Raw genomic sequence first — 230,686 nt, 5'->3', positions numbered from 1 at the left:
AATTCCTGGCTCGTGCCCGCGCCGCGGTCATTGAGCTCGCGGATGGGGGGCATGCCGCATGACCAGCCTTTTCTCCATCGTGCTGGCCGCCATCCTCGGCCTGCTTGCCGTCGCCTCGGCCATTGGTTTTTTCCTTCAGCGGCGCGCGACCGAGCCCGGCTCCGTCGCCACCGTCCAAAACCTCAACGCTCGTATCCGCTCCTGGTGGATCATGGTCGCGGTGTTCGGCGGCGCGATCCTGCTCGGCGACACGGCGACGGTCATCCTGTTTGCATTCCTGTCCTTTATGGCGCTTCGCGAATTCTGGACGCTGACACCATCGCGGCGCGGCGATCATCTGGCGCTTTTCCTGTCCTTCTTCGTTGTGCTGCCGCTGCATTACGTGCTGCTCGGAACGGAGTGGTACGGCCTGTTTGCGATCTTCATCCCGGTCTATGCCTTTCTGATCCTGCCGGCGGTGGCGACCTTGACGGGTGACGTCAACGAATTCCTCGCCCGCAGCGCCAGGGTGCAATGGGGATTGATGCTGACGGTCTATTCAATCAGCCACGCTCCCGCCCTGCTCATGCTGGAGACCGGCACGCCGTCCGCACTTCTTCTGGTCTATCTGGTCGTGGTCGTGCAGCTCAGCGACGTCTTCCAGTATGTCTGGGGCAAGCTCCTCGGAAAGCACCGTTTCTCGCCGAATATCAGCCCGTCGAAGACGATCGAAGGGCTGGTCGGGGGCGGCGCCTCGGCCATTCTCGTCGGAACACTGCTTTATCGCCTGACGCCGTTTTCGCCGCTGCAGGCCGCTGCCATCAGCACGGTCATCGTCGTCGCGGGTTTTTTCGGCGGCTTCGTGCTCTCGGCCATCAAGCGCGATCTCAATGCCAAGGACTGGGGCTATGTGATCGAGGGCCATGGCGGCGTGCTTGACCGCCTGGACTCCATCACCTTCGCCGCACCGCTGTTCTTCCACATCGTCCGCTATTGGTTCACCAGGTAGAAGCTGGTTCTGGCTAAAACCGGTCGATCTCCTCGAGGCTCTCGAACAGCCGGCGCTGAACATCCCGCTCCTGTTTGCCGATGGCGGTCATCAGCTTGCCCATCGTTCCCCGCAGGCCGTGCAACTCGTCGACCAGCTCCATGACGATATCGACGCCGGCTTCGTTGACACCCATGTTTCCCATGAGGTCCAGGATCAGCCGGGCGCGTGCGACGTCGGCGTCGCGAAATTGCCTCTGGCCGCCTGATGTCTCCGGGATCAGCCAACCCTGTTCGATCCAGAGGTCGAGCTGGACGATGTCAATTTTCAAGTAAAGACGGAATTCGAGATCATCCATGATCAAGCCTCCATGTTCTTTCTCGGATCGTAGGAGTTTGCCGTCGCCCATTCCTTCATCAAGGCCGTCAGCCGCTCATCCGGGGCGTCGGGCAGCACGATCTTCAGCGAGATGTAGACGTCGCCGTGTCCGCCGCCGCGTTTTGAAACACCTTTGCTCTTGAGACGCAGGACCTTGCCCGTGTTCGAATGAGGCGGCAGCGTCAGATTGACCGGTCCCGACGGCGTCGGCACGCGAACCTTGCCACCAAGCACGGCCTCACTGAGAGAGATCGGCAGTTCCAGGCGGATATCGTCGCCGTCTCGCGTAAAGAAGCGGTGCGGGCGCACACGGATTTCGATCAGGGCATCGCCCACCGGCCCACCGCCGGTGCCCGGCTCGCCCTTGCCGCGCAGCCGCAAGGTCTGGCCGTCGCGCGTCCCTGGCGGGATCTGTACGTCGAGCGCCGGACCATTCGGCATCTTGACCTCCGTCCTGGTGCCGTTGACGGCCTCGAGAAAGTCGACCTCCATGGAAAATTGCCGGTCACGGCCACGACCACGGGTCTGGCCGCCGCCGGAACGACGGGAAAAGAAGCTGGCGAAGATATCGTCGGCATCGCTGAAATCGGCAAAGCCGGCGCTGTTGTGGTAGGGATCGCCAGGCCCGCTCTTCGACGCGTAGTCGCGATAATAATTGCGCTGCGCCCGCTCGGCGCCTGTTATATCGATCTCCCCGCGGTCAAAGCGTCCGCGTTTTTCCTCATCACTCAAGATCTCGTAGGCCGCTGAAATTTGCTTGAACCGTTCCTCAGCCTTTTTGTCGCCGGGGTTAAGGTCGGGGTGAAGTTTCTTGGCGAGCTTGCGGAACGCGCTTTGAATATCCTTTTGCGTCGCATCCCGCTTCACGCCCAGAAGCTCATAGGGATCCTGGCTCATACATGTCTCCGGTCGGGCAGCGAATACTGCTGGTTGGCTTGGCAATGATATAGGTTGCCGGGCGGCCGCCGGGGAGGGGAGGCCGGCCGCTCCGGTCGACGTCAATCCGACAATGCGCCTGCTGTCGCGCAAGCTCGCCAGAGCTTAGAACAACGCCGCGTCTTCCGCCGGGGACGCCGAGCCTTCCTGCGCGCGATCGGGACGCCGATCGATAAGAACCGAGCACCCGGCATGGCGCACGACCTTGTCGACGATCGAGGAGAAGACGTAGTCGGTGATATCGGTCACATGGGATGAAACCAGGATAAGATCGGCCGATTTCTCCCTTGCGACGGAGACGAGCAGGGAGGCGGCAACGCCGATACGAACCTCGGTCATCGCCGGAATTCCCAGCTCCTTGCAGAGCGATACAAGTTTCTTTTCGGCGTCGACGATGGCGGTCGTTTCGAATTCCTCGGGAAGCTCCGTCAGGTGACGGCGGGGGATATGCTCGATGACGTGCATGACGACGATGCTTCCGCCTTCGTCCATCAGCGCAGCAGCCCGGCGCAGAAGGCGGCTGGCCGTTTGGCGGGGACCCATGCCGATGCCGCAGATGATCGTCCGATACATTTGAAATCCATATCCTCGAATGCGAATGATAGCACCGATCATACCGGTGTCGACCGTCCCGGCATTGACGAATATCAAGAAAAAGTGCCGCAACGGCAGCGCGCACGAAGCGGCCGGCTCTTCGGAAGGGGTTTCGGCTGAATCGTCGCAGTTGACGATATGGCCATCGGCAACAGTTCTAATCTGATGACGTCATTGATTGAGGTTCACATGCCGAATTTTGCGATTATCGGATCGGGCGCGATGGGAAGTGCCGTCGCCAAACGGCTGATCGACCACGGCGCCACGGTGCTCACCTATCTCGAAGGCAGGAGCGAGCAGACGATTGCGCGGGCAAAGGCAGCCGGCATGGTGCCGGTCGGCCGCCAGGAGCTGACGAAGGCCGAGCTGATCCTGTCGATCGTTCCGCCGGCGGAGGCGATCAAGGTCGCCGAACTCGTCGCGGACATATCGTCGGCGATGCAGGCGCCGCCGCCCTTCATCGACCTCAACGCGATTGCGCCGAAAACCATGCAGGCTTTGGCGGCACGCTTCGAAAGCAGCCGCGTCGAGGTGCTTGACGGTGCGATCATCGGCGGGCCGCCGAGCCCCGGCAAACCAGGTCCGACCATTTATATCAGCGGCGATATTGCGGAGCGAAGCAAGCTGCTCGAGGATTGCGGCCTGCGGATCCGCAGACTCGACGGACCGCTCGGCGCCGCCTCGGCACTGAAGATGTGTTATGCCGGCATCAACAAGGGATTTGTCGGCCTTGGCACCGCCATGCTGCTTGCGGCATCGCGTTCCGGTGCGGCCGAAAGCCTGAAAGCCGAGCTCTCCGAAAGCCTTCCCGACATCGATCGCAAGCTGTCGGGATCCATACCCGACATGTATCCGAAAGCCTATCGGTGGGTTGCCGAAATGCAGGAGATTGCCGATTTCCTTGGAGAAGATGATCCGGCCGCGACCATCTTCCGCGGCATGGCGGATGTCTTCTCCAGGATGGCGAGCGACGTCGAGGGCGATCGCGTGCTCGTGGGGCAGCTGGACGAGATCATCGCGCGGCGGGAGAAAATATGACGCCTGTCATTTCGCCTCGAACCCCGCCCGTTTGCGAGCGTTGAACGCATCGAAATCGAAGGGCGTGGCAGGGCCGGATTCTTCGCCTTCAATCAAGGCGTCCTGCAATGCCTTCACTTTGGCTTCGTGTTCTTCAAGTAGGCGAAGGCCCGCCCGGATAACGTCGCTGGCTGAGCCATAGCGGCCAGCCTGAACCTGCGTATCAATGAAGCTGGTGAAATGGTCACTGAGCGATATGGACGTATTTCTAGCCATCCTGAATCTCCTTTAAGCCAATGTACCAATTTTTGGTACATAAAAAAACCCAGTCTTCACAGCGTGAATCTGATCCCTGGCCAAGGCTCTGACGATTGCGTGAAACCGCGCCGACACCTGTGACAAAACCTTGTCGCCTCTGCTATGTCAGGAAAAATGCGGTGACCAAACCCATTGGCATCGCGATCCTATCTGACCAATGCCAGGAGTTTGAAAGATGAGCGGTTCTTCCGACTATACACCCCCGAAGGTCTGGACCTGGAACAAGGCGAATGGCGGCCAGTTCGCCAGCATCAATCGCCCGATCGCGGGACCGACGCATGACAAGGAGCTTCCGATCGGCCGGCATCCGCTGCAGCTCTATTCGCTCGGCACGCCGAACGGCCAAAAGGTCACCATCCTGCTCGAGGAACTGCTGGCCCTTGGCCATGAAGGTGCGGAGTATGACGCCTGGCTGATCAAGATCGGCGATGGCGATCAGTTCGGAAGCGGCTTCGTCGCGGTCAATCCCAATTCCAAGATCCCGGCTTTGATGGACCGCAGCGGGCCAAAACCGATCCGCGTCTTCGAGTCTGGCGCGATCCTCACCTACCTCGCCGAAAAATTCGGCGCTTTCCTGCCGACCGAGCCGAGCGCGCGCGCCGAATGCCTGTCATGGCTGTTCTGGCAGATGGGAAGCGCGCCTTATCTCGGCGGCGGCTTCGGCCATTTCTACGCCTATGCGCCGACGAAGATCGAATATGCGATCGACCGCTTCGCCATGGAAGTGAAGCGTCAGCTCGACGTGCTGGATCGTCGCCTTGCCGAAAGCGAGTATCTGGCAGGCAGCCAATATACGATCGCCGATATTGCCGTCTGGCCGTGGTATGGCGGGCTGGTGAAGGGCTGGACCTACGGTGCAGCCGAGTTTCTGCAGGTCGAGGACTATAAGAACGTGCTGCGCTGGGCCGACGCCATCCACAGCAGGCCGGCCGTGCAACGCGGCCGGATGGTCAACCGCCTCTCCGGCGAGCCCTCGAGCCAGTTGCACGAGCGCCACGACGCCAGCGACTTCGACACCAGGACGCAGGACAAACTTGCGGCCGCCGAGTAAGCAAGCAGGCCCCAGCCACGTGTCGCAGCAATAAATGATGCTCCGCCGCCTTTACGGCGACGGAGCATCTGCATACTGCCCGAACTCAGTTCTTGACCGTGTCTTCCAGGAAGAAGCGGCCGAGCGGGTTCTGGTAGAAGTTCTCGATATTCTTGCGCGAGACGTTGATATAGGGGCTGTAATAGAGGTCGATCCAGTTGACGTCGTCCTTGGCCATCTTCTGCAGATCGACATACATCTGTTCGCGCTTCTTCGGATCGAGCTCGAGACGCGCCTTGGCAACCAGTTCCTTCACCGCCTCGTTCTTGTAATTGGTCGAATAGTTGTTGTTGGAATCATGACCGAGGACGAAGGTGGTCTTCTGGTCCGGATCGAGAATGTCGTTGGTCCAGTAATTGACCGAGACGTCGTAGTCGCCGGCAACGATCATGTCCCATTCCTGGCTCGGGTCGACCTTCTGCAGATTGGCGGTGATGCCGGCCTTCTGCAGCTGCTGCTGGACGAGCACGGCCGTCTGTTCGTCGACTTCGTCGCCGGCACGGACCAGATAATTTAGCGTCAGGTCCGAGGCGCCGGCGGCCGCCAGCAACGCCTTTGCCTTTTCGGGATCGTACGGCCGCTGCAGATTGTCGGCATAATAATAGAGCGCGCCCTTCGGAATGTAGGAGTTGGCGACCGTGCCCTGGCCGAAGGTGACGGTATCGACGATCGCCTTCTTGTCGATCGCGAGATCCAACGCCTGGCGGACTTCCTTCTTGCCGAGCGCGCCATGCGCATGGTTGATCAGAAGATGATCCTCGCGCGTCGAAGCGTCGATATTGACATTGAGGTTCGGGTCCTTCTTCAGCTCCTCGACGCGAGAGAAGGGAACGAAGATCGCCGTATCCAGCTCGCCGGCCTGAACGTTCAGCATGCGGGTATTGTCGTCAGGCACCGAGATCCACTCGACACCGTCGAGCTTCACCCGGTCCGCCTGCCAGAAATTCGGGTTCTTCTTCAGGATGACGCGGTCGCCGCGCCGCCATTCCTCGACGGTGAATGCGCCGGATGCGATCGGCTTTTCACCATAGGCGTCGGCGCCCAGCGATTCCATGCCCTTCTTGGAGATGACGGAGGCATTCGGCAGCGCCAGCGTCGAAAGGAACGGCGCGGACGGGTTCTTGAGCTTGATCGTCAGCGTATGCGCGTCGGTCGCCACCGCCGTGTCGATCACCTTATAGGAATCGCTCCAGAGCGAGGCAGCGTCGTCGCGGATGCGCAGCAGGCTGTAGGCCGCGTCTTCCGCCGTCAGCGGCGAACCGTCGGAAAATTTCGCGTCGCGGATCTTGAACGTGTAGGTCAGCCCGTCATCCGCGGCAGTCCAGCTTTCGGCAAGGCCCGGCTCCAGTTTCGTGCCTGTCTTGTCGACCCGGATCAGCACGTCGTAGACGTTGGAGAACACCCAGTTGTCGATGTTCTGCGCGGTCTTGATCGGATCGAATGTCGTCGAATCCTCGCGGCGGCCGATGGTGAGCACACCAGCGGCCTCGGCATAGCTTGCGCTGAGCGTCAGACCGGCGAGCACGGCTGCAAGCCCGATTGATTTCCACCTGTTTGTCATGAGTTCGTTCCCTTCGTTGTTATGGCATGCGTTTGATTGATTGAATCGGCATCGAATGCGGATCGTCCTTGCCGTCGGCGTCTTGAAGCAGCCGCTTGTCAGGATCGATGTCGGGAATCGCGGCGATCAGCGCCGCCGTATAGGGATGCTTCGGCCACGCGAAGACTTCTTCGGAACGACCTTCCTCGACGATCTCGCCGCGATACATTACGACGACGCGTTCGCAGAGATTGCGGACGATCGCGAGATCATGGGCGATGAAGATCAACGTCAGGTTCATCTTCGCCGTGAGCTCGCGGAAGAGCTCGATGATCTGCGCCTGGATGGTGACGTCGAGGGCCGCCACGCATTCGTCGGCGATGATCAGCTTCGGATTGACGGCGAGCGCACGGGCGATGCCGGCGCGCTGGCACTGGCCGCCGCTCATGCTGCGCGGTTTGCGGCCGGCGAATTCGCGTTCGAGGCCGACGAGATCGAGCAGTTCGCCGATTCGAACAGGGATATCGGCCCTGGCGACCTTGCCCTGCACCTTCAGCACCTCGGCCAGCATCTGCCCGATCGTCAGCCGCGGATTGAGCGCGTTATAGGGATCTTGGAAGACCATCGCCGTCTCGCGCCTGAGCTTTGCCAGGCCGGCACTCTTCTGCAGCGCCAGATCGACGCCGTCGAAGGTGACGTGGCCCGAGGAAAGCGGCGTGAGGCCGAGCACGGCGCGGGCAAGCGTGCTCTTGCCGCTGCCGGATTCGCCGACGATGCCGACCGTCTCGCCCGGCATGATCTGCAGGCTGACGCCGGCAACGGCGCTGACCGTCTTGGCACCGCCCCTGAGCAGGGCGCCGCCGGCTCTGAAACGCACATGGAGATCATCGATTTCGAGCAATGGCCGCCTCGCCGGTTGGCTGGCCGCGGCAAGCTCGAGCAGCGGCGCGACCGTCTCGCCCGGGATGGAAGGGTGGCTGTTGATCAGGTTGATCGTATAGGGATGTTGCGGCCGCGCCAGGATCGTCCGCTTCGGCCCTTCTTCGAGCAGCTTGCCGCCGCGCAGCACGGCAATACGGTCGCAAGTCTGGGCGACGATACCGAGATCGTGGGTGATCAGAATGATCGACAGGCCGCGCCGGTCGCGAATGTCAATCAACAGCCGCAGGATCTGCGCCTGGATAGTCACGTCGAGCGCCGTGGTCGGCTCATCAGCGATCAGGATCTTCGGATTGCAGGACAGCGCCACGCCGATCATCGCCCGCTGCCGCATGCCACCGGAAAATTCATGCGGATAGCTATCGTACTTGCGCTTCGGATCGGGGAAGCCGACTTGCGCCAGGATTTCCGTCGCCGCGGCGCGAGCCTCGCGGGCGCCGAGGCCCTGGTGATAACGGATGCCCTCAGCGATCTGATCGCCGATCCGCATCACCGGGTCGAGATGGCTGGTCGGGTTCTGGAAGATCATGCCGATCTCGCCACCGCGCACTTTCAGCATCTCGCCATCGTCGATCCGCATGAGGTCGCGCCCTTCGAGCAGCACGCTACCGCTTTCGATCTTCAGCAACGAGGAGGGCAGCAGGCGCACCAGGGAACGGCAGAACAGGCTCTTGCCCGAGCCGCTCTCGCCGACGAGACCGAGGATCTCACCCTTGCCGAGATCGAGCGACACCGCATCGAGCAGCGTGCGCGGGCCGGAATCGACATGTGCCCTGACGGTGAGATCACGGACGGACAGCACGGAGCCGCTCATTCATGCACCCCCAGCAGTTCGCCGAGCGCGTCGCCCAGCATGCTGAAACCGAAGGCGAGGCAGACGATGGAGAGGCCGGGAAACAAAGTGATCCACCATGCCGTGGTGATGAAGCTCTGTCCTTCCGCGACCATGACGCCCCATTCGGCGATCGGTGGCTGGACGCCGAGGCCGAGATAGCTGACGGCGGCGCCGCTGAGCAGCACCAGCGTCGCATCGGACATCGAAAAGACGATCGAGCCGGCGATCGCGTTCGGCAAAAGATGGCGGAACATGATGCGCGGGCGACTGAAGCCGAGGCTGACCGCGGCAACGGCATAGTCGCTGCCTTTCAGCACCAGCATCTGCGCCCGGATCAGCCGTGCATAGGAAACCCAGCCGACCAGCGCCATGGCGATGTAGAAGCTGCCGAGGCCCGGTCCGAGGATCGCGATGATCGACAGCATCAGCACCAGGAAGGGAAAGGCGAGGATGATATCGACGAGGCGCATGAACAGCGCATCGACGATCCCGCCGAAGAAGCCGGCGATCGTGCCGACCGTCGTGCCGATTACGAAGGGGAAGATGACGCCGATCAGCGCCATCTGCAGGTCGAGGCGCGCGCCCCAGATGACGCGGGAAAGGATATCGCGGCCGAAATTGTCGGTACCGAAGGGATGCAACAGCGAAGGCGCCTGCAGGCGCACCTCGGCATTCTGCATGATCGGGTCGTAGGGCGCGACGATAGGCGCGCCGATCGCCAGCAGCACGAAGAACAGCAGCAGGCCGGCACTGAGCACAAGCATCGGCCGCCGGCCGAAGAACCGGCGCCAGCCGGGGGAGGCGGGGGCGATCGCCTCGATGCTCATAGCTTCACCCTCGGATCGACGGCGACAGTGACGATGTCGGCAATGAAGTTGATGAGTACGGTGGCGCAGGCAAAGACCATGGCGACGCCTTGAACCACCATGTAGTCGCGTGAGAAGATCGCCCTGACCAGCAGCTGTCCCATGCCGGGCAGCGCAAAGACGCTCTCGACCACCACCGTGCCGCCGATCAGCCAGCCGATGTTGACAGCAAGCAGATTGATCGTCGGCACCAGTGAATTCGGCAGCACATGCCGCCAGAAGACGATCCCCTCCGGCATGCCGCGGGCGCGCGCCGCCGTCGCGACATCCGATTTCAGTTGCTCGATCATCGCCGCCCGCAGGCTGCGCGTCAGCACGGTCGAGAGCGACAGCGCGACCGTCAGGCTCGGCAGCACGAGATGCGACAGCTTTTCGCCGATCGTCGCACCATAGCCCGAAACCGGCAGCACGCCGAGTTCGACGCTAAACAGGATGATCAGCATCAGCCCCAGCCAGAAGGGCGGAAAACCGATGCCGAAGGTCGAGACGATGCGCACCGCATGATCCGGCGCCCGGCCGGCATTGCGTGCGGCGATCGCCGACATCGGTACCGCGATCAGGACCGAAAGCACGACGCTGGAGACGACGAGCGCAAGCGTCGGCTCGATGCGGGTGACGATCAGCTTCAGCACGTCGATCTTGTAGAGGATCGACTTGCCCATCTCGCCATTGGCGAGGTTCTTGAGGAAATAGACATATTGCAGCCACATCGGCTGGTCGAGGCCGTACTGGGCGCGGATACTGGCAAGGGCTGCCGGCGTCGCGCGCGTGCCGAGGATGTTGCGCGCCGGATCACCGGGGATCAACCGGACCAGAATGAAAGTGATAACGCTGATGCCGAAGATGACGGGCAGGAACTGCAGCGGTCGCGTCAGAACGAATTTATAGCGATGCATGACGGCAATCGCCCCTTTGTCTTCGTCTGGTTCGGTCCGCTTCCTGTTGCATCAGCCTGCCTCGTGCCGGGCGAGAAAATCGAGAAGCGCCGGATAATAATCCTGCGGGTTCTCATAGAACGGCATGTGGCTGGCATTGGCAAATACCTTAAGCTCGGCATTCGGCAGCGCAAGCTTCATCCTCAGCGCACAGGCCGGCGTCAGCTCGTCATGTTCTCCCGTCGTGATGAGCACCGGCAGCGTCAGCCGCGGCAGGTCGGGTATACGGTTCCAGTCCTTGAGGTTGCCGATATAGAGAAACTCGTTCGGCCCCTGCATCGTCTCATAGGGCGCCATGTTCCAATCGTCGAGCGAGCGGCGCACCGGCGCCGGCCATTCCGGCAGACGGCAGACATGGCGGTAGTTGAGGATGGTGACGGCGGCGAGATATTCCGGATGATTGTAGGTGCCTTGCGCCTCGTGCTTCTGCATCATCGAGACAGTTTCGGGACCGAGTGCCGCGCGCAGCCGTTCCAGTTCCGAGATCAGATGCGGCATATCGGCGACGGTATCTTCGAGGATCAGCGTCTTGAGGTTTTCGGGATAGGTCAGCGCGTATTCGATCGCCAGCCAGCCGCCCCAGGAATGGCCGAGCATGTGGACCTTGCCGAGCCCCAGCGCCTTGCGCACCGTCTCCGTCTCTTCGACATAACGGCCGATCGTCCAGAGCGAGAGATCGTCCGGCCGGTCGGAAGCGCCGGTGCCGAGTTGGTCGAAGGCGACGACGCGATAGCCCTTGTCGATGAGACAGGAATGCGCCTCGCGCAGGTAATCGCAGGGCAGACCCGGCCCGCCGTTCAGGCAGAAAACCGTCTCGCTGCCGGTCCCGAAACTATAGGCAACGACGCGATAGCCATCGACATCGATCTCGAATCGCTCGTCCGGCCGTATTTCACGCCACATTGATCGCTCCGGCAGAAGATTTCGCTTGCTCAATATTTGGGCACGGCTAAATTTTTACCTTAAACCGCATTCAGTGCCAGCTATAAGAAGTGATAGGGTGGGCCGCAATGCCGAACCCCGGGAGCAGCCCATGCTTGACGACCCCATTCGTGACGACCCCATTCTTGACGATATCGGAACGATCAGACGGCAGTTTACAGCGCACGAAACGCTTGATGGACGCATCGACCAGGCCTTCGAGGCGATGAAGCAGATCGGCTTCGAGGCGCTGATCTACGACTATACACCGGTGCCTTACGATCTCGACGGCGCGATCATGATACCATCGCTGCTGAAGCTGCGGAATATCTCCGACGATATGCACGATTACTGGTTCAATCGCGGCTATTTCCGTATCGATCCGGTGCAGCAGGTGGCGCTGCGCACCTCCGCGCCCTTCTTCTGGAACTACGACCCGGACGCCGACACGCTGATCAACCGTTTCATGACCGAAGACACCGCGCCGGTGACGCGCTATTTGAGCGAACGCGATATGTCGACCGGCGTCACCGTTCCGGTTCATATGCCACGCGGCGACTATGCGACCGTCACCGGCATCCGCTTCGGCCGGAACAAAGATTTCGAACGGCACGCACTGCGCTATATCGCCGACTTCAACCTGCTTGCCCATGTTTTCCATGAGACCGCCTATTCGCTTTTCGACACGCGGGCGAAGAGCGTCGGCACGATCCGCCTGACCGAGCGGGAACGTGAATGCCTGCGCCATTCGGCGGAAGGTTACTCCGCCAAGGAAATTTCCCGCATCATCGACCGTTCGGTACCGACCGTCGTGATGCATCTGAACGCCGCGACAAAGAAACTCGGCGCCCGCAACCGAACCCAGGCCGTGGTGCGCGCCACCCATTACCGCCTGCTCGAAGACCGGCCTACCCATAATTGGCCACCCTATAACTTGTGATAGCTGCCTTCACCGTTGCCGCCGCGTTATGCTTTTTTTCATGACGCCAAGAGATGGAGACACCGGTGGGCGAAGTCACGACCAAAGAAGCTTACCTGCCCTTTCGCGACTATCGCACCTGGTATCGCGTCACCGGTTCGCTGGAGAGCGGCAAGCTGCCCCTCGTCGTCGCCCATGGCGGGCCTGGCTGCACCCATGATTATGTCGATTCCTTCAAGGATATCGCCGCCCTCGACGGCCGTCCGGTCATCCATTACGACCAGCTCGGCAATGGCAATTCCACCCGACTTCCGGAAAAAGGCCCGGATTTCTGGACGGTCGGCCTGTTCCTCGAGGAGCTGGACACGCTACTTTCCCTTCTCGGCATTCGGGATCGTTATGCCTTCCTCGGCCAGTCCTGGGGCGGCATGCTCGGCGCCGAACATGCGGTGCGCCAGCCGCAAGGTCTGAAGGCGCTTGTCATCGCCAACTCGCCGGCCAACATGCACACCTGGGTTTCGGAGGCGAACCGGCTGAGGCAGGAACTGCCGAAAGAGGTGCAGGACACGCTGCTGAAGCATGAGCTGGCGGGAAGCCTCACCGATCCGGACTATATCGCCGCCTCACGCGTCTTCTATGACCGCCATGTCTGCCGCGTGGTGCCGTGGCCGCCTGAAGTGGCGCGGACCTTTGCAATCATGGACGAGGACAACACCGTCTACCGCAACATGAACGGCCCGACCGAATTTCACGTCATCGGTACGATGAAAGACTGGACGATCGAGAACAGGCTGGACCGCATCGAAGCCCCGACGCTGCTGATCTCGGGAAAATACGACGAGGCGACGCCCCTGGTGGTAAGGCCCTATCTCGAACGCGTTCCGGGCTGCGAATGGGTGCTCTTCGAAAATTCCAGCCATATGCCGCATGTCGAGGAAAAGCAGCTTTGCCTGGCGACCGTTTCCGGTTTCCTGTCCCGGCACGACTGAGAAAAATCGTTCCCGCCGACAGCACCATTTCTTGCCGCGGAGGTGACGCTTGAGATAGTCTTGGTCCCATTCGAGCGAACGGAACGGACCGATGAACGATCATTCGCCGACAGGAAGCGCGACAATCCTCGCAACGAGCAGGGGGCGCGGCTGGCACGGTCTGGAGGCTGAGCTGCTACGCATTCCGCCCGGCAGCACGCATATTTCAGGCACGCCCTACCATCGTCTCGGGGTCCATGTCGGCCGGCCGGTGCGGGCGCAATGCCGCTGTGACGGGCGGGAGCATCGCCGACTGCAGAAGCATGGCGATATCGACGTGGTGCCAGCCGGCCTTGATGGCGTCTGGGAGGACGACCGCGAATGCATGATCCTGCGACTGAAGATCAGCAAGGATCTTTTCCATCGGGCTGCCATCGACCTCGGCCGCGACCCCGCGACGGCAATCGTGCCGCAATTTCAACTCCGCGATCCGCGGCTCGAGGCCATCGTCTGGGCCTTGAAAGCGGAACTCGAAGCGGATGTGCCGTCCGACAACCTCTATGCCGATACGCTGGCGACAGCTTTGGCGCTCCGTCTGGTCGAGGCGGGCAGCGGCAGCTCTCGCCCAGTGGATAGCGGCAGAGCGCTCTCGCCCCGTCAGAAGCGGATGCTTGCCGACTACATCGAGGATAATCTCGACACCTCGCTTTCGCTTGCGGAACTGGCAGCTCTTGCCGGCCTGAGCCTCTCGCATCTGAAGACGCAGTTTCGAAATAGTTTCGGTATGCCGCCGCATCAATATGTGCTGCACCGCCGGGTGGCTCGCGTCGAGGTGCTGATCCGAAGCTCCGGCCTGCCCTTGAGCCAGATCGCCCTGGAAGCAGGCTTTGCGCATCAAAGCCATATGGCAAACAGCATGAAGCGGCTGCTTGGCATCAGCCCCGGCACCATCACCCGCGCGCGCAATTAAAAAAATTGGCCGATCCTGCAACGGATCGGCCGAATGCGCAGGCAATGCCCCTTAGCGGCAGTGCATCTTCCTTCGACTGCGAGCAGAGGAAGGAATGATCATGTTTGTCATCTTCGGCGCCACCGGCAAAATCGGCAAGGCAACGATAACAAGCCTTCGGGCCGAGGGCTCTCCCGTCAGGGCGGTGCTCCGTAATCCCGCCAAGGCCGCACCCCTTGCGGCGCTCGGATGCGAGATTGCCATGGCCGAGGTCGGCGATGCCGATGCCATGGCGCTCGCGATGAGAGATGCGACGGCTGTACAGCTCATCTGCCCGATCGACCCTCGCGCCGCCGATGCCAGCCGCCAGATGCTGCAGTCTATCGAGCGGATGGCGGAGGCGGTCGATGCCGCCCGGCCGCCGCGCGTCCTGGCGATCTCGGATTACGGTGCGCATCTGACGATCGATACCGGCATTACCAGGCTGTTCCGTTTGATGGAGGAGCGGTTCCGGCAGTGCAGCGCCAGGATGGTCTTTCTGCGTTCGGCCGAACATATGGAAAACTGGGCACGCTACCTGAAGATCGCCAATGAGACCGGCGTGATGCCGAGCATGCACCAGCCGCTGGCACGACCCTTTCCGACCGTCTCCGCCGCCGATATCGGCGATATGGCCGCCGACCTTCTGCTGGCTGACGAGGATCATGGCCCTTCGCCGCGGATCGTCCATGGCGAGGGGCCGCGCGAATACACGGCGCTTGAGATCGCTGCGGCCTTGGGGCGATTGTTGACCCGGCGCGTTGTCGCACACGAACTGCCGCGTGCCGAGTGGCCGGCAACGTTGATCCGCGCAGGACTTTCGGAAAGTTACGCCGATCTGATCGTCGGGCTCAGCGATGCGCACAACAAAGGTCTGATCGGCGCGGAAGCCGGCGTCGGTGAAATCCGCCGTGGCCATACGGGGCTTTCCGCTGCACTTGCACCATTTCGTCCTGACGTTCGGCAGGCCGTGTCGCGATAGCCTCAATCACGCATGGGGAGGCGTCCTGCCGGGACCCTCTATGGGCGAACCAGCCATTTCTTGGCGACACGGCAAGCCATCGTGTAGGCCGGGTCGAAGACGTTGCCGACATCGTAACGCACCACCTGGCCGAGCAGATGGCTGGCCGCCGTTCTGTCCAGACCATAATCCGATGCCAGCCAGTTCAACATTTCGCTGGTCGCGTGCTGGAGCGCCTGATCGAGGGGCCGGGCGTTGCCGATGGTGAAGATGTCTTCGGCGGTTTCCCCGCGCGGCCAGACCAGTCCGGCCTTCTTTTCCACCGTCAGCCGCACCATGACTTGGAACGTCGTCTCGACACCGGTTCCGACGATCTCGCCATCCCCTTGCACGGCATGGCAGTCGCCCAGAAAGAAAAGGGCGCCGGGGGCCGCTACTGGCAAGCGGACGGTGGTGCCGGGACCGAACAGCCGATAGTCCATGTTGCCGCCATATTCGCCGCTGGTCGCGGTCGATATCGCCTGGCCGAGGCTGGGCGCCACGCCGAAACAGCCGATCATCGGGGCGAGAGGCAGAACGAAATTTTCGAGGCCGCCGACCGGCTCGGAAAGCCGGGCGGTCAATGCCTCACGGTCGATCGCCCAGATGGCGATGTCGCGCGGCGGCAGGTCGCGAACCGCCTCGGGATCGACGACATTGGCGGCGACGACGCTGCGGGTAAACCCCGTGTCCCTGGTCGGGATCATGCTGATGATCTCGACCTTCAGCGCATCCCCGGGCTCAGCACCTTCCACGAAGATCGGGCCGTTCACCGGATTGGGCCCGGATGCCTGCTTGGTGCCGTCCTTGTCATGCCCGGCGGCGTCGAGCGTCTCGGTGACCACGGTATCGCCGTCGGCGATGTGCAGGGCCGGCGGAAGAGAGCCGATGACATTGTGAAATCTCGTCGGAATGAAGCGGTGAGTGGTCATGAAATACAGCTCTCGCTCGTTCGAATGTCATGAGCCTGCGGCTGAATTGCCCGGCGGAGAGAATTCGAGACTACTGCATAATTGCTTAAACTGGAATCGACTTCAGGATTAAAATTATGCAGCAATTCAAAGGACTACAGCGTCCTTTGCGCGTCTTTTCCGACACGCAGCGCTGTAGATCAGAGATTGCCGGCACTGACGAAGTCGGGAGCAACGCGGTATCGACCGCAACATTCAACAGGGTTGAGCCTTAACGGTCCCAGATGCGATGCCTCAGCGCGACCGTTACTGCATGTACCAGCCATGGCTGACGACGAGTGACTGGCCGGTGAGAGCATTGGTTTCGAAACCGGCAAAGAGCAGCGCCACTTCTGCGACATCGTCGACCGTCGTAAACTGTGCATCCACCGTGCCGCCGAGCATTACCTTCTTGATGACCTCGTCTTCGGAAATTCCGAGTTCCTTTGCCTGTTCCGGAATTTGCTTGTCGACCAGCGGCGTCCGGACGAAGCCGGGGCAGATGACGTTGGCACGCACGCCATCCGGTCCGCCTTCCTTGGCGACCACACGAGCAAGGCCGAGCAAGCCGTGCTTGGCGGTGACGTAGGCCGATTTCAGCGGCGAAGCCTCATGCGAATGCACCGAGCCCATATAGATGATCGCGCCGCCCTTCTGCGCTTTCATGTGGGGAACGCAAGCCTTGGTGGTGAGGAACGCGCCATCGAGATGGATGGCAAGCATCTTCTTCCAGTCGGAAAAGGCGTAGTCCTCGATCTTGTTGACGATCTGGATGCCGGCATTGGAGACGAGCACGTCCACCCGGCCCCACTTGGCTACGACGGCGGCGACGCCGGCGTTCACGGCTTCCTCGCTGGTCACGTCCATCGCAAGACCGATCGCCTCGCCCGGGCCGGCAGCCGTCAGATCCTTGGCCGCCGCTTGCGCCGCCTCGAGCTTCAGGTCGGCAATGACGACCTTGGCACCCTCTGAAACGTATTTCCTTGCGATCGCCAGCCCGATACCGCTGGCCGAGCCCGTGACGATGCAGACCTTGTCCCTGAGCTTCATGGTTTGGACTCCCTATTTTGCAAGATAATCATGGACCACTTCGCCGAGGCCCAGCGTCAGGTCCGAGAGAATATGGATGGCGGATTTGACCTCAAGCACCGGCAGGTCGGCGACCGGCGCCAGCGCATGCGGAAACAGCGCCAGGGCGCCCGGACCTTCCCACGCGCCTTTCACCGTCAGATCCTCCAGATAGTAGCGCACCAGTTCGCAGATGCGCGGTGTGCAATCGACATGTGGAATGATCTTCAGCATGAAATTCGGCTGCTTCAGGCTTTCGAGGATTTTCGCCTTGTCAAGTGTTCGATGCTTGAAGCCCATCGTTGCGGTGGCGACGCGCTGACCGCCATAGTCGAGCGTGCCGACCAGCGCATCCTTGACGGATGTCAGCGACGGCTCGGCCAGTTTCTTCGGAAAGCCCCAAATCTCGCGGCCACCGGCGATCGGCGCGTCGTCGTTGAGGTACATAGAATGCACGTAACCGCCGTGTACGCCTTCATAGGTCACCGGGATGACCTGGCCGGATTCGGTATAGTCGCCAAAGCCGGTCGAGTCCGGCATGCGGATGAATTCGTACTTCACCAGCGGCTCATCGAACTGCAGCGGCTCCGGCACGACCCGGCGCAGGGCCTCCGGATCGGTGCGATAGGTGATGATCATGTATTCGCGATTGACGAACCGGTACGGCCCTGGCGGGTAGGATGGACTCGTCAGCGGCATGGCAAAGGCATTACGAACGACATCTTCAATTTTCATGGTTTTTCCCACGCAGGCGTTGCTCGGCAAGGTCGAAAATCCGTATCCCATTGGTCGGACGCGTCCGGTTGAGCCACTCTGGATGGTTTAGCGTCTCGACCACATCGTCATGGCCGGCCTTCCAGTGTTCCTCCACGGAGAGCCGCGAAAACTCATAGTCCTTGGATCCGGTTTCGTAGGCGGCACGCCTATAGATCAGGTGCACCATGGTGACGGCGCAATCATTGCCGATCCTTTCAAGAAGCTTCGCATCAGGATCGTCCTTCAGCTCAGGCGGCAGCTTTTCCATCAGCCGCTTGGCCGCCATGCGCACCGACTGAAGCTTGCGGAACTGGTCGGTGTTGAGCCGGGTGCGGCTGGAAAAACGGATTTCCTTCTCGCGGGCATCGACGTCAAAGACATCCTTGGGCAGCACGCCCTTGGCGCTGAACAAATCGACCTGGAAGATGCAGAGATCTGTCTCCAACTCGCTACCACCGAGAATGCGCTGCAGCGGCGTATTGGAAACGATACCTCCATCCCAATAATAGCGGCCGTCGATCTCGACGGGCGCAAAACCCGGCGGCAACGCCCCGGAGGCGGCCACGTGTTTGGGCGAAAACGCGCAATCGCGGTTGTCGAAATAATTGAAGTTGCCGCTAACAACGTCGACTGCGCCGAGGCTGAGACGGATGGCACCTGAATTGATCAGGTCGAAATCGACCAGACCGGCGAGGGTCTCCTGCAACGGCGCGGTGTCGTAAAGGCTGATCGCGGCCATCGGGTCGCCCGGGATGTTCCATGGCGCAAAGACGCGCGGCGTGAAAAAGCCGGGAACGCCGGTCAAAGACCCCAGAAAAGCGGAGGATTCGTTGAACCATTTGCGCATCGCATTGCCATTGCCGAGAAAATGGCCGGGCAGGCCGGACGATACCCGATGCCAGAAGGTCCTGAGGTTATCGACACGCTGATCGACGGGGCTTCCGGCAATGATGGCTGAGTTGATCGAGCCGATGGATATCCCGGCCAGCCAGTCGGGGCGGATGCCAGCCTCATGCAAAGCTTCGTAAGCGCCGGCCTGGTAGGCACCCAAAGCACCACCGCCCTGAAACACCAGCACGGTTTTCTCTGTCGGAATACTACTCACGGGACGCTTTTCCTTAAATGCTGCAGCTGCTAACAAATAGCACAGGGAAGGCCATCGAGCTGCACAGGGCAGATTAAGTTTTAGTAATGCAGAAAAGCTTCTTCAGTAATCGTATTCTAAGTTATTTCAGAGGCTTGCTAGTCAAAAGCTGCGCATTCGTCGCAACCATTGAAGCATTTAGTTAGTCCTGCCGAGGGCATCTTGCCATGCAACAAAATGTGACAACGTTGGCTGTGTGGAGATGTAGACTGCGAATTCACCCACGCAAGGCCAATCCCTCATTTCAGGCTTGCTACGCCGTTCGACCAGCGTCGTCAGCTGGTTCAATCAACGAAGTCTCGCTTCGAGACAGGAGCAATCTTATGTTCCATAATAACTATTACGCCGCAAATTTGTGTAGCCGCAAAGCTAAAGTGTCCTGTTTCTGCAAAGTTGGAATGTCACTCTCCCCTTGTTTGATGACCTGGGAGATTGCGGATGGGACTGATTGCGATGAGCGAGCGTGATCTGCAGCGGATCGAGATTCTATCGAAAGTGATCGCCGGCCGGATGACGATGGTGTCGGCGGCACATGTGCTTGATCTGAGTACGCGCCAGGTGCGTCGTCTGCTGGAGCGGATCAACACGGGTGGTGCGGCGTCGATCCGGCACAAGGCGATCGGCCGACCGTCGAACAACCGGATCAGCGACGGTGTTCGGGATTACGCCGTGACGTTGGTTCGCGAACGCTATGCAGACTTCGGACCAACCTTGGCGGCCGAGAAGCTTGCCGAGCGCGATGGGTTGCGGGTGTCGCGCGAGACGTTGCGCAGATGGATGGTGGATGCGGGCCTGTGGCTCTCGCGCAAGCAGCGGCGGACGTTTCATCAGCCGCGCTTGCGGCGTGAAGCCTATGGCGAGTTGGTGCAGATTGACGGGTCCGAGCATCGCTGGTTCGAGGACCGCGGTGATCCATGCTCGCTGCTGGTGTTCGTCGACGATGCGACGGGCAAGCTGATGCAGTTGCGGTTCGTGCGCTCGGAAAGCGCCTTCAGCTATTTCGAGGCGCTGGCGCTTTACCTGCGCGATCACGGCGCGCCTGTGGCTTTCTACTCCGACAAGCATTCGGTGTTCCGGGTGGCGAAGAAGGAGGCCAAGGGTGGCCAGGGCATGACCCAGTTCGGGCGGGCGCTTTGTGAGCTAAACATCGAGATTCTTTGCGCAAATTCGAGCCAGGCGAAGGGTCGTGTCGAGCGGATGAACCGGACGTTGCAGGATCGACTGGTCAAGGAACTGCGGCTGGCGGGGATTTCCGGCATGGACGACGGCAACGCTTTCCTGTCCGGTTTCATTGAGCGCTACAATGGGCGATTTGCGATTGTCCCTACCCGGTCCGATAATCTGCATCGGCCGATGAATCTTGCGTCGGACCGGCTGAAGGAGATCCTGTGCAAGCGTGAGCAGCGCTATGTCGGATCGCAGTTGACGTTTTCGTTTGAGCGCCAGCGGATCATGCTGGAAGAGACCGAGGTGACGCGTGGCCTGGTTGGCCGCTATGTCGAGACCTATGCCTATGCCGATGGCCGGCTGGACGTGCGCTGGAAAGGTCATTCCCTGCCCTACAAGACGTTCGACAAGGACCAGCGGGTGACGCATGCGGCGATCACCGAGAACAAGCGGCTCGGCGATGTCCTGGCCTATATCAAGGAGCGTCAGGAGCAACTGCCGGCGCCCAAGGTCAGGACCAACAGCGAGAAGAATGGCTACACGCCGCGGGGCCGCAAGCCGGGTCGGAAGACGGATTTCATGAACGATCCCGCCGTCATTGCCCGACGGCGACAAGCGCTCTCTGACCTCGATGCGGCGGAATGACTGGCTGCTCCAACTGTCAAAGCTAAAGCCGAAGGGGAGCATCTCACCCGCCCCCTCCCTTCCCTTGCAACCCGGTCCAGCCGGTCCGCTCGGGGGCTTGCCTAAGCGCAAGTGGACATGCCGAGTGTCGCATTTCTAAATAGCTGAAGACGCGCCCAAAGTGACACTTCTACTTTGCACACAAACGGACATTCCAACTTCCCCGCCACAATTTGTGTAGCCGCAAAGCTAAAGTGTCCTGTTTCTGCAAAGTTGGAATGTCACTCTCCCCTTGTTTGATGACCTGGGAGATTGCGGATGGGACTGATTGCGATGAGCAAGCGTGATCTGCAGCGGATCGAGGTTTTGTCGAAGGTGGTCGACGGACACATGACGATGGTAGCGGCAGTGCATGTGCTGACTCGGGATCTCGCCGGGGCGAACTGATCCGTCACATCCTACGGTTCGCGTATTGCGTTATCGAGGCCACGCAGCAGCGGATACAGGAAATAGGAGATCACCGTACGGTTGCCGACCTTGATTTCCGTGGACACGGTCATGCCGGGAAGCAGCCGCACCGGCATGCCTGCGGCATTCAGCCGGGTATCGGCAAGCAGGATCCGCGCCTTGAAGAAGGGGGCGGCCGGCTGGCTCGGGGTCTCTGTCTGCTCCTGTTGGCCGGTGAGGAAGGTGTCCTGGCTGATGGTTCTCACCTCGCCCGTGGCGGTGCCATATTTCTGGAAGGGATAGGCGTCGAGCTTGATGCGGGCTTCCTTGCCGACGGCTACGCGGCCGATGTCGCGCGTGTTGATCGAGACTTCGGCTTCGAGCGGCACGTTGATCGGCACCAGCGTCACGACCGGTTCCGCTTCGCGCACCACTGAACCGACCGAGCGGTGGGCGAGATCGAGCACGACGGCATCGGCGGGTGCGGTCAGCGCCACCATGTTGCGGCGCAGTTCCATCTTTTTCAGTTCCTCGTCAGCCATGTCACGCTGGCCGCGCAGTTCCACCAGTTGCTCCATTGCGGCGCGGCGGAAATCCTCGATGAAGGCCTGGCGGTCGGCTCGGAGCTTGGCATAGGCGTGGGCGGCCTCGTCTGCCCGGCCGCGGACGGCGGTCAGGTCGGACTCGACGTCAAGGCGGGCGTCACGCGAGCCGAGCAGCGTGATCAGCGAGCCGCTCTGCTTGTTATAGAGCCGCTCCCGGGCTGCCTCGATCTGAGAGAGCCCATCGCGCCTGTCGTTGAGCACGGCCTCCTGGTTCCTGCTCGCCGCAAGAGCGGCCGACTGGCCGGCGATTTGCTGCTCGAAATTCTGCAGCTGCGCCATGTAGAAGGCCTGTCGCTGGCCGAAGAGCTGCGCCTGCAGCACCTGGTCGGGCGTATCTCCCGCCATCTTCGTGTAGTCGTCGCCGGCAAGCTCGGCCTCGATGCGCCTCACCTGCGCGTCGAGCGCGGAGAACTTCGCCTGCTGCTGGTCGACATCGGCCTGGCTGAAAGTGGCGTCGAGGGTCGCGAGCGTCTGCCCGGCATGCACCACTTCGCCGACCTTCACCTCGATCGTGCGGATGATCGAGGTTTCGAGCGGCTGGACGACGATCGTTGGCTGGGTGGTGACGAGCTTGCCGGGCGCAATCACCACCTCATCGATCGACGAGACCGAGGCCCAGATGATCGCCGAAACAATCAGCGCCGTCACGCAGTACAGCGTCATCCTTGCAATGCGCGGCGGGGCGCGTTCCTCCAGCTCGACGGCGTCGGACTGGAATTCTGCAATTGCCGGAGGCAACGGCAGGCGGGCGGTGAGCTCCCTGCCCTTCCCCGAAGGGCCCTTGTCTGAAGGGCCTTTGCCTGAAGGGACCGGCAGGTTTTCGCTGGGTTTTCTAATGTGGGCGTTCATGCGACCTGCCTCATCTGCTGGGACCACAGGTGACGATAGGTCATGCAGCGCGATACGAGCTGATCATGCCGGCCGATATCGGCGACCTTGCCACGCTCGATGACGAGAATGGCATCGGCATCGACGAGCGTCGAAAGCCGGTGCGAGACGATGATGACGGTGCGGCCGGCGGCGATGCGGCTCAGATTATCGCGGATGATCGCCTCACTGTCGGGGTCGAGAGCGCTCGTCGCCTCGTCGAAGATCAACAGCTTCGGATCGGTGATAAGCGCGCGGGCAATGGCAAGCCGCTGCTTCTGGCCGCCTGACAGGTTGGAGGCGTTTTCCTCCAGCATCGTGTCAAAGCCGCGCGGCAGGCGCTCGATGAACTCCTCGGCGCCGGCGATGCGGGCGACTTCCATGATCTCTTCGATGCTGGCATCGGGCTTGGCGGCGGCAATATTCTCGCGCACCGAGCCGCGAAACAGGAAACTATCCTGCAACACGACGCCGATGCTCGTTCTCAGATGCACGAGATCGATCTCGCGGCTGTCATAGCCATCCATGCGCACGAGCCCTTCCTGGCTCTGATAGAGCCCCTGGATGAGCCTTGTGATCGTCGTCTTGCCCGAGCCGCTCTTGCCGACCACGCCGAAGAGGCAGCCCGCGGGAATGGCGAAAGAGACATTGTCCAGCGCCGGCGCGCTATCCGGGCCGTAACGGAAGCTGACCCTGTCGAATTCGATGCGGCCCTGCAGATGCGGCCGAACACCTCGCCCACGGCCCGCCTGCTCCGGCCGCTGGTTCATGATCTCGCCGAGCATGCGCACGGAGAGCGCGACTTCCTGATATTCGTGCACCATTGTGACGATCTGCACCAGTGGTCCCGAGACCCGGCCGGCGAGCATGTTGAAGGCGACCAGCGCGCCGATCGTCATCGCGCCGCTGAAGACATCGAGCGCGCCGAGGCCGATGATTGCGACGCTCATCAGCTTCTCCAACAGCCCGGTCATCGCCTGGGCGATGGTCGAGATCTTGTCGACCCGGAAACGCACGGAGATCGACTGGGCCGAATAATCGTCCCACACCTTGCGCTGGCGCGGCTCCAGCGCCAGCGATTTGACGGTGCGCATGCCGTGCACGGTTTCCACCAGCAATGCCTGCCGGTCGCCTTCGGCCTGGTAAAGCGCCTGCAACCGGCGCTGGAACGGCCCGACGAGTATCATCACCACGAGCCCGACGAGGGCGGCGAAACCGAGCACGACAAGCGTCAGCTTGACGCTGTAGAGAAGCAAGATCGGCACGAAGACCAGCAGCGAAACGCCGTCCAGGAGCGTAAGAAACAGCCGGCCGGTCAGGAATTCGCGGATGCGCCCGGTCTGCTGCATATGCTTGACGAGAACGCCGGCCGAGGCATGCTCGAATAGCGCGATCGGCAGATTGAGCAGATGGCCGAAGGTGCGGGTCGCGACGCGGATGTCGATCCTGTTCGTCGCATAAAGCAGCAGATAACGGCGCAGGAAGGTGAAGGTCGCGTCGAAGACGAGCGCGATCGCGATGCCTACCGTCAGAACCGTAAGCGTCGCATAGCTCTGATGCACCAGCACCTTGTCGATGACGAGCTGAAAGAAGATCGGCGTCGTCAGCCCCAGCCCGTAAAGCACGAAGGCGGCGAGCGCGACGTCGCGGAAGAAGCTGCGCTGCTTGATGATCTCGGGGACGAACCAGCGGAAGCCGAAAGGCCGATCCTCATCGGACATGCGATAGTTGCGCTTCAGCAGGATCACCGATCCGAGCCAGGCCTTGGCAAACTGCTCTTCGCTGAGCATCATCACCTCGGCGCGTGATGCCAGCGGGTCGAGAACGCGGATTCTCTCATCCTCCCCGCTCCCGACAGCGCCGGCGATGACCACCCAATTGCCGTTCGTCAGCTCAGCGAGCACCGGGAAGGCCTCGCCGAGTTGGAACAGGGATCGCCAGTCGAGCGTCAGATGCCTTGCTCTGAGGCCGGCATCCTTGGCCATTCGCAGCAACTGCCGCATGGCAACGGGATCGTTGCCGACGGCATAATCGTGCTGCAGTCGTTCAGGAGCAAGATCGACGCCGTGATGACGCGCTACGAGCGCAAGACAGTGCAGGTTGGTATGCAGAAAACTACTCATGGCCCACCCGAAACAATACGAGACCGAGGCTTCGATTTGAAAAGTTAGAGCGTCTTTGTGCGTCCGAATGGACGCACGGCGCTCTAGACCTGTTTTATCAGTTGAAGTTCGGCGAAGCGTTCGAAGCGCCAGCCTGCACCGTCTGAATATCGGCAGCCGCCGCAGCTGGCATATCGCCGATGCGACGGACCGCACCCGACTCGACCAACCCGCCAAGCGCCTTCTGCATGAGATCGACGGCATTGGCGAAGGCATCGACCGGCATGATGATTCGCTGGCGGAAGACCGGCTTCGGATTGTTGTTGGCGTCACGATCGGTGGCCGAGAGCGACATCAGGTCGATGCGCACGATCGTTCCGGTGATGGTGATTTCGCCGATGCCATCTGCATAAAGTTCGTTGCTCATTGTTCTCTCCTCTAGTTGATAATCAAAACGTCTTCACCTTAGGGCGCCTTACGTCCATTAGGACGCTCTAACTATTTGAATGTGCGTGCTGCCACGCCGGAAACGGGTCCCGAAGCCCGGCGGCGGTCTGCGGATCGAAGCCTGTCTCCTCACCGGTCAGGCAGTCGTCGAGCGCGGTGCGGATTGCGTCTTCGTCGAAGCCGGCGCCGATGAAAACGAGTTCCTGGCGGCGGTCGCCCCAGACCTCGTTCCAATGCCGGTCGATGAGTTGGTGGAACTGCGGATAACGCGGCCATTGCGCCTTCGGCACGGACGCCCACCAGAAACCCTTGGTGTCGATGCGGCATTGCGTACCGGCAATCGACAGCAGGCCGATCTCGTCGGGCCTTGTCGCCAGCCAGAAATGCCCCTTCGCCCGGATGAGGCCCGGCCATTTCCTGTCGAGGAAATCGCTCAGCCTCGAGGGATCGAATGGCCGGCGGCTGCGATAGACGAAGCTCGAGATGCCGTATTCCTCGGTCTCAGGCACATGCTCGCCCCAACCGAAGAGCTCCTTGTGCCAGAGGGGATGGCGGGCGGCTCTCGCTTCGCTGAAGAGGCCGGTATTCAGGATGGCGTCGAGCTTCAGCCGGCCGAAGCCAGTCTCGATGACGCGGGCATCGGGGTTGAGTGCGGCAACGATGCGGTGAACCTCGGCAAGCGCTGCAGGCGGCACATCCTGCGCCTTGTTGATGATCACGACATCGGCAAATTCGATCTGCTCGACGAGCAGTTCCACCAGCTTGCGCTCGTCGTCTCCGTCCCGGCTCTCGCCGCGATCCCTTAGGAACTCCGCGCTCGCATAATCGGCCAGAAGATTGATCGCATCGACGACGGAAACCATCGTGTCGAGCCGCGCGACGTCGCAGAGGGCTGCCCCGCTCTCGTCGCGGAAGGAGAAGGTGGCTGCGACCGGCAGCGGCTCGGCAATGCCGGTGCCCTCGATCAGCAGATAGTCGAAGCGGCCGGCGCTAGCGAGCCGGCGGACCTCGCTCAGAAGATCGTCGCGCAAAGTGCAGCAGATGCAGCCATTGGTGAGCTCCACCAGCGTCTCGTCCATCCGCGACAGGTTGGCTCCGCCGTCACGGACGAGATCGGCATCGATATTGACCTCGCTCATGTCGTTGACGATCACGGCGACTCGACGTCCCTCGCGATTGTGCAGAACATGATTGAGCACCGTCGTCTTGCCGGCGCCGAGAAACCCGGCAAGGACCGTGACCGGAAGTCTGTTGTCTGCACTCGTCATCGGTACTCCCCGCTCGCTTTTTCTACGCCGCGAGCTGCGGTCTGAATGCTACGTCCACATAGTAGTTTGTGCTGTTATAGCTGGCGCTCGGGAACAACCCGCTCGACCCATAGGCATAGACGCCGTTACTGCCGCTGAGCGCCTTCAAGTCGCCGTTCGTCACATCGGTGCTGAAGTAATTGCCGGTCGCCGAATAATTGCCGTTGGTGCTGTAGGAAACGACATAGGTCGTATCCGCGGCGACCTCGACCTGCTGGGTGAGTGTCGCGGTCTGCCAGCCGCTTGCCGTTTCGTTGCTGAAGGCGACGCTACCGAGCAGCGTGCCCGAGGCAGTCCAGAGATAGCCGTTATGCGGGCCCGTATTGTCGGCACCCTTGTAGAAGCGGATGCCGGTGATCCAGCCTGCCGTATCGGCCTGGAATTTCACGCCGAGATTGACCTGCTGATTGTCGTTGGTGGAGACGATTGCAGGCGTTGCATTGGCGGCAAAGACGTTCTGCTCCGGGCCTGCAGCCGGGTTGTTGATGATGAGCCCAACCTGGGCCGTGGCCGTGCCGCCCTTGCCGTCTGATATCGCGTAGCTGAAGCTCGCCGGTCCCGAATAGGCTGCGGTCGGCGTGAAGGTCACCGTCTGGGCCTGGGCATTGTATGCGACCGAGCCGTTGACGCCGCCGCTGACACCAGTGATCGTGAGCGAATCGCCATCGGCATCGCTGTCGTTTGAAAGCAGCGCCGACGCCTGGATGGTGATCGGCGTGCCCGTATTGGTCGAGTAGCCGCTGTCATTGGCTGCGACCGGAACTGCATTCTGCGCGCCCTGCTGATAGAGCACGTCCACCCAGTAATTGCTGGCATTGTAGGAGGCGGTCGGGAACAGGCTGCCCGTGCCATAGGCATAGACGCCGTTGCCGCCGCTGACCGAACTTGCCGGCGCCGTCAGCGCGCCGCTCGTATAGTCCGTCGTGAAGTAGTTCGCGGTTGCCGAATAGAAGCCGTTCGAATGGTAGCTCGCCACATACGTGACGCCGGCCGTGACATTGATCGGCTGCGTGAAGGAGACCGTCTGCCAGCCGCTTGCCGTCTCGTTGATGAAGGTTGCCTGGCCAAGGAGCTGGCCGCTCGTGGTCCAGAGCGAGCCGACATGCGTGCCGGTATCCTGAGCGCTCTTGTAATAGGTGAGCCCCGTGATCTGGCCGTTGGCGGAAGCGATGAACTTGACGCCAAGTTCGACCGAGTTGGCGTCATTGGCGGCGGCTGCACCCGACGTGTCGGCGCTTGTAAACAAGCTCGAGGTCGTGCCGCCGCCGGGCTGCGAATTGACAGTGAGGCTGACGGTGGCCGAGGCCGTGCCGCCATGGCCGTCCGAGATCGAATAGGAGAAGCTTGCGACGCCCGTATAGCCCGAATTCGGCGTGAAGATCACCGTGTTGGTCTGGCTGTTGAAGGTCACCGTTCCGTTGACCGCGCCATTGGCGCCAGTAATGTTCAGCGGGTCGCCATCGCTGTCGCTGTCGTTGGCAAGCAGCTTGGCCGCGGTAATCGACAGGGCCGTGTTGGCATAGGTCGTGTAGCCGTTGTCGTTGGCGGCAACCGGCACCGTGTTGCCCGTCGACTGGTTGAAGACGACATCGACCCAGTAATTCGACGACTGGTAGCTCTGGGTCGGGAAGGTCGAGCCCGATCCGACGGCATAGACGCCGTTCGTGCCGGCCAGCGCCGTCAGCGAGCCGTTGGTATGCGCCGTGTTGAAATAGCCTGCCGTTGCCACATAGCTGCCGGTCGTGTGGTAGGAGGCGACATAGGTCGCACCCGCCGTGATCTGCAGCGGCGTGGAGAAGGTTGCTGTCTGCCAGCCGGAAAGCGAGTCGTTGGTGAAGGTGACCGTGGCGACGAGCGTGCCGTCGGCCCTCCAGATAGAGCCAGTGTGCACACTGGTGTCGCCGGCGGCCTTGTAATAGCGGATGCCCGAGATCGTGCCGTTTGTGGAGGCGACGAACTTCATACCGAGTTCCATCGCCGTATTGTCGTTGAAGCTGCCGCCGGTCGGTCCCTCACTCCCCGTAAACAGCGTCTCGCCGGCCGGACTTGGCTGAACGGTGAGGCTGACATTGCCCTGGTCCGTGCCGCCGCGACCGTCCGACAGCGTATAGGTGAAGCTTGCCGGGCCCGAATAATTATTCGCCGGCGTGAAGGTGATGGCTCCGGTCTGCGTATTGAGAGCAACCGTGCCGTGGAGCGCATTGCCGACGGCGGTGATGGTCAGCGCATCGCCATTGGCGTCGACATCATTTGCCACGAGTGCGGCAATCGAGATAACAAGCGTTCCGTTATGGCCGATGATCAGCCCGCTGTCGTCGGTGGCGACCGGCTGGCTGTTGGGGCCGGCATCGAACACCACGTCCACCCAATAGTTCGAGCCACCGGGGTTCTGACCGGGGAACGTGCTGGTGCCGCTATAGGCAAAGACGCCGCCGCCATCGACGGCCTGCAACGCGCCGCTGGCATAGGGCTCGTTGAAATAATTCTCGGTGACGGAGAAGAATCCGTTGCTGTGATAGGACGCCACATAGGTCGTGCCGGCGGCGATCTGAATCGGCGAGGAGAACATCACCGTCTGCCAGCCGGAGAGCGATTCACCCACGGACACGCCTGTTGCGAGCAGCGTTCCGTCGCCGGACCAGAGGCTGACGACGTGGTCGCCGGTATTGTAGAAGCCCTTGTAGAAGCGGATGCCCTGCACCGAGCCTGCCGTCGTTGCCTGGAAGCGCAGGCCGAGCTCGACCGGATCTCGATCGATTGCCGTTTCGACCGCAGGCTTTTCCGCCAGCGTCCACAGGCCCTGTGTGCCCGGCAGGGTGACCGTAACCTGCTTGCCGGCCGATGGTGCCTCCAGATTGACGCTGTCGTCGACGGCGCGCGACAAGATCGTATAGGTGCCGCTCGCCTGGACGACCCAGTTATAGCTCCAGCTCTCGCGGCCGGTGGCCTTGAACCAGTGCTGGCCGCCATCGGTGGAGATCTCGACACCGGCAATGATGCCGCCGCCGAAATCCTGCGCCGTGCCGGTGATGGTAACGCGCTGCCCCTCGACAAAGCTTGCGCCGATGATCGGCGAGCTGATCGACGAGGTCGGCTTCAACGCGTCGGTCGATTGAGTCGCGAGAATCAGGCTCGCATCGAGCGTGGTCGGCTGGATGCCCATGTCCGCGAACATGTTGACCATCGCCTGCTGCACGTTGGGATCAGTTGGCGTCTCCGCTCCCTGGTGGTTGGCGTTCAGGCCCCAGGACCAGAAGACGGTGCCGGCGCCGAAGACGAGCGCGCCGCTTTCGGCCCGGTACATGGTGAGGCTGTGGGTCGCCACCGCATCGCCGACCGTCGTGCCGTAGTCGCGCAGATAGGTGCTGACCGCGATGGAGGAGAGCGACAGATTGATGAGGCCATCCGGCCGGAAGCCGTTCTCGACGTCGGAATCCCACTCGTAACCGAGCAGGTTCTGCACCAGATTATAGGTCTCGCCTTCCTGCAGCTCGGCGACATCGGTGTTGCGCCAGAAGCGCAGGTTCGAATAGTCGTAAGGGATGGTGATCGTATCGGAACGGTAGCTGTCCACTTGGAACATCGTGCCGGTCAGCGAATTCTCCGGCTCCTGCCCCGGATCGGCATAGCGCGGATCACGCCAGGTGCCAGTGCCGGTACTGCTCGGGTCCGTGCTCGTGCCCCAGGTTTCTTTATAGCAGACCATCGTGCGGTAGGCCTGACCGCTGCCGTCGATACTGCTTTCCCAGCGCACCTTCCAGTAGCACTCGTTGCCGCTCCAGAAGGCGAGGTTTACACCCGCATCGCGGGCCGCCTCGACATTGGCGCGCTGCTCGGCCGACCAGTATTCGTCATGTCCGACTGAGAGATAGGCATCATGGTTCAGCAGCAGGCTGCCGCTGCGCGTCGCATCGACGCCGGAGATATAGGAAACATCGTAGCCGTTCTGCTCCAGCCACTGGATAGCCGAAGACTCGACGCCGAAGATGAAATCATGCGAGCCGCCGATCGGGCTGGTATTGGTGATGATTGGGCGGTTGTAGCTGACGGCCGAGGCGCGGCCGATCGCGGTCAGCCCGCAGCTGCAGTTCGGCGGCAGGTAGCCGATCATGTCGGCCGGATCGACGGGGACTTCGCCGTAATAGAGGCTGGCGCCGCCCCAGGCATTATAGGCCTGCCAGGTGGTATCGGATGTCTGGAAGACGATATCGCTGGTCGAGGCATCGTCGCGCACGACGAAGGGGATGATGCTTGCATCCTCGGTGCCATCCTCGCGCACGAGCTTGGCGAAATAGACGCCCGAAACGGCGTCGTCGGGAATCTCCCAGCTCGCCGATACCGACCAGTTGCCGCAATCGATGAGGCCGAGCGACATGTCGACGATCGGGTGCGGCTGGATCTGCGCCGATGTCAGCGATTGCTCTATCGAGTCGACCTTGCGCGCGCCGGCTCCGCCGTAATAGCCAATGCGGTAAATATCGATGCGGTAGTGGGTGGAATCGGTGGCGATCTTGAAATCCACCGTCTGGCCGATATTCGTGCTGATTTCGGTGGCAAAACCCTGAATGGTGCCACCGCCATCGCCCTCCAGACCCCACTCGCTGATCGGGTTGCCCTGTTTCAGGTTTTCGAGCGCGATTTTGTTGGGCGTCGCCGCAGCCGAAACCGCCGCCATCGGTGCCACCGGTGCCGCCAGTGCCCCCAATGCTGTCGGTGGCGCGGTCGTCTCAGCAGAAACGTCCTGGCTCGGCTCCAGAGAGACAGATGCTATCGAGGCCTGAAGGCGCAACGAAGTCGTGCCGAGACTGCTGGAAGAGCTGACCGGCGCCGCCGTCTTGGCGCTTCCGGTGTCGGCATCGCTGGTAACACCCGTCAGCGCGGGAGCGGCAGGCAGTGTGGCCGCCTCCTCGGAGGGATCCGGGGCAAGCACGGTGCGTTGCGATGTCGAGGAAGGCGTCTGGAACACCGTCGCAGCAGACGCTGTCTTCGTGACACTGTCTTGCGCGCCGCTATCTCCCGCAGCCGCCGGCATCGCCGTCGACGATGCGGAGGACGATTGTAGGTCGCCTGATGAAATCAGGGAAGATGTGACAGTGCCGGAGAAAGAGGATTGGACGGTTGCGCTGTCCTGATTGGCAAAGCCGTAGGAACCCTGAGTGCTTGAAGACACCACGGTCGCAGTTCCAACCAATGCGGTCCAGACAGAGGGTGGGTGACAGACGCTCGGCGTGCCGCCGGCAGTACTTAGATATTCGCGATTCCTCACATGAAATCTCAGCAAGAGCGGCGTCCCCGTTTCCCGTCGACCAGCATTGGAAGACTTCATCCTGCCAGCTTTCGAAGGGGAACGTACGACAGCAATCTGGGGTATTGGGGTGATACTGCGTACTCCGATATGATGACCCACACCGCATACCCGACCGAAAAGGCCGAAAAGCTGCCTCCGGCTACTGCTCGGCGGCCGACTCTGGGTGAAGAGAAATTCTAGTTCGGTATTGTCTCGCCGGTCCGGCCGGTCGAGCCGGTATACCCGCGTCGACCCGTGCTACCAGGCCGGAAACGGATCTTCGAGAGCCGACCAGTCCCGCGGGTCCGAGTTGGCCAGGCAGTCGTCCAACGCGGTCCGGACGCCTGTCTCGTCCATATCAACACCGATGAACACGAGCTCCTGCCGACGGTCGCCCCAAGCGCTGTCCCATCGGCTCTCGAGTTGCTGGCGAAACCGTTGATGGCTCGGCCAGTCTTGTCGGGGAACGGCCGCCCACCAGAGCCCCATAGGTTCACAGCGCCGTTGCACCCCGGCAACCGACATCAGACCGACGTGACGCGGGCGCGTGGCAAGCCAGAAATGGCCTTTGGCGCGTATTACCCCCGGCCAAGGCTCGTCCAGGAATGCTCGAAACCGCTTGGGGTCGAAGGGACGCCTCGTGCGATAGACAAAGCTCGATACCCCGTATTCCTCCGTCTCCGGAACATGTTCGCCCGGATTGTACAGCTCCTTGTGCCACAACGGGTGAGCAGCGGCTTTTGCTTCATCGAAGAGGCCCGTACTGAGGATGGTTGCAACAGAAACCTTGCCGAAGTCGGTCTCCACCTGGCGGGCATCCGGGTTGAGTGCGGCCACCGTCTTGCGAACTTCCGCGCGGACCTCTTCGCTCGCATCCGAGATCTTGTTGATCACGACAATATCGGCAAACTCGATCTGGTCCACCAACAGGTCGATGAGCGTCCGCCGGTCGTCACCGTCCCGCTGCAGGCCGCGATCGCGAAGCAGATCAGCGCTGCTGTAGTCGGCCAAGAGGCTTGCGGCGTCGACGACGGTCACCATCGTGTCGAGTCTCGCAAAATCGGAGAGCGAAACACCGTTCTCGTCGCGGAATGAAAAAGTTGCCGCGATAGGGCATGGCTCCGCAATGCCGCTCCCTTCGATCAAAAGATAGTCGTATCGCCCCTCTTCGGCCAGTCGCCGCACTTCCGTCAGGAGATCGTTGCGCAGGGTGCAGCATATGCAGCCATTGCTGAGCTCGATCAACGTCTCCGTCGTATGCGACAGGTTACAGCTGCCGTCCCGAATAAGACTGGCATCTATGTTCACTTCGCTCATATCGTTGACGATGACCGCGACCCGCAGGCCCTCGCGATTGGTCAACACGTGGCTGAGAAGCGTCGTCTTGCCGGCGCCGAGAAAACCCGAGAGCACTGTCACCGGCAACCGGTCGATGCTCGTTATCAGCATCCCTTGAATGAGGGCATTCGGAGCGACTGTCATTTGCGTTTTATGAGCCTCATTCGAAACCGTCTCTAATCTCGTTCGACGCGTTAAGCTGCAAGCTGCGGCCGGAAGACCACATCGGCATAATAGTTTGCCGAGTCAAAGGTGCTGGTCGGGAAGAGACCTGTGGTGGCAGATCCGCCGTAAGCATAGACGCCATTGCCGCCAGCCGCAGCGCTGGATAGCGCCGATAGCGGACCGTTGCTGACGCCGTTAGCGAAGAAGCCATTGCTCGCCACGTATGCGCCGGTGGTGTGGTAGGAGGCGATATAGGTGGTGTTGGCGGCGATGGTGACGGGCGTTGTAAAGTTCACCGTCTGCCAGCCGCTCGCCGTGGTGTTGGTGAAGGTGGCGGTGGCAAGTTTGGTGCCGGTGGTGGTCCACAGATCGACGACGTTCTGTCCGTTGTCGTTGGCGTTGCGGTAGAACTTGATGGCGGTGACATCACCGATAACGTTCGACTGGAATTTGACGCCGACCTCGAGCTGCTGACCGTCGTTGAGGTTGGTCTGAGGTGTGCTGGAGGCGTTGAACAGGCTGTAGGTCGCAGGCGCCACTGTCGCAGTGATATTGAAGGTCTCGTTGGCGGCAAGGCCGCCGAGGTCGGTTGCCGTCACCCTGACGCCATAGGTGCCGGATGTCGTCGGTGTGCCGCTGAAGGTCCGCGTCGTGGCGTTGAAGGCGAGCCAGGCAGGCAGTGCCGTGCCATCGGCAGCCGTTGCCGTGTAGGTCAGCGTTTCGCCGCTATCGACATCGGTGAAGGTCGTCGTCGGCAGCACGAACGAGAAGGCTGTGCCGACGCTGGCGTTCTGGGCAGCCGTCTGGACGGCCAGCACCGGCGCGTCGTTGGCGCCATGGATGGTGACGGTCAGGTTTGCCGTGGCGATGGCACCGCCAGTGTCGCGCATCGTGTAGCTGAAGACATCGCTCAGCGTGTTGGTCGACTGCCGCAATGCCTGCACGGCAGCATTGGTCTCATTGACGGCATAACTATAGACGCCCGATGCACTGAGCACGAGACTGCCGTAGGTACCATTCAAGGCCGTGCCGAGCGTGCCTGATGTCGCGCCGAAACGGATCGCCGTCACCGCCTTGGTGTCACCGGCATCCGCATCGGTGTCGTTGGTCAGCACGTTGCCGCTGGCAACCACGCCGCCCGAACCGTTGCCGACGCCACCCTTCTCGGTCGCATCCCCGGCATCGGCAACCGCCGTCGGCGTCGTGTTGCCAGGCGTCGACACGGCGATGTTGAAGGTCTCGTTGGCGGTGAGGCCGCCAAGGTCGGTCGTCGTGACCCTGACGCCATAGGTACCAGTCGTCGTCGCCGTTCCGGAGAAGGTCCTCGTCGAGGCATTGAAGCTCAGCCAAGCGGGCAGCGCCGTGCCATCGGCGGACGTTGCCGCATAGGCCAGCGTCTCGCCGCTGTCGACATCGGTGAAGGTCGTCGTCGGCAGCACGAAGGAGAAGGCAGAGCCGACGGTGGCGTTCTGGCTAGCCGTCTGGACCGCCAGCACCGGCGCGTCGTTGGCGCCGTGGATGGTGACAGTGAGGCTGGCCGTGGCGGTGGCGCCGGCCGTGTCACGCATCGTGTAGCTGAAGACATCGCTCAGCGTGTTGGTCGACTGCCGCAATGCCTGCACGGCGGCATTGGTCTCGTTGACGGCATAGCTATAGACGCCCGATGCGCTGAGGACGAGACTGCCATAGGTGCCGTTCAGTGCCGAACCGAGCGTGCCGGTTGTGGCGCCGAAGCGGATCGCCGTCACCGTCTTGGTGTCACCGGCATCCGTATCGGTATCGTTGGTCAGCACATTGCCGCTGGCAACCACACCACCCGAACCGTTGCCCACGCCACCCTTCTCGGTCGCATCCCCCGCATCGGCAACCGCCGTCGGCGTCGTGTTCGGTGTTGTCGATGCCGGACGGAAGACCACATCGGCCCAATAATTGGCAGCGTTGAAGGTGGCATTCGGGAAAATGCCAAGGGTGGCAGATCCGCCGTAAGCATAGACGCCATTGCCGCCAGCCGCAGCGCTGGATAGCGCCGATAGCGGACCGTTGCTGACGCCGTTAGCGAAGAAGCCATTGCTCGCCACGTATGCGCCGGTGGTGTGGTAGGAGGCGATATAGGTGGTGTTGGCGGCGATGGTGACGGGCGTTGTAAAGTTCACCGTCTGCCAGCCGCTCGCCGTGGTGTTGGTGAAGGTGGCGGTGGCAAGTTTGGTGCCGGTGGTGGTCCACAGATCGACGACGTTCTGTCCGTTGTCGTTGGCGTTGCGGTAGAACTTGATGGCGGTGACATCACCGATAACGTTCGACTGGAATTTGACGCCGACCTCGAGCTGCTGACCGTCGTTGAGGTTGGTCTGAGGTGTGCTGGAGGCGTTGAACAGGCTGTAGGTCGCAGGCGCCACTGTCGCAGTGATATTGAAGGTCTCGTTGGCGGCAAGGCCGCCGAGGTCGGTTGCCGTCACCCTGACGCCATAGGTGCCGGATGTCGTCGGTGTGCCGCTGAAGGTCCGCGTCGTGGCGTTGAAGGCGAGCCAGGCAGGCAGTGCCGTGCCATCGGCAGCCGTTGCCGTGTAGGTCAGCGTTTCGCCGCTATCGACATCGGTGAAGGTCGTCGTCGGCAGCACGAACGAGAAGGCTGTGCCGACGCTGGCGTTCTGGGCAGCCGTCTGGACGGCCAGCACCGGCGCGTCGTTGGCGCCATGGATGGTGACGGTCAGGTTTGCCGTGGCGATGGCACCGCCAGTGTCGCGCATCGTGTAGCTGAAGACATCGCTCAGCGTGTTGGTCGACTGCCGCAATGCCTGCACGGCAGCATTGGTCTCATTGACGGCATAACTATAGACGCCCGATGCACTGAGCACGAGACTGCCGTAGGTACCATTCAAGGCCGTGCCGAGCGTGCCTGATGTCGCGCCGAAACGGATCGCCGTCACCGCCTTGGTGTCACCGGCATCCGCATCGGTGTCGTTGGTCAGCACGTTGCCGCTGGCAACCACGCCGCCCGAACCGTTGCCGACGCCACCCTTCTCGGTCGCATCCCCGGCATCGGCAACCGCCGTCGGCGTCGTGTTGCCAGGCGTCGACACGGCGATGTTGAAGGTCTCGTTGGCGGTGAGGCCGCCAAGGTCGGTCGTCGTGACCCTGACGCCATAGGTACCAGTCGTCGTCGCCGTTCCGGAGAAGGTCCTCGTCGAGGCATTGAAGCTCAGCCAAGCGGGCAGCGCCGTGCCATCGGCGGACGTTGCCGCATAGGCCAGCGTCTCGCCGCTGTCGACATCGGTGAAGGTCGTCGTCGGCAGCACGAAGGAGAAGGCAGAGCCGACGGTGGCGTTCTGGCTAGCCGTCTGGACCGCCAGCACCGGCGCGTCGTTGGCGCCGTGGATGGTGACAGTGAGGCTGGCCGTGGCGGTGGCGCCGGCCGTGTCACGCATCGTGTAGCTGAAGACATCGCTCAGCGTGTTGGTCGACTGCCGCAATGCCTGCACGGCGGCATTGGTCTCGTTGACGGCATAGCTATAGACGCCCGATGCGCTGAGGACGAGACTGCCATAGGTGCCGTTCAGTGCCGAACCGAGCGTGCCGGTTGTGGCGCCGAAGCGGATCGCCGTCACCGTCTTGGTGTCACCGGCATCCGTATCGGTATCGTTGGTCAGCACATTGCCGCTGGCAACCACACCACCCGAACCGTTGCCCACGCCACCCTTCTCGGTCGCATCCCCCGCATCGGCAACCGCCGTCGGCGTCGTGTTCGATCCCGACGTGGTAAACATCACATCGACCCAATAGTTCGTCGACTGGAATGTGCCTGTGGGGTACAGGCTGGCGCTGCCATAGGTGTATACGCCGTTGCCGCTGGCCGGTGCCGTCAGAGGCCCACTCGTCACATTGGAGATGAAGTAGTCGGCGGTTGTCGAATAGTGACCGGTATTCGTGTGGTAAGACGCTGTATAGGTTTGTCCGGCCGTCAGCGCCACCGGACTGGTGAAATAGGCGATCTGCCAGCCGCTGGCGGTCTCGTTGGTGAAGGTGAGGGTCGCAAGCCGCGTACCGGTGCTAGACCATAAAGAACCGGTATGCGTGCCCGTATCCTGGCTGCCCTTGTAGAAGCGAATGCCGGTGATGGTCCCTGCCAAAGAGGTCTGGAATTTGACACCGAGTTCTACGGCTGAGGTATCGTCGGTGTTGACGACCGCTGGCGTCGCCGAACCGAAGAGAGACGTGTAACTCGGTCCGCTGACGGTGACCGTTCGCCCGGCCGAAGGTGTTTCAAGGTTGATGTTGTCGTCGACGGCGCGGGACAGGATCGTGTAGCTACCGGCGACTTGCGGCGACCAGGAATAAGTCCAGTTCTCATCACCCGTCGCTGGATGCCAGCTCGCGCCGTTGTCGGTCGAAACCTCGACGCTGGCCACTACCCCGCCGCCCGTGTCGGCAGCGGTGCCCGTAATCGTCACGTTGGTTCCGACGGCCACCGTCGGGGGCACCGTGATGACGGACGTCGGTGCAACATGGTCCGTGGAACCGGTTGTAGCGACAAGCCCGGATTGCAGCGTCCCAGGCTGAATGCCCATATCGGCAAGCAGATTGACCATCGCCTGCTGTACGCGGGGATCGGTCGGAGTCGCCTGGTTGTCGTGATTGTCGCTCAGGCCCCATGTCCAGTAGACCGTCCCGGCGCCAAACACCAGCGCACCGCTCGGCGCACGATAGAGCGTCAAATTGTGGGTCGAGGTCGCATTGCCGGTCGTGTTTCCGTAGTCGAGCAAGTAGGTGCTGACCGGAAGCGTCGTCGACGACAGCTTGACAAGGCCAGCCGGATCGAAGCCGTTGTCGACCGCTTCGTCCCATTCGTAACCAAGATAGTTTTTGGTGAGCGTTGCGGTCTGGCCAGGCTGAAGATTGGCAACACTCGTATTGCGCCAGAAGCGCAGGTTGGCGTCGTCATATCCGACCGTGATCGCGGCGAGATTGCTGCCGACATCATCGACCTTGAACAACTGTCCAGTCAGCGAGTTTTCCGGATTGCCGCCGCCGACGGCGGGTGGGCTGAGGCGCGGATCACGGAATGTGCCTGTCCATTCGTTGGAAGGGTCGATGCTCGCGCCGGGCGAAAATGTCTCCTTATAGGTGATCAGAGTGCGATAGGGCGTGCCATCGGCGCTATAGGCGTTGCCCCAACGGGTGCGCCAATAGACCTCGTTACCGCTCCAAAACATCAGGTTGACGCCCGCATCGCGCGCTGCTTCGACATTGGTCCGCTGCTGTCCAGACCAGTATTCGTCATGCCCCGCATCAACATAGGTCTTGTGATTGAGCAACAGGCTGCCATAGCGGTCGGCGTCGACACCCGACAGGTAGGAGACGTCATAGCCGTTCTGTTCCAGCCAGTAGATACCCGCATATTCGGCGCCGAACAGATAATCCTGCGGACCGGCAAAAGTGCCAACCCCGCCGCGGGTCGCGATCGGTCTGTTGTAGCTGACCGCATAGGCGCGACCCGCACCCTGCCCCGTCGCCGGACCGTTGCCGCCGTAGAGGTTTGCGCCACCCCAACCGTTGTAAGCTTGCCAGGTCTGGTCTGCCGTCTGGAAGACGATGTCGCTGTGGCTGTCGTCGTCGCGCACGATGAACGGGATGTGATTTTCGCCGGAGGTGCCATCCTGACGCACCAGCTTGGCGATATAGACGCCTGATACGGCGTCCTCGGGTGCGGTCCACGAGGCCGACACGGCCCAGTTTCCAGCATCGACCGTGCCGGTCGTGGCATTGCGCAACGGATTAGGTTGATTCTGCAATCCAGTATGCTGAATGGTGTCGACCTTGCGCGCGCCCATGCCGCCATAATAGCCGAGCCGGTATATATCGATCCGATAGTTGGTGGAATTCGTATTGATCTTGAAGCTGATCGTCTTGCCATTGTCGACGCTGATGTCGGTCGCAAATCCCTCGATGTTGGAGCTACCGGCACCGTCGATGCCCCACTCGCTCTCTGGGTTACCCAGCTTCTGATTTTCCAGCACGATCAGGTTGCTTGCCGCAGCCGCGGCCGCGGCCGCCAGATTTTGCGGCGTCAACGACCGCTGCGTTGAAGGTGGCGTCGTCACCGAGCCGGAAAGAGTGCCGATACCCTTGGATGTGGCGGTGCCCGTTCCGATTTCTCCGCCGCCTGGCAACGATCCGTTCAAGATCGGCGAATCCGTCCACGTTGCGGTCCCGCGCCAGCCCGAGAGAGGGGAAAGGTTACGATCGAGAAGCGGGTCGCTGATCGAGGCGCCGATGGCCCGCTTGATCGTCGATACAAAGTCCGGCCCCTCGGTCAGCCTGGTTCCGGGTAATTGACCGTCCTGTTGAAGCACGGCGCCGCCATGGGCCCAATCGAGAATACGCGTAGGGGAGGTAAAGTAGCCGCATCCGCACACACCAAAGGGCATGCCAAAAGCCAGCGAGTTAACTCCATCATGCTGCGCGGTCGCCTGCGCTGACGGGCTCGATTCGAGGATGACGACGTTGCCCGAGTGCGCACGCTCGCCCGTCACCGCGGCAGAACCTTGTCCCGAAACTATCGGTGCAGGGCTTTGCGACAGATACGGAGCCAAAGGATCGTCGCCTATGAGGCTCATTCCAGCGTAAGTGCGATAAAGGGACGATTGAGCCCCGAATGCGACTCCGTGCGTGTCCCGCTCGAAACCTGCAAAACCAGGCGTGTCGCCGGTTCGAACCCCTGTCTCGCGATTTGCTGCGAAAGCGTCAGGCAGGGCAGGCAAGGGCAGCGCTAGGTGGTTGATATCCACCCCACCGTCCGCGTCGCCAATCACGCCCCCACCCGGTCCAACATCATGCTCATTGAGCGCGGCGTTGCTGTCGGGATTGTCGACCAGCGTACCATCATGCTTGTTTCCATCCGCCGTCTGCACGGATGTCGCAAGTTGAGCACTATCCCCGCGCTTATCCGCAGGCTTGCCAGGCCTTCCCTTTCCGCCGACGGTCAGCCATCGGGAAACCAACGAATCCAGTAGGAGTGAGCGTGATGTCCACCGGCGAGCGTTGCGATACATGGCGGGGCCCTCTCTCGCGAGATTATCGGGATCGATTCTACGGGGATCGTTTGCTACGAAGCCCTGAATGATAGCCCAAAAATAAGCGAGTAGGTCCTACGCCTTTCGCTCTACAGGCGGCATCCTTTGGGCAATCGGCATTGTTGGCATCGGCCACGTGATGGGCGAGACACGCAAGCTGTTCGTTTCGAGGCCTTTTTTCTTTGCGCCGACCGTTAAGGCGACGCTGCCGGTCAATATCAACGTCTCGAAAATCGGCGATCCGAACAATGGCTCTGCCGCAAGGGATCGTTGTCCTTCGCGGCGAGCGCGCCTATTTCTGCGCGTGATCACCTGATTTCCCGGGCCGATGCCCCTGTACCGCAACGAAGGTACATGTTCCTGCCCGGTTTAGATTAAGCACCCTCCCCCACCTCATCAATAGTGATTATGCGAAGTAAACAACCGCCACCTTCCGCAAGGCTTCGCCAGATTGCACACTGGCATTGCGGCTTCGGACCTTTGTGCCCGACGCTTGCGTAACGCGTTGAACCGGTGTCCGTTTAAGGATGCTCTTGCAGGCTGGACATGTAAATGAAGCTATCGTATCGCGTTCTCAACGTGTTTTTTCCGGCGACACTTGTCATCAGTACACTCGTCTTTCTTGCCGGAGCTGTGCCGCCGGCTCTCGCCGATGACACCGCTTTTGCTCCGCAAACGAAAATCCGTCTGACGATTGTCCAATGGATGCAGTCCAAAGGCCAATATGAACGATGGGATGCGCTTGGCGGCGAATATACCGTCTCGGATAAAGGCGCTGTCTTCTTGCCCTTTCTTGGATCTGTTTCCGTCGGCAATCGCGATAACACCAGCCTCACGAACGAGATTGCCAAGCGTCTGCAAGAAAAAATCGGATTGGTTCAGCCACCCGCAGTCACCATCGAAATTCTCGAATACCCGCCAATCTATGTCGTCGGAGACGTAACCACGCCTGGCGAGTACAAATTCCGTTCCGGACTTACCGTCCTGCAATCCCTGGCAATGAGCGGTGGGCCATTCCGCGCCACAAGTCAGCAGCAATCGCAGACGACCAAACTCGCAGGCGAACTGCGGGAAATCGACCACTCGCTGCTGCGCAGCACTGCCAAATTAGCACGGCTCCAAGCAGAGATGATCGGGGCAAAGGAGATCTCGTTCGATCAGACGGTCGGCGTCGATCAGCAATACGCTGCGGGAATATACAACGAGGAACGGGTTATTTTTCAGGCTCGTGCAAATGCGCTGGACAGGCAGTCGAAGGCGCTCACGGAATTGCGTGATCTTTTGAACAGTGAAGTCGGCATGCTGGGCGAGAAGGTGCAGGGCTCGGAGGACAATATCAAATCAATCGAGGAGCAGCTGACCAGCGTCAAAACGCTGGTTTCGAAAGGCCTCACACTCTCGTCGCGTCAATTGGATCTGGAACGGTTGCTCACCACCTACCGCTCCGATCGGCTCGACCTTGTCACCGCCATCATGCGGGGCCGTCAGGCGATCAGTGAGACAACGCGAAATCTTGAGGGGCTTTATGACACGCGGCGAAGCGAAGTCGCTTCCGAATTGCAGTCGGAACAGGCAGGCCTCGATCAGTTCAAATTGAAGCGCGAGATGACGCAAAAACTCCTTCTCGATGACCTTGCGGCAGGAGGCTCGACGACCACCGACGAGGCGCTCCCGCTGACGTTTACGGTGAGCCGGCGAAGCGAAGGGCAAATCAGGCAGTTCCAGGCCTCTGAAACAACGGCGCTGATCCCGGGTGATGTTGTGAGGGTCGTTCGAACCCCAATTGCGGATCCGGTGTCTCAGGCCGCGCCCGCCGACCTGCCGCGTGAACCTGAGACACACGCCAGTCAGGCAAGCCAGTGACCCGCGAAAAGCATGTATTACAAGCGAACTCGCCGCGGACGATTGAGCGCCAAGGCGCTGCGGCTACATGGGCGAGAAAAGTCGCTCTTGATACAAGCTGTCATAAACCTGACCAGACCTTGAATTCACTTTCTGGCCCAACAGCAATGCCTGTGCCGCATATCTGCGAAGCGGCGTTGGGCAACATGTCGGCGACAGCGCGCCGGAGATCCCGCCCCACAGCATAGCGGCCAAGGATAATTGATGACTTTGCGCATGATCCCAACCAGTGGGCAAACTTATACCCAGATCCTCAAGTCGACGATGCTGATGGGCGGTTCCTCGCTCGTGAACGTTGCTTTAAGCATCATTCGCAACAAGGCCCTAGCCGTTCTGCTTGGGCCTGAAGGCGTGGGGCTCATGGGCCTCTACCAGTCAATTGTCGATATCGCGCAAACGGCCGCTGGTCTGGGACTGGGCGGCAGCGGGGTGCGACAGGTCGCCGAGGCCGCCGGTACCGACGACGATGCGAGGATCGCACAGTCGGCGAAGGCGTTGAGACGCATATCGATAATACTCGGCGTGGTTGGCGCGCTCCTTCTTGCGGCGCTGGCATTTCCCGTCTCGGATTTCACCTTCGGCGACTACCAGCACGCCGGTGGCATTGCGCTGCTCTCGCTCGCCGTATTTTTCCGGACGGTGTCGTCCGGGCAGACGGCGTTGATCCAGGGCTTACGTGGCATTGCAAATCTTGCCCGCATCAATGTGCTCACAGGTTTTTTCGGCACGGTTATCACGGTCCCTCTGATTTACCTGTTCGGCGCGCAGGCGATCGCACCCTCCGTCGTAGCGATTGCGGCTGTCACAACACTCTCCACCTGGTGGTACAGCAGACGGATAGGCGCACACTCGCCGCGAATGTCGGCTCGCCAATTTGGCCAAGAGTGGGCACCTCTGCTGAGATTCGGCGCCGTGTTCATGGCGAGCGGACTTCTAACCTTCGGCGCGGCCTATGCCATCCGCATCATCATATTGAAGGATGGGGGCGTGATGGCCGCAGGATTGTATCAGGCAGCCTGGGGGTTGGGCGGTCTCTATGCCGGCTTCATTTTGCAGGCGATGGGAACGGACTTCTATCCGCGCCTGACCACGACTGCGGATAATCATGCCGAATGCAACCGCCTGGTCAATGAACAGATGGAAATCAGCATCCTTCTTGCCGGCCCTGGTCTGCTCGCCACGTTGACGCTGGCGCCGCTCATGATGAGCCTATTTTATTCTTCGGAGTTTCATGGCGCGGTTGATCTCTTGCGCTGGATCTGCCTTGGCATGATGCTTAGGATCATCGCGTGGCCGATGGGTTTCATCATCTTGGCGAAGCGTGCACAATCCATTTTCTTCTGGACGGAGGTGGCGGCCACGCTCGTGCATGTAGGGCTGGCATGGCACTTCGTATCGAAGTTCGGTACGCCAGGAGCAGGCATGGCGTTTTTCGGCCTCTACGTCTGGCATAGCATCCTCATTTACGTGATCGTGCGGCGGCTTACCGGCTTCCGCGGATCCCCAGCCAACCGCAGGCACGTGCTGCTTTTTCTGCCTGCATCGGTGCTGGTATTCTCGGCGTTTTGGGTCTTGCCGTTATGGCCGGCGATAGGGATCGGCACCTTGGCCGTAGCTCTGACTGGGATCTACTCGTTGCGCATGCTGGTCCAGCTTCTTCCGCCCGAAGTGATGCCTGCAGTGATCAGAGGATGGATCGCGAAGTTCGCCTAGAGCCTTTCCTGGTCAGATTGAATCATTCTAGGTGTTCGTCAGGGCAAAGGCGATTGGCGAAGGGCACACCCAAGGTACGTCCGAGCCGATCGCCTCTGATCCAAGTGGAGAGATGCCCGGCTATTCTAGAAGTCTTGCAGATTTGCTGGGCAAATCTGCGGGGGTTGGCTGAAATGGGCCCGCCGGATCGACCATCCGACTCCGTTTGAGCCAACAGAATGCTTCAAATTGACCAGGGACGGCTCTAACAAAAAATGCGCATCGAAGCGATGCGCATCAGGTCCTGCGGCACAACAAAGATTGCATCACGCAATCAGGAAATCATACAAGAGCGATATCCCGATCGTGCTGTAAGGCGGGTATGTTGGCGACCTCAGCCAATGAGCTTCGAAGTGCTTCCACAACCCTGACAATGTCGAGATCCGTCATCTGAGCATAAAGCGGAAGGACTACCGTTTGCCGCTGCGCTGCCACGCTTCGCTCCAGACTTGTGGCGGCACGATAAGAACTCTGGTCGGAATAGGCACCTTCCAGATGAATGTTCATCACACCGCGCCGGGTCGAGATCCCTTGATCGAGCAGTGTCTGCATGACTTTCCGCTGGTCGACGGCATCAGGCAGTCTCACGCAAAAGCTCTGCCAGTTGCTACGAGCCCAATGTGGCTCAACCGGTGAGAGCCCAGGTATCGTAGACAGGCGCTCACGATATTGCTCGGCGAGCCGCCTGCGCTGCGCAATCAGCCCCGGCAGCCGCCGCAACTGTTCCCTTCCAACGGCAGCCTGAAGGTCGGTCATACGGTAGTTGTAGCCCAGTTCGTCATAGTCTTCGAAGATCACCTGTTTCGAGCCATGGCGAACAGCATCGGTGACGCTCATGCCATGCTGACGCCACAGCCGGAATTTTCGATCATACTCAGGATTGGCGGTGGTCAACATGCCACCATCACCCGTCGTGACGACCTTTCGGGGATGGAAGGAAAAACAGGCAATGTCGCCATGCGGCTTGCCAATCTTTTCCCACCGCCCGTCCCACAGGATTTCGCTTCCCGTCGCGCATGCAGCATCTTCGATGACCGGGAGCTGATAGCGCTTGCCGATCTCCACGATCGAGCGGAGATCGCAAGGCATGCCAAGCTGATGCACACATAGGATTGCCTTGGTGCGGGGCGTGATGGCTGCTTCGATCAGGCTGGGGTCTATATTGTAGCCATCGGCTTCGATGTCGACGAAGACAGGGACCGCATTGCAGTATCGAACAGCGTTCGCGGTGGCGATGAACGAATGGCTGACCGTGATGACTTCATCGCCGGCACCGACATCGACCGCCATCAAGGCGAGATGCAGTGCGGTCGTGCAGTTTGAAACGGCGCAGGCATGTGCGGCGCCGACAAAGGCTGCGAATTCGCCCTCGAAGGCCGCGACTTCCGGTCCCTGCGTTACCCATCCTGACATAATAACGCGGCGCGCGGCCTCAGCCTCCTCTTCTCCGAGGACGGGCTTGGCGACCGGAATCGTCGATAGAGACGGGCTCATGCAGCTTGCCCTCCTTCCGCAGCGGTCTTCATCTGCCACCAGGCGACAAGATCGCGAAGCCCTTGTTCCATCGATATTTCCGCTTTGAAGCCCAGGAGTTTCTCGGCCTTGCTGATATCGGCAAGACGACGGGTTACGCCGTTGACCGTGCGGGCTTCTTTGTGCTGCGGTTCGAGTGAGACGCCCATGATGCTGCTCAGCATCTGCGCAAGTTGCAGGAGGCTTATTTCCTCGCCGCTCGCGACATTGAACACTTCATCGGTGACATCGCTCTTCGCAGCCAGCAGGTTTGCCCGGGCGATGTCACGTGCATCGACGAAGTCCATCGTCTGGCCGCCGTCTCCATAGATGAGGGGTGGCATTCCGCTCGCCAGACGCTCCATCCAGCGGATCAACACTTCGGTATAGGCACCGTAAACGTCCATTCGCGGCCCGTATACGTTGAAATAGCGCAGCGCCACATAGCGCAGGCCGTACATCTCCGCGAAGCTGCGAAGCAGCCCCTCGTTAAAGGTCTTGGCCGCGCCGTAGATCGTCCTGTTATTATAGGGATGATGCGCTTCGGTGGTCGGAAAGGTCTCTGCCAAGCCCAGCACAGACGCTGAAGAGGCAGCGACGACCTTCGACACGCCTGCCTTTACGGCAGCTTCGAGAACATTGAACGTGCCTTCGGCCAGCACATCGAAGGCAAGCCGTGGGTCTTCCGCGCATTGCGTGATGCGAATGGCCGCTTGGTGAAAGACGATGTCCACACCCTCGAAGGTTTTCGCCAGCAAGGCTCTGTCACGGATATCTCCCTCGATAATGTTGACGGACCCGCCACCTATTGCCGTGCTGAGATTGTCCCGGCGTCCGCGCACGAAGTTGTCGAGGATGATAATCTCGCGCGGCTTCTCCAATGCGACGAGATCGGCGATATGCGACCCGATCAGGCCGGCTCCGCCGGTAATGAGTACCCGTTGATCTCTCACGATCTTCCTCCATGCGATATATCGACCACAGCATCGGCTTCCGTGCGCCAGCGTATGAACTTCGCCGGCACGCCCGCCACGACTGAAAACGGTTCGACATCGGAAACAACGACTGCGCCCGCTCCGACGATCGCCCCCTTCCCGATGCTCACGCCGGGAAGAATTGTTGCGTTCGTTCCAATATCGGCCCATGCGCCGATGCGGACCGGCTTGATTTCGAGATCCGTGCGAATGATCGGCACATCCACCGGCAGTGCCGTGTGGGTCGACCCAAGCACTTTGGCGCCAGGACCCCAGCCGACACAATCCTCGATAACCAGATCGCGTGCATCGAAATAGGCCATCGGGCCGATCCAGACATTGTCGCCGATCACGCAGGTGCCGTCGAAGCGTCCCTGGATATAGGCCTGGGCGCCGATGAACACGCCATTGCCGATTTCGAACGTTTCCGGATGTTTGAAACCGGCGCCGCCCGCGACCTGCAGTCCCGTGCCGCAGTTCCGCGCGATCGCTTGCCAGATGGCTTTGCGCATCAGTGTGTCAACGACACCGTCACCTGTGGCGAAACGACCGTAAAGGTCTATCAGGCCAGCACGCCCGTATGATTGCCTGAGCTCTTCGACCAACCCAGTTTGATAGCCAGGATCTGCCGGCCTTTCATGGCGACCATGGACCGCCTGCACCAGTCGAGTCTCGCCGGCGCGGTTAACTGACATAGGCGTACTCCAGCGCGGCGGCCACCTGGTCAACGTGTCGTACAGGCATCTCTGGATAGATCGGCAGCGAGAGGACCTCCCGTGCGGCGGCTTCCGAAACCGGGAAGTCCCCGGCCTGGTAACCAAGGTCGGCATGGGCTTTCTGCAGATGAACAGGGATGGGATAATGGAGCCCGGACGGAATGCCTTCAGCGCTGAGCAGGCGTTGAAGCCCATCGCGATCGCGGCTTCTTATGGCATAAACATGATAGACGTGACGCCGGTCGGCTGCTTCAACAGGGATTGTCAAATCCGTCGATCCGGCAAGCAGCGAAGAGTAGCGGCGCGCATGAGCGCGACGCGCCTCGGTCCAGTCTTCAAGGTGCCGGAGCTTGACACGCAGGATCGCGCCTTGAATGGCGTCCATGCGATAGTTAAAGCCTTTCAGCAGATGGTGATAGCGTTGCTCCTGACCCCAGTCTCGCAGCATGCGCATCGTCTTGGCCTGATCATCGTCATTGGTAACGACCATACCCCCCTCGCCGCAGGCGCCGAGGTTCTTGCCCGGATAGAAGCTGAAGCAGCCGGATAGGCCGATACTGCCGGCATGGTGGCCTTTGTATTGCGCACCATGGGCCTGGCAGGCGTCTTCGATGACGGGTATCCCGTGGCGCTCGGCAATTGCCTTGATCGCGTCCATATCGGCCATTTGACCGTAGAGATGGACAGGAACAATGGCCTTGGTGCGGGGCGTAATCTTTGCCTCGACCTCCGCCGGATCCATCGTGAGTGTCACGGGCTCAACATCGACGAACACGGGTCGCGCACCCGTATAGCAGATCGCCGACACGGTTGCGACGAACGTGAATGGCACCGTAATGACCTCATCGCCGGGACCAACGCCCGCCGCAAGCAGGGCAAGATGCAAGGCACTCGTTCCGGTGTTGACCGCTATCGCATGCTTGACGTTGCAATAGTCGGCGAATTCCTGCTCGAAATGCGCGACCTCGTCGCCCAATACGTATTGCCCCGAGGCGAGGACGCCGAGCACCGCGGCGTCGATCTCACCCTTGATCGATTGATATTGTGCCTTAATGTCCAGGAACGGGATCATGCGATGCGCCTTGCCTCTTCGAGCTCGATGATGCGACCGCGCTGGGCTAACGACCGGCTTGCTGCTTCCAGAATGCGAACGACGCGCAGGCCGGCATGGCCGTCCGTAATGGGCCGCGAGTTCTGCTCGATGCACTCGACGAACTGATCCAGTTCGCGTTTCAGTGCTTCGGTCATATCGAGCTTGGGCGCCCACATGTCGCCGCTGCGGTAGCCGACCATCATCTGATGCACTTTCTCGCCGTAAGCCTGAGAATTGGGGTTCAGCGTGATGCCCTTGTCGTAGACCTTGATTTTTTCGCTGGGCTCCAGATCATCGTAGACGATCATCTTGTTGCTGCCACCGATCAGCGTGCGGCGCACCTTGACCGGTGCCAGCCAATTGACGTGGATGTGTGCGATGAGCTTGCTTTCGAAGAAGAGTGTCAGATAGGCGATGTTTTCCGGCTCGCCGAGGACATGGCTCATGCCTGTCGCTGAAACAGCCACCGGCCTTTCCTGCACGACATGGTCCAGGATGGAGAGATCATGCACCGCGAGGTCCCAGATGACGCTGACATCATGCTGAAAGAGCCCCAAATTGACCCGAACCGAGTCGTAATAATACATGTCGCCCAAGCCGTTCTCGACCAGTTCGCGCATCTTGCGGACGGCGCCGGTGTGGACGAAGGTATGATCCACCGCCAGCACGAGGCGTCGGCGTGCGGCCTCTTCGACCATCCGCGAAGCTTCCTCCGTCGTCGATGCCATCGGCTTTTCGACGAAGACATGCTTTCCGGCCATCATCGCCTGCATTGCGAGCTTGAAATGGGTGAAGACCGGCGTCGCGATAGCGATGGCATCCACTCTTGGATCACGCAGCACTTCCTCGAAATCATCGGTGATCGTCACGGCGGGGTAGCGGCTTTTGACAGCCGCCAACCGGTCAACATTGAGATCACAGACAGAAACGAGGTGCGCTCCGGCCGCCTCCGAGATGTTGCGAACCAGATTCGGGCCCCAATATCCATACCCAACAACAGCAATGCCGATCATTTCATTCCTCCCAACGCATACATGTCGACTGGTCCGTCATTGACGCGACCGATCACCCTGGCCGGAACGCCAATAACAATGGCCCCATCCGGTACATCTTTTGTTACAACCGCTCCGGCGCCGACCTGCGCAGCCTCTCCGATGGTCACGCCAGGCAGAATGGTGGCGTTGCTGCCGATCGACGCGTGGCGCTTGACCAGGGTCGGGACGACAATCCAGTCGACCTCCGTCTGCAGGCTGCCATCCGGATTGACGGCGCGCGGGTATGTGTCGTTCGTAAACATGACCCCGTGGCCTATGAACACGCCGTCTTCCAGCGTCACGCCCTCACAGAGAAAGGAATGGCTGGAGATCTTGCAGCTTTTTCCGACCAGGACGTTTTTCTGGATCTCAACGAAGGTGCCGATGCGCGTTCCCGCACCAATTGTGCAGCCGTATAGATTCACAAGATCCGGATGGTGGATAATGGTGCCGTCATCCAGCTTGACGTTTGATGCAATCATCCCTGCAAAACCCCTACTCTTGAACACGCCCAGACTTCCAGTTGAAACCAACAATCGCTTGATTGCACCCAAGGTTTCACACCGACAGGGCTAATATTTTTCTACATTGCAAAGAGAATTGTTTTCTGCATCTGAGTAAAGAAACAAAACGTTTAAGGTTATTCACCTAAAGGCGTATCTACTTATGATGACTTACGCCCATGTTCATACATCGGCCAACGTTGGTGGCGGACTCACCTACCGCATCCGCAGCCGGTCCTCCGCCGGAGACTGCGATTGTTTCCATGCATTTAGTGACCCGTCACAAACTACGGTGTAACGATGAAGTTTATCCTGAAAATTATCTAGTAACGCGTAAGACTACTTCAGATTTACTTTATATTTCCGACTTGTTATGAAAGTTGTGCGCTACTTAGCCTATATTAGCTACTGTAACGTTCCGCGAATTGTGGTATTCGATTCCTACTTTAGAGTTTCCTAAACCCCCGAATTGAGAGGGGTTGGTACTCGGAGCCTTAGTTGAGCGTAACGTGTTAGGGGAGGGTGAAGCTGTGAATTCAGCACTTATACCGAATTTGGACCTCAGGCAGGAGAACGTAGCTCTTCCCCTCAGGATAGATAATCCGAACACAGCTGTCGTGCCGGGAAGACACACGCATTCGCTTGTCATTCTCGATAATCGTGAGCTTGATCGGCAATGCCTGGCGCAATGCATGGCTGCCCAAAAGGCGGATTTGCAGATTCTGGCATTTGGATCAATTGAGGAGTGGAAGCAGAAGCGCGACGAATATCCTCCGCTTTCGGCAATCCTCTTGAACGTCGGCGGCAAAAAGATCGATGAACCGGCCGTTTCGGAGCAAATCCGGAAGCTCTCTTCAGAATTTGTATCAACGCCACTCATCGTATTGGCCGATAGCGACGATTTCGGTCAAATCGTTAGGGCACTTGAGTACGGAGCCAAAGGGTTCATCCCCGCCTCAGTCAGCGTCAGTGTCTGTATGGAGCTGATCGCGCTGTCGGTGGCAGGAGGAATTTTTGTGCCTGCAAGCGCCCTGTTCGCCATGCGTCACTTGCTGGACTCGAGCAATTCGACCGCACGCCCGCTAGCCGGCATATTCACGGATCGTCAGGTCGAAGTCGTGGAGGCGCTCCGACGCGGAAAGGCAAACAAAATTATCGCTTATGAGCTCAACCTGCGAGAAAGCACTGTAAAGGTGCATGTTCGCAATATTATGAAAAAGGTCAAAGCGACGAACAGGACGGAAGTCGTGTTCAAGCTCAACGATCTGTTTCTTTCGGGCGGCTCTGCGACAAACAGCCTGTGCTGATGCGGTCGGCCGATCAGATCTTGGATCGCATCAGGAGCGCATTCTCGCTCTAAACATCCTCGGTGGCTGCACGGCAAATACGCCACCGAGTCCGCGATTGCATCTTCAGCCTCACTTAGAAAGTCTGTCATGTACGACTCTCCAGGTGAGGCTGTCTGCATGTGCAATTTTCCCACGGCTAATTGCCGGTGCCGATAGGAAGCCTGGAAAGCGCTATTCGGATCTTGCGCAACGGGCCTCTCTGCGAATGGGGGACCAGACCCCGCGCAAGATGCCAGAAATATCGGAACTCAGGCAGCGGCGGCACATTCGGCCGCAGGCCATTCAGGCGCAGTCTGACCATCAGGCCATCGACGCCTGAATATAGTCGCAGACGCCAGCCAGCATCACGTTTGAATTGTAGAGATGTTACTTTCTCACCGGCGCTGCTTCCGCCGACGGGAGCGTGACGAAGAACATTTGCAAGATCTGGCTGCTGACAGCGCTCAAGAATATCGGAAACCCATGCAAGCCACTCGGAATCGCTCCGATCAGGAATCTGATGAATGCTTTTTCGATCCCTGCCATACCGCCCCGAGACGACCCCATCGCCTGAGCGACCGAGTTGCGCGATGACGAGGCGCGCGCGCCTGAATTCGTCGTGGGATAGCGATGGATAGAAATCTTGCAGCCTTCGCGCCCGCTCAAACTGGCCTCTGGAGATTAAAGCGAGAAGGAAGTACGCCCACTCGACCGGATCCGGGTTGAGTGCCCCATATTCGCTCATGGTCACCTTGACCAGGTCCACCAGAAGCTCATAGGCGTGATCGGCGTCGCCCTCCTGCAACGCACAGATGGCAAGGCGGAATTTAGCTTCGGGCAGGTAGGATACATAGTCCAGGCAGCGCTCGTAGCACTGCTTGGCCTCCGCCACCCTGCCCTGCTCGAGAAGCAAGTCGCCCTGCTTCAGCAAAGCGCGATCGCTGGCTTCCCCCACGATATGGACGCTCTCTCGCCTGGAGCTACGCTGAACCTTTGTAAGATCGCCGAAGGGGCCGGACTGAATGATCTTTTCACCGAACTGCAGGCCTTTGTTCAGCATGAACCACTGATATATTTGCGGCCTGTGGCTCAGTGTGTGACACGAATGGATCAAACTGTAACCGGCTTTCGTGATACGCCGTATTTTGTCGGGATGGGCAAAAAGGTAATCTAGTCGCTCGACGACGTTTTGGCCGTCAACAAACACACAATTCTCCATATCGACAAAGCCGGCTGCCTCCACTGATGCCGTGCGTTCGGTCACTAGACAGGCATTTGCCCCGGGAATCTCGAAGTGCTTGCGTACGACCTCGCCGCCCATAGTGCCGCAGGTGGGGACGACGAGGCTCGCGTTGAGCGCGCGCGCATAAGCCTCTCCGGACAGGAGCTGGGAAGCTAGCTTGCTCTCATAGGCGTGTTGCGGCGAGACCAGGCAGGGGTAACGGTCGCGGATCATCGGAAAGACCGTCTGTCGCCAGGGATAAAGGCCATAGGCCTGACCTGTTAGCATGACCGGGATGACCTTTTGCTGGCCATAGTCGTGGTAGACTTCGGGATCGATGAAATTTGGCCAGACGAACAGATTTTCCTTCACCGCCGGCATATATTCCGGAGTCATCGTTGCGATCGCGAAATACGCCTCGATGCCCCACTGCTCCATATCGGAAAGGAAGCCCGCGCGTCGATCGCACCATGCGTCGGCGTTATGAAGGCCAAGCTTGGGAACGGCGATATGGGTATTGGTGTTGGTGATTGTTATCCGACGCGACCCATGCGACCGATAACCGCTTTCAAACAGCGTCAGATCCGGTTCGTACCTGTCGCATATCTCTGCATAATCGCAGTCGCGGTTAATGACGACGACATCGAAATGTGTTGTGAGGCATTTGACCTGCTGCTGCATGTGCAGCAGCAGGTAACCGGCCGCGTTCGCATTGGGCTGATGGTCCCATTGAAAAAAAACGAGCCGCGGCTTTCGATCTTTAACGTTGCTATTCATGTCCCTATCGAATGGCTTCAGGAGCAGTGAGTTCGACGTTCGCAGACGCCAGATGCGGATAAGCTTCTTGCGAGGACTTGGCGCTAAGCCTGTTCCTTACGCCGCCGGAAAGCTTCCACTCGAAATAAGCGATCGTTCTCTCAAGCCCCTCACGAAGGTTCACCTTCGGCTGCCAGCCCAGTTGTTGCGTTGCGCGGCTGATATCGGGCTTGCGCTGTGTCGGATCGTCGACCGGCAGAGGATTGAAGACGATACCAGACTTCGATCCGGTCATTTCGATCACCATTTCTGCCAATTCACGAACCTGGAATTCTCCGGGATTGCCGAGATTAATGGGGCCGGTGACCCCGGTGGGCGCACCCATCAGACGGATAAAGCCGTCGATCAGGTCGTCTACATAGCAGAACGACCGTGTTTGCGTGCCGTTGCCAAAGATGGTGATCGGCTCGTTTCGAAGCGCCTGAACGATGAAATTGGAGACGACGCGGCCATCGTTGGTCTGCATGCGAGGCCCATAGGTATTGAAGATCCGCGCCACCCGGATTTCCACGCCATATTGACGATGATAGTCGAAGAACAGCGTTTCGGCGCACCGCTTGCCTTCGTCATAACACGCCCGCGGGCCTATGGGATTGACGCTTCCGCGATAGTCCTCCGTCTGAGGATGGACTGCCGGATCGCCGTAAACTTCGCTGGTGGAAGCCTGGAAGATCTTCGCCTTGGTGCGCTTGGCCAAGCCCAGCATATTGATGGCCCCATGCACATTGGTCTTCACAGTCTGCACAGGATCGAACTGGTAGTGAACAGGAGATGCCGGGCAGGCGAGGTTGTAGATCTCGTCGACTTCCACATAGAGCGGGAAGGTAATGTCGTGCCGAAGTATCTCAAAGCGAGGATCGTCAAGAAGATGCAGCACATTGTCGCGCGAACCGGTGTAGTAATTGTCCACGCAGAGGACGTCATTGCCCTCGCGCAAAAGCCTTTCGCACAGGAATGATCCCAGAAACCCGGTGCCGCCGGTTACCATAATTCGCTTTTGTCCGTGCATTGGTATGCTCCGTTGTTGATGGTTGCCTCGCGGAAGCGAGGATGGTCAGTAGGCTCCCCCGCGCTTGAACACCGCAGGGATTGTGCTGAGAAGAATTTGGCAGTCGAACCACAGGGACCGGTTGTCGATGTAGAACTCGTCGAGTTGCTGCTGCAGCTCGATATCCGCATTGCTTCGTTCGGATATCTGCCAGAGGCCTGTCAGCCCCGGTGTTACCGAACGCCGCTTGTCACGAAATTCGCTGTCCATCGCTGAGAGGTGATATTCTGGAAACGGACGCGGTCCGACGATGGCCATCTGCCCCGCAATGATGTTTGCCAATTGCGGCAGCTCATCGATGCTCGAAGAGCGCAGCATATGTCCGATCACCGGAAGGACGCGCGGATCGTCCTTGAGCTTGAAGTGGCTCAACCACTCGGCGCGCATGTTGGGGTCGTCTCGGAAGACAGCTTCAAGGCGCTGCTCTGCATCCTGATACATCGTCCTCAATTTCAGGACGTGCACCGGCTTGCCTGACCGCCCCTCCCTGGTGTGCCGGAAGAAGACGGGGCCCGGATCGATGGCATAGATTGCGGCCGCTGCAAACGCGATGAATGGGGCGACGACGATCGATGCAGGGATGGCGATTGCGAGATCGAGGATTTGGCGAACCAGGTCCGAGTTCACCGAACTCCCACTGTTGGTAAGGCGAATACCGATTTCTCCGCCGACATCCGCAGGCCGCAATCCGGTTACCTTGAGGCCCGGCGTGTCGGACAGCAAAATGACTTCGGCGAACTTCCGACGCATAGCCGCCAAATCTGGTGCAAGCACGCCTGTGTCGCCCGCAATCATGGCAATGGATGGCCCGCCATCGGGCAATGCCTCCACACTATCGGGGGAAATGGCCTCCGGCCTGATGCCATACTGCCAGTGGTTCTTGAAATGGGCCGCGAGAGCGGGAGTAAGGTTGCCCCCCCCTATGATAACCGCGTGCTCCCCCCAGACTCCAAGTTTCCAGCACAGGCCCCGTGCAAGCCAATGCACAAATGGCTGAACAATCAGCCCGAGAGCGAGGAACCCAATGACGGCAAGCAGCAGTCGTTCCCCCTCCGGTAGGATAATTGCTCCAAACGCCGCCAGGGCAGCCACCTTGACGGCAGCTACAGTGCGTCGCCGCAGATGTTCGTGGTCATGCAACCGATACCCAGGGTAGAGGCCGGCCGATGCGTAAAGAATAATCGCGGCGAGTGCTGCGATCGTGAAGGTACGCTCCGCCAGCGTGCCCTCCAAACCACCGGGGAAAAAGGACAGGACAACAAAATAGGCAACCAAATAGCTTGCAATGTCGCCGGCGGCCAGCAAGGACGAGGTTGCAAGCCGAGGAAGCCGACGCCGTAGTGCGGCGGGCATATTCAGCCCTGCCCGGTCAAAGGGATCGGCGGTCTTGGCTGCTATGGGCGGCACGGAGCCTGCCGCAATCGCCCGCGACATGTCATTTGATGTGGCTGCCTTCGACGGACCCGGTGTCATTGCTGGCGACGCAAATAAGGACATGATGGCTTTACACCTTTACAGCTGCTGCTTTTGGCGCGCTTGATCCAAAAACCGCGTCTTCGATCGGAAACTTCCGAAGCCCCAGTCTCTGGAATGCCGTCAGTGAGATGAAGGTCGGCACGACGACCGCATAGCGCCGCCACAGCCGCCGCGGCTCGCATAAAAGACGGAACGCCCATTCAAAGCCGCTCCTTTGAATGATCCTTGGAGCCTGCCGCTTGAGACCGGCGTGGAAATCGAATGCGGCTCCGACACCGATGAGCATCGATGCCTCCAGATGATCGCGCATGTGCGCCATCCAGAGTTCCTGCTTGGGACTGCTCAGCCCTACCCAGATGACATCGGCGCCCGATCGATTGAGCTGTTCAGCAATCTCTGTTTCCTCCAGCGTCGACAGTTTGCGGAAAGGTGGCGCATAGGAGCCGACGATCCGTGCTTGCGGAAATTTTGCGAGAAGGCGCGCCTGCAGCTGTTCGAGCGTTTCGGCCGTTGCGCCATAAAGGAAGTGGCGCAAGCCCTTGGAGCTGCCGGCATCGAAAACTGATAACATCAGGTCAGGTCCATAGACCCTGTCGCTTTCCGTATGACCGGCACGTTTCAATGCCCATACCAGCGGCATGCCATCGGGTGTCACGAGGAACGCACGGTTATGTATCGACCGGAGCTCGGGATCATCTTGACATCGGACGACGCCGTGTGCGTCGCGAACGCACACATATTCCTTCCTGCCTTCTTCGATCGCTGTTTGAATAAATCCTGTGGCACTTTGGAGATTAACTGCCGAAATGCGAACACCAAGGACATTAATAGATTCCGAATAGCTCGTTCGATTAAGAACCGAAGCTTGACTGCTGTCTGCTTGTTGCTTTCTCATGACCTACGCTTTCGCGATCTAAACTGTCATCAGAATATGCTGTAAGAGCGATTGCCTCCATACTTGCCGTTCCAACTATTGGACGTAGATGAGACTTCATATTTCTACGCCTTACGCGGGGATAAGTTACAATATTTGGAGTAAGGCAATGTACCCCTATGGTTTACGACGTGCTCTTTTTGATGAGTGCCGTCGCGAAAGAGCGTTTGACCGTCGCAAAGTCGAAGAAGATAGTCGCCGTCGCGCAGACAAGGCCGGGGGTGAGCGCACAAGCCGGGAGAGAGATGTGGGGATCCTAACAGGCGAGATGGCGGCCTCGGCTGGCGAGCAGTCAGAGCTGGACGACAGAACCCGCTGCAGAAAGATTGAGTTCCGACAGCTACACCGTCATCAGGGAACTGCTAGCCACCAATCAGGTGGAAAGCTTACGACTGATTGTGACACAGTACCTGAAAGCGGGAGGTCGGTATCAGTACGGCGGCAAATTCCAGCTTCATGCCAGATAGGTCGCAGAGGAAGTCGCCAGATTTCTGACATCCGACGTGATCCTCAATCACCTCAAGGAAATCACGCAACCGCTTGACGTCGTTCTCACAGGCGAATGCGATATGATGATCAACACGACATCGTCGTGGCATAAAGAAGTTCCCCACCACCCTGCCTGCATTGACGGAAATATCATCGCGGACGAGTCTTTCAGGGTCTATAAGGTCGCATTCTACCTGCAGGATCAGGACGAAGATTCGCCAGCGACATTGAAGGTTCGACCAAGATCCCACCTCAGGGGGCTTGTAAAGAGCATGCCGGAGAAGGGCTTGGGCGTACGGGCAATGCCATCATTTTCGATGTGCGGATCGAAAATGGCGGGCAATGCCGACACTCGTTGACAGAAGCCTACGCAAGTTCTGCTGCCGGATCGGGCCGCCACTTCGCGTTGACTCGCAAAGGGCCTTCACCGTGGCACGATCAGCCCTTCGACGGATGGCCGGGACTCCTGACCGCGTTGCGGTTTTCATGACCTTTGGTCCGTCTGGTGTATGGGCCCATTCTTATGCCGAGGGAGGCTGCAATCGCCATCCGGAAATTCGGGGAACTCAGTGCAGAGGTGCTGACTCAGCTAGCTGCCAACAATATGCCCGCCCTTTATAGGGAAGCCTGCCTCACCCTACCAGTTCTCCGGGTCCTGATTTTGATGCGGCATACTTACGTCGGCCTATCCCCGCGCATCTGGCGCGGGATCCGAACTGGCAAGGGTTGCAATTTCGCGTTCGAAATGGCTCGCCAAGGCCATGTCTTCATCGTTTTTACCTGCTGCAGTCACCAGCAACGCGTGCACGAATGGTCGAGCAGGTTTATAAGTCGCCATAGCCAAAGCGCCATCGCCGGCAGGAACACCGCTCGTAGCGGCGCCTTTTGTTACTCCGGCGGCGCGACGACGCTTGCGGTGTCCGCCCCAGCATTCTGGAGATCCCTTAGATTGCCAAATTCTCCCGAACGCATGATGCTCGGATGTATTCGGAAGCTCTTGTCGTTCAAATTGCCGATGTAGCGGTTGCGAGCAAACTGCACGTATCCAGGCCCGTGGCCAGGAGCGTAGACGTATGCTGCAAGCCCGCTACTACTGCCGATCGACACGATATTGCCCTCGATACGATTGGGGCGTGCCCATGGCGGATGCCACTCCCTGCCGGTACCGTCATCAACGCGAAAAGCCGCGCCCGATCCGTGCGTGATGACGTTTCCCGTCACCAAGTTGCTCCAGCCGCCGTTGATGCCGATCGCCGATATATTTTCCGAGAGCGTATTTCCTTCGATGCGTACACCGCTGGCCTTGCCGTCGGTGTAGATCGCCCAACTGATAGGCGTCGGCCATTCATTGATATTCTCATATCCGGGAGGCCAAAACGTCCCATCGGCCCTGTTCATAAGTTGACCTGTCCCGGTGACCAGATTGTAGCGGATGCTGCTGTTCAGGAGGTCCGCCTGCTCGCCCATCAGCTTGATGGCACCGCCATCTGCCGTCTGCTGATTGGCATTGCGGATCACGTTATGCTCGATGACTGCGTCGTGGACTGCGTCTTGTGCTCCCCACAGTGAGCCGCCGGCGATACCGAACTGCGCAGTATTTTCGACCAGGTTATGGACGATCCTGATACTGTCGGCCGCCTGGAACCATATCCCCGCAGTTTCAAAGTAGACCCTTCCGATGTCATGAATATGGTTCGACAGGATTCTGGCTCCGTCGGATCTGCCGAAGCTGCCATAGGTCGTGCCAACGTAAATCCCGTTGCCAGCCACATCCCCAACCACGTTGCCGGCAATCAAGACGTCTTTGCTCTCGGAAACATGGATGCCGACGCCGACATTGTCGATGGAATTGCCGAGCAGCCGGACACCGTCCGAGTGATCGAGCCGTATGGCCCCAAAGCTTCTGGTGTCGGTACCGAACTTGCCGCTGCCCCGAGGATCCCCATCCCGAAACTGGAGCCCCGAGATAACCATCCCGTCGGCCCCATCCAGCCTGAAGAAGGTCGGCAAGATGCCGGCGACAGCCGTAGAACCGGTTGGTAGTCGTTTGGTCGGGATATAATCGAGTTGACTCTTGGCGCGGTCATACCACCACTCCCCGGGCGCATCGAGCAGCGCCGCCGCCCCGGTCAGGAAATAGCGGCTGCCTTCTGCAGTGAAGAAATAGCTGGTGCCTCGGGTATTTATGGCCCGGTTCGCGGTGTCGATTGAAACCACTGGGAGGGTGTCACTGCCCCACTGGCTGCCGGGGTGAAAACCACCCACGATGTGGGCAACAAGCCCTGCTGCGTTTTTTGAGATCGGGAGATCGTCGGCATGGTAGCAAAAGCGCGTGTTACCATGCCATATGTCGTCGTCCTGCGTGCACTTAGCCGCGAAAAGCCACCCTTTGCGCGGGTCTCCATCGAGTGGAGCGTTGGGAAAGCGAGCCCGCGTCTGGCGCGCGCCGCCGACGAAAAGATCGCCCACATCCCGGCCCGCAGGCAGCTTCAGTGACGCCTTCCAGCGACCATCGGCCTGCGCCGTCCAATTGCGCACAAACGGGCCGCCGTGCAGAACCGGCGCCTCGCTGCATCTCGCCGCGATGATCAGGCCCGCATCGCGAGCATCGAAGACTATCGGTTCAGCGAGATAATAATCCCCATTGCCCATTGCGATCGTATTCTGGCCGCCCTTCTGGCGCGCAGCATCCCGCGCCCTTTCAATACTGGCAAAAGGACCGTCTGTACGCCGAGAATTTGCTTTAGGAAGGTCCCCGCTCCAGGTGTCTTTGCCATCGGGAGAGACATAGAATACTGCCCGGGCCGCGGATGCTCCGGTCAGTATGTTGCTCAGTGAAGTCCCCTTCAGCTTGTCTGAAAAGGTCGCCGGCGAGGCTTCCGCGCAAGTTGCCTCCCTGACCGTCGTCTGCAGCCTGTCGGGCGCATCTGCATTCGGGCTCACCGAGGCCGACTTGCTCGGCTGCGGAAAGAGCATCGCAAGCACAATGCTCAAGATCGGCGCGAAGCGCAGCCTCATGAGATTTGCAGCTCCGCCGTTGGGCTGCGAACCCGTACTCGCAATTGCCGGCCGGGAGCCGTCGAAACAACAACAGGCTTGTAGAGAGAGAACATGATGATGGCTGTTGTGAACAGAATGAAAATCGCGTCATTCTGGATAAGGAAGATTGTCTCGGTCAGGTTCATCACCAAAACCACAACCGTGAAGACGTTCAGCCAGAGCCAGCCATAACGCGGGTCCCCGCATTGTAGGGCCGCCCCTTGGCGGAGTGCCTGCAAAAGCATCAGAGCGAACAAAGTCATTCCGCTTATTCCGAAGCTCAGCAGCGTATCGCGGAATCCATTATGGGCGTGGGGAGCCATCCATTGGATCTTTGACCAGATAATCCACGCTTCGGGATTCCCTTCTGTCCAAAACGCCTGGTAGCCGAAGCCGAGCAGGAGATGATCGGCGATCTGACCATCGACAAGTTCCCACAAGGGCACTCGGCCCGTCAACGTGGCATCCTTGCCAAGCGCCTCAAGGAAAGGGACCAGGAATTCATGAAGCAAAAGGAGGATCCCGACGAACATTTGAACAAAAAACAGGATGAAGACGATCCGACCGATGCCACGGATTCGCTGCAACATGGAGTAGAACCCGATCAGGCAATATGCCGATACCGTCGCAATTGTCGCGGTCATCGATCCGGAAAGGAAGAGACAAGCCCCACCCGCCATCAGCAATATCAAAGCGGTTCGCCGCAAGCCTCGGTTGCCGTCCATTACGACGGCGGTCGACACCAGTATCATCATGCCGGCGTACCAACCAAGGCTGTTCTTGTGGATGAATATGCCGCGCACCGCGCTGTCCGTGGGCATGCGAGCGAGCCCCGGTGACACCACAAGAAGCAAAAGGCTGAGGACGATACATGTTCCGAAGGTCGCAAATGCAATGAGAAGCAGCTGCCTCGGCGTAAAGCGTATCGCCAATACATAAGCCAAAAGAACCGTGAAGAGCAGGCCGATGGCACGCCTGAAAGTCGTCGACGGGCCAACCGACCAGAAGACGGATAAGAAGGGCATAGCGACCATCAGCGGGACAAACCAATTTCGCTTCAGCGCTGTGATGAAGTGCGGAAAATTTCGTGCCAGCATTAGCAATGTAAACCCGTATACGGGTAGACAAAGCAGACGCAATATCGACCTGGCATGATCGCTAAGGCCTCCGTCGGCATCCGCCAACATTAGCGGGAAAAGCGCGCCTGTCTGAAGAAAAAGGCAGAGGCCGGCGCCCCAGCACTCTATTGTTCGCCAACTGACAGTCGGCCCATTCGCTATTCTAAGCGTGTACGCTCTCATTACCCGTCCCGACTTGCTTGGACAGATGAGAGGGTATTGATCGCGGCAATGTGGAAAGACATGAAACCCCTTTCATAGCTGCGCCACCACCAGCGAACATCCCGCCACCTCCCCAGTCAACTAACGCAAACGTAGGCGGAGCTAATCCTAACGCGCTTACCCACCATCTAAGGGCGTTGTTTGGTTTAAGCTCCCGGTTTGCCCCTCCTCCAAAAGTTGGTGCCGGGGCGTACAACATTGCCCATAAGAGCAGATGTCACCCGTGACCAATCACCGGTAGCTTCACGATGAAAGATGCCGCAAAGCACGTCGCGCTGAGCCGCAGTTTTCGGTGAAGTGAGACAGTAATTCTAGCGCAACTGACTATTGGCAGGTGACGCTTAGAAGGGTTGGGATTGGTATGGTTCTGCGTCATGATCCTGGTTTTGTAACGGGAGTGCCACGCGTCAAGGCGTTGTCGGCGATAAATCTAGCTCAAGGCGAAATCCTCACCGAGCAGAACAATACCTGTCTGCATCTCATCCCTTTCCGCCAATTCGCGCTACCAGACGCGCGAGCGTTGGCAACTCTGGTGCACCGAAGCGTCGCGCAGCGACGAGCTTGAGGAGGCGTCATGGAGAGGCCGACATTCAGCGTCCTTATCAACAACTACAACTACGGTCGCTTCGTCGAACGGGCGATTGACAGCGCCTTGGGACAAGAGGCGTCCAATGTCGAGATAATCGTCGTCGATGACGGCTCGAGCGACCAGTCGCGCTCTGTTCTCGACGGCTATGACAGGCGGGTGGCGGTGCTTTTCCAGGAGAACCAGGGACAGGCCGCAGCCATAAATGCTGCTGTGAAGTTGAGCAGTGGCGACATCCTCTGTTTTCTCGATGCCGATGACTGGTGGGCGCCAGGCAAGCTGTCGGCAACCGCCGCTGCTTTTCACTCCAATCCTCAGGCATCTCTTGTTTATCACCGACTTCAGCCAACGCAGACCGATGGCTCACCAGCCTTCAAGCCAATACCTCGGACCCTGTGTTCAGGAAATTTGTCGCCACGGCTCTCCAAATCGGCTGGTTGGTGGCCCTTCCCGATGACATCAGCCATCGCTGTAAGACGCAGCGCATGGGATGCTGCAGGGGATATTCCCGAGCAGTTCCGTATGTCTGCCGATGCCTGGCTCACAGGCATCTATCCATTTCTCGGGGGCGTTGTCGCCTTGTCGGATCCACTCGGGTTCTATCGGATTCACAACAATAATTGGTATCGGCCAGTCGATGACGCCGCCATGCTGCGGAAGCGGATGGCCCATTGGCAGGCGACGGTTGAAGCGACGAACCGGTTTCTTTCCGCGCATGATCTGGCGGGAAGGCTGCGTCTGACTGATCACTATCCGTACCGGGTAGCCTCAGCCAGGCTGCAGGGCGCCGATACACGCACCCGGTTCAGCCTCGCGGTGGAAGGGCTCTTTTTCGCCGGAGAACCAAACTTGCTGAGGCGGACGCGTGATGCATTGCGCACAGCCTACGACTTGCCTCGACTTGGTCAGGATGTCGGCGTGTCGGAGTCTGCGGGATGAAGGCGCTGCTGCTGGTTTCCGAACTGGAAGACTACACCATCTCCTTCGCTAGCGGCGTTGCGCGACATGCGCATGTCGTCCTCGCGGTTCCGCGCCGGCGCTACGCACACCTTGCTTCATGGATCGATCCGGCTGTCGATCTGCACCTCATGGACTGGCCAAGGCACCGCTCGCTCTCCAATCCCTGGTTCCTGCACCAACTCACACGTCTTATCCGGCAGGAGCGGCCGAACGTCATTCACCTGCTGAGCAACTCGACGCTCTGGTTGAATTTTGCCGCGCCGTTCTGGCGACCGATCCCGATCGTGACCACCGTCCATGACGTGGAAGTGCATCCCGGCGATTCCGACACCCGCACGCTGCCCGCCTGGGCTCCCCAATTGATGGTGCGGCAATCGGGCCATGTCGTCGTCCATGGCGAAGGGCTGAAACAGATGGTCCTCGAGCGATATTCAAAGTCGCCTGATTGTGTCCATGTCTTGTCGCATCCCGCCATTCATCGCTACGCGGAACTCGCTCGGCGGCACAAGATGGCGCGGCGCGGCGCAGATGGAACTTTGCGCGTTCTGCTTTTCGGACGGATTTTTGCTTACAAGGGATTGGAGCATCTGATCCGTGCCGAGGCAATGCTCAAGGACCTGCTCCCCAATCTACGCATCACGGTGGCAGGCCGCGGCGACGATCCGCGGATCTTCCAGCCCCTTATGGGGGACGCTACCCGCTATGATATTCGCAATCGCTTTATCGAGGATATGGAGGTCGCCCAGCTCTTTCTGGATGCCGACATCGTTGTCCTTCCCTATACGGAAGCCTCTCAAAGCGGCGTCCTCAATCTTGCCGCAGCATTTGGCAAACCGGTTATCGTGACGGATGTCGGCGAATTGCGAGCCACCGTTCTGCCAAACGGACTGGGAATGGTGGTTCCACCCGGGGATGCGGAACAGCTCGCGACAGCCATACGGACACTGGCGGAAAACAGCGAGCTCAGAAGCAGCTTCGGGATCAACGCACTCGCATGGGCTACGGGTCCGAATTCGCCGCAACAGGTCGGAGCACAGGCTGCGGCCGTTTATCGTAAGGTGGTCGGGGCATGCTAATGAACACGCTCACGGATGGAAATCGGGTAGCGACGCGGAACGCAGCAGCAACCGTCCGCCACTACGTCCCGGGTGGTTGCGAAAACGGTGGCGGAATTGGCAGGCTCGTCGGCTATATATCGAACACGGCGAAGGAGGCCGGCGAAACACACCTCGTCACCGACACTAGAGGGTCTCGGTGGTCCTCCGTTGCGTCGCCTGTGCGCGTGCTCGGCGCCGTCTTGATGATGGCGAAGGACCGGATAATTGCTCCGGCACGCATTCACCATATTCATGTCGCGGGTCGCGGCAGCACCGCAAGAAAACTGATCCTGACCGAGGCTGCCCGTCTCCTCGGATGCTCTCACATATTGCACCTGCACGACTACGACTACGCGCGCGATTTTGCCGCACGCTCGCCACGTCAACAAATGCTTGTACGCCGGATGTTCCAACATGCTGACCAGGTCGTGGCACTGGGCCAGCGCGACCGCATGACGCTTACGACGCTTCTCGGCGTGGATGAGCGCCGCGTAGTCGTCATTGGCAATTGTGTGCCCGACCCCGGACCGCGCAATGTTCATGTCGGCGAGATGCCGTTGATCATATTTCTCGGCCGGCTGAGCGAACGCAAAGGCGTTCAGGAGCTTCTGCTTGCCTTAAGTCATCCGATCATGAAAGAGCTCCGGTGGCGAGCCGTGCTGGCAGGCGACGGACCTGTGGAAGACTACCGGCGTCAGGCTGCCGCCATGGGACTTTCAGATCTGGTGAAAATGCCGGGCTGGCTTGGCGCCGACGAGGCGCGGGCGTTGTGTACACGGGCAGATATCCTGGTCTTACCTTCGCATGCCGAGGGCTTGGCAATGGCTGTGGTCGAAGGGCTTGCCCATGGGCTCGCCGTCGTCACCACGCGCGTCGGCGCGCATGGCGAAGTCATCTCCGACGGTGAAACCGGCGTCTTCGTGCCTGTCGGAGACAAGGATGCCCTGGCTGCGGCGCTGGCTAAGCTCGTCACCGACCCGGAAGTCCGCAACTATCTGTCGGCCAAGGCCCGCGCTCATTATCTCAATAATTTCAGTATGAAGGCTTATATGCGATCGCTGGACAAACTCTACGACGCTATCTCCGCGCAACCTCAAACAACGGCGGGTGAACGATGACTATTTCGACTGTGCCGCCAGACCGCAACACCTCGCTCTCATCGATGCGCTACGATCCCCGGCTTCAGGTAGAGACCCGTTCGGACGAGATTGATCTGACGTCAGGCCTGCGCCTTATTCGGCGACGGATGGTCATGATAATGGCCATCATCACGGTACTTATGGCGGTTGCCGCAACCGTGATTTCGGGATTGAAGCCGACTTATCATGCCGAGTCCCGGCTGATCATCCACACGCCTCTGGCGACGAAGCTCGGCACCGACGAGTCCGGCCGCAACGATCCGCTGGACGCCACATCTGAGACCGAACGGCTTCTTTCCAGAAGCATCGCAGAGCGGGTAATCCGCGACCTGCGCCTCAATGAATGGCCGGAATTCAATCCGGCGCTGCAAGAAATCTCGCCTATCGACAAGATCCGATCAATGCTGCGCGGTTGGGTCGACAGTGAAAAACCGTCCCTGCCGGTACGGGACAGCATCGAGCCGATAATCCCGAAGTACTACAAGGCCCTCCGCGTTTGGCGCGATGGCCAGGGTGACGTCATTCAGATCGGCTTCGATGCGAGCGACCCCGAACTGGCCGCCTCGGTCCCGAACCGGCTCATCAGCATCTACCTCGAAGAACGCAAGGACAGTCTGCGTGGTCGAGTGGACGCAGCAGAAGAATGGATTCTGCTGCGCATCGACGAACAGATGGGGCGCGCCAAGGCAGCACGCGATGCCGCCGACGGGTACCAGAAAATTATGGACGTCGCCTCAAGTGATGACGATCAGGTTGAACAGATCAAGTCGATCATGGAGTTGGGCGAGCGGCGGACAAAAATCGAACAAAGCCGCGTTGAAGCGAGAGCAACGATATCTGCACTCGAAGCGGCCGACGACCCCTCGCTCGCCCTGCAGAATATGGTCATTCCCGACAGCATTGGCGCAATGCAACGCGAGCTTCGTGCGCAGGAGCAAGATCTCGAGCGCCTTCTCGAGACATATGGCAACACGGCAGAATCCGTGCTCGACACGCGGGCCAAGATCCTTAAATCCCGCACCGATCTCAGCCTTGCGACCGATCGATATCTCCAATCGATACGCGCCAAGCTTGCGGCGCTCGATCATGAGGACGACGCAGTCCGGTCGGCATTGGCGGCCGCTCATGAGAAACGCGCTCGCTCTACACTGGCGCAAACCGAGTTGGCCCGACTCGAGCGCATGGCTGACAAAGAGCAGACGGCACTGGACAAGCTCGACGAGCAGCGCCGTGGCCTGGCTGCGCAAGCCATGTTGCCAGGCGCGGAACTGGAAGTCTTGTCACCGGCCGCGGTGCCGCTGGCGCCAACGGGACGCGGGCGGCTTTTCTATTTGATCGGCGCCCTTTTGGCTTCGGTATCGATCGCGGTGACGGCCGCTTTCGTGGTCGAGATGCTGGACAACTCAGTCCGCAGTTTCGACCAGATGGCCGGAATGTCGCGCATCGTACCCGCCGGATTCATCCCGCACCTCAAACGGAAAGACCGGAGAGATCCGTCGATGCTCTTCGGGAGCATCCAAGACGGGATGTTTGACGAAGCAATTCGCTCCGTGATGACTTCGCTCAAACAATCTAACGGCGGGAAACTGCCAAACACGATTGTCGTGACGTCGGCTCACAGCGGAGAGGGCAAGTCGCTTGTCGCCAGATCCCTGGCAATCGATCTCGCCGCCAACGGAATTCCGGTGCTGCTTGTCGATGGCGACCTCAGACTCGGAAATCTCGACTCGTTTTTCAAATCAGAGCTAAAGCAGGGGTTGAACGAATTCCTGTGTGGGCAGGCGGGATTGCGTGACATCATCCATCACCATCCAAGCGGCATCGACTTCATCCCGGCTGGCAATGCCAGTCTCCATCGGCGCGTCCGTTTGACTGATGCGGCTGACATCGTGGCGATGGCCGCCTCACTGGGCCAAATCGTCATCTTCGACAGCGCGCCTGTGCTCGCCTCGGCTGATACGATGCATCTGACAGCGTTAGCAGAAAGAACGCTGGTGGTCGTAAAATGGGGAAAGACGAGCCGTCGGGCGGTAGAGTTTTGCCTACATCAGCTGAAGACCGCGCGCAACGCAGAGATTGCCGTTGCCATAAATAACGTCAATACGAACAAACACGCCATGTACAACTTCCGCGATTCAGAACTGTTTGCGAGCTCACTGCGGAAGTACCACGAGTTCACGTGAGTTCGAACAGCGCGTGTCCGCCTGATTCCGCCGAAATAAATTACGGAGACCGCATGAAAAACGAAAATAAGGTTGCACTGGTTACAGGCATAACAGGTCAGGACGGTGCGTATTTGGCCGAACTGCTCCTGGAGAAGGGCTATATTGTTCACGGCCTCAAGCGACGCTCATCGTCCTTCAACACCAGTCGCATCGAGCATCTATACGAGGATCCCCATGTCGAAAATCCTCGCTTTATTCTGCATTACGGGGACATGACCGATTCAACGAACCTCATCCGCGTGGTTCAGGAAACGCAGCCGGACGAGATCTATAATCTCGCCGCACAGAGCCACGTTCAAGTCTCTTTCGAGACCCCGGAATATACGGCTAACGCCGATGGAACCGGCACCCTTCGGCTACTTGAAGCCATTCGCCTCCTGGGGCTGACAAAGAAGACCCGCTTCTATCAAGCATCGACCTCAGAGCTCTACGGCAAAGTCCAGGAAGTCCCGCAGAGCGAAACGACACCTTTCTACCCTCGATCACCCTACGCTGCGGCCAAGCTCTACGCCTATTGGATTGTGGTCAATTATCGCGAGGCATATGGCATGCACGCCTCGAACGGCATTTTGTTCAATCATGAAAGCCCGATCCGCGGCGAAACATTCGTGACGCGCAAAATCACCCGGGCGGCTGCGGCGATCCATCTTGGACTGCAGGAAAGGCTTTATCTCGGCAACTTGGACGCCAAGCGCGACTGGGGACATGCACGAGAATATGTCCGTGGCATGTGGCTGATGCTGCAACAGGATGAACCGGAGGACTATGTCCTTGCGACCGGCGAAACGCACTCGGTTCGTTCCTTCGTTGACAAGGCCTTTGCCCAGGTGGGCATGCCGATTGATTGGCGTGGGAACGGAGTTGAGGAAAAGGGATACGACAAGACATCCGGTCAGTGTGTGGTGGAGATCGATCCCGCTTATTTCCGCCCGACTGAAGTTGATCTTCTGATCGGCGATCCGACGAAAGCGCACACGAAGCTTGGTTGGAAACATGAGACCAGTCTTGATCAACTGATTGCGGAGATGGTTCGCGCGGATCTGAAAGTCATGGCACGAAATGTTCCGTCGGTCGGTGTAACCAAAGGTTTTGCCCATGCCTGAGGTGATCTACAGCCTTACCAGAAAGAGGGTCTATGTCGCGGGCCACCGCGGCATGGTGGGCTCTGCGATCGTGCGGCGTCTCGCTTCCGAGGGCTGCGAAATTTTGACGTCCACCCGCGCCGAGGTCGACCTCAGACGGCAGGACCAGGTGGAGGCCTGGATGAGTAAGCATCGTCCCGATGCTGTCTTCCTAGCTGCTGCGAGGGTCGGCGGTATTCTCGCGAACGCTACCTATCCGGCCGACTTCCTTTACGACAACTTGATTCTCCAAGCGAATGTCATCCACGCAGCCCATAGAACTCACGTCGAAAAACTGATGTTTCTGGGCTCGTCCTGCATCTATCCGAAATTCGCCGACCAGCCGATCGTTGAGGACTCACTTCTGACCGGATCGCTTGAACCCACCAATGAATGGTATGCGATCGCCAAAATTGCCGGATTAAAGCTCTGCCAAGCCTATCGCAAACAGCACGGTAGAGATTTCATCTCGGCCATGCCGACCAATCTTTACGGTCCAGGCGACAATTTTGACCTCGGGTCAAGCCATGTCATGCCGGCGCTCATACGCAAGACACATGAGGCCAAGGTCAGCGAGCAGCAAGAGATATGCGTCTGGGGTACGGGCACGCCGCGGCGCGAATTCCTGCATGTTGACGATTGCGCCGACGCCTGCCTCCATCTCATGAAAACCTATTCCGCCGAAAGTCATGTGAACGTAGGTTGTGGCGAAGACATTACCATTCTCGAATTGGCATACCTCGTCTCCAAGATCGTTGGTTTCGAAGGCAAGATCACCCGCGACCTCACCAAGCCAGATGGCACGCCACGTAAACTCCTGAGCGTCGACAAGCTCCGCAGTCTCGGCTGGTCTCCTAAGATAGGTCTGAAAGAGGGCATCGCAGATGCCTACCGCTCCTTCCTTGATGGCCATCATCTCGAACGCAGCGACAGAGCTGTGTCCAGCGACTTGATCGGTCAAAGCGACATCAGTTTCGAGAAAGCGAAGAGTTCGGCGCCGCACGCGCCCACGCTCTCGACCGTTGCGCATCATCCCTCGCCATAGGGAATTTGCACGAGGGATAACAGGGGTTTTGTCTCGGGGGGACGTATATGCTGGGACGGCGCAAATAATGCAGCCTGTAGAAATCAGGATTGCAGCGCTCATTTTCTTGATGGTCGTGTGGTTGATGATTATCGGTGCGGCGCTGGATTTTTTCGCGGTCGAAATGCCGATATCGCTTGTCGCGCTACTAGGCAGATAGTCCACATCGGATGACTCCACCGGGCCTTACCTTCGGCTGACCTTTCGGACGACAATCGCTGGAGTAAAGTCGACAGGCGAAGAGGAGCCGGACGGAACCCCGCCTCAGTTGATTGGCGGTTCCGCATCGATGTCACTGGGCGGCAAACCTGGCTTACCGAGCCCGAAGAACGCGCGCGCGGTCAAGCAAGCGTCATCCCCTGGGACGCAGGCGCGGCAGACATCAGGCCGAAGATCGTACACTTGACAGGATGTCTCTGAACCGACGCGACCGACCAATGCGGAGCAGCGCGCACCGTCGCAACGCATTCCTTGCTGGTTCGCAGCTACGAAATGCGCTGGCAGCAAATCGAGAGCAGCGTCGGTTTCCGTGGAAAATCTGGGCCAGGTCGGCGAATAGGAGCAGCAGGCTCCGCAGCCTTGGCAATTGAAATCGATCAATGATGTCATGGCCCGCTCCTACCACATAGCCCGCCAAGAGCAAAGCCTTCGGCTATGCGCTGAGCGAGCGCACCGCAGACGCGGCATCGACTACGTGAAATGGGCCATCGACTGCAGCGACGCGCTCGGCACGACGATGCTGAGCGGCCCGCGGCATTCGACGCTCGGCAAAATTCGGGAAGCCGGCCGAGCGCGGCGGAACTCAAGCGCTCGGTTTCCTCACAACACGCGATCGGCGATCATGCAGCAAAGCACAGCGTAACGATCGGGCTTGAGGCGCTGAATCGCCTCGAATGCTCTGTTCAACACGATGGACGATCTTGCGGCCCATATCGATGCGGTCGGACATCCGCATATCCGCGCCATGTACGACACGTTCCACAGCAAAATCGAAGAGACAGATCCAATCGGCGCGTTCACGCGAAACAGTGACCGCATCGTGCATGTCTACATTTTGGAGAACGACCGCCGCTTACCCGGCGGCAACATTCCCTGGGCAGAGAGGTTCAAGGCGCGACGCGCGAGCGGCTACGACGGGTGGCTGACAATCGAGGCCTTTGGTCGAGGCCTCAAGGAGCTCGCCGCCGCGACAAGGTCTGGCGCGACTTTTCCGAGACACCGGAAGCGGTCTATCGCCAGCCTGAGCCTCCTCGAAATCCCTGGTCCGACCCAAACATCTACATCCCAAGCCCCAAGCTCTTGCCCCGCGAAAGCGACCGCTTCAACTCCATCTGCTGGGTGAGCTCCGCACGATGACTACGATCGGCAAGGCGAGCAACCTCGCGGATACGCTCGACGTCACCATCCCGATCCGGTCCCACTCGCTTCAGCTGATCCGCGAGATCTGAGGGATCGGCGCGACCGAAGCGCGTTTCGATCGCAGTAGCGATGTCCTTTGCCTCGGCAAGCGCTTGACGCCCCTCCGGTGTCCCGGCCAGTCGCTCGACGAACTTGGCCTTGTCGCTATAGGGGAGATCGTCGAGCTGGCGCAGCAGCGCTTCGCTCCGGCGGCTCGGCCCCAGAACCTCGACGACGTCCTGCTTTTCCCGCTTCCAGCGCTCCGAGCCGCATTCGGCCGCAAGGCGACGCTGCCAGGTGTTGGCGGATTGGCGAACATGCGAAGCCAGCGCATCGATCCGCGAAAGCGCTTGTTTGCGTTCGGCGTTGTCTCCGAACAGGCCGGTCTTGCCAGCCAGCGCGCCGATCGTTTCGGGCGAAGCGCTGAGTTGACTGGCAAGCGCGACCGGATCTGCGTTCTCATCCAGGATGCGGCCGCGCAACACGTCCATGGCCGCTGGCGCGTCGTTGAACACCTGCGGCGCAAGCTGCTTTGCCGCGGCCCAATCACGTTCGAATGCCGGCATCGCCTTTGACCGTCCAACCGCTTCGACGCTCATCGCATAGGTCTTCACGGCCGCAATGAGCACGCGACGTTCATCGTCACGTTCATCGTCATTGCGGTCTTGGTGCGAAGAGCCGCCATCGGCGATGCTGCGGGCCGCGAGCGGTGTAGGCGGCCGCGGCTCCTGCATTGGCTTGGGAACCGCAGTGTCCGCGATGCGCTCCGCCTCCTTGGTGATTACCGCAGGTGCGACGGCGCCGTCGCCCTGCCCCCGGCGATCCTCCATGCCGCGCCGATTGGCAAAGTCATGGGTATAGTCAAGCGTCGTCTCCTTCACGCCTGAGCGGCTCAGTGTCTCTGTCAGGGAGCGCACTGTCTTGAACGCATCCAGCCCGGCATAGAGCTGCACCGCCTCGCGATGACGGGTCATCGCCACATAGGTCAGATGCCGGTCCATCGTCGTCGACGCCAGAACAAAACTCCGGTCGACGGTAGCGCCTTGCGTCTTGTGGATCGTCGTCGCGTAGCCGTGATCAAAGGCCTGGTAACTGTTCACCGGAATGATCACCTGGCGTTGCCCATCTTGCGTCTGCGCCTTGCCGTCAAGCCGAACCTGTATTGCGTCCGGCGCGACGGCGATCACCTCGCCCAGCATGCCATTCTTGACGCCGAGATCACGATCGTTCTCCAGGAAGACGATGCGGTCGCCTGGCGCAAAAGATCGCTTCCCATTGCTGGTCTGGCAACTCAGTTCCTCACCTTTATCGCCAGGCGGGTTGCTGCCCGTTGCCAGCTCACCGCGCTCCTGCAACCGAGAGCGAATGCCGGCATTGATGGCAGCCACATCTATCCGTCGATGGGCCATGGCAATGCGCGTGTCGTTGGGATTGGCCGATCGGTCAGCGACATAATCGGCAATGATCGCCTTCAGCACGTCGTCGCGGTTTGCTTTCAGCTGGATGTTGCCATGTGCTTGGTAGGCAGCAAGCCCGTCGGCAGTCCGATGCGAGGCGAAGTCAATCGAAGCCTGCTTTTGCCAATCGGTTCGTTGACGTCGCACTTCCGACAGTTGCGCATGGCCGACGGCTTCGGCGATCGCCCGGAACGGCGCGCCCGCTCCGATTGCCTGAAGCTGTTCATGGTCACCGACCAGGACGAGCTTGGCGCCGGCCCGTTTGACCTCGTCGACGAAGCGGGCGAGCTGCCGGCTGCCGACCATGCCACCCTCGTCGATAACGAAGACGTCACGAGCATTGAGCCGACCGCGATCGGCCTGCCAGCTGTATTCCCAGGACGCCAGGGTGCGGCTCGCGATCCCGGACGATTGCTCCAGGCCTTCCGCCGCCTTGCCGGCCAACGCCGCGCCATGAACGCGATAGCCCTGCGCTTCCCAGGCCTGGCGGGCAGCTGCCAGCATCGTGCTCTTGCCGGCACCGGCAAAACCGATCACCACGGCGATCTGACCTGGACCCGTGACATGCTCGATCGCCTGGCGCTGTTCCGCCGACAGCCCCTGCCCCGGTGAAGGATTTCCCGCCTGGATCGATCTGTCCTGATCGGCGATGGCCGCATCGACATTGCGCTTCGCCACACCGTGGTTTTGGCACGCCTTCATCGCAACAGTGGCTGTTGCCATCGCCCCTTCGATCGCCACCATCTCGACCGTCGAATAGCGTGCCTCGCCGTCACGGCCGCGAACGCTTGAACTGTCGGGTCTGAGCTCGACAAGTGCCTTCGACGCCATGACCGCGGCAAAAGCATTCTGGAAGGTCTGCGGATCGTCGTTGATGGTGCGATGCAGAGCCCTGGCAATGTCATAGCGGCTGAAGACGCTTTTCTCGTTGGTAATCAGCTTCAAGATCTCTTCAGGGCGCCGGCGAATGGTCTCGGCATTGCGCTCGGCCGATTGCGGTGAGATGCGGACGCGTGAGACTTCGCCACCCTGCCGATTGATCTGAGTGGCATGCACACCGACATGTTCGGTCGGCTCGATCGTGATCCCGGCTTCCAGATGCGAGCGATGATCGATGCGGATATCGTGGCCGGCCCTCTCAAGGTGCGTGTTGGCAAGATGCTCCCACGCCTGTCTGAGATCCTTCAGCTGCAGTTGCGATGGCGGCAGGTGATTGGCGAGAAGCCATCTGTTTTCCCGCTCAAGCAGCGTCTTGTCGCCAAGACCGGTTTCCCTCACCTCACGCGTCGTCATCATCAAATGCGCATGGCTGTTGCGGATATCGCTTCCCCCACCCGGCCGATGGATCGCAAAGTCGACAGCAGCGCCATAGCGATTGGCGAGATCTTCGGCAAAGGCCCGCGTCAGCACCAGGCGTTGATCGGAACTCAATTCGTGTGGCAGGGCGATTTCGAATTCCCGGGCGATACGGGCGTCGCTGCGTTTCTCGGCACGCTCGGCGGCATTCCACAAGGCCGATCGCTTCATCGCCCAATAGGCGGAAGACCCAGTCGGCAAGACGATCTCGGCATGCTCGACACCTTTCCTGTTGCTAAAATCATGGGTCAGCCCATCGCGCTCGTTGGTCAGCCGCTCGGCGGCGCGATAGGCGGCGGACGCCACGGCGCTGCGGCCACCGCTGCGGGCGATCGGCTTCATGCTGAGATGATAGATCGCCATCGCTTGTCCCCTTCGTTAGCGGGCCGCCGGCCCGCGCTTTGAGTTGCCCGGCAACTCGTAAGTGCGCCCTTGTGCCTTCGTCGCTTGGCTCCTTCGGGCACTGGTGGGAGCACGCGGCAATCTCCCGATGACCTCGTAAGCCGTTCAGCCCGTCGCTTCCACGCGCAGATTTGCGAGTAGCCGACATGCCACCCATCGTCGCAGCATCTGCGCATGCGATCGTGTGCGGTCATTGTCCTGATGCCGTTCGGCCGATCGCTGATTGTGGAACAGGGAGACAATGACAGTGGCACGTAAATCCATTGGGGAACGGCTGGCGCAGCTGGAAGCCCAGCGAAAGACATTGCAGATCCGGCTCGGCAAACAGGAACGCGCCATCGATACGCGCCGCAAGGTGTTGATCGGCGCACTTGTGCTGCATCGGCTGGAGAATGATCGCGATGTGCAGATCGGCGCAGGACTGGCAGCCTGGCTCAGATCGGAACTGCCAAAGTTCCTGACCCGCGATGGCGACCGGGATCTGTTCGACGATCTGCTGAAGCCGCGGGCAAGGAGTGCAACATCATGATCCATGCCAACGAGATGAACAGTGAGACCTAGGGTCGCTAGTCCGACTTAGGTCCGGCTTTCCCTCGGCACAATCGGGCCTAGATTGTCCTGATGCTTGTTGAAAGGACGTCAGGGAGGTTCTAGCAATGTTGCCGACTCCAGTCAGAACCTCCCTGATGAATTGCCAAGTCGCCGAACCGTGTTGGAAACGAACAATGCAAAGAGTCGGGATAAAGCGAAGACTTCCCTCCGCTGATGCTTGTGGTGAGCGGTCAGGAAAAGCACAGGCTGGCTCGATCACTCGGCGACGATGTCGATGCCCCGATTATCAGGTGGCCGGTAGTGATTGCGAGGAACATATTGCGGGGATACAGACATGCCTTCATTCGGGCCAATGTCCACGCTAGGATAGCTCGGCCCGCCGGAGGCTCCAAATCATCGGTTGACATTCAAAAGGCAACGACATGCTCAAAACAATGGCAGTCGGCTTGGCCGCCTTGATCGCCATGTATGTTCTGGGCGGCATGAGCGCGAGACATGAGATCTTTCCTTGGCCACAACTTTCCGCGCTGAAGAAAATGGTTGGCGGAGAGAAGGCGACGGCTCCAAGCCGTTATACGTTCGACGACAACGAACGACTGATCGGGGATGAATCAAAAACGCTTGTGGCCTGCCCGCCTCAGACTGACCGAACTGCTGTCTTACTCATTCTTGGCCAATCGAACGCGGCCAACTACGGTGGACAACGGCACCGCTCGAATTATGGCGCTCGCGTTGTAAACGCCTTTGACAAACGCTGCTTCATCGCGGCGTCGCCACTTCTTGGATCGACCAATACGAGGGGAGAGTATTGGACGCTTCTTGGGAACAATTTGATAGCATCGGGTCAAAATGACAACGTCATCCTCGCACCTCTCGCATATTCCGGATCTGAGGTCGCACGATGGGCGGCAGGTGGTGACTTCAATCCCGTGCTAGTCGATACAGTGAAACAGCTTCAGGGTTCCGGTTACCGGATAACGAACGTCCTCTGGGTGCAAGGAGAGGCGGACCTCGTTATGGGCACCACTGCGAAGGCCTACCAGGAACGTTTCATGTCGATGGTTGACACGTTGCGTCAGCACGGCGTCGAAGCACCCGTTTACATTTCGATTGCATCGAAATGCCTCGAACCGAGCAACGGCGGCTTCAAGGAGCATATTCCAGACAATGCGATCGTACGGGCGCAACTGGCCCTGTCAAAAAGCAGCCATGGTATCCGAGAGGGGGTAAATTCTGATGCGTTACTCGATGGAGACGACCGCTACGACGATTGCCATTTCGGGGGCACAGGCGGGGAGAAAGCGGCCCGGGCCTGGCTGAATCTTCTGCGCGGCGATCGCCATCTGGAAACCTCGCAATAGTCAGGCGTTGGAGCCTGAACAACGCTGTCGGTACAGGCCCGGCAGGCGTATTTGGGACGGCGGTGACGAGGACGCGTGCACTGCGCTGGAACGACGCCCAACCGTTCGGACACGTCCTCGCCAAGCCATGCAAGCCTCCGCCGCAGAGCAGATGGCGGCTTTCCGGCTCGATGATCTCCTCGATACGAGGAAGATGGACGGGCCGCAATTGGCGGCGCGTGTTTTGGGGTGCTGCTTGCCTGAAGGGCTATCGGCCTCGGCTCTGCATGAACGGTCGCGATAGCTGTCTCAAGGTCTTCCACCGCGAGATCCCTTCGCTTGTCCATGGAAAGGCGATCACAGATCAGGGCGGCGAGAACAATGTGGGAGCAGAAGACGGACCGCTCGATGTGCTATCGCGTGTACGTCGTGAATCAAATGCCGAACTTGCGACTGTCAGCACTTCTTGTTCTTGAGATCGTGCCTGCCTCGGCAAGGACGCTCCTCCAAACAATGAGCATACCAGGCGAAGGCGCGTCCGCGCCGGCGCCAGTTCGCGCACGGCTTGACCGGTTAAAAGGGCAGCCGCAGGAGGGTTAGCGGAGCGCCGCTCGGGAACGAGCGGAACCCGGGACCGACTGCCCCCGGCAAGCCGTTCCGCTTGGGGTGTACCCGCGATACCCCTCGCCTCACCTGCCCGGCCGCGCCAACGACCTCGCGATATCGACGATGTCGTCGCGCGAGGCGGTTGGATCCTCCTTGCTCCAGGCAACGCCCAGCCCGATCCGGAAGTCGATACCCCTCACCGCCTTCAGCTCGAAGGCCCGGTTTGGCAGGCCCTCGGTCCATTCCGGCGCAAAGCCGATGCCAAGGCCTGCCGAGACCAGCGACACCAGCGAATAGGTATCATCGCAGCTATAGGCGATGTTGCGGGTCAGGTCATATTCCTCGAACTTCTCGTTGAAGTACCGCTCTGTGTAGGAGAGGTTCTTGCGATTGAAGGCGATGATACTTTCCGAGCGCAGATCGTCGATGGCGATCTCCGCCCGCTCCGCCAGCCGGTTGGTCCTGGCCACCGCCAGCAGATACCGCTCATGGGCGATCGAGGAGAAGCGCAACGAGCCGATGTTTTCCACCGGCCGGATGAAGCCGAGATTGATCTGGCCGTTTTCCAGGCCGCGGATGATGTCGCCGGTATTGCCGCTTGATATATGAATGCGGATATCCGGGTACTTGCGGGCGATCTTTCCAAGAAACGCCGGCAGCACGCCGGTGGTCGCCGGATAGACGGTGCCGATCCTGATCTGCCGGATCGTCTTGCCGGCCACCGCCCTGGTGATCTCGGCGGACACATCGACCTCGCTCAAGATCCCGACGCAGCGCTCATGGAAGATCTCCCCTGCCCTGGTGAGTTCCACCCGCCTGGTCGAGCGGATGAACAGCGCGCAGCCGAGTTCCCGCTCCAGCGCCTGCACGTGATTGGAAAGCGCCGGCTGGGCGATGCGCACCTTGGCTGCCGCCCGGCCGAAGTGCAGTTCCTCGGCCACCGCGACGAAGTAGGAGAGCTGGCGTAGTTCCATGAATGCCCTGTCCCGACGACGTCTCACGCCGCCCTCGCGCTTCAGCACTGAGCTAGGCTATAGTCGCCGTTGATAGAATCAGCTCGCGCGGGAGGTAGCCCCCGCAAAGTGTGCATACGACGCAAAAATCGCCATGTCAAGGCGAATTCGATATGGGGAAGCGATTTTGTTGCCTATTCAGTGTAAGATGGCGCGAACCGCGCTGGAGATGGGCGTGAAACAACTCGCCGATGCAGCCGCTGTCTCAACAAATACGATCGTGAGATTTGAGCGCGGCGAGGATCTGAAGCCGAGGACAATCGCAGCCATTCGGACAGTTTTAGAAGAAGCAGGGGTTATATTCCTCGATGGCGATTACTCTGGGGTCGGTGGTCCCGGAATTCGGTTGAAGGCAATGGAATGACGCACGGCAAGTCCACAGCGCTGGTCGAACTTATAGTGCGGTTCGAATCCGCTCTTCACGCGTTTTGTGTGCCCATGATCTCCTGCAAGACGTCCCGAAGTCGTGCGTCCTTGGCCGATAAAATGGCGTCTCGCAGTTTCAGGAGGCTGGGCGCATTGACAGAACGTCTCATCCGGAGCGATCGAGTGTTTTTCGAGCAGGACCGTCGCGTCGGCATCGTTCAGGGCATCGAACGGGCTCAGCGAATACTTCGAACAGACCGGCAATCAGATGCACGGTTTACCGCCGTCGCTGAAGTTGAGGTGGCTGGCGTGCTCCTGCAAGCCAGCCACCTCACTCGTTGACTTTCCTGACGAGGCCTGGAATGTGGCGCGACATTTCCAATAGAAGGCGCGACCTGTCAGGTGGCCTCGAGGATCATGTTGAGGGGCGTCTGGGCTGCACGCCGGATATGAGTGAAACCGCCTGAGCGGATCACCTCGGCCAATCGCCGCTCTCCCGCTTGCGCACCGAGTGCCAGCCCTGTCTCCTGCGCAAGCGAGGTCGGAACGCAGATCATCGTCGAGGCGGAGTAATAGAGCCGTCCAACCGGATTGATATTCTCCTCCAGCGTATCTCCGGCCATTGGTTCGACCACCATCCACGCACCGCCCTCCTTTAACGCCTTTCGGATATGAGCCGCAGCGGCTTTCGGGTCGCCCATGTCGTGCAAGCAGTCGAAGCAGGTGATCAAATCGAAATCTCGCCCGTCGAAATCCTGCGCCCTGCCGACTTCGAAGTGCAGGTTCGTCAACCCGTGTGCCTGGGCGTGCGCGGTTGCAGCGGCAATCGAGCCCGGATGGAAGTCGTAGCCCACGAACCGGGAATTGGGAAACGCCTGCGCCATCAGGATCGTCGATAGCCCGTGCCCACATCCAACGTCCGCCACCTTCGCACCGGCTTTCAACCTGTCGAGGACACCGTCAAGCGCCGGCAGCCAGTCCTGCACAAGGGCATTGACATAACCTGGGCGAAATAGCCGCGCGACGGCGCAGAACATGCAGCCAGCCTGATCGCCCCAGGCAACGCCTCGGCCGGTTTTGAAAGCGGACTGCACCTTCGGCTGGTTTTCGACCATCGCAGCAGCGGTATCGAACGCGCCGATCAGATTGACCGGGCTGTCCGGCTCGGCAAACACGAAGGCCTGTTCGGGCGTCAGCGAGAACAATCCTCGCTCATGGTGCACATAACCGGAGGCAGCCTGTGCCGCCAGCCACTCGCGCACATAACGAGGTGCGCATCCCGAGGCATCGGCAAGTTCGTCGGCCTTCACCGGCCCGGTCTCCTTCAGCGTCCTGTACAGCCCAAGAGCATCCCCGATCCGGACCAGAGGTACGCTGACCGCTCCGCCAAGGTCGCCAAGGACGCGGCCCACGAGTTCATTGAGCGTTGTTTCGTTTATTTCCGTCACGTGAATTCCTCCCGGTGCTCGGATGGCGTCCTGCCATCCGTGACGCCGAGGATGAAGCTTGCCGTCTCGGCGGGCATGAGGCGGTTGTCCCGCGTCTGCGAAGAAATCCCGCTCCTTGGAGGGACACATGTCCCATTGGCATCGGAGGAGGTCTATCCACCTGCAGAAGCGGGACTATCGGGAGAGCGCGACGACGATCGCTTGCGAGCGGCTATGCACGCCGAGTTTGCTGAATATCACCGACAGCTGGTTTCGCACGGTCTTTGCACTCTTGCCAAGCCGTTCTGCGATCGCGCGGTTGTCTAGCCCCTCCGCAACGAGGTCGAGAAGGGCGGCCTCGGCGGGTGTCAGACCGGCCTCACTGACCGCACGCGGCCGCACCGACCGATCCTGCCCGAGAAAGGCAGCAAGTTCCGTTTGAAACACATTCCACGCGGGCTCGTCCGGCAAGAGCACATGGTTCTTGCTCTCAAGCGGCACGAAGCTCGCGCCCGGAATCGCGGCGGCGAGCTTGCAACCCTGATCAAACGGCACGCGCATGTCACCGCGGCTGTGTACGATCAACGTCGGAACGCTCAGCATCGCCGCAAGATCCAGCACATCGATCCCCTGCATCTGCCAAAGCAGTTGTGCGGCGACGTCGGCCGTTGCCGTTTGCCGCTCGAGATCGCCCCACCAGCGATGCTGTTCAGGCGTGCCGTCGGGGATAAAGAGATTGGTGAAGAACCGGCAAAACGCCGGATTGTCGCGTCCCCAGCCGACGCGAACGAAATTGACAAGGGTCTCGGCTTCCAGCCGCTCCGCCTCGGTCTGAGCTCTGGCGCGGGCACCCTGACCATAGGCGTTCAAAAGCACCAGATGCGATACTCGCTCGGGATATTTGAGGGCATATGCGATAGCGAGCGCGCCGCCCTGCGAAAGACCGAGGAGGACGAAGCGCGGCTCCTCGATCGACGCCGCCACGGCAGCAAGGTCGGCGTGCCACGCTTCGACCGAGAGGTCAAAGACATGCCGGTCCGACAGGCCGCAGCCGCGCGGATCATAGCGTACAAACCGGTTGTGGGCGGACAGTGCCTGGAGCCACGGCCGCCACACCGGGCTTTCGAGATCGTAATCGACATGGCTCAGCCAGTGCGCCGCCCGCAGGATCACCTGACCCTGCCCGCAAGAGGCCATGGCAATACGGGTGCCGTCCTCGGCTGTAGCGAACCGTATGGTCTGACTGAGTTTCATCGGTCGAGAATATCGCAGCCGACGATCGCATAACAGACCTATCTCCTACGGGGGCGATTCCAATTGATCCAGCGATGGCCTGTAGTTTGTGAATTTCATGATATGCCCAGTCTATGCGAGGATAAGGCCGGCAGCTTTGCCTGCCGCAGCCATGACGGCAGCGTTGGTGTTGCCGCTGACGATCGTTGGCATCAGAGACGCGTCTACGACCCGCAAGCCTCGTGTACCCCAGACCCTGAGGCTGGAATCCAGGACCGCATCTGGGTCGCTGTCTTGACCCATCTTGCACGTGCCGACAGGGTGATAGCCGGTTTTAACAGTGCGCTTGCAATGAGCGGCGAGGGCCTCGTCACTTGTCGCGTCCGCGCCAGGGAATATCTCTTTTTCGATCAGCTCACGCATGGGGGACGCTTCGAGAACCGTCCGGGCGAACCGGAACCCTGCAATGGTCAGGCGCAGGTCATCGGGATGGCCGAAGATCTGCGTGTCGACGATCGGGTTTTCGAATGGATCGCTTGAGGCCAACGTCACCGATCCTCTCGCCTTTGGACGAAGCAGAAGCGAGTTGATCGTGACGCCATCACCGGGTTCGGTGCCCATGACGTCCCGGTCCAGGTAGACGGTCGGCACACAGAACATCTGGATCGTCGGTCGATCGTTATTGCCGTCAGGGTCGTAGAACGCGCAGGTCTCCACCCCAGTCGTCGACACCGGACCCGTCTTGAACATGAGATACTGCAGCCCAGCTTTGATCATCGGCCAGCCTCGGTCCGCACCGTAATAGCCAAACGCCCCCTTCGTGGTTGCAACGACCGGGCACTCGTAATGATCCTGCAGGTTTTTGCCGACGCCAGGCAGCACGACTTTCTTCTGGATATTATGCTTGGTGAGTTCGTCATCCGGTCCAATACCAGAAATCATCAGGAGTTTTGGCGTCTGGTAGGCTCCAGCGGCAAGAATGATCTCCCCCGCGCTCGCGGATTTCCGGCTCCCGTTGCGTATGTAATCGACGCCAGTGGCGCGATCGCTTTCCATCCTGATCGAGGTGACGGTCGCTTCCGTCTCGATGGTCAGCAGCGGATCGCTCATCACCGGTGCGAGGAAGGCATCAACGGCGCTGGACCGCCTTCTGGTCTTCCAGTCTATGGTATGCTGCATGAATCCGACGCCAAACTGATGTGCGCCGTTGAAGTCCGGGTTGTAGGGGATTCCCATGGCTTGCAGGGTTTTCACGTAGGTCCGTGTCATCGCACTTGTGTGTCCAAGATGTGAGATCTTCAGCGGCCCGCCGACACCATGGAAGTCGCCGGCAAGATGATCATTGTCCTCCTGCGCCTTAAAATATGGAAGCAGGTCGCCGTAGGACCAGGCGCCGTCATTGGATCCTTTCGGCGTGACCAGTTCGTTCCAAAGATCAAAATCCGCCTCCTGTCCGCGCATGTAGACCATCGCGTTGACGGCACTGCCGCCACCTAGAACCTTGCCCTGCGGCACAATGGGACCACGGCCGTCCAGTTGGGGCTGCGGCTTGGTTTGATGCATGGCGAGATATGTGTCTTTGGCAAGGAACTTCATATACCCGGCTGGAAAGCTCATGATCGGATTGGCTTTTGCGGGTCCGCGCTCCAGAAGCAGGACGCGCGCCTTGCCCTCGCGCACCAGTTTCTCGGCGACGACGCAGGCGGAGCTTCCTCCACCAACGATGATGTAATCGTAACGGTCACTCGCAGGCATTGGGAACTCCGGTAATCGATATCAGATGCTGGAGGGGCGCATGTGGATGCTGCCAGAGATGGCTTCACCGGATTTCAAAACCTTGAGACCGCCAAGGTCGGGCATATTGTGGCCGTTGGCCAGATGGCTCATCGGCTCAAAGCAAAAGTAGTCACGCTTGAAGCTCGTATCGAAAGTCGTATCTGATACGAACACAAAGGCGTGCTTGAAAATGGCGTCGGCAGTTAAGTGGAGCGATGTATTCCGCTCCGGCCAAGTGATGAGTGCTTCACCACTCCAATCCTCGAACCCGTTGTTGACCCAATGTTGGGGCAGCGACGCCGGAGAACTAAAATCCAGCTCCTTCGGTATTTCGGTCTGGTGGCCTGGCAGCCATCCTTCGACTTCCGTCCAAAACTTGCGAGCCGGAGCAAGCAACGTCGTCTTCGGCGTCATCGGAAAGTAAGGATGCCAGCCGAGTCCGAACGGCAGTGAGCGTTGGCCACGATTTTCGACCGCAAGCGTCATGGTCAACCCTTGTTCGTCGAGGGCGAAGCGCTGCCGGGCTTGGTATTCGTATGGGGTGCCTTGGCCCTCGTGGGCGAACACCAGTTCAACCGACGTCGGTGTCCTCCGTCCGATAGACCAGTCCGCCTGCCAGCCTTCGCCGTGCAGATAGTGCTTGTCCCAATCCGTGTTCAGGCGGAAGTGAAAGTCGCTTCCTTCAAACGAGAATTTATTGTCTTTCACTCTGTTGCCGAATGGCACAAGCGGGTAGCAGGAAGAGCTAAGCGCATCGACGTCGTCGGACAGACAGGGACGCAGAAGCGCTGTCCTGGCCGACCCGACATCTCGCCAAAAGCCGAGCACAAGCCCTCCTCTTGTCGAGACGCGAAGAGACAGCGGCCCTGCCTCAAGGCTTACAATGGACATGAGATCAGCTCTTGTTACGGGACATGCTGCGCTTGATCGCCTGGATGTTGGCGAGCACCGCGATGACGATGATCAGACCGCGCACAACCTGCTGGAAGAAAGGATTGATGCCAAGCAGGACAAGGCCGTTACCGATGAGGGTGATAACGAGCACGCCCAGAAGCGTGCCAAGCATCGAGCCCCGCCCGCCAGACAGCGAAGTTCCTCCGACCACGACTGCTGCGATAACGTCGAACTCGAGGCCGGTCGCTGCGGTCGCGTTGCCCGATCCTAGTCGTGAGAGCAGGAGAATACCGGAAATTGCCGCCATTGCACCGGCGATCGCAAACAGCGCGACGCGTATCTTGGAAACACTGATGCCGCTCAGAAACGCTGCGTGAGCATTGCCGCCGATTGCGAAAACGGACCTGCCGAAAGCTGTCTTTCGGCTGATGAAGGTGAACACCGCAAACAAGATCAGCATGATGATTGCGGCAGGCGGAATGCCAAGAAACGAACGATCAAGGGCGTCCAGGGTATCGTTGCGACCGATAGAAACGGGCAGCGCATCGGTCACGAACAAAGCAGTCCCGCGAAGAGCACTCCACAGACCGAGCGTGCCAACGAAGGACGGAACATCGAAGTATGCTCGCAGAGCTCCGGCGATCGAACCAAGCATAGCACCGACCAAAATCGCAAGCGCGAAGGCGATCGGAGTCGGAACGCCCCACTGAAGCAGAAACGCAAGCACGACTGAAATGAACGCCACCATCGGACCGACGCTGACGTCGATTTCACCTGCAATGATAATGAGCGTAGCCGCCCACGCAGCGATCCCGATCGTAGCCGCGTCTCGGAGGATGTTGATCTGGTTATTGAACGAAAGGAAACCGTTCGCGGTGGCTGTAAAAACGACGTAAAGTATTACGATCGCAACGAACAAACTGAGTTCGTTCATATGTTGCGACAACGAGAAACGAGATCTTGTTCCTTCGGTCGCCGATTCCGACTTTGCAGTCTGGTCGAGTGACATATCGCGTCTCTCCCTCAATGTCCGGCGATGCAGGCGGCCATCAAGGCGTCCTGATCGATCTTGGGTGATTTGAATTCTTCCTTGAGGGTCCCGTCCCTGAGGACCAGCACTCGATCGCAGACGAGCGGCAGTTCCTCAATCTCGCTGGAAACGAAGATCACGCTCCGCCCTTCCGCTGCAAGCTGACGAATGATGGCGTAGATCTGAGCCTTCGCTTCGACGTCCACGCCTCTGGTGGGCTCGTCTAGGAGCAGGACGCGGCTGTTGGCGTAAACCCATCTGCCGATAACGACCTTTTGCTGGTTTCCGCCCGACAGCGTGCCGATCGGGGTGTTCGTCTGGGCTGTCTTGATATGCAGGCGTTGGATCACCTTGCGGGTGGCATCCGCCATCATCTTGGCAGATAGGGTTCCGTGCTTGCTGACGCCGGCAAAATTTGTCGAAAGCGTATTCTCATCGACACCGAGAAGAGGAACGATCCCCTCTTCTTTCCGGCTTTCGGGCGTATAGGCGAAGCCCATGGCAATCATTCTTTTGTACCGGCCGGGTTGAGCGGCCTGACCGTCGACGAGGACTTGCCCGTGATCGTAGGAGCGGACGCCCATGATTGCCTGAAGGAGCTCTGTCCGCCCGGAGCCTAGAAGCCCGGCAATCCCGAGCACTTCTCCAGCCCTGAGTTGAAAGGAAACGGAAGTCAGCTTGGGCGCCAGGGCGATGTCTCGAACTTCCAGAACGGTGTTCTCTTGGCTTCGATTGTCCAATGCCGCTGCCTTTGAAGCCTCGGCGCCAAGCATGAGCCGAACGATCTCTCGAGTATCGGCGCCCTTGACGTCGACAGTATCGATGATGCGCCCATCGCGCATGATCGTGGCTGAATGCGCAATCTGGCGGATCTCGTTCATTCTATGGCTGACATAAATGACCGCGATGCCTTCCGAAGCGATGCGGGTCACCGCCGCCATCACCTTCTCGGCTTCGGCGGCCGCAAGCGAACTGGTCGGCTCGTCGAGAATGACGAGTTTCGGCCGTCCAAGGAGGACGCGAGCAATCTCGAGGAGCTGGCGCTCAGCCGGGCTCAAGCTTGCAACCAGGGCATTGGGGGTACGGTTGAGCCCTAGTCGTCGCATGGCCGCGGATGCTTCCGCTTCCATGTCGGCGTATTGGATGACACCGCCCTTCCTCGGCCAACGGCCAAGGAATAGGTTTTCCGCAAGCGTCATGCCAGGAACGAGACTCAGTTCCTGGTAGACGACCCGAACACCCTTTTCGAATGCATCCTGAGCGCGGCTGGATCCCGAGTGTCGCAGTTCCTCGCCGTCGATCATCACGGTTCCGCTATCGGGGATTTCAGCTCCAGTGAGGAGTCTGATCAGCGTCGATTTGCCCGCGCCGTTCTTGCCAAGTAGCGCCCTCACCTCTCCGGCCGCTACTGAAAACGATGCGTTGTCGAGAGCTAGCACGCCAGGATATTGACGTGTGCACCCCGCAATCGATGCGATCGGATGGGAAGCGAGTTCGGCCGTTCGCGATGTCTGTGTCATTCAATTTCCACCTCCGAAAAGGCGCCGCCGGTCGTCCGGTGGCCTCGACGCTCGTGACTTGGGAGGTGAGCTTACGGAATGCCGTCGGAGTGGGCCTTCAGCCACGCCTTGCCGTCTTCGGAAGATTTGTAGAGATCGATGTTGTAGGCAACCTTGATGCCTTCCGGCGGTTGCCCGTCGATCGACTTGATGGCCTGAGCGAGCGCAAGCTTCCCGAGACCTTGGCCGGAGATATCGACAACGGCCTTGATGACGGTGAAGTCGGCCAGCTCCTGAGCGATCTCGGTCGTCATGTCGCCACCGAAGACGACAACCTTTCCGGTCTTACCCTGGCTCTTTACCGCACGAGCGGCACCGAGTGTTGCACCACCTGCCTCGCCGAAAAAGGCATCGATATCAGGGTTCGACGACAGCATCGTGCTTGCTACCGAAACCGCCTTGTCAAGGACAGCGCCTTCCTGGTTTGCGACGATCTGTGCGCCTGGGACCTTTGCCTTCAGTGCCTCCTCAAAGCCCTTGCGGCGAGTCACGCACACCTCCACGAATTCGCAGTTCAGGACGGCGATCTTCGGCGCATCGTTCTTTTCCGCGATGAAGTAGTCGGCTGCAGCATCACCAAGCTTGTGACCGAAATCATAGGGATCGCCGACAGCGTAGGCCGAGATATATTCCTTCATGTCGGCGTCGTTGAGGCATGTGTTGTAGCAGACGACCGGAATGCCGGCTTCATGAGCGCGGCGGATCGCGCGATTCGAACCATCGGCGGAGACAGGCGATACGATGATGGCCTGCACGCCCGATGAGATCAGAGAGTCGATGAACGAAGATTCTTTGCTTACATCACCCTGAGCGTTGGTCTCGATGATGTCCAGCTTGCGGCCGGCATCATTCGCGCCGGTCTGGATGCCTTTGCGAACACCTGCATAAAACCCCTGAGCATCCATGTAGATGGCGCCGACCTTCAGGTCCTTGTCTTGCGCGAAAGCTGACGTGGCATGTGATCCAGCAATTGTGGTGAGCGCCAGGATCGCGGCGCGTACGATGAGCTTCATTGCTCCCTCCCGTTATCTTCAACGACAGGCTCCATGGCGGAGCCAACCGACCAGGCGAATTTAAGTTAGGTATGATTATTGTCAATATAAATAGGATTTATTTTTTTAAAGATATGGCGGGCGGCTCTTTTCGTGTGCTACAACCCAATTGACGCGGCGCACAGAAACAAGGCCTGAAAAAGAGTTTCCGGTCGTCGCAAGTTTCGGATAAGCCGCAATAGGGGTTATGGGAGGCAGCCAGTGACAATCTCACGCAACGAGTGGAAGCTCACCGACGGGGGCATCGAGATCGCATCTCGCGGCAAGCGTTCCGTTCGCGAGGCATTGCTCTCCAAGTTCGTAGAACGGATTGTCTCCGGCGCGTTGCCTGAGGGTTCTACGCTCCCCAATGAAGCGGACCTGACCGATCAATTCGGCGTCAGCAGAACGACGTTGCGCGAAGCCATGCAGTATCTATCGGCAATCGGGTTGATCCGGTCCAGAACCCGAGCCGGAACCACGGTGCTTCCGCGAGAAAACTGGAACTACCTGGATCCGCTCGTTCTTGACGTAATGCTTTCCCTCGGTGGCGATGAGTCCTTTTATACGTCACTGATCGACGCCCGTCATTTGCTCGAACCCGCCGCTGCGGAGCATGCGGCAACAAAGGCAACCGCCAAACAGCTGGCCCGAATTGCCCAGGCATTCGAGGACATGGTCGATGCAAACGCCCGTGACAACGAGGAATGGAGCCGGGCGGACCTTGAGTTCCACACAGCGATCATCAATGCCAGTGGTAACTGGGTCTTCAGGCAGTTTGCGAGCGCCATTCGTGCCGCCCTCCTTGCGAGCTTTCGCCTCACGAACCGCGCCAGTCAGTCTCACGAACAGGCCATTCAAAAGCACCAGGACGTTCTGGAAGCGATACGCGTTCGCGATCCAGTCGCAGCCAGAAAGGCGATGGAAACCTTGATCGGCGTTGCGAGAGCGGAAATAACGGACGCGCTTCGAAAGAACAAAGGGAGCCGCTAAGGCAACAAGAGTGCTTCGCTCAGCGATGGGAGAAGCTGGATTCAACGCGCGAGCATGCAGGCGCCGCCACGGGAGGCCTTCGCTCCCATCCCAAGCCCTGTTCATCGGTCTGTCGTCTCTAATTCAGGAGGCGATCATAGTTGCGGCAATGACGGCCGTCGCTGTCCCAAACGATCGTCGCACCTGCTGGCGCTTGAGTACGAAGCGAAATCACCGCAACGTGACGCTGTACCTCCGTTGACTGTCGCTGAGCTCACGGTCTTGTGGCAAGAGCCAGGAGGCCATCGTAAAGCGCGGTGGCAAGCGGGTCGACATCCGGTGCCTCCTGATGGAGGCGGACGAGGATCGGTCTCAGCCAGTTCCTCGATGCCGGAGCCGACCGGTTGAGCTACCGCAGCATTATCAGCGGCAATAGCTTTTCAAGATCCTTAGGCGAGCAGTCATAGTGCCGCCACAGAATTCAGCCCAATCAAGCTTGTTCAACAAGCGGATGGCGACAAGATGAGATTGCTGGCTCTCGTGGCTGCGGCCTTTTTGCTGACGGTCTTTCAGACTCAAGCCCAGATCTATGGGCCGTATGACGGATATGACGACTTTGACGGATCCGGTTACGACGATCCATACAGCCCCTATCCGCCACCACTCGATTACGATCCAGCGCCCCCCTATCAAGAGCCCCTGCATGATCGCAGGCAACCGCCGACAGGACGTGCAAAAGGAACCATCGAAATCGTGACGAGCGAGCATACGCTCATTTACACCACCCCTTGGGGCGAGCAATTCGCTTACCCCATCGCGGTCGGCCGTGAGGGCAAGCAATGGTATGGATCTACGCGGATCGTGTCGAAGCGAGCGCATCCTGAATGGCGACCCACGGCCAGCATGCGGCAGAAGAACCCTCGGCTTCCAGCGGTGGTGAAGCCCGGCCCCGCCAATCCGCTTGGAACCCGCGCGATCTATCTCGCCGATGGCCTGTTGCGCATCCACGGCACCAACGACCCCTCGTCTATCGGCACCAACGCGTCGAGCGGGTGCTTTCGAATGTACCGTCAAGATGTTGAAGAGCTTTACGAGATCGTGCAGCCGGGAACGAAGGTCATCGTTCGGCGCTAACTGTAGCCGATCGATCGCTGATGGACCTCTGCGGATTGGCGTTGGAATCTAACTCTCGATACGCAGCTTGCGCGCCAGGGCCTGAAGTTCCTTGAACCCTTCGTAACGCTTGTCATGAATATAAGGGATCGGCCCTTCTGATGGCAGGAATGTCGTTTCGACCGCCGAGAGTGTCGTCATCGCTTCGCGTACATCCGCAAACAGACCGCCGGCGACAGCGCCCAGGATGGCGGCCCCCAGGAGCACCGGTTCCTCAGCCTTTGTCGCGATGACCGGCTTACCGCTCGCATCGGCAAGCAGCTGGCGAACGAAATCGTGCTGGCCGGCGCCACCGCTGATGACGATGTTTTCAATGGTAACGCCCGCATCGACCTGCGTCTCGATGATCTGCCTGAGGCCGTAGCCGATACCGCAAAGCCCTGCCACGTAAAGAGAGACCAGGCTGCCGATATCGTCCTCCATCCCGAGACCAGCAATGATTGCGCGGGCATGCGGATCGGCAAAGGGCGCGCGGTTGCCGAGGAACTCGGGAACGACGTGCAGTCCGCTCGCAAGCATGACGGCGTCGGAAGAACGGCCCGCCTTTCGGGCGGCCATATCTGCGAGCAGAACCGGCAGCGGAACGCCCGCCCTCTTCGAAAGCTCCCGCGCTTCCGCGGCAGCCGGATGGAAGGCGAGCAGTTGGTCGATCGCCGCGCCGGCGGCACTCTGGCCACCCTCGTTCAGCCATAGTCCCGGCACCATGGCCGAATAATAAGGCCCCCAGACACCGGGCACGAACGACGGTTCAGCTGTCGATGTCATCGTGCAGGAGGAAGTGCCGAAAACATAGGCCAGATTGGCTTGTGGATCGGTACCGATGCCAACGGTTCCTATTCCGCCCGCATGGGCGTCGATCAGTCCGGCAGCGACGGGCGTTTCCGGCTTCAGGCCGAGCTCGCCGGCCGCAGCCGTGGTCAGTCCTCGACCGAGGGCCGAACCGGGCTCGACGATAGCCTGCCCGATGCGGGCAAACTCTTCGTCGGCGAGCGTGCCGAGGCCGATCTGATGAAAATAATCGCCATCCCAGCGCTTTTCATGGGCGAGATAGGTCCACTTGCAGGTGACCGTGCAGGTCGAACGCGACAGATCGCCGGTCGCTCTCCAGGTCAGGAAATCTGCAAGGTCGAAGAATTGCCACGCGGCATCAAAAACTTCAGGGCGATTTTCCCTCAGCCAGAGGAGCTTGGGCGTTTCCATCTCAGGCGAGATGCGGCCGCCGACGTAACGCAGGACGTCATGGCCGAGCGCATTGATGCGCTCCGCCTGCGGGACGGCGCGGTGGTCCATCCAAACGATGACGTCCCGGTTCGGATCTTCCGAAGGCCCGACCGGAAGCGGCTTGCCGCCTTCGCCGAGGACGACGAGCGAACAGGTGGCATCGAACCCCAGCCCCATGACGGACGCCGGATCGACCCCGGCCGAGGAAACCACCTCGCGCACTGCCGCGCAAACCGCCGCCCAGACCTCGGTGCTCGATTGCTCAACCATGGAACCCGGTTCGTGAAACAGGGTGATATTCCGCTTGGCGGACGCAAGCATCCGGCCGGTCAGGTCGAATAGGCCGGCGCGGGCGCTGCCGGTGCCGACGTCGACGCCGATGACATGTTCGGCATCTGCTTCTGGCGTGCGAGATGTGTCGCTCATGGTCTCTCCTTTGAAGTCGGCAAGGATCAGGCTAACTGCAGTCTGGGGCCGGTGTTTACAGATCCACGCTATTCGGCAGAATCACAAGATCGCGGACAGTCACATTACGCGGTCGCGACAGCATGAAAAGGACGGCGTCGGCCACTTCTTTCGGCTGCATCAGGCTGCCATTGGCCAGCGCTTCCTCCATTTTCGCCTTCGGCCAGTCGTCGAGCAAGGCCGTGACGACAGGTCCTGGCAGCACCGCACCGACGCGCACGCCGTGCTGCGCCACTTGCCGGCGCGTGGAATGGACGAAGGCCTGAACTGCGAATTTCGAGGCTGTGTAGATCGGCTCCCACGCGACCGGCACGACGCCTGCGATCGAGCTCGTAAACAGGATGTCGCCGGACTTCTGGGCAACCATGTGCGGCAGCACCGCATGGACCGAGCGGAAGGCTGCGTTGATGTTGAGGTTGAGCATGCGGTCCCAGGCATCCGGATCGCCATCGACAACGGGACCGCCAATATAGGCGCCGGCATTGGCGTGGAGGATGTCGAGCCCGCCGGCCACGTCAAGAATGCGAGGCAATATTCCCGAGACCTCCTTTCCATCGAGAAGATCGATGACGAGCGGCAGAGCGCCTCCGCCGATCTCCCTGCAAAGAGCTTCGAGCTTGTCCTTGGCGCGGTCGATGAGCACGACCGTTACACCTGCGGCGTGGAGAGTGCGCGCACATTCCAAACCGATGCCCGATGCGGCACCTGTAATGGCGGCAACCTTGCCTTTCATGAGATCAGTCACGAGGAATATTCCTTGCAGAAGCGGGATGGGGCGCGTCCATGGCTGCCACGAGAGCAGGGTTTATGCCCGAACCAGACGCCATCGGGTGAGACCGCGAATGAAAGCCTTTTGCGCCGGAGACCCTCACAGCGTGCCTCCGATATCCTCCAGGATGGCGACAAGTTGCTCTGCCCCCATGGCAACGGCAAATGCTCCAGCTGTCACCAATGTCGTATGCCGGTCAGGTCTCGGATCGGCCGGGTCGACAAATCCGACGGCCGTCATTCCTGCGGAAACGGCTGCCGCCACGCCATGACTGCTATCGTCGATCATGACGCATCTGGAGGGACGGGCTCGAAAACGCTCCGCGCAGTGCAGCAAGAGATCGGGCGCGGGCTTCGGCCGGGCGACGGCTTCGGCACTGAAAACCTCCTCTCCAAATGCGCTCCACAGATCCAATATGCCCAAGCTTTTGCGAAGCCGCTGCATCGTGCTGTTTGACGCAACGCATTTTGGTCGCTGAAGTCCGTAGACGACATCGGCAATGCCGGGGATCGGCAGCAACGAGCGTGAAAACTCTTCGAATAGACTCTGGTGCCATGTTTCAAACAATTCGGGGATATCGATAATCCCGTAATCGCGCCGGCACATCTCGCCGATGATGCTTTCTGAATTGCCGGTAAATTTGAGATGAGCCTCTGTGGCGGTGATCGCAATGCCGGCACCTTGCAGAGTTTCCGCCAAGGTGCGGCTGGCGATCGGCTCGCTATCGATCAGCACGCCGTCGCAATCGAAGATCACGAGATCAATGCTTTCCAAGCCTTGGTGGTCCGGCATACCGGGGCAATCGACGCGGTTATCGAGCATCTCTCACCTCCGCGCCTGCAATGCGAGATCCGGCCGATCCGTGGTGATCTGCCGGATCGGTTTGGCAAGCCAGTATTCGAGATCTCCGATGTCGTTTGGGACCCAGGCTCCAAGACGGTCGACCGGCACGAGTTCGGTAATCTGCTCCCATTGTGCCGTAAGCAGCGACTTCTCGACGGCGATGATATCGGAGCATTCCTTCAGCAAGCTGAGGCCGTTCATCAGACCGAGACGCTCGGCCGACTTGGAATCGAACGACGACAAAGTGCGGATATGCGGAGCAACCCTGCGTATGTCGACGAGCACGTCCGGATGAAAGCTGGTGAGAATTGACCTCTTCGCCAGGTCAAGGCGGTCGACCGCAGCGGCTGCCTTGGCGGCAAGCCCCTCATAGGGCGTTCCGTCGGCATTGGTTTTCAGTTCGATATGAAGCTCGAGCGACGTGTCCTTGAAGACGGCGAGAACTTCTTCCAATGTGGGAATGGTCTCCCCGTCGCTCTCTTTGAGCCGCACCGCGCGATTTTCGCCGGGGTGAAGGTCGGCGACCAGCCCGTCGGCATCTGTCGTTCGCTCCAGCGTCGGGTCGTGAATGACAAGCACTTCTCCCGCGCGCGTCAGGTGAATGTCGAATTCGACACCGTCTACCGGCATTTGCGCGAGTTTGCGAAAGCCCGAAAGACTGTTCTCGGGCCAGAGATTGCGACCACCACGGTGGCCGATGATATGCACCATTGTCTGAATATCCTTGAAATTCGGGATGTTACTTTCCGGAGTCCACCAGTCCCTTGGTGAACCAGCGCTGCATGAAGAGAATGACGGCCGCAGGCGGAAGCATGACGAGAAGTGCCGCACTCATCGCGATGTTCCAGGCAGGTGCTGAGTCCGAGACGGGAACGAGCTGCTTCAGCCCAAGGACCGCAGTTCCCATCTCCTTGTCCGTGGTGAAAAGCAGCGGCCACAAATACTGGTTCCAGCCATAGAGAAACAGGATGATCGACAGGGCCGCGATATTGGCGCTCGAGAGTGGAAGGAGAATGTCCTTGAAGAATTTCAGCGGGCCGGCTCCATCGAGCTTGGCCGCCTCGCAAAGTTCATCGGGAACGGTCAGGAAGAATTGCCGGAAAAGGAAGGTCGCGGAGGCAGAGGCGATGAGCGGTAGTATGAGGCCGGCGTAGCTGTTGACCATGTTCCACTTCAAGGATGTTTCGATACTGTATCCGGTGAGCCCTTCAACGACACCGGAAAGACCGATCGACCCGGCCAACCAGCGCAGCGGCCCGGCGGCATCGGCGACCGCTTCATAGGTCGGGATGATGCGGACTTCGACTGGAAGCATCAGCGATACGAAAATGAGCCAGAATGCCGTCATACGAAACGGGAAGCGAAAATAGGTTACGCCGAATGCTGCAATCAATGAGATCGCCAGCTTTCCGATCACGATGCCGGCAGTGACGATGATCGAATTCAAAAACAACTGCGAGAACTCGCCTTGCTGCCAGGCGGCGGCAAGGTTTTCGAGAAAATGCGGGCCTGGGATGACCGGGAACGGTGCCTGCTGAACCTCCTGCAACGTCAATGAACCGGCGACGAAAGCGAAGTAGAGAGGAAGGCAGACAAAGACCGCGCCAATCAGCAGTATGGCATGGCAGAAGATCGAAAGACCGAGATGACGTTCGGGCATGATTACACCTGGTAATTGACCTTGCGCTCGAGGGCGCGGAATTGAACGATGGTGAATAGGATGGCGATAAACATCAGCAGCACGGATTGTGCGGCCGACGACCCGAGGTCCAGTTGCACGAAACCATCCTGGTAAACCTTGTAAACCATGCTGTTCGTTGCACCGGCCGGGCCGCCCCGCGTGACCGCGTCGATAATGCCGAAGGTCTCAAACAGCCCGTAGACGAAGTTCATCACCACGAGGAAGAAGATCGTCGGTGAGATCAGGGGAAGCGAAATTGTGAAGAAGCGCCGGACGGGTTTTGCGCCATCGAGCTTCGCCGCTTCCAGCAGCGAAACGGGCACGGCCAACAGTGCGGCGACGAGAAAGATATAGTCGTAGCAGACATTCTTCCAGACCGACGCGATGGTCACCAGGAGCTGCGCATCGAAAGGACGCCGGTTCGGATCCCATTCGAAACCGAGCCCATGCAGAAATTGAGCGACCGGTCCGACCGCAGGATTGAACAGGAAGGCCCAGATCACGCCTGAAATCACCGGGGCGATCGCGTAGGGCAGAAGGATTATGCTTTTATAAATTCCCCTGCCCCTGACCACGAAATCGGTTGCGAATGCAAACAGACCTGCAAGCACAAGCGTTGCAACATTCTGTGCGAGGGTGAACCAGAGGGTGAATAGCGCACTGCTTCGATATTCCGGACTTGCGAACAGATTGTAGAAGTTTTTCAGCCCGACGAAGATTTGCGTGCCGCCGAACGGGTCGACCTGAACGAAGGCCAACGACAGTGCCTTGTAAGACGGTATGAAAAAGAAGAACAACAGGATCAGCAGCTGCGGCGCGACAAGTCCGAAGGCGAGCCACGGCCTGTTGAAGTGAGCGGACTTCAATCCAGCATCCGACGACGGCGCGATCAGGCGGCCCGCCGAAAGAGCGTGCGGGATACGAAGGCGCCGGGTGGCGCCTCCCATCACTCCGAGGGTCTTACTTTGCTGCATGAAGCTGCTCATACTGCCGAAGGATCTGGTTTCCGCGGGCCGCCGCAGCATCCAGTGCCTGCTGCGGCGTCTTTTGTCCGGTCCACACGCCTTGGATATCCTCAACCAGAAGCGCCATCGACTGGTTGTGATTGCCAAAGCGGAAGCCGCGCGAATTGTCGGTTGGCGTGCCGCGCGTGAGTTGGAGAATGGCGACCTCGCGGGTCGGATGCTCCTTGAAATAACCCTCGGATTTGGCCTCTTCGTAGGCGGCATTCGTCACTGGGACATAGCCGGTTTGCTTGCTCCACCAGACTTGTGTATTCGGCAAAGCGACGAAATTCAAGAAGGCCGCAGCGCCTGCGTATTCTTCGTCCGACTTGCCTTTCAACACCCAAAGCGCTCCACCGCCAATGGTGCTGTTCTTGGGCTCGATGCCCTCCTCGTGCGGCAGGAACGTCGCGCTCCACTGAAATTTCGCACCGCTTTCAACTGCGGCATGCGCCGCGGTCGAGGCCACATAGGTCGAGCAGGTGCCGGAGGTGAACAGCTGGTCGGGTGAGAGCCCTTGCCCGGCGATCTGCAGGACCCCATCGTCGAGCCACGCCTTGAGGCGTGTCACCTGGCCGACGATCAGCGGGCTCTTGTTGAAGATGAATTCGGTATCGAGACCACCGAAGCCGTTTGCCTTGGTACCGTAAGGCTGGTCCTGGATCGCGGCATAGTTCTCGATCAGGCTCCAATAGAAGTCGTTCGCCAGCGCCATCTGGCACTTTGAAATTCCCTTCTCCTTGATAGCGTGCAACTGCTTGTCGAGTTCCTGCCAGGTCTCGGCCGGCTTGTCGAAGCCGGCTGCCTTGAAGTGATCGGCATTGTACCAGAAGATCGGTGTGGAGCTGTTGAAGGGCATTGCCGCCGGCTTGCCGTCGACGAGATAAAAGCCCGCTACCGGAGCGATGAAATTGCTCCAGTCGATCTTATAGCCTTCCTTCTCCATAAGCTCCGGCACCGGGATGATGGCGCCGGAATTATACATGGTCAGAAAGCCTCGCTCGGCGGCTTGGATAAGCACGGGCTGCTGACCGACGCGATAGGCAGCCACCATCGCCGCCATGGTTTCCTCGTAATTGCCTTTGCTGATGCCAACGAGCTCATATTTGTCCTGCGAGGCATTGAAGTCCGAAATCAGCTGTTTGGTGATCTCGGCCAGGCGGCCGTTTGCTGCGTTCCACCACTCGATCTTGACGCGATCGGCTGCACTGGCGTCGCCTGCATTTGCCAATCCGAGCGTCATAAGTGCAGCGCCTGCCGCGAAGGACCGGAATGTCCGTCCTATGCGAGCGCCCATCGAAAACTCCGTCGTCATTTCGCTTTCCTCTCCATTGCCGTTTGTGCTCGCCGATCGGCACGTCCAGCGCCGATCAACCCCTCCCAAGGTGGCGATAAAAACAAGGGTGGGGCTACTTGTTACAAATGTCAATAGCGTGTTACAAATGTATGACGATATCGCAGGGAGGATACTTTGGCAGCGATCGAACTGATTGACCTGAAGAAAAATTACGGCCCCGTCTCGGCGGTGAAGGGGATCAATCTCACCGTTGCAGATGGCGAAATGATCGTGTTGGTCGGACCGTCAGGATGCGGAAAGTCGACCTTGCTTCGTATGGTCGCCGGCCTAGAAGCCATAAGCTCCGGGCACCTCAGGATCGCTGGCAGCGACGTTGGCCATGTCGATCCGGCCGACCGCAACATCGCCATGGTGTTCCAAAACTATGCGCTCTATCCTCACATGACCGTTCGGCAGAATCTCGAATACGGCCTCAAAAATCGCCGTGTCGCTCGCGGCGAGATTGATCGGCGGATCGCCAATGCCGCCAGCATTCTGGAGATTGGTGAATTCCTTGAGCGGCGCCCCCGCCAGCTGTCCGGCGGACAGCGGCAACGGGTTGCCATGGGCCGCGCCATCGTCCGCGATCCCGCCGCCTTTCTCTTCGATGAACCGCTGTCCAACCTGGATGCGAAGCTGCGTGTGCAAATGCGCGTCGAAATCCGAAGACTGCAGCGGCAGCTTAAAACGACAAGCCTTTATGTGACGCACGACCAACTCGAGGCCATGACGCTTGCCGACCGGCTGGTGGTCATGAACGATGGCCGGATCGAGCAGATCGGGACACCAATCGAGGTGTACCGCCGGCCTGAAACTGTGTTCGTGGCAGGGTTCATCGGCTCGCCGCCGATGAACCTGATCGATCTCGATCAGCTTGGCCCCTGCCAACTCGCGCTTCCCAGGGATACCGATGTCATCGGCATCCGGCCGAGTGCAATTAATCTCGCTGGTGGTTCAGCGCATGATCTCCGGTTCGACGCTTTCGTTGAATTGATCGAGACCGTCGGCGATGAGAATAACGTCCATTTGCGCATCGATGGCGCGGACAAGCGCGTCGTGGCCAGTGTTTCCACCAATCAGCGTCTGCAGGAAGGTGATCGGATTTCGTGTCATGTGGGAATGGATGGCCTGCATCCCTTCAACCGGGCGACCGGACGTCGAACCGATTGACAGGGGAAGCAAACGGCATCCAACCGTCACAATTGACAACCGCAGGAATTCGCGATCCATAGCCGTCAAAGCGGAGGCGCAGATATTGCATGACGCAGAATAGAAATTCTCCATTCGCCCCCGTTGCGCTCCCAGATGAGCAAATGCAGGTGCGCGTGGTTTGGCTCTATTACATGGAGGGGCGCACGCAAGGTGAAATTGCAGAAGCACTTTCAACCAACAGGCTTCGCGTCAACAAGATCATTGCAGAAGCGCGCCGATCAGGACTGGTCACGATCACGCTCAATTCGCGGCTGACATCCTGTGTGGCTCTGGAACAGCAGTTGGCGGCGGAATTCTCGCTCACCAGGGCTATCATCGTACCGACTCCAGAGGATGAGGACCTCATCCCCGTCCTGCTCGGTCAAGCGGCAGCCGATTATCTCGTTCAGTTGCTGAACGGCGGCAACATTCGCGGCATCGGCGTCGGATGGGGAGCCACTCTGCGCGAAATGGTGCGTCATATGCCTTCACAGCGGCGACCCGAAATCTGTGTCAACTCGGTCATGGGCGGACTGACGCATGGCATCGAAATCAACACGTTTGATATCGCAAGCGACCTTGCCCGCCAGCTCAATGCCGAATGTTCCTATCTTGCCGCGCCCATTTACGCCGGCAGCCCCGAGTCGCGCGCAGCGATCGTCAGACAAGACGTCTTTGAAGCGGCCTTCCGGCAGATCGAGGCCAATGACGTCATCGTGCTCAGCATCGGCGACATGACCGAACGCTCGCTGCTGATGCGCTACGGCCTGCCGAGCAACATCAACATAGAAGAGCTTGTCGCAGCTGGCGCCTGTGGTGACGTGCTTGGCCAGTTTGTCGACAGGACCGGGCGCCCGATCGAGCATCCGATCAACAGGTGTGCGATTGCTCCGGAGTTTGAGGTGTTACGCGCCATTCCCAATGTCGTCTTCGCATCGGGTGGCCTGAACAAGGTTCACGCAATTGCCGCGGTTTTGTTGTCCGGCCTTGGGAACGTGCTGATTTGCGACGAAGCGACCGCACGGCAGGCACAACTCATTGCTACCGAGTTGAGGACGCGCAACGGGTCATAAACCGCGCATCAACGGCTGATCCCGACTGCAGGCTCCTCCACTACAACCGATGTCCCGGTGCGCCTGCGCATCGCAGGAACTCTCCGGTCGCCCATTTGTTTTATATTCTGCACCGCCCAGAAATTGCCCCCAGATGTAATCGGCGGCAGTGGAGCTGATCCATGGATATGACGCGCATCCGAGATCGCATGGTGGAGCACCACGTGACGCGTCGTGGCATTCACGATCAAGGCGTCATCGGGGCGATGCGCATGGTGGCGCGCGAAAAATTCGTTCCTCCAGGCTCCGAGGAATTCGCCTATGAGGATGCGCCGCTGTCGATCGGCGAGGGCCAGACGATTTCGCAGCCGTTCATCGTGGCTCTGATGCTCGAAAAGGCCAATCTGAATGCCGGTGACAAAGTGCTCGAGGTCGGAACGGGCTCCGGCTATGCTTCCGCCCTCATCAGCCGGATAGCAAGGCATGTCTATTCCATCGAGCGCCATGAAAAGCTGGCGCTTCAGGCCAAGGAACGGTTCGAAAAGCTGGGATACCGCAACATTGACGTTCGCGTGGGCGATGGCAGCAAGGGCTGGGCGAAAGCCGCTCCGTTCGATGCCATTATCGTTTCCGCGGGCGCCCCCGAGGTACCAACCGCCTTGAAAGAACAGCTGGGTCTCGGAGGGCGGCTGATCATCCCGGTCGGCGGCGGCGAAGGGCAGCGCCTGAAACGGCTCACGCGCACCGGCGCCACCGCATTCGAGGAAGAAGATCTCGGCGGGGTGCTCTTCGTTCCCTTGATCGGCGAAGACGCCTGGACAGCTTCACATCCGATGTACACGGCAACGGCCCCCTCATTGCCGGGAACGTTTGCCTCCGAACCAAGCTCTCCGCAAAACGCGCAGGGAGGGGGCATGGGAAGGATACACGAGTTGCCCGCGTTGCCGGAAGGTGTGCTCGATCATAGCGAATTTCAGCAACGGTTCTGGGCTGTTCAACGTATTTCCTGGATCGTGTTCACGCTTCTGTTGGTAACCTGCTTGCTGGGATTGCTGGGAAGAGGCGGTCCGTTTTCTCGGCAAACACTCCTATTGCCCGAAGGATCCGTGGATTTTCCCGTCATCTCCCGCTGGAATGCCCCCGAGGACATGACCGTGACCTTCACGCCGTCATCCGAAGACCGGATCTTCACGATCGATGCCGCCTTTCTTCAAAGCTTTTCAGTTCAGGGCATCGATCCGCCCCAAAAGACAACCTTCGCGCGCGACGGCCGGATAGGTTATGTGTTCCCCGCCGATCCGGCTGGGCCGACGCAGATCGTCTTCCGCCTGCAAACACAACTCCCCGGCCCTCGTCGTGCCCTCATCGGCATGGGCAGCGAGACGCGCACCCAATCTACTTTCATCTTTCCATGAGGACGGCACGGTGGATGCGGTATTACGCGGACTGGCAATCTATTTCACGCTGCTCGTGATCATCCGTCTGTCGGGAAGACGGACATTGGCCCAGATGACGCCGTTCGATCTGGTCATCGTGCTGGTGATCTCCGAAACCACCCAGCAGGCGATGCTGGGAGATGACTTCTCGATCACCAACGCCGTCATCTTGATCCTCACGCTGTTTACGACTGACATCGGCCTGTCCTACGTGAAGAGGTGGTGGCCTCGCGCAGCTCATATTATCGACGGCGTTCCAACCGTTCTGGTGACGGATGGCGTCTATAACGAAGGCGCGCTCAAAGGCGCCCGGCTGCAGAAAGAAGATGTCATGCAGGCAGCTCGAAGCCAGGAAGGCATCGAGAGCGTGACGGAGATAAAATTTGCCATTCTCGAAGTGAGCGGCAACATCAGCATCATCAAGAAGCAGAAATCCGGCTGACAATCGATCTCTGGCATCAAAAGGTCGACGTCTCCGCCATCCCGACGATCAGGGCAGCATGATCAAAAGCGCGCTTATCGGGCGTTGCCGAGGCAGGAAGAAATATCGTGATGATCTCTCTGTCATTTTCGAGCTGCCGGCTGCTTGGGAATGCGCGTCAGAAGGATAGGTCGAGCACCCTGCCCTCGAACAGACGGTCCCGGGAGCCTTCGAGATGCGCCTTCATCAGTCTTTGCGCATCGTCAGGCCGGCCATCGGCGATCGCCTTGTAGATGGCGTTATGCTCCTCATAGACCTGTTCGAGCCCCTGGCGGGGACCGAGCAAAGAGAGGCCGTGGAGATGCATGCCGACGGCGATATGAGCCTTCAACGCATCGATCGAGGCCGTGTAATAATGATTGTTGGCAGCCTCCGTCACCGCGCGGTGGAAGAGGAAATCGGCGTCGGTGCGATGAAGCTGGTGGCTGGTCGCCTCACGCAGATCCGCAAGCGCGCTGGCGATCTTCTGAATGGCCTGCTCATTGCGGCGCTTGGCGGCGAAATAGGCGGCCGCCGGCTCGATCGTCAGGCGGAATTCGTAGCAGCGCTGGATATCGGCGATCGTCTTGACCGGCGAATAGGCAAGCTGCGTCGTCGGCGATCCGTGCGCGCTGACGAAGGTGCCGGCGCCCTGCCGGGCATAGACCATGCCCTGATCGCGCAGGCGCGCCAGCGCATCTCGGACGATCGGCCGCGACACACCCAGCATCGAGGCAAGCTCATGCTCGCCGGGAAGGCGTGAATCCGGCGGATAGTTTCCGCCGCGGATACGCTCGAGCAACTGGTCGAAGACGCGATCGACCAGCTTGACGCCCTTGCCGCGTTCAGGCTTGCCCGGCGGGCCGGCTTCCGCGTTCAAAGATTCGCCATTCACTTCAGCCACGTCATTCTCCCCGGCGGTATCTTACTATGCCGCCCGATTCCAAAGGACCAGTCTTAGCAAACTATCGGGCTTCCCGAAGCCCCCGGACTTCACGGCGCACCGAAAATGCCGCCCGTCAGCTGCCGTGACATCGAACCACGGCACACCAGCTTCGATTTCGCCCTGCGGCGCCAGCACTCTGACCCCAAGCGCCTGGAAAACGGCAAGCGCCGTGTCGCCGCCGCCAACCATCAGCATCTCAGGCCTGGTATCGTCGATGACCGATCTGACGCCTGCAGCAAAACGGCGGGCGACCTCTGCTGCATCGGCTGTCATATCGCCGGTGCAGCGCAGCAGCGCCGGCAGCGCCATGCCCTCCCCGACTTCGACCTGCCCCATCGGCGCGTCCACCACCATGCGCAAGACACCCGAGGCTTCGAGCCGGTCCATCTGGGTAGCGGTAATCGGATCGCGCGAGCCAAAGGCGAAAAGGGTGCGCCGGGTCGCTGCAAATTCCGGCACCGGCTGCCGCCCCGTTTCGCCGAGCTGGCGGGCAAGAGCAGCACCCAGACCCCGTGCGCCGACCGCAAGCGTCTGGTCCCAGTCATGATCGGTAACGATCTGGTCGAGATCACTGTCATTCTCCGCATCGGCAACGGTGACGCTGCCTGCGCGGCTCTCGAACAGATCGGCGATCGGCAGCGGCTTGTCGACGCCGCGGCCGACAACACAGCCTCTGTACGTCACACGCTCCTGGTCGGGAATAGCGGGCGCCACGAGGATAGTCTCCAGGCCAAGCGCATCTGCCAGCGCCAGGCTTTCCACTGCTACATTGCCCTTCAACCGGGAGTCTATCTTCTTCATCAAGACTGCCGGTTTCACGCCACGAAGTGCCTCGGTTGCCAAGCGCACCCTTTCGGCAGCTTCGCGCTCGCCGAGCGCGCGCGAGGCCGTGTTGATAACGACCACGTCACAGCCAGTGGCGATGGCATCCTCTGCGGCCTCGACATCAACGGCGACCGAAATCGAAAGGCCGGCTTCGACGAAGGGCGTGCCTGTATCGAGCGCGCCGGTCAGGTCATCGGCAATGATGACGGCCTTCAGCGTCATGCGGTCTGTCCGGTGTTGACGGCGTGACAGGCGACGAGATGGCCGGGTTTTGCTTCCTGCCACGCGGGGATGACCTTGCTGCAGACATCCATGGCGATCGGGCAGCGCGTGTGGAAACGGCAGCCGGTCGGCGGGTTCAGCGGGCTCGGCACATCACCCTGCAGGATCTGGCGCTGGCGCGTGCGCTCATGCTCCGGATCGGTCTCCGGAACGGCCGACAGCAGCGCTCTGGTATAGGGATGCAGCGGATTGTCGAAGAGTTCCTCGCGGGTGGCAAGTTCGGCCAGCCGCCCGAGATACATGACGCCGACGCGGGTGCTGATATGGCGTACGACCGCAAGATCATGGGCGATGAACAAATAGGTCAGCCCGTATTTTTCCTGCAGATCGAGCAGCAGGTTGATGATTTGCGCCTGGATCGACACGTCGAGCGCCGAAATCGCCTCGTCGCAGACGATGAATTTCGGCTGGCAGGCGAGCGCGCGGGCAATGACGACGCGCTGGCGCTGACCGCCGGAAAGCTCGTGCGGGTAGCGCTGGGCAAACCGCGTCGGCAGGCCGACATCGGTGAGCAGTGTCGTCACCCTGTCCTTCAGCTCGGCCTTGGTGCAGAGCTTGTGGAAGAGGATCGGCTCGCCGATCGCCTCGCCCACCGTCATGCGCGGATTGAGTGTCGAATAGGGATCCTGGAAGACGATCTGCAGGTCGCGGCGAAACGGCCGCATCTGCTTCTCGTCGAGCGTCGCGAGATCCTGGCCCTTGTAGACGACCTTGCCGCTGGTCGCCTTGTAGAGGTTGAGGATGGTGAAACCGGTCGTCGACTTGCCGCAGCCGGATTCGCCGACCAGGCTCAGCGTCTCGCCTTCCATGATGTCGAGATTGACATTGTCGAGGGCATAGACGGTTGCCGAGCGTTCGCCGAAGGCGCCGAGCTTGACGTGGAAATGCTTGACCAGGTTTTCGATCTTGAGCAGCGGTTGAGCGCCCATCACGCGGCCTCCTGCATTCTCTGGACGACGAAACAGGCGGCGCGGTGATTGGCGCTGCCGCTCAACGGTTCGAGCTGCGGCACCTTCTCGTGGCATATGGCTTCGGCAAGCGGGCAGCGCGGCGCAAATGGGCAACCCTTCGGCCGGCGGCCAGGCTCCGGCGGCGTGCCGCCGATCGAGCTCAGCCGGCTTGCCGGCGGGTCCGAAAGCTTCGGGATAGAAGACAGCAGGCCGCGCGTATAGGGATGGCTCGGGCGGGCATAGAGCTCGTCGACCGGCGCATCCTCGACCACCGTGCCGGCATAGAGCACGGCGACGCGATCGACCAGGCCGGCGATCAGCGCCAGATCATGGGTGATCCAGACGACCGACATGCCGAGCTTGGCTCTGAGATCCTTCACCAGATCGACGATCTGAGCCTGGATGGTGACGTCGAGCGCCGTCGTCGGCTCATCGGCAATCAAAAGCTTCGGATTGCAGGCAAGACCGATCGCGATCATCACGCGCTGGCGCATGCCGCCGGAGAGCTCGTGCGGATAGGCCTGCAGGCGCTCTTCCGGGCCGGGAATGCCGACAAGCCGCAGAAGTTCGACAGCGCGGGCGCGGGCCGCCGCCTTTTTCATTCCGCGATGGTAGACCAGCGGCTCACAGATCTGGTCGCCGACGCGCATCACCGGATTGAGTGAAGTCATCGGATCCTGAAAGACGAAGCCGATATCGCCGCCGCGCACCTTGCGCAGCTCGCGATTCGACATCGTCTGCAGGTCGCGGCCGTCGAATGTCGCCGATCCCTTGGTGACCTTGATCTTGTTCGGCAGCAGCCGCATCAGGCTCAGCATGGTCAGGCTCTTGCCGCAGCCGGATTCGCCGACGACGCCAAGGGTCTCGCCCTTGTTGACATGGAGATCGATGCCATCGACGACCACGGCCGGGCCGTTGCGGCCGTCGATCTCGACGGTGAGGCCCCTGACATCGAGCAGGCGGTCGGTGCTTTTCGTATCCATCATTTGCTGCCCCGCGGATTGAGCGCGTCGTTGAGTCCGTCGCCAAGGAAGCTGAAGGCAACCGAGGCAAGGCCGAGCACGGCCGCCGGAGCGGCGAGAAGGTGGGGATAATGCTGCCAGACGCGCAGGCCGTCCGAGATCATGTTGCCCCAGCTCGGCGTTGGCGGATTGACCCCGACGCCGAGGAAGCTGAAGGCGCTTTCCAGCACCATCGCCGTGCCGAGGCCGGCGCTGACCGAGACGATCAGGGGGCCGAGCGCATTCGGAATGACATAACGCTTGATGATGATCCAGTTCGACAGGCCGAGCGCCTGGGCCGCGGTGATATAGGGCCGGCTGCGGATCGACAGTACCTGGGCGCGCACGAGACGGGCGTAAGGCGGCCAGGAGATCAGCGCCATCGAGCCGAAGACGAGAATGAAATCCACCCACATGGTTTCGCGGTAGAAGGGATTGAGGGTCGCGAGATAACGCGCCTCCATCCATTTGCTGATCGGCGATTTCAGCGAGGCGTTGATGACGACGACGAGCAGCAGGTTGGGAACCGACATCGTCACGTCGGTCAGCCACATGATGGCGCGATCGAATGGATTGCCGAAGAAACCAGCGACGGCCCCGAGCACGAGGCCAATCAGCACCGCGAAGACGGTGACGATGATGGCGACGAGGAAGGCGGTGCGTGTGCCGAAGACCACGCGGCTGAAGACGTCGCGGCCGAGATCGTCGGTTCCGAAGAGGTGGCTCATCGACGGCAGGACGTTGCGGGCGTTGAGGTCCTGGCTCAAATAATCATAAGGCGTGAGGTAGGGGCCGAAGATCGCCGTGAAGCCGAGGATCAGGACGATGACGAGGCCGAAGATGGCGAGCCTGTTGCGCTTCAGCCGATACCAGGCATCGCGCCACAGGCTGACCGGCTCTTCGACGGTTTCGGTGGTGGAAAGAGGGATGGCGGACATGGTCAGCGGCTCCTTCTTGAATCATTGGCGCGCGGGTCGAGCAGCGGATAGAGCACATCCACCAAGAGGTTCGAGACCATCACCAGGAATGAGCCGATCAGCGTGATCGCCAGAATGACCGGATAATCGGAATTGATCAGCGCCTGCACAGTCAACCGGCCGAGGCCCGGCAGGCCGAAGACGAGTTCGACGAAGATCGCGCCGTTGACGATGGTGATCATGATCAGGCCGAGCTGCGTGACGACGGGCGTCAGCACCGGCCGCAGGATATGGCGCAATGCCACGATGATCTCGGGCACGCCCTTGGCGCGGGCGGTGCGGACGAAATCCTCCGACAGTACCTCGATGACGGCGGCACGCGTCTGCCTCACGATCAGCGCGATCGGCTGGAAGGAAAGGACGAGCAACGGCAGCAGGATACGGACATCGAAGATGCCGCCCCAGCCATAGGGCACGCTTGCACCCGGCAGCAGCACGATGAGGCCGACCATCAGCATCGGACCGGCGACATAGGCCGGGATCGCCCAGAGGAAGAGTGCGGAGCCCAGAATGGCATAGTCGATGCGCGAATTCTGGTTGAGCGCAGCGATCATGCCGAGCGGGATCGCGACGACGGCGGTCAGGATGATGGAACAGATCGCAAGCTGGAAGGAGACGGGGGCTGCGGCCGAGACCATTGCCCAGACGGAGCGGCCCGAGGTCAACGAATTGCCGAACTGGCCGTGCAGCAGGTTCCAGATGTAAAGGCCGAACTGGACGATGAAGGGTTTGTTGAGACCGGCACTTTCGCGAATGGCTTCGATGCGCTGCGGATTATAGGCGACGTCGCCTGGCGCGCGCAGGAAGATCAGCTTGATCGGATCGCCTGCACCATAGAAGGCCAGCGCGTAGACCGCCAGCATCACCACCAGAACGGACGGAATCCAGATGGCAAATCGGGTTAGCACGTAGCGCAGCAAGGCCACCTCCCACCTGTTGTTCGACGCGTTCCCGCTTTTGGCTGCGATCGCATCTCTTCTTTTTGATACGTGCGCGAAGGCCTTGCGGCCTTCGCGCGGGTTATTGCCGATTGGAACGGTTTCCGCCGGATCAACCGATGGAAATGTTCCAGGGTTCGACGACCTGCCAGTCAAGGTTCTTTTCCAGGCCCTTGACCTCTTTGGTAGCCCAGCGCGACATCGCCTGAGAATACCATGGAATGAAGGCCCAATCCTCGCGGAACGCCTTCTGGGCTTCCTGGGCGAGAGCGATGCGCTTCGGATCGTCCGCAGCCTTGGTCGTGGCCTCGGCAAGGGCACTGTTGACCTTGTCGTTCTTGTATCCACCGAGCTTGTTCTGCGCATTCGACGAGGTCGAGGCGATGCAGCCCGCCAGATAGGAGACGGCATCGGGAACGCGGGTGCCGACGTCGTCGCGGAAGATCTGGACCGAATTCTGATCCGGACCCGCATAGGAATCCTGCTGCGGCTTCATGTCGACGGCTGTGATGCCGAGATTCTGACGCCACTGCTCGGCGATGAACTGGGCGGCGGCCTGAATGGCCGGCGCCGAAATGCCGACGAACAGGATCTTCGGCAGGCGCTCCGGACCGCCGTAGGTCGATTCCGCAAGCAGCTTCTTGGCAGCAGCCGGATCATAGGGATAAGGCTCGAAACCGGAATTCTCCGCACCCGGAACCGAGTTGAGGATCTGGTCGGCTTTCTTGTGCGGGCCGTCGGGATAGGACGCCTTGAACAGGCCGTCGCGATCGACGGCCATGATCAGCGCCTGGCGGACCTTCGGATCGTCCATCGGCGCGCGGGAGATGTTGAACCAGAAATGCTGGCTGGTCGGGATCAGCGGGCCGGCCGAGAATTCCGGACCAAGATCCTGGATGATGGTCGAGGTGACAAGTTCGGTATGGGCGTTGAACTCGCCCGATTTGATCAGCGACGTTGCCGTGACATTATCCTCGATCGAGGTGATATCAATACGGGCAAGCTTCGGCTTCGGTCCGAAGAAGTTCTCATTCGGCTCGAAAGAGAGTTTGCCGGCGTCGATGTCGATGCTCGTCAGCTTGAACGGACCGGAGAAGACCGGCTTGCTATCGGGCTTATACCAATCGATGATCTCCTCGCCGTCGCTGCCGCGCGACTGCGATGCCTTGGTGATCGGCGCGATGTGGTTTGCCAGGCGCATGAAGAAGATCGGGTCTGCGGCACCAAGCGTCACCACGACCGTCCCCTCGTCGGGTGTCGCGACACCAGTCAGTTCGTTGCCGGAGCCGGCGGCGATTTCGGCGTAACCCTTGACCCTGCTCAGCACCTGGTCGGCGCGCTGGTTCTTGGTGTTGGGCATCGAGGAGACTTCCCACGATCCCTTGACATCCGCCGAGGTGATCTTGCTGCCGTCGGAAAAGACGGCCTTCGGGTCGAGCTTGAAGGTCCAGACTGTGTTGTCGGCCGATTCCCAGCTGGTGAAGACGTAGGGCTTGATATTGCCTTCGCTGTCGAAATACATCGGCGATGCCCACCAGATCGAATTCCAGCGGAACGTCCTGCCGCCGCCGCGCAGCGGCGACCAGTCCTGGTCGAAGGCCGGATTTGCGACCTTCAGGACCTGGCCTTCATCGGCCATGACGATGCGGGCATTCATCCCGAATACGGTGAGGCCGACACCGGCTGCAAGGCCGAGCTTCAGCGCGTTACGACGTGATATTTTGGTTTTATCCGATTGATCAGACATGGCATTCCTCCCAGAGTGAATTCGGCAGCGCTCTCCCTGCACCTGCCAGGCGCAGCACAATCCGTTCCGTATCGTTCTCTCGTTATTGTAAATATGTCAACAAAAAATCGCGATTTCAATCCGAACAAAATTTTCTCCTGAAAATATATGAGTTATAACAGATAGATAAGTTTTCGCGGCGGCTTCACGGCATTTTGTCTTCTTGACAAAAGCGCGGCAATATAAAAGTTCTTTGCACTCCATCGCGACAGACCGATGACAATTGCAATGCGCAGCCTCCCGGTTCGAACACGGATCGGCAAGACAGGACGCGCCGAGGAGGGCGGAATGAGCCATCACAGGATTACCGGCGTTTTCAGCGCCTCCGCAACGCCGCTGACGGCGGACAACAGGCCGGATTTCGGCCTTTTCACCGACCATTGCCGGCAGTTGCTGGCCGAGGGGTGCCATGGCGTGGCGCTGCTCGGCACGACGGGCGAGGCCAATTCCTTCTCCGGAGCCGAGCGCCGTGCCATTCTGGAAGCAGCACTGAAGGCCGGCATTCCCGCCGACAGGCTTTTGCCGGGCACTGGCGTCGTCGCCATTCCCGAGACTGTGGAATTGACCCGGCACGCGCTGTCGCTTGGCGTCACCAAGGTGGTGATGCTGCCACCCTTCTACTACAAGGGCGTCTCCGACGATGGTCTCTTCGCCGCCTATTCGCAGGTGCTGGAAAAGGTCGCCGACACCCGCCTGCAGGTCATCCTCTATCATATTCCACAGGTTTCAGGCGTTCCGCTGTCCATTCCGCTGATCGGGCGGCTGATTGCAGCCTTCCCGGAAACGGTCGTCGGCATCAAGGAATCTGCCGGAGATTTCAACAACATGCAGGCGATCATCGCCGCCCATCCCGGCTTCTCGGTGCTGGCGGGCGCCGATCCGCTGCTGCTGCCGTTGCTGAAGGCGGGCGGCGCTGGCTGCATCACGGCAACCTCCAATCTCGTGGCGAATTCGCTCCGCACCGTCTACGACCATGTCCATGACGAGGCGCGCGCCGCCGATGTCGAGGCGGCGCAAGCGCGCATCAACGCCTATCGCACGCTTTCCAATTCCTACGTCCAGATCCCGACCATCAAGGCGATGGTGGGGCTGAAGACCGGCAATCCCGCCTGGAAGCGCACGCGTGCGCCGTTGGTGCCGCTCGGCGATGCCGACTATGCCGCACTCGCTGAAAGCTATGCCAAGCTGCCTTGAGGAGATCCGTCATGAGTTTTACCGGCCTGCCTCCGGAAGCCGTTCCGGCCCTGATGACCGGGGCCATCGCCCCTCACCCCACGATCGAGGGTCGTGCGGATGCCTATCTGCCCTCCCCCTGCATCCAGAACCATGCCGCAAATCTCGCCTTCCTGCCCGACGGTACGCTGACATGCGTCTGGTTCGGCGGCACGATGGAGGGCATGGGCGACATCTCGATTTACATGTCGCGGCTGGCGCCGGGCTCCGAGCGCTGGTCTGTGCCGGAAAAGATGAGCGACGACCCGGAGAAATCCGAACAGAACCCGTTGATTTTCAACGCTCCAGACGGAAACGTATGGCTGCTCTATACCTCGCAGACTTCCGGCAATCAGGACGGTTCTGTTGTCAAATGCCGGATTTCAGGTGATGGCGGCCAGACTTTCGGCCCGGTCCAAATTCTCTGCGACAGTCCCGGCACTTTCGTTCGCCAGCAGATCGTCGTCAACGGCAGGGGCGATTGGCTGCTTCCGGTCTTCCGTTGCGTCGGCCTGAATGGCCAGCGCTGGAGCGGCGATGCCGATACGGCTGCGGTGCTGATGTCACGTGATGGCGGCGCGAGTTGGCAGATGCGCGATATTCCAGACAGTATAGGCGCGGTGCACATGAACATCCTGCCGCTTGGCGGCGACGAGATGATCGCCTTCTACCGCAATCGTTTTGCCGAAAACATCCTTTCCAGCCGATCATCCGATGGCGGCGAGACATGGAGTGCGCCCGAGCCCGCCGAACTGCCGAACAACAACTCCTCGATCCAGGCCACGATCCTGAATGATGGAGCAATCGCAATGGTTTACAACCATTCGAATGCCGGCATGTCGGATGCACGTCGCCAGTCTCTCTATGACGAAATCGAGGGTGGCGATGCTGGAGAGACCACCGTCGTTGCCGATACCAGCGCACGCAAGGCCGTCTGGGGTGTTCCGCGTGCGCCGCTGAGCCTGGCGATATCAAGGGATGGCGGCAAGAGCTTTCCGCATCGCATCGATCTCGATACCGGCGACGGCTTCTGCCTCAGCAACAATTCGAAAGAGTCGCTGAACCGCGAGTTCTCCTACCCCTCGATCGTCCAGGGCGGCGACGGCACGCTCCATATCGCCTACACCTACTACCGGCGCGCCATCAAATATGTGCGCCTCGCCCCGCAATCCCTGCCGTGAGCAAAGCGGCAGCCGGAAAATTGTAAACCTGCGTCCGATCGCAAGGATGCAGGATGGCAACGGCTGCGGGTTGACGGACGGGGAAATTGACAACAGGCTCAGATTATTCACCGCCGTCGCAAAGATGATGGGCCAGCGGTGCATGAAATGCCGGCATAACCAAGACGAATTTCATAACACACTGATATCTTTATCGATATTGGCACAGCACGCCGCGTTGAAGCGCGCTCGAGCGCACGTCAGATGATAAAAACTTCTGCTCTCTGGAATGCTGGCTTGACATTGACATTACAACTTTACATTAAAGAGGACGATGATATTGCCGCAAGATCTTGCAGGGAGGACTGGTTCATGGCCAGCTTGGATTCGCCGATCACGATAGTTCGGCCGCATCTGATCGAATTCGGCGTCGGCACGGCGGGAAAGCTCGGCAAATGGGCCGCCGAAAAGGGCTATCGTCGCACGCTCGTCATCTCCGATGCCTTCAATGCCTCGCGCATCGACGTACTGGAGCTGAAGGGCGAGGTAACCGTCTTTGCCGAAGTGACGCCCGAACCGGATACGGCCAATCTCGCAAAGGTGCTGGCGGCGGCAAACGCCGCCGATGCCGAGCTGATTGTCGGCTTCGGCGGTGGCAGCGCCATGGATCTAGCAAAACTTGCCGCCGTGCTTGCCGGCTCTGCCCAAACGCTGCACGAGGTCGTCGGTCCGAACAAGGTGCATGGGCCGCGCAAGGTAGCGCTTGCCCAGGTGCCGACGACATCGGGCACCGGCAGCGAGGCCGGCATCCGTGCGCTTGTCACCGATCCGGCGACGATGGCAAAGCTTGCCGTCGAAAGCCTGCATATGCTGGCCGATATCGCCGTCATCGATCCTGCTTTGACCTTCAGCGTCCCGGCTCGCACGACGGCCGCCACCGGCGTCGATGCCATGGCCCATTGCGTCGAGGCCTTCACCAACCGCAAGGCGCATCCGATGGTCGACATCTATGCGATCGAGGGGACGCGGCTCGTCGGCAAATATCTCGCCCGCGCCGTCAAGGACGGCAACGACGCTGAAGCGCGCGCCGGCCTCTCGCTCGCCTCGCTTTACGGTGGCTTCTGCCTCGGCCCGGTCAACACCGCCGGCGGCCATGCGCTCGCCTATCCCCTCGGAACGCGCTGGCATGTGGCCCATGGCGCGGCAAATGCGCTGATCTTTCCGCATGTTCTCGCCTTCAATACACCGTCCGCGCCTGAGAAAACCAAGGCGGTGATGGAGGCGCTTGGGTGTGAAACCTCCGGCAACGTCACCTCCGTCTTCGATGCGGCTTATGCTTTCTGCGCCGAACTCGGCATCGAGATGAAGCTCTCAGGCCTCGGCGTGCCGGAAAGTGATCTCGACGCCATGGCCGACGACGCCTTTGCCATTCGCCGTCTGCTCGATAACAATCCGCGAGATCTCTCTCGGGCCGACATTCGCGCGATTTACGCGGCTGCCTTTTAAGCGGTAAGGTTTTTTAGAAGGGACTCGATCGATGGACAGGAATGCGAAAGTTGCCGTGACGCTCGGCGATCCGGCCGGCGTCGGCCCCGAGGTGATCGTCAAGGCCTTGGCAGCCCTTCCGAGGGAAGAGCGCCGCGATTTCGTGATCGTCGGCAATGTCGAAGCGCTGGAGCGCGCCGACCGCGTCACCGGCACCGGACTGCGGTTCGGGCCTGCGGATGCACCCGGTGACGACAGGATCGCCGTCGACGAAGTGGCGCTCGGTGCGGCTCTACCTGAGATCGGCAAGGTCAGCCCCGTCGCCGGCGATGCCTCGGTGCGCTACATCACCCGCGCCGTCGATCTCGCCATGTCGGGTCAAGCTGACGTCATCGTGACCGCGCCGATCAACAAGGAGGCGATGAACCTCGCCGGCCATCACCATGACGGCCATACCGGGCTGCTCGCGCATCTCACCGGCTCGAAGAGCTCCTTCATGCTGCTTGCCTCCGAGCGGCTGAACACCATCCACGTCTCCACCCATATCTCGCTGAAGGGTGCGATCGAGCGCGCCAAGACCGAGCGTGTTCTGGCCACCATCGAAGCTGGCCATCGACACTTCCTGCGGCTTGGCAAAACAGCGCGCATCGCCGTCGCCGGCCTCAATCCCCATTGCGGCGAAAACGGCCTGTTCGGCACCGAGGATACGGAATTCCTGGCGCCCGCCGTCGAGCAGGCGCAGGCAAAGGGCATCGACGTCGTCGGTCCGATCTCGGCCGATACGGTGTTTGCCCGCGCCTATAACGGCGCCTTCGATCTCGTCATCGCCCAGTATCACGACCAGGGCCATATCCCGATCAAGCTCGTTGCCTTCGACACGGCGGTCAACGTCTCGCTCGGCCTGCCGATCGACCGCGTCTCGGTCGATCACGGCACCGCCTTCGACATCGCCGGCACCGGCAAGGCAAACCACGTCAACATGCTGTCGGCCATCGCCTATGCCAGGCTGATGGCCCGCTCGCCGCGGCAGAGAGCGTGATCGCGGCTTCCATGAGGACCAACAAGCGCCCATCGCCGACACAACGATTTTGAACTTCGTTATGACATCCAATAGTAGAACCGGACTCTGTCGTTCAGGAGCGTCCCGCCGTTGACGCGTCGACATTCCAAGACTACATAGCTAGACAGTCTAGCTAGGAGCAGAATCGATGGAATGGCAGTTGCAGGACGCCAAGAACCAATTTTCGAAGGTCGTGCAGAAGGCCCGACAAGAAGGGCCGCAGGTGGTGACCGTGCGGGGCGAGCGTACGGCCGTCGTTCTATCCGCGCGCGACTACGACGCCCTGCGTGCCGGCAGGCCGACCCTCGTCGACGACTTGCTCGGTGGCCCCGCCTGGGACGATGAGTTCGCCGATGCGGTAGAAGCACGCAACAAGACTCCAAGCCGCGACGTTGCCTTCTGATGTATCTGGTCGACACCAACATCGTCTCGGAGGCGCGACGCGGCACGCCGCAGGCGGTCTCCTGGCTGCGCTCCGTCGATCCGCTCACCATCCACTTGAGCGCGTTGACGCTTGGCGAGATCATGCGCGGCATTGCCCTCAAACAGAAATCGGATCCGAAGACCGCGGCGCATCTCACCGAGTGGCTGCGCAAGCTGCGTTATGATCATGGCGACCGGATCCTGCCGGTGACCGACGAGATCGCCGTCGAATGGGGCCGCATCGCCGCCATCCGGCCGCGTGGCGATATCGACGGGCTGATCGCCGCAACCGCGATCGTTCATGATCTGATTGTCGTCACTCGCAATGTCGGCGATTTTGACGACACCGGCGCAGCGGTGATAAATCCATGGGAGACGGACGCGTGAGCAGTCGAGGCAGCCACTTCCTCGTTTAAAATGGCCTCCTGTGCCTTTGGATAAAGGCCTTGGCTACGTCGGGCCGAGTACTATTGTCGGCGCGTTTGGTGGCAGCATCATGATCTGCTGACCAAGCCTCATCTGTCCGGCGTTTTGATCTGCTCAGCGGAAACGTTGATTGCAGCGCAACCCGTCACATGCCGAACAAGCGACGATCCCAGAAGACCGGTTGGTGGAGGCTGGTGGTGATCGACGGGAATTCCGGGTGGGCCGGATTGATCAGCACGTTGCGGTCGACGCGGGCGACGACGCTTGGCACCAGCAGGATGGCGCTGCGCTTTTCCTGGCACCAGCGCTCGCCGAAAGCCTTGCTGACGTTTGCCGGCATGCTGTCCCAGCCGGGCAGCGCGGGCTCGGAGAAAACCTCGTAGCTTAGCCCACGCGGTAGGGTGATCGTGACATAGTGCTGATTGGGTGGCAGCCGCCCGCTGCCATGGACGAGCTTTTCGAGCAGTGCCGTCGAATAATGCTCGCTCGTATAGATGATCGGGCTGCCCGACGTGTTCCACCGGCCAGGCGCGATGGTCGAGCCGGTGGCGTCGAAGATCGGATAGGTTCCGTGGGGATCTCCGATGCGGACGGATGTCAGTGTGCGGTCAAGAACCTGTGCGCTCACGCAGCGCTGCCGTATTTCAGGCTTCCGAGAATATCGAGCACGAGCTCGCCGCCGATCTCGCTCTGGATCACCACGTCGATCGGCCGCCTGTCCTCCAGCATCGCATGCGGCCGAAACAGGAAATCGCGCGCCTCGGTCTCGGTCTGCCAGACATCCAGCGCCGATCCCCAGACGCGCGCCAGACGGGCGAGCTTTATGCCCTCGTCGGAGGAGAGCCGATGCTTGGACTTGCGCCGCTCATAGGTGGCCTTCGGAACGAGCCTATACTTGAACTGAGTATCATCAGGCGCCAGAAGCAGCGCCATGCGATCAAGCGCCTTGACCGGCAAGCCTTCCTCGATGCTGGAGAGCAGGCCAAAGGCCGAGCGCGACGCCGGTTCCCGGGCGGGCAGTCCGAGAACGTCTGCGATGACTGCAAATCCCATCATGACAAAGCTCCTTATCACTTGAGGATATATCTAGCCTCAAGTGAGGCGATGTTCAAGGGTGCCATCCCGGCTTATCTTCGATAGCGGCGGATTGCCGTGCGCGCGAGAGACCGCTATCTTTACCTAAGGCACACGAACAATGAAGGAGGTTGCCTATGTCACCGCGGGACGCCTGATCCAGCAATATCAACACTTCTGCCTTTACAAGGGCATTGATTTCATACACATCGAATCCGTACGGCCGCATGACGATACCACGCTCTTCTGCAGCGCTGGAATGCAGCAGTACAAGCCCCTCTTCACCGATCCCTCCCATAGTGGAACAATCGCAAACAGCCAGGCTTGCCTGCGCATGGGCGACCTCGACGAAATCGGCGACGGAACTCATCTTCTCCATTTCTCCATGCTCGGCCTTTTCTCGTTTAGGGAAATGACCGTCGGCAATGCCATCGATTTCTGGCTCGAGTTTCTGGGAACGGTGGGGCTCGTGCCGGATCATGTGACGATCCATCCCGACCGCCTGGTGGAATGGACGCCGCTCTATGGCGGGCGCGTGGCCATCATGCCGGATCCGGAATGCATGTGGAGCGATGGCAGCATCAGCGGATACTGCACCGAGTTCTACAAGGATGGCGTCGAGATCGGAAACATCGTCAATCCGCTCGGCACCTGCATCGACGTCGGCTTCGGTCTCGAGCGCCTCGACATGATCGTCAACGGCACGCCGCAAGACGATGCGCTTGGGACACTGTGCGAGACGGTCATGACAATCGTGGAAAGCGGCTACCGGCCGGGCAACAGGGAGCAGGGATATGTCTTGCGAAAACTGCTTCGTCGCATCCACAAGATGGGCGGCACGCTCGATCACCCCTTCTTCCGGGAAGAGGTCGAGCGCCAGAAGCGGCTGCGCGCCAAATATCTGCGTCTGCGTGAACGCCATTCCGACATGAGTCCCGCCTGGTGGTTCGACACTCATGGCATCGATCTCTCCGACATCCGGGAGACGATGGACGAATAGCGGAAGCAAGGCCTCCCGCAGACAAAGCGGGAGGCCTTGCCATATGCTGGAAAGTGTCAGCGTTTTGGCCATCCCCTGTTTGCCCAGGCGATGAGCCAGTCACGGAGATGTGCTGCCCGCATTGAACGCTTTCAGTTGCGCGCCGGCTGCAGCCGACGGAAAATCCGCTCGATCTGGGCAACAGCGGCAAAAAAGACGATACCGGAGAACGAGGCGAGCACGACGGCGGCAAAAAGCCTTTCCGCCTGATAGTTGAATGTCGACTGGATGATGACGGCGCCCAGCCCCTGGTTCGAGCCGATCCACTCCCCGACGATCGCGCCGATCACACAGGTGGTTGCCGAAATGCGCAGCGACGCAAAAAGCAAGGGGGCGGATCGTGGGGCGCGTAAGCGCCAGAACGTCTCCCACCCGCTCGCCGAAAGCACATGCATCAGGTCAAGCTCGCTCGCAGTCGCCAGATTGAGGCCCCGGGCCGTATTCACCAGGGTTGGGAAGAAGCAGATGAGAGCGGCGATGATGACCTTTGGCAGCATGCCGAGGCCGAAAATGAGGATGATGATCGGCGCAAGCGCCAGCACGGGGATGGTGTTGAAGAGCAGGACAACGGGAAAATAGGCGGCCTGGAAGCGCGGATTGTAGACAAAGGCAATCGCCATGATCACGGCGAGACTGTTGCCCAGGAGGAAACCGAGACCCGCCTCGCCCCATGTCGGAATCGCATTCGACAGAAGGAAGCGCCATTCGATGCCAAGCGTGCGCAGGATCGCCAGCGGCGTTGGAACGATATAGGCGGGAATACCGAGAGCCGGCACCAGCCATTGCCAGGCGAGAAGCAGCGAAAGGGCGCCGATAACAGGAAGGCCGATTGCCTCGGCGAGTGATAACGGACGATGCGTCATGCAGCCGAACTCCCCTGCTGCAGCAATTGGCGCAGACGGGCGGCTGTCTCCTGGACATCGAGGCTCTCGCGCCGACAGAGGCCGCGCTCGTCTTTCAGTGGCGCAAGATCGATCAACGCCTGAACGCGGCCCGGATTGGCCGCCAGCACCAGCACGCGTCCGCCGAGATAGATCGCCTCGACGACGCTGTGGGTGACGAACAGGATGGTCGTGCCGGTCCGGCGCCAGACGTCCAGAAGCTCGTCGTTCAGTCGTTCGCGGGTGATCTCGTCGAGCGCGCCGAAGGGTTCGTCCATGAGCAGGATATCCGGCTCGCATTGAAGCGCGCGCGCAATGGCGACACGCTGGCGCTGGCCCCCGGACAGTTGATGCGGATAGCGGTCGGCTAGATGTGACAGGCCGACCAGTTCGATCCAGTGGTCGGGCCGCGGATCGACCGATCGCGAGACGCTCTTCTTCCCCACCTGCAGCGGCAGCGCGACATTCTCTTTCACGGTCCGCCACGGCAGCAGCGTTGCGTCCTGAAAGACGAAGGCGACCTCGCGCCGCCGGCGCGCCTCCGACGCTGTCCTGCCGAGCACCGACAGCCGCCCGTCAAGCGGCGGGAGAAGATCCGCCACGGCACGCAGCAAGGTCGACTTGCCGCAGCCAGAGGGACCGAGAATGGTCAGAAACTCGCCCCTGCCGACGCTGAGGTCGACGCCGGACAGAATGCGGGTCGTCTCGACAGCGCCGGCATAACCGACAGCCAGATCCTTGGTTTCGATGGCCGCTGCTTCAGGCAAATCCGCTCTCACGCAATCTTCGGGCGGTCGTCCGCCGTCATGTCCAGGATTTTGGCCGTATAGCAGTCCTCCAGCTTCGGCGCGCCGCTCTTGAACTGGCCGATCTTGTCGTAGACGGAAATCTGTTCGGCAAGCGCCGCCGGATCGAAACTGCCCCAGCCATCCTTACCGGTTGCTGCGTCGAAGCTCAGCGACAATATGCGCGGTATCGTCTTCAGCTCCACGGCAAGGTCGAGCTGCGGATAGGCCTCCACCGTCAATTTGACCGCCTCCTCGGGATGGTCATGCGTCCAGGCCCAACCCTTGGCGACCGCACGCAACACCTTTGCCAATGTCTCAGCATGGCCGCTGACGGCATCGTCGGTGGCAAAATAGACGTTGGCGTAGGACGGCAGGCCCGTGTCCTTCATTATCAGATCAATGCGGTCGGGGCCGATGATGGAAAGGGCTTGCGTGTTAGTGATCCATCCGGTCACTGCATCGACCTGACCGGTCATCAGCGGCGTCATGTCGAAGCCGATATTGGTGATGGTCAGGCTCGAGGGATCGATATTGTTCTTCAGCAGGATGGCATCAAGGACATAACGAGCCGTCGGCTGGATGCCGATGCGCTTGCCGATCATGTCCTTGACGGTGCGGATCGGCGCCTTGGGCAGCGAATAGAAGGCGAAAGGCGCCATGCGGAAACCGCAGGCGAAGATCTTGATCGGCACGCCGGATGACCTGGCAAGAAGAAGCTGTGCCGAATCCGAGAACTGGCCGAGCTGCGCATCACCCGTGATCACGGGCGGCACCGTTGCCGAATTGGGACCGCCAGGGGAAAACTCGACGTCGAGACCCTCGGCCTCGAACAGCCCACGCTTGACTGCGACGATATCGCCGATCTGTCCGTTGCTCATCAGCCAGTCATATTTGATGACGACCTTGGATGCGGCGGCTTTGGAGTGACGCGGCACGAACACGCTGATCCCTGCCGTCGCTGCAGCAACGGCAAAGGCTCCGCCCTTCAGGACGGTACGCCTGTCGACCACGATTTGTTTGTCTTCCCCGTTCATTTGTTTGCCTTTCCCCTTGTTGGATTGTTGGACGACCGACCGATTGCGCTCGCTATTGCGGGCCGATGTCACCGATCGGGCCACCTGCGGACCACGCATAGATTTCCCAGAGATTGTCGTCAGGATCGGCGAAATAGACGCATCGCGCGTTCCAGACATAATCCTGCGGCGGCGCGTGGAAGAGCACGCCCGCAGCTTTCAGCTCCGCATAGGCAGCATCGACCTGCTCTGGCGAGGCGAGCTCGATGGCCGCGCAGGCCTTGTGCGCACCTTGCGGGGCACGGCGGCTTGAGACACCGGTATTCTCGGCGATATGCTCGATCTCCCAGAGCGCCAGCGTCACGCCCGCCCCTTTGAAATCGGCAAAGCCCGGAGCCCGGCGGCGCGGCTTGAAGCCAAGCCGCTCGACATAGAAGGCCGATGCTTTGTCGATGTCCTCGACCAAAAAGCAGATGTCGGTAATCGGATTGGTTTGGGCAAAAGCGGTCATATGGGCCTCCTGATGGGAAAAGCCTCGCAGACCGCAGCCTCAAGAGATTTCAAATTCGTGCGGTTGTCTTTCGCAAAGCTGCTGATCTGTCATCGGCAAGAGCCGGCTCAAAGACGGACCGAACGCTGGTATTCCTTCGGTGTCGCCCCCATCAGACGGCGAAAGACGCTGGAGAAGTGCGCCTGGCTGGAAAAGCCTGTGGCATAAGCGATGTTTGCGAGCGTCTCCTTGCCATCGGCGAGGTAAAGCCGTGCTCGTTCGATCCTGCGTTCGAGAACGAAGCGATGCGGCGCCATGCCAGCCGCCCGTTTGAATTCCCGGCTGAAGTGAAAGGGGCTCATATGGGCCACCCCGGCCAGCTCCTCCACACTCAGATCGGATTTGCCAAGCAGGTTTTCGATGTAGTCGATCACCCGTCGAAGGTTCTCCGATGTCAGCGGACGATCGCCGGCTTCAGGTTTGGCGCCCAGCAGTTTTACAACGCAACAGGCGAGCGCCATCCCCAGATGCTGCATCAAAAGCGGGTCGTCGCGCCCGGTCTTCTCGGCGGCAAATGCAAGGGAGAGCGCGACCTGCAGCGTTGTCGGATCAGTCGTCGCGCTGAGCGCATCACTATCCCAATGCTCGGAATCGAAGCGAGAGCCGCCAATGCTGCTGTAGAGCGCAGGTGACTGGAAGATCGAGATATAATCCGCCGCATCGCCATCGACTTCAAGAACGGTGGCGGCCGGTTGAAATCCGAGGGTGAACGGCGGCCTCTCAACTTTGCGGAATGCCCCGCTTCCAAGCCGATAGGCATATTTGCCGTGCGCCGTGCGGTTGATCGAAATTCGATGAAGGGAGCCCCTCGAAACCATTTGCCCCGCGGCGCTACGATAGGTCTCGACAATCATGTCGCGTTGAACGAAAGCCTTGTAGCCTCCAAGGGATGGCCGGCTTATTGAGAAAATCTGCGGGTCGATATCGGGCATTGTTTCATTCTCCCTGGCAGGGGAGAGGCAAGTTGCGCGCCAAGTGGAGCGAAGCTTCGCGCTGGATATCAACGTCGCAGCATAAACCCGACGGTGCCCCGTTAAATCGTGATTTTACGCCTGCTGTCGCGCCACACGGCACCGCGGCCCGGCAGGAGTTCGCCTTCGGCAAATTTGGTCGCATGCGCAAGAATTATGCAGTGCATGTTCTTCTTGATCGGTGGCTGCAGACTCATCGACCGCTCTGAAAACCGCCGAGGCCTCCGGAATCTTCCCTGGTCGCGGGAAACCGCGGCCAGGGAAGAGCTTTCGTTTTGTCCACTCTTTCCCCCGGAGATCGTTCTTTTGGAAATTCGTTCCTATCCATCCGCATTAATCCATTTAATCTATAGACATAATTAATTGGAGAGAAATTGCGATGAGTATCGAAAAGTCTGAAAACGGTCTCGGAAGACGAGAGCTGCTGAAACTGTCTGCGGCGGCCGGGGTCGCCGTCGCCGGTGCATCGCTCATCGGACAGAAGTCGGCTTTTGCCGCGGGCGAAGAACTGTCGCTGAAAGGCAAGCGCATCGCCATCAGCGCAACCGGCACCGATCACTTCTTCGACCTGCAGGCCTATAATGCCCAGATCGAGGAGGTAAAGCGCCTCGGTGGCGAGCCGATCGCCGTCGATGCCGGACGCAATGACGGCAAGCTCGTCTCGCAGCTGCAGACGCTGATTGCCCAGAAGCCGGATGCGATCGTTCAGATCCTTGGAACGCTCAGCGTCATCGATCCCTGGCTGAAGAAGGCGCGCGATGCCGGGATCCCGGTTCTGACCGTCGACGTCGGTTCGACCAATTCGATCAACAACACCACCTCCGATAACTGGGGCATCGGCAAGGACCTGGCGCTGCAGCTCGTCTCCGATATTGGCGGCGAAGGCAATATCGTCGTCTTCAACGGCTTCTACGGCGTAACCCCCTGCGCGATCCGCTACGACCAGTTGGTCAATGTCGTCAAATATTTCCCGAAGGTCAAAATCCTCCAGCCGGAACTGCGCGACGTCATTCCGAATACCGTGCAGGACGCCTTCACGCAGATCACGGCGATCCTCAACAAGTATCCGGAAAAGGGTTCGATCAAGGCAATCTGGTCGGCCTGGGACATTCCGCAGCTTGGCGCGACCCAGGCCTTGGCGGCCGCCGGGCGAACCGAGATCCGCACCTACGGTGTCGATGGCAGCCCGGAAGTGCTCCAGCTCATCGCCGATCCGAATTCGCCAGCCGGTGCCGATGTCGCCCAGCAGCCGGCGGAAATCGGCCGCACCGCCATCCGCAACGTCGCCAAGCTGCTCGCCGGCCAGACGCTGCCGCGCGAGACCTATGTTCCGGCACTGCTCGCCAACAAGGCCAATGTCGGCGAAGTCACCAAGAAGCTCGGCATCGGCTGACACTGAACACGAGCGGTCCGGCCATCGCCGGATCGCTCGCAATCTGCCCGCCCGGAGAGATCGATATGACGGCCATTTCGTTGAAGCCGCCGGTGACGGCACGCAACGACATCATCCGCTTTGAAGGCATCGTCAAGCATTTCGGCGGTGCGCAGGCGCTTGCCGGTGCGTCGCTGATCGTCAGGCGCGGCACCATCCACGGTCTCGTCGGCCAGAACGGCGCCGGCAAGTCGACGCTGATCAAACTGCTGGCCGGTCTTCATCAGCCGGATGGCGGCCGGATCGAGATCGAAGGGCAAACATTCGACAGGCTGACACCGCATCTTGCCGAAGAGCTCGGTATCCACTTCATTCACCAGGACCGGCTGTTGGTGCCGACCTTCACCGTCGGCGAAGCTCTGTTCCTTGGCCGGGAACCGCGGATATCGGGCACACCGTTCCTCGACCGGCGACTGATGCAACGTCGCGCGTCTGATATTCTCAACGACTATTTCGGTATCCGGTTGCCGAACGCCGCCTTGATCAGCGAATTGTCGACTGCCGAAAAGCAGATCGTGCAAATCACCCGCGCGCTCCTCAATCAGCCGAAGGTGCTCGTCTTCGATGAGCCGACGGCCGCACTGGTGCGCCGCGAGGCCGATATCCTCTTCCGGTTGATCCGCCGTCTGCGCGACGAAGGCGTCACCATCATCTATATCTCGCATTACCTGAACGAAATCGAAGAGCTCTGCGACCACGTCACCGTGCTGCGCAATGGGCTGGACGTCGCCTCCTTGCCGATCGGGGAGACCTCGGCTGGCGCGATTGCGCGGCTGATGGTCGAACGCGACATCAAGGAGATGTTTCCGAAGCCGCAGGTGACGCCCGGCGCGGAAATCCTCAAGGTCGAGCAGCTGTCGGCGCCGGGGAAATATAACGACATCAGTTTCACGCTTCGCCGCGGCGAGGTGCTCGGCCTCACCGGCCTGCTCGGCTCCGGCGCAAAGGAGCTGGTCCGCACTCTCTTCGGTCTGGAGACCCCGGCTTCCGGCCATATCGAGGTCAGCGGCAAAGCTGCCCGTTTCACCAATCCCACCCAGGCGGCCGGTCGCGAGATCGCCCTGGTGCCGGAAGATCGCCGTCGCCACGGCGTCGCGCTCGACCTCAGCGTCGCGGAAAATATCAGCCTTTCCAGCCTTGGCCGCTTCACGCGCTTCGGGTTTCTCGATCGCAGACGCGAACAGCAAGAAGTGGACACTCTGATTACGCGGCTGCAAGTGAAGACCAATGGCCGCGATGCCCTGCTGCGCACGCTTTCGGGCGGCAACCAGCAGAAGATCGCCATCGCCAAGTGGCTGAGCCGCCGCTCCGAGGTCTATCTCCTCGACGAACCAACAGTCGGCGTCGATATCGGCTCCAAGGTCGAGATCTATACGCTGATCGGCGAACTCGCGTCGCGCGGCGCCGGCGTCATCGTGCTGTCTTCGGATCTGCCCGAGCTCATCGGCATCACCGATCGCATCCTGGTGCTCTTCCGCGGCCGCGTGGTGCGGGAATTCGTCTCGTCGGAGACCACAGCAGATGCGGTGCTCGCTCAATCGACCGGATCATCCGAGGGACAACGCCATGTCGGCTGAAGTAGAATTCGCGCCTTCCGGTTTTTCCGCTGCGGAACCGCCTCCCCGGCCGGCCGGCAATATTGCAGCGACCGCGTTGCGCTTCGGATCGCTGATCGCTTTCGCCGCCATCCTGATCATCTTTTCGCTGACCGCACCCTATTTCCTCAGCATCGGCAATATAGGCAACGTACTTGGTCAATCGGCCATCTCCGGTGTGCTTGCCATCGGGTTGACGATCGTGCTGATTGCCGGCGGCTCCAATGTCGTCACCGGCGGCATCGACCTGTCGCTGGCTGCCAATATGGGCCTCAGCGCTGCCGTCTATGCGAGCCTGACGCAGCTCGGCTACGGCGATGCGACGGCGATTGCGGCGGCGATCCTCACCGGCGCCCTGATCGGCACGGTCAATGCCATTGCCATCGTCTATGCCGGCATCGTGCCGCTGCTGGCCACGCTTGCCGTCATGAACGTCGTCGCCGGCCTGGAATTGGTGCTGACCGGCAATACCGTCCTGCCGGCCTCGACGCCTTTCCTGTCGGCGCTCTCGGCCTCGGATGCTTTCGGCATCCCGGTTCTTGCCTATGTGCTCCTTGGCTTCACGGCCATCACCACGGCGATCGTGCAATATACCCCGCTCGGCCTGCGCCTCTATGCCGTCGGTGAGTTTCCGGATGCGGCGCGTGCCGCCGGTCTGCCGCTTCGCCGGCTGCTGGCCGGCGCCTTCGTTGCCAGCGGCGTCTCCGGCGGCATCGCTGGCATCCTATCGGTTTCCTATCTGAGCGGCAGCACGACCGGCGCTGGCGAGATGCTGTTGCCCGTCGTCGTGACGGCCCTCCTCGGCTCGGTCTTTTCGCGCCGGCTGGTCCCGACGATCACCGGGACGCTGCTTTCGGCCCTTTTGGTCGGCTTCCTGGTCAATGGTTTCCAGCTGCTGAACATTTCGAGCACGCTGGTCAGCGGCGTCCAGGGCGTGCTCATTCTCATCGTCGTTTCTGCGACCACGCTGCTGCGCCGGCAGGAGGCCTGACCATGTCGCTCCAGACCCCTCCCCCCGCCAGCATCGACTTGCCGCGTCTCATCGCCGGCGGCCTGGTGCGCTATGGGCTGATCCTCGCCCTGGTTGCGGTGTTTGCCGCCTTCTCCGTGGCAACCCCGACTTTCCTGACGCCTGCCAACCTGCAGAGCATTCTGGTCAACAATTTCACGCTGCTGGCTATCGTCTCGGTCGCCATGACCTTCGCCGTCGCATCGGGTGGCATCGATCTTTCGGTGGGAACGGCGATGGATTTTGCCAGCTTCGCCTTCGTTTCGCTCGTCGTCGCCGGGCAGCCGGTGGCAGTCGCCGCCCTCGCGGGACTGGCCGCCGGAGCGTTCGTAGGCGCCTTCAACGCGCTCTTGATTTCCGGGATCGGCGTGTCGCCGTTCCTCGCCACGCTCGGCACCCTGTTCATCGGCCGCAGCGTTCAGCAGTTGCTGACCAATGGCGGCAATCCGGTCTATTTGCCGCCGAACGGCGTGCCGGAAGCCTTCCGTTTTCTCGGCCACGGCACGATCGCCGGCTTTCCGGTGCCGCTTGCCGCCGCCATCGTCGTCATCGCGGCCGCTGCCGTTGTCTTTGCCCGCACGCGTTTCGGCCGCGTCATCCTGTCGATCGGCATCCAGCCGGGCGTCGTGCGCTATTCCGGCATCGCCGCGCCGGCCCATGTCGCGGTGACTTTCATCCTGGTCGGGTTGATCGCGGCAATCGCCGGCCTGATCCTGACCGCAACCGTCACCACCTACATCCCCTCCTCGGGCAATGCCTTCCTGCTGAATGCGATCGGCGCGACCTTCATCGGCACCACGCTCAGCCCACTCGGACGGCCGAATGTCGGCGGGACCGTTCTCGGCGCGCTGCTGCTCAGCATCGTCGCCAATGGCTTGCTGCTGACCGATCTGAATTTCTACTGGCAGCAGGTCGGCACGGGAACGCTGATCTTCGCCGTGCTCGCCCTGAGCTTCATCAATAGAAAGGCCGCCGGCGCGTAAGAGCGGGAAGCGGCTCTATCCCGCGGAGGCGTCCGAAATCATTCTGGAGACGGCATTCTTCCAGCCGATTATCTTGCCCTGCCGCTCGGTCTCATCCATCGAAGGGCTGAAGCGGCGGTCGCAGGCCCAGGCCTGCGCAAAATCCCGCTTGCCTGGCCAGATGCCGGCTTTCGAACCGGCGAGCCAGGCTGCGCCCAGCGCCGTCGTCTCGCGGATCGCCGAGCGGTCGACAGGGTTTCCGGTCATGTCGGCCAGGCACTGCATCGTCCAATCCGAAGCCGCCATGCCGCCATCGACGCGCAGCACCGTTTCCAGCTGGTTGACGCCCCAGTCCTTCTTCATCGCCACCAGCAGATCGAGCGTCTGGTAGGCGACGGATTCAAGCACGGCGCGGGCAAATTCCGCCGGCCCGCTGTTTCGTGTCAGACCGAAGATCGCGCCACGCGCGGCCGGATCCCAATAGGGCGCGCCGAGACCGGTGAAGGCCGGAACGATGTAGACCTGCTGTCCGGGATCGGCCTTGGCGGCAAGCACCCCCGCCTCGGATGCCTGGCCGATGATGCCGAGGCCGTCGCGCAGCCATTGCACGGCGGCACCGGCGATGAAGATCGAGCCTTCGAGCGCATAGGTCGTCTCGCCGTCGAGCCGGCAGGCGATCGTCGTCAGCATCCGGTTGGAAGAGGAAACACGATCCCGGCCGGTGTTCAGCAGGGCAAAGCAGCCGGTGCCATAGGTGGATTTCATCATGCCGGGCTCGAAGCAGGCATTGCCCATCGCCGCCGCCTGCTGGTCGCCGGCGACACCCAGGATCGGAAGCTCCGCACCGAACAGCGCCTTGTCGACGCGGCCGAAATCATCGGCACATTCCCTGACGTCAGGAAGCATGGCGGCCGGAATGCGAAGAATGCCGAGAAGCTCCTCATCCCAGGCGCCGTCATCGATATTGTAGAGCAGCGTCCTCGATGCATTGGTCGCATCGGTGGCATGCACGCGTCCATCAGTCAAATTGTAGATCAGCCAGCTGTCGATCGTGCCGAAGCAGACATCGCCCACTTCCGCCTTCTCACGTAGGCCATCGACATTGTCGAGCAGCCAGCGCAGCTTCGTTCCGGAGAAATAAGGGTCGAGCAGCAGCCCGGTCTTGGCGCTGAACAGCTTCTCGTATCCATCGGCCTTCAGGCTCTCGCACATTTCGGCCGTGCGCCTGTCCTGCCAGACGATCGCGTGGTGAAGCGGTGTCCCGGACCTGCGATCCCAGACGACCGCAGTCTCGCGCTGATTAGTAATGCCGATCGCGGCAATGTCGGCGGCATCAAGTCCGGCATCGGCGATCGCCTTGCGCACAGTATCGACGACGGACTGCCAGATTTCGGCAGCGTCGTGCTCCACCCATCCGGGCTGCGGATAATATTGAGTGATCTCCGCCTGCGCCGAGCCGGCCATTTTCATGTCGCTGTCGAAGACGATCGCGCGCGAGGAGGTCGTGCCCTGGTCGATTGAAAGAATATAGCCGCTCATATCCGTCTCCGGCTCGCGCGAAACCGCTCCTGCCGAGGACAGCAGGACGCGGACGTTTCATGAGAGAAAGATTGTGGGTGCCACCGGCTTGTTGCCGGTGGCAGGAAGTGATGGCCGGAAGCCCCGTCGCTTCCGGCCTGGTCCGCCTTACTTCGACTGCCAGCTCTTGACGAGTTCGTCGTAGTTGACCGTGACCGGTTTTTCCTTCTCGTTCTCGATCTTCAGCTGCGGCGCAAGGTTGCCCTTCTTCACCGCATCCGCGTTCCAATAGGCGAGATCATGCTCCTCGGCGAGTTTCGGACCGATATCACCCTGGACGCCCGATTTCTCGATACGTCCCATGACCTTCTCCTGCTCGCCGCAAAGAGAATCCATGGCTTCCTGCGGTGTCTTGGCGCCGGCAGCGGCGTCACCGATAGCCTGCCACCAAAGCTGAGCCAGCTTCGGATAGTCGGGAACGTTGGTACCGGTTGGCGACCACTGGACGCGGGCGGGCGAACGATAGAACTCGATCAGGCCGCCGAGCTTCGGAGCGCGCTCCGTAAAGCTCTTGTCGCGAATGGTGGATTCGCGGATGAAGGTGAGACCGAGCTGGCTCTTCTTCACGTCAACCGTCTTGGAGGTCACGAACTGTGCATAGAGCCACGCGGCTTTTGCACGGTCCGTCGGGGTCGATTTCATCAGCGTCCAGGAACCGACGTCCTGATAGCCAAGCTTCATGCCGTCTTTCCAGTAAACGCCATGCGGGCTCGGTGCCATGCGCCATTTCGGCGTACCGTCCTCATTCATAACAGGCAGGCCAGGCTTGACCATGTCTGCGGTGAACGCGGTGTACCAGAAGATCTGCTGCGCGACGTTACCCTGCGCCGGCACCGGACCGGATTCCGAGAAGGTCATGCCCTGAGCTTCCGGCGGTGCGTACGCCTTCAACCAATCGAGATACTTCTGGATCGAATAGACCGATGCAGGGCCGTTGGTATCGCCGCCACGCGCGACGCACGAACCGACGGGACGCGAATTCTCGTCGACCTTGATACCCCATTCGTCGACCGGAAGACCGTTCGGCAGACCCTTGTCACCGTTGCCGGCCATCGAAAGCCAGGCGTCGGTGAAGCGCCAGCCAAGTGACGGGTCCTTCTTGCCGTAATCCATATGGCCGAAGACCTTCTTGCCGTTGACGTCACGGCCGGTAAAGAATTCGGCAATGTCCTCATAGGCCGACCAGTTGACCGGAACGCCGAGATCGTAGCCGTATTTCGCCTTGAAATCGGCCTTGTTCTTCTCGTCGTTGAACCAGTCGTAACGGAACCAATAGAGGTTGGCGAACTGCTGGTCGGGAAGCTGGTAGAGCTTCTTATCCGGCGCTGTCGTGAACTTGGTGCCGATGAAGTCGTCGATATCGAGGCCGGGGTTGGTAACATCCTTGCCTTCGCCCGCCATCCAGTCGGTCAGGTTGCGCACCTGCTGATAGCGCCAGTGGGTGCCGATCAAGTCGGAGTCGTTGACCCAGCCGTCATACAGGTTCTGCCCGGTCTGCATCTGTGTCTGGATCTTCTCGACAACGTCACCCTCTTGAATGACGTCGTGCGTGACCTTTATCCCAGTAATCGCAGTAAAGGCCGGAGCCAGAACCTCGAACTCATACTTATGGGTGGTCAAGGTTTCCGAAACAACCTTGATGTCCATCCCCTGGAAAGGCTTCGCAGCATCGATGAACCATTGCATTTCCTTTTCCTGGTCGGCGCGAGAGAGCGTCGACACGTCGCCGATCTCTTTATCCAGAAAAGTCTTTGCCTCGTCCATGCCGGCATAGGCCGACCCGGTCATGGCCAGCAGCACGGCTGCTGTCGTCGTCAATAAATGCCTTCGCATGATATCCTCCCAGGGTTTTGCGATTGCAGTCTTCACGTCTCAGGCGGCCAGAAAACCCCGGCCATCTGCATCAGTTTGCCTCACACGTAACGGAATACGCCAACGGCGTAGACAACGGAGAGAGCGAGAGCCCACCAGAGGCTTGATCCAGCGAGACCAAGCCAGGCAAGATGGATAAAGGCGCTGCCGAGCAGCGAAAGGAAAAGCCGGTCACCGCGCGTCGTCTCGAAGCGCAGGATTCCGATCCGGGGATTGCCGCCCGGAGCGGCGTATTCCCAGACCCCCATGCCGATCAGCAGCAATGCGATAACGACGAAGAAAGTGGCCGTCGGCCAGGTCCATGCCATCCATGAAAAATCGGGAAGCGAAAAGCTCATCAAACCCTCCCCAGGGCGAAGCCCTTGGCGATGTAATTGCGCACAAACCAGATCACCAGCGCCCCTGGGATCAAGGTCAGAACACCCGCGGCGGCGAGCAGGCCCCAATCCATGCCGGATGCAGAGACCGTACGGGTCATGGTGGCAGCGATCGGCTTCGCGTCGGTCGTCGTCAGCGTTCGTGCGATCAGCAACTCGACCCAGGAGAACATGAAGCAGAAGAAGCAGGCGACACCTATGCCGCTCGCAATCAGCGGCGTGAAGATCTTCAGGAAAAAGCGCGGGAACGAATAGCCATCGATATAGGCCGTTTCGTCGATTTCCTTCGGCACGCCGGACATGAAGCCTTCAAGGATCCAGACCGCAAGCGGCACGTTGAAGAGGCAATGCGCCAATGCCACCGCGATGTGCGTATCGATCAGTCCAAAGGCTGAGTAGAGCTGGAAGAACGGCAGGGCAAAGACCGCCGGCGGCGCCATCCGGTTCGTCAGCAACCAGAAGAAAAGATGCTTGTCACCAAGGAACCGATAACGGGAGAAAGCATAGGCCGCCGGCAGCGCGGCTGCCACCGAGATCACCATGTTAATCACGACATAGGTGATTGAATTGATGTAGCCGGAATACCAGGCCTTCTCCGTGAAGATCGTCACGTAATTGGCGATCGTCGGGTTATGAGGATAAAGCGTCAGAGAATTGACGATTTCCGCGTTGGTCTTGAAGCTCATATTAACAAGCCAATAGATCGGCAGCAGGAGCACAATGATATAGATCGTCGGAACCACCCACCACCAGCGCGATTCCTCGCCGCGCCGGCGCATCAGACGGCTGACTTCATCGGAGGAGAGACCGCTTGCGACACTGGTAGCGCCAGAGATTTTTCGGCTCGCTGTCGTTTCGTTGGAGGCGCTCATTTCAATTCTCCGCGTCGTGGCTTGTCATGACGGTGTAGAACACCCACGAAAGCAGCAGGATGATCAGGAAATAGACCAGCGACATGGCAGCGGCCGGACCGAGGTCAAACTGTCCGAGGGCGGTCTTGACCAGATCGATCGACAGGAAAGTGGTCGCGTTGCCGGGACCGCCACCAGTGACGACAAAAGGCTCGGTGTAGATCATGAAACTATCCATGAAACGCAGCAGCACGGCGATCAGAAGAACGCGCTTCATCTTTGGCAGCTGGATATAGCGGAACACGGCCCAACGAGACGCACCGTCGATCTTGGCTGCCTGATAGAAAGCATCCGGAATGGAAACGAGGCCTGCATAGCAAAGCAAGACGACCAGGCTCGTCCAGTGCCAGACATCCATGATGATGATCGTCACCCAGGCGTCGAACGGATCCTGCACATAGTTGTAATCGATGCCGATGGCATTGATGTAATAGCCAAACAAACCAATGTCGTTGCGGCCGAACACCTGCCAGATCGTGCCGACAACGTTCCACGGGATCAGCAGTGGTAGCGCCATCAGAACCAGGCACACCGGCACGCCGATGCCCGATTTCGGCATGTTGAGCGCAATGAAGATACCAAGCGGGATCTCAAGAGCGAGAATGATCAACGAAAAAATCAGGTTTCGCTGTAGAGCGGCCCAGAATCGGTCGGAATGCAGGATTTCGGTAAACCAGTCAGTTCCGTTCCAGAAGAACTGGTTGTTTCCGAAAGTGTCCTGAACGGAATAGTTCACAACCGTCATCAAGGGAATGACGGCCGAGAATGCCACCAGCACGAGGACCGGCAGGACCAGAAACCACGCTTTGTTGTTCCAGGTTTTTTCCATCATCAAGCCTCCGGTCCGGCGCGCCAAGAGTCGGCATAGATACTGATACCCGATGGCTCGAAGGTCACCCGCGGATCAGCCGGAATGTCCTCGTCCTCAGGGACGACGATCGCGATCGGCTGGCCGGCAAACTGCGCGCGGACGATCTTCTGCCGGCCGATATCTTCCACCTTGCTGACGGTCACAGGCATGCCCTCGCGGCCGACCCGAACAAACTCGGGCCGGATTCCAAGCTCTACCTTGGCCGCTGCCGAAGTCTTTGGCGCATAGTCGAGCGTCAGCGCATGCTCGCCGACCCGAACCGTGCGGCCTTCCACCTTGGCTGGCATGAAGTTCATGCCCGGAGAACCGATGAAGTAGCCGACGAAGGTATGACTCGGACGCTCGAAGAGCTCGGCCGGCGTGCCGATCTGCACGATCTCGCCATCGTACATCACCACGACTTTGTCGGCGAAGGTCAGCGCCTCCGTCTGATCATGCGTGACATAGACCATGGTAAAACCGAACTGCTTATGCAGCCGCTTCAGCTGCGATCGCAGTACCCATTTCATATGCGGATCGATAACAGTGAGCGGCTCGTCAAAGAGAATCGCGTTCACATCCGAGCGCACCAGGCCGCGGCCGAGCGAAATCTTCTGCTTTTGGTCCGCCGTCAAACCGCGCGCGCGACGCTTGGCCCAATCTGCAAGATCAATCATCTCCAATATTTCGCGGACACGACGATCAACATCAGGCTCCGCGACTCCGCGGTTTCGCAAGGGGAAAGCCAGATTGTCATAGACAGTCATCGTGTCGTAGATGACCGGAAACTGGAAGACCTGCGCAATATTTCGCTGCTGCGTCGGCAGGTTCGTAACATCCTGTCCGTCAAAGAGAATTCGCCCTTCGGAGGGCTGAATAAGGCCCGAAATGATATTGAGCAGCGAGGTCTTTCCGCAGCCTGAAGGTCCGAGCAGCGCATAGGCACCGCCATCGTTCCACTCGTGGTGCACTTCCTTGAGAGCGTAGTCCTTCTCGCTCTTCGGGTTCGGCCCATAGGCATGTCGAATATGATCGAGGGTGATACGTGCCATGATCTTCTCCTAGCCCCTCTGCCTAGCAGTGGTGATCGCCCGGCCGTCCGCGCCGAACGCCATAAGGTGGCGCGTATCGATGAAAACGGAGAGATCCGTGTCCGGGTCGACATTGTGGATGCCGTGCGCAAGCATCACCCAGCGGGTGTCGGCAAATTGCAGATGCACGAAACTTTCCGACCCGGTGATCTCCGAAATCTGTGTCCGTGCTGTCAGCCGGGCCGAATCAGCCGTCTGGGCGGTTGGTGCAAGATGATGGGGGTGAAACGCGATCGTTGCCGGCCCGTCTGGCACATTCTGAAGATGCCGCGGCACGGCAAAAATCACAGCGCCGTCGCGCAGGAAATTGCCTGCCGATTTGATTAGATCAATAAAATTCAGCGGCGGATCGGCAAAGGTTTTCGCCGTCGTCAGATCGAGCGGATTGCGATAGACCTCGACCGTCGGGCCAAACTGGGTGATCCGGCCCTCGCTGAGCGTTGCCGTATTGCCGCCCAGCAACAAGGCTTCGGAGGGTTCCGTCGTGGCATAAACGAAGATCGCGCCGGACTGGGCGAAAATGCGCGGCAATTCCTGCCGCAGTTCCTCGCGCAGCTTGTAGTCGAGATTGGCCAGCGGCTCGTCCATCAAAACAAGGCTCGCATTCTTCACGAGTGCACGGGCAAGCGCCGTGCGCTGCTGCTGGCCGCCCGAGAGGTTGAGCGGCGTGCGATCGAGATAAGGCCCGAGTTTCAGAAGTTCGGCAGCCTTGCGTACCTCCAGATCGATGATCTTGGCATCCTTGCCGGCAATCCGCAGCGGCGAGGCAATATTCTCGTAGACCGTCAATGCCGGATAATTGATGAACTGTTGGTAGACCATGGCGACGTTGCGCTTCTGCACCGGCATGCCGGTGACGTCAGTGCCGTCGAAATGGATGGAGCCGCCTGTGGGACGGTCAAGCCCGGCCATCAGCCGCATCAGCGACGTTTTACCCGCGAGCGTCGGCCCGAGCAGAACATTCAGCGTGCCCCGCTCGAGAACCAGATCGGTCGGATAGATATGATAATCCGCGCCCACCATCTTGGCGGCGTTTCGCAATTCCAGCATTCCGATTCCCGTGCCTCCACGCAGCGGGGACCACATGGCTCCTACCCGGCCATCGCCGGCATGGCAGCCATGTACTCCTCCAGTGACTGGGCCTGCTCCTTCGAAAGGCGCAGACCATCCTTTGTTCTCCTCCACAGCACGTCTTCAGCGTGCCGGGCCCATTCATGTTCGACGAGATAGGTGACCTCTGCCTCGTAGAGATCGCCACCGAACAGCCGTCCGAGATCATCGATGCCGCTGGCATCGCCAAGCAGCGCCTCGGCCCTGGTGCCATAGCGGCGCACCAGCCTGCGGACATGCCGATCGGCGAGGAACGAATAACGCCGCTTCAGCTTGGCGACCTCCGCCTCGTAACCCTTAACCGCGAAGTCACCGCCCGGCAGATGGCTTTTGGCCGTCCACGGGGCACCCTTGGCGCCGATCGCAGCGCCGATCTTCTCCAGCGCATGTTCGGAAAGCCGGCGATAAGTGGTGAGTTTGCCGCCGAAGACGTTGAGTAGCGGTGCGGCGGCACCTTCGCCTTCCAGCTTCAGCACATAGTCGCGCGTCGCCTCCTGCGCCTTCGAGGCGCCGTCGTCATACAGCGGCCTGACGGCCGAATAGGTCCAGACGATATCCTCCGGCCTGACGGGCTCCTTGAAATATTCCGACGCCGCATTGCAGAGGTAGACTGTCTCCTCCTCCGAAATCCTGACATCCCTCGGATCGGCGGTGTAGTCGCGGTCGGTGGTACCGATCAGGGTAAAGTCGCCCTCGTAGGGGATGGCGAAGATGATGCGGTTGTCAGGATTCTGGAAGAAATAGGCTCTCGCATCGTCGAACTTCTTCTTCACGACGATATGGCTGCCCTGGACGAGGCGGACGTGGTGGGCTTCGTTCTGGCCGAAGGCGGAACGGATGACATGGTCGACCCAAGGACCGGCGGCATTGACCAGCATGCGGGCCTGATGGCTGTCATTGCGGCCAGTGACGGTATCGGTGGTCTCTATATGCCACAGGCCATTCTCGCGCCTTGCCGACACCACCTTGGTGCGCGGCATGATGGTCGCACCCTTGTCGGCGGCGTCGCGGGCGTTCAGCACCACCATGCGGGCATCGTCGACCCAGCCGTCGGAATATTCGAAGGCCTTGGAAAACAGCGCCTTCAGCGGCCTGCCGGCCGGATCGCTGCGCATGTCGAGAACGGATGTCGGCGGCAGCAGCTTACGGCCGCCGAGATGGTCGTAGAGGAAGAGGCCGAGCCGGATCAGCCAGGCCGGACGGATGCCGCCCTTGTGGTAGGGCAGCACGAAACGCAGCGGCCAGATGATGTGCGGCGCCATCGCCCAAAGAATCTCGCGCTCCATCAGCGATTCACGCACCAGGCGAAATTCGTAATGCTCGAGGTAACGCAGGCCGCCATGGATCAGCTTGGTGGCGCCCGACGAGGTACCCGAAGCAAAATCGTTCATCTCGGCCAATGCGACGGAATAACCCCGCCCCACAGCATCACGCGCGATCCCGCAGCCGTTGATGCCGCCGCCGATGACGAATATGTCGTGAATCTCCCGGCTCATTCCCCCTCCGAGACTGCCATTGATTTCGCATCGCACAAAACTTGCGCAATTGCGAAAGTAACATCAGTTAAAACGAAAGGAATACGAATGTCAAACGAATGTTTGTGAGGGTCGTTGTCTAGCGAAATCTGCCGTTCGTTTCGATCAGTTTCACATTGTTTTCGAGGCATAGATTGCGGATCGAGGGCACCGGACAGTGATCGGTGATGAAGGTATGAACCTGGGAAAGCTGGCCGATCCTGACCGGTGCGGTGCGTTCGAATTTCGTCGAATCGGCAACGAGAATGACATGTCGGGCATTGGCGATGATGGCTTGGGCAACCTTCACTTCGCGAAAATCATAGTCGAGAAGCGCGCCGTCGATATCGATCGCCGAAGCGCCGATCACGGCGTAATCGACCTTGAACTGGCGGATGAAATCGACGGCCGCCTCACCGACGATCCCGCCGTCCGAGCCGCGCACCACCCCGCCGGCAATGACGACCTCGATCGCCGGAAAAAGACGCAAGCGATTGGCAACATTGATATTGTTGGTGATCACCATCAGCTCGTGATGGTCGGCGAGCGCCTCGCCTACCGCCTCGGTCGTCGTTCCGATATTGATGAAGAGTGAGGCCCCGCTCGGGATCAGTTCGACCGCGGCAATGCCGATCGCCTGCTTCTCGGAAGCGGCGATCTGCCGCCGCGCCTCGTATTTGACGTTCTCTGTCCCGCTCGGGAAGGTGGCGCCGCCATGGATGCGGGTCAGCACCTGCGCATCGCAGAGATCGTTCAGGTCCTTGCGGATCGTCTGCGGCGTCACCGAAAAGCGGGAGGCGAGCTCTTCGACCAGCACCCTTCCGCTCGTTTTCGCAATCGCGACGATTTCGGTTTGCCGGTCGGTCAAGAACATGAGCGTGTGCCTTTCGATCTGCTTTCGTTTTAAAGAAAGCGAACGGCGGCGCAATGCCTAACTGTTTGCCGGGCCACCTTCACGGCCCGAATTTGCCGCTACCGCTTCCGCATCACGTTGACGATCAGCACGCCGAGGATTGCCATGACGCCACCAACCGCGCCGAGCGCCGTCGGCGTTTCACCCAGCCAGACAAACCCAATCAGCGTGGCGACCGGTGGAACGCCATAGAGGAAATTCGAGGCGCGGGCCGCCGTCAGCCGCTTCAGGGCGATCGCCCAGGTGAGGTAGCCGATCGCGGTCGGGAAGATAACGAGATAGGCAACGCCCCAGTTCACCTCCGCCGGTGCGGCGGCCAGCGCCTGAATCGTCGCCGGGACGGCCGGAAACAGTGGCACAGAACCGATGAGCAGGATCCAGGCAGTGACAGCAAGTGCCGGCAACCGTCCGAGCAGCGGCTTCTGCAGCACGCTGGCGATCGCCGAGCAGAGCGCTGCGCCAAGGATGAGGACGGCGTTCGGATCGAGCTTGAACCCGCCGTCGGAGGCGACCGCAATCAGCGCCACGCCGCCGAAGGAAACCGCGGTGCCCGCCCAGCCCCAGCGGCCGAAGCGCTCGCCGAGCGCGAATGTGGCGATGAGGGCGGTGAAGACGGGCATGGTGTTGATGATGAAGCTCGCCGGTCCTGCCGCAACGGTCTGCTCGCCGGTGTTCAGCAGAACCGCATAGGCGGCGATGAAGAGCACGGCGGCAATGGAGAGGCGGAAAAAATCGCGTTTTTCCGGCATCGGCCGATAGATGACGAGATAGACGAGGGCGATGGCGCCGGCTGCCACATAACGCGCCGTCGCCAGTTCGATCGGCGTCAGTGGTCCAAGACAGATGCGGATCACCACGAAGGAGGAAGCCCAGGAGAGAATGGTGACCACGATCGCCGCAAAGGCCACCAGATCGAACCCGCCTTGCTGTTTCGTCGAAACCGGTGCGCTTGCCGCCATGCTCATTTTCACCTCCATATGTTCCTGCGACAGTGAGTAGCCCTTCGATGCGTGCTTGAAAAGCATCGCAATCGATGATCAAATGTGCGTATGGTTCACAGCTCGCCAGTTCTTCCGCCGCTCGATACGCTCGAGACCTTTGCCCGCGCCGCCCGGCTCGGATCGTTTTCGGCCGCCGCTGAGGAAAGCGGCATCACCCACGGCGCGGTGTCGCGGCAGGTCTCGCGCCTGGAGCGCTGGATGGGCGTGCGCCTGTTTGCGCGCGAAGCCCGGGGCGTGCGCCTGACGCCGGAAGGCATGCGGTTTTTCGCGCGGGCGGAAGAAGCACTTACGCTGCTCGGCAATAGCGGCGAACGCTGGCTGCCTCGCCGCAACAAGGCGGTGGTTCGCCTTTCGGTGACGCCCTCTGTCGCCTCTCTATGGTTGTTTCAGCGCCTGCCGAAGCTCGAAGGAAACGAGCTGCATGTCGAGCTGACGCTCGAACACCGGTTGGCGGATTTCGGCGAAGGCACGGATCTTGCCATTCGCTGCGGCAAGGGACCGTGGGCCGGCGTGCGCGCCCTGCCCCTCTGGCAGGAGAAATCGTTTCCGGTCGCCGCCCCGGCGCTGGCGGAGCGGCTCGGGCAGCGCTCCGATGCCTTGTCGCTGCTCGATCTGCCGATCCTGCACGATTCGAATATTGAAGGCTGGCGGCGCTGGCTCTCCCGTGAGGGTGTCGACTATATACCGCGCGGCCACGATCGGCGCTTCGAGGACTACAATCTGGTGATCGATGCCTGCGCGCAAGGCCTCGGGATCGCACTCGCGCGACCGCCGCTGTCGGATGCCGCGTTGGCCACCGGGCGCGTCGTCGCTGTATCGGAGCGGACGCTCGATTATCATGTGGCCTTTCACCTGATTAGACCGGACGAGGCCCTGAGAAGCCCTGCCATCGAATTCGCCAGCCGCTTCCTGCGCGAGGCCGGCCATGACGAGGCGACGATCGCTACTTTTATCGCACCCGGCCGAGCGAAAGCGTAGACGGAAAGCTGGGCGGCGGCTCCGGCGTTCGCCGGTCGCTACTCCGCCGAAAACTTCAGGCGCATTTCCTTCGCCAGTTCGAAACCAGCGGCCAGATAGACGGGTTCGCCGGCATCCGAGGCATGGATGACAGCAGTCGTGCAGCCGATCGATTTCAGATAGTCGACAGCCCTGTTGGTCAACGCCAGTGCGATACCGCGCCGACGAAAGGCGTCGGCAACATAGACGGACCAGATGTAACCGTGCAGCCGCTGTTCCGGGCGGATGACCTCCGGAAACGGCGATTGGTGCAGCTGGCAGGATGCGGAACCGGCGATGTCACCGTCGACGATGGCAAGGAACGAGGTCAGCCGGCGCTCTTCGCGACCGCTTCTGATGAAAGGATAAAATCCGCGCCGCGGCATCAGGCCTGTAGTGTTCCGGTGGTGTGCCGTAGCTATCCCAGATCTTCAGATAGTGCCCAACCAGGATCTCGTCCTCGCCGGGCGTTGCCATTCGAATATCCATCATGTCGTGATCCGGCTTGGGCATGCGAGGGTGCGAGGTCGCGCCTCAGACGAGATGACGTCCCCTGCCACGTCGCAGTAGGGGACGTCACAAGGCCATATCAATTCGCTGGTGTGAGCGTCATCGAAGCGCTGCCGGCCGCAACGTTTAGGCCGAGCTGACCGGTCAGGCTGACCGTCTGCAGATGGATGGAACCGGAGGTGCCGCCAACCAGGAGATTGGCGCCGACACCGGCGCCGAGCGTGGCTTCGGCGGTGGCGCCGACATAGAGGCCGGCGAGCGATCCGCGGTGATAGCCGGCCGTCGGCGCGAACACGGCCCAGATCAGGCGGCTACGCGTGGTGAACCCAAGGTCAATGCCCAGCTTTCTCATTTCACCCGTATAACGATCCGAAAGTTCGTTGCCGACGGTCGACTGGAAGATGCAGTCGGCCTCTTTGGAGGAACCGAGCACGTAACCCGTGCCGCCACCGATATCGCAGGTGAGGTAACCGATCTTCACGCCATTGCGCAGGTCCGGCTCTTCATATGTCCTGGTGCCGAGATCGGCGGCATTGACCGCCCCAGCGCCGACAAACGTCAACGATACCGCGGCAAAAGCCGTCGCAAGAATTTTGTTCATAAGTCTCTCCTTCTCAAATCGTGACGGGAGCATACCCGGCTACTCGCCACCAGATTCGGCAACAGATAACGGACGGAACCGAAAAACGATCCCGAACCGGCATCATTTACGCATCGCATGTTAAAGCGCCTGGGAGGGCGCAAGCGATAAACACGCTTACGGTTCAGCTCCCATTGGGACATTTCGAAGGCATCTTTTCGCGTCATCCGGTTATTTCACGATGTTGTCAGGGATGGTTGCCGGAAAGGCACGATCCTGGTCGCCGTCAACTCTCGACGAGCGGTATCATGCACATCGCAGGCGCCCTATTGGATAGGCGTCGATGATCGCGTAGGTTGCCATGCCGTATAGATAGCTGTACTGTTCGAAGATACTCTCCATGCAGCAGTGCAACTGGAGAGGAAACGGCATGATTGCTTGGCATTGCCGCAGAATTTCTGGTTGCTTTCAGAATTCTGCTTCTGTTGGAACAGAAACTAAGTCTGAATTTGAGAAATATAATGAGGCGATATTTTCGCGCGGGCCGGACAATCGTACGCCCGCCGATCTCTATTGGAGAGAACGGGTAATTTCATCGGGAGGGAAAGATGCGCATACGCAGGACAAACATCATACTGGCGGGATGCCTTGCCGTCTCCGGCTGCCAGTCCGGCCCGACGTCGCAGGCCGTCTCGGATCGTAATTCCGAATTCGGCTGCATCGCCGGAACCGTCGGCGGCGCGATTGTCGGTGGCTTGATCGGCAGCACGATCGGCGCCGGAACCGGGCAGGTGCTTGCTGTCGGCGCCGGCATCGGCGGCGGCGGTTACGTCGGCAACCGTCTGGCTTGCCGCTAATTGGGGAGGGATATTTGAAGACCTTGGCTTTGGTGACCACATTCATACTGTGCCAATGCGTTGGGGCAGTGGCGCAACAACGGCAACAGCCCGGATCAATGTATCAGGGCCAGATGGATCGGCTGGACGCCAATACCAGCAAGACCGTCGACCGATCGGAATACGAGACCTTCATGGGCACGGCTTTCGGAAGTCTCGACAAGAACAAGGACGGCAGCCTGCAGTCCGACGAGACGGTGCAAATCCTGACGATCGAGCAATTCACTCTGACCGATGCGAACCACAACAGCCGCATCAGCCGAAGCGAATTCATGCAGCGGGTGGTGGCGGATTTCGCGACAGCCGACCACGACCGGGACGGAAGCCTTCAGTGATGGAGACATGAAACCGAATGTGGCAATAAAGAAAAACCCGGCGATGTGCTTCGCCGGGTTTTTATATTTTAATCTGTCCGTTCTATACTTTTCGCATCAGTCGCATGACGAGAGATACGACGAACAGCACCAGGAAAATGAAGAACAGAACCTGGGCAATGGAAGCTGACGCCCCTGCGATGCCGCCAAATCCGAGGACGCCGGCAATCAAGGCCACGACGAGAAATACCAGAGCGTAGTAAAGCATCGCAATCTCCTTGTACGTTGCTGCGGAGATAACGGAGACGGCCGCATTTGGTTCCCACCCGTCTGATGGCCGGGACATGCGGCGTCGCATCGGTTCCCTTCAGCCGAAATGAAAGGCGCCGCTGTACGTGCGGTCGCCTTCATTCGGCTCGGGAGGTTCGGCCGCATCGAGATAGGCCTTGAGCGGCCCGGTCAGCACGAACCAGATGCTGGCTCCCAACATGAAACAGGCTCCCACCGGATCGTCGATGCGGGCGATGAACGGAAGGCAGGCCGATGCGAAGAGGACAATGATCCGCACCGACCACTCCGCCTCACGTTTGGCGATGGCGCGCGCTCTCAGCGACTTGTACTCCCGGGCGCCGTAACCGCCTTGCCCTGCCTTCACAGCCGAAAGCAGCTTTCGCGCGGACGGCAACGCCAGCATGATCAGCGCGGCGACACTGAGCGTGAAAGTCTCGCCGGCCATAACCTGCCCGCTCGCGATCAGGAGAAAGGAGAGCACGACGAGATTCCACGTCGGCTCCAGCAGCTCCGGCGGTTGCCGCGTGCGGAGATGCCAACTCCGCAGCAAACCCGCCGCGCCGTGCAGTAGCGGCTGATCGATATAACGATTGATCCAGTCCATGCCGATGCGCCCGTCCCCGATTGCATGAAGAGGCCTCCGAACACCACGGAATTTGGTCATCATCGTGGCAATAGCCGCTGAATCCGTTCTTCGCATGGACGAAGCGGCTTGCCGAGACGCATCGATGAGGCCGGAGAGGCGAGCCCTCTCGCCTCACGACCCCCTAAATTTGAAGGCAGCGGCAAAGCGCGCAACAGCTGTCTAGCGCAATTCCTGCGCGACCTCCCAGACATGGCCCGACGGATCCGCAAAAGCCGCGGTGCGGCGACCCCATGGACGATCGATCGGACCATTGAGCAGCGCGACCCCGAGTTTGTGCAGCTCTGCACAGACCAAATCGACGTCATCGACCTTGATCGTCAGCAGGACGCGCGCGCCCGAACCGGGGACTGACACGGCGGAGGGCTCGACCAGTTCAGGCGCCTGCGCTGCATCGAGCAGGTTGATCATCGTTCCCGAGAATTTCAGGACTGAGGATACCGCGTCTTCACAAACGACGTCGAGCGCAAAGACCTTTTGGTAGAACGTTTTGGCGGCGTCGATATCATCGACGAACAGGGTAACGACCTCGATCCGATCCAACAGCATGGGCATTTTCTCCTCCGTTGCTTCGAGCGGCCAACCGATATCGCTGGCCTGCTCTCCGCTTGTCGATTCGACGCTGACGGTTTCGACATGCTGCGCAAAAAACCGTCAGCTTCGCAGGCCGGGCGCCTCGTGGCCGGTGCGCGCTACATATTCGGTGTAGCCGCCGCCATATTGGTGGACACCCTCGGGCGTCAGTTCCAGCACCCGGTTGGAGAGTGCTGCCAGAAAATGCCGATCGTGCGAGACGAACAGCATCGTGCCCTCATATTGCGACAGCGCCTTGATCAGCATTTCCTTGGTGTCGAGGTCGAGATGGTTCGTCGGCTCGTCGAGCACGAGCAGGTTCGGCGGGTCGAACAGCATGATCGCCATGACCAGCCGCGCCTTCTCGCCGCCGGATAGGACCCGGCACCGCTTCTCGACATCGTCGCCGGAGAAGCCGAAGCAGCCGGCCAGCGCGCGCAACGGCCCCTGCCCCGCCTGGGGAAACTGGTCTTCCAGCATCTGGAAGACGGTGCGCTCGCCATCGAGAATATCCATGGCGTGCTGAGCGAAATAGCCCATCTTGACGCTGGCGCCCAGCGCAACGCTGCCCTGATCCGGCGCGGTCGAGCCCGTTACCAGCTTCAGCAGCGTCGACTTGCCGGCGCCGTTGATGCCCATGATGCACCAGCGCTCCCGGCGCCGCACGACGAAGTCGAACCCCTCATAGATGCTTCGGCTGCCGTATTTCTTGTGAACGTTCTTCAGGTTGACCACGTCCTCGCCGGAGCGCGGCGCCGGCTGGAACTCGAAGGAAACGATCTGGCGGCGCTTAGGCGGCTCCACCCGGTCGATCTTCTCCAGCTTCTTCACCCGGCTCTGCACCTGCGAGGCATGCGAGGCGCGCGCCTTGAAGCGCTCGATGAACTTGATCTCCTTGGCGAGCATCGCCTGCTGGCGCTCGAACTGGGCCTGCTGCTGCTTCTCGTTCTGCGCCCGCTGCTGTTCGTAGAATTCATAGTCGCCGGAATAGGCCGTCAGCGTGCCCGCATCGATCTCGATGATCTTGGTGACGATGCGGTTCATGAACTCGCGGTCATGCGAGGTCATCAGCAGCGCGCCCTCGTAACCTTTCAGAAATTCCTCCAGCCAGATCAGGCTTTCCAGATCCAGATGGTTGCTCGGCTCGTCGAGCAGCATGACGTCGGGGCGCATGAGGAGAATGCGGGCGAGCGCCACGCGCATCTTCCAGCCTCCCGACAGCGCGCCGACATCGCCGTCCATCATCTCCTGGCTGAAGCTCAGGCCCGCGAGCACTTCGCGGGCGCGCCCCTCGAGCGCATAACCGTCCAGCTCCTCGTAGCGCGCCTGCACCTCGCCGTAGCGCTCGATGATCTCCTCCATGTTATCGGCTTGCTCGGGATCGGCCATCGCCGCCTCGAGATCATGCAATTCGCCGGCAACGATGCTGACCGGACCGGCGCCATTCATCACCTCGGCGACGGCGCTGTGACCCGCCATCTCGCCGACATCCTGGTTGAAATAGCCGATGGTGACGCCCCTCTCGACGGAGACCTGCCCCTCGTCGGGCTGCTCCTCGCCGTTGATCATCCGGAAGACCGTTGTCTTGCCGGCGCCGTTCGGACCGACAAGGCCGATCTTCTCGCCTCTGTTAAGGGCCGCGGACGCCTCGATGAAGAGGATACGGTGGCTGAGCTGCTTGCTGATGTTTTCGATACGGATCATGATTTACGCGGCGCCTGGAGAAGGAGATTTTGGCGCGCTTATGCCATGTGGGGGAAGCGCAGGATAGCCCTGTTTCCCACCCTCTCGATCAAGAGTATGGTGCCGAAAAGCCTGAGCGGTTTTCGAAACACATCATGCTCACCTTCTTTAATTTGCAACAGGATCGGATAATATCGCGGCTCACGCCAACTGGAACTCGCGCCAATGAGCGTTCGTCCGCCGCAGTCCTTCAGACCATCTGAGCAGAATAGAAACGGCTTCAACGTCCTCGAATACGAGCTGATGTCGGAACGCGCCGATTCGCTTGGACGTCACGGGCTGAAGGTGGAGGCGACGCTCGCCGCCCTGAAGGCCTGGGCTGCCGATCGCCAAAGCACTGAGGAACGCGAGAGGCTTCTCAATGAAGCATCAGACGCCGTCTGGGCATTCTTCATCCAGCGTGAGATCTGCGGCTTGCGGAACAACCGCGACGCCATCCAGCGTTACGGCATCCCCAACGAAGTCATCGCGAGATTGGGCGCAGTGCGAAAATAGCGCGGCGACGGCTGGTGTGGCAGCCGTCCAGCCTCGCTATTGGGTGGAAATCGCCGGTGCGGAACGGTATGGCTTGATGCGGAACCAATGCGAAAGGAAACGCGATGCCAATCTCAATCCGGATCGGGAATCAGGATCTCACCGTCGATGTCTCCTCCCTCGGCGCCGAGATGCAGGCGCTCACGTCAAGCGACGGGCGCTCTTGGTTATGGACCGGCGACGCAGCCTTCTGGACCGGGCGGTCGCCGATCCTGTTTCCGATCGTCGGCAAGGCGCCTGACGACAAGATCGCGATCGACGGCACGGTCTATCCGATGGCTCAGCATGGCTTTGCCCGTCGCAGCGAATTCACCCTTGCGGCATCCACCGAGACGATGTGCCGGTTCGAACTGTTCGCCTCGGATGCGACGCGGGCGGTGTATCCTTTCGATTTTCAGCTGGCCGTGGTGCATGTGGTGGAGGGTCACGCGTTGACTGTCACGGCGGAGGTTACCAATCGCGACCGGAAAGCAATGCCCTTCGGTCTCGGCTTCCATTCCGCCTTCGCCTGGCCATTGCCCGGTACTTCCGGCCGCGACCACATCGTCACGCTCGACAATGAAGGCGAGCCGGCGCTTGTACGGCTGGAAGGCGGCCTCATCAACCCCGCGGCCCTGCCCTCCCCATTCAAAGCCGGCCGGCTGGTGCTCGATCATTCGATGTTCGAGCAGGATGCGATGATTTTCCCTGATGGTGCGGGCGAAGGGCTGGCTTATGGCGCCGAACACGGGCCGACCATGCAGTTCCATTTCGAAAACCTGCCCAACCTTGCGTTATGGACCAAACCGGGCGCGCCCTTCCTCTGCATCGAGCCCTGGCACGGAACGGCTGCGGAAGAGGGGAGCTCGAGCGAGCTTTCGAAAAGGCCGTCCACCACGATCCTGGCGCCGGGCGCGGTGGCGAGCTTCGTCTTCACGGTCGAAATTCCGCAATAGAAGACAGCGGAAAGCGCTCGCCGGGAAGTCGGGCGAGCGCCGATGTTTCATTTAATGAGCGCCAGCGCCACCGCCGGCCTGCGGCTTCTGGGTGAGCAGCAGGGCGACGGCTGCAATGGCAAGAACCACGCCGATGACGGCGAAGGTATCGGCAAAACCGAGGATGAGGGCCTGGCGTTTGACGACCTGGCCAAGCGCCACAACGGCCTTCTGGGCTGCGACGGCATGGTCGGAGACACCATGCTGCATGAAGTAGCCGGTCAATTGGTCGAGACGGGTGCGGACTTCGTCGCGGCCGAGCGTCACCGACTGGCCGATGATGTTGGAGTGGAACTGCTCGCGTTTGGTCAGCACGGTGCCGAGTGTTGCCGTGCCGACCGCGCCGCCGAGATTACGTAGCATGTTGGTCAGGCCCGAGGCGGCAGCCGCATCCGAAGGCGCGATGCCGGCAGTGGTGATGGCGGTGATCGGCGTCAGCACCAGCGCCTGGCCGATGGCGCGCACGATGTTCGGGATCCAGAACTGGTCGCCTGCGGTATCGGCTGACAAGGTGATGTTCATGAAGCAGCTGATCGCGAAGATCGAGATGCCGAGGAAGCCGATATAGCGCGCATCGAAGCGCTTCATCATCATCGGCACGAGCGGGATCAGAAGCAGCTGCGGCAGGCCGGTCCAGGCCAGCACGTTGCCGATCTGCTCGGCATTATAGCGCTGCACCTGGCCGAGATATTGCGGCAGGATATAGACGGTGCCGAAAAGGGCGACGCCGACCAGCACGTTGACGGCAACGCCGATGCCGAAATTGCGCTGCTTCAGCAGGCGCAGCTTGACCAGCGGCTTCTCCACCGTCAGCTCGATCCAGATGAAGGCGACGAGGAAGACGAAGGCGACGATACTGAGCTTGACGATGAAGGGCGAGGAGAACCAGTCCTCCTTGTTGCCTTCTTCGAGCACCGTCTGCAGCGCCGAGAGACCGATCGCCATGCTAAAGATCCCGGCCCAGTCGCCTTCCCGAAGCAGGCCGAGGCGCATCGGCTGCTTGTCGAGCGTCAGGGCAAGGGCGACCGCCATGATGGCGCTCGGGATGGCGTTGATGAAGAAGATCGTCTGCCAGCCGTAGTTTTCGGTGAGGTAGCCGCCGATGGTCGGGCCGATCGCCGGTGCGAAGGTGACCGAAAGCGCGAAGGCCGCAAGGCCGAGCGGCTGCTGGTGCTTCGGCAGCTTGGTCAGCACCATGGTGAAGGCCATCGGGATCAGCACGCCGCCGGCAAAACCCTGCAGGCCGCGCAGCACGATCATCGTGCCGAGATCATGGGCGAAGGCACAGCCAATCGAAAACAGCGGAAACAGGACGGAATTGACGAGGATATAACGGCGGAACGAGAAGACATTGCTGAAATAGGCGGTCAGCGGAATGACGACGATCTCGCCGATGAGGTAGGAGGTGGAGATCCAGGCGCCGTTGTCGACGCCCGTTCCGATGCCGCCCTCGATGTCGAGCAGCGAGGCATTGGTGATCTGGATGTTGAGGATCGCCATGAAGGCGCCGATCATGCCGGCGAGAACGGCGATCCATTCCCTGGTGCTGGCGCCGGATTTCGGCTGCGGAGCGGCGATTGATGTTGCTGCGATGGTGGACATGACACGAACTCCTCGTCCCCCGGCCTAGCTACGGTCGTTCTTGGTATCGATACTCGGCTGGACGGACATGCCGGGTCGCAGGTCGCCATTGGCGGCGGCGGCGCCGTCGAGTACGATCCTGACCGGAATGCGCTGGACGACCTTGGTGAAGTTGCCGGTGGCGTTATCGGGCGGCAGCAGGGCAAATTCCTGGCCGCTTGCCGGAGCGAGGCTGTCGACATGGCCGTGATAGGTGCGGCCGGGGAACATATCGACCTCGATATCGACGGGCTGGCCGGCCTTGACGTCGGTGAGCTGGGTTTCTTTGTAGTTGGCGATGACATAGGCAGCCGTCGTCGGCACGACCGACATCAGCTGGGTGCCGGCCTGTACATATTGGCCGACGCGCAGCGTCCGGTTGCCGACGGTGCCGTCGACAGGCGCGGTGATCGTCGCATAGGAAAGGTTGAGCTCGGCCTGGTGCTGGACGGCCTCGCTGCGGGCAAGGGCTGCCTTTGCCTGGGCCAGTTCGGCGTTCAGCAGATCGACCTGCTTGACGGCGGCATCGAGCGAGGCGGTGTCGCGGACGATCGAGGCCTGGGCGGCAGCGATCTGCGAGGCGGCCTGCTGCGCCGTCTGGACCGGGGCATAACCGCTGGTGGCGAGGTTCGAATAACGCTTGTTGTTCTGCTCGGCAAAGGTCTCGTTGGCGCGGTCGACGTCGACGGTCGCGCGGGCCGCAGCGATGGTCGACTGCTGGATATCGAGCGAAGCCTGCTTGGCGTTGACGGTGGCCTCTGCTGCGGCGACATCGGCCTTGGCCTGATCGAGGGCCGCCTTGAAGTCGCGGTCGTCGATGCGGGCGAGCGGCTGGCCGGCCTTGACTGTCTCGTTGTCCATGACGAGTACCTCGGCGAGATAGCCTGAAACCTTGGGGGCGATGGTGCTGCTGTCGGCCTTCACATAGGCGTCGTCGGTCGAGATATGGAAGCGGCCGACCGTCCAGTAATCATGGCCGTAATAGGCGCCGGCGGCGATCATCACGAGTGCGGTGGCGCCGAGAAGCAGGGAGCGGCCACCGCGCTTGCGGGCGGGCTTTTCCTCGGCAACGGGGGCGGCAGCTTCGGTGACGCGCGGCGGCTTGCCGGCGTCCAAGCTTGCCGGGGCGGCTTCGGCGGTGGTTTCGACGGCTGTATTGTTGTTCAAGGCATGCAGCTTCTTGATGGTCATTGTCTCTCTCCGGATGACGGGTCGCCGTCTCTTGGGCTGCGGCCTCTGAATTCAAGTGAAATCCCATTTAGGAAACTTGATGTTTTCCAAAATATGCACTATAAAATGGATGTCAATGGGAATTTGGAAAATGATCATGGTCCAAAATCAACAAATTGAGAGAAGGCCGCGCGGAAGGCCGCAGTTGCGCTGTGACGACGACACGAGGAGCGTGATCATCGAGGCCGCGAACACCCAGTTTCACGAGAATGGCTACGCGGCGGCCAGCATCGCCACGATCGCCCAGGAGGCTGGGGTTTCCACAAAGACCCTCTACCGGCTGTTTCCGACCAAGGCCGATCTCTTCGCCAGCACGATCTCTGAGCGTATCGTCGGCTTCCTGCTAGCGCTCGATCCCCCGACGCTCGCCGTCGCCGATCTGAGAGATGGGCTGGAGCGCATGCTGATGGCTTACGGCATGCTGTCGCTTTCGGAAGATACGGTCACCATCATGCGCCTCGTCATCGGTGAGTCGGACCGCTTCCCTGAAATCGCCACCTCCTTCTACGAACAGGCGATCCTGCGCACCAATGCGCTGATGGAGGACTGGCTGCGCCGGCAGGTCGACCGCGGCCTCATTGCGCTCGAGGATCCGCATCTCGCCTGCGGCATGCTGCGCGGCATGATGGCCATGGAGCCGCAGCGCGCGGCGATCCTGCGCCAGGAACCGCCGCCGAAGATCGAGGCGATTGCGGCACGAGCAAAGATGTGCGCCGACCTTTTCCTGAAGGGCTGCGCGCTCTGAAGCATCGCTCAGGCTTCAGAGCGCAATGATTTTCCTTACGAGCGAGCCGGTGCGGGTGCAGGAAAAAGCTTGCCCCTGATGAGCAGCCAGATCGTCCCGATCGCGATCAGGGCGACGGCGACATTGGCAAGCAGGAACAGGAAGGGCGCAAGATCGGCAACGGCCCCGATATCACCGCGCCCGACCATGCGCAGTGCTGACGTCGACAGCGCCGTGACGCCGAAGGTGAAGGCCCAGTACGAAGCCCCGAAGGGTTGCTTCATGATCCAGGGCAGCAGGCGCAGCAGCAACAAGGCCTGGAGTACGGCGTAACCCAGCATGGCATGAACAAGCATATCCGGCGGGCCGGAGGTGGCGCTCAGATAAGCGAGGCTGCCGACGGCAGGCGGAGCAAGCTGGATGCCGAGCGTCGGGCGCAGTTGCTCGGCCATGACGGGGGAGGTCATCAGGCGATGGAGCAGCACGGATTCGATTGCGAGCGCGGAAAAGAAACCGGCACCGAAGGCAAGCTGCCCCCAATCCTGATAACCGAGAGCGCTGACGACCGTCGCCGCAACGAAGGAACCGGCGCCAAGCGGCAGATAAAGAACCGCCGTCGTCGCTGCAGGATCACGGCCGCCGCGCCAGAGAAGCCCGGTGCGCCAGAGGGCGAAGAACAGCGTAAAGGCGGCACCGATGGCGAAGAGAATTTCACTGACGATTCTCGTATAGGGCAGCAGGGCCAGAGCGACGAGCATGGTGGCAACGCCGGCAAGGCCGACGAAGCAGCATTGGACGGGATGCTCGATCTCCGCCATCGCCTCCTGTCCCGCAACGATCCACTTGGCCGCATAGAACAGGGTCACGACCAGCCAGATCGCCACGGCCAGCAAACTCAGCGCCTCCCCGACGCCTGTGGGCACCGGCCACATGGCCGCTGCGGCCCTCCAACTGCTGCCGAGGCCGGCAACGCCGAGCACGATACTGAAGAAGGAAGCCGGAACGCGCGGCAACCGCAAACCGGTACCGATGTTCCGTTCGGCAGATTGCATTGTCATGGTCTGGTCTCGCTCTGGTTCGGACCGGCAGGGCATAACGCCCTGCCCTCACATGGTTGGACGAACGACTAACTGGCAATGGTCTCGGCGGCGTCGAGTACGCGCGCCGAGTAGACGAGTGCTGCACCTGCATTGACCGAGATTGCGACGCCGAGGGCTTCGGCGATCTCCTGCCTGGTGGCGCCGAGCTTTTCGGCTTCGGTCGTGTGGACCACGATACAGCCATCGCAGCGCAGCGTCACGGCAACAGCAAGAGCAATCAGCTCACGCTGCTTGGCGTCGAGGTGATTGGTCTTCTGGCCGGCGGCGGACAGTGTTTGGTAGCCCTTCACCGTCTCCGGCGCGAGCTTGGCCATCTCACCGACCCGGCCGAAAAGCTCCGCGCGGTATTCCTTCCAGTTCAACATGGCAGTTTCCTTTATCTCCAGGCGATGGCGTCGTTGCCTCGTCTTTCCGAAAGGACTATGAACCCGCGAAGAGATTCTTTGAATGCTCTATTGGCTCAATTTCTAGCGCGAACGTCTCATGGATATGCTTAGCCGCCTGATCGACCTCTCCCGCCTTCAACCGGCGCTCGACATTCGCTGCCGGCTGGAAGGCGCCTTTCATATCGATCATGAAGCCACTGCCAGAGGCAGCGTGCCCTTTCATCTCGTTCTTGGAGGAAACTGCCGGATTCGCACGTCGGCCGGCCATGAGGTGTTCATGCAGTCCGGCGATTTCGTGCTTCTTCCGCGCGGCGCGGCCCACGCCATCATCGGCACGGAGGACGCTGGGCCGGCAACGCCGTTCAAGGTTACGCATGAGGGCATGCTGCCGCTGCGCGAAAACGCACCGGCGGAGACGGCGGATGTCGATCTGCTCTGCGGCCATTTCGATTGCGCCTGGGGCTCGTCGACACTGCTGCTCGATACACTGCCCGATGTCTTTCAGGCCTCCCTGATCGGCGCGCAGTCGGAGGAAACGCTGAAGATGCTGGTCTCGCTGCTGCGTGAGGAGACGGCGCAAGAGCAGCCGGGCGCCCGCACGATCGTCACGGCCATGTGCCTTGCGCTTTTCACCATGGCGCTGCGCTCGCGCGGCGCGGCTTCGCTCGGGACGCCGGGCGTGCTGCCGCTGCTGACCAATCCGCGGTTGGTGAAATCGGTGATGGCGGTGATGGCTGACCCCGCGCATGACTGGACGATCGATGAACTGGCCGATCTCAGCGCCATGTCGCGGGCGACCTATGCGAGACAATTCAAGGAATCTGCGGCAATGACCGTCGGCACCTTCCTGAGGGATCTCAGGATGATGCTTGCAAGCGACCTGCTGTTGCGGACACGCCGCACAGTCGCGGATATCGCCGCCGAAGTCGGCTATGAATCAGAGGCCGCCTTTGGCAAGGCCTTCAAGGCGGGCAAGGGGCTGACGCCCGCCCGGTTCCGCCAGCAGTTTTCCTGACTGTCCCTGACGCTCGAAGGTCTCCTCAGTTCGGCGGCGCGCCCAGCGCATGCAGGATGCCGCGGAGTTCGGCGAGGCCGCGCATACGGCCGATGGCCGGGTAGCCCGGGGTGACGACCTTGTCGAGATCGTCGAGCATGCGGTGGCCATGGTCCGAGCGAAAGACGATGGTGTCTTCGGGAGCGCGGCGGCTGTCTTCGGCAACCAGCTCGCGAAGAACGGAGACCATGTCGACATCACCTTCCAGGTGGGCGCTTTCATGGAATGTCCGGCCGTCGCCCTCGCGCGTCGTGGCGCGCAGATGGGCGAAGTGGATGCGCGAGGCGAAGCGCTGGGCGATCGCAGATAGGTCGTTCTCGGCGCGTACGCCGAGGCTGCCGGTGCAGTAACACATGCCGTTCGCCGCCGACGGCACCGCATCGAAGAGAGCGGCATAGTCCTCGGCCGTCGAGGCGATGCGCGGCAAGCCGAATAGCGAACGCGGCGGATCGTCGGGATGCAGCGTCAGCTTGACGCCGCGCGCTTCGGCGGCGGGCGTGACGGCCTCGAGGAATTCGACCAGGTGCCGGCGCAGCCTTGCGGCATCAATACCGCTATAGGCAACCAGCTTATCCCGAAAGGCCGGAATGGTCAGAGGCTCAGTGGTCGACCCCGGCAGAGCGGAGGTGATGATGCGGGTGATGTCGGCGACCTCATCGTCGGTCATCGACTCGAAGACCACGCGCGCCCTCTCGCGGTCCTCGGTGGAATAGTGCTGGGCCGCATCCGGCCGCTCCAGGATGAAGAGATCGAAGGCTGCGAAACGCTCGTGATCGAAACGCATGGCGGTGGCGCCTGTCGGCGTCACGTAATCGAGGTCGGTGCGGGTCCAGTCGACGACAGGCATGAAATTATAGCAGACGATCGGAATGCCGCAGGCAGCCACCGCTTCGAGGCTGGCGATCCACGCCTCTATTTCGGCCTTCGCCTCCCCGCCCTTGCGCTTGACGGCATCGGGGATCGGGATGCTCTCGACAACCGACCAGACGAGCGGCGAGCGGTCGCCGGGCGTCGCCTCGATCAGAGACTGGCGTTCGCGCACTTCCTTCTCCGTCCAGGCCCTGCCGATCGGCACCTGATGTAGCGAAGAGACGATATTGGTCGCGCCCGTCTGGCGGACCTCATCCAGCGTCACCGGCGCTTCCGGTCCGAACCATCTCCAACCCTGCCGCATCTTCTTTCCTCGCCTTTTCGTTTCTTGTTTAAGCACTGCCGTCAGCAGAAATAATCGGGATAACGCGCGCGCAACTCATCGACATCGGGAATGACGGCACTCAGATGATGGGTCATCGCGCTGCGTGCAACCGCTGCATCATGGGCGGCGAGTGCATCGCGAATGATCATGTGTTCCTGCACGACAGTATCCGTGCGCCCGAGCACCGGCAACGTCAGCCGCCGTGCCCTGTCGATCTGCACCTTGACCGTTTTCAGGATTGCCCAGATGCCGGGATAACCCGATATCTGCGTGATCGCCTCATGGAAGGCCTCGTCCTCCTCATGGAAGCCCGAGGCATTGCCGGTTGCGGCATGCACCTGCTGGCGGGCAATGATGGCGTCGAGACGGGCGATATCAGCGGCCGTCGCGGTCAGAGCCGCAGCCTCGACGGTCGTGCCTTCAAGCGCCTTGCGCACGACAACTGCCTCAGGGATCGCCGAGACCGGCACCCGCGACACGACGGTGCCCGATTGTGGGTAGATATCGATCAGTCCGCCTTCGGAAAGCCGGAGCAGCGCCTCGCGCACCGGCGTGCGGCTAACGCCGAAATCATCGGCGATCCGCTTTTCCTGCAGCAGCATACCGGGCGGCATCCGCAGCGACACGATGTCTGCATAGAGGCGATCGTAGATGGCGCCGGCTGTGGTGATCCGGCGCAGCCTGCCCCCGACCTCCCGCAAAGCCGGGGCGACCAAAACTTCAGTTTCTGATGCTTGCCGCATGGATATACCAGGACGCTGAATTTCCGTGGCATACTAGTATATCAGTTTTGTTGCCGTGCCAAGACATGCCACTCAAGGTTCGGCGCCTCGCGAATTGAGCAATTCCACCCGCGTGCCGTAGGCTCGAGGCAAGAACATGGAACGGCAATTACGGTGCGAAGCCCGGGTGAATGACAGACCTCGCAGAAAATGGACACCCGATCTCTGCACCAAGGCGCTCTTTATTTGGAACTTAGATCGGCCAAGTTGGTTGAGATCCGCAAGGAGACTTTTATGAAAAAGCCAGCACGACCCGAAACGAGCGAAAATACAACCGATGGCGCCCGACCGGGAGTTCGACCCGCCGCGGAGGCAGGCAGACGGAAAGCGACTCCGCGAGCCTCAAAGGAAGTCAGCCGCCAGAGCGGCGGATCGCCGGCAGCAGGCCGCGAGGAAGAGATCCGAAAAAGGGCATATTCCCTGTGGGAGAAGGAAGGGAGGCCGGAAGGCAAGCACGGGCATCACTGGAGCCTGGCTGAACATGAAGTCGATGCACAGCAGGGTGAAGCCGACAATCCTCCAAACCTCGCAGCATTGCGAGAAGCTTCGCGCCAACATACGGATACATTTCTCGTCAAGACCGATCTCGAGGACGCCGATCAACGCGAAGCCTCCCCCGGCACACGCGAGCAGGATTGAACTTTCCGGCTCGCGCCAATCTCAGACCTCTTGCCAATTTCAGAAAGGTACCCGACATGGTCGACAAACAGAACTTGAACGCCGGATTTACCGGAACGCCCACTGAGCAGCCGGAGGGATTGACCAAGGTAGCAAAGTCAGCGGCCAAAGAGATGAAGCGTGAGGCTTATGCCGTCGCCTTCGGTGCCAGAGAGCACCCGCGCACTGCAAGCGCATTGCTGCTCACCACCGGCATTGTCGCATTCGGGCTTGGATATCTCCTTGGTCGATCATCGGCGGAAGGTTCGACACGCCCATATTGGCGATAGCGGCCGCCGCTTCACTTCAACGAGGCGCATGCATCGGTTTTTCGACCAGCCGTGCCGATCTGGATGTCGCCGCCTCCTCTTCTCTCGGCAACGCCCGTTGGCTGCTTGCTATCAACCTTCAAGCCCGCACTTCAAACGTGTTTTCTGTTGAGGCCGGACTTACCGTCGCAGCCATTTTCCACTGATCATCGAATGGAACCACGTCTGTCCGGACGCCTGTTGCTGGAATACCACGTCGAATAAAGCCATAGATTGCACCCTCATCACAGCTTGACAGCTGTGATCGCGATCCTTAGCGAGGCAGCATCGACACGGTCAGGACCGGCAAAGTGAATTATCTTAGACAACTCAAGATGGCAGTGCTTTGTCAGGGGGATGAGGCCGGAAGCGCACTCGACCGAAACAACCGCATTGCCGTCTTTCTCTTTGCAATCCTTCCAGGGCTTTCTCCGAACTTTAACTCCTTCATCCTCCTCGCGTCGATGGTGTGGGGCGTCTACTGTCTGGCGACGGGCCGCCTCGCCTTGAACCTGTCGAGATCCGACCGGCTGGTTGCCATTGGCATGTCAATCTACCCGCTGGTGATGATCGCCAGCATCTTCATCAATCCGCCTTACTCCGACGTAGCGGACTGGATATTCCGCCTCCTGCCTTTCTTCTCGGTCTGGCTGATATTGCCGCGGATGCGCCAATCTCCCGATGGCCGTCTCGTGCCGCTCTTTATCCTCGGCGCAGGCATCGGCATGATCGTCACCTTTGTTTTCAGTCTACTGCAGATCATGTTTCTGATGGAGAGAGCAGAGGCTGGGACTTCGAACGCTGCGCTCCTGGGTGTGATAGGGATCCTGTTCGGCGGCATTGCGCTTCTCAACGTTCAATCTCCCAGAAGCGTGGAGCAAAGAATTGCGATATTGGGATATGCCGCCGGTCTAGGCTGCGTTCTGCTTTCCGGAACGCGCTCTGCCTGGCTGGTCATTCCCATCCATATCGTCATCTTCCTCTGGTATTTTCGCAAGCACAGCTTCCATCTGAGTTTGCGCAGCCTCGCTATTACCAGCGCCTTGCTGTTGGCGGGACTTATCGCCCTGGGCAGCGGCCAGATCCTCCATCGCATCCAGGCGCTTCAGGAAAATCTGACATCGCTCGAACGCACCGACGGCGAGATCACGTCGCTGAGTGCGCGGTTCGCCTTGTACAAAGGCGCACTATCGGCAATCAGTAAGGACCCGTTGACAGGTTATGGCCCGCAGAACCGGATGAGTTCGGTTTTGGCAGAGCTGCCCGATAACATAAGGCCGCAGCTGCCTTACTCGCATGTCCACAACGGCTTTCTGACCGCGGGAATCGACGCCGGTGTTTTCGGCATTGCAGCGCTTTCGCTGATGCTGCTGACACCGGTGATAGGCGCGTTGAGAAAAGAAGCGGGACCGGGCCGGGATTTAGCGATTGCGCTCGCTCTTCTGCTCGTCAGCAGCTACGTCATCACGGGCAGCTTTGGCATCATGTTCAATCAGAAAGCTTTGGATCCGATCTTCGCTTACCTCGTCGCCCTTATTTGTGCGGATCGCGGCAGCACGCGCTTTGCCCCCGTCGTCCGGAGCTGACGTCTGGCATCCCTTGCGCCTGCAGACTCTACAACGTGCTTTGAATTGGCTGAGGCAGCCGTATTGGCTCGGTACCGCTGAAAGCCAGATCCGAGACCTCACCTGTTGAGGAATAGCCGGAGACGAGTTCGGCCAACATCGCACGTGCCGCGACCATATCGTTCCGATCCAATACCGCATTGAGCGAGTTGAGCTTTTTCGAAAGCTCCGACCAGAAGAGGAAATCCTCGCGCGCCTTCATAATGCGAGGATGTTCGGTTGTTTCTGGGTTGTCGCCGATCAAAAGTTCTTCGTAGAGCTTCTCGCCGGGCCGAAGACCGGTAACGGACAGCTCGATATCGCCTTCGGGATTGTTCTCGTCGCGGACGGCCAGCCCGGAAAGCTCGACCATCTTGCGGGCGAGATCGGCGATGCGGACGGGCTCCCCCATGTCGAGCAAGAAAACATCGCCGCCGTCGGCCATCGCGCCGGCCTGTATGACGAGCTGCGAGGCTTCCGAAATGGTCATGAAATAGCGGGTTATATCAGGATGTGTCAGCGTAACGGGGCCGCCTTCCTTGATCTGCTGCCTGAAAAGCGGCACGACGGATCCGGAGGAGCCGAGGACGTTTCCGAAGCGGACCATGCAAAAATTCGTTCGCATTCTGTCAGTCGCCGATTCTGCTGCGAGCGCCTGCAGAACCATCTCTGCCAACCTCTTGCTGGCCCCCATCACATTTGTCGGACGCACGGCCTTGTCTGTACTGATCAGCACGAAATTCGAGACGCCGCATTTATTCGCCGCGCGTGCCGCGACCAGCGTACCCATCACATTGTTCTTGATGCCTTCCACGGCATTATGTTCGACAAGGGGAACATGCTTGTAAGCGGCCGCATGATAGAGCGTCTGAGGTCGCCAGCTCTGCATGACATGTTCCATGCGATCCTGATCGCGGACAGAACAGAGAATCGGGACGATCTGCGTATTTTCGTGTTTGTACAGTTCGGCCAGCTTCTGCAATTCGGCATGAATATTATAAAGCGCAAACTCGTTCTGATCGATGAGGATCAGGCTCGAAGGCTCGTTGCGCAGAATCTGGCGGCATAACTCGCCGCCGATCGAGCCACCAGCACCCGTGACCATTACCACCTTTTTACGCATCGCCTTGTCGAGCAACTCCTGCCGTGGTGCGACCGCTTCCCTCCCCAGCAGATCTTCGATCTCCAGCTCTCTGATGTCGGAGACGGCGATGCGTCCCTGAGCCAGGGCCGTGAGATCCGGCAACGTGCGAACATTGACCCTGGCTTTACGGATGTGCTCCAGGATTTCATTGCGACGCTGCCGCGATGCGGAGGGAAGAGCAAGAAGCACGTTGTGCACGCCGAGAGATTCTGCAAGCACCGGAAGGTCCGAGGGGTCGTAGATCGGCAAACCACCCATGACGCCGCCCTTGAGACGCGGGTCATCATCCAGATAGCCGACGACATTGAGTTCGGCACTGTTGATCAAGGCGCCGGCCAGCTGCCGCCCGGCCGTCCCTGCCCCATAGATCAGCACCTTGGCGAGCATATTCTTGTGAAGGATGCGCTGGTAGGCATCCCCGAGCCAGTAGCGGATACTCAACCTCGACAGCCCGATCGCAATCAACAGCAGGAAGGGCTGGAGGATACCGACGGTTCTGGGAACACCGGGGACGCTGAGGGCAGTAAATATCGTCATGAAGGCGAAGCCGTAGATCGCAATGGCCTTCAGAACAGTAATGAAAGCAGCCATATTGGCATAACGGAAGATCGCCCGGTACATGCCCATGACGATGAAGATGGGAAGGGCCATGCACAACGAAACGACGACCGGCAACCATTGCACGCCGGTCAGCACCGTCCATTCGTTGAGGCGGAAGCAATAGGCGAGCCAGATGGTCAGAACACAAAAGCTGGAATCCACCAGCAAAGCCAGGGCGCGTTTGGCAACACGCGGCATCGCCAGCAGAGGGGCGACAAGCGCTTGCAGCGGCATTAAGAACCATCCCGAGCGCGGCGTCTCAGTGGGAGTATTTTCAGGCATTGCTTACCAGCGTCTCGCAGATCAATAGACAACCACCTTCTTGTCGCTTTCTGCAACGAGCGCAACTGAAATAATCGGAAATCAAGGTCTTCTGCACCGACTTATCTATCAGAAGTAGGTAACCTAATGCCGTATGCCCTTACGGCGGATGACCTTCTCGGCAGTCATAAACAGGATGTTTATGTCGAAGCCGAACGAGCGACGTTCGAGATATTCGACATCGAATTTTACCTTCTCTGGAATCGGCAATTCGTCCCGGCCATTGATCTGCGCCCATCCCGTCAATCCGGGCAGGAGCTTGTCGACACCATGGGCGGTGCGCAACTCTATCAGATCATATTGATTGTAGAGTGCCGGCCGTGGCCCGACGAAACTCATCTTCCCCTCGAGAATGCACCAGAGCTGTGGCAGTTCGTCGAGGCTGGATTTGCGCAGAAACGAGCCGATGGGTGTCAGAAACCGATCTGGATTTTCGAGCAGATGCGTGGCAACCGTCGGTGTGTCGACGCGCATGCTGCGAAATTTCGGCATCAGGAAGATCTGATTGAAACGTCCGACACGTTTGGACCAATAGAGGATCGGTCCCGGCGAGGTCAGTCGCACACAAAGAGCGACGACAAGGATTGGAACGAGCAGGATCGCCGCCGAAATCAAAGCCAAGAAAAAATCCACCGCCCGTTTCAAACCCATGCTCCGCAGTTCTTCCGCCTTACCGGCGGTCTTTCCGCCATCCGCCCTGTCGTGTTGCCGTATCGTCAAAGACCGTTTCGCGTCAACTGCCATCATTCTCCGGTGGCGGACGGACGAGGATCGGCAAATCTTGACCCCGGAGGCAGATCGCCTCGATCAATTCGCGAAAATCGTTCACCATTTTGCGCCAACCGGTCCGTCATGAACGAATCTTCGATCAGGGCGGGATCGAGATCAATCGACGTCTGACCGGTCGCGAGCTTGACCGCGATCACGTTTGCCGCTTCCGCCTTGCAGCCAGCGCATCGATACTGCGCGCTGACGGCACCGAGAGCGCCGATCCTCTTATAGGTGATTTGCTGTTTTCTCGTCCCTGTGCTGAGCCTGACCGCCTTCGCGGTTCTCCTACGATTGAGTAGGATGAGAGCAATGCCAGCGCTTGCAAAGTAACGGATGAGGCAGCGATCGTCGCTGAATAGAGTTGAACCCGACCTGGCGCGGAGGCTATCGGACGTCGGCTACTTACATCGCCATCCGCGTCCTTTCGAACGCGACGGAGCCCAAGTCCTTTCGGACACCGGCTTTTCTACTTTGCGCTGCATCTTGACGCATGTCTCAGCTCACCGTAGCGCGGCACAATTGTCGCGTTGGCGCTGCGCCCTAATTTATATCAACGCCAAGGAGGGAACAGGATGACGACTATCACCTATCATGTCGGCGAGCACGACGGCGGATTTGCCTACCGCCTGGGAAACGTCTGGTCGGAGACCTATTCGGACCACGATAGCGCGCTCGCTGCCGCCAAGTCGGCGGCCCAGCGCCAGCACATTGAAGGCCGCGATGCCGAAATTTCATATCAGCTCGCCGATGGTCGGTGGCAGACGGAACATGCCGATGGCGGCGACCGCCCCGATACCGAAGTCGTCGACGACGAATAGTCAACCGTTGATGGGCGTCCTGGCAGAATCCTGCCTCCGCGGAAATGTGCGCATTGCCATCACTGACCCTAACGCGGGTGGCATCTGTCACTGTACCGACTGACGGCAGGGGACCCGCCGCATTCACCTACTTCGCCATATGGCCGGCCGGTCAGTTCGAGAGCGATGGCGGCACTGTCGATCGGTGGACGCCAATTCTGTCCGGAGTGCGGATGTCCTCCGTGGACAAGTAAAGCCGAGCTCAAGCAGGGCGTGTCTTTCCGAAGCGTCGACGCCCCGACACACAAGCTCTGGATCAAGCGCCGCGAGGTAAGGCTGCGCCCGGTCGACGCCTCCACGCAGTTCCAAGAGGATTCGGTTTAGCAAATCCATGATCGCTGCGAACCCACGCATTTGGAATAGAGACGAGTGACCGCACCTTGCTTCAAAGAAACTGCGAGAGATTTTCGGCGCTCGCCGTCGTTCGAACGATCCCCCTAAATTTCTCGAGCGAGCCAGCGGATCATGTTGGCCATCAGCAGATCATAACCGGGCCATTTCATAAAGTCTTGGGACAGCCAGTGAGGACCGATGTCGGTCGTCCAAGCCAGAGTCCGGCCGGCGCCATAGTCGCGAACCGACAGGAGCGGCATTTGTCCGGTGCGATGGCCGCAATTAATCAGTGTTTTTGTCTCCATGTCGCCGCGGGCGGCAACGCGGTTCATGCCAAGGACATAAGGTATCGGCGATGGCACTCCTGCCAGTATCGGATGACCGATTTCATGAATGACCGGATCCAGGCCCTCTGGCGCCTCCAAGCCATCAGCGCCAGGAAAACACTCGATAGGAAGGCATTCCTCCACCGCCGTGCCGCGGAACATGGCAAGGCCATCGATGCCTTGAAAGCTGCAATATCCGCCTGCCATCATCAGCGCCCCACCTTGATCCACCCACTCCCTCAGAAGCGCGAGGCGGTTCACGGAGCGGCGGCCTGCCCTCGTCTGCGGGGTGTGGAGAAGCGACAGCGCGCCCACGTCGGACAACACGACCGCCGAATAGGCGTCAAGTCCGTCCATCGTCGTCGGAAATTCGCTTTCGCAACGCTCGCCGCCGATCTGGACGACCACGACGCCATGCGCCGCAAGGCCCTGAATGTAGCGCTCGGCACCGTTCGAATATCGCGCAGACGCTCCAACTTCATATCCCTTGGAGGCAAAGGAGGTGACGTGAAACGTCTCGCCGGCAAGCAGAACTGGCTTCATGGTGGTCTCCCGATGTCAGTTGAATCGGGTGGTGCCACTGCGGCACCACCCTTCACGTCGACGGATTTCAGAACTTGAATTCTTCGACGTTTGCCGGCGTCACGATATCCGCAGGTCCAAGAAGAACTTCGCCGTTAGCTCCAACCTTGTAGGAACCGAGCCTGCCTGCTTCGAAGGTCTCACCCTCCTTGCCCGTCAATTTGCACTGCGCGACGGCCTGGGCCGCATAGTAGGTGAGGTAGCCGAGATCCTTGACGTTCCACCAAATATCCTGAACGGAGCCGTTCTGGATATACTTCTTAATGAGGGTTGCCGGCGCCAGACCGGTCAGCTTGACCTTGCCGAGAAGGCCCGCCTGGTCCATTGCGCGGGCAGCCGCGGGCAAGCCGATGCCGGCCGGGATGATGATGCCCTTGAGGTTCGGAAATGCCTGCGCCAAGGCCAGCGCCTGCTGCTGGTTGACCTGTTCGCTCTCCTGGCCATAGGCGACCTGAACGAGCTTCATCTTGGAGTATTTCTTGTCGCCCGCCATCGTCTTCTTCATGAAGTCGATCCAGGCATTCTGGTTTGTGGCCGTCGGGGTCGAGGACAGGATCGCAAACTCGCCGTCATAGTTGATCATCTGCCCCATCGATTCCAGCATCATTTCGGCCAGGCTGTCGCCGGCCGCCTGATTGAGGAAGACGGAACGGGCGGCAGTCGATACGTCGGAATCATAGGATACGACTTTCACACCCTGCTTGGCCGCGCGGCGCAAGGCGGGGGCCACGGCATTGGCGTCGTTGGCGGAGATCGCGATGACACCGACTTTCTGCGAAACCAGATTGTTGATGAAATCGATCTGCGCCTCGGCGGTTGCCTGCGACGGAGCCTGCTTGATCGCCTTGCCGCCGATCTCCTTTGCAGCCTCTTCCGCACCTGTTTGTGCAACCTGGAAATAGGGGTCTGTGTCGAGCTTGGGCAGGAAGCCCACCGTGACCGGTTCCTTGGCGCATTCCTGCGCGTTTGCCGCCGCGATGCTGGCGATCAAGCTGCCCGCGACAAGTAGAGTTTTGAAAAGATGCGATGTCATGTCGGTTCCTCCTCGAGATATCCGGTTCGGTGAAGCAGGCTAGCCCCGGAACTACTCGCCTGTTTTGACTTTGAAATATCGCGTTCGAACGCTGGCGAAGACGCGTTCCGCCGTATTGCTGGCCAACAGCGAAACGATGAGCAGAAGGCCGATGACCGTCCCCTGCGCGTCGCCGCCGATCTGCAGCAGCCCAAGGACGTTGCGAATGGTGGCGACCAGCAGAAGTGCCCACAGCACGCCGGTCAGCCGGCCACGCCCGCCGAAGACGCTGATCCCGCCCAGAAGCGCGATGGTGATAACGTCGAGCTCGATACCGACTGCGTTGTTGGCGCGAGCATTTGCAAGCCGCGCCGCGTAGACCATGCCAGCCGCCGCACAGACCACCCCTGATGTGACGAACAAGCCAAACACCGTTCGGGCGAGACGAATGCCGGAATAGCGCGCGGCGTCGGGACTTCCGCCGATCGCATAGATGCGTCGGCCGAGCGGCATCTTTTGAAGCGCTATGGCGAAAATCGGGGCAAGCAGCAGAAAGGGAAGGATGGTCAGCGGCACCGGCGATGTGCCGACAGTATCGATACCGAAATCGAGGAAGCTGTCGGGAAAGTTGTTGATCGAGTCCGAGCCGAGTAGAATATAGGCAATGCCGCGAAACAGAGCCATCGTTCCGAGCGTCACGACAAGGGAGGGAAGACCGAGTTTCGTGACCAGCAGGCCGTTGAAGGCGCCGCAAATTCCGCCGGCGACAAGCGTCACCGGAATGGCCAGCAGGAGTGGCGCGCCTGCTTGGATGAGCAAGCCGAAGATCACGCTGGTCAGCGCTAATATGCTGCCGACGGACAGGTCGATTTCGCGCGCAATGATCAGCAGGACCATCGGCAATACAATGAGCGCGCGCTCTGAAATGCCGGCAACAGCCTGCGAAATATTGAAGACGGAAGCGAAGTTCGGCACGCCCAAGAGAGCGTAGGCAACGACGGCGATCGTCAGCACCGCCAGGAAATTGTCCCAGTTGGCAAAGCGGGTGACGAAGTCGGGATTGCGCTCAGAGTTTCCGCTCATCGATGTGCTCCCTTGCGCTTGCCGGCGGCGCGGCGGGCGACGAGCGCGTCGATGCCGATGGCGGCGAGAATGACGAGGCCATAGACCCCTTGCAGCCAAAGGGGATCGACACGCACGAGCGTCAGCCCGTTGTTGATGATGAGCAGCATCAGGGCGCCGGCGGCGACGCCCAGCACCGTGCCGGAGCCGCCGCGAACGGCAATACCCCCGACGACGACAGCCGCAATCACGGTCAACTCGAAACCATATGCAACGCGTGCATCGACTGTGGCGTAACGAGAAGCCCAGAGCGCACCATCGAACCCGGCCAGAAGCCCGGCTGCTGAAAAGGCCATCAGGATGCGCGCACGCGAGGGAATGCCGATGAGGCTCGCTCCGCCGGGATTGGAACCGATGGCAAACAGTTCCCTGCCGATCGAGGTATTGCGGAGGATATAGGCAACGACGAGCAGGGTGGCGATGGCGATCAGGAGCACAGCCGGAACTCCGAAAATATTCGCTGCCGTCATATCAAGCCAGGCTTGCGGCACCTGGTCGGCGCTCACCTGCGTTCCGCCGGCCCAAAGGCTGTTGATGCCCCGGAAGATGGACATGGTGCCAAGCGTGACGACGATGGCCGGTACGCGGCCGTAGGTCACGATGAGCCCATTCAGGAAGCCTGCGGCGAGCCCGATCGCACAAGCCAGTACGACCCCACCCATCACGCCGATCTCGGGATGCAGATGGATCGTCGAGGCCGCTCCATAGGCTGCAAGGCCAATGATCGCAGCCACGGAAAGATCAATGCTGCGGGTGATCACAACAAGCATTTGGGCGACTGCGACGATCATCAGAAGGCCGGCATCCATTGCCAGGGCGGATAGATTTGCGCCGCTGAGCATACGTATGTTCAATATTGAAATCGGAATGACGACAGCCGCAATGGCCGCAAACAGGCCCAATTCCCGGCGGGCGAGAACCCGCCGCCATGTGCCCTGCGCTGCTCTTTCCGGGATCACCGATTTTTCGTCCCGATGCGGGACCGGCTGGACAACGATCTCGCCGTCCACCTTCTTGACGATCGCGTCTGTCGCAGCGCCGATCACCTTTTCTTGCGTGGCCTCGTCGTGGAGGAATTCGGCCGTGACCGAGCCTTCCCTCAGCACGATCATGCGGTCGGCCATGCCAAGCAGTTCCGGCAGTTCGGATGAGATCAGGATGATCGCCATGCCTTTGGCGGCGAGATCGGTCATCATCGCATGGACATCGGCCTTGGTCTGAACGTCGATGCCTTGCGTCGGCTCGTCGAGGATTAGGATGCGAGGATTAGTCGCTAGCCATTTTGCCAGAACGACTTTTTGCTGGTTGCCGCCGGACAGCGCGCCGACCGGCTGATCGAAGGACTTGAAACGCAGCCGAAGACGGTCAAGAAACGGCTTTGCAATGCCAATTTCCTTTTCGCGCGACATCAACCCGCCTCGGGTCGCGTTGTCGAGCACAGTCAACGACGCGTTGTTCAGAATAGGGAAGTCCATAACCAGGCTCTGCCCGATCCGGTCTTCGGAAACATAGGCTATGCCGTTGCCCATGGCATCTTTCGGCGAGGCAAAGCGCATTGTTTTGCCATCGATTGCAATCGTTCCCCCTGTCGGCTGATCGATGCCAAACAGGACCCGGGCGATCTCGGTCCGGCCACTGCCGACCAATCCGCCGAACCCCAGGATTTCGCCAGCTCTCAGTTGAAACGACACATCCTGGAACGAACCGTCACAGGACAGTCCTCTGACGTCAAGAACCACATCGCCAGGCGCCGTGTTGTTGCGCGGATAGAGCCCATCCAGGGAACGCCCGACCATCATCTGGACGGCACGTTCACGGGATAGATCCGCTGCAATCTCCGTTCCGACATGGCGACCATCACGCAGGACGGCGATACGATCGGCGACGCGATAGATCTCGTCCATGCGATGGCCAACGAACATCATCGCCACCCCTTGCGGGCGGAGATTGTCCACAACCGTAAACAACCGTTCCACCTCTCTCTGCGACAAGGCTGCTGTTGGTTCGTCCATGATCAAAACGCGTGCGTCGAGCGAAAGCGCACGGGCAATTTCGACGAGCTGCTGCTCGGATGTCCGCAGCCGCCCCAAAGGGGCTGTGACATCCACGTCGAGGCCGACGAGCGTCAGAAGGCGCGCAGCCTCGCTTTGCATCTGCCTGTGGTCAAGTTTCCAGCGTAACCCGGTCTGCCCGATGAAGAGATTTTCGGCGATGCTGAGATCGGGAAAAAGACCTGGATGCTGATGCATGACGGCGACACCGGCACGCTGCGCCTCCAGTGGAGACGCGAACGCAACGGGCTTGCCCAGCATGACGACCTGGCCGCCATCTGGCCGATGGACGCCGGCCAGAAGCTTGACGCATGTGCTTTTGCCTGCACCGTTCTCTCCAAGCAGGGCAAGCACCTCTCCTGCCCGCAGTTCAATCGACACATTTGCGACAGCGACGGTGCCACCAAAAACCTTCGTGACGCCCTCGAGCGACGCGACGACTTGGCCGGTCGCCCTCGTCCCAGCAGCTTTTGGTCTGCCTGAAACATCAAGCATCCGGCGCATCCGGAATGACGAGAATTTCCAACCACGCGCAGCGAGCCATTCCTGGTGCCTCCTCCGACCCCCTAGGGCAGACAACTCCACCCAACTCCCATCGGGCATTTATTAAAGCAGTTTACTATAATAATGCTTGATTGTGGTCAACCCACATTTTAAAGATGGCCTCTAGAGACAGCGTCCTGGCCTGCGCGATAGTTGCGTAAATTCAGCGGTCGCGTTACCGGTGCTGGCACTTAAAGCAACGTGCTTTGAATGGTCCTTTCACGGTTGGATCGCATGGCAGGAAAAGGCAGTAATTCCGTCCAGCTTCGCCACTACAACGAGCGCGTTGTTCTGGACGCAGTGCGACGCTTTGGCCAAGCATCCAAGGCGGAGATCGCGCGGTTCGCACATCTTACCCCACCAGCTGTTGCGGCGATCGTTGAGGCTCTTGTCGCAGGTGGCTATCTGGTCGAAAATGGCAAGCGCTTCGGCGGCAAGGGCCAGCCGTCTGCAATGTACGGGCTTGCGAGCACCGGGGCTTATTCGATCGGCTTTCATATCGGCCGCAGAGCGATGGATGCCATCCTAATCGACTTTGCGGGGCAAATCTCCGCGTTCGAGACCCACGACTACGATCATCCGGATCCCGACAGCATAAAGCGCCTAGGCGCTGCCGCCATCGGGCGTTTCAAGTCACAGCTTGGCGCTGTTCATAGCTCGCGCCTGATCGGCATCGGGATTTCCGCCCCTTATTTCATTGGTGGATGGGACGAGGAGCTCGGATTTCCCGGTGATGTCCAACTGGCCTGGCGGTCCTTTGACCTGAAGGGCCATTTTGCCGACACCCACAGTCTTCCTGTCATGATCGAGAATGACGCGTCGGCAGCTGCCGTCGCGGAATTGGTGTACGGGTTGGGTAAGAAATTTTCTGACTTCCTCCACATCTCACTCAGCACATTCGTCGGCGGCGGCCTTGTCCTCGATGGGACCCTGCAGACTGGTCCGAACGGCAATACCGCAGCTTACGGGCCGTTCCCGGTGACACATTCGACGCTAAGCTCCGTTCCCAAGCCGGCCGGAAAATTCGAAGTCCTGCTTCATCGTGCCTCAATCTATACCCTCGTCCATCATCTCAGGACCAACGGTATAGACATCAGGCGGGTCCGTGATCTCGACCCGATGCCGCCAGCCGCGCGCACATTTGTTTCCGAGTGGCAGGACGACTGCGCGGATGCTCTTGCCCAGGCGATTATCGGAAGCATTGCCGTCATCGATGTCGAAGCGGTTGTCATCGACGGGCTTCTCCCCGCTCCACTGCTGATGGAAACCGTTGCCCGCGTCCGGCAATGTTTTTCAGAGATGGTCCCCCCCGGCTTGATCGCACCCACGATCACCGCCGGTGCCCTGGGAGCCCGGGGTTCCGCGCTCGGAGCGAGCATTCTTCCGCTCTACCTGATGTTCGGTCCGGATACCGGCGTTCTCATGAAAAAAGGCAACGACAAGAAGCCGCTTTTGATTGGCTCATAGGAAAGTTGATCGTGCCTTTAGCTTCCAGGGGTAAAAACGAATACCTGGCGCTGCGGCGGGCGGGGCGAAACAGGATATGCCATTACTTTTTGCATTCGGCTTGATGAGAAGCAGGCACAAGACTTTCGCCCGTCAGTTTCCCGGCGTTTATTCTCCCACCGGGAATCGGATGAGGGCGGGCGCGAAACACACCTCCCATCGCGGATGTGTCAAGGCAATGAAGATTATCCTTCGTGCGTGGCAGCATGGACATCTGCGCCCGCCTTTCGATTAGGCTGACGGCGCTACAGGTATTTGGTTTTCCGCATGTCGTGATCGCAACCGCGCAGTAATGCGGGACATGCTTGAGACGCCGCTATCCTCTGGATCGGCCCCTGAAGCGCGGCGAGCTGTTCTGCAATCAGCCGCCGTGTCGGGCTGCACACCGCGCTTGATAAAAGGGCGCCAGGGGCGTCGATGCTTTCGACCAGTTTCAACTCGGTACGGCGTGTTGGAAAGGAATGTCTCGGACACAAGAAGTCCTGTCCTTGGCGGACAGAACATCCGTCATTCGATCCCCTTTAGCGACCAGAAGCTCTTGCTTTCTTGGGGGCCGAAATACCGCTTTCCCGCTCAAGCTTTTTGCGAGCGAGTTTACGGACACGCCTGATGCCCTCGGCCTTCTCACGAGCACGTTTTTCGGAGGGCTTTTCAAAACGCTCCCGAAGTCGGGCCTCCCGGAATACGCCCTCGCGCTGCAACTTCTTTTTCAAAAAACGGAGCGCTTGCTCAACGTTGTTGTCACGTACCAGAACCTGCATTCTAAAACTCCTAGAATTGCTAACGCGCCTCATTAGATCCACGCGCGTTGATGATCAAGCCTTGGAACGCCGATTGCCTAAATTCTCTGTCGTCACTGTTTCATGGGCACGATCGCGAATGGGGCTAGAGGTAAGCTCTGCCAGGGTCGGAAGTTTCGCAGCTAAAGGATGACTGAAAACCTCCCCAATTGGACTGAGTTGCCCGCGTCAAATCGAACGCGATGATTTACCAGTTTCCTATTTGCGGCCCGGCGCGAGGCGGTCTGATGATCGCCACGATTGATCTAAGGGCAGCCGCAGCATTGCCCAGTTTGACCGGATTGGGAGATTAAAGCCAGGCCGCGTGGCAGCTTGCCGGTTCTATGAAAAACGCCATATAACGCGCGATGACGTTTGATTCGAAAATTTTTGTCGGCCTGAGGCCCACGAGCAAAAAATCAGCTCTTCCCCCCGAGCCTTCCCAGTCGAAATGCCAGTGGGACGGTTGCGAAAGCGGCGGCACCAATCGTGCGCCCGTTGGGCGAGATGCGGAGGGTTTGTACCTGCTGTTCTGCCCGCAACATGCGAGAGAATACAATAGGGGATATAATTTCGCGAGCAATCTGTCTGATCCGGTGACCGCCCGCTATCAGAATGAGGCAGCAAGCGGCGCCCGTAAGACGTGGGGGACCCGCGTTGATCATGCGACAGAGATGCCGCTTCCTTCGACCGTCCGCTCGGGCACAGCAAAAACCCTGAACGCGCGCAAGAGTGCTGCCCAACACCAAGCAACGAAAGCTGACCTCCAGCGACGTAAGCTCAAGGTATTGGAAGCGAAAGCCTTCGAAACACTCGGCCTTTCGCAGGACGCGGCGCCCGAGGAGATCAGGCGCCGTTATAAGCAAATGCTCAAGCTGCATCATCCAGACGCCAACCGAGGAGATCGAAACTCGGAAGCTGAACTCCAGGCGTCAATCGACGCCCATAAAATCCTCAAGTTGAACGGGTTCTGCTAAATCTGAGACACAGTCTCTGCGGGTCAACAGGCAAGACGTCGCTGTGGAAAAGCTGTGTAGTGCGCGGCGCACGTTTCAAATCTTGTCTAAAACGCCTAGAGCGGCTGCGGTCCTTCGTATCCTTGACGCGTCGCAATCCGCGTCGTTCTCGAGAGCTGTCACCTCGGCCACAGTCAGACCAGTGGTTTCTGCCACGTCATCCAGCGAATAGCCGCGAGCCGCGCGAGCTTCCGCAAGCAAGCCGCCGACGGACAGAGCAACAGGGGACTTCACAATCTTCGAGGCCATGTTCATGTCGTTAAAGCTCCTTTTGGCGGGCCGAAAAACGTACAAAACAGTTTCATAGTTCCAACGCACTGCCCGGGCCCGGGCGATTTCCGCCGGTTCGCACCGTTCGACGTAGGAGCTGTTACCTACGCGTGAGACGTAGCAGCTAATAGCCGGTCATTTCAAGATATCCGACACCCGACGTGGAGCCTGTGAAGTTGATCGGCCCCTCCCAATAAGGCGTAGAGGTCGCCATCCAGGACTGCTCGTTCAGCGGTTTCGTCGTAATATCAAGTGACTTACTCGGCACGCGTATGCGCCACTCAACCGGCATCCGGCGCCCATCGACCGTTGCCTTCCGCGTCGGCTCCAGTTGGACGTCGTCTTTCGACAAAAGTGTCGTTCGTCCATCCGCCGATATCCAGTTCGCGGAGATAAACCCGTCCTTGTCATCACGAAGGCGAAAAGCCATCAGCTTGTCGCCGGAATTCAGATGCAGTGAGAACCAATCCCACCCCGTCTGATTGGACGCAAGCGGCTGCGACGACCACTCCCGATCCAGCCAGGCTTTGCCAGTGACCTTAACCGGCGCTCCGGATGTCGTGATCGTTCCCGCCACCTCATAGAAAGGCTGCGAGTAATAGTAGCTCGCCTGCCCGTTCGCCGACTTCACGGAAAAGCCGTTTTCCCCCTGAAGAACGAGCGGGCCGTCGGCCTTGAGGTCTAAGGTGTAGCTGAAGTCCAGCCCGCCCGCAGAGACTGAAAGGTTGCCAAAGGCGTCCGAGCCGGTTCGCTCGCTACCCTCCAACCGCCAGTCGTCTATCCAAGCCCGAAATGGTCTTGCGGCAACGCCTGCCTGCCCGACGCCTCCCCGCCCCAAGCGCTCAGCGACGTACTGATGACCTTGGGTGGTGATCGCCGCGTGCCCAGCCCAGATCTGCGGATCCGCGAAACCTGCCTTGTCTCCCGGAGCCAGCGCAGAGCGAAACAGCGTCCACTGCGCTCCATATTGCCTGCCATCCTCGTCTTTGAGATTGGCGGTAACATACCACCACTCAATGCGATAATCAGGATGAGCGCCATGATCGGCGGGGAAAGAAAGAGCAGAACCCCGCTCCGGGATCGCAAAACCTTGCGCATCCGATCCCAATCCGGCGAAGCCTTGCGCAAATCCCTGACCGCTCGCGCAAATCATAGCCGCCGCTATCAGGACAGATGCCGACTTTCTACCGTTCATTGGCGAAAATCCCCAGCAGGTCCGCAGGATTGATCGAGGCCAGACGCCGAACCGGCACCAGCACCGACAGCAATGCAGCAGCAAGAGCGATTGCTCCCAGCCAAAACCAGTCCATTGGAAACACCATCATTGGCAATCGCCAACCAAAAGCCTCCACGTTCACGATCGCAAGCAGGACCCACGCCAGGGTAAGACCGACCGGGATCGCAGCCATAAATGTCGCCAGCCAGAGTGCAAGTGTCCGGGCAACCTCGTAGAGCGCCAGATCCCGTCGCCGTACACCCATTGCCCATACTGGCGCGAGTTGCGGAAGCCGAATACCAGACAGCGTCAGGAGACTTGAGAACATGGCAAATCCTGCCACAGCAAGGGTGAGGACGTTCAACGCGCCCGTCACCTTGAATGTCCGATCGAAGATGGCTCTCGATTGCCGCTTAAGTGAAGCCTGGTCAACGATCGCGGTATCCGGAAGGCCAAACTCCTCGACCAGCCGACGCTTGAGATCTTGGGCTTGCTCGGGAGCAACTCGGACACCGTAGCGAAGTTTCGGGACATCGGGATAATGATCGACCAGCGTTTTGATCCCGACTATCACTTGCCCATTCGGATTTCCATAGTCCGAGTACACGCCGACCACAGTTGCGCTCCAGCCTCCAGGCATGACCAACGGCTGGCCGATCTTGGCTTCGCCGCGACGCCACATCTGTTCGTTGATCAGAGCACCCTGCCCGGCGGCGATCCTTGCCCAAACGTCGTTTTCGGAAGCGATCAACGGCCAGTGCTCCCGGTAGGTCGAATTGTCCGCAACGCCAAAGATCTGGATCTGTTCGCCAAGCACCTCGGCGTCGACGCTCCAGATGGGCAAGACCGCTGTTGAGCGTGGTGGAAGCCAGACTCGGAGACGCGCAGCTTCCTCCTCATCCTTGGCAGTGACGTAAAGCTCGGCGGCCAGGCGTTGATCCAGCCATCCGATGAAAGTCAGCCGGAAGCTCGATACCATCGTGCCGACGCCGATGTTTGCCGACAATGCCAGCAGCAGAGCCATCAAAGCCAGCGACAAGCCGGGAAGCTGTATGCGGGTGTCGGCCCAGAACCATTCCATGAGGGCGCTTCGTGCCAAATGCTGCGCTTTGGTCAGGATGACCGCAAGAAGTCCAGGTAGCACCAGAGCTGTTCCAAGAAGCAGGCAGCCAAGTGTCGCAAAACCCGCCACCAGCCCGGACGCAGCTATCGCCAGGATAGCAGCCAAGATCATCAGAACTCCGCCCGTTCCCGCTTGAAAGGCAAGCGATCTGGCCGACTTCTTGCCCACGCTCGCGGCTGGGCGGCAGCTAAAATCGGCAGCTTCCAAACCCGCCACAGGCTCTGGCCAGACGAGACAGCGGTTCCTCCGAGAGCAATCGCCAGTCCAGCCAACCACCACTCCGGCCGAATGGATAGCGAGCCTGACACATTGGCACCGTAGAGGCCCCTGAGGGTCGCGGCGACACCCGGCATCAGGAGCCATGCTATGACGTAGCCGAGCATGACGCCGATCAAGCCCGATATGAGCGCCAGCATAGAAAGCTCGATCAAGAGCACCGTGATCAATGCTCGAAGCGAGACACCAAGAGATCTGAGTGTACGAAAAGTGCCTCGACGCTGTTCGAAGGTCAGGCCCGTGGCGGAATACACGATGAAGAGCCCGACGATGCACGAAAGGAAGCCGAAAGCCGTAAGGTTGAGGTGGAAGCTGTCTGTGAGGCGAGCGACGTCTGGTTGTTCACCCGGTTCGCGGATCGTCAATCCCGCCTGATCGATTGCTTCCGCGGTGATCCTTTGATCGGCCCCGACCACCAGGCGGTCGATCTTCCCGTGCTTGTAGAGCAACCTGTCGGCGACCGATATGTCGACAAAGGCAGCACCGTCGGGAACTTTACCATCGATTTTGACGCTCATGTCGGTACTGCCACGGAGCCGCTCGGCAGTCGCGCTCGACACAATCAACTGTCCACTGGCTGAAAAGAAGCCGGATAGGTCTAGACTGCTGGCGACGGTCTGGTTCCGGGTGTCCCTTGGCATCGTCAGAGGTTCGATACCAACCAATCTGATTCTTGTGCTTCCGAAGCGGTAGCTGCCCTCGATCACGGGCGAAACATTCAGACCCGCTCGACGCAGGCTGCCATAGACCTCGCTCGCGATGCCGTCACCGTCCTTGGCGACGATCTCCCGGAGGTTGCCTTGCTCCAGAACCGAAGCCGCCCGCGCATAGCTCGCCCTCGCCTCGGCGTTGATAGCCTGAACGCCGGACCAGAGAGCCGTCGCCAGCGCAATCCCCATGACCAGCGTCAGAAGCTGGAGAGGTCTCCGACGCCAGTGTGACAGCAGGGCTGCGAATGCGACGACGTTCATTCGGCAATCTTCCCACCGCGAAGGACCACTGTTCGGTCCAGACGCGCTGCAAGCCTCGTGGAGTGGGTGACGAGAAGCAGAGCCGATCCCACCGTCCGGGCCAGGTTGAGCATCAGATCGAGGACGGCATCGCCTGTTTGCTCATCCAGGTTGCCCGTTGGCTCGTCCGCAAGGACGAGAGGAGGTCGAGCAGCCAAGGTTCGCCCGATTGCAACGCGCTGCTGTTGGCCTCCGGAAAGTTGCTCGGGATATCGGGCGGTGTATTCTTCCAACCCCAATTCCTCGATCAACTGCCTTTCCCAAGCGTGATCGTACCGGTTTGCAAGCTTGGCGTGGAACGAGATGTTGGCTGCGACGCTCAGTGATGGGATGAGGTTAAACTGTTGAAAAACGAGGCCGACCTTCGTTCTCCTGTATCGGGCCCGTTCGCTTTCAGCAAATAGCCCCAGATCGCTGCCATCCATCACGACCGAGCCACTGTCTGCACGGTCGAGCCCGCCTGCCAGATGCAGCAATGTGCTTTTGCCACTGCCAGACTCTCCGGTTAGAGCAACACTTTCGCCCGCAGCGACTTCCAGATCGACGCCCTTCAGGATTTCAATCGGGCTCTCCGCAGCGGAATAGGATTTTCTAACGCCTGCGAGGGTGAGGATCATCTCGGTCTTCTCGAACACGGAGTTTGCAGAATGCAAAACCTCCGGTGACCTAAGAACTTTCGAGAAGGATCGCAAGATCCGTGCGGCAGCACAAAAACAGCGGCCCGCATCAGCTTACGCTCAGTTCAAGCTGTCATGAACAGCGGTGACGTCCAAATGCGGGATTGATCCCTCTGTCTCGCCGTCAGGAAAAGCGGGTGTTCGCGGCCGTGGCTCAATCCAAGTCCTGGAAGCGGTATCTCGCCTGAGAGATCGCGTGGAAGAGGGCGATCGGTGACGCGCTCCAACAGAAGTCGAAGCTCGACACCCTGAAGATCGACCGAGATCGAGCCCTTTGCGATCAGCTCGCTTCCGCATGCCTCTAAAAACACCTCGGGAGCATGGACATGTGGCGGCGGCTGGAGCGGATCCCCGATCTTGCTGTAGCCATGGAGCTTCGCGGCTACGACGATGCGCGCGTCGCGCAGGTCGGAAAGCTTAAGTTCGATTCCGTCGACGTCGCCATGTGTTGCCGTCCTGAAGCCGAGGGTGCCGAGCCCAGTGCGCCAAACGCTTTGTTCGGGATGATCGAAACCGATGCCGCGCGCATCCAGAAGCGCTGCACCGGTGACAGCCACTTCGCCGCTCCAATAGGCCGCGCGATAGCGATCCTTTATCCGCGCGCCGCCGAAACGGATCCGCACACTGCGCTCACTGAGGCCCGCTTCGGCATGCAGATCACGTCGCCACACCATGCGGTCGCCGTCGAAAAGCTGAACTTCCTCCCAGCCGGCGTGGCCGAGCAGGCGGTAAGAGAGCGGCTGATTGAGCTCGGCGTCAAACACCTCGCCCATGAAATGTTTGCCTTGGGATAGAACCGCAAAACTCCGTTCACCAGTCGTGGCAAAAGTGCGCCTCGCCCGAAGTGCAGCGCCAACGCCAGCACGGTCGAAACCGTCGGCGATGACGCCGGTGAGCCCCCCACGTGCACCGAAGGTTCCGGTGGCCGGCGCACCACCGCCGCATCGGCCCTGATGTTCGTCGCTAGCGGCGGAAGCGCCCACTCTGTGTCCGCGAGCTAGAGCTTCGACGTAGAGCCAATGAAATTGTCCCCAGGCGGAGCCAATCTCGATGAGGCGTTCCAGCTCCGGATGGTTCCAGTCGAGAATGCAGCGCCGGCCACCCACATGTGGGATCAGCAAATGGCCTTCCGGATCATCCGTATAGGCTCCATACAGCCGGTCAACCGGCCATATCCCAGGACGGATCGCTCCCGCCGTCGTCTCATTCCATTCGAAAGAGCGCAGGGAACGTCCCTGCTCGTCGAACGGAAACCTGGGCTTGCCGTCGCGCAGGAAGACGACGTTTCGGTCGCCACCGGCAGCGGAGTTGCCGCACCATTCGGTGCCTGGATAGCAGACGAAGCGATCGGGCTCGTTGAGTTCGTGGATGGTCTTGACGGCCGCGTCCCAGTTCGTCTCGGTGATGTTGAAATCGTTGACGGTGTAGCCCACCACGTCAAGTCCGGCGATGTCGCGCCCGTAGGTGAGATTGTAGGTGGCATCATTGGTGCCAACGGTGTCGTCGGAATGGACGTGAAGATCGGCATAGAGAGGGCGCAAGGCACCCTCTTCGCTCTGTACATAGGCGATGCCCGGTGCGACGCCGGGTTCGTCATTCATCCATGCTTCCAATTTCCACTCGCCGGCAGCAGCGAAGGAAAGGCCGGAAATCCGCGCAAATGTCCAGCCTTCCGCGGCGAATGCCACTAGCTCCGTTCGTTGCCCGCCATCCGGGGCAGTAATGACGAGCGCACCATGCAGGTCTCGACCCTGGCAAGTGTTTCCCCATATATCATCGACGCGCACGATAGCGTCGAAGAAGTGACCGCTGCCAACCAGCCGCGGCGCGATGACCTGAAGGGCCTGCGGCTGCCCGGCCGCGATTTCCAATTTGCAGTCGCCTGGCACCTCCGCAAATTTTGAGCTACCCAGCGGATCGACGAACAGCCGGAAACGGAACACCTTCTCCACGAAAGTCTGCACCCGTGTGCCGGCGCCGCCCTGCCGCCGATCGCCCAGACGGATGACGATCCTGTCGCCGGGGTTGAGATAGCCGTCGACGACGTCGATGATGACCGCCTTCTGGAAGGGACGTTCGTGTCCCTTCTGATCGAAACGCACCTTCAATGCTTGAACGGTACCTGGGCTTTGCCCCGAAACCAGAGGACCGGCGTGGTATTCGGCGGAAATATAGTTGGCGCCCGTCGGCTCCGTTGTCTGGAACAGCGCCCAGTCGGAATAGAACTTGAAGGCAAGCTTCAGCCACGCACCGTCTGCGAGGCCGACAGCTCCGACCTCATAAACGAGCTCCAATTCGGTCCACTCGCCCGCCGTCAGCGTCTGCCGCTGACAGCTTAGACGGCCGAGGAAGGGCAGAGTATCGAAATGATCGGCAAGCCCCATCGGAGAATGGGCGCTGGCTTGAATCGTCTTTTCTGGCAAAATCTTTGTCATGGGGATCGTCCGTTATTGTCCGCGCCAGCCTTCGTAGCGGCGCTCTATCCGTCGAAACACGAGGCTCTCCATCAGCCACGCGGTAAGTCCTATCAGCGCGATGCCGAGAAGCACCTGCGCCGAATTACCAACCTGCCCGCCCATGGCGACCATCCAGCCGATACCTTGAGATGCGCCGATCATCTCGGCTGCAACAAGCGCGCGCCACGCCTGGGCAAAACCGATGCGCAAGGCGGCAGTGAGGAAGGGGAGGGAGGCCGGAAGATATACATGGGCCAGCAATTGCAGCCTTTTGGCACCCAGCATGCGCGCGGCACGCACCTCGCCGCTGCTGATGGAAAGCACGCCTTCCTGAATCGTCTGGGCCATCGGAAAGGCCGATGCGATGAATATGACGACGGCAATGGAAAGATATCCGAGGCCGAAGAAGATCAGCGACAGCGGCGCCCAAGCGATCGGAGGGATGGCCATGAAGAGACCGAGCAGCGGCTGGACGAATTCGCGAAACGGCCGCCAAAGTCCGGCAGACACGCCGATGAGCACGGCGGCCACGACGGCTGCGCCGAAGCCGCCGAATTCGCGCAACAAGCTCGCCACGACCTGGCGACCCAACTCGCCCGACCGGATCCAGCGAACCCCCTCGGCCGCCACGTCCCACGGCTGCGGCAGCACATAGGAGGGAACGCGGCTTGCCGCGATGCTCCACACGACAAGGAGGAACGGAAGCGCTGCCCAGCGCCAGGACGGTTGCGGAAAACGCAGCCGCGCTGCCAACTTCTTCATCGATCGGATCTCATCGTTGAGCGGCCGCTTTTGCGGCGAAGCTGTCGTCAATGATGTCGTCGACATTCAAGCGCTTTTCGAGAAAGCCGAGGGCCACCGAGTAGTCGATGAGCCGCTGGATGAAGGCACGGTCGGAGGGCTTGATTTCCGCCGACCACCCAAGGCGTTTCCTCGCCTCCGTGACGATCGCTTCCGGCGGAACGATACTTCCGTCCGCGGCCGTCAGGGATTCCAGCTTAAAGCTTTGGGCGATGATCCGGTCGGCCTCTTCGGGATGCTCCCGCAGAAACGCAATGGCCTTCGAATTCGCTCGCAACAGTTTCACGAGATCGTCCGGGCGTTCCTTCAGCGTCTTGGCAGGCGCTGCGATGACGTACCAGGGATAGCCGGGCAAAGCTCCGTTCACGTCGAAGACGACGCGACCCGCACCGCGGAGCACCGATTGGCTGATGAAGGGCTCCCACAAAAAGGCTGCATCGACGACGCCGGTATCGAGGGCAGCGTTCATGTTACCCATGGGCATTTGCGACAGCGCAAGATCCGTATCCGGGCTGAGGCCGGCGGCCTCTTTGAGAACGTAGCCACGCAGCAGCACGTCCATGCCGCTGCCCCTGTTGACGCCGGCAAGCCTCTTGCCCTTGAGGTCGGAAAGGGCGTGGATCGGACCGTCAGTCTTCGCGATTACCGCTGCCTGACCATAGTTGACCTTGGCGATGATTTTCGCGTCGAGACCGCGCGCCGCCCATTGATAGACCGGGGGCGCACCGATATAGGCCACATCGATTTCGCCTCCAGCCACCGCCTGCTGGATGACGGGACCATCGCCGAAACCCTTGAGCTCGACGTTCAACCCCTCGTCGCGAAAATAACCTTTCTCCTCGGCGATCAGGGCAGGCGCATTGGCCATTGCCTGGACCCAGCCAATGCGAAGCGGCCGCGGGTCCTCGGCATGGGCAGGCAAAGCGGCTGCGAGGGCCAGAAGAACTGCGGGTAGAATGTGTTTCATCGGATGCTCCCCTTCAGGTAACGGGTAGATTGCTGGTCATGCCTTTGGCGATTTCCTCCGAGAGCTGTTCGCGCAGTTGAGCGAATAAAGGATTGGCTCTCGTGCCACGCTGATCGCGAGGACGCGGCAAATCGATTGCCACTTCGGCGGTGATGCCTGTCGGCGGTAGCCCAAGGACGAGAACCCTGTCGGCAAGATAGATCGCTTCGTCGATGTCATGGGTGATGAACAGTACGGTCTTCCCCAAGCCCGACCAGATGCGCAGCAATTCATCATTGAGGGATGCACGCGTCAGGGCGTCGAGCGCTGCGAATGGTTCGTCCATGAGCAGGAGGCGCGGCTCGAGCGCCAGTGAGCGCGCCAGCGCAACCCGCTGACGCTGGCCGCCCGACAATCGGTGAGGCGGCTCCTGTGCCTGCTCTTCCAGGCCGACAAGTCGAAGAAAATTAAGCGCGACGTCTCTCTGCTCCTTCGCAGATCCACGGCGATTCATGCGCAGGCCAAAGCGAACATTTTCCAGGGCACTCAACCAAGGGAAGAGGTTTGGCGACTGAAATACATATCCAAGGACCGGATGCTCCGGGACAACAGGCACGCCGTCTATGGTGATATGCCCCGATTGCGGGCGCAGGAAGCCCGAGAGAAGATTAAGGAGCGTCGACTTGCCACAACCGGACGGACCCAGGATCGCCACGAATTCTCCCGACCGAGCCTTCAGCGAAAACCGTTCGAATACGGCGCGTCGGCTTTCGGGATAGGCGAACGCCATGCGGTCCACCGAGAAGGCGGCGCCGGATGAAACCGGCCTTGGGATAACTGGAGATGCCATGTTGCGTTAGGACGACCCTGGATTGGAGTTGCCCCAATTTTTAATACATTATAATACAGGTTATCAACGTGAAGAGTTCCCCTTGTGTGACAGCAAAAGGGAACGCTATTCCAAACCTTCGCAGCTTCGTGGTGTTTTCGACCCTATGGAAAATAGATGAGTCTCATACGCAATAACCCGGTGGCTATGTACCTGCAGATCGCCGATCGGCTCCGTGCCGAGATCACCGAAGGCGCCTACGAGCCGTCCGGACGGCTCCCGTCGGAATCGCAAATTATGGCACGCTTCACAGTCAGTCGCGTCACCGTGCGGCTGGCGCTCCAACAACTCGATAGGGATGGGCTGATCGAACGCCGGAAAGGCAAAGGCACTTTCGTGGCCGGCAAGCAGGTGCGCCATCAAATTGATACACTTCGTAGCTTTCATGAATCGCTGAAAGTCCACGGCTTCGACGCTACGATGCGCATTGTCGAGTTGACCGCAATTGAAACACCGTCTGCTTTCGTCCCGCTGTTCGGGCCGACATGCGCACTTCTGGAACGGCTTCATGTGGTGAATGACGAGCCGATTGCATTGGGCCGAAGCTTCTTGCCGGCTTTCATGTCGGAGCTGGAGCGAGAGATCGCCGAACAGCAACCAACTTATGCATTACTGAAAGACAGAGCCGGCGCCGACATTGTCTCCGCTGAGATTGCGATCGGGGCGCGTGCTGTCTCGCCTCGGATAACGTCGCTGATTGGAGCGGCTGAACATGCAGTCCTGCTTGTGCTGAAACGGAGTTCCTATTTCGAAACCGGCGCTTGCGCCGAAAAGTCTGAATTTTTTATTCGACCAGAGCGGTACCAGTTTGTCCTCGGCAGTCGAACGCCCGACCGCTGAGAGTTCGACAGATTGGATATCTGATTTAGGCATGAAATTCTGAGCGAAGCGGCCCTTGAAGGCTAGGAAATCCCCTATGCGCCGGAATCGTTGGCTCGGGACTTCCTGGCCGTCCCAAAGCTCGCGGCTGTTCTAGCGGACTGGTCACCGCGCTTGCCTGGTCTCTTGCTGCATTACCCGGGCAATCGTCACGTGCCGTCGGCTCTTCGGGCATTCATCGACCTTCTCCAGGAGAGAAGCCGGCGGTTGCAGTCGCAAAAGGGTGGGACTTGATTCTGTCCCGGTTGCCTGGATTGGCGCCTTCGAAGAACGCCGTTCAGTCCGGCAGGAGTTTGCGGCAACTCATTCCATAGTGGTCATGAACGCAGGAACCTGCTGCTCGAAGAACTTAGAGAACGACGCGATGCGCGGCGGCAGCGACTGGTATGGCGGATAATAGAGCGTCAGCCACAGATCCGGCGGCGACCAATTTTTCAGAATATGAACCAGCCGCCCGGTGCGCAGATGCTCGGCGACATGGAACTTCGGCAGCATGGCGACACCGACCCCGTCGGCCGCCATGCTCGCCAGGACTTCGCCGCTGTTGGCGCTGAACGCCCGCCCCGCTGAGATGTTGGCACTGCCGCTACCGTCCGACAATACCCAGTTTTCCCGCCTGCTCTCGCCGCTATATGCAAGGCAGTCGTCAGGGGTCAGCTGGCTTGGATGCTTCACCTCCGTAAATCGGCTACCTGGCGCAGCCACCAGGATACGCCGGACCATGCTGATTTTCCTCCAGATCGTGAACTTGTCGGACGGCGCCGCAGAGATCCGGATCGCGAGATCGTAGTCGTCGTCGATAATGTTGACGAGCCCGTCAGCGAGTGAAATCTCAAAACTTATCTTCGGGTACAACTCTTTGAAACCGGCCAGGATCGGGGGCAGAGCCTGCTGCCCGAACCAGGTCGGCGCACTGATCCGCAGGCGACCATGGTCGGCCTTGTGCGTGTTCATGAGGTCAGCGCGTGCATTCTCCAACGCCTCCATCGCCGGCTTGATCTGGGCTGCATAGATCGCGCCGTCGGTCGTCAATGAAACCTGCCGTGTCGTCCGCACGAAAAGCTGCACGCCCAACTCGTTCTCGAGTGCGGCAATCGCTCTGGTGACCGCCGCCGGCGTCATATCGAGCTCCCGCGCGACTTGCGCGAAATTGCGCTTTTCCGCAGCCATCAAGAACGTCCTAAGCGCCCTGTAGTCGTTCATTTATTATTTCATCCTGAGCAATTCATTCGAAATCTTTATTGCAATTCCGGAGAGCAGGCAAGCGAACTAGATTTCAAGCACGCACAACGAACCACATCGGCGATGAAAGGAAAACATCATGATCAAGGATATCAAAGGGCTGCACCACGTCACCTCGATGGCTTCGGACGCCCGTCAGAACAATGCGTTCTTCACCGACGCACTCGGGCTTCGCCGCGTGAAGAAGACCGTGAACTTCGACGACCCGGCGGTCTATCACCTCTACTACGGTGACGAGAACGGCACTCCCGGCACAGTCATGACCTACTTCCCTTTTCCCGACGTGATGCGCGGCCGCGCAGGCGTTGGCGAAGTCAGCGAAACGCAGTTCGCAGTGCCCAGGGGCTCGCTCTCGTTCTGGCAGGATCGCCTGTCTGCAAAGGGAGCCGCCAACCTGCATACCGACACTGCCTTCGGCGCTGCCCGCCTCCTGTTCAAGGGGCCGGACGGCGAAGGGTTTGCCCTTGTCGAAGCGGAAAACGACGGCCGCAAGACCTGGGACGGCGCCGGCATCGACGAAAGCGTCGGCATCCGCGGCTTCACCGGCGCCAAGTTCCGCCTGCATGACGCCGATGCGACGTCCGAACTGCTCGGTTTCATGGGCTACCAGCGCGCCGAAACGGATGGTGAGGTGACCCGCTTCATCATGCCCGGCGGCAATGGTGCGGACACGATCGACCTCGAGGTCCTTCCGAAGACGCCATTCGCAAGGCAGGGCGCGGGCTCGGTGCATCACATCGCTTTCGCCGTCGAGAATCGGGCAAAGCAACTCGAAGTCCGCAAGGCCCTGATGGATACGGGCTACCAGGTCACGCCGGTAATCGACCGAGATTATTTCTGGGCCATCTACTTCCGCACTCCCGGCGGCGTGCTCTTCGAAATCGCCACCAACGAACCCGGTTTCGACAGGGACGAAGACACGGCACATCTTGGCGAGGTCTTGAAACTGCCGGCACGCTACGAGCCCTATCGTGACCAGATCGAAGCCGGCCTGACCCCGCTCGCCGCCTGAGGTCGCTTTCCGACAATACGGCGGCATAACTTTCAAGACGTGCCGCCTTCCCTGCCCCATTACCTACCTTCAACCCTAGTCAAAGGAAGACACGAGATGTCCAGCAAGCTTCAGGTCCTGACCCCGCAGAACAGTCAGATCATCTTCATCGACCAGCAGCCGCAGATGGCCTTCGGTGTTCAGTCGATCGACCGCCAGGTCTTGAAGAACAACGTTGTCGGTCTTGCCAAGGCGGCGAGGATATTCAACATCCCGACCACCATCACCACCGTCGAGACCGACAGCTTTTCGGGCAACACTTTCCCGGAACTGCTCGCTGTCGTCCCGGACAATGATATCCTTGAGCGCACGTCGATGAATTCCTGGGACGACCAGAACGTCCGCGACGCGCTGGCCAAGCACGCTGCCGATGGCCGCAAGAAGATTGTCGTCGCTGGCCTCTGGACGGAGGTTTGCAACACCACCTTCGCGCTCTCCTGCATGTACGATACCGACTACGAAATCTACATGGTCGCCGATGCCTCCGGCGGCACCTCCGTCGATGCGCACAAATATGCGATGGACCGCATGGTGCAGGCCGGCGTCGTTCCGGTGACCTGGCAGCAGGTCCTGCTCGAATGGCAGCGCGACTGGGCCCGCAAAAAAACCTACGACGCGGTCACGTCGCTGGTGAAGGAGCATTCCGGCGCTTACGGCATGGGTATCGACTATGCCGTCACCCACGTCCACGGCGGCGCCGAGCGGGTCAGCCATGGCAAGCGGATCGGCCCGAACCCTGCCAAGTAGATGCGGGCATTGCTCCGGTCGTGCGCCAATTGCCGGAGCAAATTGCTTCTCAAGCGAAGGTCTTCTCCATGAAAGTCTATCTCCTGTCACTTGGTGCCGGCCTGCTGGTTGGCGTGATCTACAGCCTGCTCAATGTCCGCTCGCCTGCCCCGCCTGTCGTCGCGCTCATCGGGCTGCTCGGAATTCTTGTCGGCGAGCAGCTCGTGCCATTGGCAAAAAGCATCTGGGCTCGTGAGCCTGCCGCCGTCTCCTGGCTTCACCAGGTAAAGCCGCACATGTTCGGGCACCTCCCGAAAGGCCGGCAAAACGTGGTGGCGGTGAACCCGCCCCACGAAGATTCAACATCGGGGAAAAGCTGATGACGACGCGCCGCACGTTCCTGGGCGCAGCATCGAGCCTCGCCTTTTCAAACCTGTTTTCGCCGGCCAATGCCGCCGATCCCACCACGACCGGAGCCGCTGCCATGCACGCCGATATCGTCCTTCACAACGGGTTGATCACGACGCTTGATCGTACAAATCCGAGCGCCACAGCGGTCGCCGTCAAGGACGGTATGTTCCTGGAGGTCGGCAGCGACAGCGAGATCATGGCACTGGCCGGGCCCGATACAAAGATCGTCGACCTCAAGGGCAAGCGCGCGCTTCCCGGCCTGATCGACAACCATACCCATGTCGTGCGCGGCGGCCTCAACTTTAACATGGAGCTGCGCTGGGACGGCGTCCGTTCGCTAGCCGACGCCATGGACATGCTGAGGCGGCAGGTGGCCATCACACCCGCTCCACAATGGGTGCGCGTCGTCGGCGGCTTCACCGAGCACCAGTTCGCCGAAAAGCGCCTGCCGACCATCGAGGAGATCAATGCCGTCGCGCCCGACACGCCGGTCTTCCTGCTGCACCTCTACGACCGGGCCTTGCTGAACGGCGCGGCCCTCAGGGCCGTGGGCTACACGAAGGACACGCCCAACCCGCCTGGCGGCGAGATCACGCACGACGCCAACGGCAACCCGACCGGCCTGCTGCTGGCCAAGCCGAACGCCGGCATCCTCTATTCGACACTCGCCAAGGGACCGAAACTGCCTTTCGACTATCAGGTTAATTCGACCCGCCACTTCATGCGGGAACTGAACCGCCTGGGCATCACCGGCGTCATCGATGCCGGCGGCGGTTTCCAGAACTACCCGGACGATTACGCGGTCATCCAGAAACTGTCTGACGGGGACCAGCTTACGGTCCGCCTCGCCTACAACCTCTTCACCCAGAAGCCGAAGCAGGAGAAAGAGGATTTCCTCAACTGGACGGCCTCGGTCAAATACAAGCAGGGCAACGATTATTTCCGTCACAACGGCGCCGGCGAGATGCTGGTGTTTTCCGCCGCGGACTTCGAGGATTTTCGCCAGCCCCGCCCGGACATGCCGCCGGAAATGGAAGGCGAATTGGAAGACGTCGTTCGGGTGCTGGCCGAAAACCGCTGGCCGTGGCGTCTTCACGCCACCTATGACGAAACGATCAGCCGCTCACTCGACGTCTTCGAGAAGGTCAACAGGGATATCCCGCTCGAAGGCCTGAACTGGTTCTTCGATCATGCCGAGACGATTTCGGAACGCTCGATCGATCGCATCGCAGCACTCGGCGGTGGCATAGCCACCCAGCATCGCATGGCCTATCAGGGCGAATATTTCGTCGAGCGCTACGGCCACGGTGTCGCCGAAGCCACTCCGCCGATCCGGCGCATGCTGGACAAAGGTGTCAACGTCTCGGCCGGCACGGATGCGACCCGCGTTGCCTCCTATAACCCCTGGGTCTCGCTGTCCTGGATGGTCACCGGCAAGACTGTCGGCGGCATGCAGCTCTACCCGCGTGCCAATTGTCTCGACCGTGAGACGGCGCTTCGGATGTGGACCGAAAAGGTCACCTGGTTCTCCAACGAGGAGGGCAAGAAGGGACGCATCGAAAAGGGCCAGTTTGCCGATCTCGTCGTCCCGGACAAGGACTTCTTCGCCTGCGCCGAGGACGAGATTTCGTTCCTGACGTCGGAACTCACCATGGTGGGCGGCAAGATCGTCTACGGTGCCGGCACTTTTGCCACCCTGGATCAGAGCGATATCCCACCCGCCATGCCGGACTGGTCACCGGTTCGCAAGTTCGGCGGTTATGCCGCTTGGGGCGAGCCCGACGGTGCAGGCAGACACTCGCTGCGCCGTACGGCGATCGCCTCCTGCGGCTGCGCCAGCGATTGCGGCGTCCATGGCCACGATCATGCCGGTGCCTGGACATCGAAGCTTCCTATCGCCGACCTGAAGGGCTTCTTTGGCGCCCTCGGCTGCTCCTGCTGGGCCGTCTGAGAACGCGGTCTACCCATACAAGCTCCCTTTGCGGCACGATCTGTAGAGGAGCTTCCCGACGAACGACGAGGCCAGGCGATATGGCCGCAGCCCGGAGAAATCATGTCCGCTATTCTACTCCTTGAACCGGCTCAGCCAGCCGTCCAGATGATCGATCAACAAACCGGTCTCGCCTTTTGGCGTCGGGTCGACGGATCGTCAGCTCCTTCTCAGCGCCATGGTCGCGCTGGCAAGGACAGCGAAAGCATTCAATCTCCCGGTGATCGCTTCGACGTCGGCGCGATCACAGGTGTTTTGAGGATACTCCTATGACGACCATCCATGCTCAAGAAACCGGCAGCTTCGCCGGCAAGGCTTCCGTCGCCGAATTCCTGGCATTGCTCGCGCTCTGCTCCGCCTACATCCAGGGTCCGCTGACGAAGGCTCTCGACTTCCAGGGGGCCGTCGCCGAGATGAACCATTTCGGGCTGGCTCCGGCGCCACTTTTTGCAGTCGGCGTGCCGATCTTCGAACTCGCCATGTCCGCCCTCATCCTTTCGGGGCGCTTGCGCTGGCTGGGGGCACTTGCCCTGGCGATATTCACCCTGATGGCGACATTCCTTGCCCTGCGGTTCTGGGAGATCCCGGCCGGATCCGTGCATTCGGCAGCCATGAACGGCTTCTTCGAGCATGTCGGTCTTAGCGGTGCCTTCGTCTTCGTTGCTCTTGTCGACCTGCGCAAACGCGCGAGAGGAAAATAGAGCGCATCGTCTGATGCCTGCCATGATGACGTCAAATCCCTCCATTTCTGAGCCAAAGCCGGTCGGGCTGAGATCTTGAGAACGCACCGCGCTGGCGAGATCCACGAGGCCGTCATGCGACAGCTCGAGCATGAATTCGACCTCCACGAAATGGCGCTCAAAATCGCCGATAACCAGCCATCGAAACTATCGGTCCGACCAGACTTCCGGTTCCCCATTATTGCAAAACGGGCAATTCAATCGGCGGAATTATTGTAATTGTTCAATTCTGACGCCAGAGCCACTATCCCTTCACAGACATATGCCCGCCGGAACCGACCTAACCATGAGGATGTATCCATGACCTTTCCATCAGCTGGATTGAAATTCGCCGTTGCCGTCGCCGTCGCTACGATCATGGCCTCTTCTGCTACAGCCGCAGGGGCTGCCGGCAAGAACGTGGCGGTTGGCGCCCAATACGACACCACTCATGTCTATGTTCCGGTAACCGACGTCGATGCCTTCGCGGCGAGTTTCGTCGCCACGTTCGGCGGTGCATCGACCAAGCAAATCGTCGCCACGGTGACGCCGACACCGAGCAGCACGACCTCTCAACTGATCCAAACGCCCGCAGGCACAGTCTCGCTGTTCGGCTTCAAGACGCCGATCCCCTATCCCTTCGGCAAGGAACGGACAGGATATCTCGTGACGGACATGGACCGGGCGGTCCGCGATGCTCGAAATGCGGGAGCCTCGGTCATTGTCGATGCCTTCCCTGATCCGATCGGCCGCGATGCCGTCATCCAATGGCCGGGCGGCGTCAACATGCAGCTCTACTGGCACACCAAGGCACCGGACTATCCCAAGTTCGATTCGGTCCCTGAAAACAGGATATATGTTTCAAAGGATTCCGTCGGCGCTTTCATTGATGATTTCCTGACCTTCTCGAAGGGCAAGATCGTCTCCGACGACAAAAGGGCACCCGGCGTCGAGATCGGTCGCCAGAGCGACAGCTACCGGCGCGTCCGGATCACATCGGACTTCGGCAACATGTCGGTCCTCGTGACCGATGGCCATCTTCCTTACCCTTTTGGCTATGAGACCACCGGTTATGCGGTGAAGGATCTCGATGCAACCCTCGCGAAGGCCACCGCTTCCGGCGCGACCGTGCTCGTCCAGCCTTACAAGTCGGACAAGCGTCAGGCAGCCATCGTTCAGTTCCCCGGCGGATACATCGCCGAGATCCACGCACCGCTTGTCTCGGAATGACCGGCCGCTCGGGCCTGCTGTGACGGCGGGACGACCAAGGATGCTGTCGATGTCCCACCGAGTGTCGCCGCTTCAGACAACGTGGCGCGCGGCGGGACATCAAGGGGCGCTATGCCCAGGTACGCATGGACAACGCCTTCAATGCCAACCTGAAGGGTGCCATCGAGTTCATTCGTTACGACGTCGGCGAAACGATCCGCCAGGCCGGCGGCCAGAAGAATAAAAGCTGTCTCGGCGCCACGCCGAGATTCTCCCGCACCGGGACGGCAGAGGAAAAGCACGTATGAAAAAAATCTCTCTTGCAACGGTCTTGAGCTTCGACGCCGGATACGTCGACACAGCAGGCTTTCTGGCGCTTCAGGGGCTGTTCACGGCGCATGTCACAGGGAATTTCGTGACATTCGGCGCGGCCGTTGTGCTCGGCACGTCCGGGATTATCGCCAAGCTTCTTGCTCTGCCGGTCTTCTGCGCTGTCATTCTTGTAACCAGACTGGCGAGCTTCTGGCTCGCCAGGCGCAGATACGCGGTTTTAAGCACGATGATGAGGGTGAAGCTGCTGTTGCTTGTCGTGGCGGCGGTCCTTGCGGTTTCCTTTGGTCCTTTCCCGAAGGGAGACGGATGGCCGGCGATCCTGACGGGCATGGTGCTGGTGGCCGCGATGGCGATCCAGAACGCCGCGCATAAAATCCATCTGGCGAAGGCACCACCGACGACGATGATGACCGGCAACACCACCCAAATCATGATCGATTTGGCTGATGTCATTCGCGGCGAAAGCCTGGAAGCGAAAAGTGCCGCCAAGAAGCGGATGATCAAGATGCTGACGAGCGTCTGCGCATTCGCCATCGGCTGCGGTGTCGCCGCCGCAGCCTTCATGTGGCTTGGCATCTGGTGCCTTGCGATCCCGCCGCTGCTCGGTCTCCTGGCACTGATCGCGGAGATCGAGACACCGGAAGGCGACGCGAAATAGCTGCTCACCCGCGATCGGCGGCCAACGTTTTCCACCCCACCTCAATCAAGGAGACAAGAGAATGGGCTACATCACCACCAAGGACGGCGTCGAGATTTTTTATAAGGATTGGGGGCGTAAGGATGCCCAGCCGATCGTCTTCCACCATGGCTGGCCGCTGTCGTCGGACGACTGGGACGCGCAGATGCTGTTCTTCCTGTCGAAGGGTTACCGCGTCGTCGCCCATGACCGTCGGGGTCACGGCCGTTCGGCACAGGTTTCCGACGGACACGACATGGACCACTATGCCGCCGACGCCTTCGCTGTCGTCGAAGCGCTCGATCTGAAGAATGCCGTTCATATCGGCCATTCGACCGGCGGGGGAGAAGTCGCCCGCTACGTCGCAAAATACGGCCAGCCGGCCGGGCGCGTCGCCAAGGCGGTTCTGGTTTCCGCCGTACCGCCGCTGATGCTGAAGACCGAGACGAATCCAGGTGGCGTTCCACTGGAAGTGTTCGACGGCATTCGCAAGGGCGTCGCTGAAAACCGCGCGCAGCTGTTCATCGACTTCCCCACCGGTCCGTTCTATGGCTTCAACCGGGCCGATGCGAAGGTCTACCCGGGTGTCATCCAGAATTGGTGGCGGCAGGGCATGATGGGCAGCGCCAAGGCCCACTACGATGGAATCAAGGCCTTCTCCGAAACCGACCAGACGGAAGACCTGAAGGCGATCACCGTTCCGACTCTCGTCATGCACGGCGACGACGATCAGGTGGTGCCGATCGATAATGCCGGCCGGCTGTCGGCCAAACTGGTGCAGAACGGTACATTGAAAGTTTACACGGGCTATCCGCACGGCATGCTGACCACCCATGCCGATGCCCTGAACGCCGATCTGGTGGCGTTCGTCGAAGCCTGATTGTCAGTCCGGGTGCGGCTTCAGTGCCGCATCCGGACCGCGCACATCGCGTCTAAAGCTGTTTTCACCACGACGTTATCGGCGCTTTTCCTTGAAACCGAGGTCGAGGGAAATCGCGGTGCAGCGCCGCTCGAGCTTCAACTCGCCTAGTGGCGATTGTGTGCGCGCCACTCCGCCGGAGCCGTTCCCACAGTCTTCGAGAAGGTGTCGATGAATGCGTCCTCATCAGCAAAACCGCAGCTCGCGGCCACCTGGGCGATGGTATCACCGGTCCTGCTCAGCTGTGATTTAGCCCTGGTCATTCGGTACGCCGACATCCATTCGGCAACGGACTGCCCGGTTGTATTCAAGAAGCCTGAACGGAGCTCATCCACTGAAAAACCGGTGGCATCGGCGATCTGATCGACGGTCACGTTGGCCGACAGATTTGCGACCATGTACGCCTTGATGCGCTTTTCCTGCATGGGAGACAGCCGACCGCTGGCCGACAGCCGCTGTGCGGGTGAGCGTCCGTAACGATGGGCGAGATGGGCGTTTAACGCCAGCCCTATATGGGGAAGCAGCTGATCCCTGACTTCGTCCGGCATGTCAAACATCGGCATCAGTGCTCCACCAATATTGCGGATCACTTGATCGTCAATCCCTCGGCAGGTGGCAAGGTCATCGACGCGCGGTTCGCCTGCCTCCTCGGCGAGCTCGGCAAACTGTGAGCTCGGGATATGAAAGGCAAGCGCCTCGAAATGACCGCTAATTGAGATTGCGGCGCCATACCTCAGACTGATGAGACAGACAGAACCTTTGGGATAGGTCTTCAAAGCTGCGACGGTCTGGTCAGGACAGATGTCGCGATGATCGACATCGACGAGATAAAGCATCACCAGGAAGGCATCATCGGCCGGAAGGAAGACAGGATGCTCCGCATCTCCATAAACGTGGTCAAGATGAACGACAGAGAGCTTCGCCTCGCGAAGAGGCCTGATGACCAAGGCCCTCGCCGCATCGATGCCAAAACATGCTGCAATCCTGTCGCCGACCGCCAACGCTTCACTCAAATGTGTCTCGATCCTCCGGGCTGGGAACGGTATAGCCCGACCGTCGCGATGCCACGATTTGAGAGTTCCTATATATCTTCGAAGCATCTATCTTGAACAAAAGCATCCTCGTCGACGAGATTCTGCGATTTTGCGGAAGGCTGCGCTGAAGGGCTGAGCGCCGAGATTGGTCTTCAAAAAACGAAAGCTTGGCGTCTTGGTTCCTATTTCCGACGGTCACGTGAAATCACTCGGCGCAACGGCAACCGACACCTTCGGATGTCCTCTAAAACAGTTGTCGATCGACCAGGCGCTGGCAGGTTCCGATATCGCGGTCTTTCGCAAGGGAACGAGCGTCGCGCGGCTCGATCAGGTCATGACAACGGCAAGCGACCGAGGGTTCGTCGTCGGTGTCTCTTCGATCGGCGGTCACAGGCGGCAAATCCAACACCAACATCATGTGACGACCCACGACTTTGCGGAGAACTCGATCTACATTCGCGATCTGGCCGAGGCCTACAAAGCGGATCTCGGCGGTTCTTTCGATTTTCTGCTGTTCGAAATCTCGCCCGCGGCTCTCATCAGGATCGCCGATGGTGCTGAACTTTCCGGCATCACCTCGCTCGCGGCCGAAACCGCCTCGAAAGACATCGTGCTTGCCAAACTCGCTCGGGCGCTGATCCCGGCACTCGAAAAACCGGAGGAAGCCAGCGCGCTGTTCATCGACCAGATGACTACTGCCATCGGGACGTACCTGGTTCAACGCTATGGCGGCCGGTCCGTTGCAACCCCCAACAGATCACGAAGCCTGTCGCGCATGCACGAGCATCTGGCGAAAAGCCTGCTTCTCGAAAACCTTGAAGGGGACATCTCGATCGAGCAAGTGGCGCAGGCCTGCAATCTGTCTCGCGGCTATTTCATTCGCGCCTTTCGCGAGACGACGGGCATGACACCGTATCAATGGCTTGTCAGCCAACGAATAGATCGCGCCCGCACCCTGCTGCGCACTTCAAATGCTCCGCTCGCCGAAGTCGCCGTCGCCTGCGGCTTCGCCGATCAAAGTCATTTCACAAGGGTTTTCTCAAGTGTCGTTGGCGCAACGCCTGGCAATTGGCGGCGTAACGTATAGTCCAGCCGAGCAGAGAGCGCCGTTTGGAATAGACTGAATTCGGCATCCCCAATCGCCGCTTTGAGACACCATCCGCGCCCGCCGGCGACGCTATCCCCGAACGGCCGCTTCAATCACGGCGACGTCGATCTTCTGCATCTTCATCATCGCGTCGAAAGCTCTCTTTGCTTCAATACCGCCAGCTCGCATCGCATCCATCAAAACGCGCGGCGTGATCTGCCATGAAATTCCCCAACGGTCCTTGCACCACCCGCACTCGCTTTCCTGTCCGCCATTTCCAACGATGGCGTTCCAGTATCGGTCGGTTTCCTCCTGGTTTTCCGTCGAAATCTGGAATGAGAAAGCTTCATTGTGTTTGAAGGTTGGACCGCCGTTCAATCCCACGCACGAGACACCGGCAACCGTAAATTCGACAACCAAGACGTTGCCGACTTTTCCATCCGGATAATCGCCGGGTGCACGGATAATCGCTCCGACGGCGCTGTCAGGGAAGGTCTGCGCATAAAAATTGGCGGCTTCCTCGGCATCTTTGTCGAACCAAAGGCAGATCGTGTTCTTGGCCATTTCAGTCCCTTTCATAATTCGGTGTGAGGATTTAGCGGTCATCATGATTGAAAGACGGATGAGCCATCCAGCAGCCGACATCATTCCAAAAAAAGTTTCATGGCCCACGCAACGGCAGCGATCGCGAAAAGAGGCCGACCATATCGCCGAGGGCTTGAGAGATGGCATCGAAGCTTCGGGCTGCTCGTTTGCGCAGCAAGGCTCTGAGTTTGGAAAAGGTCGATGGGATTGAGATCGGCGAATAGGCACGCAGTTTGTCGCGGATGAGCGGGGGGCTGGCGAGATAGGCAACGAGGTTTGCCAGTTCTTGCGCTTCCACCATGCGCTGTAGGATCGAACCCGAGCGGACGGTGGCAAAGAATTCCGTTTAGATCTGCTCTATTGAAATTTGGCCCAGCGGGAGCGGAGACCTCGTTGCGAGCTTGGTCTGACCCCCGCCAACCAGACCTATCCAGTTCGCCAGCAACGCAGCTCATACCCGTTCCGAGCCAAGGCACACTGGCCGCAATTGGGTACGACAGGAAATGACAATCTCAGCGCTCGAACCGATCCAGCATCTTCTTCAGTTGTGCGTTTTGCAGCCTGAGCTTCGTCGCCAGCTGATCCCGGAGCAGCCTGATTTCTCCATCCAGGCTCACTGCATCGTCAGAAATGGCGGCAACGCCTGGAGAAGGTGGAAGAACGACAGCAATGGTTTTCGTTTTCTTGTTCCGCCTGCTGCGCTTTCGCGTTGGACCGTCGCCTACTGGCAATGCCTTTGGTGAGGCGTGCGCGGCTACGTCGGCCTCATTGGATGAGGCCAGATCAGCCGCTTTCTCGAGCGTGGCGCTTTCCACATCTGTCGTGTGATCAGCACTATTTGCCGCCTCTTCGGCATGACGAGGCAGGTCTACCGACACCGCCTCGGTGACCGGCTTTTCGTTGGCCGCACGGTCTGCGGCTTTCGACCGGTTGGCCGCCGCTTCAGTCGGCTCGGCCATGGCTGATACGTCCGGCTTCACATCATCGGTCGAGCCGTGTTCTTGCTTCTGCTGGCGTCGCCGTGACACCAGCCCAGCAAGAAGTTTCCATGGAGACGCCATTTTATTCGACCTCGAATTCTACTGCATATGCAAACTGCGAGCAAAAACGTTGGCGGCAGAACGAACCGCCGCCAAAATCTTCACTTCAATAAGCATGAGAATGCGGCCAGCGCTTGACCGTCTGCTGCCGATCAACCGAGGTTGAGGCGCTTTCGCAGATCGGCATTTTCAGCGCGGAGCTTCTCCGCCAGCAGCTTGCGCAGTCTCTGGTTTTCCTCTTCGAGCTGCAGAAGATCCGAAATCTCATCAACTGCCGCCACCGACGGTGCAGCCGCTATCGACACAGCCTTCGGAGCACGTTTGACAGGCGCACGCTTGGCACTCGTCGTCCCTTCGTCAGGCTTTGCTTTGCGTCCTCTCGTCTGCTTTCCAGCTTTGGCATCCGAAGCCGCTGCCGGTTGCGAAGAAACGGCGGCTGAGGCGGTTGCAGGCACCACCTTCTTGGCGCGAGGTTTGCGCACCTTCTTCAGTCCATCGGGCGCCGCGGCGGCCGGCGTGTCAGCATTGGTTGTCGTATCTTTTTCGTCGGCCATTATGGTCTCCTGTAAAGCCGATGCATTTGTCTCTTGCTCGATCGGCAGTGTCAATAACGGCCCGGCCTGTTCTTCTTCGGATACAAGCATTCCGGTGCTTCTTGCCTGAGGAGCTAATGACATAAATGGCATTGCCTCGTCCTGCATATCTTGCGCAACGGACTTAAGATCCGTGTCTGCCCAGATCGAGCTCGGTTTGGAGTTGAGTTTTCGCCGACCTGATTTGTACTCGACGGCAAAGCTGCGCTGTACTTTTTTCAATTTAAAAAAGCCTTGGGTATCTGCGGTGATGTTTCAGCGACGTTTTCAGCATCGCAACATGGCGTGCAAATAACGACTATTGCGCCGGCGGTCCATACCCTGAGCCACGGGAGCTGAGACGACAAAAGGCTCCAGTGGGCTCATATGGTGCGACCGTCGCCGCTTCCAAACGCCATCCGTGGGCTGATACTGATTCCGCGAGAGGACACACTTCCAACATGCCACAGCTCACCGATGTCCCATAACGGTTATAACATCGCCGACTATCGGGATATTGCGCCGGAGTTCGGTTCGCGTGCCAATTTACGACCGCCTGGTCGAAGAGCTCAGGAACGGGGCAGTTGGTCTTTATACGCATAAGGGATCTCGGCCCAAATGGGCCAAGATCCGTAGTGAACCTTTATTTGCCGTGTCCCATCGCCAAGGCAAACAGTCTTGCCTGCCGCTCCGCAAATGCCCGTGGGTTCGCCGGCTTGTCGCCATCAAGAATGCGGGCCTCATCGAGGAGGAGCCACGCAGCATCCTCGCGAAAGGCATGATCGTCCATCGATGCGATGCTTCTGACGAGCTGGCTCTGTGCGTTGATTTCTAATACGGGCTTCGAAGCCGTCTGCAGCCGCCCTGCCCCCTGGAGCATTTTCTCAAGTTGTCGATCAGGCCCGTGCTCGGAAGCAACCAGGCAGACCGCACTTTCCGTCAATCGACCGGAGACACGCACATCGGCGACCTCCTGGCCGAGAGCAGCGCGCGCGAAATCGATGAAAGCGGCAACCTCGGAAGAGGCTTCCTGTTTTTGCTCGTCGGTGCCTGCCTCGCCGGCGATGTCATTCAAATCGGCAAGGCCCTGGGTGACCGATTTGAATAACTTGCCCTCGAAATCAGGGACATTGGTGGGCCAGAAGCTGTCTACGGAATCGGTCAAAAGCAGCACTTCGATCCCCTTGGCCCGGAAACCCTCGAGCTGTGGTGAACCATTCAACTGCTCCAGGTTCGAGCCGCTGATGTAAAAGATAGACGACTGCCCTTCCTTCATCACTGCCACGTATTCCGTCAAGCTCCGTGTCGCGCCTTCGGCAGCAGTTGTGTGGAAACGCGCCAGCTTGAGCAATTGCGGGCGGCGCTCGAAGTCTTCGTAGATACCTTCCTTGACGATTGCCCCGAAGAGGCCCCAGAATATGCCGAACGTCTCGGTTTCGCTGTCGGCCATTTTCTCCAATGCGGCAAGGATCCGGCTGGTTACGCCTTTACGGATCGCCGTGAGAACCGGGCTCTCCTGGATCATCTCGCGGGAAATGTTGAGCGGCAGATCGGACGTATCGACTATACCGCGCACGAACCGGAGGTAACGCGGCAGTAACTCGGCGTCATCGGTGATGAAGACGCGCTTCACGTAGAGCTTCATCCGACCCTTGCGATCCGGATCAAACAGATCGAAAGGCTGGGAACCGGGTACGAAGGCCAGCGTCGTATATTCGTGCCGGCCCTCGGCGCGGAAATGCACGTTGGTCAGCGGCTCATCGTATTGACCCGAAACGCCACGGTAGAAATCGTCGTAATCCTGTTTGGAAATTTCGCTCTTCTGCTTGGTCCAGAGCGCGGCACCATCGGAGATCTGCGACGGCTCGGCCGCTTCCTTATCGACGAGGCGAATGGGAACAGGTACGTGGCCGGACTGATCGCGAATGATCTTTTCGACAGTCCACTTGTTGGTGTATCTTTTTGCATCTTCCATGAGATGCAGAACGACGCGGGTACCCCTCGTCGGCGCCTCGACGGAATCGGCCGCGACGATGTCGTAGCTTCCCTTGCCGTCGGACGACCACTTCCAGGCTTCCTCCTGACCCGCACGCCGCGAGATCACATCGACCTTGTCTGCCACCATGAACGAGGAATAGAATCCGACGCCGAATTGACCGATCAGTTCAGCCTTCTCGCCGGTCTTAGCAGCCTCAAGCCGCTCCATGAATGCCTTTGTCCCCGAGCGCGCGATCGTGCCAAGCGCGTCGATCATCTCGCTCCGGCTCATGCCGATGCCGTTGTCCTCGACGACAAGCGTCAGCGCCTCTTCATTGAGGGTCACGAGAATTCCAGGCTGTATACCGTCAGCCGAGAGTTGCGGCTGGGAAAGCGAGTCGTAGCGCAGCTTTTCGCAGGCATCCGCCGCGTTCGAGATCAATTCCCGGAGGAAGATATCTTTGTCGGAATAAACCGAATGCACCATCATGTGCAGGAGCCGACTGACATCCGCTTCGAATGCATGTTGCTCAGGCTGCCGCTCGTCGAATGTCGTCATCGATAATCCCCATTTTGCAGAAGTCGCGCGTCAGATGGTTTTTCCGCTGATGGATTTCAAGCGCTTCACCGTTGCGGTCGATTGATTGGCGCCAATTGCCGGGGATTGCAAATGGTTTCAAAAGCGCGAGAGGTTCACCAGAACCCTGCTCTTGAGCAGGTTTCGAACTAACGACTACGTCTTTCGCATCTTGCGGGCGAACTGAGCGCCGACGACATCGGGAGCGATCTTGCGGGACGCAAGCGGGACTGGCTGCACAAGGCTTCAACTGTGGAATTCGTAATGAAAAAACTGGAGAGGTGGAAGAGCTTCCAACAATCTGAGCTCACCTAGTCCGGCGATCTCGTTCAACAGCTATGAACAATTTCGCGTGTGTGATCTTCACGCGGGTTTCGACATAAAGGTGATATTATTCAAACCTGACGACAGTCCTCATCGGGCTAAGACTGCATGACGGATGACCACGGTGACGTGGACTCTTCACCGCAGGCGCTCAGAAGCCGTGAGAATCCGCTGGGTCGAGCGGCGGCATCGCTTAGCAGTCCTCAACAGGAATGCCACCGGCAGCGATAATCGCCTCGGCGGTATCGACATCGGTTAGCGCCGCGGTTCCCATCTCGACCTCAATGACTGGCAGCTCCGATGTTCTGATCAGGTCGCGGGCACCGATATCGCCCCTCAAGCGCAGAACGCTGTCGTTAAGGGACCGTGGCAAGATTACCGGGTTGCCTCGCATACCCTCAGAAGCGGCGCAAACGATTGCGGCGCCGTCCGCGACTTGGAATGCGTCAATCAGCTGATTCAGATTGTCTGTAGAAATGCCTGGCATATCGGCAAGCAAGATCAGAACACCATCGGCGCCGTCGGCTACAGCAGCGGCAAATCCGGCCGCCAGTGAACTCGACATGCCCGCTCGGTAGTCGGGATTGACGATAATATGCAGGGGCAGGCCGGTGAGAACGTCGCGGATATCGTCTTGCCGATGGCCGACGACGACCATGATGGAAAGGGCGCTACTGGCCTTGGCGACCAAAGCCGAGCGACGCACGAGCGGCATTCCGTCAAACATGGCCAACAGCTTGTGCCCGCCATTCGAGCCCATGCGCGTTGCCAAGCCAGCCGCCAGCACGACGATTGATACATTCGGCTTTGCTCCCATCTCTTTACCGATCCCACCAGTGCTGCAGCGTCCTCCGTCGACAAGCTCCAGGTTACGAGGTCGCGAACGTGCAGCAGCTTAGCGTCCGGGCAAGCTATTTTCCATCTGCGTCATCGTCGGGGGGTGAGCCTCTCCATAGGCGCTACGCAGGCATCGTCTGGCGGCTGCTCGTGCGAAGCGCTTTGATGACCTGAGCAATGATCGCTACGGAGATCTCAGCTGGATTGGATGCGCCGATGTCGAGCCCGATCGGCGCGTGGATCGCCGAAAGCGCATCGGCACAGAAGCCGTATGCGGCAAGGCGGCCTGTCCGCGCTGCGTGGGTCTTTCGGCTGCCGAGCGCGCCGATATAGAAGCAGCCGGTGCGCAATGCCTCGGCCAAGGGAAAATCATCGATCTTGGGATCGTGGGTGAGTGCGACTAAGGCGGTATAGCGGTCGAGTGGATCCGCCATCAACGCATCGACGGGCCAATCGGTGCACATCTGCGCATCGGGAAAGCGATCATGCGTCGCAAAGGCTGTGCGCGGATCGATGATGCGCACATCGAAGCCGGCCAACCTTGCCATCGGCGTCAGATACTGGCTGATATGGACGGCGCCGATGACGGCGATGCGCGGGGCAGGTATGTAGACATTGAGGAAGCCGCTGGCATCTATCGTGTCGAAAGCCATCGAGCGGCCAGACCGAAAGGCGCCTTCGACGAGCGCGGCAAATGGCGGCTCGACCGGATCGCCTTCCAGGAAGATATGCTCTTCTCCCCGAAAATCTGTCAGCAGCACGACGGCGAGACGCTTCCGGCGCGCGGCGTTCAGACGCTGCAGGCTGTCGCGGAGCATCAGCCGAGCCTCTCGACAAAGACACGGATGCGCCCGCCGCACGACAGCCCGGCGCGCCAGGCGGTCTCGTCCGCAACGCCGAATTCCAGCATCTGCGCCTTGCCGGCGGCAATTACCTCGGCAGCGGCGGTAACCACCGCACCCTCGACGCAGCCACCGGAAACCGAACCCTCGAAGTTGCCATCACCATCGACCACCAGATGACTGCCAACCGGACGCGGCGCCGAACCCCACGTCTCGATCACCGTCGCAATCGCAACAGCACGGCCCGTTTCCATCCAGTGCTCGGCCGTCAGCAGCGGGTCGATCAGGTTCGTCTGGATGGTCATTCCTGCGGGCCTCAATCTAGTGTTGGTTTAGTTCTGAAAAGACTTCGGCAATATCCGCCTCTTTGACGCTGTCTCCTACATACCAGCTCAAAGTGTCGTAGAAGCCGAGAAAGGAGCCCTTTGTCTTGGCAAGAAGGGCCATGGCTTCGGCAGCGGAGATCGAAAGCCTGCTGACGAAGAAACCAACGAGAGCGGCCTCGGCGTTCGGGTGGGCAAAGACAAGCGCTGTCGGAGAATTGGCCGAAATCGTCGGCAGCGCCGGAGCCTCTGACCTGCATGGCAAGGTGATCGACAAGCGGATGTCTCTGGAGGATGCAGCCGCTTCGATTACAAAAGCCTCGGCATCGAGAACCCAAGCCGAACGCGACGTGTCGAAATACTGGAAATCGCGCTGCGCCAGACCAAGCGTTACCCTCTTCGCTTCTCCTGGCGCCAGATGAAGCTTGGTGAAAGACTTGAGCTCACGGACGGGTCGTTTGAGACCCGGCTTAATCGGCCGGACATAGAGTTGCACGATTTCCTTGCCGGCAACCGTACCTGTGTTGCGAATGGTAAGGGCGGCGGTGCAGCCGGCGCCGGGCGTGATCTCGTGCGTATCGAGCCTGAGATCCTCATAGGCGAACGTGGTGTAGCTGAGCCCATGTCCGAACGGAAAGGCTGGCGTCATCGCCTTCAGATCGTAGAACCGGTAACCGACGAAAATGCCCTCGCTATAGACATGCCGGCCATGCTCGCCCGGATAGGTGTGCCAGCCCGGAATATCCTGCATGCGAACCGGCATGCTGGCGGAGAGCTTGCCGCACGGGTTCTGCTCGCCAAACAGGATGCGGGCCAGTGCTTCGCCACCGCCCTGCCCGGCATAGAAACTGGCCAGGACGGCGTCGACATCCCCGATCCACGGCATCTCGACCGTGTCTGGCATCGAGAGCACGACGAAGAGCTTGCGACCTGTCGCCGACAACGCCATGATGAGTGCATCGTGGCTGGCGGCGAGCTTCAGTGTGTCGCGGTCGTTGCCCTCGCCGTGACGGCTCTTCTCGTTTTCCGCAAACATGACAACTACATCGGCACGCTCCGCGGCTTCGACGATCGCCTCGATCGACGCCGTCACGTCGGGCTGCGCGACCGGCGAGAAGGGCAGATGCCGGACCTTCAGGCTGTCTCCTGCCCGCGCGGCAATCTGAACGAACGGACTGTCGACGCGATAGGGATTGGTGGTGGCCGAGCCGGAGCCTTGGATAACAGGAGTGACGGCGCCGTCGCCGACAATGAGAAGCTCACCCGGCCCGCCGGGATCGAGCGGCAGCGCCTGGCCCTCATTGCGCAGCAGCACGATCGATTCCGCCGCGATGTCGCGCGCCAGCACATGATGCGCCTCGAAATCCGCCGGCGTGCCGCGCCGCTCGCTCGACTTGCATTTGCGCACGAACGCCAGAACATTGGCGCAAGCCGCATCGATCACCTCGGGCGCCACGTCGCCGGCGTTGATCGCCGCATGGAGACGCGCTTTGCGGGGCTTGCTTTCCGGCATGTCGAGTTCGGTGCCGGCATCGAGTGCAGCGCCACGATCCTTGATCGCGTGCCAGTCTGACAGGACAAGCCCGTCATAGCCCCATTCACCGCGCAGCACGGTTCGCAACAGCCAATGATGTTCGGCGGCCTGGATGCCGTTCAGCGGATTATAAGCGCTCATCACGGTCCACGGCGCGCTCTTTTCGATGGCCCGCTCGAAGCCTGCCAAGTATATTTCGCGCAGGGCGCGTTCATCGACATCGGAACTGGTCGTGGTTCGCTCGATTTCGGAATTATTGCAGGCGAAATGCTTGAGCGAGGCGCCGACGCCGTTATCCTGCAATCCGCAGATGACGGCCGCCGCCATGTCGCCGCTGATAACAGGATCCTCGGAATAATATTCGTAAGCCCGCCCGGCCAGCGGCGTGCGCCTTATGTTGATGCCGGGGCCCAAAAGCAGATGAACCCCGAAATCCTGGCACTCGGCCGCCAGTGCAGCGCCCATGCGATAGGCAAGGTCAATATCCCAGGAACAGCCGAGCAGATTGCCGTTGGGAAAGCACGTGGCTGGACGGGTGGCCCCGAACATGCCGCCCGATCCGTCGCCCTGTTGCCCGACGAGATCGAGGAACGCCCGCAGACTGTCTTCGTCGTTATCGCCGGCGTCGATCTGGGTGGTCGAGTAGCGCACCCCATAGGCCCCATCGGTCATGACGATCGAAGGAACACCGAGCCTGCTGATTGATGCCGTCTTCCACAGGCCACGCCCGCTCAGGAGATCGACCTTTTCGGCCACCGTCATCTGATCGACAAGCGCTCGAATTTCGGCGTCGCTCGGCTGGAACATGAGTGGTCTCCGGTACTGCGGATCAGGCGTGTGTCAACAGATCTTCTGAAGGAGTTCCATCAGCATCATCCGCTCAGCAAGCGTCAGCGTGCTCAGCGTTTCCTGCGAGATCTGCAGCGCGACCGACAGGTTGCGGGCGACCGTCACCTCGCCTTCCGGTGTCAGCGTCAGCACCAGCCGGCGCGCGTCGGTCGAGTCGGGGGCGGTGTGAACGAGGCCACGCTTCACCAGTCGATCGACGACGCCCTTGATGGTCGCCATATCCATGGCGGTCTCGCGGCCGAGATTGCCCTGCGAACAGGGCTGCAGGTCCTTCAGCCTGACGAGCGCCGCCCATTGGGTGGTGGTCAGCTTCTCCGCCATCAGGCTCGCAAAGATCGCCACGTGCCGCTGGTTGGCCTGGCGCAGATAGAAGCCGATCTGCTCGCCAAGCGCATACTGTGCCTGCTGGCCGGACCCTTCGGTCGCTGCGGTCTTTTGTCGGCCGCCTTTGTCTTTGAACGGAACGTCCATAGGATCTCTCAAATCTGCCTGTTCGTCGTGGTGACTGGCAATGGCGCTGCCGAATTTACTCTCGCCATAATTTCAGAATGGCTTCTGTCGTTAGAATTTCAATCTGCTCCGAAAGCCTTGGCGCCAGGATCTCGATGACCATGGCGTGCGCCTTCAAGTCGCCGCTTGCCAGTGCGTCCTCGGCGAGGATGACCCGGTAGCCGGCGTCGACCGCATCAAGAACGCTGGCGTAGACGCAGACGTCGGTCTCGACGCCCGAGAAAATCAGCGTGTCCGTTGCCGATCCTTGCAAGCGCGCAGTAAACCCGGGCGAACCAAAGACCGAGTAGGTCTTTTTGTCGACGATGGAGCCTGGAGCGGCGATCGCCGAAAGCGGCGCCACCAGATCCAGCATGGCGACATCGAGTTCGTCCAGCGTCACCGATGACCACCGACGATAGTAGGTCTTCCAGCGACCCGTGGCATCTTCGGCACTTTGGGGCACCATGAAGCGAGCAAAGACAGTCTCAGCGGGCCGCGCTTTGCTGAGCGCCACCACATTGGGAAGGATGCCTTCGATCGCTGGCGTATACCACGCCGTTTGCTCGGCGAAGAGCCGCTGCATGTCGATGACGACATGCAGCGCATTCCTGGAGAGTGGCGCGGGTGCCATCATCAGTCGGCCACCGGGACGGTGTGTTCCGCGGCCCAGGTCAGGGTGATGGTGTCGCCATCGCTCAGGACCTTGCCATCGCGGTTCTGTGCAAACAGCTTCAGCGGCAGACCGTCTGCCGTCTCCAGCAGATAGGACAGCACGGGACCTGCGTAGATGACGGTGGTGATGCGCGCCGTCAGGCTGTTGCCATCCGTCGGACCCGATGCGATCGACATCTTCTCCGGGCGCACCGCGAGCGTGACGTTCGAGCCGCTTGATGGCAACGTGCCGGTGGTCTGAACTACCGTCCCATCGGCGAGACGCACAGCGCCGTTCTCCACGGTGCCGGTGAGGAAGTTGGAATCGCCGAGGAATTCGGCGGCAAAGCGCGTCAGCGGTCTCTCATAGACGGTTTCCGGCTCGCCGATCTGGACGATGCGGCCCTTGTCGAGGATCGCTACCTTATCGGACAGCGTCAGCGCCTCTTCCTGGTCGTGGGTGACGAAGATCGTCGTCAGGCCGCTTTCGCGCTGGATGCGCAGCAGTTCGACCTGCATTTCCTGGCGCAGGCGCCGATCGAGCGCCGACAGCGGCTCGTCGAGGAGCAGCACGCTCGGCTTGATGACCATGGCGCGGGCCAGCGCAACGCGCTGCTGCTGGCCCCCGGACAGCTGCTTGGGCATGCGATCGGCAAAGCCAGGCAGATGCACCATTTCCAGCGCGCGGTCGACTTCCTTGCGGGCGGCGGCGCCCTTGATGCCCCGGCGTTCGAGACCGAAGGCGACGTTCTGGGCAATCGTCATATGCGGGAACAGCGCGTAGGACTGGAACATCATGCCGATGTTACGGCCCCAGACCGGAATGTCGGTGACATCATTGTTGCCGATCGTGACGACGCCCTGGTCGGGCTTGATAAAGCCCGCGATGATGCGCAGCAGCGTGGTCTTGCCGGAGCCGGATGGGCCGAGAAGGCTGGTGAAAGAGCCTTCAGGGAATTCGGTGGTGATATCGGACAGGACCGGTGTGCTGCCGTAGGTCTTGGCGACGGAATTGACTTTAACGTTTGTCACTTGTGTCTCCGGGCTTGGCGAAGCGCGCAAAAATCAGGATGATCGTCATCGAGCCGAGCAGAAGCACGGTGGAGATCGCGTTGATTTCAGGGGTGAAGCCCTTGCGGATCGAGGAGTAGATCTGCACCGGCAGGGTGGTGTACCCGGGCGTTGCGAGGAAGTAGGAAATTACGAACTGGTCGAGCGACACTGCGAAGGCGAAGAGCGCGGCGCCAAGGATGCTCGGATAAAGCAGCGGTAGCGTCACCGAGAAGAAGGCGTGAACCGGTGTCGAACCAAGGCTCATCGCGGCTTCTTCAAGGTCGGCGCGGATTGTCTTGAAGCCCGTGCCGACGACCAGAACAACGTAGGGGATGGCGAGTGCCACATGGCCGATCAACAGGGCATGCATGCCGCGCCCGATACCGGTCCAATAAAAGAAGATCAGCATGGCCGTGCCGGTGATCAGCCAGGGAATGGCAATCGGCGGCAGCAGCATCAGTTGCAGGAGACTTCTGCCGCGAAAGGTCCGGCGCGACAGCGCAACGGACGCCATGGTACCCAAAGCCGTCGCCAGAACCGCGGTGATACTCGCGATCACCAGGCTGTTCAGACCCGCCGTCAGAAGGATGCTGTTGTCCCAGAGCGCGTCGTACCATTGCAGCGAGAAATGGAATGGCAGTTCGTAAAGTGGCGAAGCGTTGAACCCCATCGCCATCATCACGAGAATGGGCGTGTAGAGGAAGATGAGGATGGCGATGAGATAGATTGGACCGAGCGTTTTCATGATCCCTTCCTCAAGCGACCGTTCCGCGGCGCAGGACACCGGAGAAGGTTGCGAAAATTGCGAGCACGACCGCCAGCAGCGTAAAGGACAACGATGCGCCCAAAGGCCAGTTGAAGGCCTGGGTGAACTGATCCTCGATCACCGTTCCCATGGTCACGCCGACACGACCGCCCAGAATGCGCGGTTCCATGAATGAACCGATGACCGGAATGAAGATCAAAACGGCGCCGGAGATCAGTCCGGGAGCCGCAAGCGGCATCAAAATCTTGAACAGGATGGTCCACCAGCGCGCGCCGAGGCTTGAAGCAGCCTCAATGATCGCGTCGTCGATGGCCACCAGCGCTATGTAGCAGGTCAGGATCATGTACGGCAGATAACCGTGAACAAGACCAACCACCACGGCATAGCGCGTGTAGAGAAAGCCGATGGAACCCGCGTCCGGAACAATCATATGCAGCAGACTGTCGAGAAAGCCGTTTTCGCGCAGCACCATGGTCCACGAAAAGACGCGCACAAGACCGTTGGTCCAGAATGGCAGGAGAATGAGGATCAACAACATCTCGCGCGTCTTGCCGAAGGTCGAGCGGACCAGCGCCACGGCCGCCAGGAAACCAAGCACGGCGCAGAACAGCGTCGTCCAGAAGCCGATCAGCAGCGACGTGATGCCGATCCCGACCAGATAGGGTTGATCGATGAACGCGCGGTACTGCTTCAGCGTAAAGACGATCGGGGTCTTGCCCATCGGTGTCGCCGACATGAAGCTGAACACGAACATGGTCAGCAGCGGCAGAAAGACGGCAAGTGTCAGCCACCCATAGGTCGGCAGCAGCAGCGCCGTCGTCGAAACCCATGGCGGGAGTGGGCGCCGGCTGCGCGGACCCGAAGGTCCGCGCTCTGACGCTGATATCAGACGATCATTCTGCATAGAAGGCTTTCACTTCCTGCCAGATATTGTTGAAGGCTTCGCGCCGGTCGTCGGGAATGCCCGAGACAAAGGACGTGGTCTTCAAATATTCGGTCTTGTGTACCAGGCGGGTGAGATCGTCGGCAGGAAGTGCTGAAAGGGCTGCCGAATTTGAAGAAGCGGGGGCTCCAATCTTGGTTGCCCATTCGACATAGAATATCGGATCGATCATCCAGTTGACGAAGGCAAGAGCACCTTCTGGATTCGGAGCCGATGCCGGAACACCCAGACCATCGACCCAACCGACGCCGCCTTCCTTAGGCACTACGAACTGAACCGGAAGTTTAGAAACGCGCTTGGATCGCACCGAGCCGCCCGACCAGAACAGCGACAGGTCGAATTCCTTGGCGGCGAACGACTTGTTCCACTGATCTTCCGTCGACCACAGCAACTTGACGTTCGGCTTGATCGATTTCAGCGCGGCCGTAACAGCAGCCAGATCCTTGGGATCGTTGATGTCCTGCCCGCTCATCAGCGCGCCAACGCCGACATTGATGATGGCGTCGTCGTCCATGGCAACACGGCCCTTATAGGCCGGGTCGGCGAGGACCGCGTAACTGTCGGGAACGGTCATGCCTTCACGGATGGCAAGCGAGGTCATGCCCCAGACCCACGGAACGGCATAACCCTTGCCGTCCTTGCTGAAGTTCGGGTTGGCGCGCAGGGTCTCGTCGACTGTTGACGCGTTTGGAACCTTGCTGAAATCGATCGGCTGCAGCAGGTCTTCGGCAACCGCCTGGGCGCAACGCGCAGCATTGAGGATAACAAGATCGTAGGCGCCCGGATTCGTGCGCATCTTGGTCAGCATTTCCGATTCCGAGCTGTAGTAGTCATGGACGACTGTGATGCCCGTCTTTTCGGTGAAAGCCTTCAGCGACCAGGCTTCGTCGGTGCCGTAGCCCTGCCAGTTGAGGACCGTGATGGATCCGGCCGAAAAGGCTTTGCGCGGCAAGGTGGAGATGCTGACGCCAGCAATCAGTGCTGCGGACATCAACTTCATTGTGTTGCGTCTGGTGAGTTCAGTCATTGTGGCACCCCTCTTGAAGATACACAGTTATGGACCATCATGACCCGCGGTCATCGACCTCAACGGATCGGCTAGCTTGAAAACAAACAACGTGCTAAAGCGCGCTTAATCATTTGTATGCATACTAAAAGCAGATGAGCATTGTCCGTGGAGCACTGACGTCTCGGCGAAATGAAGCGCGCGCTGCGACGCAGCGGCACACCACTTCTGTAAGAATAGTACATCACTTCACTGAGCGGCCGGCATGAATCCACGGATCTCCTGCAAGCTGTTCGTTCAACCCTCTGACTTTAGCATCAGTCTTTTATTTTATATGTACACAAACTATCTGTGAGGAATCGAGACCTGTCAAGCACTGCCTTGCTTTAGTGAGCGCTTGACGATGAAAAATAGACGTCGAGCCGGCGATCCTCCGCGTGTTCAGCAATCATGACGCGTATTCCGTCGCCGCCCGACACATAGTTGATGTCCTGCCCGTTGATACGGGCGGCAAGAACATCGCCCAATGCCAAGCCTGGCAACTCGATGAAACCTGCCTCGGAGACCGGAGCAATCGTGCAGGCCACCCGCCCGTTGGCGAAGACGATGCGCGACAGCGTAGTGTGCAGATCTGTCTTCAGTGCTGCGCGCCCGTTCAATGTCATCACCAGGGTTCCGGACTTGACGACCAGCTCGAGCGTTCCCGACGGCGAGACCATAGGTCCGAGCACCACATCCCGGCCGGCATGGCGCATCGTCCATCCGGTCCACGGATCGAAGTCAACAATCTCACTGGCAGCCATTAGCGGTAGCATGGCGGCCCAGATGTAGAATGGATCGGTATCACCTTGGTCCATCGCCTCGCCGGTGACGGCATTGTAGTTTTCGGAGGCGATACGATGCTCGCGCCAATTCTTCATGAACAGGTCGTAGCTCTGGCTTGCCAGCTTGCTCGCCGCCGCCACGAAGCCGTAGCGCCGCAGGCCGAGCCAGACCATATAGTTGACGTTCGGCCAGATGCGGCCGCGCCAGTAGACGTTGTCGGCGAAGGCCGGATCGTCTCGCGTTGCGTTCGGCAGCACGAAATCACCGCCGAAGGTCGTCTCGTCGCTCAGATGCTCGAGCAGACGCTCCGCCTGCGCCGGCGTCGCGGCGCCGCACAGCAGCGGGTAGAAGCTGGTCGGCGACAGCGAGCGCACGAAACCGCCGCGCCGCTGGCGATTGGCGAAGATGCCGCGGCTCTCGTCCCAGAGCGTCTGCGAGATCAGCGTCCGGTGACGCTCGGCCAAGGCGGCGAATTCGCGGGCATCGTCATGCTTGCCGAGCACGGCGGCCATTTTCGAAAGCATCTCGGCATCGAGAGCGGCCGCGCAGTTAAGGCCGAGATCGAAGGTCGACAGCGTCCGGGTGACGGGATCGTAGATCGCCTCGTCATGGGTCGCGGAATTGTCCATGCCGGTCTCGTTGCGCGCGGCAAAGGCCGTCCCCTTGTAGAGGCCCTCGCCCACATCGGAGGTGCCGCAGGACAAAAGGCCGGTACCATCAGGATCGCGGTTGTCTTGCCACCAGCGCCGATTGCGCACCAGCGCCTCGTAACTTGCCTGGATCATCGATCGCTCGCCGGTCCGCTGGTAGAGCTGCCAGACGACCAGTGCGCCGAACGGCAGCTGGGTGCGATCGACCCAGGCATCGTTGGAGGTGACGATGCAGGCGATATTGCCCTGCGGGGTTGCGCCGGCCATCGCGGTCGCCATGTTCTCGCGCGCCAGATCGGCGTCGAACACGCCCGCAAGAAGGGCGGCGAAAATCTGGTCGTTGAACCAGACGGCGAATTTCCCGAGGTTCCAGATCCGGGTGACCGCCGTGTAGGAACGCGCGTTGGTTTCGTCCCAGATGGTGTTCCAGGCGACGACGTCACGCATCGCGTCGAGCGCGCCCTCGAACATGCCGGTCTGCGCATCGGCAATCGCAGCTGGCGCGCCGGCGGCAAGGCATGTCTGCGCCTTGGCGATCGCCAATTCGGCACTGTCGGCGACGCCTGCGGCATAGGCGCCCTGGCGCATCATCTCGAGATTGAAACGCAGGGCAATCAACGGCGCTTCGCTCCTGCGGGTGGCGGTATAGAAATAGCCGTTTTCCTCGAAGTCGGCCCGCAGCGCCTCGATCGTCTCATGGCCGGTGACGTGCACCGGCGCCTCGGCGGTCGCGACCGCCACGAAGCGCGTTCCGACCTTCAGCAGCGTGATGTTGCGGCCCGCGTCATGGACCACCACCTCGCCGCCATCTGAGGAGATTGCCAGCGTCAGCCAGAATCGCAGTCCCCACTCGGCCGATACCTTGCCGTTCCAGCTGCCGCGGATGGCGAAGGGGTCGGTCTTCGTCGTTGAGAAGGCGACCGTCGTGCCGCTGAGCTCGGTCTCCAGCTCGATCAGCGAGCCGTCGATGGTGTGACGGCCGAGGCGAACCATATCGCGTCGCGGCTCGATCGCGGAGGTCGTCTTGCTGCGGGTCGAATAGAGAACCGGTGTGATCCGCACGCCGAGCGGCAGGAAGACCATTTCGGCCGGCCTGTTGGACCAGCTATTCCAGGCACGCATCAGGGGTATCGTCGAATGTTGTAGCATGGATCTGTAACTTCCGGTCAGTTTGCCAGCTGGATGAGCTTCGGTGCGGCGGACAAGCCGCTCCTGTCGGCGGTGTCACCGAGATAAGGCGTGTTGATGTAGTAGCGATTTGCGGCCGTGTTGGCGACGCGCAGTTCCAGCGAATGGACGCCTGGAAGCAGCCGCCCCAGAGCAAAGCGGTAGGGGCGCCAGCCTCTTCGATCGATCTGCCGGCCATCGAGCAGCGCCGCGACCACCGTGTGGACCTCGGGCAATTCGAGGACCCACTCGGCCTCATCGGCGATTTCGAGCGCCAGCCGATAAATGCCGGTACCGGAGAAACCGGCAAAACCCTGCGTTTCCCACCCTGCAACCACCGAGATCGGCACGAATCCCGCGTCAGGGCCCGGCGCGAAGCTCCAGCCGTCGACAAGCGATATGGCACGAGCCGCGGCAAGGAGCGGCTGGTGCTCGAGATGGCCTTGCCCGGTGGTCTTCTGCATCGTCTCGCCCAGTCGAATGCATTGCACCTCCTGGGGCGCGAGCGCGACTGTCAGGTGGCTGAAGACGGTTGCCTTTCCCACGTCTCCCGTCGTCGCGGACCAGACCTCGCACGCGAAACCGTCGCCGAAGGAAATCTCACTGATGAGGTGCGATGCGCCATCGTTGAACAGCACGACCCGCCACCAACCAGCGGCCTCATACCCCACCCATTGCCAGGGTCTGCCCGCGGAATGACAGGCAAGATCTGGACCCGATGACCTAAGCGACTGCAACAGAGCGGTGATGTCGCCTCTGCCGGGCATTCCTTCGAGATGGATCGACGTGCCGACGGCACGCCCCGCTGCGCCATCGCAGACGGTGGAGAGCCGCTCGCCTGAAGACCAGACAGCACCACCCGCCGCCTTGAAGACGGCGAGCATGTGCAAGGTCTTCGTCGTCTCGAGCACGGTGACGGACGGCAGAACGACAGCATCGAAAACAAGGCCGGACGCGCGCAGGCGGCCGTTCTCGATCGTAGCGGTCGCCAAATCGGCCTCGCTGACGAACATGAAGTCGCAGCCTTCCGCTAAGAGCCCTTCGCACCAGGCGCCGATATGGGTTGCATGGCTGTGGCGCGGCCCTTCTGCAAAGCCTGTATGAAGAGGATAAAGGATCGCAACCGGCGTGCGGGGCGTGGCCCCTTCGATGAAGGCGGAAATCCGTGCCGTCTCCTCGGCAAACAGATCGTGGTAGCTCCACCACGGTTCGAAATTGATGCCCGGCCCGAAATCGAAACGTGGATTGGAAAACGGCGTCGGATCGTTGTCGCGGCCGTCCGTCTGGTAGACGCCGTGCCAGAGGAATTGCCGGGTCCCGAGGCAGTGAAGCCTGATGGCCTGCGCCCGCATCGTCTCCAGGGTTAGTTCCCATTGCCCGGCGGCACGCACGGGCGTTCGCTCGGCGCTGGCGTATGTTTCGACGACGCATCGGCTGCGACCATTCGAACGGGCAACGGAGTCGCCGAGCTTCGGCGCCAGCTGCGCCACGAAATTGTTGCAATCAACAGCCGTCTCGTGCCGGTAGGCATCGATGCCGAAGAAATCCACGGCAAGCGCCACCCTGGGGTCGATGCTGGTAAAACCGCCGTTCAGCGACCAGGAACTGACATGCGGCAGGATCTCGTGCCCGGTGAGGACGATCCTCCTGCCCTCGGCCCATCGGCGCAACGTGCCGGAGAAGGCCTCGTTCATCAGGGCCGAGTAGGCGGCGTAGAATTGGGCGCGCAGCCGCAGGGTTTCAGGCCCGACGTCACGCACTAGCGCCAGCAGGGCCCTGGCGAAGGTCTCTCCCGTGCCGCGCGACACGGCGTCCGGCAGGGTCGGCGCATAGAGCAGGCTGTTGCCGAGGTCACCGGAGATCTGGCTCCACTTGTAGAAACCCGCCGCCGGCTGGTCGTAGAACACGAAGCCGACGGGGTCTGGCACGAGATCACCAAGCACCTCGACCAACGGGTCGAGCCCGACCTCGGTGAATTGTTCCGCTGCCTCTGGCAGGAGATAATTGATCAGCCGCGAGGTCGTCGACCGGGCGCTGACGAACACCGTGAGCATCTGCCCCTCGGCGGGCACGCCGTCGAACAGGTAGGTGCACGACGTTCGGTCGCTTTCGACGACGGATGTCCGCGCCGTGACGTCGACCACCTGATCGAGGCTGTCGATGCCGACCGAAGGATGCAGCAGCGCAGCCTCGACGGTCCATTCGCACCACTCGACGACGCTGCCCTCATACTGCCACGCGACGATATCGGCGCCCATCGTCCGGGTGAACGGCGGATGGATGCCGCTGATCTCGCCCCGCGCGTCTCCCGAGGACGACCAGAACAGGTGGCGCTCGCGCAGGTCGTCGCGGTCCGCGACCGTCCGGCCGCCGGCGTGACCGCTGATCCAGTTGTAATCGTCGTAGATACCGAGCTTCAGCCCCAGTTTGCCGGCAATCCCAGCCGCAACACGATAGGCATCCAGATAGGCCGGCGACAGGTAGTCATCGCGCGACATTGCGAGACGGGCCTGGATCAGGATCGTGCCGATCCCCTTCTGTTTGAAATCGGCGAGCTGCGCATGGCAAACGTCCTCTGTCGGGATCGAATGCCAGAACCAGTAGGCCGACGGACGAAACGCGGCTGTCGGGTTCTCGAACAAGTCGCGGCGGCCGATATCCTGTCCGGTTCGGATCAACTCCAACTCGTCTCTCCCTAGTGGCTTGCTGCCGTTACGCGTTGCATGGCTTTGGTCGTTTCCGTCCAGGCCGGCTTGTCGGGGGCGAAGCGCGCTCTCAGATAATCGGCGAGATCCTTGATCTGGCCGTCGTTCAGCGTCTGGTGGAAAGCCGGCATCGACATCACTTCAGGGGCTTGACGGCCGGTGGTCTGCGCCAGGATTGCCGGCGCCTCGACACCCTTCAGGATTGCCTGGATGAGATTGTCCGGGGTCTCCGCATGAAGATTGCTGTTGAGCGCCAGCGACGACAGGATCGTGTTTCCAGTGTGGCATGTGGCGCAGGCGCCATTAAACAGCCGCTCGCCCTTCGGCGATATGCGCGCGGCGGAAGCCTTGGCCGCTTCGCTCGCGGAAAGGGCAGCCTGGCTCTGCACCTTGCTATCGGCGGGGGCCTCGTTGAGGCTTGCGAGATATGTGGCCATGGCGCGGATATCACTGTCCGGCAGCGGCTGCAGGACCTCGACGACATGCGCCATCGGGCCGGCGGCACTGCCGTGATCGCGCGAATGTCCGGTGCGCAGGTAGTCATAGAAGGCGTCTGCCGTCCAGCCGACCGGGCCGTTGGCGAACGCATTCAGGGCGGGCGCCTCCCAGCCATCGGCAAAGCCGCCGGAAAGCCGGGCGCTGCCGCTCTTTTCCGCGCCGAGCGCATTTCGGTCCGTGTGGCAGGCCGAACAGTGGCCCAGGGTCTCGACGAGATAGGCCCCCCTGTTCCACTGCGCATCGCGGGTCTCGACATATTTGAACGGCTGCGCCTTCAGGAACAGCGCGTTCCAGCCCGCCATCATCGCGCGTATGCTGTAGGGGAAATTGAGCTTTGTCTCAGGCGCCTTTTCGGCGACCGGCGCCTGCGTCATCATGTAGGCGTAGAGCGCCTGAAGATCGGCATCCTCGGCGCCCGCGAACGAGGTGTAGGGGTGCGCGGGATAGAGGTGATGGCCGTCGCGGCTGATGCCCTCGCGCATGGCACGTTCGAAGGCCGGGTAGGACCAGGCGCCGATGCCGCTTTGGACATCGGGCGTGATGTTGGTGGCATAAACTGCGCCGAATGGCGTGTCGAAGCGCCGGCCACCGGCAAAGGGCGTTCCGTCGTTTCCGACATGACAGACATTGCAGGCGCCGGCCGCCGCCGCCAGCCGGCCGCGCTCGATGGTGGCGGCGCTGTAGACATTGGCGTCCGGCTGCTGGATGGTGCCGATCGCCGGGCGCCATGGCGATGCCATGGTCACGATACCGGACAGAGCGGCGACGGCGCCGATCGCCGACAGGCCGACGTTCCACCACCTGCGCTTTTTCGCGACCGGGGTGGCCGGCGTTTCGTTCGTCTTGCCGTTCAGCACGGCAAGGACCAGTTCCGGCGTCAGCGGCAGTTCGCGGAAACGAATGCCGGTGGCATCGTAGACGGCATTGGCGATGGCCGAGGCGCTGGGAACGGAGGCGGACTCTCCGACGCCGAGCGGCGGCTCGTCCTGGCGCGGCACCATCAGCACGTCGATATCAGGTACCTCGGGGAAGGTAATCAGCGGATAGCCGCCCCATTCCTTCGACTGCACCGCGGTCGAGGAAAATTCGACCTTTTCCTTCAGCACCCGGCTGGTGGACTGAATGATGTTGCCGTGGATCTGGTGGCGCACTCCGTCGGGATTGATCATCATTCCAGAGTCCTGCGCGCATGTCACCTTGGTAACCGCGATCTCGCCGGTCTTCTTGTTGACGGCGACATCGGCAACCCATGCCGCCCAGGCGGCGGCCTTGCCCGGAAACGGCCCGTGGACGTAGACGGCATAGGCAAATCCACGGCCGTAGAGCAGATCGCCTTCGCCGCTGAGCGTGCCCCACGTCGTATGCGGAACCCAATTCGCCCGTTCGGCAAGCGCGTGCACCAGGTCGACGGCGCGTGGGTCGTGGAGATAACGGAGCCGGTACTCGACCGGATCGACGCCGGCGGCGGCGGCCAGCTCGTCGACGTAGCATTCGTGGGCGAATGTATTCGGCATCGCCGACACGCCACGGAACCAGGAGGCGCGTGCGATCGGCGGCATGTCGTGCACGGTTACGCGCAGGTTGCCGTAGGCATAGGGTGGGATGGCGGTACGATCGCCCATCTGCACGACGTCGGAAACGGGCGGCAGCTTGCCGGTGAGGATCAGGGGAAGGGTTGGCGCCAGATTGGAGGGATAGCGCGTTTCGAAATCATAGGCGGACGGACCGCCCTCCAGATCGAGACCGCCGCGCACATCCATGATCTGGGCGGCGCCCTTCGGCTCCCAGGCATGTTCCTGTTCGCGCGTTAGCTGGACCCGGACGGGTGCCTTGACGGCCCGCGACAGCAGCGCCGCGTCGGCTGTTACGTCATCGGCGCAGTTGCGGCCGTAACAGCCGGCCGCCTCCAGCCGCTCGACCCTGATCTGCTCTTCCGGCATGTCGAGCAGCAGCGCCAGATCGCGGCGCATGGGATAAGGGTTCTGGGTTCCCGACCAGACGGTCAGCCCGGCGTCATTGTAATCGGCCACCGCGCAGGACGGGCCGATCGAGGCGTGCATCTGATAGGGCCACACATAGGTGCGGTTCATCGGCTGGGCGGTGCCGGCCAATGCCATGTCGACATTGCCGCGATCGGCAAGCTTGCGTGGCGTCGACGGATTGGCACGCAGCGCCTTCTCCGGCATGTTCAGATCCGGCCACTCGGGCGGCGCGCGCCACACGAGCTGCAGGCTTTTCGCCGCCTCGATGGCGATTTCCTCGCGGGTCGCGACAACACCGACGAAATCACCGATGGCGACCACGCCGACCAGCCCGTCGATATGCGCGACCGAGGTCTCGTCGATCGAGATCAAGCTGTTTCCGACATGCTCGCCATGATCGAATCCGGCATATGGCGGGCGGATAACGCGGCCGTGCAGCATGCCAGGCACGCGCACATCGTGGACATAGGTCCAGCGCCCGGTTGCCTTCTCGGGAATATCGACGCGCGGGCGCGACGAGCCAACCAGTTTATAGTCCGACGCTGGCTTCAGCGCCGCATTGCTGTCGATCGACAGCCTGACATGGCTGCCGACGACAACATCGCCGAAGTTCAGCTGCCAGTTCTCGCCGCCGTCGGCACGGATGACGCCTTCCTCCAGCCGCAGCCGCTCAATCGGCAGGCCGACCTTCTCGGCGGCCTTGACGAGCAGATGGTGGCGGGCGGTGGCGGCGGCCTGGCGCAGCGGTATCGCGGTAATCTGGATGGTTTCGCTGGCAATGGTCGCGCCCTGATTGGGCGCGGCGGTCGTCGTGCCGAGAACCATGTCCACCTGTTCGAACGGCACGCTGAGCTCTTCGGCGACGATTTGCGCCAGCGAGGTGCGGATGCCTGTCCCGAGATCGACGTGGCCGTTGAACGCTGTCACCCGGCTATCGGCCCCTACGGCGATATAAAGCTCGGCGGCGTCGCCCATCGACACGTCATTGACAATGAGAAGCGTGCTCGCGGCTGCCATGTAGGCGGACTTGGGTGCTTCGCGGTGGTTCATCGCGAAACCTCCGTCATGTCGTCGGTCATCGGGTCGACTGGCCAGCCGGCTTTGGTGAGGGTTACGGCGCGCCGCACAGCGGCCAGTATCTCAACATGCGTTCCGCACCGGCAGAGATGGTGCCGCAGAGCATCGCGAATATCGCTCTCTTCGGGATCCGTATTTCGCTGAAGCAGTCCAACCGTGGCGATGATCATGCCGTTGAGGCAATACCCGCATTGCGCCGCCGCCTCTTCGATGAAAGCCTGCTGTACCGGGTGCAGAAGCCCATCCACCGCCAGCCCCTCAAGCGTGATCACGCGTCGTTTGCCGATCGCGCCAAGCGGCACCGTACAAGAGCGCACCGGACGGCCGTCAACCAGAACCGCGCAGGCGCCGCATTCGCCCAGGCCACAGCCATATTTCGGTCCATTCAGGCACAGGTCGTTACGCAAGATGTAAAGAAGCGGTGTTTCCGGTTTCGCGCTAACGCGCCAAAGAGCGTCGTTGACATTCAGTGAAACGGAAACGGGAGGCTTCACGGGAATTCCTCCAGCATCGCGCAAATAGCCAGGCCTTTTGCTACTGGACGGATCGCTATACGGCGGGCGCCTTGGCGGCGCGTGCGCATCATAACGATACGACTGTCACCGACATTACGCATCTACTGCCCCTCATTTTTATATAAATAGCGTATACGCTTCATATGGGCCGCTGGCAAGTCGAATTTCGTTGTTGCAAACGTCGAAAAACGCGTTACGCTGGGGTATTCAACTAAACCAGCCCGCCACGAATGCTTGTCTCGCTCTTGCATTTTAAAGCGTATACGCTATAAGTAAGCCAATTCGCCTATCGCCAGAGCGATACGTTGAAAACGGAAAAAAGGGGTCGCCATGTCCACCGGAAATGAAAAGATCGCGATCATCGGTGCCGGCCTCGGCGGCGCGGCAGCAGGCGCGCTGCTCCAGCATGCCGGCTTCAATGTCCAGATCTTTGAACAGGCCCCGAGCTTTTCCCGCCTCGGCGCCGGCATCCACATGGGACCGAATGTCCTGAAGATCTTCCAGCGCATCGGCATGGACCAGAAGCTGATCGATATCAGCAGCACGCCGGCCTATTGGTTCAGCCGGGATGGCCTGACGGGAGACTATCTCTCCCGCATTCCGCTCGAAGGTTATGGCGCGACCTATTGTACCGTCCATCGCGGCGATCTCTCTGCCTTGCAGATGGACACCATGACTCCCGGCACCGTCCAGTTCAACAAGCGATTGACCCGCCTCGAAGACAATGGCTCGGATGTCTACCTCGAATTCCAGGACGGCACCTCGGCGCGCGCCACGATCGTGATCGGTGCCGACGGCATCAATTCGCGCGTCCGCGAGACATTGCTGGGCGCCGAAAAGCCGCACTATAGCGGCTGGGTCGGTCATCGCGCGATGATCTCGGCGGAAAAGCTGAAGAAGTTCGACCTGACCTTCGAGGATTGCGTCAAGTGGTGGGGGCCGGATCGCCACATGATGGTCTATTACACCACCAGCCGCCGCGACGAATATTACTACGTGACCGGCGTCCCGCACCCCGCCTGGGAATTCGACGGCGCTTTCGTGCAGAGCAGCCGCGAAGAAATGTCGGAAGCCTTTGCCGGATACCATCCGGTCATCCAGGCGCTGATCGAAGCCACCGACGACGTCACCAAGTGGCCGCTGTTCAACCGTAACCCACTACCGCTCTGGAGCCAGGGCCGCATGGTCCTGCTCGGCGATGCCTGCCATCCGATGAAGCCGCATATGGCTCAGGGTGCCGCCATGGCGATCGAGGATGCGGCCATGCTGGCGCGATGCCTGGAGGAAACCGGATCGCAGGATTACGCGACCGCCTTCCGCCTCTATGAGGCCAGCCGACGCGATCGCGCGACGCAGGTTCAGACCGTGTCCAACGCCAATACATTCCTGCAGACGCAGGAAGATCCTTCATGGGTCTACGGCTACGACGTCTATGCCGAGCCTATCCTCGACAAGAGTGTCGCATGAGCACGTCCCTTCTCTACGGCGCGAATGTCTTAGCCAACGGCATTCGCCAGCATTACCTCCGCTATGGCGGCAAGGGTCGGCCGGTCATCCTCATTCCCGGCATCACCAGCCCGGCGATCACCTGGGGCTTCGTTGCCGAACGCCTTGCCGAACGCCATGACGTCTACGTTCTCGATGTCCGGGGACGCGGCCTGTCCTCGACCGGTCCGGATCTCGACTACAGTCTCGATGCCATGGCCGCCGACGTCATCGGCTTTGCCCAGGCGCTCGGTGTTGACGCTCCTGCGCTGCTTGGCCATTCGATGGGTGCGCGCATCGCCATGCGGTCGGCAAATACCGGCGGCGAGTTCTCCCGCCTCGCCCTTATCGATCCCCCCGTCTCCGGGCCGGGCCGCCGGCCTTATCCGAGCAAGCTGCCCTGGTATGTCGATAGCATTCGCCTCGCGCTGGCAGGCATCGATGCCGAGGGCATGAAGGCGTTTTGCCCGACATGGACGGAAAGCCAGCTGCAGTTGCGTGCCGAATGGCTGCACACCTGCTTCGAGCCTGCCATCGTCACCGCCTTCGAGGACTTCCACAAGGACGACATCTTCCCGGATTTCGCCACACTGAAGCAGCCGTCGATGCTGATGGTCGCGGGACGTGGTGGCGTGATTGCGCCGGAAGATGTAGCGGAAATCCGTGGGCTCAATCCCGCTATCGAGATCAGCCGCGTCCCGAATGCCGGCCACATGATCCCTTGGGACGATCTCGACGGCTTCTTCGAGGCGCTTGGAGATTTCCTCTCCCGATAAACGCCAATGGCGGGTCTTTGGCCCGCCATTTTTATTGCCGCAGCGAGAGCGCCCAATGTGCGCCCGCTCACTCATCAAAGGAGCCGTCCGTGCAGAAACCCTATCGTATCGGCCAGATCGTGCCGAGTTCCAACACAACGATGGAGACGGAAATTCCGGCGATGCTGATGGCTCGCCAACTGATCCGCCCGGAGCGCTTCACCTTCCACTCCAGCCGCATGCGCATGAAGAAGGTGGTCAAGGAAGAACTGGCCGCCATGGACGCCGAATCCGATCGATGCGCCATCGAACTGTCCGATGCCCGCGTCGACGTGCTGGGATATGCCTGCCTCGTCGCCATCATGGCGATGGGCCTCGGCTACCATCGCCAGTCGGAAAAGCGCCTGACCGGCCGCACGCAGGAAAACGACACGAACATCCCGGTCGTCACCAGCGCCCGGCGCGCTGATCGAGGGCCTGAAGGTGATGAAGGCGAAGAAGATCGCCGTCGTCGCGCCCTATATGAAGCCGCTGACCGAACTCGTCGTGAACTATATTCGCGAGGAAGGCTTCGAAGTGATGGATTGGCGGGCGCTTGAAATTCCCGACAATCTGGATGTTGCCCGCCACGATCCGGAAAACCTGCCGGCCATCGTCCAGACGCTCGATCTTTCTGATGTCGATGTCATCGTGCTTTCGGCCTGCGTGCAGATGCCGTCGCTGCCCGTCATCGCCAAGGTCGAGGCCATGACCGGCAAACCGGTGCTCACCGCTGCCGTGGCAACCACCTATTGCATGCTGAAATCACTAGGACTGGAAGCCGTCGTGCCGGGTGCCGGTGCCCTTCTGTCCGGCGCTTATTGAACCTGAATTTGTCGTTTCCGGCCGCATTGCGGCGGAGGAAAACAAGGAGTGCCCGATGCAGAGTGCTGAAACCAACTATCAGGGCGTTTGGGGCAACCGCATCGGTTTCGGCCAGCGGCCGGCCCTTCTGGTGATCGACTTCCTGAAAGCCTATACGGTGGAAGGCGCGCCGCTCTATGCGCCGGGTGTTGTCGATGCCGTCGCACAAACACCGGCACTTCTGGCTGCGGCGCGCGCCGCAGGCATTCCTGTCATCCACACCCGCATTCTCTATCTCGCCGAGAACTGCGCCGATGGCGGCATGTGGGTGAAAAAGGCTCCGGTCATGATGGCGATGGTCGAGGGCAACGTGCTGGCCGAATTCTGCGACGGCGTCGAGCCGGAAAAGGGCGAGCTGGTCATCGTCAAGCAATATGCCAGCGCCTTTTTCGGCACAAGTCTCGCCTCTCTGCTTCACACGCAGGGTATCGATACCGTCGTTCTTGCTGGATGCTCGACAAGCGGCTGCATTCGCGCAAGTGCGGTGGATGCCGTCCAGCACGGCTTTCGGACGATCGTCGTGCGCGATTGCGTCGGCGACCGGCACCCCGATCCGCACAATGCCAACCTCTTCGATATCGACAGCAAGTATGGCGATGTCGTTTCGAGGGAGGATGCCATCGCCGAAATCGCCAAGATCAAGTCCGACCGTCCGTAACTTTGCAAAAACAGCCAAGCCTTCACGTAAGATAGGGGAACGAGCATGGATCAATTCAGCTTCACCGAAATCTGCCTGCATCAGTTGAAGATGTCGGGCGTCCACGAGGGCGAAAAACTCATCGTCCTGACCCAGGGCAACGAGCGCCTCGATTATGCCGACGCCTTCATGGCGGCGGGCATGCGTCTTGGGGCCAAGATGTATCACATGCGTTTACCGCCGGTGCCACCGGCGGGTGCATGGGCCGTCGGCCAGACAGGCCTAGCGGCCATGCCTGACGCGGTCGAGGCCCTGAAGGCCGCCGACATGCTGATCGATTGCATCTTCCTGCTCTTCAGCCCGGAACAGATGGCGATCCAGGCGGCCGGAACGCGCATCCTGACCGCCGTCGAACCGCCGGAAATTCTTGCCCGCATGTTGCCGACAAAGGAACTGCGCGAGCGCGTCGAATTTGCAGGAGACCTGCTGTCCAAGGCGAAGGTGATGCGGATCACCTCGGACCATGGCACGGATGTCACCTACAAGCTCAACACCTATCCGGCCGTCACGGAATATGCGTGCACGGACGAACCGGGCCGCTGGGATCATTGGCCATCCGGCTTTGTCTTCACCGGTGGTGACGATGACGGCGTCGACGGTACGATCGTCGTTGCTCCGGGCGATATTCTGCTGCCGCAGAACATCTACGTGCGCGATCCGATCTACTACACCATTGAAAACGGTTGGATCACCGACATTCGCGGTGGCCTCGACGCCGAGCTAGTCAAATCCTACATGGACGGTTTCAACGATCCGCGTGGCATGGGCATGAGCCATGTCGGCTGGGGTCTTAATCAAAACGCCAAGTGGCATCGCATGGTGCCCGGCGAATTTCCGGGCGGCATGGGCATGGAGGCCCGCTCGTTCTACGGCAATGTCATGTTCTCGACCGGCCCGAACAATGAATTGGGCGGCCCGAACGACACGGCCTGCCATCTCGATATCCCGATGCGCAATTGCTCGCTCTTTCTCGACGATGAGCCGATGGTCCTGAAAGGCGATATCGCCGTCAAGGAAATGAAGCACACCGTCAAATCGTAATCGAAACCAACCTGCTTGGCGTGAAAACACGCCAAGCAGCCCGAGCCTCGTATGCCTTGACCGGTGAAACATGCTGTGGTGTTTCCTGCATGGACGCACTAGACGCCGCAACCGATGGACCCGCTAACATGACTGTCAAAGACATCGAACGCCCACGTGAAGCCGCGGTGTCTGAAACCGCCTATGATGTTACCGAGCAGGTGGGTCACTTGCTGCGAAAAGCCTATCAGCGGCATCTCTCGATCTTCCAGGCCAACGCCAGTGACCCAGACCTGACATCCGTCCAGTTCGTCACGCTCTGCGCGCTACACGATCTCGGACCGAGCTCTCAGGTCGAATTGGTGAAGGCCACGTCGGTCGATCAGGCGACCATCCGCGGGATTGTCGAGCGTCTGAAAGCACGTGGATTGATCGACCTGTCCAAAGACAAAGCCGACGCCCGCAAGGTCGTCATTTCTCTCCTGCCGAAGGGTGAGGCGCTGCTTCAGGACATGTATCCTCGCGCATATCTCATCAGCGAGAAAACTGTCTCTCCCCTCAATTCGGCGGAGAGAATTGCGCTGCTGTATCTTCTTCGCAAAATCGCGGACGATGAGGTTGGAGAGCGGTGACGAGATTAGCGCCCTGCCATGATGGCGTGTCGTGGAATATCGACCTCATGACCGGCATCGTCGTGGTTGACCTTCTTCACAACTTTGATCCGGGGTACGGCAGCGGCCTTCAGTCACTGGGCGTATGCCCAACAAGGACCGTCTGTTACGCACGCGCCGCATCCCGACCGATTTCGCCGTGATCAGAGGATAAACAGCGCGGAATGAAGTCTTGCAAATGTAGTTAAGTATTTTCTAACATGAATTGCATGTCGCTCAGCTCCGCCGGGGAACAAGCGGAGGTGGGCGGCGTTCACCCGGCACACAAGGAGATTGCGATGGCTCGATATCTCGGCTCTGCCCATGGACGCCCGCTACCGCCTACGCCCGACATTGCAACGCGCATCCGCACCAACCCGCGCGTCAAGGCGATCCTCTGGTCTATTGTCATCTGCATGACCGTGCTGGTGGTCATAGCCCTGTTTTCATCCCATGTGCTCTAACCAATCACGTCACAGTGGCGTCACGAGTGGCGACCGCTATCGGGTCGAGCCCGATGGCGGCTCGTGGACAGTCATGGACACCTTGACAGGACTTCCGGCCGCCACGAACGGCAAGGATCTGGTGCAACTTCGAAAGCCGGACGCAGATGAAATCGCCGAGGAGCTGAACGGTTGCGAGCGTCGCGGGACTGCCAGTCCCTTGCTCTAAGAGACCGTCATCGGAGTGCCGCGAGCTATTGTCGCCGGTCGGGGCCATTTCGTGGTACCGTCAACCAACCCACTTTCATCCCGTCATAGATGCCAAGCGCCCACCGACTGATGAAGACCGCCGTAAGTGCCAGTGCCCAATTCGATCTCGCGCCGCTCTTCGGAGCGGGATGATGCTGGCCTTGGTAGTAGGTGTCTCTTAGTGATCTGACCATCCCTTTGATTACGGGGCGGGTCCGGTGTTCACAAATCAGGGGGTGGAGTTTTAAAGTGTGGAATCGAGAAACTTTGGTTAGCGCGTTGGGCAGTAAATCGAGAGCTTGTCTCGGCGCGAGAAAGCGCCCCTGTTCACGTCGCCAACGCCTGCTGCCTCCGCCGCAGCCTGGGCCACAGGATCAACCAGCTCACCAAAGCAAGGTTGACGCAGTTCCAAAGGAAGCCATGCAGGAAGCGAGGCGGTAAGAGCCGGTGGCGTCGAAAATATAACCAGCGGCCAAGCCCCCACAAGCCATGCCAAGAACAGTCGCCATCAACACCAGGCTGATGCGGATACCCGCCTCACGTGGCGGCAGATATTTCCGAATGATCACGGCATACATCGGAACTATGCCACCCTGAAATAGCCCGAACAGGCCGGAGATCACATAGAGCGACGACTTGCTGTTGAAATACAGATATAGCAGCAGCGCTGCCGCCTGCATCGAGGAACCGAGGATCAACATCGGCCCGGCACCGATCCGATCGGCGACCGCCCCGGACGCCAATCGGCTGACGACACCCAGTCCAAGCATCAAGGCGATGATCTGCGTGCCCACCGCCACACCGTAGCCGAGATCCCCGCAATATGCGACGATATGGACCTGCGGCATTGACATTGCCATGCAGCACGCAAAGCCCGCGACGACAAGGACGACCTGCAACGCGTTCGGGCTTAGGCCCAGTTCGTTGCGTGCTGCTTCGGTTACCGCCTCGGCCTGGACATAGGTTACGGTCTGTAGACGCCGCTTCAACAGCAGACCGATGGGCACCATCACCAGTGGGATGAAAATGCCGATTCCGACATGGGTTGCGCGCCAGCCCTGGGTCGTCTGGAAATGCTCGATAGCCATCGGCCAAACCGCCCCGGAAAGATAGCTGCCCGAGGCCGCAAAGGCGACTGCGAGCGCCCGGTGCCTGCTAAACCAAAGAGAGAGGTCGGATATCAGCGGCGCGAAGCCGGCAGCTGATCCAAGGCCGATTACCAGCGAGAAGGCTGCGAACTGCCAAATATTGGTGGTAAGAGCCGCCAGGATGTAGCCAACGCAAAGCAGGAACGCGCCGATCAGTACTGGCACGACGATGCCGACCCGATCGGCCAGACGCCCCATTACAACCCCGCCAAAGGCAAAGCCAAGCATGGTGCAGGTATAGGGAAGCGAGGCACCGCCACGCACCGTGTCGAACTCGACTTGCAGGGTTGGAAGAAGCACCACGACGGACCAATTGCCGACGCAGGCAACGGTGCCGAGGATCAAGGTGAGTACCAGCCGCCACCAGGCATACCCAGAGTCGACGTCGCCAGAATCGGGCCCACCTGCCGCAGTCATCCGCTTTTCAAACATGGCCACGGCGAGAACTCCTCAGGGTCCGATTATGAACTGAACGCTCTCGACCAATGCCAAGTGCATTCGTCTCGTATGACGAGCTTCGGTGCGTTGAATACCTGATTGACGAGCCCATCCTCAAGCCCCCGCCATCAATCGCGCCGCAATCGTCGCAATCTCCGGCGGCGAGGCATCGAGCCGCTTGAGCTCCGCGTCGAGCAGTATCGGGGCTATACGGTTTAGCATTAAAAAAGAGGCGCTGCAGGCTCGCCAGTTCCGTCTGGCTGAGGCCGAGATCGAAGGTCAAATCTCGCCTCAAGGATACGATGTAAAGGCCTTGTTCCACGCGTCCGCCAACCGAGAGCCCGCCCTGGCGAGTTGCTCGTCCGCAATCACCTCGGATCGAGGGGCGCATTGATCGATGATGTCCCCTCGGCACTGCCATCGACGAATTATTGCGGGTGAGTCGGACTTCGGTCCGATGGTAGACAGCAATCTCTCTGCTAATTTCCGTTCCGCTGAGACTGCAAAACTCAGCACGAAAAGGGTGTCTGCCCCTGATCCGGAGCACCCTTTTCGAACTCGTTTTCCGCAGTCCCCATTAGCCCTCGGCGCCGATGGTTCGCGGGCGGCCAACCTCCCAGTTGATCATAGGGTATAGGTAATCTACGAGAGAGTTCCAACGACGGCTGTCGAAACCAGGACGTGTCTCGCGAGTCCTATTCGAGGTCGTGACCCGGCTTGCTGCGGCTATACATTCCGACAAGATCCGCTCCAAACAGGCATGCGAACACTATATACCGACGCCCATCGAACCCAAACTCAGTCTCCATGGTCACCAGTCTGGTCAAGGTTCGGACGGATCGCTTCATGCACGATAACACGATTTCAGGATCCAGGCTTGCTTATGACATGATTTCGAGCGCCATTGATTTTCCAACACGCCGGCTTTCTGCCACGCGTTCAATCGCCAGTCAGGAACACACATGAAAGTACTGAAAGCCGACGTCGCAAGCGAGACACAGCACCCGGCAATCCCGACGTGGACGTGGCTCTCCCCGCTCTTGGCATCCCTGCTTCTCGCCGTGAAGTTTCTCCACTTCGTTCCCTCCGACGGTCCGGTGGTCCTTGTTCTTGCCGGTATCATGCTTGCCGCCACCGTCTTTAGCGCAGTTCACCACGCGGAAGTCCTCGCGCTTAAGCTCGGCGAGCCATTTGGTTCGATCCTGTTGGCAATCGCTGTCACGGTCATCGAAGTCGCATTGATCGTCTCGATTATGGTGTCCGGGGCTGAAGGCAGCGGCTCCGTCGCGCGGGATACCGTGTTCGCCGCCGTGATGATCGTGCTTAATGGCGTCGTCGGGCTTTGTCTGATCATGGGAGGAAGCCGGCACTTCGAGCAGTCGTTCCAGCTTAAGGGTGCGTCCTCCGCCCTGGCGGTGCTCGGCACCCTCGCCGCCTTGGCGTTGATCCTACCAAATCACACGCTGACAGTTCTCGGCCCGTCTTATTCTCCACTCCAGGCGATGTTCATCGGCATCGTTTCTCTGATGCTTTGGGGCGTCTTCGTCTTCGTGCAAACGGTCAAGCATCGCGCCTACTTCTTGGATGGCCCCGCTGAAGATGTGATCGGTGAGGACATGACGGAGGTCTACCACCCGAAGCCTTCAGACCGGGAAGCCCTGGCATGCCTGGGTCTGTTGCTGGTTTCGCTAGTCGCCGTCGTTCTTCTGGCGAAGACCTTGTCGCCCTCCCTCGATGCGGCCATCGATCTTGCCGGACTGCCGCACACCTTTGTCGGCGTGGTCATCGCCGCGATCGTGCTTTTGCCGGAAGGGATTGCCGCAGCGAAATCCGCCCTCAAGAACCAGCTTCAGAATAGCATCAACCTAGCTCTCGGATCGGCCATCGCGAGTATAGGGTTGACCATACCCTCTGTCGCGGTAGTCTCGCTTGTTCTTGACCAGCAACTGGCCCTAGGCATCTCGGCCGCGAACACGACGCTGCTGATGCTTACCTTGTTCGTGAGCACCCTGACCCTGGGGACCGGCCGCACGACGGTGCTACAAGGGGCGATCCATCTAGTGATATTTGCCGTGTTCCTGCTGGTTTCGGCGATCCCCTAGGGCTGCTTCGCGAGCTTTGCTGCGCGATCAGGGTCCGGACGGCGGCGTGCAACTTCTCTCCGAACGGGGTCACGCGATCATGATCGTGAAGCACCAGGCCACGGATAAAGCGCTCCCCACCAGCTTCCTGTAGTTGCCTCAACCCTTTGAAGCCGTCCGATTTGACCGTGACTGATGCTTTCTCTTCAATTCCGACGATCCGCCCGCGACGGTCCTCGATTACCCCGTCCAGCTCGTCCTGATCCTGATCCTTGGTCCGGTAGTGCTAGAAGGTTAGGCCGCCGCTCCGACCAGGACGCGAGTTTCAGAAGCTCGGAAACCACGAAGCTCTCCAAAAGTGCTCCAAACGCAGCGATCGCGAACGGTGAGATGATCGTCGTCGCAAATGTCTGGCAGTTCATGCGCGACAACTGGCTATCAAACCGGGTCTTCACGTCCTATGACGACATCGTCGGTCACCGCTGCAAGGCCTGAAAGAAGCTCATCGACCAACCCTGGAAGATCATCTCAATCGGAATGCGCGACTGGGTGCATCGGTTCTGATCAATGCAGATTGGTATGAGACCTGCCCAGAGCGACAAAGTGGTGATCGTGCGGCCTGGCTAGCTCCTCTAAGATCGACCAAACGTGCTATTCAATTGGCTCTCCTCATACCGTTCCTGCTTATCGGTTATGCGGGACCAAGCGGGTGAGTATTTGACGCGTCTCCAGCAAACCCCTACACCGCGAATGGTCCTTTTAAAGGACACGCGCGGCTCGAGGAAACCAAGGCTAAACCTAAAACAATATGCGCGATTCACTCATACCCCGCAAAAAGACATTTAGAGACGGAGTCTTCCTCGCGCTGATCATATGGCTGCTGGTTATCCCGCTGACTTTCATGACACAAGTTTTTGCCCCTTCCGTTTTTGTTCTTTTGGAGGGGATTGGGAATTTTCAATACAAGCCTTGGATTTTTCTCGCCCCAACAGCGTGCGCGCTCATTGTGGCGTTGGTTTTCATGCCGGGATATTATAGCCGGAGCGTTATTGCGGGCTCTATTCTTTGTAGTGCTGCGGTGACAATCGCAGCCGCAATTGCTTTCCTTTTGATAATGATATCGATTCCACGATTGCATTATTGAGCCCTGCGTCAGAAGGCTACTTGTCGGAATCATTCGGCTGGACCGTCACCACGCGTATAACTCGGAATATTTCGACCGTTAGCAGCCACTAAGGCAAACACACATTGGCTGCTCCTACGATATGAATGTAAAATTGCCCGGTGAATAATAGCGCCTTCATTGGCGAAAGACACACAATGCGCATTCTTCTCATTCTTGGCTCCCTCATCGTTGGAACGATTGCCGGCATTTGCGTATTCGGGATGATCTGGCGAACCACTGCCCCGGAAGGTGCAGTAGCGATGGTCATTGGAGGGGGTACGCCGGTTGTCCTCGGAGCTTTGGCATTTCTCGGCACAAAGGCGGCTGACGGTCGGCGACCAAGCTTTCTCGCTATACGGACATGGTTTGCTCTTGTGGGGATAGCGGCGGCGGCGGCCGGGCTCTTCGTGATCTTGATCGTTGCTCTTTTTCTGGCGGTTCAGCGTGGATAGCCCGCTTGGGGCCAGAATAAGAGCGGACGATTGTAAATCGTCCGGACCGTTTGCCAGGGACAAACGCGCGAATGAACTGCTTGGCTACGGCCTCACGGCAAACGCCAAATTCCCCTGGATGAACCAGCCGCCCCTCCACATCTAAAAACATCGCCCGAGAAGCTTCGATGAACACCTGGGGATGAGTAAATCATGTCCCCCAAAAGGGTCTGAACAGCGGATGTTTGGTATTTCGTCATCGGAAGCGCCTCGTTTCTCAAGAAACTACCAGCTGATAATGTTTGAAATTTCATCTTCATCCGGCTCCCGCCGTCTATCCACATATCCAGTTGCGTATCCTCCTGCATTTCGCAGGAGAAATCAGCGGCTATGCAGAACGAGCGATGCCCGCGAGCCCTGTATTTTGACAAGCAGAACGCTTCGACCGTTGAAGTGGCCCCTTGTAGTAGAAATAGTCTCGGCCTCCGTTACCCCCGCATTCCGCGTCCCCTCCTTTCATGGGACAGGAGGAAATCGGGCGTGTGCCGCCTTGGCAAACAGCACCCGCGCGTCCCGTACGGCGCGGCGCCGATGCTGCGCCCACAATTCCGTCAAAGCTGTCCCCGCCAACTGTAACAATGATGACCGCCACCCTTATGCCTACCGCGCCACATGATCTGAGACAACGTAGATGAGGCGTAACGCATTGAAACGATGGTTAACAGCACGTTAACCAGAACCTATATCTCAGATTACTTCCGCCACCTCGTTGCCTTTTCTTAGTGTCGTCGAGATCCGACGACGATCATTGACGATCGGGGGGGTGATTATTTGCCGAAAAACCTGCCCTGGCGGCTCGAAGGAGCGATTGAATTCCAAGGCTTTCGGACCCTTGATGGACTTTCGCTGAGAGCCTGGGAATGGCCACCCGCCTGATGAGGCAAATGACCCCTGAACGATAATAACGAGCTCACAGAGAAAACAACCGCTTTCATCCCTAAAGCCTATTCGATCGCGAGACTGGCCGCGACAGTGGAGGAAATCGCTCCGCCACAGTGGACCTCACCCGGGCAGGCATTTTCAGCCAAAACGGGCACCCGCCTCCCCTCCCCTCAGCTGGCATAGCGCCGAACTCCACCATTGGCCCGCACGAGCGCCATCAGCATCGGTCCGATTGCAAACTCGCCCTTTTCGGTCCTTCGGGTCAGATCTCTGAGATAACCGCCGGGCGAGTTGATGTGCCCTCCCCTCTCCAGGATGCAGGCGATCACGGTGGCGGCGTTTTCCGGGCCCATGCCCGAGCAGGCTTCCTCATAGGCCGAGGGACTGACGCCGAGCATCGAACGCACGACGACGGCCGCCGACATCAAGTCTCGCCAATTGCCGATGTTTCCGCCGGGCCCATAGTCGAGAATACTGGGGCAGGCCTGGAGGACGAGGCCGAGCGGGAAGGACTTCAGGCCTTGTCCGGCGCCCGGGTCGGCTGCGCCCCCCGCCCTGTTGCTCATCCGGCCGGAAGGCTTTTGCTGCTTCAATCTTCGTTCGTCTGACGGCCCGGCGTTCGGGTCGTTATCGGCCGCTGCCTTTTCGCCCTGCTTCGTTTCGAAGCTTGGTTCAAGTTCATAAGTGGAGTCGGGATTTGAATTCTGTTTGTGATGCTCAATTTGAGACTCATTGGCGTCTATTTTTTGTGTTTTTATCCGTCTTTCCAGCATGTTGACGATCTCTGCACGCAGCATCGCCATCTCGTCGAGCAGCGGCGCCAGGTCTTCGGCGGTCGCCACCCGTGGAATTCGGGCAAGAAGCGTTCGAAACATCGCCGAAATGCCTTCCCAATCACCGGAAACCCCTTCTTCGAGCGCCGCCGTGACCAGCTTGGAAATGTCCCGCCGGCACAACGTCAGGCGTTCCCTGGTCACCCGTAACAGCTCCCGGTCGGCAACCGCCTGAGCCGCCAGGCTTTCAATTTCGACAGCACGCGCCAGAAGCGGTGCGACGCTGAAGCCGAAGGCATCGCCGATCGCCCCTGCCCTGTCGCGGCGCGCATAGCGCTTTCCATTCGGGCTGTCCTTGCGCAGGATCAGGCCGGCCTCGACCAGGACAGCAAGATGCCGCCTGAGGGTCGCTGGCGTCATGCCGCGGGCGCGCAACGAAAGCTGCGCATTCGAGGGGAAGACGATCAGTCCCTTTTCCTCGGAGATTTCGTCGTCAGGGTAGAAGGTCAGAAGCGCGTCGAGCACCGTCAGTGCCCGATCGGTGACGCCAAGCGCCGGCCGTGCTTCGCAGATCGCCCTGAATAGCTTCCATTTGCTGCGTTTCATTCCCGGCTCGATGGTCTCGGCCAGGTGCTGGTTTGCCAGCATGCCAAGCGACATCGGCCGCCGCCCAAAGGGCGTCGTCACATATCCACTCTCCATTTGCCTTCACCTCAGTTTAGGCAAAAGAATTCTGCTCACCAAAAAGCGGCGCCAAGACTCTTGACTGTGATTCGTGGAAATGCGATTCTCGATCTGCTAGGAATACGAGGAAGGCTTCCACGACCGCGTCGTTGGGGGCCTTTTTCTTTTGCGGTCTACTCTCCTTGTTGAACGTTTCGGCCTCGATAAGCCTTGTAGAGATCCGTCAGGCTTTCGGAGAGGAAATCTCCAAACCCGACCGCATCCTTGGCCTTCAAGGCAAGTGTAAAAGTTCGTCCATCGCTCCGCAGGTCGGCGGCAACGGACTTATCGTCGGCAATCCATTTGCTCGCACGAACCTGTTTCGATGGAGCTGACCTGCCTGATGCCTTGATATGCGTCAGCAGGACGTTAAACCGATCGTCGCCTGTCTTCGCGTTGAATTCCTCGGTTGCGAGGAAGGCACGTGCCCTCTCCAAATTCGAGGGCCGCTCCAACAGGGTCTTCAGCTCATACCAGCGATCACGTCCAATGCCCTTGGCTGCTCCGACCGCATCCAGCAATTCGCGAGGCATGCTCGCCACCGCCAGCATCTTCGATAGGGTCGCCCTGTCCACCGAGAGTGCCGAGAGAACAATTGCGTTGTCACCATCGAAGTGAAGCCGCGCGATTTCGCTCGCGAACATTGCCTTCTCAAAAAATGACAGATTGGCGCGCGCCGAATTCTCTTGCCCCTGCGCGACGAGATGATCGCTATCTTTCAGGTCTTTGACGACTGCACGGACGTTTCTTCCGAGCGCCCTTGCCGCTCGAAGACGTCGATGTCCAAACACCACCATATAGCGCTCGGAATCCTTGGGGTGAGGCCGCACCAGGATCGGGCTGTCCTGCCCCCGCTCCCGAACTGCCGAAAGCAATTCGTTGAACTCCTGTTCGTCTTCCTCAATGCGATCGCGCACGAACGATGCATCGACCAGATCCGGGTTCAGTTCGATGACAGTCTCGCCCTCCAGCAGCTTGTCTGCACGGGCCGCCATCTCATCGATGGAATTCAGGATCGACTTAGAAGCGCCCCGGATGGTGTAATCAAGCACTGCCCGGTTGCTGCCGGTCGGCGTGTCGCTCATCACATTGGCGAAGGGGTTTTTTCGAGCCATATCGCTATCCTCGAAGCCACGTTATCGGCTTGTTTCGACTGCAGAATCTTGCTGTTTTGACGGCGGTCAACATCGTTAGAGCCTCCCCAAGCCCTATGGATCAATCCTTGGATCTCGAAATTGACGGCATCCATGCATTCGATCGCGCGGTCATAGGTTTCTCGCGTGAAATTTGAGCGATCGAGCTCGTAGAGGGTACGTTTCGTCAAGCCGGCATCGGAGATTGCCGTTGTCTTCACCATCGGGCTCTTGAGGATTTCCTCGGCAAACATCGATTGCATGAAGCCCAGCATCTGCACCTGCGGTACATCCGTTGGCTCAAATCTGGTGATCAGGTAACGGAGCCAGTCCATGCGCACGTTGGCACCAGCCTTTTTAATTGTCTTGGTGATATTGCCGAGCATGAGCAGGAACTGCGACATCGACATCAGGTCCAACATTTGTGGATGGACTGTAATCAAGACGGAGGTCGCCGCAGTGAGCGCGGTTAAGGTGAGATATCCCAGTTGCGGAGGGCAATCGACCACCACGACGTCGTAGCGGCTGTCAACCTCCTCGAGCGACTTGCCGAGACGCGTGAAGAAGCGCTTCCCATCCGTGCCAGCCTGCATCGCAAGGGGCGTGTCGTATTCATATTCCTGCAATTCCAGATTCGCCGGGACAATATCGAGACCAGGGAAATTAGTCGGTAGAATGACGTCGGCAATCGACTTGCGCTCGTCGTCATAGCGTATCGCATCGTAGAGCGAGGGATTCCGGTCAAGCTCCGGCTGGAAACCGTGCAGAGCCGAGAGCGACGCCTGTGGGTCAAGATCGATGGCAAGCACGCGGTGTCCGGTCAACGCCAAGTGCTGCGCAAGGTGAGCCGTTGTGGTCGTCTTGCCAGAGCCTCCCTTGAAGTTGACGACCGCAATGACCTGCAATTTATCGCCCGGCTTGCGGTGAGGAACATATTTCTTAGCTTCCGACTTCCCAGTCCTGTCCAGAAAAAATCGCAGCTCCAACATCTGTTCGGCAGTGTAGTATCTGCGATTTCCCGACATTGTGACTGGCTTCGGGCCTTTGCCGTCGAGATAGAGGCGCTTCAAATTGCTCGGGGTGACGCCAAGATAGTGCGCGACCTCCGCGAGCGAGAACCGGCGCAGGTCTTTCTTCGCGTTCGGGGGAAAGTTCTCCAGACGCAGTTGATCGAGCTTGCGCGAGATTTCCGCACCTTGCATCAGGATCTTGTCGTCAAACTCAAACGACGGTAGCGGGCTAAACGCGTTCAT

General features: G+C 60.0%; 198 protein-coding genes and 7 pseudogenes (1 of these 205 cut by a window edge). 77 read left to right on the top strand and 128 right to left on the bottom strand.

Going from position 1 to position 230,686, the window contains the following annotated elements; all coding sequences use genetic code 11:
* Nucleotides 1–62 carry the end of a lysophospholipid acyltransferase family protein gene (locus AC25BC_RS33845; protein WP_113545368.1) on the top strand. 559 nt of this gene lie to the left of the window's left edge, so 62 of the gene's 621 nt are visible here — the last part of the coding sequence; the start codon falls outside the window, past its left edge; the stop codon is at nt 60–62.
* Nucleotides 59–988 (top strand): phosphatidate cytidylyltransferase, encoded by a 930-nt coding sequence (locus tag AC25BC_RS33840; RefSeq protein ID WP_113545369.1) that lies wholly within the window; start codon nt 59–61, stop codon nt 986–988. The genes AC25BC_RS33845 and AC25BC_RS33840 overlap by 4 nt, the downstream gene beginning before the upstream one ends.
* Before the next feature lie 13 nt (nt 989–1,001).
* Here AC25BC_RS33840 and AC25BC_RS33835 read toward each other — a convergent pair whose 3' ends face one another.
* The 3 genes from AC25BC_RS33835 to AC25BC_RS33825 all read right to left on the bottom strand — a co-directional run bounded on the left by AC25BC_RS33835 (nt 1,002) and on the right by AC25BC_RS33825 (nt 2,854).
* Nucleotides 1,002–1,325, bottom strand: coding sequence for a chaperone modulator CbpM (locus AC25BC_RS33835; protein ID WP_026160356.1), 324 nt, complete (start codon nt 1,323–1,325; stop codon nt 1,002–1,004).
* Between the two features lie 2 nt (nt 1,326–1,327).
* Nucleotides 1,328–2,242 carry a DnaJ C-terminal domain-containing protein gene (locus AC25BC_RS33830; RefSeq protein ID WP_128440125.1) on the bottom strand — a complete coding sequence of 305 codons (915 nt, stop codon included), beginning with the start codon at nt 2,240–2,242 and terminating at the stop codon, nt 1,328–1,330.
* A gap of 144 nt (nt 2,243–2,386) precedes the next feature.
* The gene (locus tag AC25BC_RS33825) at nt 2,387–2,854 is read right to left on the bottom strand and encodes a universal stress protein (protein ID WP_113545371.1); all 468 of its coding nucleotides are present in this window, start codon (nt 2,852–2,854) and stop codon (nt 2,387–2,389) included.
* A 159-nt stretch (nt 2,855–3,013) separates the two neighbouring features.
* Here AC25BC_RS33825 and AC25BC_RS33820 point away from each other — a divergent pair, with 159 nt between their 5' ends.
* Entirely contained in the window at nt 3,014–3,913 is a 900-nt protein-coding gene (locus AC25BC_RS33820) for an NAD(P)-dependent oxidoreductase (protein ID WP_029875375.1), read from the top strand.
* Nucleotides 3,914–3,919: 6 nt separating this feature from the next.
* On the opposite strand, the gene AC25BC_RS33815 is transcribed toward AC25BC_RS33820, so the two are convergent.
* Nucleotides 3,920–4,168, bottom strand: coding sequence for a type II toxin-antitoxin system ParD family antitoxin (locus AC25BC_RS33815; RefSeq protein ID WP_113545372.1), 249 nt, complete (start codon nt 4,166–4,168; stop codon nt 3,920–3,922).
* 217 nt (nt 4,169–4,385) lie between these two features.
* On the opposite strand from AC25BC_RS33815, the gene yghU reads away from it, so the two are divergent.
* Complete coding sequence (gene yghU, locus AC25BC_RS33810) at nt 4,386–5,261, top strand: glutathione-dependent disulfide-bond oxidoreductase (protein WP_029875376.1); 876 nt, start codon at nt 4,386–4,388, stop codon at nt 5,259–5,261.
* Nucleotides 5,262–5,346: 85 nt separating this feature from the next.
* Here the strand turns inward: yghU and AC25BC_RS33805 are convergent, their stop codons facing one another.
* Genes AC25BC_RS33805 through AC25BC_RS33785 form a run of 5 tightly spaced genes read right to left on the bottom strand, consistent with a single transcriptional unit; the run spans nt 5,347 to nt 11,318 of the window.
* Nucleotides 5,347–6,861, bottom strand: a complete 1,515-nt coding sequence (locus AC25BC_RS33805) for an ABC transporter substrate-binding protein (RefSeq protein WP_128440124.1) — start codon at nt 6,859–6,861, stop codon at nt 5,347–5,349.
* Between the two features lie 19 nt (nt 6,862–6,880).
* Nucleotides 6,881–8,593, bottom strand: coding sequence for a dipeptide ABC transporter ATP-binding protein (locus tag AC25BC_RS33800; RefSeq protein WP_128440123.1), 1,713 nt, complete (start codon nt 8,591–8,593; stop codon nt 6,881–6,883).
* The gene (locus tag AC25BC_RS33795; protein WP_113545375.1) at nt 8,590–9,441 is read right to left on the bottom strand and encodes an ABC transporter permease; all 852 of its coding nucleotides are present in this window, start codon (nt 9,439–9,441) and stop codon (nt 8,590–8,592) included. The genes AC25BC_RS33800 and AC25BC_RS33795 overlap by 4 nt, the downstream gene beginning before the upstream one ends.
* The gene (locus AC25BC_RS33790) at nt 9,438–10,376 is read right to left on the bottom strand and encodes an ABC transporter permease (RefSeq protein ID WP_003549356.1); all 939 of its coding nucleotides are present in this window, start codon (nt 10,374–10,376) and stop codon (nt 9,438–9,440) included. The genes AC25BC_RS33795 and AC25BC_RS33790 overlap by 4 nt, the downstream gene beginning before the upstream one ends.
* A 51-nt stretch (nt 10,377–10,427) precedes the next feature.
* Nucleotides 10,428–11,318, bottom strand: coding sequence for a proline iminopeptidase-family hydrolase (locus AC25BC_RS33785; RefSeq protein WP_017997160.1), 891 nt, complete (start codon nt 11,316–11,318; stop codon nt 10,428–10,430).
* 160 nt (nt 11,319–11,478) lie between these two features.
* On the opposite strand from AC25BC_RS33785, the gene AC25BC_RS33780 reads away from it, so the two are divergent.
* From AC25BC_RS33780 to AC25BC_RS33765, 4 genes are all read left to right on the top strand, one after another.
* On the top strand, nt 11,479–12,276 hold the full coding sequence (locus AC25BC_RS33780; protein ID WP_028743398.1) for a helix-turn-helix transcriptional regulator: 798 nt from the start codon (nt 11,479–11,481) through the stop codon (nt 12,274–12,276).
* Between the two features lie 65 nt (nt 12,277–12,341).
* Entirely contained in the window at nt 12,342–13,244 is a 903-nt protein-coding gene (locus AC25BC_RS33775) for a proline iminopeptidase-family hydrolase (protein ID WP_128440122.1), read from the top strand.
* 91 nt (nt 13,245–13,335) lie between these two features.
* Nucleotides 13,336–14,193 (top strand): helix-turn-helix transcriptional regulator, encoded by an 858-nt coding sequence (locus tag AC25BC_RS33770; protein WP_017997157.1) that lies wholly within the window; start codon nt 13,336–13,338, stop codon nt 14,191–14,193.
* A gap of 94 nt (nt 14,194–14,287) precedes the next feature.
* A complete protein-coding gene (locus AC25BC_RS33765) occupies nt 14,288–15,193 on the top strand; it encodes an NAD(P)H-binding protein (protein WP_128440121.1) in 906 nt (301 codons plus the stop codon).
* A 38-nt stretch (nt 15,194–15,231) separates the two neighbouring features.
* Here AC25BC_RS33765 and AC25BC_RS33760 read toward each other — a convergent pair whose 3' ends face one another.
* From AC25BC_RS33760 to AC25BC_RS33745, 4 genes are all read right to left on the bottom strand, one after another.
* Nucleotides 15,232–16,143 (bottom strand): acetamidase/formamidase family protein, encoded by a 912-nt coding sequence (locus AC25BC_RS33760; protein ID WP_128440120.1) that lies wholly within the window; start codon nt 16,141–16,143, stop codon nt 15,232–15,234.
* Nucleotides 16,144–16,428: 285 nt separating this feature from the next.
* Entirely contained in the window at nt 16,429–17,211 is a 783-nt protein-coding gene (locus AC25BC_RS33755) for a 3-hydroxybutyrate dehydrogenase (RefSeq protein ID WP_012760101.1), read from the bottom strand.
* 12 nt (nt 17,212–17,223) lie between these two features.
* On the bottom strand, nt 17,224–17,964 hold the full coding sequence (locus AC25BC_RS33750; RefSeq protein WP_012760102.1) for an acetoacetate decarboxylase: 741 nt from the start codon (nt 17,962–17,964) through the stop codon (nt 17,224–17,226).
* A complete protein-coding gene (locus AC25BC_RS33745) occupies nt 17,954–19,090 on the bottom strand; it encodes a DUF3734 domain-containing protein (RefSeq protein WP_017997152.1) in 1,137 nt (378 codons plus the stop codon). The genes AC25BC_RS33750 and AC25BC_RS33745 overlap by 11 nt, the downstream gene beginning before the upstream one ends.
* A 477-nt stretch (nt 19,091–19,567) precedes the next feature.
* On the opposite strand from AC25BC_RS33745, the gene AC25BC_RS33740 reads away from it, so the two are divergent.
* A complete protein-coding gene (locus AC25BC_RS33740; protein ID WP_487778592.1) occupies nt 19,568–20,941 on the top strand; it encodes an ISNCY family transposase in 1,374 nt (457 codons plus the stop codon).
* Nucleotides 20,942–21,238: 297 nt separating this feature from the next.
* On the top strand, nt 21,239–21,367 hold the full coding sequence (locus AC25BC_RS33735; protein ID WP_281024025.1) for a hypothetical protein: 129 nt from the start codon (nt 21,239–21,241) through the stop codon (nt 21,365–21,367).
* A gap of 11 nt (nt 21,368–21,378) precedes the next feature.
* Here AC25BC_RS33735 and AC25BC_RS33730 read toward each other — a convergent pair whose 3' ends face one another.
* The 7 genes from AC25BC_RS33730 to AC25BC_RS33700 all read right to left on the bottom strand — a co-directional run bounded on the left by AC25BC_RS33730 (nt 21,379) and on the right by AC25BC_RS33700 (nt 40,534).
* Nucleotides 21,379–22,821, bottom strand: coding sequence for an HlyD family type I secretion periplasmic adaptor subunit (locus AC25BC_RS33730; protein WP_128439894.1), 1,443 nt, complete (start codon nt 22,819–22,821; stop codon nt 21,379–21,381).
* Nucleotides 22,818–24,962 (bottom strand): peptidase domain-containing ABC transporter, encoded by a 2,145-nt coding sequence (locus AC25BC_RS33725; protein WP_128439895.1) that lies wholly within the window; start codon nt 24,960–24,962, stop codon nt 22,818–22,820. Before AC25BC_RS33725 ends, AC25BC_RS33730 begins: the two co-directional genes overlap by 4 nt.
* 97 nt (nt 24,963–25,059) lie before the next feature.
* Nucleotides 25,060–25,368, bottom strand: a complete 309-nt coding sequence (locus tag AC25BC_RS33720; RefSeq protein WP_012760108.1) for a hypothetical protein — start codon at nt 25,366–25,368, stop codon at nt 25,060–25,062.
* Between the two features lie 67 nt (nt 25,369–25,435).
* Nucleotides 25,436–26,656: a GTP-binding protein gene (locus AC25BC_RS33715; protein ID WP_017997149.1), complete on the bottom strand. Its 1,221-nt coding sequence runs from the start codon at nt 26,654–26,656 to the stop codon at nt 25,436–25,438.
* 22 nt (nt 26,657–26,678) lie between these two features.
* Nucleotides 26,679–32,021, bottom strand: coding sequence for a DUF4082 domain-containing protein (locus AC25BC_RS33710; protein WP_128439896.1), 5,343 nt, complete (start codon nt 32,019–32,021; stop codon nt 26,679–26,681).
* A 219-nt stretch (nt 32,022–32,240) separates the two neighbouring features.
* The gene (locus AC25BC_RS33705) at nt 32,241–33,464 is read right to left on the bottom strand and encodes a GTP-binding protein (protein ID WP_206642404.1); all 1,224 of its coding nucleotides are present in this window, start codon (nt 33,462–33,464) and stop codon (nt 32,241–32,243) included.
* 50 nt (nt 33,465–33,514) lie between these two features.
* A complete protein-coding gene (locus tag AC25BC_RS33700) occupies nt 33,515–40,534 on the bottom strand; it encodes a DUF4082 domain-containing protein (protein WP_128439898.1) in 7,020 nt (2,339 codons plus the stop codon).
* A 160-nt stretch (nt 40,535–40,694) separates the two neighbouring features.
* Here AC25BC_RS33700 and AC25BC_RS33695 point away from each other — a divergent pair, with 160 nt between their 5' ends.
* The 3 genes from AC25BC_RS33695 to AC25BC_RS33685 all read left to right on the top strand — a co-directional run bounded on the left by AC25BC_RS33695 (nt 40,695) and on the right by AC25BC_RS33685 (nt 44,170).
* Complete coding sequence (locus AC25BC_RS33695; protein WP_164903042.1) at nt 40,695–40,871, top strand: hypothetical protein; 177 nt, start codon at nt 40,695–40,697, stop codon at nt 40,869–40,871.
* Nucleotides 40,872–41,107: 236 nt separating this feature from the next.
* A complete protein-coding gene (locus AC25BC_RS33690; protein WP_128439899.1) occupies nt 41,108–42,418 on the top strand; it encodes a polysaccharide biosynthesis/export family protein in 1,311 nt (436 codons plus the stop codon).
* A 243-nt stretch (nt 42,419–42,661) separates the two neighbouring features.
* Entirely contained in the window at nt 42,662–44,170 is a 1,509-nt protein-coding gene (locus AC25BC_RS33685; protein WP_128439900.1) for an O-antigen translocase, read from the top strand.
* 321 nt (nt 44,171–44,491) lie between these two features.
* Here AC25BC_RS33685 and AC25BC_RS33680 read toward each other — a convergent pair whose 3' ends face one another.
* From AC25BC_RS33680 to AC25BC_RS33655, 6 genes are read right to left on the bottom strand one after another with little or no spacing between them, the layout of a single operon-like run.
* Nucleotides 44,492–45,703 carry a DegT/DnrJ/EryC1/StrS family aminotransferase gene (locus tag AC25BC_RS33680; RefSeq protein ID WP_128439901.1) on the bottom strand — a complete coding sequence of 404 codons (1,212 nt, stop codon included), beginning with the start codon at nt 45,701–45,703 and terminating at the stop codon, nt 44,492–44,494.
* Entirely contained in the window at nt 45,700–46,674 is a 975-nt protein-coding gene (locus AC25BC_RS33675; RefSeq protein ID WP_128439902.1) for an NAD-dependent epimerase/dehydratase family protein, read from the bottom strand. Before AC25BC_RS33675 ends, AC25BC_RS33680 begins: the two co-directional genes overlap by 4 nt.
* Nucleotides 46,671–47,390 (bottom strand): acyltransferase, encoded by a 720-nt coding sequence (locus AC25BC_RS33670; RefSeq protein WP_128439903.1) that lies wholly within the window; start codon nt 47,388–47,390, stop codon nt 46,671–46,673. The genes AC25BC_RS33675 and AC25BC_RS33670 overlap by 4 nt, the downstream gene beginning before the upstream one ends.
* Nucleotides 47,380–48,483, bottom strand: a complete 1,104-nt coding sequence (locus tag AC25BC_RS33665; RefSeq protein ID WP_128439904.1) for a DegT/DnrJ/EryC1/StrS family aminotransferase — start codon at nt 48,481–48,483, stop codon at nt 47,380–47,382. Before AC25BC_RS33665 ends, AC25BC_RS33670 begins: the two co-directional genes overlap by 11 nt.
* Nucleotides 48,480–49,517 (bottom strand): Gfo/Idh/MocA family protein, encoded by a 1,038-nt coding sequence (locus AC25BC_RS33660; RefSeq protein ID WP_128439905.1) that lies wholly within the window; start codon nt 49,515–49,517, stop codon nt 48,480–48,482. The genes AC25BC_RS33665 and AC25BC_RS33660 overlap by 4 nt, the downstream gene beginning before the upstream one ends.
* Nucleotides 49,514–50,020: an acyltransferase gene (locus AC25BC_RS33655; protein ID WP_128439993.1), complete on the bottom strand. Its 507-nt coding sequence runs from the start codon at nt 50,018–50,020 to the stop codon at nt 49,514–49,516. Before AC25BC_RS33655 ends, AC25BC_RS33660 begins: the two co-directional genes overlap by 4 nt.
* A 551-nt stretch (nt 50,021–50,571) precedes the next feature.
* Between AC25BC_RS33655 and AC25BC_RS33650 the strand changes: the two genes are divergently transcribed.
* Nucleotides 50,572–51,348, top strand: a complete 777-nt coding sequence (locus tag AC25BC_RS33650; RefSeq protein WP_012760121.1) for a response regulator transcription factor — start codon at nt 50,572–50,574, stop codon at nt 51,346–51,348.
* Between the two features lie 178 nt (nt 51,349–51,526).
* On the opposite strand, the gene AC25BC_RS33645 is transcribed toward AC25BC_RS33650, so the two are convergent.
* From AC25BC_RS33645 to AC25BC_RS33630, 4 genes are read right to left on the bottom strand one after another with little or no spacing between them, the layout of a single operon-like run.
* Nucleotides 51,527–53,368: a glycosyltransferase family protein gene (locus tag AC25BC_RS33645; protein ID WP_128439906.1), complete on the bottom strand. Its 1,842-nt coding sequence runs from the start codon at nt 53,366–53,368 to the stop codon at nt 51,527–51,529.
* A gap of 4 nt (nt 53,369–53,372) precedes the next feature.
* Nucleotides 53,373–54,416 (bottom strand): UDP-glucuronic acid decarboxylase family protein, encoded by a 1,044-nt coding sequence (locus tag AC25BC_RS33640; protein WP_128439907.1) that lies wholly within the window; start codon nt 54,414–54,416, stop codon nt 53,373–53,375.
* Nucleotides 54,417–54,461: 45 nt separating this feature from the next.
* A complete protein-coding gene (locus AC25BC_RS33635; protein ID WP_487778599.1) occupies nt 54,462–55,952 on the bottom strand; it encodes a sugar transferase in 1,491 nt (496 codons plus the stop codon).
* Nucleotides 55,953–55,959: 7 nt separating this feature from the next.
* Nucleotides 55,960–56,826 carry a WecB/TagA/CpsF family glycosyltransferase gene (locus tag AC25BC_RS33630; RefSeq protein ID WP_128439909.1) on the bottom strand — a complete coding sequence of 289 codons (867 nt, stop codon included), beginning with the start codon at nt 56,824–56,826 and terminating at the stop codon, nt 55,960–55,962.
* A 608-nt stretch (nt 56,827–57,434) separates the two neighbouring features.
* Here AC25BC_RS33630 and AC25BC_RS33625 point away from each other — a divergent pair.
* A complete protein-coding gene (locus AC25BC_RS33625; RefSeq protein ID WP_260694364.1) occupies nt 57,435–57,713 on the top strand; it encodes a hypothetical protein in 279 nt (92 codons plus the stop codon).
* 529 nt (nt 57,714–58,242) lie between these two features.
* Here the strand turns inward: AC25BC_RS33625 and AC25BC_RS33620 are convergent.
* Together AC25BC_RS33620 and AC25BC_RS33615 are read right to left on the bottom strand one after the other, a co-directional pair.
* Nucleotides 58,243–60,372 (bottom strand): right-handed parallel beta-helix repeat-containing protein, encoded by a 2,130-nt coding sequence (locus AC25BC_RS33620; protein WP_128439910.1) that lies wholly within the window; start codon nt 60,370–60,372, stop codon nt 58,243–58,245.
* Nucleotides 60,369–61,694 (bottom strand): O-antigen ligase family protein, encoded by a 1,326-nt coding sequence (locus tag AC25BC_RS33615; protein ID WP_128439911.1) that lies wholly within the window; start codon nt 61,692–61,694, stop codon nt 60,369–60,371. The genes AC25BC_RS33620 and AC25BC_RS33615 overlap by 4 nt, the downstream gene beginning before the upstream one ends.
* A gap of 613 nt (nt 61,695–62,307) precedes the next feature.
* Between AC25BC_RS33615 and AC25BC_RS33610 the strand changes: the two genes are divergently transcribed.
* Genes AC25BC_RS33610 through fcl form a run of 6 tightly spaced genes read left to right on the top strand, consistent with a single transcriptional unit; the run spans nt 62,308 to nt 69,906 of the window.
* Complete coding sequence (locus AC25BC_RS33610) at nt 62,308–63,258, top strand: glycosyltransferase family 2 protein (RefSeq protein WP_128439912.1); 951 nt, start codon at nt 62,308–62,310, stop codon at nt 63,256–63,258.
* Nucleotides 63,255–64,355, top strand: a complete 1,101-nt coding sequence (locus tag AC25BC_RS33605; protein ID WP_012760130.1) for a glycosyltransferase family 4 protein — start codon at nt 63,255–63,257, stop codon at nt 64,353–64,355. The genes AC25BC_RS33610 and AC25BC_RS33605 overlap by 4 nt, the downstream gene beginning before the upstream one ends.
* Nucleotides 64,349–65,494 (top strand): glycosyltransferase family 4 protein, encoded by a 1,146-nt coding sequence (locus AC25BC_RS33600; protein WP_128439913.1) that lies wholly within the window; start codon nt 64,349–64,351, stop codon nt 65,492–65,494. Before AC25BC_RS33605 ends, AC25BC_RS33600 begins: the two co-directional genes overlap by 7 nt.
* Entirely contained in the window at nt 65,491–67,698 is a 2,208-nt protein-coding gene (locus AC25BC_RS33595) for a GumC family protein (protein ID WP_012760132.1), read from the top strand. The genes AC25BC_RS33600 and AC25BC_RS33595 overlap by 4 nt, the downstream gene beginning before the upstream one ends.
* A gap of 53 nt (nt 67,699–67,751) precedes the next feature.
* Complete coding sequence (gmd, locus tag AC25BC_RS33590; protein WP_012760133.1) at nt 67,752–68,843, top strand: GDP-mannose 4,6-dehydratase; 1,092 nt, start codon at nt 67,752–67,754, stop codon at nt 68,841–68,843.
* Nucleotides 68,836–69,906, top strand: coding sequence for a GDP-L-fucose synthase (fcl, locus tag AC25BC_RS33585; RefSeq protein WP_017997133.1), 1,071 nt, complete (start codon nt 68,836–68,838; stop codon nt 69,904–69,906). The genes gmd and fcl overlap by 8 nt, the downstream gene beginning before the upstream one ends.
* A 303-nt stretch (nt 69,907–70,209) precedes the next feature.
* On the opposite strand, the gene AC25BC_RS33580 is transcribed toward fcl, so the two are convergent.
* A complete protein-coding gene (locus AC25BC_RS33580; RefSeq protein WP_017997131.1) occupies nt 70,210–70,554 on the bottom strand; it encodes a YkgJ family cysteine cluster protein in 345 nt (114 codons plus the stop codon).
* Between the two features lie 55 nt (nt 70,555–70,609).
* Here AC25BC_RS33580 and AC25BC_RS33575 point away from each other — a divergent pair.
* Nucleotides 70,610–71,301, top strand: a pseudogene (locus AC25BC_RS33575) (sugar phosphate isomerase/epimerase family protein); the annotation flags it as partial.
* On the opposite strand, the gene traA reads toward AC25BC_RS33575, so the two are convergent.
* On the bottom strand, nt 71,223–74,519 hold the full coding sequence (traA, locus tag AC25BC_RS33570; protein WP_128439914.1) for a Ti-type conjugative transfer relaxase TraA: 3,297 nt from the start codon (nt 74,517–74,519) through the stop codon (nt 71,223–71,225). The pseudogene AC25BC_RS33575 and the gene traA sit on opposite strands and share 79 nt — an antisense overlap.
* Nucleotides 74,520–74,799: 280 nt before the next feature.
* On the opposite strand from traA, the gene AC25BC_RS33565 reads away from it, so the two are divergent.
* Together AC25BC_RS33565 and AC25BC_RS33560 are read left to right on the top strand one after the other, a co-directional pair.
* Nucleotides 74,800–75,087, top strand: a complete 288-nt coding sequence (locus AC25BC_RS33565) for a mobilization protein (protein WP_487778598.1) — start codon at nt 74,800–74,802, stop codon at nt 75,085–75,087.
* Nucleotides 75,088–75,532: 445 nt separating this feature from the next.
* Complete coding sequence (locus tag AC25BC_RS33560) at nt 75,533–76,471, top strand: sialate O-acetylesterase (protein ID WP_128439916.1); 939 nt, start codon at nt 75,533–75,535, stop codon at nt 76,469–76,471.
* Nucleotides 76,472–76,473: 2 nt separating this feature from the next.
* Here AC25BC_RS33560 and AC25BC_RS33555 read toward each other — a convergent pair.
* Both AC25BC_RS33555 and AC25BC_RS33550 read right to left on the bottom strand, forming a co-directional pair.
* Nucleotides 76,474–76,782 (bottom strand): annotated as a pseudogene (locus AC25BC_RS33555) (IS66 family transposase zinc-finger binding domain-containing protein); the annotation flags it as partial.
* 357 nt (nt 76,783–77,139) lie between these two features.
* Nucleotides 77,140–78,030, bottom strand: a complete 891-nt coding sequence (locus AC25BC_RS33550; RefSeq protein WP_128439917.1) for a LysR family transcriptional regulator — start codon at nt 78,028–78,030, stop codon at nt 77,140–77,142.
* 187 nt (nt 78,031–78,217) lie between these two features.
* On the opposite strand from AC25BC_RS33550, the gene AC25BC_RS33545 reads away from it, so the two are divergent.
* On the top strand, nt 78,218–78,433 hold the full coding sequence (locus AC25BC_RS33545) for a transcriptional regulator (RefSeq protein WP_171815749.1): 216 nt from the start codon (nt 78,218–78,220) through the stop codon (nt 78,431–78,433).
* A 155-nt stretch (nt 78,434–78,588) separates the two neighbouring features.
* Nucleotides 78,589–78,777: a hypothetical protein gene (locus AC25BC_RS33540; protein WP_128407259.1), complete on the top strand. Its 189-nt coding sequence runs from the start codon at nt 78,589–78,591 to the stop codon at nt 78,775–78,777.
* A gap of 56 nt (nt 78,778–78,833) precedes the next feature.
* Here the strand turns inward: AC25BC_RS33540 and AC25BC_RS33535 are convergent, their stop codons facing one another.
* The 7 genes from AC25BC_RS33535 to AC25BC_RS33505 form a co-directional block, all read right to left on the bottom strand.
* Nucleotides 78,834–79,883: a class I SAM-dependent methyltransferase gene (locus AC25BC_RS33535; protein ID WP_017997123.1), complete on the bottom strand. Its 1,050-nt coding sequence runs from the start codon at nt 79,881–79,883 to the stop codon at nt 78,834–78,836.
* 174 nt (nt 79,884–80,057) lie between these two features.
* Nucleotides 80,058–81,116, bottom strand: a complete 1,059-nt coding sequence (locus tag AC25BC_RS33530; protein ID WP_128439918.1) for an alpha/beta fold hydrolase — start codon at nt 81,114–81,116, stop codon at nt 80,058–80,060.
* Between the two features lie 111 nt (nt 81,117–81,227).
* Nucleotides 81,228–82,850 carry a GMC family oxidoreductase gene (locus tag AC25BC_RS33525; protein ID WP_128439919.1) on the bottom strand — a complete coding sequence of 541 codons (1,623 nt, stop codon included), beginning with the start codon at nt 82,848–82,850 and terminating at the stop codon, nt 81,228–81,230.
* A gap of 21 nt (nt 82,851–82,871) precedes the next feature.
* Nucleotides 82,872–83,762: an aldose 1-epimerase gene (locus AC25BC_RS33520; protein WP_128439920.1), complete on the bottom strand. Its 891-nt coding sequence runs from the start codon at nt 83,760–83,762 to the stop codon at nt 82,872–82,874.
* Nucleotides 83,763–83,766: 4 nt separating this feature from the next.
* Nucleotides 83,767–84,774, bottom strand: a complete 1,008-nt coding sequence (locus tag AC25BC_RS33515) for an ABC transporter permease (RefSeq protein ID WP_017997120.1) — start codon at nt 84,772–84,774, stop codon at nt 83,767–83,769.
* Nucleotides 84,775–84,788: 14 nt separating this feature from the next.
* Nucleotides 84,789–86,315 (bottom strand): sugar ABC transporter ATP-binding protein, encoded by a 1,527-nt coding sequence (locus tag AC25BC_RS33510; protein WP_012760145.1) that lies wholly within the window; start codon nt 86,313–86,315, stop codon nt 84,789–84,791.
* A 71-nt stretch (nt 86,316–86,386) separates the two neighbouring features.
* Nucleotides 86,387–87,367, bottom strand: a complete 981-nt coding sequence (locus AC25BC_RS33505; protein ID WP_128439921.1) for a substrate-binding domain-containing protein — start codon at nt 87,365–87,367, stop codon at nt 86,387–86,389.
* A 240-nt stretch (nt 87,368–87,607) separates the two neighbouring features.
* Here AC25BC_RS33505 and AC25BC_RS33500 point away from each other — a divergent pair, with 240 nt between their 5' ends.
* A complete protein-coding gene (locus AC25BC_RS33500; protein ID WP_012760147.1) occupies nt 87,608–88,378 on the top strand; it encodes a FadR/GntR family transcriptional regulator in 771 nt (256 codons plus the stop codon).
* 501 nt (nt 88,379–88,879) lie between these two features.
* Nucleotides 88,880–89,491 (top strand): L,D-transpeptidase, encoded by a 612-nt coding sequence (locus AC25BC_RS33495; protein ID WP_128439922.1) that lies wholly within the window; start codon nt 88,880–88,882, stop codon nt 89,489–89,491.
* A gap of 48 nt (nt 89,492–89,539) precedes the next feature.
* On the opposite strand, the gene AC25BC_RS33490 is transcribed toward AC25BC_RS33495, so the two are convergent.
* The 7 genes from AC25BC_RS33490 to AC25BC_RS33460 all read right to left on the bottom strand — a co-directional run bounded on the left by AC25BC_RS33490 (nt 89,540) and on the right by AC25BC_RS33460 (nt 96,828).
* Complete coding sequence (locus AC25BC_RS33490) at nt 89,540–91,177, bottom strand: FGGY-family carbohydrate kinase (RefSeq protein WP_128439923.1); 1,638 nt, start codon at nt 91,175–91,177, stop codon at nt 89,540–89,542.
* A 55-nt stretch (nt 91,178–91,232) separates the two neighbouring features.
* Nucleotides 91,233–91,961 carry an SDR family oxidoreductase gene (locus tag AC25BC_RS33485; RefSeq protein ID WP_128439924.1) on the bottom strand — a complete coding sequence of 243 codons (729 nt, stop codon included), beginning with the start codon at nt 91,959–91,961 and terminating at the stop codon, nt 91,233–91,235.
* Between the two features lie 123 nt (nt 91,962–92,084).
* Nucleotides 92,085–92,807, bottom strand: a complete 723-nt coding sequence (locus tag AC25BC_RS33480; protein ID WP_017997115.1) for an HAD family hydrolase — start codon at nt 92,805–92,807, stop codon at nt 92,085–92,087.
* Nucleotides 92,808–92,810: 3 nt separating this feature from the next.
* On the bottom strand, nt 92,811–93,539 hold the full coding sequence (locus tag AC25BC_RS33475) for a glycerophosphodiester phosphodiesterase family protein (protein ID WP_017997114.1): 729 nt from the start codon (nt 93,537–93,539) through the stop codon (nt 92,811–92,813).
* Between the two features lie 28 nt (nt 93,540–93,567).
* Nucleotides 93,568–94,488, bottom strand: a complete 921-nt coding sequence (locus tag AC25BC_RS33470) for an ABC transporter permease subunit (protein WP_012760153.1) — start codon at nt 94,486–94,488, stop codon at nt 93,568–93,570.
* A gap of 2 nt (nt 94,489–94,490) precedes the next feature.
* Nucleotides 94,491–95,456 carry an ABC transporter permease subunit gene (locus tag AC25BC_RS33465; RefSeq protein WP_017997113.1) on the bottom strand — a complete coding sequence of 322 codons (966 nt, stop codon included), beginning with the start codon at nt 95,454–95,456 and terminating at the stop codon, nt 94,491–94,493.
* 13 nt (nt 95,457–95,469) lie between these two features.
* On the bottom strand, nt 95,470–96,828 hold the full coding sequence (locus AC25BC_RS33460) for an extracellular solute-binding protein (protein WP_128439926.1): 1,359 nt from the start codon (nt 96,826–96,828) through the stop codon (nt 95,470–95,472).
* Nucleotides 96,829–96,984: 156 nt separating this feature from the next.
* Here AC25BC_RS33460 and AC25BC_RS33455 point away from each other — a divergent pair, with 156 nt between their 5' ends.
* From AC25BC_RS33455 to AC25BC_RS33440, 4 genes are all read left to right on the top strand, one after another.
* Entirely contained in the window at nt 96,985–98,019 is a 1,035-nt protein-coding gene (locus AC25BC_RS33455; protein ID WP_128439927.1) for a sn-glycerol-3-phosphate import ATP-binding protein UgpC, read from the top strand.
* An 89-nt stretch (nt 98,020–98,108) separates the two neighbouring features.
* Nucleotides 98,109–99,113, top strand: a complete 1,005-nt coding sequence (locus AC25BC_RS33450; protein WP_128439928.1) for a sugar-binding transcriptional regulator — start codon at nt 98,109–98,111, stop codon at nt 99,111–99,113.
* Nucleotides 99,114–99,274: 161 nt separating this feature from the next.
* The gene (locus AC25BC_RS33445; RefSeq protein WP_128439929.1) at nt 99,275–100,507 is read left to right on the top strand and encodes a protein-L-isoaspartate(D-aspartate) O-methyltransferase; all 1,233 of its coding nucleotides are present in this window, start codon (nt 99,275–99,277) and stop codon (nt 100,505–100,507) included.
* A gap of 10 nt (nt 100,508–100,517) precedes the next feature.
* Nucleotides 100,518–100,970: a DUF421 domain-containing protein gene (locus AC25BC_RS33440; protein ID WP_128439930.1), complete on the top strand. Its 453-nt coding sequence runs from the start codon at nt 100,518–100,520 to the stop codon at nt 100,968–100,970.
* 157 nt (nt 100,971–101,127) lie between these two features.
* Here the strand turns inward: AC25BC_RS33440 and AC25BC_RS33435 are convergent, their stop codons facing one another.
* The 7 genes from AC25BC_RS33435 to AC25BC_RS33405 form a co-directional block, all read right to left on the bottom strand.
* Nucleotides 101,128–101,892: a FadR/GntR family transcriptional regulator gene (locus AC25BC_RS33435; RefSeq protein WP_017997109.1), complete on the bottom strand. Its 765-nt coding sequence runs from the start codon at nt 101,890–101,892 to the stop codon at nt 101,128–101,130.
* Nucleotides 101,893–101,916: 24 nt separating this feature from the next.
* On the bottom strand, nt 101,917–102,981 hold the full coding sequence (locus tag AC25BC_RS33430) for a four-carbon acid sugar kinase family protein (protein WP_128439931.1): 1,065 nt from the start codon (nt 102,979–102,981) through the stop codon (nt 101,917–101,919).
* Complete coding sequence (locus AC25BC_RS33425; RefSeq protein ID WP_012760160.1) at nt 102,978–103,970, bottom strand: ABC transporter ATP-binding protein; 993 nt, start codon at nt 103,968–103,970, stop codon at nt 102,978–102,980. Before AC25BC_RS33425 ends, AC25BC_RS33430 begins: the two co-directional genes overlap by 4 nt.
* A complete protein-coding gene (locus AC25BC_RS33420) occupies nt 103,970–104,977 on the bottom strand; it encodes an ABC transporter ATP-binding protein (RefSeq protein WP_017997106.1) in 1,008 nt (335 codons plus the stop codon). The genes AC25BC_RS33425 and AC25BC_RS33420 overlap by 1 nt, the downstream gene beginning before the upstream one ends.
* Nucleotides 104,974–105,930: an ABC transporter permease gene (locus AC25BC_RS33415; protein WP_012760162.1), complete on the bottom strand. Its 957-nt coding sequence runs from the start codon at nt 105,928–105,930 to the stop codon at nt 104,974–104,976. The genes AC25BC_RS33420 and AC25BC_RS33415 overlap by 4 nt, the downstream gene beginning before the upstream one ends.
* Nucleotides 105,931–105,932: 2 nt before the next feature.
* Complete coding sequence (locus AC25BC_RS33410) at nt 105,933–106,889, bottom strand: ABC transporter permease (RefSeq protein ID WP_012760163.1); 957 nt, start codon at nt 106,887–106,889, stop codon at nt 105,933–105,935.
* A gap of 130 nt (nt 106,890–107,019) precedes the next feature.
* Nucleotides 107,020–108,654, bottom strand: a complete 1,635-nt coding sequence (locus AC25BC_RS33405; RefSeq protein WP_487778597.1) for an ABC transporter substrate-binding protein — start codon at nt 108,652–108,654, stop codon at nt 107,020–107,022.
* A 327-nt stretch (nt 108,655–108,981) separates the two neighbouring features.
* Between AC25BC_RS33405 and AC25BC_RS33400 the strand changes: the two genes are divergently transcribed.
* The 6 genes from AC25BC_RS33400 to AC25BC_RS33375 all read left to right on the top strand — a co-directional run bounded on the left by AC25BC_RS33400 (nt 108,982) and on the right by AC25BC_RS33375 (nt 114,420).
* Nucleotides 108,982–109,887, top strand: coding sequence for a dihydrodipicolinate synthase family protein (locus AC25BC_RS33400; protein WP_128439932.1), 906 nt, complete (start codon nt 108,982–108,984; stop codon nt 109,885–109,887).
* Nucleotides 109,888–109,898: 11 nt separating this feature from the next.
* Nucleotides 109,899–111,086 (top strand): sialidase family protein, encoded by a 1,188-nt coding sequence (locus AC25BC_RS33395; protein ID WP_128439933.1) that lies wholly within the window; start codon nt 109,899–109,901, stop codon nt 111,084–111,086.
* Between the two features lie 351 nt (nt 111,087–111,437).
* Nucleotides 111,438–112,571: an iron-containing alcohol dehydrogenase gene (locus AC25BC_RS33390; RefSeq protein ID WP_128439934.1), complete on the top strand. Its 1,134-nt coding sequence runs from the start codon at nt 111,438–111,440 to the stop codon at nt 112,569–112,571.
* A 31-nt stretch (nt 112,572–112,602) separates the two neighbouring features.
* Complete coding sequence (gene pdxA / locus AC25BC_RS33385) at nt 112,603–113,589, top strand: 4-hydroxythreonine-4-phosphate dehydrogenase PdxA (RefSeq protein ID WP_017997100.1); 987 nt, start codon at nt 112,603–112,605, stop codon at nt 113,587–113,589.
* Between the two features lie 169 nt (nt 113,590–113,758).
* The gene (locus AC25BC_RS33380) at nt 113,759–114,013 is read left to right on the top strand and encodes a type II toxin-antitoxin system Phd/YefM family antitoxin (RefSeq protein WP_011649626.1); all 255 of its coding nucleotides are present in this window, start codon (nt 113,759–113,761) and stop codon (nt 114,011–114,013) included.
* Complete coding sequence (locus tag AC25BC_RS33375) at nt 114,013–114,420, top strand: type II toxin-antitoxin system VapC family toxin (protein ID WP_012760169.1); 408 nt, start codon at nt 114,013–114,015, stop codon at nt 114,418–114,420. The genes AC25BC_RS33380 and AC25BC_RS33375 overlap by 1 nt, the downstream gene beginning before the upstream one ends.
* Before the next feature lie 184 nt (nt 114,421–114,604).
* Here the strand turns inward: AC25BC_RS33375 and AC25BC_RS33370 are convergent, their stop codons facing one another.
* Nucleotides 114,605–115,087, bottom strand: coding sequence for an RES family NAD+ phosphorylase (locus AC25BC_RS33370; protein WP_012760170.1), 483 nt, complete (start codon nt 115,085–115,087; stop codon nt 114,605–114,607).
* On the bottom strand, nt 115,084–115,515 hold the full coding sequence (locus AC25BC_RS33365; RefSeq protein WP_018070805.1) for an antitoxin Xre-like helix-turn-helix domain-containing protein: 432 nt from the start codon (nt 115,513–115,515) through the stop codon (nt 115,084–115,086). The genes AC25BC_RS33370 and AC25BC_RS33365 overlap by 4 nt, the downstream gene beginning before the upstream one ends.
* Before the next feature lie 139 nt (nt 115,516–115,654).
* On the opposite strand from AC25BC_RS33365, the gene AC25BC_RS33360 reads away from it, so the two are divergent.
* Nucleotides 115,655–116,533: an alanine--tRNA ligase-related protein gene (locus AC25BC_RS33360; protein WP_128439935.1), complete on the top strand. Its 879-nt coding sequence runs from the start codon at nt 115,655–115,657 to the stop codon at nt 116,531–116,533.
* A 131-nt stretch (nt 116,534–116,664) separates the two neighbouring features.
* Here AC25BC_RS33360 and AC25BC_RS33355 read toward each other — a convergent pair whose 3' ends face one another.
* The 5 genes from AC25BC_RS33355 to AC25BC_RS33335 all read right to left on the bottom strand — a co-directional run bounded on the left by AC25BC_RS33355 (nt 116,665) and on the right by AC25BC_RS33335 (nt 120,736).
* The gene (locus AC25BC_RS33355; protein WP_113546843.1) at nt 116,665–117,435 is read right to left on the bottom strand and encodes an ABC transporter permease; all 771 of its coding nucleotides are present in this window, start codon (nt 117,433–117,435) and stop codon (nt 116,665–116,667) included.
* The gene (locus AC25BC_RS33350; protein WP_113546842.1) at nt 117,432–118,220 is read right to left on the bottom strand and encodes an ABC transporter ATP-binding protein; all 789 of its coding nucleotides are present in this window, start codon (nt 118,218–118,220) and stop codon (nt 117,432–117,434) included. Before AC25BC_RS33350 ends, AC25BC_RS33355 begins: the two co-directional genes overlap by 4 nt.
* An 8-nt stretch (nt 118,221–118,228) precedes the next feature.
* Nucleotides 118,229–119,275: an ABC transporter substrate-binding protein gene (locus tag AC25BC_RS33345; protein ID WP_128439936.1), complete on the bottom strand. Its 1,047-nt coding sequence runs from the start codon at nt 119,273–119,275 to the stop codon at nt 118,229–118,231.
* Between the two features lie 52 nt (nt 119,276–119,327).
* A complete protein-coding gene (locus tag AC25BC_RS33340; protein ID WP_012760175.1) occupies nt 119,328–119,765 on the bottom strand; it encodes a VOC family protein in 438 nt (145 codons plus the stop codon).
* A 107-nt stretch (nt 119,766–119,872) separates the two neighbouring features.
* The gene (locus tag AC25BC_RS33335; RefSeq protein ID WP_012760176.1) at nt 119,873–120,736 is read right to left on the bottom strand and encodes a helix-turn-helix transcriptional regulator; all 864 of its coding nucleotides are present in this window, start codon (nt 120,734–120,736) and stop codon (nt 119,873–119,875) included.
* A 418-nt stretch (nt 120,737–121,154) separates the two neighbouring features.
* Between AC25BC_RS33335 and AC25BC_RS33330 the strand changes: the two genes are divergently transcribed.
* From AC25BC_RS33330 to AC25BC_RS33315, 4 genes are all read left to right on the top strand, one after another.
* On the top strand, nt 121,155–122,168 hold the full coding sequence (locus AC25BC_RS33330; RefSeq protein ID WP_012759887.1) for a sugar ABC transporter substrate-binding protein: 1,014 nt from the start codon (nt 121,155–121,157) through the stop codon (nt 122,166–122,168).
* Nucleotides 122,169–122,233: 65 nt separating this feature from the next.
* Nucleotides 122,234–123,784, top strand: a complete 1,551-nt coding sequence (locus AC25BC_RS33325; RefSeq protein WP_128439937.1) for a sugar ABC transporter ATP-binding protein — start codon at nt 122,234–122,236, stop codon at nt 123,782–123,784.
* Nucleotides 123,774–124,793: an ABC transporter permease gene (locus tag AC25BC_RS33320; RefSeq protein WP_012759889.1), complete on the top strand. Its 1,020-nt coding sequence runs from the start codon at nt 123,774–123,776 to the stop codon at nt 124,791–124,793. The genes AC25BC_RS33325 and AC25BC_RS33320 overlap by 11 nt, the downstream gene beginning before the upstream one ends.
* A 2-nt stretch (nt 124,794–124,795) precedes the next feature.
* The gene (locus AC25BC_RS33315) at nt 124,796–125,794 is read left to right on the top strand and encodes an ABC transporter permease (protein ID WP_012759890.1); all 999 of its coding nucleotides are present in this window, start codon (nt 124,796–124,798) and stop codon (nt 125,792–125,794) included.
* A 15-nt stretch (nt 125,795–125,809) separates the two neighbouring features.
* Here AC25BC_RS33315 and glpK read toward each other — a convergent pair whose 3' ends face one another.
* From glpK to AC25BC_RS33265, 10 genes are all read right to left on the bottom strand, one after another.
* The gene (gene glpK / locus AC25BC_RS33310) at nt 125,810–127,312 is read right to left on the bottom strand and encodes a glycerol kinase GlpK (protein ID WP_012759891.1); all 1,503 of its coding nucleotides are present in this window, start codon (nt 127,310–127,312) and stop codon (nt 125,810–125,812) included.
* A 147-nt stretch (nt 127,313–127,459) separates the two neighbouring features.
* Nucleotides 127,460–129,184, bottom strand: coding sequence for an ABC transporter substrate-binding protein (locus AC25BC_RS33305; RefSeq protein WP_487778596.1), 1,725 nt, complete (start codon nt 129,182–129,184; stop codon nt 127,460–127,462).
* An 80-nt stretch (nt 129,185–129,264) separates the two neighbouring features.
* A complete protein-coding gene (locus AC25BC_RS33300) occupies nt 129,265–129,561 on the bottom strand; it encodes a DUF2160 domain-containing protein (protein WP_003552210.1) in 297 nt (98 codons plus the stop codon).
* A complete protein-coding gene (locus AC25BC_RS33295; protein ID WP_012759893.1) occupies nt 129,561–130,472 on the bottom strand; it encodes a carbohydrate ABC transporter permease in 912 nt (303 codons plus the stop codon). Before AC25BC_RS33295 ends, AC25BC_RS33300 begins: the two co-directional genes overlap by 1 nt.
* Nucleotide 130,473: 1 nt before the next feature.
* On the bottom strand, nt 130,474–131,340 hold the full coding sequence (locus tag AC25BC_RS33290; protein ID WP_012759894.1) for a carbohydrate ABC transporter permease: 867 nt from the start codon (nt 131,338–131,340) through the stop codon (nt 130,474–130,476).
* 2 nt (nt 131,341–131,342) lie between these two features.
* Entirely contained in the window at nt 131,343–132,413 is a 1,071-nt protein-coding gene (locus tag AC25BC_RS33285; RefSeq protein WP_128439938.1) for an ABC transporter ATP-binding protein, read from the bottom strand.
* 9 nt (nt 132,414–132,422) lie between these two features.
* Nucleotides 132,423–133,502: an ABC transporter ATP-binding protein gene (locus AC25BC_RS33280; RefSeq protein ID WP_128439939.1), complete on the bottom strand. Its 1,080-nt coding sequence runs from the start codon at nt 133,500–133,502 to the stop codon at nt 132,423–132,425.
* A gap of 41 nt (nt 133,503–133,543) precedes the next feature.
* Entirely contained in the window at nt 133,544–135,058 is a 1,515-nt protein-coding gene (gene glpD, locus AC25BC_RS33275) for a glycerol-3-phosphate dehydrogenase (RefSeq protein WP_128439940.1), read from the bottom strand.
* Nucleotides 135,059–135,176: 118 nt separating this feature from the next.
* A complete protein-coding gene (locus tag AC25BC_RS33270; RefSeq protein WP_017997081.1) occupies nt 135,177–135,950 on the bottom strand; it encodes a DeoR/GlpR family DNA-binding transcription regulator in 774 nt (257 codons plus the stop codon).
* A 98-nt stretch (nt 135,951–136,048) separates the two neighbouring features.
* A complete protein-coding gene (locus AC25BC_RS33265) occupies nt 136,049–136,966 on the bottom strand; it encodes a DMT family transporter (protein WP_206642405.1) in 918 nt (305 codons plus the stop codon).
* A gap of 72 nt (nt 136,967–137,038) precedes the next feature.
* Between AC25BC_RS33265 and AC25BC_RS33260 the strand changes: the two genes are divergently transcribed.
* Nucleotides 137,039–137,968 (top strand): LysR family transcriptional regulator, encoded by a 930-nt coding sequence (locus AC25BC_RS33260; protein WP_128439942.1) that lies wholly within the window; start codon nt 137,039–137,041, stop codon nt 137,966–137,968.
* Between the two features lie 38 nt (nt 137,969–138,006).
* Here the strand turns inward: AC25BC_RS33260 and AC25BC_RS33255 are convergent.
* Nucleotides 138,007–138,499, bottom strand: a pseudogene (locus AC25BC_RS33255) (GNAT family N-acetyltransferase).
* A 76-nt stretch (nt 138,500–138,575) separates the two neighbouring features.
* Entirely contained in the window at nt 138,576–139,097 is a 522-nt protein-coding gene (locus AC25BC_RS33250) for a DUF992 domain-containing protein (RefSeq protein ID WP_017957594.1), read from the bottom strand.
* Between the two features lie 587 nt (nt 139,098–139,684).
* Between AC25BC_RS33250 and AC25BC_RS33245 the strand changes: the two genes are divergently transcribed.
* Complete coding sequence (locus tag AC25BC_RS33245; RefSeq protein WP_017969340.1) at nt 139,685–139,933, top strand: YMGG-like glycine zipper-containing protein; 249 nt, start codon at nt 139,685–139,687, stop codon at nt 139,931–139,933.
* A gap of 14 nt (nt 139,934–139,947) precedes the next feature.
* Nucleotides 139,948–140,307, top strand: a complete 360-nt coding sequence (locus AC25BC_RS33240) for an EF-hand domain-containing protein (protein ID WP_128439943.1) — start codon at nt 139,948–139,950, stop codon at nt 140,305–140,307.
* 82 nt (nt 140,308–140,389) lie between these two features.
* On the opposite strand, the gene AC25BC_RS33235 is transcribed toward AC25BC_RS33240, so the two are convergent.
* The 4 genes from AC25BC_RS33235 to AC25BC_RS33220 all read right to left on the bottom strand — a co-directional run bounded on the left by AC25BC_RS33235 (nt 140,390) and on the right by AC25BC_RS33220 (nt 143,497).
* The gene (locus tag AC25BC_RS33235; RefSeq protein WP_003549551.1) at nt 140,390–140,554 is read right to left on the bottom strand and encodes a DUF1328 domain-containing protein; all 165 of its coding nucleotides are present in this window, start codon (nt 140,552–140,554) and stop codon (nt 140,390–140,392) included.
* Nucleotides 140,555–140,653: 99 nt separating this feature from the next.
* Entirely contained in the window at nt 140,654–141,244 is a 591-nt protein-coding gene (locus tag AC25BC_RS33230; protein ID WP_128439944.1) for a hypothetical protein, read from the bottom strand.
* A gap of 138 nt (nt 141,245–141,382) precedes the next feature.
* Nucleotides 141,383–141,775 carry a VOC family protein gene (locus AC25BC_RS33225; RefSeq protein ID WP_128439945.1) on the bottom strand — a complete coding sequence of 131 codons (393 nt, stop codon included), beginning with the start codon at nt 141,773–141,775 and terminating at the stop codon, nt 141,383–141,385.
* 99 nt (nt 141,776–141,874) lie between these two features.
* Nucleotides 141,875–143,497 carry an ABC-F family ATP-binding cassette domain-containing protein gene (locus AC25BC_RS33220; protein WP_128439946.1) on the bottom strand — a complete coding sequence of 541 codons (1,623 nt, stop codon included), beginning with the start codon at nt 143,495–143,497 and terminating at the stop codon, nt 141,875–141,877.
* A gap of 204 nt (nt 143,498–143,701) precedes the next feature.
* Here AC25BC_RS33220 and AC25BC_RS33215 point away from each other — a divergent pair, with 204 nt between their 5' ends.
* Nucleotides 143,702–144,031, top strand: a complete 330-nt coding sequence (locus tag AC25BC_RS33215) for a DUF6665 family protein (RefSeq protein ID WP_128439948.1) — start codon at nt 143,702–143,704, stop codon at nt 144,029–144,031.
* Nucleotides 144,032–144,135: 104 nt separating this feature from the next.
* On the top strand, nt 144,136–145,005 hold the full coding sequence (locus tag AC25BC_RS33210) for an aldose 1-epimerase family protein (protein ID WP_128439949.1): 870 nt from the start codon (nt 144,136–144,138) through the stop codon (nt 145,003–145,005).
* A 51-nt stretch (nt 145,006–145,056) separates the two neighbouring features.
* On the opposite strand, the gene AC25BC_RS33205 is transcribed toward AC25BC_RS33210, so the two are convergent.
* Nucleotides 145,057–146,646, bottom strand: a complete 1,590-nt coding sequence (locus AC25BC_RS33205) for a DHA2 family efflux MFS transporter permease subunit (protein ID WP_033183914.1) — start codon at nt 146,644–146,646, stop codon at nt 145,057–145,059.
* 24 nt (nt 146,647–146,670) lie between these two features.
* Nucleotides 146,671–147,855 (bottom strand): HlyD family secretion protein, encoded by a 1,185-nt coding sequence (locus tag AC25BC_RS33200; protein WP_128439950.1) that lies wholly within the window; start codon nt 147,853–147,855, stop codon nt 146,671–146,673.
* 136 nt (nt 147,856–147,991) lie between these two features.
* On the opposite strand from AC25BC_RS33200, the gene AC25BC_RS33195 reads away from it, so the two are divergent.
* A complete protein-coding gene (locus AC25BC_RS33195) occupies nt 147,992–148,639 on the top strand; it encodes a TetR/AcrR family transcriptional regulator (RefSeq protein ID WP_017997070.1) in 648 nt (215 codons plus the stop codon).
* Between the two features lie 35 nt (nt 148,640–148,674).
* Here AC25BC_RS33195 and tehA read toward each other — a convergent pair whose 3' ends face one another.
* Nucleotides 148,675–149,676 (bottom strand): dicarboxylate transporter/tellurite-resistance protein TehA, encoded by a 1,002-nt coding sequence (gene tehA, locus AC25BC_RS33190; RefSeq protein ID WP_128439951.1) that lies wholly within the window; start codon nt 149,674–149,676, stop codon nt 148,675–148,677.
* 68 nt (nt 149,677–149,744) lie between these two features.
* Entirely contained in the window at nt 149,745–150,083 is a 339-nt protein-coding gene (locus tag AC25BC_RS33185) for a carboxymuconolactone decarboxylase family protein (protein ID WP_128439952.1), read from the bottom strand.
* A gap of 118 nt (nt 150,084–150,201) precedes the next feature.
* On the opposite strand from AC25BC_RS33185, the gene AC25BC_RS33180 reads away from it, so the two are divergent.
* A complete protein-coding gene (locus AC25BC_RS33180; RefSeq protein ID WP_128439953.1) occupies nt 150,202–151,119 on the top strand; it encodes an AraC family transcriptional regulator in 918 nt (305 codons plus the stop codon).
* Nucleotides 151,120–151,144: 25 nt separating this feature from the next.
* Here the strand turns inward: AC25BC_RS33180 and uxuA are convergent, their stop codons facing one another.
* Both uxuA and AC25BC_RS33170 read right to left on the bottom strand, forming a co-directional pair.
* Nucleotides 151,145–152,332, bottom strand: coding sequence for a mannonate dehydratase (gene uxuA, locus AC25BC_RS33175; RefSeq protein WP_128439954.1), 1,188 nt, complete (start codon nt 152,330–152,332; stop codon nt 151,145–151,147).
* 41 nt (nt 152,333–152,373) lie between these two features.
* On the bottom strand, nt 152,374–153,096 hold the full coding sequence (locus tag AC25BC_RS33170; protein WP_128439955.1) for a GntR family transcriptional regulator: 723 nt from the start codon (nt 153,094–153,096) through the stop codon (nt 152,374–152,376).
* Nucleotides 153,097–153,369: 273 nt separating this feature from the next.
* Between AC25BC_RS33170 and AC25BC_RS33165 the strand changes: the two genes are divergently transcribed.
* The 3 genes from AC25BC_RS33165 (at nt 153,370) to AC25BC_RS33155 (ending at nt 155,686) form a co-directional block, all read left to right on the top strand.
* A complete protein-coding gene (locus AC25BC_RS33165; RefSeq protein WP_128439994.1) occupies nt 153,370–153,774 on the top strand; it encodes a DUF2934 domain-containing protein in 405 nt (134 codons plus the stop codon).
* A 56-nt stretch (nt 153,775–153,830) separates the two neighbouring features.
* Nucleotides 153,831–154,082, top strand: coding sequence for a hypothetical protein (locus tag AC25BC_RS33160; protein ID WP_128406053.1), 252 nt, complete (start codon nt 153,831–153,833; stop codon nt 154,080–154,082).
* Nucleotides 154,083–154,411: 329 nt separating this feature from the next.
* Complete coding sequence (locus AC25BC_RS33155) at nt 154,412–155,686, top strand: O-antigen ligase family protein (RefSeq protein WP_128439956.1); 1,275 nt, start codon at nt 154,412–154,414, stop codon at nt 155,684–155,686.
* A gap of 28 nt (nt 155,687–155,714) precedes the next feature.
* On the opposite strand, the gene AC25BC_RS33150 is transcribed toward AC25BC_RS33155, so the two are convergent.
* From AC25BC_RS33150 to AC25BC_RS33140, 3 genes are all read right to left on the bottom strand, one after another.
* Nucleotides 155,715–157,730 carry a polysaccharide biosynthesis protein gene (locus AC25BC_RS33150; protein WP_128406055.1) on the bottom strand — a complete coding sequence of 672 codons (2,016 nt, stop codon included), beginning with the start codon at nt 157,728–157,730 and terminating at the stop codon, nt 155,715–155,717.
* 123 nt (nt 157,731–157,853) lie between these two features.
* Complete coding sequence (locus AC25BC_RS33145; protein ID WP_128439995.1) at nt 157,854–158,420, bottom strand: sugar transferase; 567 nt, start codon at nt 158,418–158,420, stop codon at nt 157,854–157,856.
* 92 nt (nt 158,421–158,512) lie between these two features.
* Nucleotides 158,513–158,695, bottom strand: coding sequence for a hypothetical protein (locus tag AC25BC_RS33140; RefSeq protein WP_128439957.1), 183 nt, complete (start codon nt 158,693–158,695; stop codon nt 158,513–158,515).
* 417 nt (nt 158,696–159,112) lie between these two features.
* On the opposite strand from AC25BC_RS33140, the gene AC25BC_RS33135 reads away from it, so the two are divergent.
* A complete protein-coding gene (locus AC25BC_RS33135; RefSeq protein WP_128439958.1) occupies nt 159,113–159,358 on the top strand; it encodes a hypothetical protein in 246 nt (81 codons plus the stop codon).
* A 476-nt stretch (nt 159,359–159,834) separates the two neighbouring features.
* Here AC25BC_RS33135 and AC25BC_RS33130 read toward each other — a convergent pair whose 3' ends face one another.
* From AC25BC_RS33130 to AC25BC_RS33115, 4 genes are all read right to left on the bottom strand, one after another.
* Nucleotides 159,835–160,599, bottom strand: coding sequence for a glutamine amidotransferase (locus tag AC25BC_RS33130; protein ID WP_128439959.1), 765 nt, complete (start codon nt 160,597–160,599; stop codon nt 159,835–159,837).
* Between the two features lie 67 nt (nt 160,600–160,666).
* The gene (locus AC25BC_RS33125; RefSeq protein WP_012759921.1) at nt 160,667–161,671 is read right to left on the bottom strand and encodes a rhamnose ABC transporter substrate-binding protein; all 1,005 of its coding nucleotides are present in this window, start codon (nt 161,669–161,671) and stop codon (nt 160,667–160,669) included.
* A 51-nt stretch (nt 161,672–161,722) separates the two neighbouring features.
* On the bottom strand, nt 161,723–162,733 hold the full coding sequence (locus AC25BC_RS33120; RefSeq protein ID WP_128439960.1) for an ABC transporter permease: 1,011 nt from the start codon (nt 162,731–162,733) through the stop codon (nt 161,723–161,725).
* The gene (locus AC25BC_RS33115) at nt 162,730–165,318 is read right to left on the bottom strand and encodes an ATP-binding cassette domain-containing protein (RefSeq protein WP_128439961.1); all 2,589 of its coding nucleotides are present in this window, start codon (nt 165,316–165,318) and stop codon (nt 162,730–162,732) included. Before AC25BC_RS33115 ends, AC25BC_RS33120 begins: the two co-directional genes overlap by 4 nt.
* A gap of 282 nt (nt 165,319–165,600) precedes the next feature.
* On the opposite strand from AC25BC_RS33115, the gene AC25BC_RS33110 reads away from it, so the two are divergent.
* On the top strand, nt 165,601–166,833 hold the full coding sequence (locus AC25BC_RS33110; RefSeq protein ID WP_128439962.1) for an ROK family transcriptional regulator: 1,233 nt from the start codon (nt 165,601–165,603) through the stop codon (nt 166,831–166,833).
* A 560-nt stretch (nt 166,834–167,393) separates the two neighbouring features.
* Here AC25BC_RS33110 and rpsU read toward each other — a convergent pair.
* Nucleotides 167,394–167,633 carry a 30S ribosomal protein S21 gene (gene rpsU, locus AC25BC_RS33105; RefSeq protein WP_003554884.1) on the bottom strand — a complete coding sequence of 80 codons (240 nt, stop codon included), beginning with the start codon at nt 167,631–167,633 and terminating at the stop codon, nt 167,394–167,396.
* 386 nt (nt 167,634–168,019) lie between these two features.
* Here rpsU and AC25BC_RS33100 point away from each other — a divergent pair, with 386 nt between their 5' ends.
* Nucleotides 168,020–168,628 carry a J domain-containing protein gene (locus AC25BC_RS33100; RefSeq protein WP_128439963.1) on the top strand — a complete coding sequence of 203 codons (609 nt, stop codon included), beginning with the start codon at nt 168,020–168,022 and terminating at the stop codon, nt 168,626–168,628.
* 75 nt (nt 168,629–168,703) lie between these two features.
* On the opposite strand, the gene AC25BC_RS33095 is transcribed toward AC25BC_RS33100, so the two are convergent.
* From AC25BC_RS33095 to AC25BC_RS33060, 8 genes and pseudogenes are all read right to left on the bottom strand, one after another.
* Nucleotides 168,704–168,922, bottom strand: coding sequence for a helix-turn-helix domain-containing protein (locus AC25BC_RS33095; protein WP_128439964.1), 219 nt, complete (start codon nt 168,920–168,922; stop codon nt 168,704–168,706).
* A 139-nt stretch (nt 168,923–169,061) separates the two neighbouring features.
* On the bottom strand, nt 169,062–170,132 hold the full coding sequence (locus AC25BC_RS33090; protein ID WP_128439965.1) for a lipocalin-like domain-containing protein: 1,071 nt from the start codon (nt 170,130–170,132) through the stop codon (nt 169,062–169,064).
* Nucleotides 170,122–172,523, bottom strand: a pseudogene (locus AC25BC_RS33085) (ABC transporter permease). The gene AC25BC_RS33090 and the pseudogene AC25BC_RS33085 overlap by 11 nt, the downstream one beginning before the upstream one ends.
* Complete coding sequence (locus AC25BC_RS33080; protein ID WP_128439967.1) at nt 172,520–173,179, bottom strand: ABC transporter ATP-binding protein; 660 nt, start codon at nt 173,177–173,179, stop codon at nt 172,520–172,522. Before AC25BC_RS33080 ends, AC25BC_RS33085 begins: the two are co-directional and overlap by 4 nt.
* Before the next feature lie 125 nt (nt 173,180–173,304).
* Nucleotides 173,305–175,674 (bottom strand): CehA/McbA family metallohydrolase domain-containing protein, encoded by a 2,370-nt coding sequence (locus AC25BC_RS33075; RefSeq protein ID WP_128439968.1) that lies wholly within the window; start codon nt 175,672–175,674, stop codon nt 173,305–173,307.
* A gap of 12 nt (nt 175,675–175,686) precedes the next feature.
* Nucleotides 175,687–176,457, bottom strand: a complete 771-nt coding sequence (locus AC25BC_RS33070; protein WP_128439969.1) for an ABC transporter permease — start codon at nt 176,455–176,457, stop codon at nt 175,687–175,689.
* Nucleotides 176,458–176,467: 10 nt separating this feature from the next.
* On the bottom strand, nt 176,468–177,463 hold the full coding sequence (locus AC25BC_RS33065) for an ABC transporter substrate-binding protein (RefSeq protein ID WP_128439970.1): 996 nt from the start codon (nt 177,461–177,463) through the stop codon (nt 176,468–176,470).
* Between the two features lie 13 nt (nt 177,464–177,476).
* Nucleotides 177,477–178,232, bottom strand: a complete 756-nt coding sequence (locus AC25BC_RS33060; protein ID WP_206642406.1) for an ABC transporter ATP-binding protein — start codon at nt 178,230–178,232, stop codon at nt 177,477–177,479.
* 216 nt (nt 178,233–178,448) lie between these two features.
* Between AC25BC_RS33060 and AC25BC_RS33055 the strand changes: the two genes are divergently transcribed.
* Nucleotides 178,449–179,171, top strand: coding sequence for a GntR family transcriptional regulator (locus AC25BC_RS33055; RefSeq protein WP_128439972.1), 723 nt, complete (start codon nt 178,449–178,451; stop codon nt 179,169–179,171).
* 342 nt (nt 179,172–179,513) lie between these two features.
* Here AC25BC_RS33055 and AC25BC_RS33050 read toward each other — a convergent pair whose 3' ends face one another.
* Nucleotides 179,514–180,413, bottom strand: a complete 900-nt coding sequence (locus tag AC25BC_RS33050) for a LysR family transcriptional regulator (protein WP_017997045.1) — start codon at nt 180,411–180,413, stop codon at nt 179,514–179,516.
* A 118-nt stretch (nt 180,414–180,531) separates the two neighbouring features.
* Here AC25BC_RS33050 and AC25BC_RS33045 point away from each other — a divergent pair, with 118 nt between their 5' ends.
* The 10 genes from AC25BC_RS33045 to AC25BC_RS33000 all read left to right on the top strand — a co-directional run bounded on the left by AC25BC_RS33045 (nt 180,532) and on the right by AC25BC_RS33000 (nt 188,447).
* Nucleotides 180,532–181,464, top strand: a complete 933-nt coding sequence (locus AC25BC_RS33045) for a VOC family protein (RefSeq protein ID WP_017997044.1) — start codon at nt 180,532–180,534, stop codon at nt 181,462–181,464.
* A gap of 96 nt (nt 181,465–181,560) precedes the next feature.
* Entirely contained in the window at nt 181,561–182,250 is a 690-nt protein-coding gene (locus AC25BC_RS33040; protein WP_017997043.1) for a hydrolase, read from the top strand.
* Nucleotides 182,251–182,318: 68 nt separating this feature from the next.
* On the top strand, nt 182,319–182,609 hold the full coding sequence (locus AC25BC_RS33035; protein WP_017997042.1) for a XapX domain-containing protein: 291 nt from the start codon (nt 182,319–182,321) through the stop codon (nt 182,607–182,609).
* Entirely contained in the window at nt 182,609–184,591 is a 1,983-nt protein-coding gene (locus AC25BC_RS33030; RefSeq protein WP_128439973.1) for an amidohydrolase, read from the top strand. The genes AC25BC_RS33035 and AC25BC_RS33030 overlap by 1 nt, the downstream gene beginning before the upstream one ends.
* A 102-nt stretch (nt 184,592–184,693) precedes the next feature.
* Nucleotides 184,694–184,903, top strand: a complete 210-nt coding sequence (locus AC25BC_RS33025; RefSeq protein WP_245459894.1) for a hypothetical protein — start codon at nt 184,694–184,696, stop codon at nt 184,901–184,903.
* On the top strand, nt 184,900–185,331 hold the full coding sequence (locus AC25BC_RS33020; RefSeq protein ID WP_128439974.1) for a DoxX family protein: 432 nt from the start codon (nt 184,900–184,902) through the stop codon (nt 185,329–185,331). The genes AC25BC_RS33025 and AC25BC_RS33020 overlap by 4 nt, the downstream gene beginning before the upstream one ends.
* 339 nt (nt 185,332–185,670) lie before the next feature.
* Nucleotides 185,671–186,579 (top strand): glyoxalase, encoded by a 909-nt coding sequence (locus tag AC25BC_RS33015; protein WP_128439975.1) that lies wholly within the window; start codon nt 185,671–185,673, stop codon nt 186,577–186,579.
* Between the two features lie 125 nt (nt 186,580–186,704).
* Entirely contained in the window at nt 186,705–186,866 is a 162-nt protein-coding gene (locus tag AC25BC_RS33010) for a hypothetical protein (RefSeq protein ID WP_164903043.1), read from the top strand.
* Complete coding sequence (locus AC25BC_RS33005) at nt 186,863–187,549, top strand: YoaK family protein (RefSeq protein ID WP_128406085.1); 687 nt, start codon at nt 186,863–186,865, stop codon at nt 187,547–187,549. The genes AC25BC_RS33010 and AC25BC_RS33005 overlap by 4 nt, the downstream gene beginning before the upstream one ends.
* Nucleotides 187,550–187,610: 61 nt before the next feature.
* On the top strand, nt 187,611–188,447 hold the full coding sequence (locus AC25BC_RS33000) for an alpha/beta fold hydrolase (protein WP_128439976.1): 837 nt from the start codon (nt 187,611–187,613) through the stop codon (nt 188,445–188,447).
* A gap of 146 nt (nt 188,448–188,593) precedes the next feature.
* Here AC25BC_RS33000 and AC25BC_RS32995 read toward each other — a convergent pair whose 3' ends face one another.
* Entirely contained in the window at nt 188,594–189,487 is an 894-nt protein-coding gene (locus AC25BC_RS32995) for a helix-turn-helix transcriptional regulator (protein ID WP_128439996.1), read from the bottom strand.
* Between the two features lie 286 nt (nt 189,488–189,773).
* On the opposite strand from AC25BC_RS32995, the gene AC25BC_RS32990 reads away from it, so the two are divergent.
* The gene (locus AC25BC_RS32990; protein WP_128439997.1) at nt 189,774–190,607 is read left to right on the top strand and encodes a helix-turn-helix domain-containing protein; all 834 of its coding nucleotides are present in this window, start codon (nt 189,774–189,776) and stop codon (nt 190,605–190,607) included.
* Nucleotides 190,608–190,697: 90 nt separating this feature from the next.
* On the opposite strand, the gene AC25BC_RS32985 is transcribed toward AC25BC_RS32990, so the two are convergent.
* The 19 genes from AC25BC_RS32985 to AC25BC_RS32895 form a co-directional block, all read right to left on the bottom strand.
* Nucleotides 190,698–191,171 carry a VOC family protein gene (locus tag AC25BC_RS32985; RefSeq protein ID WP_128439998.1) on the bottom strand — a complete coding sequence of 158 codons (474 nt, stop codon included), beginning with the start codon at nt 191,169–191,171 and terminating at the stop codon, nt 190,698–190,700.
* A 97-nt stretch (nt 191,172–191,268) separates the two neighbouring features.
* Nucleotides 191,269–191,493 (bottom strand): hypothetical protein, encoded by a 225-nt coding sequence (locus tag AC25BC_RS32980; RefSeq protein ID WP_164903041.1) that lies wholly within the window; start codon nt 191,491–191,493, stop codon nt 191,269–191,271.
* Nucleotides 191,494–191,704: 211 nt separating this feature from the next.
* Complete coding sequence (locus tag AC25BC_RS32975; RefSeq protein ID WP_128439977.1) at nt 191,705–192,253, bottom strand: hypothetical protein; 549 nt, start codon at nt 192,251–192,253, stop codon at nt 191,705–191,707.
* A gap of 131 nt (nt 192,254–192,384) precedes the next feature.
* On the bottom strand, nt 192,385–193,047 hold the full coding sequence (locus AC25BC_RS32970; RefSeq protein WP_128439978.1) for an MreC domain-containing protein: 663 nt from the start codon (nt 193,045–193,047) through the stop codon (nt 192,385–192,387).
* A 400-nt stretch (nt 193,048–193,447) separates the two neighbouring features.
* Nucleotides 193,448–195,340, bottom strand: coding sequence for a molecular chaperone HtpG (gene htpG / locus AC25BC_RS32965; RefSeq protein WP_128439979.1), 1,893 nt, complete (start codon nt 195,338–195,340; stop codon nt 193,448–193,450).
* A gap of 535 nt (nt 195,341–195,875) precedes the next feature.
* A complete protein-coding gene (locus AC25BC_RS32960; protein ID WP_128439980.1) occupies nt 195,876–196,499 on the bottom strand; it encodes a nucleotidyltransferase family protein in 624 nt (207 codons plus the stop codon).
* Nucleotides 196,500–196,641: 142 nt separating this feature from the next.
* Nucleotides 196,642–197,337 (bottom strand): XdhC family protein, encoded by a 696-nt coding sequence (locus tag AC25BC_RS32955; RefSeq protein ID WP_128439981.1) that lies wholly within the window; start codon nt 197,335–197,337, stop codon nt 196,642–196,644.
* Complete coding sequence (locus AC25BC_RS32950) at nt 197,337–197,666, bottom strand: XdhC family protein (protein ID WP_113548369.1); 330 nt, start codon at nt 197,664–197,666, stop codon at nt 197,337–197,339. The genes AC25BC_RS32955 and AC25BC_RS32950 overlap by 1 nt, the downstream gene beginning before the upstream one ends.
* 16 nt (nt 197,667–197,682) lie before the next feature.
* Nucleotides 197,683–200,025 (bottom strand): beta-glucosidase family protein, encoded by a 2,343-nt coding sequence (locus tag AC25BC_RS32945; protein ID WP_128439982.1) that lies wholly within the window; start codon nt 200,023–200,025, stop codon nt 197,683–197,685.
* A gap of 33 nt (nt 200,026–200,058) precedes the next feature.
* On the bottom strand, nt 200,059–200,538 hold the full coding sequence (locus AC25BC_RS32940; protein ID WP_017997022.1) for a MarR family winged helix-turn-helix transcriptional regulator: 480 nt from the start codon (nt 200,536–200,538) through the stop codon (nt 200,059–200,061).
* A 55-nt stretch (nt 200,539–200,593) separates the two neighbouring features.
* The gene (locus AC25BC_RS32935; protein ID WP_113548371.1) at nt 200,594–201,193 is read right to left on the bottom strand and encodes a cysteine hydrolase family protein; all 600 of its coding nucleotides are present in this window, start codon (nt 201,191–201,193) and stop codon (nt 200,594–200,596) included.
* The gene (locus AC25BC_RS32930) at nt 201,193–202,242 is read right to left on the bottom strand and encodes an ABC transporter ATP-binding protein (RefSeq protein ID WP_113548372.1); all 1,050 of its coding nucleotides are present in this window, start codon (nt 202,240–202,242) and stop codon (nt 201,193–201,195) included. The genes AC25BC_RS32935 and AC25BC_RS32930 overlap by 1 nt, the downstream gene beginning before the upstream one ends.
* Entirely contained in the window at nt 202,229–203,008 is a 780-nt protein-coding gene (locus AC25BC_RS32925) for an ABC transporter permease (protein WP_003554934.1), read from the bottom strand. The genes AC25BC_RS32930 and AC25BC_RS32925 overlap by 14 nt, the downstream gene beginning before the upstream one ends.
* A 10-nt stretch (nt 203,009–203,018) precedes the next feature.
* Entirely contained in the window at nt 203,019–203,933 is a 915-nt protein-coding gene (locus tag AC25BC_RS32920) for an ABC transporter permease (RefSeq protein WP_113548373.1), read from the bottom strand.
* Nucleotides 203,923–204,999 carry an ABC transporter substrate-binding protein gene (locus AC25BC_RS32915; protein WP_003554938.1) on the bottom strand — a complete coding sequence of 359 codons (1,077 nt, stop codon included), beginning with the start codon at nt 204,997–204,999 and terminating at the stop codon, nt 203,923–203,925. The genes AC25BC_RS32920 and AC25BC_RS32915 overlap by 11 nt, the downstream gene beginning before the upstream one ends.
* Before the next feature lie 365 nt (nt 205,000–205,364).
* The gene (locus tag AC25BC_RS32910) at nt 205,365–207,602 is read right to left on the bottom strand and encodes an amylo-alpha-1,6-glucosidase (RefSeq protein WP_128439983.1); all 2,238 of its coding nucleotides are present in this window, start codon (nt 207,600–207,602) and stop codon (nt 205,365–205,367) included.
* A gap of 17 nt (nt 207,603–207,619) precedes the next feature.
* Nucleotides 207,620–210,304, bottom strand: a complete 2,685-nt coding sequence (locus tag AC25BC_RS32905) for a carbohydrate-binding protein (protein ID WP_487778595.1) — start codon at nt 210,302–210,304, stop codon at nt 207,620–207,622.
* A gap of 11 nt (nt 210,305–210,315) precedes the next feature.
* Entirely contained in the window at nt 210,316–213,855 is a 3,540-nt protein-coding gene (locus AC25BC_RS32900; RefSeq protein ID WP_128439985.1) for a molybdopterin cofactor-binding domain-containing protein, read from the bottom strand.
* Nucleotides 213,852–214,376, bottom strand: coding sequence for a (2Fe-2S)-binding protein (locus AC25BC_RS32895; RefSeq protein ID WP_128439986.1), 525 nt, complete (start codon nt 214,374–214,376; stop codon nt 213,852–213,854). The genes AC25BC_RS32900 and AC25BC_RS32895 overlap by 4 nt, the downstream gene beginning before the upstream one ends.
* Nucleotides 214,377–214,727: 351 nt before the next feature.
* Here AC25BC_RS32895 and AC25BC_RS32890 point away from each other — a divergent pair, with 351 nt between their 5' ends.
* The 7 genes and pseudogenes from AC25BC_RS32890 (at nt 214,728) to AC25BC_RS32860 (ending at nt 220,371) form a co-directional block, all read left to right on the top strand.
* A complete protein-coding gene (locus AC25BC_RS32890) occupies nt 214,728–215,864 on the top strand; it encodes an FAD-dependent monooxygenase (protein WP_017997013.1) in 1,137 nt (378 codons plus the stop codon).
* Nucleotides 215,861–216,658: an alpha/beta fold hydrolase gene (locus AC25BC_RS32885; protein ID WP_128439987.1), complete on the top strand. Its 798-nt coding sequence runs from the start codon at nt 215,861–215,863 to the stop codon at nt 216,656–216,658. Before AC25BC_RS32890 ends, AC25BC_RS32885 begins: the two co-directional genes overlap by 4 nt.
* A gap of 89 nt (nt 216,659–216,747) precedes the next feature.
* Nucleotides 216,748–217,501, top strand: a pseudogene (locus AC25BC_RS32880) (maleate cis-trans isomerase family protein).
* Between the two features lie 55 nt (nt 217,502–217,556).
* Nucleotides 217,557–218,198, top strand: a complete 642-nt coding sequence (locus AC25BC_RS32875) for an N-carbamoylsarcosine amidohydrolase (RefSeq protein WP_128402195.1) — start codon at nt 217,557–217,559, stop codon at nt 218,196–218,198.
* Nucleotides 218,199–218,243: 45 nt separating this feature from the next.
* The gene (locus tag AC25BC_RS32870; protein WP_128402196.1) at nt 218,244–219,278 is read left to right on the top strand and encodes a 2,5-dihydroxypyridine 5,6-dioxygenase NicX family protein; all 1,035 of its coding nucleotides are present in this window, start codon (nt 218,244–218,246) and stop codon (nt 219,276–219,278) included.
* A gap of 128 nt (nt 219,279–219,406) precedes the next feature.
* Entirely contained in the window at nt 219,407–219,889 is a 483-nt protein-coding gene (locus tag AC25BC_RS32865; protein ID WP_128439988.1) for a MarR family winged helix-turn-helix transcriptional regulator, read from the top strand.
* A 317-nt stretch (nt 219,890–220,206) separates the two neighbouring features.
* The gene (locus tag AC25BC_RS32860; protein WP_164902269.1) at nt 220,207–220,371 is read left to right on the top strand and encodes a hypothetical protein; all 165 of its coding nucleotides are present in this window, start codon (nt 220,207–220,209) and stop codon (nt 220,369–220,371) included.
* A 555-nt stretch (nt 220,372–220,926) separates the two neighbouring features.
* Here AC25BC_RS32860 and AC25BC_RS32855 read toward each other — a convergent pair.
* Nucleotides 220,927–222,179 (bottom strand): annotated as a pseudogene (locus AC25BC_RS32855) (MFS transporter).
* Between the two features lie 968 nt (nt 222,180–223,147).
* Between AC25BC_RS32855 and AC25BC_RS32850 the strand changes: the two are divergent.
* Entirely contained in the window at nt 223,148–224,287 is a 1,140-nt protein-coding gene (locus tag AC25BC_RS32850) for a calcium:cation antiporter (RefSeq protein ID WP_128439990.1), read from the top strand.
* On the opposite strand, the gene AC25BC_RS32845 is transcribed toward AC25BC_RS32850, so the two are convergent.
* Nucleotides 224,175–224,507 carry a hypothetical protein gene (locus AC25BC_RS32845; RefSeq protein WP_487778600.1) on the bottom strand — a complete coding sequence of 111 codons (333 nt, stop codon included), beginning with the start codon at nt 224,505–224,507 and terminating at the stop codon, nt 224,175–224,177. The genes AC25BC_RS32850 and AC25BC_RS32845 overlap by 113 nt on opposite strands.
* A 1,079-nt stretch (nt 224,508–225,586) precedes the next feature.
* On the opposite strand from AC25BC_RS32845, the gene AC25BC_RS32840 reads away from it, so the two are divergent.
* Entirely contained in the window at nt 225,587–225,883 is a 297-nt protein-coding gene (locus AC25BC_RS32840) for a hypothetical protein (RefSeq protein ID WP_128439991.1), read from the top strand.
* Between the two features lie 1,091 nt (nt 225,884–226,974).
* On the opposite strand, the gene repC is transcribed toward AC25BC_RS32840, so the two are convergent.
* The 3 genes and pseudogenes from repC to repA all read right to left on the bottom strand — a co-directional run.
* Nucleotides 226,975–228,279, bottom strand: coding sequence for a plasmid replication protein RepC (gene repC / locus AC25BC_RS32835; RefSeq protein ID WP_487778594.1), 1,305 nt, complete (start codon nt 228,277–228,279; stop codon nt 226,975–226,977).
* A 155-nt stretch (nt 228,280–228,434) separates the two neighbouring features.
* Nucleotides 228,435–229,415, bottom strand: coding sequence for a plasmid partitioning protein RepB (repB, locus tag AC25BC_RS32830; RefSeq protein WP_128440176.1), 981 nt, complete (start codon nt 229,413–229,415; stop codon nt 228,435–228,437).
* Between the two features lie 83 nt (nt 229,416–229,498).
* Nucleotides 229,499–230,686 (bottom strand): annotated as a pseudogene (gene repA / locus AC25BC_RS32825) (plasmid partitioning protein RepA); the annotation flags it as partial.

The sequence above is a fragment of the Rhizobium sp. WSM409 genome (assembly GCF_057653825.1).
The sequence above is the reverse complement of the archived record's forward strand: the minus strand, read 5'-3'. Positions and strand labels throughout refer to the sequence as shown.

What these genes read in the sequence shown, in the direction of transcription:
- AC25BC_RS33375 (WP_012760169.1), top strand. Translation starts at nt 114,013, where the DNA reads ATGTATCTGGTCGACACCAACATCGTCTCGGAGGCGCGACGCGGCACG.
- AC25BC_RS33400 (WP_128439932.1), top strand. Translation starts at nt 108,982, where the DNA reads ATGAGCCATCACAGGATTACCGGCGTTTTCAGCGCCTCCGCAACGCCG.
- AC25BC_RS33220 (WP_128439946.1), bottom strand. Translation starts at nt 143,497, where the DNA reads ATGATCCGTATCGAAAACATCAGCAAGCAGCTCAGCCACCGTATCCTC.
- AC25BC_RS33750 (WP_012760102.1), bottom strand. Translation starts at nt 17,964, where the DNA reads ATGAAAATTGAAGATGTCGTTCGTAATGCCTTTGCCATGCCGCTGACG.
- AC25BC_RS33680 (WP_128439901.1), bottom strand. Translation starts at nt 45,703, where the DNA reads ATGAGCCCGTCTCTATCGACGATTCCGGTCGCCAAGCCCGTCCTCGGA.
- AC25BC_RS33095 (WP_128439964.1), bottom strand. Translation starts at nt 168,922, where the DNA reads ATGAACATGGCCTCGAAGATTGTGAAGTCCCCTGTTGCTCTGTCCGTC.
- glpK (WP_012759891.1), bottom strand. Translation starts at nt 127,312, where the DNA reads ATGAGCGGCTATATTCTTTCAATCGACCAGGGCACGACCTCCTCGCGC.
- AC25BC_RS33425 (WP_012760160.1), bottom strand. Translation starts at nt 103,970, where the DNA reads ATGGGCGCTCAACCGCTGCTCAAGATCGAAAACCTGGTCAAGCATTTC.
- AC25BC_RS33490 (WP_128439923.1), bottom strand. Translation starts at nt 91,177, where the DNA reads ATGAGCGACACATCTCGCACGCCAGAAGCAGATGCCGAACATGTCATC.
- AC25BC_RS33450 (WP_128439928.1), top strand. Translation starts at nt 98,109, where the DNA reads ATGACGCAGAATAGAAATTCTCCATTCGCCCCCGTTGCGCTCCCAGAT.
- AC25BC_RS33280 (WP_128439939.1), bottom strand. Translation starts at nt 133,502, where the DNA reads ATGCTGGAATTGCGAAACGCCGCCAAGATGGTGGGCGCGGATTATCAT.
- AC25BC_RS33790 (WP_003549356.1), bottom strand. Translation starts at nt 10,376, where the DNA reads ATGCATCGCTATAAATTCGTTCTGACGCGACCGCTGCAGTTCCTGCCC.
- AC25BC_RS32840 (WP_128439991.1), top strand. Translation starts at nt 225,587, where the DNA reads ATGCGCATTCTTCTCATTCTTGGCTCCCTCATCGTTGGAACGATTGCC.
- AC25BC_RS33560 (WP_128439916.1), top strand. Translation starts at nt 75,533, where the DNA reads ATGCTCAAAACAATGGCAGTCGGCTTGGCCGCCTTGATCGCCATGTAT.
- AC25BC_RS33225 (WP_128439945.1), bottom strand. Translation starts at nt 141,775, where the DNA reads ATGCCCATGCTGTTGGATCGGATCGAGGTCGTTACCCTGTTCGTCGAT.
- AC25BC_RS33230 (WP_128439944.1), bottom strand. Translation starts at nt 141,244, where the DNA reads ATGATGACCAAATTCCGTGGTGTTCGGAGGCCTCTTCATGCAATCGGG.
- AC25BC_RS33195 (WP_017997070.1), top strand. Translation starts at nt 147,992, where the DNA reads ATGGTCCAAAATCAACAAATTGAGAGAAGGCCGCGCGGAAGGCCGCAG.
- AC25BC_RS33825 (WP_113545371.1), bottom strand. Translation starts at nt 2,854, where the DNA reads ATGTATCGGACGATCATCTGCGGCATCGGCATGGGTCCCCGCCAAACG.
- AC25BC_RS33405 (WP_487778597.1), bottom strand. Translation starts at nt 108,654, where the DNA reads ATGTCTGATCAATCGGATAAAACCAAAATATCACGTCGTAACGCGCTG.
- AC25BC_RS33150 (WP_128406055.1), bottom strand. Translation starts at nt 157,730, where the DNA reads ATGCCTGAAAATACTCCCACTGAGACGCCGCGCTCGGGATGGTTCTTA.
- traA (WP_128439914.1), bottom strand. Translation starts at nt 74,519, where the DNA reads ATGGCGATCTATCATCTCAGCATGAAGCCGATCGCCCGCAGCGGTGGC.
- AC25BC_RS33205 (WP_033183914.1), bottom strand. Translation starts at nt 146,646, where the DNA reads ATGTCCACCATCGCAGCAACATCAATCGCCGCTCCGCAGCCGAAATCC.
- AC25BC_RS33595 (WP_012760132.1), top strand. Translation starts at nt 65,491, where the DNA reads ATGACTATTTCGACTGTGCCGCCAGACCGCAACACCTCGCTCTCATCG.
- AC25BC_RS33470 (WP_012760153.1), bottom strand. Translation starts at nt 94,488, where the DNA reads ATGCCCGAACGTCATCTCGGTCTTTCGATCTTCTGCCATGCCATACTG.
- htpG (WP_128439979.1), bottom strand. Translation starts at nt 195,340, where the DNA reads ATGACGACATTCGACGAGCGGCAGCCTGAGCAACATGCATTCGAAGCG.
- glpD (WP_128439940.1), bottom strand. Translation starts at nt 135,058, where the DNA reads ATGAGCCGGGAGATTCACGACATATTCGTCATCGGCGGCGGCATCAAC.
- AC25BC_RS33235 (WP_003549551.1), bottom strand. Translation starts at nt 140,554, where the DNA reads ATGCTTTACTACGCTCTGGTATTTCTCGTCGTGGCCTTGATTGCCGGC.
- AC25BC_RS33250 (WP_017957594.1), bottom strand. Translation starts at nt 139,097, where the DNA reads ATGAACAAAATTCTTGCGACGGCTTTTGCCGCGGTATCGTTGACGTTT.
- AC25BC_RS33055 (WP_128439972.1), top strand. Translation starts at nt 178,449, where the DNA reads ATGAGTCTCATACGCAATAACCCGGTGGCTATGTACCTGCAGATCGCC.
- AC25BC_RS33700 (WP_128439898.1), bottom strand. Translation starts at nt 40,534, where the DNA reads ATGTATCGCAACGCTCGCCGGTGGACATCACGCTCACTCCTACTGGAT.
- AC25BC_RS33605 (WP_012760130.1), top strand. Translation starts at nt 63,255, where the DNA reads ATGAAGGCGCTGCTGCTGGTTTCCGAACTGGAAGACTACACCATCTCC.
- AC25BC_RS33305 (WP_487778596.1), bottom strand. Translation starts at nt 129,184, where the DNA reads ATGCGAAGGCATTTATTGACGACGACAGCAGCCGTGCTGCTGGCCATG.
- AC25BC_RS33015 (WP_128439975.1), top strand. Translation starts at nt 185,671, where the DNA reads ATGACCTTTCCATCAGCTGGATTGAAATTCGCCGTTGCCGTCGCCGTC.
- AC25BC_RS33010 (WP_164903043.1), top strand. Translation starts at nt 186,705, where the DNA reads ATGGACAACGCCTTCAATGCCAACCTGAAGGGTGCCATCGAGTTCATT.
- AC25BC_RS33740 (WP_487778592.1), top strand. Translation starts at nt 19,568, where the DNA reads ATGGGACTGATTGCGATGAGCGAGCGTGATCTGCAGCGGATCGAGATT.
- AC25BC_RS32865 (WP_128439988.1), top strand. Translation starts at nt 219,407, where the DNA reads ATGACTGTCAAAGACATCGAACGCCCACGTGAAGCCGCGGTGTCTGAA.
- AC25BC_RS33315 (WP_012759890.1), top strand. Translation starts at nt 124,796, where the DNA reads ATGTCGCTCCAGACCCCTCCCCCCGCCAGCATCGACTTGCCGCGTCTC.
- AC25BC_RS33545 (WP_171815749.1), top strand. Translation starts at nt 78,218, where the DNA reads ATGGCGCGAACCGCGCTGGAGATGGGCGTGAAACAACTCGCCGATGCA.
- AC25BC_RS33160 (WP_128406053.1), top strand. Translation starts at nt 153,831, where the DNA reads ATGGTCGACAAACAGAACTTGAACGCCGGATTTACCGGAACGCCCACT.
- AC25BC_RS33060 (WP_206642406.1), bottom strand. Translation starts at nt 178,232, where the DNA reads ATGGCGTTCGCCTATCCCGAAAGCCGACGCGCCGTATTCGAACGGTTT.
- AC25BC_RS33135 (WP_128439958.1), top strand. Translation starts at nt 159,113, where the DNA reads ATGACGACTATCACCTATCATGTCGGCGAGCACGACGGCGGATTTGCC.
- AC25BC_RS33200 (WP_128439950.1), bottom strand. Translation starts at nt 147,855, where the DNA reads ATGACCATCAAGAAGCTGCATGCCTTGAACAACAATACAGCCGTCGAA.
- AC25BC_RS33640 (WP_128439907.1), bottom strand. Translation starts at nt 54,416, where the DNA reads ATGCACGGACAAAAGCGAATTATGGTAACCGGCGGCACCGGGTTTCTG.
- AC25BC_RS33615 (WP_128439911.1), bottom strand. Translation starts at nt 61,694, where the DNA reads ATGAGAGCGTACACGCTTAGAATAGCGAATGGGCCGACTGTCAGTTGG.
- AC25BC_RS33345 (WP_128439936.1), bottom strand. Translation starts at nt 119,275, where the DNA reads ATGAACGGGGAAGACAAACAAATCGTGGTCGACAGGCGTACCGTCCTG.
- AC25BC_RS33260 (WP_128439942.1), top strand. Translation starts at nt 137,039, where the DNA reads ATGGTTCACAGCTCGCCAGTTCTTCCGCCGCTCGATACGCTCGAGACC.
- AC25BC_RS33100 (WP_128439963.1), top strand. Translation starts at nt 168,020, where the DNA reads ATGACGTTTGATTCGAAAATTTTTGTCGGCCTGAGGCCCACGAGCAAA.
- AC25BC_RS33365 (WP_018070805.1), bottom strand. Translation starts at nt 115,515, where the DNA reads ATGATGGGATTTGCAGTCATCGCAGACGTTCTCGGACTGCCCGCCCGG.
- rpsU (WP_003554884.1), bottom strand. Translation starts at nt 167,633, where the DNA reads ATGCAGGTTCTGGTACGTGACAACAACGTTGAGCAAGCGCTCCGTTTT.
- AC25BC_RS33655 (WP_128439993.1), bottom strand. Translation starts at nt 50,020, where the DNA reads ATGATTGCATCAAACGTCAAGCTGGATGACGGCACCATTATCCACCAT.
- AC25BC_RS33025 (WP_245459894.1), top strand. Translation starts at nt 184,694, where the DNA reads ATGTCCGCTATTCTACTCCTTGAACCGGCTCAGCCAGCCGTCCAGATG.
- AC25BC_RS33395 (WP_128439933.1), top strand. Translation starts at nt 109,899, where the DNA reads ATGAGTTTTACCGGCCTGCCTCCGGAAGCCGTTCCGGCCCTGATGACC.
- AC25BC_RS33065 (WP_128439970.1), bottom strand. Translation starts at nt 177,463, where the DNA reads ATGAAACACATTCTACCCGCAGTTCTTCTGGCCCTCGCAGCCGCTTTG.
- AC25BC_RS33715 (WP_017997149.1), bottom strand. Translation starts at nt 26,656, where the DNA reads ATGACGAGTGCAGACAACAGACTTCCGGTCACGGTCCTTGCCGGGTTT.
- AC25BC_RS33050 (WP_017997045.1), bottom strand. Translation starts at nt 180,413, where the DNA reads ATGAACGACTACAGGGCGCTTAGGACGTTCTTGATGGCTGCGGAAAAG.
- AC25BC_RS32955 (WP_128439981.1), bottom strand. Translation starts at nt 197,337, where the DNA reads ATGCTCCGCGACAGCCTGCAGCGTCTGAACGCCGCGCGCCGGAAGCGT.
- AC25BC_RS33635 (WP_487778599.1), bottom strand. Translation starts at nt 55,952, where the DNA reads ATGTCCTTATTTGCGTCGCCAGCAATGACACCGGGTCCGTCGAAGGCA.
- AC25BC_RS33725 (WP_128439895.1), bottom strand. Translation starts at nt 24,962, where the DNA reads ATGAGTAGTTTTCTGCATACCAACCTGCACTGTCTTGCGCTCGTAGCG.
- AC25BC_RS33270 (WP_017997081.1), bottom strand. Translation starts at nt 135,950, where the DNA reads ATGTTCTTGACCGACCGGCAAACCGAAATCGTCGCGATTGCGAAAACG.
- AC25BC_RS33070 (WP_128439969.1), bottom strand. Translation starts at nt 176,457, where the DNA reads ATGAAGAAGTTGGCAGCGCGGCTGCGTTTTCCGCAACCGTCCTGGCGC.
- AC25BC_RS33030 (WP_128439973.1), top strand. Translation starts at nt 182,609, where the DNA reads ATGACGACGCGCCGCACGTTCCTGGGCGCAGCATCGAGCCTCGCCTTT.
- AC25BC_RS32940 (WP_017997022.1), bottom strand. Translation starts at nt 200,538, where the DNA reads ATGGACGTTCCGTTCAAAGACAAAGGCGGCCGACAAAAGACCGCAGCG.
- AC25BC_RS33125 (WP_012759921.1), bottom strand. Translation starts at nt 161,671, where the DNA reads ATGACATCGCATCTTTTCAAAACTCTACTTGTCGCGGGCAGCTTGATC.
- AC25BC_RS33695 (WP_164903042.1), top strand. Translation starts at nt 40,695, where the DNA reads ATGGGCGAGACACGCAAGCTGTTCGTTTCGAGGCCTTTTTTCTTTGCG.
- gmd (WP_012760133.1), top strand. Translation starts at nt 67,752, where the DNA reads ATGAAAAACGAAAATAAGGTTGCACTGGTTACAGGCATAACAGGTCAG.
- AC25BC_RS33130 (WP_128439959.1), bottom strand. Translation starts at nt 160,599, where the DNA reads ATGAAGCCAGTTCTGCTTGCCGGCGAGACGTTTCACGTCACCTCCTTT.
- AC25BC_RS33020 (WP_128439974.1), top strand. Translation starts at nt 184,900, where the DNA reads ATGACGACCATCCATGCTCAAGAAACCGGCAGCTTCGCCGGCAAGGCT.
- pdxA (WP_017997100.1), top strand. Translation starts at nt 112,603, where the DNA reads ATGGACAGGAATGCGAAAGTTGCCGTGACGCTCGGCGATCCGGCCGGC.
- AC25BC_RS33045 (WP_017997044.1), top strand. Translation starts at nt 180,532, where the DNA reads ATGATCAAGGATATCAAAGGGCTGCACCACGTCACCTCGATGGCTTCG.
- AC25BC_RS33515 (WP_017997120.1), bottom strand. Translation starts at nt 84,774, where the DNA reads ATGTCACTCGACCAGACTGCAAAGTCGGAATCGGCGACCGAAGGAACA.
- yghU (WP_029875376.1), top strand. Translation starts at nt 4,386, where the DNA reads ATGAGCGGTTCTTCCGACTATACACCCCCGAAGGTCTGGACCTGGAAC.
- AC25BC_RS33465 (WP_017997113.1), bottom strand. Translation starts at nt 95,456, where the DNA reads ATGGGAGGCGCCACCCGGCGCCTTCGTATCCCGCACGCTCTTTCGGCG.
- AC25BC_RS32980 (WP_164903041.1), bottom strand. Translation starts at nt 191,493, where the DNA reads ATGGTGGAAGCGCAAGAACTGGCAAACCTCGTTGCCTATCTCGCCAGC.
- AC25BC_RS33185 (WP_128439952.1), bottom strand. Translation starts at nt 150,083, where the DNA reads ATGTTGAACTGGAAGGAATACCGCGCGGAGCTTTTCGGCCGGGTCGGT.
- AC25BC_RS33520 (WP_128439920.1), bottom strand. Translation starts at nt 83,762, where the DNA reads ATGTCCATTGTAAGCCTTGAGGCAGGGCCGCTGTCTCTTCGCGTCTCG.
- AC25BC_RS33795 (WP_113545375.1), bottom strand. Translation starts at nt 9,441, where the DNA reads ATGAGCATCGAGGCGATCGCCCCCGCCTCCCCCGGCTGGCGCCGGTTC.
- AC25BC_RS33785 (WP_017997160.1), bottom strand. Translation starts at nt 11,318, where the DNA reads ATGTGGCGTGAAATACGGCCGGACGAGCGATTCGAGATCGATGTCGAT.
- AC25BC_RS33510 (WP_012760145.1), bottom strand. Translation starts at nt 86,315, where the DNA reads ATGACACAGACATCGCGAACGGCCGAACTCGCTTCCCATCCGATCGCA.
- AC25BC_RS33660 (WP_128439905.1), bottom strand. Translation starts at nt 49,517, where the DNA reads ATGATCGGCATTGCTGTTGTTGGGTATGGATATTGGGGCCCGAATCTG.
- AC25BC_RS33820 (WP_029875375.1), top strand. Translation starts at nt 3,014, where the DNA reads ATGGCCATCGGCAACAGTTCTAATCTGATGACGTCATTGATTGAGGTT.
- AC25BC_RS33355 (WP_113546843.1), bottom strand. Translation starts at nt 117,435, where the DNA reads ATGACGCATCGTCCGTTATCACTCGCCGAGGCAATCGGCCTTCCTGTT.
- AC25BC_RS33430 (WP_128439931.1), bottom strand. Translation starts at nt 102,981, where the DNA reads ATGACGCTGAAGGCCGTCATCATTGCCGATGACCTGACCGGCGCGCTC.
- AC25BC_RS33670 (WP_128439903.1), bottom strand. Translation starts at nt 47,390, where the DNA reads ATGTCAGTTAACCGCGCCGGCGAGACTCGACTGGTGCAGGCGGTCCAT.
- AC25BC_RS33040 (WP_017997043.1), top strand. Translation starts at nt 181,561, where the DNA reads ATGTCCAGCAAGCTTCAGGTCCTGACCCCGCAGAACAGTCAGATCATC.
- uxuA (WP_128439954.1), bottom strand. Translation starts at nt 152,332, where the DNA reads ATGCGGCAGGGTTGGAGATGGTTCGGACCGGAAGCGCCGGTGACGCTG.
- AC25BC_RS33630 (WP_128439909.1), bottom strand. Translation starts at nt 56,826, where the DNA reads ATGAGAAAGCAACAAGCAGACAGCAGTCAAGCTTCGGTTCTTAATCGA.
- AC25BC_RS33525 (WP_128439919.1), bottom strand. Translation starts at nt 82,850, where the DNA reads ATGCCTGCGAGTGACCGTTACGATTACATCATCGTTGGTGGAGGAAGC.
- AC25BC_RS33445 (WP_128439929.1), top strand. Translation starts at nt 99,275, where the DNA reads ATGGATATGACGCGCATCCGAGATCGCATGGTGGAGCACCACGTGACG.
- AC25BC_RS33090 (WP_128439965.1), bottom strand. Translation starts at nt 170,132, where the DNA reads ATGAACGGTAGAAAGTCGGCATCTGTCCTGATAGCGGCGGCTATGATT.
- AC25BC_RS33005 (WP_128406085.1), top strand. Translation starts at nt 186,863, where the DNA reads ATGAAAAAAATCTCTCTTGCAACGGTCTTGAGCTTCGACGCCGGATAC.
- repC (WP_487778594.1), bottom strand. Translation starts at nt 228,279, where the DNA reads ATGGAGAGTGGATATGTGACGACGCCCTTTGGGCGGCGGCCGATGTCG.
- AC25BC_RS32935 (WP_113548371.1), bottom strand. Translation starts at nt 201,193, where the DNA reads ATGATGGCACCCGCGCCACTCTCCAGGAATGCGCTGCATGTCGTCATC.
- AC25BC_RS33320 (WP_012759889.1), top strand. Translation starts at nt 123,774, where the DNA reads ATGTCGGCTGAAGTAGAATTCGCGCCTTCCGGTTTTTCCGCTGCGGAA.
- AC25BC_RS33600 (WP_128439913.1), top strand. Translation starts at nt 64,349, where the DNA reads ATGCTAATGAACACGCTCACGGATGGAAATCGGGTAGCGACGCGGAAC.
- AC25BC_RS33475 (WP_017997114.1), bottom strand. Translation starts at nt 93,539, where the DNA reads ATGGTGCATATCATCGGCCACCGTGGTGGTCGCAATCTCTGGCCCGAG.
- AC25BC_RS33530 (WP_128439918.1), bottom strand. Translation starts at nt 81,116, where the DNA reads ATGAAACTCAGTCAGACCATACGGTTCGCTACAGCCGAGGACGGCACC.
- AC25BC_RS32985 (WP_128439998.1), bottom strand. Translation starts at nt 191,171, where the DNA reads ATGGCCAAGAACACGATCTGCCTTTGGTTCGACAAAGATGCCGAGGAA.
- repB (WP_128440176.1), bottom strand. Translation starts at nt 229,415, where the DNA reads ATGGCTCGAAAAAACCCCTTCGCCAATGTGATGAGCGACACGCCGACC.
- AC25BC_RS33120 (WP_128439960.1), bottom strand. Translation starts at nt 162,733, where the DNA reads ATGAGCGGAAACTCTGAGCGCAATCCCGACTTCGTCACCCGCTTTGCC.
- AC25BC_RS32890 (WP_017997013.1), top strand. Translation starts at nt 214,728, where the DNA reads ATGTCCACCGGAAATGAAAAGATCGCGATCATCGGTGCCGGCCTCGGC.
- AC25BC_RS33170 (WP_128439955.1), bottom strand. Translation starts at nt 153,096, where the DNA reads ATGCGGCAAGCATCAGAAACTGAAGTTTTGGTCGCCCCGGCTTTGCGG.
- AC25BC_RS33360 (WP_128439935.1), top strand. Translation starts at nt 115,655, where the DNA reads ATGAAGGAGGTTGCCTATGTCACCGCGGGACGCCTGATCCAGCAATAT.
- AC25BC_RS33110 (WP_128439962.1), top strand. Translation starts at nt 165,601, where the DNA reads ATGGCAGGAAAAGGCAGTAATTCCGTCCAGCTTCGCCACTACAACGAG.
- AC25BC_RS33495 (WP_128439922.1), top strand. Translation starts at nt 88,880, where the DNA reads ATGAGATTGCTGGCTCTCGTGGCTGCGGCCTTTTTGCTGACGGTCTTT.
- AC25BC_RS32860 (WP_164902269.1), top strand. Translation starts at nt 220,207, where the DNA reads ATGGCTCGATATCTCGGCTCTGCCCATGGACGCCCGCTACCGCCTACG.
- AC25BC_RS33285 (WP_128439938.1), bottom strand. Translation starts at nt 132,413, where the DNA reads ATGGCACGTATCACCCTCGATCATATTCGACATGCCTATGGGCCGAAC.
- AC25BC_RS33610 (WP_128439912.1), top strand. Translation starts at nt 62,308, where the DNA reads ATGGAGAGGCCGACATTCAGCGTCCTTATCAACAACTACAACTACGGT.
- AC25BC_RS32950 (WP_113548369.1), bottom strand. Translation starts at nt 197,666, where the DNA reads ATGACCATCCAGACGAACCTGATCGACCCGCTGCTGACGGCCGAGCAC.
- AC25BC_RS33295 (WP_012759893.1), bottom strand. Translation starts at nt 130,472, where the DNA reads ATGAGCGCCTCCAACGAAACGACAGCGAGCCGAAAAATCTCTGGCGCT.
- AC25BC_RS32975 (WP_128439977.1), bottom strand. Translation starts at nt 192,253, where the DNA reads ATGGCGTCTCCATGGAAACTTCTTGCTGGGCTGGTGTCACGGCGACGC.
- AC25BC_RS33245 (WP_017969340.1), top strand. Translation starts at nt 139,685, where the DNA reads ATGCGCATACGCAGGACAAACATCATACTGGCGGGATGCCTTGCCGTC.
- AC25BC_RS32945 (WP_128439982.1), bottom strand. Translation starts at nt 200,025, where the DNA reads ATGTTCCAGCCGAGCGACGCCGAAATTCGAGCGCTTGTCGATCAGATG.
- AC25BC_RS33760 (WP_128440120.1), bottom strand. Translation starts at nt 16,143, where the DNA reads ATGACCACTCACCGCTTCATTCCGACGAGATTTCACAATGTCATCGGC.
- AC25BC_RS33840 (WP_113545369.1), top strand. Translation starts at nt 59, where the DNA reads ATGACCAGCCTTTTCTCCATCGTGCTGGCCGCCATCCTCGGCCTGCTT.
- AC25BC_RS33805 (WP_128440124.1), bottom strand. Translation starts at nt 6,861, where the DNA reads ATGACAAACAGGTGGAAATCAATCGGGCTTGCAGCCGTGCTCGCCGGT.
- AC25BC_RS33035 (WP_017997042.1), top strand. Translation starts at nt 182,319, where the DNA reads ATGAAAGTCTATCTCCTGTCACTTGGTGCCGGCCTGCTGGTTGGCGTG.
- AC25BC_RS33480 (WP_017997115.1), bottom strand. Translation starts at nt 92,807, where the DNA reads ATGCTCGATAACCGCGTCGATTGCCCCGGTATGCCGGACCACCAAGGC.
- AC25BC_RS33830 (WP_128440125.1), bottom strand. Translation starts at nt 2,242, where the DNA reads ATGAGCCAGGATCCCTATGAGCTTCTGGGCGTGAAGCGGGATGCGACG.
- AC25BC_RS33215 (WP_128439948.1), top strand. Translation starts at nt 143,702, where the DNA reads ATGAGCGTTCGTCCGCCGCAGTCCTTCAGACCATCTGAGCAGAATAGA.
- AC25BC_RS33080 (WP_128439967.1), bottom strand. Translation starts at nt 173,179, where the DNA reads ATGATCCTCACCCTCGCAGGCGTTAGAAAATCCTATTCCGCTGCGGAG.
- AC25BC_RS33685 (WP_128439900.1), top strand. Translation starts at nt 42,662, where the DNA reads ATGACTTTGCGCATGATCCCAACCAGTGGGCAAACTTATACCCAGATC.
- AC25BC_RS33505 (WP_128439921.1), bottom strand. Translation starts at nt 87,367, where the DNA reads ATGAAGCTCATCGTACGCGCCGCGATCCTGGCGCTCACCACAATTGCT.
- AC25BC_RS33290 (WP_012759894.1), bottom strand. Translation starts at nt 131,340, where the DNA reads ATGGAAAAAACCTGGAACAACAAAGCGTGGTTTCTGGTCCTGCCGGTC.
- AC25BC_RS32850 (WP_128439990.1), top strand. Translation starts at nt 223,148, where the DNA reads ATGAAAGTACTGAAAGCCGACGTCGCAAGCGAGACACAGCACCCGGCA.
- AC25BC_RS32870 (WP_128402196.1), top strand. Translation starts at nt 218,244, where the DNA reads ATGGATCAATTCAGCTTCACCGAAATCTGCCTGCATCAGTTGAAGATG.
- AC25BC_RS33340 (WP_012760175.1), bottom strand. Translation starts at nt 119,765, where the DNA reads ATGACCGCTTTTGCCCAAACCAATCCGATTACCGACATCTGCTTTTTG.
- AC25BC_RS33710 (WP_128439896.1), bottom strand. Translation starts at nt 32,021, where the DNA reads ATGAAGTCTTCCAATGCTGGTCGACGGGAAACGGGGACGCCGCTCTTG.
- AC25BC_RS33325 (WP_128439937.1), top strand. Translation starts at nt 122,234, where the DNA reads ATGACGGCCATTTCGTTGAAGCCGCCGGTGACGGCACGCAACGACATC.
- tehA (WP_128439951.1), bottom strand. Translation starts at nt 149,676, where the DNA reads ATGACAATGCAATCTGCCGAACGGAACATCGGTACCGGTTTGCGGTTG.
- AC25BC_RS33720 (WP_012760108.1), bottom strand. Translation starts at nt 25,368, where the DNA reads ATGAGCAACGAACTTTATGCAGATGGCATCGGCGAAATCACCATCACC.
- AC25BC_RS33380 (WP_011649626.1), top strand. Translation starts at nt 113,759, where the DNA reads ATGGAATGGCAGTTGCAGGACGCCAAGAACCAATTTTCGAAGGTCGTG.
- AC25BC_RS33180 (WP_128439953.1), top strand. Translation starts at nt 150,202, where the DNA reads ATGGATATGCTTAGCCGCCTGATCGACCTCTCCCGCCTTCAACCGGCG.
- AC25BC_RS33800 (WP_128440123.1), bottom strand. Translation starts at nt 8,593, where the DNA reads ATGAGCGGCTCCGTGCTGTCCGTCCGTGATCTCACCGTCAGGGCACAT.
- AC25BC_RS33210 (WP_128439949.1), top strand. Translation starts at nt 144,136, where the DNA reads ATGCCAATCTCAATCCGGATCGGGAATCAGGATCTCACCGTCGATGTC.
- AC25BC_RS33330 (WP_012759887.1), top strand. Translation starts at nt 121,155, where the DNA reads ATGAGTATCGAAAAGTCTGAAAACGGTCTCGGAAGACGAGAGCTGCTG.
- AC25BC_RS32875 (WP_128402195.1), top strand. Translation starts at nt 217,557, where the DNA reads ATGCAGAGTGCTGAAACCAACTATCAGGGCGTTTGGGGCAACCGCATC.
- AC25BC_RS33420 (WP_017997106.1), bottom strand. Translation starts at nt 104,977, where the DNA reads ATGATGGATACGAAAAGCACCGACCGCCTGCTCGATGTCAGGGGCCTC.
- AC25BC_RS33115 (WP_128439961.1), bottom strand. Translation starts at nt 165,318, where the DNA reads ATGCTTGATGTTTCAGGCAGACCAAAAGCTGCTGGGACGAGGGCGACC.
- AC25BC_RS33580 (WP_017997131.1), bottom strand. Translation starts at nt 70,554, where the DNA reads ATGACATCATTGATCGATTTCAATTGCCAAGGCTGCGGAGCCTGCTGC.
- AC25BC_RS33730 (WP_128439894.1), bottom strand. Translation starts at nt 22,821, where the DNA reads ATGAACGCCCACATTAGAAAACCCAGCGAAAACCTGCCGGTCCCTTCA.
- AC25BC_RS32900 (WP_128439985.1), bottom strand. Translation starts at nt 213,855, where the DNA reads ATGAACCACCGCGAAGCACCCAAGTCCGCCTACATGGCAGCCGCGAGC.
- AC25BC_RS33665 (WP_128439904.1), bottom strand. Translation starts at nt 48,483, where the DNA reads ATGATCCCGTTCCTGGACATTAAGGCACAATATCAATCGATCAAGGGT.
- AC25BC_RS32910 (WP_128439983.1), bottom strand. Translation starts at nt 207,602, where the DNA reads ATGCTACAACATTCGACGATACCCCTGATGCGTGCCTGGAATAGCTGG.
- AC25BC_RS33645 (WP_128439906.1), bottom strand. Translation starts at nt 53,368, where the DNA reads ATGAATAGCAACGTTAAAGATCGAAAGCCGCGGCTCGTTTTTTTTCAA.
- AC25BC_RS33390 (WP_128439934.1), top strand. Translation starts at nt 111,438, where the DNA reads ATGGCCAGCTTGGATTCGCCGATCACGATAGTTCGGCCGCATCTGATC.
- AC25BC_RS32885 (WP_128439987.1), top strand. Translation starts at nt 215,861, where the DNA reads ATGAGCACGTCCCTTCTCTACGGCGCGAATGTCTTAGCCAACGGCATT.
- AC25BC_RS33460 (WP_128439926.1), bottom strand. Translation starts at nt 96,828, where the DNA reads ATGACGACGGAGTTTTCGATGGGCGCTCGCATAGGACGGACATTCCGG.
- AC25BC_RS32960 (WP_128439980.1), bottom strand. Translation starts at nt 196,499, where the DNA reads ATGGGAGCAAAGCCGAATGTATCAATCGTCGTGCTGGCGGCTGGCTTG.
- AC25BC_RS33625 (WP_260694364.1), top strand. Translation starts at nt 57,435, where the DNA reads ATGATGATCAACACGACATCGTCGTGGCATAAAGAAGTTCCCCACCAC.
- AC25BC_RS32920 (WP_113548373.1), bottom strand. Translation starts at nt 203,933, where the DNA reads ATGCAGAATGATCGTCTGATATCAGCGTCAGAGCGCGGACCTTCGGGT.
- AC25BC_RS33565 (WP_487778598.1), top strand. Translation starts at nt 74,800, where the DNA reads ATGACAGTGGCACGTAAATCCATTGGGGAACGGCTGGCGCAGCTGGAA.
- AC25BC_RS33765 (WP_128440121.1), top strand. Translation starts at nt 14,288, where the DNA reads ATGATCATGTTTGTCATCTTCGGCGCCACCGGCAAAATCGGCAAGGCA.
- AC25BC_RS33690 (WP_128439899.1), top strand. Translation starts at nt 41,108, where the DNA reads ATGAAGCTATCGTATCGCGTTCTCAACGTGTTTTTTCCGGCGACACTT.
- AC25BC_RS33550 (WP_128439917.1), bottom strand. Translation starts at nt 78,030, where the DNA reads ATGGAACTACGCCAGCTCTCCTACTTCGTCGCGGTGGCCGAGGAACTG.
- AC25BC_RS33300 (WP_003552210.1), bottom strand. Translation starts at nt 129,561, where the DNA reads ATGAGCTTTTCGCTTCCCGATTTTTCATGGATGGCATGGACCTGGCCG.
- AC25BC_RS33815 (WP_113545372.1), bottom strand. Translation starts at nt 4,168, where the DNA reads ATGGCTAGAAATACGTCCATATCGCTCAGTGACCATTTCACCAGCTTC.
- AC25BC_RS33755 (WP_012760101.1), bottom strand. Translation starts at nt 17,211, where the DNA reads ATGAAGCTCAGGGACAAGGTCTGCATCGTCACGGGCTCGGCCAGCGGT.
- AC25BC_RS33075 (WP_128439968.1), bottom strand. Translation starts at nt 175,674, where the DNA reads ATGACAAAGATTTTGCCAGAAAAGACGATTCAAGCCAGCGCCCATTCT.
- AC25BC_RS33000 (WP_128439976.1), top strand. Translation starts at nt 187,611, where the DNA reads ATGGGCTACATCACCACCAAGGACGGCGTCGAGATTTTTTATAAGGAT.
- AC25BC_RS33265 (WP_206642405.1), bottom strand. Translation starts at nt 136,966, where the DNA reads ATGGAGGTGAAAATGAGCATGGCGGCAAGCGCACCGGTTTCGACGAAA.
- AC25BC_RS33735 (WP_281024025.1), top strand. Translation starts at nt 21,239, where the DNA reads ATGGGACTGATTGCGATGAGCAAGCGTGATCTGCAGCGGATCGAGGTT.
- AC25BC_RS33620 (WP_128439910.1), bottom strand. Translation starts at nt 60,372, where the DNA reads ATGAGGCTGCGCTTCGCGCCGATCTTGAGCATTGTGCTTGCGATGCTC.
- AC25BC_RS33835 (WP_026160356.1), bottom strand. Translation starts at nt 1,325, where the DNA reads ATGGATGATCTCGAATTCCGTCTTTACTTGAAAATTGACATCGTCCAG.
- AC25BC_RS33415 (WP_012760162.1), bottom strand. Translation starts at nt 105,930, where the DNA reads ATGTCCGCCATCCCTCTTTCCACCACCGAAACCGTCGAAGAGCCGGTC.
- AC25BC_RS33335 (WP_012760176.1), bottom strand. Translation starts at nt 120,736, where the DNA reads ATGCCCGATATCGACCCGCAGATTTTCTCAATAAGCCGGCCATCCCTT.
- AC25BC_RS33770 (WP_017997157.1), top strand. Translation starts at nt 13,336, where the DNA reads ATGAACGATCATTCGCCGACAGGAAGCGCGACAATCCTCGCAACGAGC.
- AC25BC_RS33145 (WP_128439995.1), bottom strand. Translation starts at nt 158,420, where the DNA reads ATGGGTTTGAAACGGGCGGTGGATTTTTTCTTGGCTTTGATTTCGGCG.
- AC25BC_RS33165 (WP_128439994.1), top strand. Translation starts at nt 153,370, where the DNA reads ATGAAAAAGCCAGCACGACCCGAAACGAGCGAAAATACAACCGATGGC.
- AC25BC_RS32915 (WP_003554938.1), bottom strand. Translation starts at nt 204,999, where the DNA reads ATGACTGAACTCACCAGACGCAACACAATGAAGTTGATGTCCGCAGCA.
- fcl (WP_017997133.1), top strand. Translation starts at nt 68,836, where the DNA reads ATGCCTGAGGTGATCTACAGCCTTACCAGAAAGAGGGTCTATGTCGCG.
- AC25BC_RS32925 (WP_003554934.1), bottom strand. Translation starts at nt 203,008, where the DNA reads ATGAAAACGCTCGGTCCAATCTATCTCATCGCCATCCTCATCTTCCTC.
- AC25BC_RS33705 (WP_206642404.1), bottom strand. Translation starts at nt 33,464, where the DNA reads ATGACAGTCGCTCCGAATGCCCTCATTCAAGGGATGCTGATAACGAGC.